General features: G+C 51.0%; 147 protein-coding genes and 2 tRNA genes (1 of these 149 cut by a window edge). 63 read left to right on the top strand and 86 right to left on the bottom strand.

The window, feature by feature from the left end:
* Window positions 1-115: 115 nt before the first annotated feature.
* Window positions 116-1,078 carry a (2S)-3-sulfopropanediol dehydratase activating enzyme gene (gene hpfH, locus BCF53_RS09205; protein WP_132701435.1) on the bottom strand — a complete coding sequence of 321 codons (963 nt, stop codon included), beginning with the start codon at window positions 1,076-1,078 and terminating at the stop codon, window positions 116-118.
* A 61-nt stretch (window positions 1,079-1,139) separates the two neighbouring features.
* Entirely contained in the window at window positions 1,140-3,671 is a 2,532-nt protein-coding gene (hpfG, locus tag BCF53_RS09200; RefSeq protein WP_132701434.1) for a (2S)-3-sulfopropanediol dehydratase, read from the bottom strand.
* A 337-nt stretch (window positions 3,672-4,008) separates the two neighbouring features.
* Here hpfG and BCF53_RS09195 point away from each other — a divergent pair, with 337 nt between their 5' ends.
* Window positions 4,009-4,749 (top strand): sulfite exporter TauE/SafE family protein, encoded by a 741-nt coding sequence (locus BCF53_RS09195; protein ID WP_132701433.1) that lies wholly within the window; start codon window positions 4,009-4,011, stop codon window positions 4,747-4,749.
* Between the two features lie 553 nt (window positions 4,750-5,302).
* Here BCF53_RS09195 and BCF53_RS09190 read toward each other — a convergent pair.
* The 27 genes from BCF53_RS09190 to leuC all read right to left on the bottom strand — a co-directional run bounded on the left by BCF53_RS09190 (window position 5,303) and on the right by leuC (window position 33,911).
* Window positions 5,303-5,379: transfer RNA gene (locus BCF53_RS09190), tRNA-Pro, on the bottom strand.
* Between the two features lie 48 nt (window positions 5,380-5,427).
* A complete protein-coding gene (locus BCF53_RS09185; protein WP_132701432.1) occupies window positions 5,428-5,790 on the bottom strand; it encodes a MerR family transcriptional regulator in 363 nt (120 codons plus the stop codon).
* Window positions 5,768-6,070 (bottom strand): integration host factor subunit alpha, encoded by a 303-nt coding sequence (gene ihfA / locus BCF53_RS09180; protein ID WP_132701431.1) that lies wholly within the window; start codon window positions 6,068-6,070, stop codon window positions 5,768-5,770. The genes BCF53_RS09185 and ihfA overlap by 23 nt, the downstream gene beginning before the upstream one ends.
* 10 nt (window positions 6,071-6,080) lie before the next feature.
* Window positions 6,081-8,456: a phenylalanine--tRNA ligase subunit beta gene (gene pheT / locus BCF53_RS09175; RefSeq protein ID WP_132701430.1), complete on the bottom strand. Its 2,376-nt coding sequence runs from the start codon at window positions 8,454-8,456 to the stop codon at window positions 6,081-6,083.
* Between the two features lie 22 nt (window positions 8,457-8,478).
* A complete protein-coding gene (gene pheS / locus BCF53_RS09170) occupies window positions 8,479-9,495 on the bottom strand; it encodes a phenylalanine--tRNA ligase subunit alpha (RefSeq protein ID WP_132701429.1) in 1,017 nt (338 codons plus the stop codon).
* 111 nt (window positions 9,496-9,606) lie between these two features.
* Entirely contained in the window at window positions 9,607-10,056 is a 450-nt protein-coding gene (pyrI, locus tag BCF53_RS09165) for an aspartate carbamoyltransferase regulatory subunit (protein ID WP_132701428.1), read from the bottom strand.
* On the bottom strand, window positions 10,049-10,987 hold the full coding sequence (gene pyrB, locus BCF53_RS09160) for an aspartate carbamoyltransferase (RefSeq protein ID WP_132701427.1): 939 nt from the start codon (window positions 10,985-10,987) through the stop codon (window positions 10,049-10,051). The genes pyrI and pyrB overlap by 8 nt, the downstream gene beginning before the upstream one ends.
* A 536-nt stretch (window positions 10,988-11,523) precedes the next feature.
* A tRNA-Ala gene (locus BCF53_RS09155) sits at window positions 11,524-11,599 on the bottom strand.
* A gap of 111 nt (window positions 11,600-11,710) precedes the next feature.
* Window positions 11,711-13,207: a glutamate--tRNA ligase gene (gene gltX / locus BCF53_RS09150; RefSeq protein ID WP_132701426.1), complete on the bottom strand. Its 1,497-nt coding sequence runs from the start codon at window positions 13,205-13,207 to the stop codon at window positions 11,711-11,713.
* 89 nt (window positions 13,208-13,296) lie between these two features.
* On the bottom strand, window positions 13,297-14,907 hold the full coding sequence (locus BCF53_RS09145; RefSeq protein ID WP_132701425.1) for a diguanylate cyclase: 1,611 nt from the start codon (window positions 14,905-14,907) through the stop codon (window positions 13,297-13,299).
* A 102-nt stretch (window positions 14,908-15,009) separates the two neighbouring features.
* Window positions 15,010-17,004, bottom strand: a complete 1,995-nt coding sequence (locus BCF53_RS09140; protein WP_165901867.1) for a transglutaminase TgpA family protein — start codon at window positions 17,002-17,004, stop codon at window positions 15,010-15,012.
* Window positions 16,997-17,965, bottom strand: a complete 969-nt coding sequence (locus BCF53_RS09135) for a DUF58 domain-containing protein (RefSeq protein ID WP_132701423.1) — start codon at window positions 17,963-17,965, stop codon at window positions 16,997-16,999. The genes BCF53_RS09140 and BCF53_RS09135 overlap by 8 nt, the downstream gene beginning before the upstream one ends.
* A 2-nt stretch (window positions 17,966-17,967) precedes the next feature.
* On the bottom strand, window positions 17,968-18,894 hold the full coding sequence (locus BCF53_RS09130; RefSeq protein WP_132701422.1) for an AAA family ATPase: 927 nt from the start codon (window positions 18,892-18,894) through the stop codon (window positions 17,968-17,970).
* 345 nt (window positions 18,895-19,239) lie between these two features.
* Window positions 19,240-19,431, bottom strand: a complete 192-nt coding sequence (locus BCF53_RS09125; RefSeq protein ID WP_132701421.1) for a DUF4250 domain-containing protein — start codon at window positions 19,429-19,431, stop codon at window positions 19,240-19,242.
* Complete coding sequence (locus BCF53_RS09120; protein WP_132701420.1) at window positions 19,432-19,638, bottom strand: YaeP family protein; 207 nt, start codon at window positions 19,636-19,638, stop codon at window positions 19,432-19,434.
* 25 nt (window positions 19,639-19,663) lie between these two features.
* Entirely contained in the window at window positions 19,664-21,181 is a 1,518-nt protein-coding gene (gene purF / locus BCF53_RS09115) for an amidophosphoribosyltransferase (RefSeq protein WP_132701419.1), read from the bottom strand.
* 4 nt (window positions 21,182-21,185) lie between these two features.
* Entirely contained in the window at window positions 21,186-21,677 is a 492-nt protein-coding gene (locus tag BCF53_RS09110) for a CvpA family protein (protein ID WP_132701418.1), read from the bottom strand.
* An 87-nt stretch (window positions 21,678-21,764) separates the two neighbouring features.
* On the bottom strand, window positions 21,765-22,349 hold the full coding sequence (locus BCF53_RS09105) for an SPOR domain-containing protein (RefSeq protein ID WP_165901866.1): 585 nt from the start codon (window positions 22,347-22,349) through the stop codon (window positions 21,765-21,767).
* 1 nt (window position 22,350) lies between these two features.
* Entirely contained in the window at window positions 22,351-23,568 is a 1,218-nt protein-coding gene (locus BCF53_RS09100; RefSeq protein WP_132701416.1) for a bifunctional folylpolyglutamate synthase/dihydrofolate synthase, read from the bottom strand.
* Complete coding sequence (gene accD / locus BCF53_RS09095; RefSeq protein ID WP_132701415.1) at window positions 23,552-24,415, bottom strand: acetyl-CoA carboxylase, carboxyltransferase subunit beta; 864 nt, start codon at window positions 24,413-24,415, stop codon at window positions 23,552-23,554. The genes BCF53_RS09100 and accD overlap by 17 nt, the downstream gene beginning before the upstream one ends.
* Before the next feature lie 89 nt (window positions 24,416-24,504).
* Window positions 24,505-25,158 carry a phosphoribosylanthranilate isomerase gene (locus BCF53_RS09090; RefSeq protein WP_132701414.1) on the bottom strand — a complete coding sequence of 218 codons (654 nt, stop codon included), beginning with the start codon at window positions 25,156-25,158 and terminating at the stop codon, window positions 24,505-24,507.
* Window positions 25,159-25,162: 4 nt separating this feature from the next.
* On the bottom strand, window positions 25,163-26,023 hold the full coding sequence (gene truA, locus BCF53_RS09085; RefSeq protein ID WP_132701413.1) for a tRNA pseudouridine(38-40) synthase TruA: 861 nt from the start codon (window positions 26,021-26,023) through the stop codon (window positions 25,163-25,165).
* A gap of 75 nt (window positions 26,024-26,098) precedes the next feature.
* Window positions 26,099-29,248, bottom strand: a complete 3,150-nt coding sequence (locus BCF53_RS09080; RefSeq protein ID WP_132701412.1) for a motility hub landmark protein FimV — start codon at window positions 29,246-29,248, stop codon at window positions 26,099-26,101.
* A 364-nt stretch (window positions 29,249-29,612) separates the two neighbouring features.
* Window positions 29,613-30,731: an aspartate-semialdehyde dehydrogenase gene (gene asd / locus BCF53_RS09075; protein WP_132701411.1), complete on the bottom strand. Its 1,119-nt coding sequence runs from the start codon at window positions 30,729-30,731 to the stop codon at window positions 29,613-29,615.
* 19 nt (window positions 30,732-30,750) lie between these two features.
* The gene (gene leuB / locus BCF53_RS09070; RefSeq protein ID WP_132701410.1) at window positions 30,751-31,827 is read right to left on the bottom strand and encodes a 3-isopropylmalate dehydrogenase; all 1,077 of its coding nucleotides are present in this window, start codon (window positions 31,825-31,827) and stop codon (window positions 30,751-30,753) included.
* Window positions 31,828-31,838: 11 nt separating this feature from the next.
* A complete protein-coding gene (gene leuD / locus BCF53_RS09065) occupies window positions 31,839-32,486 on the bottom strand; it encodes a 3-isopropylmalate dehydratase small subunit (protein ID WP_132701409.1) in 648 nt (215 codons plus the stop codon).
* Window positions 32,487-32,498: 12 nt separating this feature from the next.
* Window positions 32,499-33,911: a 3-isopropylmalate dehydratase large subunit gene (gene leuC, locus BCF53_RS09060; protein ID WP_132701408.1), complete on the bottom strand. Its 1,413-nt coding sequence runs from the start codon at window positions 33,909-33,911 to the stop codon at window positions 32,499-32,501.
* Between the two features lie 107 nt (window positions 33,912-34,018).
* Between leuC and BCF53_RS09055 the strand changes: the two genes are divergently transcribed.
* Complete coding sequence (locus tag BCF53_RS09055) at window positions 34,019-34,891, top strand: LysR family transcriptional regulator (RefSeq protein WP_132701407.1); 873 nt, start codon at window positions 34,019-34,021, stop codon at window positions 34,889-34,891.
* Here BCF53_RS09055 and BCF53_RS09050 read toward each other — a convergent pair.
* The gene (locus BCF53_RS09050; protein WP_165901865.1) at window positions 34,881-35,498 is read right to left on the bottom strand and encodes a rhomboid family intramembrane serine protease; all 618 of its coding nucleotides are present in this window, start codon (window positions 35,496-35,498) and stop codon (window positions 34,881-34,883) included. The genes BCF53_RS09055 and BCF53_RS09050 overlap by 11 nt on opposite strands.
* A 64-nt stretch (window positions 35,499-35,562) precedes the next feature.
* Between BCF53_RS09050 and BCF53_RS09045 the strand changes: the two genes are divergently transcribed.
* On the top strand, window positions 35,563-36,450 hold the full coding sequence (locus BCF53_RS09045) for a recombination-associated protein RdgC (RefSeq protein ID WP_132701405.1): 888 nt from the start codon (window positions 35,563-35,565) through the stop codon (window positions 36,448-36,450).
* Window positions 36,451-36,550: 100 nt separating this feature from the next.
* Window positions 36,551-37,249 carry a hypothetical protein gene (locus BCF53_RS09040; protein WP_132701404.1) on the top strand — a complete coding sequence of 233 codons (699 nt, stop codon included), beginning with the start codon at window positions 36,551-36,553 and terminating at the stop codon, window positions 37,247-37,249.
* A gap of 9 nt (window positions 37,250-37,258) precedes the next feature.
* On the opposite strand, the gene BCF53_RS09035 is transcribed toward BCF53_RS09040, so the two are convergent.
* From BCF53_RS09035 to smc, 6 genes are all read right to left on the bottom strand, one after another.
* The gene (locus tag BCF53_RS09035; protein ID WP_132701403.1) at window positions 37,259-37,711 is read right to left on the bottom strand and encodes a DUF2489 domain-containing protein; all 453 of its coding nucleotides are present in this window, start codon (window positions 37,709-37,711) and stop codon (window positions 37,259-37,261) included.
* Between the two features lies 1 nt (window position 37,712).
* Window positions 37,713-37,964, bottom strand: a complete 252-nt coding sequence (locus BCF53_RS09030) for a YheU family protein (RefSeq protein ID WP_132701402.1) — start codon at window positions 37,962-37,964, stop codon at window positions 37,713-37,715.
* 3 nt (window positions 37,965-37,967) lie between these two features.
* On the bottom strand, window positions 37,968-38,414 hold the full coding sequence (locus tag BCF53_RS09025; RefSeq protein WP_132701401.1) for a hypothetical protein: 447 nt from the start codon (window positions 38,412-38,414) through the stop codon (window positions 37,968-37,970).
* An 87-nt stretch (window positions 38,415-38,501) separates the two neighbouring features.
* The gene (ligA, locus tag BCF53_RS09020; RefSeq protein WP_132701400.1) at window positions 38,502-40,529 is read right to left on the bottom strand and encodes an NAD-dependent DNA ligase LigA; all 2,028 of its coding nucleotides are present in this window, start codon (window positions 40,527-40,529) and stop codon (window positions 38,502-38,504) included.
* Between the two features lie 14 nt (window positions 40,530-40,543).
* Entirely contained in the window at window positions 40,544-41,641 is a 1,098-nt protein-coding gene (gene zipA, locus BCF53_RS09015; RefSeq protein ID WP_132701399.1) for a cell division protein ZipA, read from the bottom strand.
* A gap of 16 nt (window positions 41,642-41,657) precedes the next feature.
* Complete coding sequence (gene smc / locus BCF53_RS09010) at window positions 41,658-45,155, bottom strand: chromosome segregation protein SMC (RefSeq protein WP_132701398.1); 3,498 nt, start codon at window positions 45,153-45,155, stop codon at window positions 41,658-41,660.
* Between the two features lie 278 nt (window positions 45,156-45,433).
* Here smc and BCF53_RS09005 point away from each other — a divergent pair, with 278 nt between their 5' ends.
* Window positions 45,434-46,708 (top strand): cyclic di-GMP phosphodiesterase, encoded by a 1,275-nt coding sequence (locus tag BCF53_RS09005; protein ID WP_132701397.1) that lies wholly within the window; start codon window positions 45,434-45,436, stop codon window positions 46,706-46,708.
* Between the two features lie 45 nt (window positions 46,709-46,753).
* Here BCF53_RS09005 and ccmI read toward each other — a convergent pair whose 3' ends face one another.
* From ccmI to ccmA, 9 genes are all read right to left on the bottom strand, one after another.
* A complete protein-coding gene (gene ccmI / locus BCF53_RS09000) occupies window positions 46,754-47,950 on the bottom strand; it encodes a c-type cytochrome biogenesis protein CcmI (RefSeq protein ID WP_132701396.1) in 1,197 nt (398 codons plus the stop codon).
* Window positions 47,950-48,420: a cytochrome c-type biogenesis protein gene (locus BCF53_RS08995; RefSeq protein WP_132701395.1), complete on the bottom strand. Its 471-nt coding sequence runs from the start codon at window positions 48,418-48,420 to the stop codon at window positions 47,950-47,952. The genes ccmI and BCF53_RS08995 overlap by 1 nt, the downstream gene beginning before the upstream one ends.
* A complete protein-coding gene (locus tag BCF53_RS08990; RefSeq protein ID WP_132701394.1) occupies window positions 48,407-48,940 on the bottom strand; it encodes a DsbE family thiol:disulfide interchange protein in 534 nt (177 codons plus the stop codon). Before BCF53_RS08990 ends, BCF53_RS08995 begins: the two co-directional genes overlap by 14 nt.
* Window positions 48,937-50,904 (bottom strand): heme lyase CcmF/NrfE family subunit, encoded by a 1,968-nt coding sequence (locus BCF53_RS08985; protein WP_132701393.1) that lies wholly within the window; start codon window positions 50,902-50,904, stop codon window positions 48,937-48,939. The genes BCF53_RS08990 and BCF53_RS08985 overlap by 4 nt, the downstream gene beginning before the upstream one ends.
* A gap of 15 nt (window positions 50,905-50,919) precedes the next feature.
* Window positions 50,920-51,357: a cytochrome c maturation protein CcmE gene (gene ccmE, locus BCF53_RS08980; RefSeq protein WP_132701392.1), complete on the bottom strand. Its 438-nt coding sequence runs from the start codon at window positions 51,355-51,357 to the stop codon at window positions 50,920-50,922.
* Window positions 51,354-51,527, bottom strand: coding sequence for a heme exporter protein CcmD (gene ccmD, locus BCF53_RS08975; protein WP_132701391.1), 174 nt, complete (start codon window positions 51,525-51,527; stop codon window positions 51,354-51,356). Before ccmD ends, ccmE begins: the two co-directional genes overlap by 4 nt.
* On the bottom strand, window positions 51,527-52,285 hold the full coding sequence (gene ccmC / locus BCF53_RS08970) for a heme ABC transporter permease CcmC (protein WP_132701390.1): 759 nt from the start codon (window positions 52,283-52,285) through the stop codon (window positions 51,527-51,529). Before ccmC ends, ccmD begins: the two co-directional genes overlap by 1 nt.
* 104 nt (window positions 52,286-52,389) lie before the next feature.
* Window positions 52,390-53,061 (bottom strand): heme exporter protein CcmB, encoded by a 672-nt coding sequence (gene ccmB / locus BCF53_RS08965; RefSeq protein ID WP_132701389.1) that lies wholly within the window; start codon window positions 53,059-53,061, stop codon window positions 52,390-52,392.
* Window positions 53,058-53,690 carry a cytochrome c biogenesis heme-transporting ATPase CcmA gene (ccmA, locus tag BCF53_RS08960; protein ID WP_132701388.1) on the bottom strand — a complete coding sequence of 211 codons (633 nt, stop codon included), beginning with the start codon at window positions 53,688-53,690 and terminating at the stop codon, window positions 53,058-53,060. Before ccmA ends, ccmB begins: the two co-directional genes overlap by 4 nt.
* Before the next feature lie 148 nt (window positions 53,691-53,838).
* Here ccmA and BCF53_RS08955 point away from each other — a divergent pair, with 148 nt between their 5' ends.
* Together BCF53_RS08955 and BCF53_RS08950 are read left to right on the top strand one after the other, a co-directional pair.
* Window positions 53,839-55,332 (top strand): hypothetical protein, encoded by a 1,494-nt coding sequence (locus BCF53_RS08955; RefSeq protein WP_132701387.1) that lies wholly within the window; start codon window positions 53,839-53,841, stop codon window positions 55,330-55,332.
* The gene (locus BCF53_RS08950) at window positions 55,329-55,664 is read left to right on the top strand and encodes an EscU/YscU/HrcU family type III secretion system export apparatus switch protein (RefSeq protein WP_132701386.1); all 336 of its coding nucleotides are present in this window, start codon (window positions 55,329-55,331) and stop codon (window positions 55,662-55,664) included. The genes BCF53_RS08955 and BCF53_RS08950 overlap by 4 nt, the downstream gene beginning before the upstream one ends.
* Window positions 55,665-55,682: 18 nt before the next feature.
* Here the strand turns inward: BCF53_RS08950 and BCF53_RS08945 are convergent, their stop codons facing one another.
* The 8 genes from BCF53_RS08945 to BCF53_RS08910 form a co-directional block, all read right to left on the bottom strand.
* Window positions 55,683-56,723: a hypothetical protein gene (locus BCF53_RS08945; RefSeq protein WP_132701385.1), complete on the bottom strand. Its 1,041-nt coding sequence runs from the start codon at window positions 56,721-56,723 to the stop codon at window positions 55,683-55,685.
* 72 nt (window positions 56,724-56,795) lie between these two features.
* Window positions 56,796-59,243 (bottom strand): RNA-binding protein, encoded by a 2,448-nt coding sequence (locus BCF53_RS08940; protein ID WP_132701384.1) that lies wholly within the window; start codon window positions 59,241-59,243, stop codon window positions 56,796-56,798.
* 478 nt (window positions 59,244-59,721) lie between these two features.
* Window positions 59,722-60,888, bottom strand: a complete 1,167-nt coding sequence (locus BCF53_RS08935) for a hypothetical protein (protein ID WP_132701383.1) — start codon at window positions 60,886-60,888, stop codon at window positions 59,722-59,724.
* A complete protein-coding gene (locus tag BCF53_RS08930; RefSeq protein ID WP_132701382.1) occupies window positions 60,875-61,570 on the bottom strand; it encodes an ABC transporter ATP-binding protein in 696 nt (231 codons plus the stop codon). The genes BCF53_RS08935 and BCF53_RS08930 overlap by 14 nt, the downstream gene beginning before the upstream one ends.
* Window positions 61,571-61,579: 9 nt before the next feature.
* The gene (locus tag BCF53_RS08925) at window positions 61,580-62,809 is read right to left on the bottom strand and encodes an ABC transporter permease (protein ID WP_132701381.1); all 1,230 of its coding nucleotides are present in this window, start codon (window positions 62,807-62,809) and stop codon (window positions 61,580-61,582) included.
* Between the two features lie 3 nt (window positions 62,810-62,812).
* Window positions 62,813-64,036 (bottom strand): ABC transporter permease, encoded by a 1,224-nt coding sequence (locus BCF53_RS08920; RefSeq protein ID WP_165901864.1) that lies wholly within the window; start codon window positions 64,034-64,036, stop codon window positions 62,813-62,815.
* Between the two features lie 16 nt (window positions 64,037-64,052).
* Window positions 64,053-64,799 carry an outer membrane lipoprotein-sorting protein gene (locus BCF53_RS08915; RefSeq protein WP_132701379.1) on the bottom strand — a complete coding sequence of 249 codons (747 nt, stop codon included), beginning with the start codon at window positions 64,797-64,799 and terminating at the stop codon, window positions 64,053-64,055.
* A 9-nt stretch (window positions 64,800-64,808) separates the two neighbouring features.
* Complete coding sequence (locus BCF53_RS08910) at window positions 64,809-65,783, bottom strand: ABC transporter substrate-binding protein (protein ID WP_132701378.1); 975 nt, start codon at window positions 65,781-65,783, stop codon at window positions 64,809-64,811.
* Window positions 65,784-66,136: 353 nt separating this feature from the next.
* Between BCF53_RS08910 and lnt the strand changes: the two genes are divergently transcribed.
* The 5 genes from lnt (at window position 66,137) to BCF53_RS08885 (ending at window position 71,663) form a co-directional block, all read left to right on the top strand.
* Window positions 66,137-67,618, top strand: coding sequence for an apolipoprotein N-acyltransferase (lnt, locus tag BCF53_RS08905; RefSeq protein WP_165901863.1), 1,482 nt, complete (start codon window positions 66,137-66,139; stop codon window positions 67,616-67,618).
* Between the two features lie 259 nt (window positions 67,619-67,877).
* Window positions 67,878-68,651, top strand: a complete 774-nt coding sequence (locus BCF53_RS08900; protein WP_132701376.1) for an ABC transporter ATP-binding protein — start codon at window positions 67,878-67,880, stop codon at window positions 68,649-68,651.
* A gap of 15 nt (window positions 68,652-68,666) precedes the next feature.
* A complete protein-coding gene (locus tag BCF53_RS08895; RefSeq protein WP_132701375.1) occupies window positions 68,667-69,371 on the top strand; it encodes an ABC transporter ATP-binding protein in 705 nt (234 codons plus the stop codon).
* Between the two features lie 16 nt (window positions 69,372-69,387).
* A complete protein-coding gene (locus tag BCF53_RS08890; RefSeq protein ID WP_132701374.1) occupies window positions 69,388-70,386 on the top strand; it encodes a branched-chain amino acid ABC transporter permease in 999 nt (332 codons plus the stop codon).
* On the top strand, window positions 70,386-71,663 hold the full coding sequence (locus tag BCF53_RS08885) for a branched-chain amino acid ABC transporter permease (protein ID WP_132701373.1): 1,278 nt from the start codon (window positions 70,386-70,388) through the stop codon (window positions 71,661-71,663). The genes BCF53_RS08890 and BCF53_RS08885 overlap by 1 nt, the downstream gene beginning before the upstream one ends.
* 68 nt (window positions 71,664-71,731) lie before the next feature.
* Here BCF53_RS08885 and BCF53_RS08880 read toward each other — a convergent pair whose 3' ends face one another.
* Window positions 71,732-72,919 (bottom strand): ABC transporter substrate-binding protein, encoded by a 1,188-nt coding sequence (locus BCF53_RS08880; RefSeq protein WP_132701372.1) that lies wholly within the window; start codon window positions 72,917-72,919, stop codon window positions 71,732-71,734.
* Window positions 72,920-73,471: 552 nt separating this feature from the next.
* On the opposite strand from BCF53_RS08880, the gene BCF53_RS08875 reads away from it, so the two are divergent.
* The gene (locus BCF53_RS08875) at window positions 73,472-74,650 is read left to right on the top strand and encodes an acetate/propionate family kinase (RefSeq protein ID WP_132701371.1); all 1,179 of its coding nucleotides are present in this window, start codon (window positions 73,472-73,474) and stop codon (window positions 74,648-74,650) included.
* 21 nt (window positions 74,651-74,671) lie between these two features.
* On the top strand, window positions 74,672-76,828 hold the full coding sequence (pta, locus tag BCF53_RS08870; RefSeq protein WP_132701370.1) for a phosphate acetyltransferase: 2,157 nt from the start codon (window positions 74,672-74,674) through the stop codon (window positions 76,826-76,828).
* Between the two features lie 113 nt (window positions 76,829-76,941).
* Here pta and BCF53_RS08865 read toward each other — a convergent pair whose 3' ends face one another.
* On the bottom strand, window positions 76,942-77,577 hold the full coding sequence (locus BCF53_RS08865) for a hypothetical protein (protein ID WP_132701369.1): 636 nt from the start codon (window positions 77,575-77,577) through the stop codon (window positions 76,942-76,944).
* A gap of 555 nt (window positions 77,578-78,132) precedes the next feature.
* On the opposite strand from BCF53_RS08865, the gene BCF53_RS08860 reads away from it, so the two are divergent.
* Window positions 78,133-78,762: a MaoC family dehydratase gene (locus BCF53_RS08860; protein ID WP_243645801.1), complete on the top strand. Its 630-nt coding sequence runs from the start codon at window positions 78,133-78,135 to the stop codon at window positions 78,760-78,762.
* Here the strand turns inward: BCF53_RS08860 and prmC are convergent.
* From prmC to hemA, 3 genes are read right to left on the bottom strand one after another with little or no spacing between them, the layout of a single operon-like run.
* On the bottom strand, window positions 78,748-79,575 hold the full coding sequence (prmC, locus tag BCF53_RS08855) for a peptide chain release factor N(5)-glutamine methyltransferase (RefSeq protein ID WP_132701367.1): 828 nt from the start codon (window positions 79,573-79,575) through the stop codon (window positions 78,748-78,750). The genes BCF53_RS08860 and prmC overlap by 15 nt on opposite strands.
* Window positions 79,572-80,657 carry a peptide chain release factor 1 gene (gene prfA, locus BCF53_RS08850; RefSeq protein ID WP_132701366.1) on the bottom strand — a complete coding sequence of 362 codons (1,086 nt, stop codon included), beginning with the start codon at window positions 80,655-80,657 and terminating at the stop codon, window positions 79,572-79,574. Before prfA ends, prmC begins: the two co-directional genes overlap by 4 nt.
* Before the next feature lie 7 nt (window positions 80,658-80,664).
* Complete coding sequence (gene hemA / locus BCF53_RS08845) at window positions 80,665-81,924, bottom strand: glutamyl-tRNA reductase (protein ID WP_132701365.1); 1,260 nt, start codon at window positions 81,922-81,924, stop codon at window positions 80,665-80,667.
* Window positions 81,925-82,071: 147 nt separating this feature from the next.
* On the opposite strand from hemA, the gene BCF53_RS08840 reads away from it, so the two are divergent.
* The 12 genes from BCF53_RS08840 to BCF53_RS08785 all read left to right on the top strand — a co-directional run bounded on the left by BCF53_RS08840 (window position 82,072) and on the right by BCF53_RS08785 (window position 93,240).
* Window positions 82,072-83,784 carry a tetratricopeptide repeat protein gene (locus BCF53_RS08840; RefSeq protein ID WP_132701364.1) on the top strand — a complete coding sequence of 571 codons (1,713 nt, stop codon included), beginning with the start codon at window positions 82,072-82,074 and terminating at the stop codon, window positions 83,782-83,784.
* Window positions 83,781-84,344, top strand: coding sequence for a lipoprotein insertase outer membrane protein LolB (gene lolB / locus BCF53_RS08835; protein WP_132701363.1), 564 nt, complete (start codon window positions 83,781-83,783; stop codon window positions 84,342-84,344). The genes BCF53_RS08840 and lolB overlap by 4 nt, the downstream gene beginning before the upstream one ends.
* A 12-nt stretch (window positions 84,345-84,356) precedes the next feature.
* Window positions 84,357-85,220 carry a 4-(cytidine 5'-diphospho)-2-C-methyl-D-erythritol kinase gene (ispE, locus tag BCF53_RS08830; RefSeq protein WP_132701362.1) on the top strand — a complete coding sequence of 288 codons (864 nt, stop codon included), beginning with the start codon at window positions 84,357-84,359 and terminating at the stop codon, window positions 85,218-85,220.
* Window positions 85,221-85,302: 82 nt separating this feature from the next.
* The gene (locus tag BCF53_RS08825; protein WP_481404355.1) at window positions 85,303-86,229 is read left to right on the top strand and encodes a ribose-phosphate pyrophosphokinase; all 927 of its coding nucleotides are present in this window, start codon (window positions 85,303-85,305) and stop codon (window positions 86,227-86,229) included.
* Window positions 86,230-86,343: 114 nt separating this feature from the next.
* The gene (locus BCF53_RS08820) at window positions 86,344-86,961 is read left to right on the top strand and encodes a 50S ribosomal protein L25/general stress protein Ctc (protein WP_132701360.1); all 618 of its coding nucleotides are present in this window, start codon (window positions 86,344-86,346) and stop codon (window positions 86,959-86,961) included.
* Between the two features lie 65 nt (window positions 86,962-87,026).
* Window positions 87,027-87,620: an aminoacyl-tRNA hydrolase gene (gene pth, locus BCF53_RS08815; protein WP_132701359.1), complete on the top strand. Its 594-nt coding sequence runs from the start codon at window positions 87,027-87,029 to the stop codon at window positions 87,618-87,620.
* A gap of 104 nt (window positions 87,621-87,724) precedes the next feature.
* Window positions 87,725-88,816: a redox-regulated ATPase YchF gene (ychF, locus tag BCF53_RS08810; protein WP_132701358.1), complete on the top strand. Its 1,092-nt coding sequence runs from the start codon at window positions 87,725-87,727 to the stop codon at window positions 88,814-88,816.
* A gap of 149 nt (window positions 88,817-88,965) precedes the next feature.
* The gene (locus BCF53_RS08805; RefSeq protein ID WP_132701357.1) at window positions 88,966-89,196 is read left to right on the top strand and encodes a TIGR02647 family protein; all 231 of its coding nucleotides are present in this window, start codon (window positions 88,966-88,968) and stop codon (window positions 89,194-89,196) included.
* Between the two features lie 65 nt (window positions 89,197-89,261).
* Window positions 89,262-90,401 (top strand): D-alanine--D-alanine ligase, encoded by a 1,140-nt coding sequence (locus BCF53_RS08800; RefSeq protein WP_243645800.1) that lies wholly within the window; start codon window positions 89,262-89,264, stop codon window positions 90,399-90,401.
* A 131-nt stretch (window positions 90,402-90,532) separates the two neighbouring features.
* Window positions 90,533-92,326 carry a lysophospholipid acyltransferase family protein gene (locus BCF53_RS08795; RefSeq protein WP_132701356.1) on the top strand — a complete coding sequence of 598 codons (1,794 nt, stop codon included), beginning with the start codon at window positions 90,533-90,535 and terminating at the stop codon, window positions 92,324-92,326.
* Window positions 92,277-92,789 (top strand): hypothetical protein, encoded by a 513-nt coding sequence (locus BCF53_RS08790; protein WP_132701355.1) that lies wholly within the window; start codon window positions 92,277-92,279, stop codon window positions 92,787-92,789. The genes BCF53_RS08795 and BCF53_RS08790 overlap by 50 nt, the downstream gene beginning before the upstream one ends.
* 1 nt (window position 92,790) lies before the next feature.
* Window positions 92,791-93,240: a YHS domain-containing (seleno)protein gene (locus BCF53_RS08785; protein ID WP_132701354.1), complete on the top strand. Its 450-nt coding sequence runs from the start codon at window positions 92,791-92,793 to the stop codon at window positions 93,238-93,240.
* A gap of 38 nt (window positions 93,241-93,278) precedes the next feature.
* Here BCF53_RS08785 and BCF53_RS08780 read toward each other — a convergent pair whose 3' ends face one another.
* Window positions 93,279-94,952, bottom strand: a complete 1,674-nt coding sequence (locus BCF53_RS08780; RefSeq protein WP_132701353.1) for a sensor domain-containing diguanylate cyclase — start codon at window positions 94,950-94,952, stop codon at window positions 93,279-93,281.
* Between the two features lie 254 nt (window positions 94,953-95,206).
* Here BCF53_RS08780 and BCF53_RS08775 point away from each other — a divergent pair, with 254 nt between their 5' ends.
* Window positions 95,207-96,055 (top strand): aldo/keto reductase, encoded by an 849-nt coding sequence (locus BCF53_RS08775; RefSeq protein WP_132701352.1) that lies wholly within the window; start codon window positions 95,207-95,209, stop codon window positions 96,053-96,055.
* Window positions 96,056-96,107: 52 nt separating this feature from the next.
* Here the strand turns inward: BCF53_RS08775 and BCF53_RS08770 are convergent, their stop codons facing one another.
* The 3 genes from BCF53_RS08770 to nfuA all read right to left on the bottom strand — a co-directional run bounded on the left by BCF53_RS08770 (window position 96,108) and on the right by nfuA (window position 99,503).
* Window positions 96,108-97,502 (bottom strand): GTPase/DUF3482 domain-containing protein, encoded by a 1,395-nt coding sequence (locus BCF53_RS08770; RefSeq protein ID WP_132701351.1) that lies wholly within the window; start codon window positions 97,500-97,502, stop codon window positions 96,108-96,110.
* Complete coding sequence (locus tag BCF53_RS08765) at window positions 97,495-98,802, bottom strand: DUF2868 domain-containing protein (RefSeq protein WP_132701350.1); 1,308 nt, start codon at window positions 98,800-98,802, stop codon at window positions 97,495-97,497. The genes BCF53_RS08770 and BCF53_RS08765 overlap by 8 nt, the downstream gene beginning before the upstream one ends.
* A gap of 110 nt (window positions 98,803-98,912) precedes the next feature.
* Window positions 98,913-99,503, bottom strand: a complete 591-nt coding sequence (gene nfuA, locus BCF53_RS08760; RefSeq protein WP_132701349.1) for a Fe-S biogenesis protein NfuA — start codon at window positions 99,501-99,503, stop codon at window positions 98,913-98,915.
* Window positions 99,504-99,737: 234 nt separating this feature from the next.
* Between nfuA and metH the strand changes: the two genes are divergently transcribed.
* Both metH and BCF53_RS08750 read left to right on the top strand, forming a co-directional pair.
* Window positions 99,738-103,424, top strand: a complete 3,687-nt coding sequence (gene metH / locus BCF53_RS08755) for a methionine synthase (RefSeq protein ID WP_132701348.1) — start codon at window positions 99,738-99,740, stop codon at window positions 103,422-103,424.
* Window positions 103,425-103,695: 271 nt separating this feature from the next.
* Window positions 103,696-106,206 carry an EAL domain-containing protein gene (locus tag BCF53_RS08750; protein WP_165901861.1) on the top strand — a complete coding sequence of 837 codons (2,511 nt, stop codon included), beginning with the start codon at window positions 103,696-103,698 and terminating at the stop codon, window positions 106,204-106,206.
* A gap of 27 nt (window positions 106,207-106,233) precedes the next feature.
* Here the strand turns inward: BCF53_RS08750 and tyrR are convergent, their stop codons facing one another.
* The 4 genes from tyrR to BCF53_RS08730 all read right to left on the bottom strand — a co-directional run bounded on the left by tyrR (window position 106,234) and on the right by BCF53_RS08730 (window position 110,117).
* Complete coding sequence (gene tyrR, locus BCF53_RS08745) at window positions 106,234-107,778, bottom strand: transcriptional regulator TyrR (protein ID WP_132701346.1); 1,545 nt, start codon at window positions 107,776-107,778, stop codon at window positions 106,234-106,236.
* A gap of 212 nt (window positions 107,779-107,990) precedes the next feature.
* Window positions 107,991-109,052, bottom strand: a complete 1,062-nt coding sequence (locus BCF53_RS08740; RefSeq protein ID WP_132701345.1) for an MJ1255/VC2487 family glycosyltransferase — start codon at window positions 109,050-109,052, stop codon at window positions 107,991-107,993.
* The gene (locus tag BCF53_RS08735) at window positions 109,049-109,579 is read right to left on the bottom strand and encodes a phosphatase PAP2 family protein (protein WP_132701344.1); all 531 of its coding nucleotides are present in this window, start codon (window positions 109,577-109,579) and stop codon (window positions 109,049-109,051) included. The genes BCF53_RS08740 and BCF53_RS08735 overlap by 4 nt, the downstream gene beginning before the upstream one ends.
* Window positions 109,580-109,691: 112 nt before the next feature.
* A complete protein-coding gene (locus tag BCF53_RS08730) occupies window positions 109,692-110,117 on the bottom strand; it encodes an HIT domain-containing protein (protein WP_132701343.1) in 426 nt (141 codons plus the stop codon).
* A 179-nt stretch (window positions 110,118-110,296) separates the two neighbouring features.
* Here BCF53_RS08730 and BCF53_RS08725 point away from each other — a divergent pair, with 179 nt between their 5' ends.
* The 9 genes from BCF53_RS08725 to BCF53_RS08685 all read left to right on the top strand — a co-directional run bounded on the left by BCF53_RS08725 (window position 110,297) and on the right by BCF53_RS08685 (window position 124,779).
* The gene (locus tag BCF53_RS08725) at window positions 110,297-111,406 is read left to right on the top strand and encodes a GNAT family N-acetyltransferase (RefSeq protein WP_132701342.1); all 1,110 of its coding nucleotides are present in this window, start codon (window positions 110,297-110,299) and stop codon (window positions 111,404-111,406) included.
* Between the two features lie 11 nt (window positions 111,407-111,417).
* Window positions 111,418-111,837 (top strand): VOC family protein, encoded by a 420-nt coding sequence (locus tag BCF53_RS08720; RefSeq protein WP_132701341.1) that lies wholly within the window; start codon window positions 111,418-111,420, stop codon window positions 111,835-111,837.
* A 159-nt stretch (window positions 111,838-111,996) separates the two neighbouring features.
* Window positions 111,997-113,718 carry a proline--tRNA ligase gene (locus tag BCF53_RS08715; RefSeq protein WP_132701340.1) on the top strand — a complete coding sequence of 574 codons (1,722 nt, stop codon included), beginning with the start codon at window positions 111,997-111,999 and terminating at the stop codon, window positions 113,716-113,718.
* A 168-nt stretch (window positions 113,719-113,886) separates the two neighbouring features.
* Complete coding sequence (locus BCF53_RS08710) at window positions 113,887-114,282, top strand: CBS domain-containing protein (RefSeq protein ID WP_132701339.1); 396 nt, start codon at window positions 113,887-113,889, stop codon at window positions 114,280-114,282.
* Between the two features lie 174 nt (window positions 114,283-114,456).
* On the top strand, window positions 114,457-117,489 hold the full coding sequence (ydiJ, locus tag BCF53_RS08705; RefSeq protein ID WP_132701338.1) for a D-2-hydroxyglutarate dehydrogenase YdiJ: 3,033 nt from the start codon (window positions 114,457-114,459) through the stop codon (window positions 117,487-117,489).
* A gap of 153 nt (window positions 117,490-117,642) precedes the next feature.
* Complete coding sequence (locus BCF53_RS08700) at window positions 117,643-119,817, top strand: acetyl-CoA hydrolase/transferase C-terminal domain-containing protein (protein ID WP_165901860.1); 2,175 nt, start codon at window positions 117,643-117,645, stop codon at window positions 119,815-119,817.
* A 96-nt stretch (window positions 119,818-119,913) separates the two neighbouring features.
* The gene (locus BCF53_RS08695) at window positions 119,914-120,948 is read left to right on the top strand and encodes an ABC transporter substrate-binding protein (RefSeq protein WP_132701336.1); all 1,035 of its coding nucleotides are present in this window, start codon (window positions 119,914-119,916) and stop codon (window positions 120,946-120,948) included.
* A 3-nt stretch (window positions 120,949-120,951) separates the two neighbouring features.
* Window positions 120,952-123,357: a putative bifunctional diguanylate cyclase/phosphodiesterase gene (locus BCF53_RS08690; RefSeq protein WP_132701335.1), complete on the top strand. Its 2,406-nt coding sequence runs from the start codon at window positions 120,952-120,954 to the stop codon at window positions 123,355-123,357.
* A 78-nt stretch (window positions 123,358-123,435) separates the two neighbouring features.
* The gene (locus tag BCF53_RS08685; RefSeq protein WP_132701334.1) at window positions 123,436-124,779 is read left to right on the top strand and encodes a class II 3-deoxy-7-phosphoheptulonate synthase; all 1,344 of its coding nucleotides are present in this window, start codon (window positions 123,436-123,438) and stop codon (window positions 124,777-124,779) included.
* Between the two features lie 452 nt (window positions 124,780-125,231).
* On the opposite strand, the gene BCF53_RS08675 is transcribed toward BCF53_RS08685, so the two are convergent.
* A complete protein-coding gene (locus BCF53_RS08675; protein ID WP_132701333.1) occupies window positions 125,232-125,663 on the bottom strand; it encodes a tellurite resistance TerB family protein in 432 nt (143 codons plus the stop codon).
* Between the two features lie 140 nt (window positions 125,664-125,803).
* Here BCF53_RS08675 and BCF53_RS08670 point away from each other — a divergent pair, with 140 nt between their 5' ends.
* Complete coding sequence (locus tag BCF53_RS08670) at window positions 125,804-126,205, top strand: DUF2721 domain-containing protein (protein ID WP_132701332.1); 402 nt, start codon at window positions 125,804-125,806, stop codon at window positions 126,203-126,205.
* Window positions 126,206-126,211: 6 nt separating this feature from the next.
* On the opposite strand, the gene dapE is transcribed toward BCF53_RS08670, so the two are convergent.
* Window positions 126,212-127,342, bottom strand: a complete 1,131-nt coding sequence (gene dapE, locus BCF53_RS08665; protein ID WP_132701331.1) for a succinyl-diaminopimelate desuccinylase — start codon at window positions 127,340-127,342, stop codon at window positions 126,212-126,214.
* Window positions 127,343-127,436: 94 nt separating this feature from the next.
* Here dapE and BCF53_RS08660 point away from each other — a divergent pair, with 94 nt between their 5' ends.
* Together BCF53_RS08660 and BCF53_RS08655 are read left to right on the top strand one after the other, a co-directional pair.
* Complete coding sequence (locus BCF53_RS08660; protein WP_132701330.1) at window positions 127,437-127,688, top strand: hypothetical protein; 252 nt, start codon at window positions 127,437-127,439, stop codon at window positions 127,686-127,688.
* Entirely contained in the window at window positions 127,685-128,074 is a 390-nt protein-coding gene (locus BCF53_RS08655; RefSeq protein ID WP_132701329.1) for a hypothetical protein, read from the top strand. The genes BCF53_RS08660 and BCF53_RS08655 overlap by 4 nt, the downstream gene beginning before the upstream one ends.
* Window positions 128,075-128,121: 47 nt before the next feature.
* Here BCF53_RS08655 and BCF53_RS19555 read toward each other — a convergent pair whose 3' ends face one another.
* Window positions 128,122-128,496, bottom strand: a complete 375-nt coding sequence (locus BCF53_RS19555; RefSeq protein WP_279389131.1) for a cold-shock protein — start codon at window positions 128,494-128,496, stop codon at window positions 128,122-128,124.
* 295 nt (window positions 128,497-128,791) lie between these two features.
* Here BCF53_RS19555 and BCF53_RS08645 point away from each other — a divergent pair, with 295 nt between their 5' ends.
* Both BCF53_RS08645 and plsB read left to right on the top strand, forming a co-directional pair.
* Window positions 128,792-128,998: a SlyX family protein gene (locus BCF53_RS08645; RefSeq protein WP_132701327.1), complete on the top strand. Its 207-nt coding sequence runs from the start codon at window positions 128,792-128,794 to the stop codon at window positions 128,996-128,998.
* A 57-nt stretch (window positions 128,999-129,055) separates the two neighbouring features.
* Complete coding sequence (gene plsB / locus BCF53_RS08640; protein WP_132701326.1) at window positions 129,056-131,521, top strand: glycerol-3-phosphate 1-O-acyltransferase PlsB; 2,466 nt, start codon at window positions 129,056-129,058, stop codon at window positions 131,519-131,521.
* Here the strand turns inward: plsB and BCF53_RS08635 are convergent.
* From BCF53_RS08635 to BCF53_RS19305, 5 genes are all read right to left on the bottom strand, one after another.
* Complete coding sequence (locus BCF53_RS08635) at window positions 131,514-132,293, bottom strand: class I SAM-dependent methyltransferase (protein ID WP_132701325.1); 780 nt, start codon at window positions 132,291-132,293, stop codon at window positions 131,514-131,516. The genes plsB and BCF53_RS08635 overlap by 8 nt on opposite strands.
* A 31-nt stretch (window positions 132,294-132,324) precedes the next feature.
* Complete coding sequence (locus BCF53_RS08630; protein ID WP_132701324.1) at window positions 132,325-132,690, bottom strand: hypothetical protein; 366 nt, start codon at window positions 132,688-132,690, stop codon at window positions 132,325-132,327.
* Between the two features lie 99 nt (window positions 132,691-132,789).
* Window positions 132,790-133,593 (bottom strand): undecaprenyl-diphosphate phosphatase, encoded by an 804-nt coding sequence (locus tag BCF53_RS08625; protein WP_132701323.1) that lies wholly within the window; start codon window positions 133,591-133,593, stop codon window positions 132,790-132,792.
* An 18-nt stretch (window positions 133,594-133,611) separates the two neighbouring features.
* The gene (gene tsaB / locus BCF53_RS08620) at window positions 133,612-134,313 is read right to left on the bottom strand and encodes a tRNA (adenosine(37)-N6)-threonylcarbamoyltransferase complex dimerization subunit type 1 TsaB (protein WP_165901859.1); all 702 of its coding nucleotides are present in this window, start codon (window positions 134,311-134,313) and stop codon (window positions 133,612-133,614) included.
* Window positions 134,314-134,493: 180 nt separating this feature from the next.
* Window positions 134,494-135,090, bottom strand: coding sequence for a hypothetical protein (locus tag BCF53_RS19305; RefSeq protein ID WP_207902687.1), 597 nt, complete (start codon window positions 135,088-135,090; stop codon window positions 134,494-134,496).
* Between the two features lie 13 nt (window positions 135,091-135,103).
* On the opposite strand from BCF53_RS19305, the gene BCF53_RS19300 reads away from it, so the two are divergent.
* Together BCF53_RS19300 and BCF53_RS08610 are read left to right on the top strand one after the other, a co-directional pair.
* Window positions 135,104-135,259, top strand: coding sequence for a hypothetical protein (locus tag BCF53_RS19300; RefSeq protein ID WP_207902686.1), 156 nt, complete (start codon window positions 135,104-135,106; stop codon window positions 135,257-135,259).
* A gap of 761 nt (window positions 135,260-136,020) precedes the next feature.
* Window positions 136,021-136,248: a hypothetical protein gene (locus BCF53_RS08610; protein WP_132701321.1), complete on the top strand. Its 228-nt coding sequence runs from the start codon at window positions 136,021-136,023 to the stop codon at window positions 136,246-136,248.
* 2 nt (window positions 136,249-136,250) lie between these two features.
* Here the strand turns inward: BCF53_RS08610 and BCF53_RS08605 are convergent, their stop codons facing one another.
* Window positions 136,251-136,856: a hypothetical protein gene (locus BCF53_RS08605; RefSeq protein WP_132701320.1), complete on the bottom strand. Its 606-nt coding sequence runs from the start codon at window positions 136,854-136,856 to the stop codon at window positions 136,251-136,253.
* Between the two features lie 350 nt (window positions 136,857-137,206).
* On the opposite strand from BCF53_RS08605, the gene BCF53_RS08600 reads away from it, so the two are divergent.
* Window positions 137,207-138,166, top strand: a complete 960-nt coding sequence (locus BCF53_RS08600; protein WP_132701319.1) for a class I SAM-dependent methyltransferase — start codon at window positions 137,207-137,209, stop codon at window positions 138,164-138,166.
* A 47-nt stretch (window positions 138,167-138,213) separates the two neighbouring features.
* Here the strand turns inward: BCF53_RS08600 and BCF53_RS08595 are convergent, their stop codons facing one another.
* The 5 genes from BCF53_RS08595 to BCF53_RS08575 form a co-directional block, all read right to left on the bottom strand.
* On the bottom strand, window positions 138,214-138,945 hold the full coding sequence (locus tag BCF53_RS08595; RefSeq protein ID WP_279389130.1) for a winged helix-turn-helix domain-containing protein: 732 nt from the start codon (window positions 138,943-138,945) through the stop codon (window positions 138,214-138,216).
* 263 nt (window positions 138,946-139,208) lie between these two features.
* Entirely contained in the window at window positions 139,209-139,838 is a 630-nt protein-coding gene (gene upp / locus BCF53_RS08590; RefSeq protein WP_132701318.1) for a uracil phosphoribosyltransferase, read from the bottom strand.
* A 3-nt stretch (window positions 139,839-139,841) separates the two neighbouring features.
* Window positions 139,842-143,471: an ATP-binding protein gene (locus BCF53_RS08585; protein WP_132701317.1), complete on the bottom strand. Its 3,630-nt coding sequence runs from the start codon at window positions 143,469-143,471 to the stop codon at window positions 139,842-139,844.
* A gap of 6 nt (window positions 143,472-143,477) precedes the next feature.
* Window positions 143,478-144,233 (bottom strand): DUF4194 domain-containing protein, encoded by a 756-nt coding sequence (locus BCF53_RS08580; protein WP_132701316.1) that lies wholly within the window; start codon window positions 144,231-144,233, stop codon window positions 143,478-143,480.
* The gene (locus tag BCF53_RS08575; protein WP_132701315.1) at window positions 144,226-145,698 is read right to left on the bottom strand and encodes a Wadjet anti-phage system protein JetA family protein; all 1,473 of its coding nucleotides are present in this window, start codon (window positions 145,696-145,698) and stop codon (window positions 144,226-144,228) included. The genes BCF53_RS08580 and BCF53_RS08575 overlap by 8 nt, the downstream gene beginning before the upstream one ends.
* A gap of 205 nt (window positions 145,699-145,903) precedes the next feature.
* On the opposite strand from BCF53_RS08575, the gene bcp reads away from it, so the two are divergent.
* From bcp to BCF53_RS08540, 7 genes are all read left to right on the top strand, one after another.
* Window positions 145,904-146,383, top strand: coding sequence for a thioredoxin-dependent thiol peroxidase (bcp, locus tag BCF53_RS08570; protein ID WP_132701314.1), 480 nt, complete (start codon window positions 145,904-145,906; stop codon window positions 146,381-146,383).
* 73 nt (window positions 146,384-146,456) lie between these two features.
* Entirely contained in the window at window positions 146,457-147,431 is a 975-nt protein-coding gene (locus tag BCF53_RS08565; protein ID WP_132701313.1) for an asparaginase, read from the top strand.
* Window positions 147,432-147,797: 366 nt separating this feature from the next.
* Window positions 147,798-148,709: a phosphate/phosphite/phosphonate ABC transporter substrate-binding protein gene (locus BCF53_RS08560; RefSeq protein ID WP_132701312.1), complete on the top strand. Its 912-nt coding sequence runs from the start codon at window positions 147,798-147,800 to the stop codon at window positions 148,707-148,709.
* A 7-nt stretch (window positions 148,710-148,716) separates the two neighbouring features.
* Window positions 148,717-150,906 carry a bifunctional diguanylate cyclase/phosphodiesterase gene (locus tag BCF53_RS08555; RefSeq protein ID WP_132701311.1) on the top strand — a complete coding sequence of 730 codons (2,190 nt, stop codon included), beginning with the start codon at window positions 148,717-148,719 and terminating at the stop codon, window positions 150,904-150,906.
* Between the two features lie 43 nt (window positions 150,907-150,949).
* Complete coding sequence (locus BCF53_RS08550) at window positions 150,950-151,336, top strand: hypothetical protein (protein ID WP_132701310.1); 387 nt, start codon at window positions 150,950-150,952, stop codon at window positions 151,334-151,336.
* Window positions 151,337-151,346: 10 nt separating this feature from the next.
* Window positions 151,347-153,689, top strand: coding sequence for an ATP-dependent helicase C-terminal domain-containing protein (locus tag BCF53_RS08545; RefSeq protein ID WP_132701309.1), 2,343 nt, complete (start codon window positions 151,347-151,349; stop codon window positions 153,687-153,689).
* Between the two features lie 3 nt (window positions 153,690-153,692).
* A complete protein-coding gene (locus BCF53_RS08540) occupies window positions 153,693-154,109 on the top strand; it encodes a diacylglycerol kinase (RefSeq protein WP_132701308.1) in 417 nt (138 codons plus the stop codon).
* A gap of 23 nt (window positions 154,110-154,132) precedes the next feature.
* Here the strand turns inward: BCF53_RS08540 and BCF53_RS08535 are convergent, their stop codons facing one another.
* Both BCF53_RS08535 and BCF53_RS08530 read right to left on the bottom strand, forming a co-directional pair.
* Window positions 154,133-154,504, bottom strand: coding sequence for a hypothetical protein (locus BCF53_RS08535; RefSeq protein WP_132701307.1), 372 nt, complete (start codon window positions 154,502-154,504; stop codon window positions 154,133-154,135).
* Between the two features lie 306 nt (window positions 154,505-154,810).
* The gene (locus BCF53_RS08530) at window positions 154,811-155,125 is read right to left on the bottom strand and encodes an ArsR/SmtB family transcription factor (protein ID WP_132701306.1); all 315 of its coding nucleotides are present in this window, start codon (window positions 155,123-155,125) and stop codon (window positions 154,811-154,813) included.
* A gap of 160 nt (window positions 155,126-155,285) precedes the next feature.
* Here BCF53_RS08530 and BCF53_RS08525 point away from each other — a divergent pair, with 160 nt between their 5' ends.
* From BCF53_RS08525 to bioA, 6 genes are all read left to right on the top strand, one after another.
* The gene (locus BCF53_RS08525) at window positions 155,286-155,720 is read left to right on the top strand and encodes an RDD family protein (RefSeq protein WP_132701305.1); all 435 of its coding nucleotides are present in this window, start codon (window positions 155,286-155,288) and stop codon (window positions 155,718-155,720) included.
* Between the two features lie 136 nt (window positions 155,721-155,856).
* Window positions 155,857-157,326 carry a leucyl aminopeptidase gene (locus tag BCF53_RS08520; RefSeq protein ID WP_132701304.1) on the top strand — a complete coding sequence of 490 codons (1,470 nt, stop codon included), beginning with the start codon at window positions 155,857-155,859 and terminating at the stop codon, window positions 157,324-157,326.
* A 112-nt stretch (window positions 157,327-157,438) separates the two neighbouring features.
* Entirely contained in the window at window positions 157,439-157,873 is a 435-nt protein-coding gene (locus BCF53_RS08515; RefSeq protein WP_132701303.1) for a DNA polymerase III subunit chi, read from the top strand.
* Window positions 157,870-158,400, top strand: coding sequence for a hypothetical protein (locus BCF53_RS08510; protein WP_132701302.1), 531 nt, complete (start codon window positions 157,870-157,872; stop codon window positions 158,398-158,400). The genes BCF53_RS08515 and BCF53_RS08510 overlap by 4 nt, the downstream gene beginning before the upstream one ends.
* Before the next feature lie 149 nt (window positions 158,401-158,549).
* Entirely contained in the window at window positions 158,550-161,435 is a 2,886-nt protein-coding gene (locus BCF53_RS08505; protein WP_132701301.1) for a valine--tRNA ligase, read from the top strand.
* An 87-nt stretch (window positions 161,436-161,522) separates the two neighbouring features.
* On the top strand, window positions 161,523-162,803 hold the full coding sequence (bioA, locus tag BCF53_RS08500; protein ID WP_132701300.1) for an adenosylmethionine--8-amino-7-oxononanoate transaminase: 1,281 nt from the start codon (window positions 161,523-161,525) through the stop codon (window positions 162,801-162,803).
* 2 nt (window positions 162,804-162,805) lie between these two features.
* Here the strand turns inward: bioA and BCF53_RS08495 are convergent, their stop codons facing one another.
* Entirely contained in the window at window positions 162,806-163,087 is a 282-nt protein-coding gene (locus BCF53_RS08495) for a hypothetical protein (protein ID WP_132701299.1), read from the bottom strand.
* Window positions 163,088-163,697: 610 nt separating this feature from the next.
* Between BCF53_RS08495 and BCF53_RS08490 the strand changes: the two genes are divergently transcribed.
* Window positions 163,698-163,967 carry a DUF3461 family protein gene (locus BCF53_RS08490; RefSeq protein WP_132701298.1) on the top strand — a complete coding sequence of 90 codons (270 nt, stop codon included), beginning with the start codon at window positions 163,698-163,700 and terminating at the stop codon, window positions 163,965-163,967.
* 181 nt (window positions 163,968-164,148) lie between these two features.
* The gene (gene yfbR / locus BCF53_RS08485; protein WP_132701297.1) at window positions 164,149-164,766 is read left to right on the top strand and encodes a 5'-deoxynucleotidase; all 618 of its coding nucleotides are present in this window, start codon (window positions 164,149-164,151) and stop codon (window positions 164,764-164,766) included.
* Between the two features lie 36 nt (window positions 164,767-164,802).
* On the opposite strand, the gene BCF53_RS08480 is transcribed toward yfbR, so the two are convergent.
* The 3 genes from BCF53_RS08480 to BCF53_RS08470 form a co-directional block, all read right to left on the bottom strand.
* Entirely contained in the window at window positions 164,803-165,471 is a 669-nt protein-coding gene (locus BCF53_RS08480) for a TetR/AcrR family transcriptional regulator (protein WP_132701296.1), read from the bottom strand.
* 92 nt (window positions 165,472-165,563) lie between these two features.
* On the bottom strand, window positions 165,564-166,235 hold the full coding sequence (locus tag BCF53_RS08475; protein WP_132701295.1) for a sensor histidine kinase: 672 nt from the start codon (window positions 166,233-166,235) through the stop codon (window positions 165,564-165,566).
* Between the two features lie 2 nt (window positions 166,236-166,237).
* Entirely contained in the window at window positions 166,238-167,866 is a 1,629-nt protein-coding gene (locus BCF53_RS08470) for a response regulator (protein ID WP_132701294.1), read from the bottom strand.
* Window positions 167,867-168,210: 344 nt separating this feature from the next.
* Between BCF53_RS08470 and fabA the strand changes: the two genes are divergently transcribed.
* Window positions 168,211-168,690: the 5' portion of a bifunctional 3-hydroxydecanoyl-ACP dehydratase/trans-2-decenoyl-ACP isomerase gene (gene fabA, locus BCF53_RS08465; RefSeq protein WP_132701293.1), read on the top strand. Its footprint extends 39 nt past the window's final position; only the first 480 of its 519 coding nucleotides appear in the window; the start codon lies at window positions 168,211-168,213; its stop codon lies off the right edge, out of view.

Below are 168,690 nucleotides of genomic sequence, written 5' to 3'. Positions count from 1 at the left end.
CGCTTGTCTTCACGTAGGCAGCGGCCTGTCCAATCGAGCAGTTGCAAGTAATCTTCAAGTTTGAATGGCAGGCCTTCGGGCATGGGCTGGCGTGGGTTGCCACAGAGATTCGCAGTCAGCCTACCTCGGCAGTTTTCTGCTTAGTGCCCACCAGGCAATGTATGCCACGCTGGTTGAAATAGCGGGCAAATTCATCGACCCGCTGCTGGAATTCAATTCGGTCAAAATTCAACGCCTTCATCGGGTAGGCCAGCCCCAGCGACTGGTACTTTTCTTCGCCCAGGCGCATAAAGCTCAGCAGCTGCAGCGTGCTGACTTTTCCTTTCAGCTCGTTGATGATGAAGTCTGCCGTTGCGCTCATGTTTTCGGGTCTGTCGTTCACTGATGGAATAACCGGGATACGCAGTATCAGCGGCTTTCCGGTTTCGGTCAGTTTTATCAGGTTGGCCAGTATTTTTTCATTGCCAACCCCGGTGTATTGCTTGTGCCGGGCGGAGTCCATCAGCTTGATGTCTGAGATGACCAGGTCGGTATAAGGCAGCAGCCTGTCAATTTTAGGCCAGCTGGCATGGCAGCTTGTTTCCAGGCAGGTATGGATATCTGCATCTTTGCAGGCTTTAAACAGGCTTTCTACAAAATCGCTCTGCAGCAGCGGCTCGCCACCAGAAACCGTTACGCCTCCGCCGGAGCGGTGAAAGTAGCCCGCATCCTGCAGGATGACCTTCATGCATTCCTCTACCGACATCACCCGGCCCCACTGGCGAATCGCCTCTGACGGGCATTCATCGACGCAGGCAAGGCAGCCCAGGCATTGATTGCGATCGACCCCGGTCAGGTACGCGCCCTGAAACTGCAGCATCTCAGCTTTGGGGCACACCTGTGAACAAGAGCCGCAGGTATCCATCGAAAGGCACTTGTTCTGGTAGACCCCCACCTCTATGGGCCGCTTAAAGCTTTCAGGGTTGCCACACCAGCGGCACCTTAGCGGGCAGCCTTTCAAAAATAACTCAGTGCGAATACCCGGCCCGTCGTGCAGGGTAAAGCGCTGAATGTTAAGTACCGTTCCCTGAACAGACACCACTCACCTCGATGATCAGTAAAAAGCAAATACAGGAATTACCGGGCATGGAACCACCACATCAAAACCTGAGCTCTGTGCGCTGAATCAAATCGTCCTGCAGCGGCTTGCCCAATTCAACAAAATAGGCGCTATAGCCAGCCACCCGCACCAGCATGTCTTTATACATTTCAGGGTTTTTCTGGGCTGCCCTCATCTTCTCGGAACTCATGATATTAAACTGCACATGCATGCCCTGTTTGGCCATGTACTCATCAACAAAGCTGACCAGAATATCCCGACCTTCAACGCCAGAAACAGAATCTTCCGGGAAGCGCAGGTTCAACAGCGTGCCATTGGTTGCCTGGCTGTGATCAACCTTGGTAACCGAATTTACAATGGCCGTTGGCCCGCAAATATCATGCGAACCACCTTGCGTATGCACCGGCCCCATGTTGTCGGAGATAGGTTCTTCGTTCTTGCGGCCATCGAGCGAGGCATTGGTATACAGGCCCATCCCCACATTGGCATTCACTGTATAGACGCCGGGGCTGAACTGCCCCCCGCGCGGATTTTTGCGCCCTTTAATATGGCGGCAATAGCATTCAAACATAAACCTGAACAGGTCGTCGGCCTCATCGATGTCATTGCCGTAATGCGGAATTTTTGAGCTGTTAACCAGCGCATAGAGCTTTTCATGCCCCTGCCAGTTTGCTTTTACGGCGTCGAGCAGCTGTTTGCCGGTGTATTTTTTGTCATCGAAAATCAGCTTTTTGATGGTTACCAGCGAATCTGCGCAGGTTGCAACGCCCGCTGCCTGCGGCGCTGTGCCATTGTATTTGGCACCGCCGTAGGTCATATCTTTACCCGATTCAATACAACCTTCGAAAAAGGCTGAAATGTAGGGCGTGGGCTTCACCCTACGGTGGATCTTGTCAGTTACATTCAGGCAGCTGCACAGCTGATCGCACCAGTAGGCAAACTGTTTATCAACGCTTTCCAGAACATCGTCAAAGCTTTTGTAGGTTTCCAGGCTGCCGGTATCCGGGCCGAGCTGCTTACCGGCATCTGGGCCAGAAAGGATACGGCCGCCGTTAATGACCATTTCCATCATTTTTGCGGTATTCACATAACCGGCATCCAACCAGCCATGCTCTTTTCCCGGAATGGTGGGCTCTACACACCCCACTACGGCGTAGTCACGGGCTTCTTCCAGGGTCACACCCTTCGCCAGCATGGCCTTGATGGCCGGACCATCGTTAAAAAGTTTCGGGTGGCCGTAGCCGGCGCGAATACACTCAATAGTTTTAATTTTCAGCTCGTACGGTGTGTGCTCATGCATGCGCACACACACCCAGGGGTTCATCATTCGGGTATGTACCGAGGCTTCCAGCATCAGCATGGTCAAGTCATTGGTGGCGTCGTTGCCATTTACATCGACACCGCCAATGGTCAGGCTTTCGCCACCAAAGCCGCGACCATTACGGACTTTCACCGTGCCTTTGTCTTTCAGCTTGGTTGGGTTGTTCATCTTCACATACAACACTTCCAGCAGCTCTAGGATGAACTCTTTCGGCACGGCATTACGGCGAACATCTTCGGCATAGAATGGGTACAGCCACTGATCCATACGCCCGTAAGAAATAGAATGGCCGTTGCCTTCTATCTGGGTCAGTGTCACCGCAAAATTGAATAGCTGGATTGCCTGCCAGAAGGTTTCAGGCACACCACCGGCAATTTGACGGCAGTTAAGCGCCATATTTTGCAGCTCTTGTTTTCGGCTGGCGTTTGTCTCGGCAACGGCAAGCTCGGTGGCAAGCTGTGCGTAACGGGCGATGTATTGCTTAGCGGCTTGCAGGCAGATGAGCGTGGCTTTGTAGTAATCGCGCTTGTCACTGTAGTCCGGATCTTGTTTGGAGAGTTTCTCAAAACAGCTTTTGGCCTGCTCAATCACCCCATCATAGCCAAGCGTCATCAGCTTATTGAAATCCATGGCGAAATGGCCGATGCCGGCAAAATGGTAATTATTGGTCTGGAAGACTTTCTCGCCCATATGCGAGCCCTTCTTCTGATCGTCATCCAGATGGGCGGTGATGATTTCGTTCGCGCTTTTGCCCTTCCAGTATTCGCACAGCTCGAGAATCTCGGCCCTGTCTGCATCACTGCGAATGAAAAACTGATCATTTTCACGCTCTTCAAAGGGGCTGTTGCGGATTTCTTCAATAATCCAGCTGACAGAAAACTCCGGGTAAATGGGCGATGCCTTAGCCGGCGCCGCAATCTCACCAAGGATCAGGTCATCTTCATAAATGTGCAGCGTGGTGTTCAGCAGGATGTTTTCGAAGGCATAGGCACACTGCAGTATGCGAGGCATCGCCTCATTACATTTATAAGATTCCGTAACCAGCCTTAGCCGTTCAACATCGATGTCGTAGGGACGATCCAAAAAGGCCTGCCGTAAGCGGTTAACCCGAGGGTATGGCGACCAGTCTTCGTGGCCAACTTCATATCCTAAACCATAAACCTTGTCATAGCGCTCGGTGCCACGCGCCTCGGTACGAGCCGCTGTTTTTAAGCCGTGCAGACACGCTATATCCGCCTGAAAGTTATCCATCGTTTACCTCACAAGTCTTTAAACTGATCATTAATCGAAATTCCAATATTCATCCGCGAGATTATGAACATGGGAATTTGGACCCTTCAGCATGAGTGGTTTGTTGTTCTTATCCACTGACATCTATGTCCATTAATCAACATAGCGCTCTGTAGCCAATCATAATGGGCCGACCAGCTCCGTTGAGCGAATTTAAAAATGCTACTCAGACAAGAATAATGTCATCTTTCGAATTTTAATTGACAAAAAACAACAAAATACGACAGAAATGATAGATTTTTTTAAGAAAAGGCATATAGTGCCTGTAAATTTCCTCCTGCTAATAACAAGAAGAGCTATGGACACTACACTGATTTTGGTTTCGTTGATCATCGCACTCGCCGGCTTCACCCAGGGCCTGACTGGCTTTGGCTCTGCCATGGTATCGGTGCCACTACTTTCACTTATTGTTGGTGCTCAGACGGCCGTACCTATCGCCGGCATTATTGGCTGGCTGGTAACCCTGCCCATCGCATGGAAAATGCGCCAGCACATTCAGATTCAGACCGGGCTGGTGCTATTTGCCGGCGCGGTTCCCGCATCATTTGTCGGTGCAAAGCTGCTGGCCACCATGCCCTCGCAATACATTCTGCTTGCCATGGGTACGGTACTGATTGTTTCCAGCCTGTACTCCTTCCGCTCTGCCAAGCCTGCATTTGAAAAGACCTCTGTTCCAGTCACACTCGGGGCGGGTTTTACATCGGGAGTACTGGGTGCAAGTGTTGGTGAATCCGGCCCGCCGGTGATTGCCTACACCTCAATGCAGCCGTGGACGGCAGACCAGGTAAAATCAACCCTGACTTTCTTTTTCATGCTGCAGATGATTGGCGCTAACCTGAGCTTCTGGAACGAAGGGCTGATGACCCGGGAAGTTTTTTCACTGGTTATTCCGTCGCTACCGGCCTTTGCTGCAGGTATCGCTGGCGGTATGATTGGCTATCACTATCTGCATAAATACAAGATCGATTACCACAAGATTGTGCACGGTTTCCTGCTGTTTATAGGCTGCGCCTTGGTATACAAGAACCTGCATTTTTAATTAAGCATCCTCAGCTAAGGCGGAGCATCTGGCTCCGCTTTGACAAGCGCAAAAGCCCAGCCTCAACAACACCCTCCTGGCAACGCCAGCCCCTAGCTTAAGTTACCAACCCTTACCTGCGACCATCCATTGTTATGCTCAATAGTTCCAATAAGAATGCCCGTTACGATAGCTGGCCCACGGTAAGACCGAGCTAAGAGCAGCAATGCACCGGACCAAACCCGGAGCAACCGGCCATAAGTAAGAGCAAAAGAAGGTTACACGAAAGGCGGAAATACAATGATCTATAAATCCTGAGAACTATAGACTCAAAGTGAGCGCCCCAGGGTAGGTGTCCAGTTTATTAGGTCATTTGCACCTAACTGGCTACATATTGGCTACACGGTAAGAAAAAGGAGGTAAAAACAGATAGGACAACGCTTCAGCAAATGCCGTAAATCGTTGTTCTTTTAAGGATAAAATTGGTCGGTCATACAGGATTTGAACTGGTCCGCATCCGGCTGTGATCCGAGCCACCCCATTAGGTGCTTTAAACTAAGAGGAAAAAGTAAATTGGTCGGGCATACAGGATTTGAACCTGTGACCCTCGCCACCCCATGACGATGCGCTACCAGACTGCGCTAATGCCCGACGAAGACGCTTATAATACACTAAGCTATTGATATTTATAAAGAAATTTTAACCCACATCAAGCAATTTAAGTACTGCTTCAAGTTCTTCAATCATTTCTTTAATAAGAGCCTGATGCTGCTGCTGAACCTGCTCGGCATCTTCCGGCTCGGAAAGTTTCTGACGCGCGCCACCAATGGTATAACCATCTTCGTACAGCAGGTGGCGTATCTGCCGGATAAGCACAACGTCTTCACGCTGATAATATCGACGATTGCCCCGACGTTTTACGGGGCTAAGTTGTGGAAATTCCTGTTCCCAATAGCGCAGTACGTGTGGCTTTACTGCGCATAATTCGCTGACTTCACCAATAGTAAAATAGCGCTTCCCTGGAATTACAGGTAATTCATCATTCTGGCTCGGTTCCAGCATAATTCTCGACGGTTACCTTAAGTTTTTGGCCTGGGCGAAATGTAACAACACGACGGGCAGATATAGGTATTTCTTCACCCGTTTTCGGGTTCCGGCCCGGGCGCTGACGCTTATCTCTAAGGTCAAAGTTGCCAAAACCGGATAATTTCACCTGTTCATTATGAACGAGACTTTCCCGGATTTCTTCGAAGAAAATCTCAACCATTTCCTTGGCTTCACGCTTGTTAAGGCCTAATTCCTCATACAAACGATCAGCCATTTCTGCTTTAGTTAGGGCCACTTAGAGCTCCTTACCCCCTCAGCACCGCATCTAGGCGAGTTTGAAGAGTGTTGATGATCGAATCCATAAATCGGTTAATTTCGTCATCTGTAAGAGTGCGCGAAGGATGCTGCCAGGTCAAGCCAAAGGCCAGACTTTTTCGTTTGGAATCAATACCTTTGCCACGATATATATCAAACAAGGTCAATGAATCCAGATCTTCGCCGGCCATTTCCCTTATGGAATCAATCACCGAACTAACCGACACATCTTCATCGACTACAACGGCTAAATCGCGCGTTGTGACCGGTTGTTTGGATAATGGCGTAAATTCTGGCAGCTCAGATTTCAAAACACGATCAAGTCGTAGTTCGAACAGATAAACGGTTTGTTTAATGCCCAGCTGCTTCTGAATGCTAGGATGCAAAGCACCCAGGTAGCCGACCAACTTACCGTTTCGCTCAATTCTTGCACACTGACCCGGATGCAAGGCAGTATGTTTACCCGGCAGAAAATCGAACTGGACGCCACGAATACCGGACAACAGCTGTTCAACATCGCCTTTAACATCGTAGAAATCGACCGACTCACCCTTCTCGTACCAGCCTTTAGACAGGCGGGTGCCGGTTACAGCGCCGGCGAGCACATCAACTTGCTCCAGACCCTTTTCTTCCTGACGGAAGCGCTGGCCTGTTTCGAATAAGCGAACGTGATCTGCCTGACGGTTCAGGTTGTGCTGAACAGCTTTAAGCAAACCTGGCCACAAAGAAACGCGCATAACGGACATATCGGCAGAGATCGGGTTTGCCAGCGCAATCGACTCTTCATTCGGGAACATCTGCTTTTGAGCTTCAGGCTCCACGAAGCTGAACGTAATCGCTTCCTGGAAACCCAGTGAGACCATACGGTCTACCAGCATGTTAACCGGAGTTTCCTGCTCCTGCGCGCCCTGAGGCTTCAGTGCTGCAGTTGGTGCAGTAATTGGTAGGTTGTTGTAGCCATACACCCGTGCCAGCTCTTCGATGAGGTCTGCCTGAATTTCCATATCGAAACGCCAGCTTGGCGCTTTAACTTTCCAATAACCTCCGCTGGAATCAACAATGCTGAAGCCCAGGCCAGTCAGAATTTGTTCAATTCGCTGGTTTTCGATAGTCATGCCAAGGCTGCTGGAAACGACATCGGCATAGAGCTCAATTTCAGCCGCTACCGGAATGAATTCCGGCTTCTCTGCCAGCACGGCCGGTCCAGGCTCGGCGCCACAGATTTCCACCAGCAGAGCACTGGCACGTTCAACAGCCATTTCCTGCAAATTGAAATCAACGCCACGCTCATAGCGGTGGCTGGAATCGGTATGCAGGCCTTTAGCTCGAGCTTTGCCGGCAATTTCAATAGGTGCGAAGAAAGCACACTCCAGGAAAACACGCTTGGTTTCGCTGCTTACACCGGTGTTTTCGCCACCCATAATACCTGCAAGAGCCAATGGACCAGAAGCATCGGTAATGAGCAATTCTGAGGAATCCAGCTCAACTTCCTGACCGTCCAGAAGGGTCAGCTTTTCGCCCTTCTCTGCTTTACGAACAACAATCTTATCTTTCAGGGTATCCAGATCGAAGCCATGCATTGGCTGACCCAGCTCCAGCATCACGTAGTTGGTAATATCAACCACCGGATCGATAGAACGCACGCCGCCACGGCGCAGACGCTCAACCATCCAAACAGGCGTAGACACTGTCACATCAACGTTATTGAAAACGCGACCAATATAACGCGGGCAACCTTTTCCATCTTCAATTTCCACCGGGAAGGTTTCATCGTGCACTGCGGCAACGGCCGGCACTTCAACTTCAGAAACCGCTTCGTTATTCAGCACACCAACTTCACGGGCAATACCACGGATAGACAAGCAGTCAGCACGGTTCGGTGTCAGATCGACCTCAATGGCCAGATCGTCCAAATCGAAGTATTCACGCAGATCGGTACCGACTGGCGCATCGGCAGCCAGCTCCATGATGCCATCATGGTTATCAGACAATCCGAGTTCTTTTTCACTGCATAACATGCCAAAGCTTTCTACCTGGCGCAGCTTGGCTTTCTTGATTTTGAAGTCGCCCGGCAGAACCGCACCCACTTCAGCAAAGGCGACTTTCAGGCCCGTGCGCGCATTGGGCGCACCGCATACAACCTGAGCGGTTTCTTTACCATTAGATACTGTACAAACGCGCAGCTTGTCGGCATTCGGGTGCTGCTCACAGCTGGTCACTTCACCAACAACGACGCCACTGAAGGCTTCAGCAACGGGCTCTGAGCCATCGACTTCCAGACCGGCCATAGTGACCTGATCCATTAATTCCTGAGATGAAATGCTTGGGCTTACCCAGGTGCGCAACCACTTTTCACTGAATTTCATTAACTTTCTTTCCTATACCGAATCAGTTGAATTGACGTAAGAACTTAAGGTCATTGTCGAAGAACAACCTGAGGTCATTAACGCCATAGCGGAGCATGGCCATACGTTCAACACCCATACCGAAGGCAAAGCCCTGGTATTTATCCGGATCAACACCGGAAGCACGCAGAACGTTCGGGTGAACCATGCCGCAGCCGAGCACTTCCAGCCAGCCGGTATGACTACAAACACGGCAACCATCGCCGCCACACATAACGCACTCAATATCCACTTCGGCACTTGGCTCAGTGAACGGGAAGTATGAAGGACGGAAGCGAACCGGCAGCTCTTTTTCAAAGAACACACGCAAAAATTCTTCGATCGTGCCTTTAAGATCGGCAAAGCTGACCTTCTCGTCGATCATCAGACCTTCCATCTGATGGAACATAGGGCTATGCGTCAAATCAGAATCGCAGCGGTAAACGCGGCCTGGGCAAACAATTCGAATTGGCGGCTCGGAAGACTCCATAGTACGAACCTGAACCGGCGACGTATGGGTACGCAGCAGCGTTGAGGCATCGAAATAGAAGGTATCGTGCATGGCACGCGCGGGGTGATGCGAAGGAATATTCAGCGCTTCAAAGTTGTGATAATCATCTTCAATTTCAGGGCCGGTGGCGATGCTGTAACCGATATTGGTAAAGAAGCCTTCCATACGGCGCAGAGTCATGGTGACCGGGTGCAAACCACCGGTTAACTGACGACGGCCTGGGGCTGTCACGTCAATTTGCTCAGCTGCCAGCTTTTCAGCCAGAGCATTTTCTTCAAGCTCGGTTTTACGGGCATTAATCGCGTTTGCAACAGCTTCTTTTACTTCATTAATGCGGGCACCGGCTGCAGGGCGCTCTTCGGCAGACAGCTTGCCTAATGACTTCAGCTGAGCGGTGATCTCACCCTTCTTGCCGAGAAACTTAACTCTGATTTCGTCTAAAATTTGTGCGCTGGTAGCATCTTTAACCGCTGCGAGTGCGTCTTCATGCAGCTTGTTCAGGGTATCCATGAACCGTTTATACTCCCGTAAATCGGTAGGCCTAAAAGGCGTTCACTATAAGGCAGGAAATTAAATAAGCAACTGACCTGGCTGGGTTTTTCCCGTAAAATACAGTGCCTGTTATTTAAACAGACTGTCCGAAAAGGTGCGTTCGCAGTAATGGCAGCGTAAACGCACTTTCTGTTCTTTCTTCACCACCTTGAATCGGCTTGGTACCGGCTCCGGGTGAGAAATGCAGTTTGAGTTCGGGCAGGCAAAGATGCCCACGAAAGAATCCGGCAGGCCAATCTTAAATTTCTTAACAACCTTGTAGTTGTCGATAATATTGATCGTGGCCAGGGGCGCATACAACGCCATTTCACCGGCATCCTCTTCGGAAAACAGCCAACCCTCAACCTTAATAATGTCTTTGCGACCACTGCCCTTAGAAGGCAGATTCAGGCCAACCGTCACTTGAGCATTGGCATCACGCTTTTGAATCAAGGCCAGGATATTCAGCCCCTGTGCGGTGGGAATATGGTCAATAACCGTGCCTTTCTTAATTGCCTCAACAGCCATTGTTTCACGCATCGGTTAGCTCCTTAATTTCCTCATTCATCACCAGCGACAGCAGAGCCTGACGGGCATAAACACCGTTTTCAGCCTGCTGAAAATAATAGGCATGCTCACTCGCATCGACATCGGGGTGAATTTCATCCACACGAGGCAACGGGTGCAGCACCTTCATATTGGCCTGCGCGCCCTGGAGCATCTCTGCAGTCAGCACATATTTGGAGGCAATATGCATGTATTCCGTCGGGTCGAACCGCTCCTTCTGAACACGCGTCATGTACAGGATATCAACTTTTTGCACGCCCTCTTCCAGCGACTCGAGGTATTCAAAAGGAATGCCGTGTTCTTTCAAATCCCGCTCTAAATAGCTGGGCATTTTCAGCGCCTCCGGCGCTATAAAATAAAACTTTGGATTAAACAGCGACAAAGCCTGCGCCAATGAATGAACGGTACGGCCGTATTTCAGATCACCCACAAAGGCGACCTTCAGATCAGACAGCGTGCCCTGGCATTCAGCAATAGAGAACAGGTCCAGCAAGGTTTGCGTTGGGTGCTGGTTGGCACCATCGCCCCCGTTGATCACCGGCACGGTTGACACTTCTGAGGCCAAGCGCGCCGCACCTTCTTTGGGGTGGCGCATAATGATGGCGTCAGCGTAGGACGAGATCATGGTAATGCTGTCTGACAGCGTCTCCCCCTTACGGGTCGAGGTGTTGGAGCTATCAGAAAAACCAATCAATGAACCCTTCAGGCGCTGCACGGCGGTTTCAAAAGACAACCGTGTGCGGGTCGACGCCTCAAAAAAACAGCTGGCAATGACTTTGTCTTGCAGATAAGGCTGCGAGCCGGATGCCTTTATTATGGACGCTAATTGAACGATTAACTCGAGTTCCGATTTGGTTAAATCAGTAATAGAAACAATATTTTTATGGTAAAGAGGATTTGCCATCGATGTACCCTGAGCGGATTTGGCGCAGTATACCATCTCAAATTTTTGAAAACAGACACTTGGAAAGGCAGTTTGCTTTCGGGCTTAAGTGGCTTTGTCGGGCTGAAGCCTGACCTACCGATGCGTTATTGTAGGTTGGCCTTTAGGCCAACACCGGTTGCCGCTGGGTTTGTGGTTCGGCTGTCGGGCTAAAGCCCGACCTACAGATAATGAGGTGTGGTTGTAGGTTGGCCTTTAGGCCAACACCCACTTTAACGAGGCACAAAACAAAAAAGGCACGTATTTCTACGTGCCTTTCGGAATTTGGTGAAGCTATGCGGGTGGTGCGACACCTCGCTCGAACCCGATTAGGTTCGATCCCGTACAAACAAACCTCTTGAAACGAAAAATGGCACGTATCTCTACGTGCCTTTCGGAATTTGGTGAAGCTATGCGGGTGGTGCGACACTTCGCTCGAACCCGATTAGGTTCGATCCCGTACTAACAAATCTCTTGCAACGAAAAATGGCATGTATCTCTACATGCCATTTAGAATTTGGTGGAGCTATGCGGGATCGAACCGCAGACCTCCTGCATGCCATGCAGGCGCTCTCCCAGCTGAGCTATAGCCCCTTAACAGGTGCCGAGAATATTAATTACCCGGCCCTTGAGTGTCAACATTTTTTTTGAATTTTTTCCATGAAATTCAATGGCTTAGCCGACACTCAATAAACTGGCATCAAATCAGTCTAAAAACTCCGCCATTGAGCGAAAATCTTTTTCCAGAGACTTCAGCTTCTTCTTGCCAATACCACCCAGCACGGTAAGCGCATGACGCAAACGTCCTCGGGTCATGTCCGGCCCCAGAATCGCCATAGCATCCATTACCGATACAGATGCCGTACTGCCAGTAATGGCAATAAAGATCGGTGCGTTCAAATCCCGGAATTTAATACCGGTATGGTCCGCCACGGCTTTGATGTCAGCGAAGATGTTGTCCTTTTCCCAGTGACGCTGGGTTTCCAACTTCCACAACACCAGTTGCAAAGCGCGCTTAAGATCATCTTCTTCCAGCTTAACGCCGGCAAAGCTTTCCGCTGTAATCGGCGGATTACCCTGAAAGAAGAAGCTCAGCAGGCCGGCTATATCACCCAGCGTTTCAGCACGGGTTTGTGCAAGCGGCATCAGTTGGGTGGCAAACTCTTTGTTGAATTTCCAGTCGACCAGCCGTTGTAACAGCTGCTCCGGCGTATGCATTTCTCGCAGGTACTTACCATTCAACCAGCTGAGTTTTTCCAGATCGAATACCGGGCCACCCAAGGAAATACGGTTTACATCGAAAGCCTGAGTCATATCTTCCAGCGTGAAGATCTCTTCCCCATTTGGCATTGTCCAGCCCATCATGCCAAGGAAGTTCACCAGCGCCTCCGGAAGAATGCCCAGCTCACGGTAATAGGTGACAGACGTCGGATTTTTACGCTTACTCAGCTTAGATTTGTCAGCATTACGCAATAGAGGTAAATGGACATATACCGGCGGTTCCCAGCCAAAGTACTGGTACAGGGCAATCTGTTTAGGCGTTGAAGAGATCCACTCTTCACCGCGCAGAATATGGCTGATTTCCATCAGGTGATCGTCTACAACGCTCGCCAGGTGATAGGTTGGTAAGCCATCGGACTTCATCAGCACCTGCATATCGATCTGTTTCCAGTCAATTTCAACATCGCCACGCAGCACATCTTTGATGACACAAGTACCCTCTTCCGGCACCTTCATGCGCACAACACTTTGTTCACCGGCGGCCAGGCGCTGCTGAACTTCTTCAGCGGTCAGCGACATACAGTGACCGTCGTAGCCAATATCTTCACCATTGGCACGCTGTTGCTCGCGCACTTCATCCAGCCGTTCAGCAGAACAGAAGCAATGGAAGGCATGATCATTATCGATCAACTGCTGGGTGTACTGCTGATAGATTTCTTTACGGTCAGATTGACGGTAAGGGCCATGCGGGCCACCAACATCCGGCCCTTCATCCCAATTCAAACCCAGCCACTTAAGGCTATCCAAAATGGCTTGCTCAGATTCAGGGGTGGAACGCGCCTGGTCGGTATCTTCAATTCGTAAAATGAACTCACCACCCTGGCTCTTTGCGAATACAGTGTTAAATAAAGCTATATAGGCCGTACCAACATGAGGATCTCCTGTTGGTGAAGGGGCAATACGGGTACGAATTTTAGTCATTAGAGCCGCTCTCTCATTCAAATTTTCAAAGTGCGCGGATTATAGCCATGAGAGCAGGGAAAAACTATGAGGTGTTTAAACAGCGACTGCTAACTCTGGATCTCTGCCAACTCAACACAGTTGCGACCATTTGCCTTCGCCCGGTATAAGGCTTTATCTGCCCGTTGCGAGAGGCTGATCGCATCTTCTTGTTCGGTGCAGCAGGCAATTCCGCAACTGAAGGTCACACCCACTTCTTCACCATCCAGCTGATGAACCAGTTTGGAAAAATCTTCACGGACATCATTCAGCAGCGCTTCAGCCACTTCCGGCCGGGTAGCAGGCAGAACAACGGCAAACTCCTCACCACCATAGCGACCAATGCTGTCTGTCACACGAAAGCGCTGACGCAAATACAACGAGAGCGCTGCGATGACCCGGTCCCCCATTGAGTGACCGTAGGCATCATTAACCTTTTTGAAGTGATCGATATCGATCATCGCAAAACACAGAGACTGATTATTAGCCGCTGCCGCTTCAACGCTAAGCTCCAATTCCTGCAGAATATTTTTATGGTTCAGTAATTTTGTCAGGCTGTCTCGCTTCAATTGATGCTTTAGGTTCCGGTATCGACGGCAACGGTTCAGCACTGTGGTGATCAGTACCCCCTTATCAAAGGGCTTGGTTATAAAATCATCACCCCCCAGGCTGACGGCCTGCAGTTGTTTTTTGATATCAGACTCTGCAGACAAGTAGATAATCGGCACTGCATCGTATTTCGGCTGCTGTCTGATAATCTGAGCCAGCTCGGGCCCGGTGCAGCCCGGCATGTACATATCCATTAGCACAGCATCGGGATTAAAAGAATCCAAGGCATTGAGCATAGCCATCGGGTCAGTCACATTGCGGGTGAATATACCGGCATAATTCAGGGCCTTTTCTGCCGCTGCAGCTTGCGATTGCGAATCATCGACCACCAGCACACGGAATGGCCGATCGCTCTGCATTGAATAGATACTCACCAGTCGCTCTGTCAACTCGCCGGAATCTAACTTACCGGTAAGAAATGCAATGCCATTGCAACGCACCGCCGATAGCCGGGATTCGATTGTCGGCTCTTGCATTGAGTAAAAAACAACCGGGATTTTCTCGCTGAAATGCTGTTGAATATGAGCAATCCATTGCAGATTGTCATCACTGCAGGCGACATCGATGACCATCGCTGCCGGCATGCGGTGCAAAATGGACTGCTCAAGCAAGTCGGTCTCGGTATACACGTAGCCCGGTATGCCGAAGTGCGCGAGGGTACTGCAAACGGATTCAGCCAGTTCTTGATTTCTAAAACAGAGATAAACCGGTTTTCGGCCGGATGAAATGCTCTGTACCGGTACATCATCATTCACCCGTGAGCAGGCCTCGGCAACCTGATTAACCGCCTCATTCATCTGTTCGAGCAAGGCTGAGTTCGGAGCATTATGAATATTGGCGGTTTGCAGCAACGCTGTCAGTTTTTCAGCGGCATGCAGCAATGAGGTGAGATTGTAGCGCTTAGCCAGACGAGTCAGCTTTTCTACGCTGGTGCTGAATTCGCGGTACCAGACTTCATTCCAGTGAACGTCCTGCAATGCGCCCCAACTGTTCACCAGGCTGCGTGCCTGTTGATATACACGACGCCCGAAGAACTGTCTGAGATCTTCCAGTTGTGATTGTTTTTCCTGCATGAATACCTGACTCCTGAATAATCGACAATCGAAAACTTTCGTCCAGATCAGGTAGGCCAACTGCAGAACGAACGACAATCGATACTTCTGGTTCAGAAAAAGCTAAACGGTACTCTTTCGCTTTTTCTCCTTAACTAATTCTTTGGTCAACATCCGTATTCGACTTGCGGGCATTATATCCTGCCCCGAATAAAGTTGCTTCTCTATCTCCTGGCTAATGGCAGTAAACAGGCTGGGCTGACTGTTTTTTGCAGACAAACGCACAAAATATTGGCTGATCGTCTCTCCCTGAAGACGCTGACCAAAATGCTTTTCGATTTTGCTGATACTGGCGTAGGGCTCTGGCTTACGTTTTGGCAGGACGATTACCCCAGTCAATACGCCAACGATGAGCCCCATGAGACTCATGATTGCCAAAACAAACAGCACCACTTTTAACGGGCTGAATTCACCGAAACTGGCCTCAAACCAACCAACACCAGTTTCATTGTTGTAATTCAATACCGTCACCTGCCATTGATAGGTGATGGAATCCCAGTACATAGTCAGGCTGCTTAACAACGGCAGGCGTTGCACCCGACTGAATACCGGCAACTCACTGGAGGATGTACCTGTTAATAAGGCGTCCAAATTCAATTCTATGCGGTCTGGTGCTACAGCAGCGGTCGGATCAAAGCGCTGCCAACGGTTGTTCAGCCATACCTCAACCCAGACATGCGCCTCCATCTGCCGCACCTGAATATAATTTCCGCGCTCATTGTAAACGCCGCCCAGGTAGCCACCGACCATCCGTGCCGGAATACCCGCAGACCGTAAGATAAAGGTGACCGCGCTGGCGTAATGTTCACAAAAACCACGCTGCCCACCCAACCAGAAATTTGCCATGGCATCTGCTCCGTCATACAGCGGCGGTCGCAAGGTGTAGTAGAAATCCTGCGAACGAATGTAATCAGCCAGATACTGCACATATTCAGTATCATTGGTAACAGACGCACGCAGATCGAGCGCCCAGCGCCTCAGCTCTTCATTACCTGCTGCCGGCAGCCTGAGACTCTCTGCGATAAAACGATCCTGAGCCGACCATTGAACGGCAGCAGCAGAAACTGCACTGTACTGAATATTGGCATTTATATTGGCGATGCTGGCCAGCCGTGCATCCGGCAGGACGACAGCATTCTCTGCATTTGCAGACACTGGCCAATCCAGAAAGTACAGCCACTTGCGACCGGTTTTCGGCAGAATAATGCTGTATTCATAGAGGTTGGCAGCCGGCTCCGGCAGATTTGAGTTTCTGGGCCAACTGAATCGGTTGCGCTCAGAGTAGCTTGCCCGCCAAACCCGGCCATCAAATTGCGAAAGCGTATTGCCACGCCAGTACCATTGATCCCTTGGCGGCAACTCACCGTCAAAAGCCACACGAAACGCCGGATCAGATGATTGCGCCAGGCTTGCAACCGAGCCGGGAATCAACTCATCACTCATGCCGGTTACGGCGCCACGCTGATCGTTTGGAATCACCCACAAGGGCGGCAACCGCGGAAAGAAGAGGTAACCGGCAACCATGACCGGAACCGCACCCAGCAGCAACAGCGATGTTTGCCGGATGCCATAACTCAGGCGATAGCTGGCATCTGAGGTTACCGCCGCCAGGGCCAGGGTGTTTAAAAACAACAGCACTATTGCGACCAGCGCACCTAGTGGGTCGAACCGATACAACAGGTAGACCCCCGTCAGGAAATAGCCCAGATACACCTGAACAACACCGTCACGCCGGCGTAAAACCTCCAGTGACTTCAGCAAATAACCGAGCATACAGAAGGCCACAGCAGCATCCAGCGTATAGCGGGTGAAACCGGAAACAAGAATCCCCACGATACCCAGAATCATCGATAGAATGACGAGTGTTCTGGGCGGAGCGGTAAACTGACCATGCATCACCCGCCAGCGCCAGAAGGCCACCAAACAGAAAGCCAGCAACAGCCATTGCGGCAGATAGGATAGAAAAGCCAGCACGGTCATCAGCTGGGTCACCATTAACGCCTTAAACGCCCGCTGGTGCAGTACTCTTTTGGCCGGTGGCAAATACTGATCAGACATAACCATACTCCGCCAAGGCCCGCCGCACCCGGGTAATTTGCTCCGCACCTTTGGCGGTAGCGAGTTCGACACCCGGCATGCTCAATGAATACGGCAGATCAGCCTTGAAGAAGGCTTCCGCGTAGTAGCGGATTGCTGCAAGCCTTTCTTCATCACCAAGGCCGGCAAACTGCTGCCACTGAATAGACTCATCCGCCGACTGATAGTCTGTAAAGTGCTTCACCACTAACTGATCACGGGAAAAAGACGGCCAGTGCAATCGCTGTATCGCATCTCCCTGAGCGTAAGACCGCAGGCTGTGAAAATCTTCACTGCCGGCTGAATAGAAATGATCATCCGGTGCATCCTCGGCAAGATCCTGGCCTTCACCGAACGCCTTGCGGGCAAAAGGCTGAGCCTCCGGAAATGCCCAGGCAGCCACATCGATATGAACATGCGACCAGGCCATAACAAGACCAAACGGGTGGCGGTTCTCTACCCGGAATCTGGCTGGCACAACCGGACCACGCTCACTCGCCTTGAGGCAAAGTTTTACCACCGCATCCGCTCCGTGCATGGGGACAAATACCACACCCCAGGGTTTGCCGATGACCTCAAACACACCACGATTGCGTTTATTCTGTGAACTGAACCTGAGAGTGACCTCTGCTGTACCCCCGACCTCGACCAGGCTACCGGACACCGCAGCAATAGTCAGCCCGCTGAGATTACGGTAGGTCAGGTGCACAGCCACCCAAAGCATCGACATCAGCCAGAACGCGACTGCATAGTTCAGGGCACTCTCAAAATTGATGGCCAGCAACAGAATCATGATCGCGACCACCAGCAGCAGCATGCCCTGCCAGGTGGGCACGATGAAGATCCGGTTTCTGTCGAGCTTAATGGAAGCCTGCAGGGGCAGTCTTTTTTCCAGCCAACCGGAAATTCGTTGTTGCAGCCGGTCCCGCTGCAGTTGGAACATGATCAGACCGCCTCTACGACATCAACTGTTTCAAGGATCTGCCCGACCAAAGATTCGACGCTGAGCGAACGAACCGGTTTTAAACGATGACTGGCGACCGCAGAAAACACAGCCTGAACATCATCTGGTAATACATATTTTCGCCCGAATGTCAGCGCATAGGCTTTGGCAGCCAATGCCAGCGCTTGTGACCCGCGAGGGGAAAGCCCCATGCTGCAAAGTTCAGGATCACGCGTTTTCTGCACCAGTCGCATGATGTAATCGAGAACAGGCTCTGTCATTTGCACTTTTGCGACCAGCGTCTGCATGTCTGCCCAGTATTTAGGGTCGACTAACGGCTTGATATCTGTGAGCTTCTGGCGCCCTACTTCGCCCCTGAGCAGTTTTTTCTCAACCTCGGCATCCGGGTAACCAAGACTCAGACGAATAAAGAAACGGTCGAGTTGCGATTCCGGTAACGGGTAGGTTCCAGACAGCGCCTGCGGATTCTGCGTAGCAATAACAAAGAAAGGTGCCGGCAAGGCCAGTGATTTTCCGTCGACTGAAACCTGGCGCTCTTCCATCGCTTCAAGCAGCGCCGATTGCGCTTTGGGCGTGGCGCGGTTGAGTTCGTCTGCCAACAACAGCTGCGTAAACACCGGCCCCTGATGAAAACGGAAGCTTTGTTGCTCTCTGTCGTAAATTTGCGCACCGATCACATCGGACGGCAATAAATCAGCAGTGAACTGCACACGTTGATAATCAAACCCCAGTATTCGCGCCAGGGCATGCGCCAGCGAGGTCTTTCCGACGCCGGGCAGATCTTCCAGCAAAACATGCCCGTTACAGAGTAGCGCTACCCAAATCAACCGGATTTGTTCGGGCTTGCCGGCAACCACACGACCGGTTATTTGAATCAGCTGTTCGGATATCTCTTCAATTTTTGCCATTCTGTAAGCCTATTTGTTAATTCCTGATCAGACACTCACGGATCAATTAAATTCAATCGGATTGAGTTTAAATGACCCGGATGCCTTAAGGCCATCCTCAGAGTGGAGGGCCTTATACTTCAGAAAGCATAGACAACATTATTTCGCTTCCAGTATGAGCGACAGCAGGAAAATCTCTGTAGTGCTGCTGCCCGCATATCGATCCCCGCTCGTTGATCTTCGGCGTGAGTTAATTGTTATGTTCGATGAAGAGCTGAGATTAGCCAGCAGCTCTCACGCTTGCCGATGTTAGCAAAAAACGTGAAGCGCTGGCTTGATGATTTAATCGCAGGTAATTATGACCAGTTACCGGAACTGGCCAACTTCAGGAAGGAAGTCGAAACCGGCTTGCTGCAGCTTGGTTTCGAGTATTTCCCGGTCAATATCAAACGCCTTTGCAAGCTCGGTAAGGTCACCATTAAAGTCGTTTCTGAGCTTCAGATTAACAATGCTCATTAACATCACCGGGTCCATGCTTTCAAAGCGAGACAAGTCCATTTACTTGTCCTCGAAGTCAGAGATCAACAGGTTAGCCGCGGCAAAAGCAGCCTTTTCCCGGGTTGCAACCGGTAATGACGCATCGCTGGCAATGTCGTTCAGTGCCCGTAAAACACAGGTTATTGCCTGTGGCACATAGCCCTGGTCGCCGCTGCCAATTTGGGAATACAGCTCCCGGACCAGATCACAACACTCATATACTTTCATTTTCAGTTCCTATCAATTTCTGCCTTCAGGCGTCGTCGTTATGCATATCGACCAGAGAGGAATCTCGCACCTGCCCTGTCGTCTTTTTGGAATCACTGCGCTTTTCTTCCAGGGCATTCAGATAGGCCTGATCAATATCGCCGGTAATGTAACAACCGTTAAATACCGAGCAATCAAATTCATGCACGTCCGATTTCTTAGTTTGAGTTGCCTTAATCAGGTCATCCAGCTCCTGATAAACCAACCAGTCTGCACCGATGGCCTGACAGATTTCCTGATTGGTGCGGCCGTGAGCAATGAGCTCTTTCGCCGCAGGCATATCAATACCATATACATTGGGGTACTTCACTTCCGGGGCTGCCGAGGCGAAATACACCTTCTTGGCACCGGCATCGCGGGCCATCTCAATAATTTCATTACAGGTGGTGCCGCGCACAATGGAGTCATCGACCAGCAACACGGTTTTACCTTTAAACTCCAGGTCAATCGCATTGAGCTTTTGACGTACAGACTTTTTACGCTGCTTCTGCCCCGGCATGATAAAGGTACGGCCAATATAGCGGTTTTTAATGAAGCCTTCGCGATAGTTCACACCCAGGCGGTTTGCCAGCTGCAGCGCTGAGGTTCGGCTGGTATCCGGAATGGGGATAACCACATCAATATCGTGGTTCGGTCGCTCTTTTTGAATTCGCTTAGCCAGCGCATCGCCCATACGCAGGCGCGCTTTATAAACGGAAATGCCATCGATGATCGAATCCGGGCGGGCAAAGTAAACAAACTCAAAGATACAGGGGGATTTTCGGGTTTCAGTTGCGCATTGCTGAACGTGCAGTTCGCCGGCACTGTCAACATACACCGCTTCACCGGGTGCAACATCGTCGATAACCTCAAAACCAATGCTATCCAGAGCAACACTCTCTGACGCTACCATGTATTCGGTTTTACCGTTTTCAGCGACTCGCTTGCCATACACCAGCGGACGAATACCATTCGGGTCACGGAATGCCAACATGCCCATACCACTGATCATAGCAACCACGGCATAAGCACCGCGGCAACGACGGTGCACACCGCGCACTGCGGCAAACATATCTTCCGGCAGTGGCTTCAGCTTGCCCTGCAACTGCAGCTCATGAGCGAATACATTCAACAATACCTCAGAGTCTGACGTCGTATTCACATGACGCAGATCCGCCTGAAACAAGGCCGTATTCAACTCGGCTGAATTCGTCAGGTTACCGTTGTGAGCGAGTACAATCCCGTAAGGCGAGTTCACATAAAAAGGCTGGCTTTCTGCGGTACTGCTGGTACCGGCCGTAGGGTAACGAACGTGACCGATACCAATATTACCTTCCAGCGACTGCATATGGCGCGCCTGAAAAACATCGTTCACCAAGCCGTTACTCTTGCGCAGGTAAAATTTACCCTCAGATTCGGTAACAATACCCGCAGCATCCTGACCCCGATGCTGCAAAACGGTTAATGCATCGTACAACAACTGATTGACAGGTGATTGACCAACGATACCTACCACACCACACATAAATTTATTCTCCACCTACCGACAGAATTGCGTCTGACGCTTTATGTAAATTTTCCCCAACCCAACGAATCACGGGTTCGAAATACGGAACTAAAGTTGAGTCCTGCCAGAACTGATCCAGCGCAAACAGCTGACCCAGCGCCAGCATTGCAACGACGATAACAATGCCTCTCAACAAACCAAACACGGTTCCCAGTGCCCGGTCGGTGCCTGAAAGGCCGGTTATCTTTATGAACTCACCCAGCAAATGATTGATCAGCGATCCCACTATCAGGGTCGCGATGAATAGAATGACAAAGGCCACCGTATACCGGTGTGCCTCATTGGCCAGCCAACTGGTCAACAGTGAAGCAAGGTTATCACTGAACAGGCGGGCAACAATTAGGGCAATCAGCCAGGAAGCCAGAGACATGGCTTCTTTGGCGAAACCACGCTTAATGCTGATCAATGAAGAGACAATTAAGACAGCAACAATAATCCAGTCGATAACAGTCATGGGAAGCCCGATTGCAAGAACGCGCGCATTTTAACAGGATTGTCGTAATTGTGAATGCTCGCACCCGTACCCGACCTTATGGTCAGGTTAGCGATCCCTGAAACGCACCACCAGGCCCTGCAACTGAACACCCGCCTTGACCTGCGCTTTCAGGTTGTCGGCCTCCTGCTTTGTCTCGACCGGCCCGACAAACACCTGAGTGAACAGGCTATCGTCAGACAAGAGCTTTTCCCGCACATAGGTATTAAAGCCCTCTGAACGCAAGCGGTCCTTTAGTGCGACTGCTTTGGCGCTGTCTTTAAAGCTGGCTACCTGAACACTCCAAAGCTGAGTTCCGACCGATGAGCTGACGGCCTGCTGCACAGAAGGCGGTGTAACCGTTGCCGCAGCAACAACAGGCTCAACCCTATTGCTGCCTGCCGTTTCAGCTTCCGGCGCACTCTGCTCTACCGGCAATTCAGGTTCAACAGGTTCAGCCTCACCGCTGGCAACATCGGCAACAATGGGTTTAGTTTGAATATGACTAAGATCCGGGCGAACAGGCTCAGGAGGGATGTGGGTAATTTTTTCCGGAATTCGACCTTCACCATCGAGTAAAACCGGCGCAACCAGGAGCGCAAAGGCTGCCAGCACCAGAATACCCACTAACCGCTGTTGAAGTTTCCGTTCCAAACTATCCCTCCAGAGTACGTAAAGCTTCCGCCACCGTGAAAAATGACCCACCTATAAATATTGCTTCACCGGGGTATTTTTCATTCAAATCTGCCAGCGCAGCGCTCATTGAATCAAAGCAACACACGTTCGGCTGATCTATTTTTTCTGCCAGCGCCTGCGCCGAGATGCCTCGATGAACATTCAGCGATACCGCCGAGACGGACTTGGTAATTGGCCGCAGCGCCTCGACAAAGCCTTTGGCGTCCTTATCGGCAAGCATACCAAGGACCAGATGGTAATGGTTTCCGGCCAACTTAGCAGCTATATATTGGCCCGCAAGAGGGTTATGACCAACGTCAATAACGACCGGGTGCTGCCGGTAACTGGCCTGCTGGAAGCGACCGGTGACCCTGAGATTACATAGCACCTGGCAAACCTGCGCTTCAGCAAGACGGAACGGACTCAAAGAAAACGCCTGTGCAGCAGTCGCCGCGTTCTCCAAAGGGATTCGAACATCCACTGACGGGCAGCAACCGCCCTGCCAGTAGAGCTCGCCCTGACGAACGCCATGCTCAGCCCCAAAGTGATAGGCCGGGGCACCCAGCTGCTCAGCGACCTGACTGACGGATTCCGGTAAATCTGACGAGCCAAATACAACTGGCTTACCAGAGCGACAAATGCCTGCCTTTTCGCGACCAATTGAATCGAGATCGGAGCCTAAAAAAGCCTGATGATCGAGACCGATTGTGGTCACGATGGCCACATCCGGGTTAATAATATTGACCGCATCGAGCCGGCCACCCAACCCTATTTCCAGGACCCAAACCGACAGGTTCTTCTGACTGAACAAATAGAAGGCTGCCAGAGTTGTATATTCAAAATAGGAAAGTGTTACCTCCACCCTTGCAGACTCAACTGCACAGAAAGCTGCGACCAATTCAGAATCGGTCGCCGGCTGGCCGTTAATCACCACCCGTTCATTAAAATGAAGCAAATGTGGTGAGGTATACCAGCCAACCGTCTTCCCGGCGGCTAAAGCCATGGCGTTCAATGCTGCGGTAGTGGAACCCTTACCGTTAGTTCCGGCAACAGTGAAGACAAAGGGATCAGCGGAATTTAAAAGCAGCCTGTTGGCGACTTTCTGCAGGCGGGTGAGGCCAAGATCGATTTCTGTAGGGTGAATGGCTTCGATATAACGAAGCCATTCTTCCAGCGAGGAATTAACTGACAGGTGCATTAACAAACTTTCTTAAAACTCGGGCCAAGGTACTGCGCAGATCTTTGCGTTCGATAATCATATCGATCGCACCCTTTTCCAGCAGGAATTCACTGCGCTGGAAACCTTCAGGTAACTTTTCGCGCACCGTCTGCTCAATAACACGCGGACCGGCAAAGCCAATCAACGCATTCGGCTCTGCTACGTTGATATCGCCCAGCAAGGCTAAAGACGCCGATACGCCACCAAAGCACGGATCCAGCATAACGGAAACATAAGGTGTTCCCTGCTGCTTCAGCTTTTCGAGTACGGCACTGGTTTTTGCCATCTGCATCAGCGAAAACAGCGCCTCCTGCATTCGCGCTCCGCCTGAAGTTGCAAAGCAGATGAACGGAATGTTTTTTTCCAGAGCACGGTTAGCAGCACGGACGAACTTTTCACCAACCACCGAGCCCATAGAACCGCCCATAAAGTTAAAATCAAACGCCGCCACAACGACCGGCAAGCCCTCCAGCTGACCTTCCATAGCAACCAGCGCGTCTTTTTCGCCGGTTTGCTTCTGTGCTGCATGCAGGCGATCGCGGTAACGCTTACTGTCTTTAAACTTCAGTTTATCTTCTGGCTGAACATTAGCTGCGATTTCCTCGCGCCCTTCTTTATCCAGAAACATATCTAACCGGCGACGGGCACCAATACGCATGTGATGATCGCACTTCGGGCAAACATCTGAATTTTTTTCCAGCTCTGGGCGATAAAGTACGGATGAGCACTTCGGGCACTTTTTCCACAGACCTTCAGGCACATTAGACTGACGCTCAGAATCTGAACGAATAATCTTAGGTACAATTTTCTCCAACCAACTGCTCATAGAGCCCCCATTTATTCATTAATAGCAAGTAATGATGCTTATTATCACTCATTCTTTGTTGAAATTTTATAAATGATCAACGGAGACACTTATGAGGAATTTTCAACGAAAGAGCTATCGGCTTTTCGCACTGCCTGCGCAAAAGCCTTAATTTTATCGACATCTTTAATTCCGGGTGCAGATTCAATACCACCGGCAACATCGACAGTATAGGGCCGTACCTGACGAATTGCCTGCTCAACATTCGAGCAATTTAAACCACCGGCCAAAAAAAGCCTGTGACGCACGTTTGCTGGTACCATCCCCCAGTCAAAACTCTGACCGGTACCACCGGGTACTCCCTTCACATAGGCATCGAGCATGATGGCATCTGCGCCGATATGAGGCTCAACCTGACGCTGTATATCGTCAGCCGATTTAACCCTGAACGCCTTGATGTAGCGCTTACCGAACTGCTGGCAGAAATCCGGAGTCTCATCACCATGAAACTGGATGATATCTGCCTGAATGGCATCCACCACTTCACGCACATAGCCGGCATCAGGGTTTACAAACAGTGCAACCTTATTGACTTGCAGCGTAGCGGCTTTACTAACGACAGCGGCTTTTTCGATTGAAATGAAACGTCCACTTGGCGGATAAAAAATCATACCCACGGAATCTGCCCCGGCTTCACAAGCTGCTGCAATATCTTCAGCTCGTGTCATTCCGCACATCTTAATTCTGGTTCTGTATTGAGACATCGCCCTACACCCGACTGAAATTATTTGGAAGATTATCAATTAAAGGCTGAATAAACCCTGGGCCAGCATCCATAACCGGCAGATCATCCCGTTCATACTGAGCCCTGATAAAGTAAAGGCCGTCACCCTGAGCCGTCACACCACCCTTGGTTCTGTCCTGATACTGAAGAACTTCTCTGGCCCATTCAACCGGCTTACGACCCCGGCCGATGGGCAGTAATACCCCAACCAGGTTTCTGACCATATGATGCAAGAACCCATCTGCCCGTGCCTGAAGCACAACAAACTCGCCGAATCGCCTGACCTGAAGTTCCTTCAAGGTACGCACTGGCGAATGCGCCTGGCATTCAGCTGCACGGAACGAACTGAAGTCATGCTTACCGAGTAGCAAATCTGCAGCCTGCTGCATTAAATCGACATCCAGCTCATAGCGCTCCCAAGTCGTTAGACTATGAAGTAATGCCGACTTTACCCAATTGTTGTGAATAACAAATCGATAAGCCCGCTCTTTCGCCGAAAATCTGGCATGGAACCCGGTATCGACCAACTTAACCCAGCGGATACTGATATCGTCCGGTAAACGACCATTAATACCCATCTTCCAGCCATATTCACTGCGGTCGCTTTGAGTGTCGAAATGCACGACCTGGTTGGTCGCGTGAACACCGGCATCCGTTCTGCCAGCAACTATCGATGCGACGGGTTCGTTAGCAACGACAGACACCGCCGCCTCTAATTCTGCCTGAATGGTTGGAACGCCAGAGCGCTGTATTTGCCAACCTCGGTAAGCGGTTCCCCGATATTCAACCCCCATTGCCAGACGGTATCTGTCGGTATCACGCTCAAACTCAAAAACTTCACTCATATAAATATCTGTATCTGCAACGAAAAAGCCGCCCTCAGGCGGCTTTGGAAATTTTACTGAAGCTGCAGTGGATTACTACAACTGCTCGATCAATGCATTCGCCTGAGCTTTCTGCTCATCGGTTCCTTCATCCAGAACCTCTTCGAGAATATCCCGGGCACCTTCCTTATCATCCATTTCGATATAAGCACGAGCCAAGTCCAGCTTAGTACTGGCTTCATCAGAGCCGGACAAGAAGTCAAAGTCGTCATCATCCAACTCTGCACCGCTATCCAGCGAGTCGGCCAACTGCTGCAGTGGGTCTTCGTCAGCTTCTGCATCAAATTCTGACACCTCTGAATCAAGGCCCAAATCGACCTCTTCGTCAGAGAGCGCCAGCGGATCTGCTGTCATCTCGTCAGACAAATCAAGATCCAGATCTAACGCCTCGTCACTGAAGTCCAGAGAAGCAAAGTCTGTGTCATCTTCTTCCAGTGAAGACGAACGTTCTTCTTTGGCCAGCGACAGACCTTCTTCAACAAGGCTTGTGCCGCTTTCTGCTAGTTCTGAATCCGCAACATCTTCGAGCTCAGGCTCTTCAATATCCAGCGTTATTTCATTATCGATCAATGAACCTTCAACGTCAGAAACGACCGGCAGTTCAGGTTCAATTTCAACCAACTCATCCGCCGCTGTTAATTCATCAGTCTCCTCATCCAGATCCAATGAGAAGCCCAGGTCTTCTGAAAGTTCAGCAGGCTCCTCATCGAGAGAGAAGGCCAGACCAGAAGCATCTTCTTCAAGGTCCAGATCAATTGAAGCTTCACCTGCTTCCGGCTCTTCAGAGGCTGAATTCAATTCCGGTGATGGCTCATCAAAAGAGGCAATTTCAGAAAGGTCCAACTCGTCATCAAGAGAAATCTCTTCTTCTGTGTTTGCCTCTGGCTCATCAAACGTTAAAGCGCTGTCGTCCAGGTCATCAAGGTCCAGATCGAAGTCAAGGTCTGTAGAGAGCTCTTCAACTTCCGGCTTTTTCTCAGACTCGGCGCCCAAATCAACCAGGTTTTCAGTGTCGGCTTCGTCATCGAGCGTACCGAAGGAATCGAGATCTAACGTGAAATCCAAATCGCTGTTTTCTTCAGCACCCTCGTCTTCTTCCAACTCAGAGCTGAAATCAAGCTCATCAGGAATAGTGGTATCAAGAGAAACCTCTTCGTCCAGACCGTCGGCATCCAGATCCAGATTTAGATCTCCCGCCATCATGTCAGAGTCAAGACCACTGCCCAGCTCATCTAACGAACCTGCTGGCAGCTTTTTACGCAGACCGGCAACTTCCTGCTGTTCGTCAACTGAAAGTGAAAGACGTGATTCTAAATCGTTGAATGCATTTGCATCGCCGGTTTCAGCATAGACTTCCAAAAGTTTCAGGCCGATATCTGCACGATCCGGATATTCCGCAAAGGCTTCTTTCAGCTTTTCTTCTGCCTGGTCATACTTCTGGTAAGCCATATACATTTCAGCTTCAACTACGGCATCCAGCGTTTCAGGCTCTTCAGAGATTTCCTCTTCAAAATCTTCATCAGCTTCAGCTAACAGGTCTTGCTCAAAGTCTTCTTCAGTTTCAAGGCTGAAGTCATCTGAGACCAACTCTTCTGCGGTGCTGGCTACTTCTTCCTCTTTAGCGGACTTCTTACCACGGGCATAAAGAGCCAATAAGATCAGAAGCAGGAAGCCACCACCCAGAATGGCCATATTGGTTACGCTAGCGGTTACCCAATCAGAGAACTTCTGAACATAACCCATCACACCCGCTGGCTTATCAGCAACAGGCGCTGGTTGAGGCTGTGGAACAGGCTGTTCTACTACAGGCTCAACGGACGCTTCTTCAGCAGTTTCCGACATTTCCGCCATAGCGGCTTCGGCACCGGTCGCAGTCGCATCGGTTTCAGTCATCTCACCTGCAACATCAGCAACGGCTTCTTCTGTTCCCGCCATTTGCTCATTTACATCCGCAGCAGCCACTTCTTCAGTTGCAGCTTGCTCAGCAGCGTCAACGGCCATCTCTGCTTGAGCTGGCTCAACACTCTCTGCCTGCTCATCTTGACTGAACGCCTGCTGCACTTCGGCAAGGTCACTATTCTGAACGTCAATCAGACGCTCCATAATAGCAATCTGCTCTTGCAACTCGCTCACCCGGGTTTGAAGCTCTTCACGTTCCCGAACGTACTGATCATTCAACTCTTCCGCTGCAGCCAGTTGATTCTGCAAGCGATCGACATCCGCAGAAACATCACCGGAAGCAGACGTGGTTTCAGATTCGCTATCCGCAGAAAGCTCCAGATAACCGTTCGGATCTTTTTCTGCATCGCCACCCGGCAGCGCAGAGGCGGTCGATTCTGTCGCTGAAAGCTGAACTTCGCCCTGCTGATTTCTTAACTTCGGAGCGGAGCCGCTGTTTTGCGCCTGAACTTCACCGACCGCTTCCTGCAGGCTACGCACTGCAATTTGGCTTTCGTTCGGAAGGTTCAGAACACTACCCGCTTTAACGCGGTTAATGTTGTTATTTAAAAATGCTTCAGGGTTTAAATCCTGAATAGCCAGCATCACCTGTTGTGGAGAATAGCCACTGCCATCAGGAACCTTCAGAGCGATCTCCCAAAGCGTGTCATTACGCTGAACACGATACTGACCCGCAGGCAAAGTATCATCACGGCGAGTGACAGGCTGGGAAACAACTGTTGATTCCTGAACAGGCTTTTGGTCAACAACAGTCGTTGTTACCAGGTCAGTTTCAGCAGCGATTGATTGAGTGGGCTCAACAACCAGCGCATCGACGGCCAGGCCAGTATCAAATACAGGAGGGTCTAACAGGATGGTATATTCTTTAAGTAAACGACCACCAGGCCAGTTCACCTCTACCAGGAAATTCAGGAAGGGCTCACGAACGGCCTGCTTAGTCGAAAGCGCAATTGTTAAATTTCCGCTTTTATCTTCCTGAACCAAAAACTGGATATTTGCGAGAAAGAAGGTTCGCTCAATACCTGCCCTTTTAAAGTCATCATTGGATGCCAGAGTTGGCAGAATTTCAGTTGAGCTCAGGCCTTGGAGTTGAATCAGCTGAATCTCAGCTGCTAACGGGTCATTCAGATTAGAATTGACCTTTATCTCACCTAAACCCAAGCCAAAGGCTGAGCTGATAAGTGACATAAAAGCCACCAGTGTTACTAACGTTTGTTTTTTTACCATAATCCTTTTCCCTTTCCCCAACTCTGACTCTACAGCTTATTGAAGAGGAATCTTTCTTTAAATAGCCAAAAACATGACGAAATGAGAGCTGCTTCACATTTCAATATGCCACCGGTCTAGTTCGCGCGCAGAATGTAGAAAGAACATTCAAAACTGCGGCTAAGTATTATTTATTAAAGGACTTTTAGCAACTCAACCCCACATTTACAGTGCCATTATAAGAACTACTTCTACTCTTCTTAGTGAAGAGAGCTTTTGCAAAAAAAACAAGCATGATTGACAAGTTAATGAAATGTAAAGAAAAACGCCCCGTTAGCGTCAAACTAACAGGGCGTTTTATTTATGAAATTAAATTCTTATTTAATTACAAATCACCTTTCAGAATAGCCAGCATTCTGCGAAGCGGCTCGGCGGCTCCCCACAACAGCTGGTCACCCACCGTAAAGGCACTGATAAATTCAGAGCCCATGGTCAGCTTTCGGATACGTCCTACCGGGATATTCATGGTTCCGGTGACAGCGGCCGGCGTCAGCTTTTCCATTGAGAACTGTCGGTCATTCGGAACAAACTGAACCCAATCGTTAGCGCTCGCAATCATTTGACCGATAGTGTCAACCGATACGTCTTTTTTCAGCTTCAGGGTAATGGCCTGAGAGTGCGAACGCATAGCGCCAACACGAACACACAGGCCATCGATAGGAATAGGCTGACCGTCGACACCCAGAATCTTGTTAGCCTCTACCTGCGCCTTCCATTCTTCCTTGCTCTGACCGGATGCCATGGGCTTATCAATCCACGGTATCAGGCTGCCAGCCAACGGCACACCAAACTGATCACAAGGGTAATCTTCTGATCGAATGTAATCCGCCACTGTTCTATCCAGTTCCAGAATCGCACTGGCTGGGTCATCCAGCAATACCTTGGCCGCAGAATGAACCGCACCCATCTGGGAGATCAGTTCACGCATGTTGCGGGCACCGGCACCGGAAGCTGCCTGGTAGGTCATTGGCGAAGCCCACTCAACCAGGCCTTCCTTAAACAGGCCATGCAGGCCCAGCAACATCAGACTGACGGTACAGTTACCGCCGACAAAGGTTTTCACACCGGCATCAATTGCATCATCAATATTTTTGCGGTTGACCGGATCCAACACAATGACGGAATCATCCGCCATGCGCAGCGAGGAAGCCGCATCAATCCAGTAGCCGTTCCAGCCAGTGTCACGCAATGGCTGATAAACCTCAGCGGTATAGTCACCGCCCTGACAGGTCAGGATGACATCACAGGCGGCCAGTGCTTCCAGATTACCGGCATCCTGCAATACTGAGGCACCCTGGCCAACATCCGGTGCAGGCAGGCCATGCTGACTGGTAGTAAAAAACACCGGATCAATATTATTAAAATCACCTTCTTCACGCAGACGCTGCATTAGCACAGAACCAACCATGCCCCGCCAGCCGACAATACCAACTTTCATACTCATTTAATTCTTCCCCCGAAAATTAAGACAGTGCAGCCAGAACAGCGTCGCCCATCTGTTCGGTACTCACCAGATTCATACCTTCAGAATTAATATCTGCGGTGCGATACCCCTGATCAAGAACGACACCCACGGCATCTTCAATGGCCTGTGCAGCCTCGGCAGCATTCAGTGAATAGCGCAGCATCATTGCCACAGACAGAATGGTTGCCAGCGGGTTGGCAATACCTTTGCCAGCGATATCCGGCGCACTGCCGTGGATAGGCTCATACATGCCCTTGCCGTTTTCATCCAATGATGCAGAAGGCAGCATACCAATAGAACCGGTCAGCATTGCCGCGCAATCGGACAAAATATCGCCAAACATATTGCCGGTCACCATAACATCGAACTGTTTAGGCGCACGCACCAGCTGCATAGCGGCGTTATCAACATACATATGGCTCAGCTCTACATCCGGGTAGTCTTTCGCCAGTTCGTTCATCACTTCACGCCACAGCACCGTTGCTTCCAGCACGTTCGCCTTATCGACAGAACACAGCTTACCACCGCGCTTCTGCGCAGCTTCAAATGCCTGACGACCGATACGGCGCACTTCAGACTCTGAGTAAACATAGGTGTTGTAGCCTTCGCGCTCACCGTTCTCCAGCGTTCGAATACCGCGCGGCTGACCAAAGTAGATGCCTCCGGTCAATTCACGCACAATCAGCAAATCGAGACCAGCAACCAGCTCTGGCTTCAACGAGCTTGCATCCGCCAGCTGCGGGTACAGAATGGCCGGGCGCAGGTTACCGAACAGGTTCAGGTTAGAACGCAACCCCAACAATCCCTTTTCCGGGCGAATGGCCATATCGACGCCGTCCCACTTTGGGCCACCTACGGCGCCCAACAGAACAGCATCACACGCCTTTGCCTGCTCCAGCGTAACTTCCGGCAGCGGCTTGCCATGCACATCAATCGCCGCACCGCCTACCAGGCCCTGCTCGACTTCAACACCCAGGCCGAATTTTTCGTTTACAACATTCAGTACGCGCTCAGCCTGCGCAACAATTTCAGGACCAATGCCGTCACCCGGCAACACCAATACTTTACGGGACACTGTGAAACCTCTTATTTAATCTGGCCGAACACCCAAGGGTGTATCTCAGCTCGTTTTAATTCGTACTCTTTAATCTTATCGGCTTCCTGCAGGGTTAAGCCAATATCATCCAAACCATTCAACAGGCAATGTTTGCGGAACGGGTCGACCTCGAACGCAACTTCGTTCCCTTCAGCATCGGTAATAGTTTGTGCCTGCAGATCAACAGTCAGCTCATAACCTTCATTGCCAGCAACGTTTTTGAACCAGCCATCAAGAACCTGTTCATTCACAACAATGGGCAAAATCCCATTCTTGAAGCAGTTGTTATAGAAAATATCGGCAAAACTGCTGGCCAGAATGACGCGGAATCCGTAATCCTCCAGTGCCCATGGCGCATGCTCGCGCGAGGAGCCACAGCCAAAGTTAGCGCGACTCATCAAGATAGATGCACCGACATAACGCGGCTGATTCAGAACAAAGTCGGTATTCAGCGGCCGTGTGGAATTATCCATACCCGGACGACCTTCATCCAGGTAACGCAATTCATCAAACAGGTTAGGCCCAAAGCCACTGCGCTTAATCGACTTCAGAAACTGCTTGGGGATGATCATATCGGTATCGACATTTGAGCGATCCAGAGGTGCAACAATACCTTTAACCGTAGTTAATGCTTTCATTCATAAGCCTCCTTATTCGCTGACGTCTACAAAATGACCGGCAATAGCAGCCGCTGCGGCCATCGCCGGGCTTACCAGGTGGGTACGACCACCGAAGCCCTGGCGACCTTCAAAATTGCGGTTTGAGGTGGACGCGCAATGCTCACCCTGCCCCAGCTTATCGGCATTCATCGCCAGACACATGGAACAGCCAGGCTCACGCCATTCAAAACCGGCTTCGATCAGGATTTTATCTAACCCTTCTTCTTCTGCCTGCTTTTTCACCAGCCCACTACCGGGAACGACCAGAGCCTGATTCACAGTCGAAGCCACCTTTTTACCTTTGGCAACTTCCGCTGCTGCGCGAACGTCTTCAATACGACCATTGGTACAGGAACCGATAAACACCTTATCTAATTTGATATCGGTGATTTTCTGGTTTGGCTGCAAGCCCATATAGGCTAACGCCCGCTCTACACCAGCCTTTTTAATTTCATCTTCAATCAAAGCCGGGTCCGGTGCCTGACCATATACGTCGGTGACCATTTCCGGCGATGTGCCCCAGCTGACCTGCGGGTAAATATCCTGCGCATTCAGCAGAATATCTTCATCAAATACGGCGTCTTCGTCACTGACCAGTTCTTTCCAGGCGCTGGCAGCCTGATCCCACATTTCACCCTTAGGCGCAAACGAGCGACCTTTAAAATAGTTAATAGTGGTGTCATCAACCGCGACCAAGCCAACGCGCGCACCGGCTTCGATCGACATATTACAGACGGTCAGACGACCTTCCATGCTCAGTGACTGAATGGCGGAGCCAGCAAACTCAACGGCATAACCGGTACCGCCAGCGGTGCCGATCTGACCAATAATGTAGAGCACGATATCTTTAGCGGTAACACCTTTACGCAGTTCGCCTTCAACACGAATACGCATGTTTTTCATCTTACGCTGAATCACGCACTGGGTTGCCAGCACATGCTCAACCTCAGAGGTTCCGATACCAAAGGCCAGCGAGCCCATCGCACCGTGAGTAGAGGTGTGAGAATCGCCACAAACAATGGTCATACCCGGCAGGGTCGCACCCTGCTCCGGCCCCATAACGTGAACAATGCCCTGGTTAACCGAGCCCATATTGAACTCACGCACACCGAACTCGTTACAGTTGTCATCCAGGGTTTTTACCTGAATGCGAGAAGTCTCGTCGGCAATACCCTCGATGCCAGAGGCGCGTTCTTTTGCTGTGGTCGGCACGTTGTGGTCCGGCGTTGCAATATTGGTATCCAGACGCCACGGCTTACGGCCAGCGATACGCAAGCCTTCAAACGCCTGAGGCGAGGTAACTTCGTGCAGAATCTGACGGTCAATATAAATTAACGCAGTCCCATCTTCTCTTTCAGATACGACGTGCATATCCCAGAGTTTGTCATAAAGCGTTTTAGCCATTCGAATCGCTCTCTTCCTGTGATTTTCTTGTCTGACGCATTTTAATTAGACAGCCAGATAATACAAATTTATTATTTTTATAATTTCCATTCCAAAAAGGAATACATATGGATCTGCAAAGCCTGGAAACCTTTATGGCCGTCGCTGAATTGGGCTCGTTCAGCGCTGCCGGTGAAAAGCTGTTTTTGACTCAGCCGGCCATCTCCAAACGCATTGCCAATCTGGAGGCGCTACTGAATGCATCACTGTTTGACCGGATAGGCCGCGAGGTCACCCTGACAGAGGCCGGAAAACTACTGCAGGAAAAAGCACAGAACCTGATTCACGATATGCGCGAGGTACAAAGCAGCGTCAGCCAGCTGAATGAAAAGGACGTGCGCTCTCTTAGCCTGGCGAGCAGTCACCACATCGGCCTGCACTACCTGGGGCCACTGCTGCGTGAATTTGCCAATCAAAACCCATTGGCAAAGCTGGATTTGAAATTCATGGAATCAGAACAGGCCATTGCCAGCCTGTTGCAACGCAAGATTGAATTGGTGCTAACAACCATTCCGTCGCCACTGCCGAAAGAACTGGCAGCCCAGGTGATCTGGAAAGACAACCTGCAATTTGTGGTTTCGCACGACCACCCGCTCGCACAACGCAAGAGCATTCGCCTGAATGAACTGACCTTTTCCAATGCCATCCTGCCGGAACCGGGCACAACTACCTACAAGATTATTGAGCAGACCTTTCACAAGCACCACATACCGCTGAAGCGCGTTATTCATGTGAACTACCTGGAGACAATTCAATCACTGGTCAGTAACGGCCTGGGCTGGAGCCTGCTACCAGAAACCATGATCAACTCACAACTGGTTCAGCTGAACGTAGACCGCGTGGAATTAAACAGAAACCTGGGGATAATCACGCACAAACAAAGAACGCTGAGCAATGGTGCCAGGGTATTCTGCCAACTGATTGAACAGGCTAACGCCTGAGCAGTTGCAACAACTGAACCGCGGCGATGAAGACCAAACCGGAGATCAACCCCCACAGGTGCGACTGATGCGCCACCGGGGCATTGAGCAGAGTTTCGAGCATGTCACTTTGCCAGAGAAAGCCAAACAGCAAGCCGTTTTCGAGCAGGACTTTAACCGAGATAACGGCAATAAAAGCGCCCTTCATCAGGTTGGAATAGTAAGGCGAGTAATAAGCAGCCAGTACAAGCCAACCATACAGCAGGCCGGAAAGCCCGACATAGGCCGCATACTCAGATTGCAGCAACATCAGGCTGGCAGCAAACCAGACCCAGGCAAACCCCATGACTTTTAACCACGGCAGCCTCTTGGGCAACAGAAAGGCCATCACCACCAAGCCCCACTGATTGATCGCCCAGTGAGCAAAATTGAGCTGACAGACCCAGGCCGAGAACGGCCGCCACCACTGCCCTGCAGCGGTGAGTGACGCGTCAAAAGAGCCTGCAGCAACCACCGGAGACCAGCTGGCGATCAATGTCAGCAGCGACAGGCACAACAACCAAACGGCCGCCATGTTGTTTTTAAAAAACATAAGAATCGAAGTATCCGGAGTGAGAAGTTTTGCCATGCAATTTGTCTTTGTTGGGGTACAATGCCGCGTTCGAATTTCAGGGTAACGAGTAAAAATAGCAATGTGGTTTAAGAACATCCAAGTATACACTTTCAACGAACAGTTTCCCCATAGCGCTGAGTTCATGGAAGAGAAACTGAGCGCAAACACCTTTAGCCCACTGTCCTCGTTGCAGGAATCGACCTTTGGCTGGATCCCCTGCTTTAAAGACAGCAACCTGCTGGTTGAAAGCGTATCCGGCAAGCTGTTTATCTCCGCTCAGATTCAGGAAAAAATCCTGCCGGCCAGCGTTGTTAACGACTACCTGAACGAAAAGCTTGACCAGATTGAACAGGATGAAGGCCGCCGGCCGGTGAAAAAGGAGCGCGAGCAAATAAAAGAAGGTATCCGGGCTGAATTGCTACCCAAGGCCTTCCACAAAACCAAACAGATCAGTGCCTGGATTGACCCGCGCAACGGCTGGATGGTGGTAAATTCTGCCAGCGAAAAAACAGCCGATGAATTTACTTCCGCGCTACGCGAAGCACTTGGCAGCCTGGGCATTATTCCTTTAGGCGCCAGTGCAGCCGGCGCTAACATCCTGACCAGCTGGTATCTGGAACCCGAAACCCGCCCGGCAAATACCGAGTTGGAGGCAGACTTAGAGCTGACACTGCTGCAGGACCCGACCGTGAAAGCCCGCTACAAGAACCTGGATTTGAACGCTCCGGAGATCAAGCTTTCACTGGAAGCCGGCATGCGCATCTGCCAAATGGCGATGAACCTGGAAGACCAGTGCCAGTTCGTTATCAACGAAAAATTCCAGGTGAAGCGGATCAAGTATCAGGACACCCTTATTGAACAGGCTCACGATTCTGAAGACCCGCGCGGTGACGCCCTGCTGATGTGTGATACGCTGACTCAACTCATCAGCCTATTGGCTGAACAGGCCAAGCCAGAAAGCATCTAAGACCTGCGATCTCACCAGCAGTTATCGCTGCTGGTGCTTGGGCTTTTATTATTGTTCAATTAAACTCAAAACAATAAGCAACCATCAGGGATCGGCATTCATGAAAGCAGCAACGAAACTGGCAATACCTGTTTTACTGACAGCAACCATTAGCTTCGCCGAAACCAATACCGCTGCCCCCCAAGTTACAGAAACCCTGCAGGAAGCGGCAGTGAACGAGACGACTACCCCTGCTAGCACAACAACCAGCACTGAAAACATGGGCTCAGTGAGCGCGCAACCTGCTGAAACCAGCAACACCGCCAGCCCAACAGACCCTACGGCCGATTATCTGCCCTCTGCAGAGCCCGAGATAACACCACAAGCAGAACCGCAAACCACCCCAATTACCGGCATCACCCAGTCCGCAGTAAAGGTTAACGTTGTTGAGGTTAACGAAACCTTTTACAAGCTGACCTTCGACCCGGAAAGCAACATTTATCAGAGAAAACAAATTACCGAGGCAAAGCCGGGCGATTTAATAGAGCTGGTGATTAGCGCCGAGAACAAAAGCGATAGCGTTTTAACCGATATTGAACTGGTCAACTTAGTACCGGAAGGCCCGGTGCAACTACTGCTTGATTCAATAAGAACGAATGAAGAAGACGGCCAGTACCGGGTTTCCCGCGATGGTAAAACCTACTTTCCGGCCGATGCTGATTTCGATCCAGAGGACATTAACTTCATTCAATGGGTTATTTATTCAATGCAGCCGGGCGATACCCACGAGCTGGCATACAGAATTTCAATCAATCGCTAGCGGCGCATGCTACTCGATTGTCGTCAGCTTGCGGAAGCACAGGTCAAGATCACTCTTATAGGCTTGCTCAATCGCCTCACGCGCCTGATCCTGTCGGCGTCGCTCATCTTTAGAAAGCGCTTTGCGCGCCTCATGAGTGTCAAACTCACAGACCTTGCTGAAAACCTCCTGAAGAACCCTGTATGGCTGCCACTGCTCTTCAGTCAGAGCCATGCCATCCAGCAACATTTTGCAACGGATGACCGCTTCAGAGGCTGATAATTCTTCCTTCAACGCCGCGGCAGAAATCACCCTCAGGCTTTCAATTAAATAGTCTTGTTTCTCTTTTTCAGCAGCCTGGCGCTTTTGCTTTAATTCTGCGGTCTGGCGCTCCTGCTGTTTAACTTTCATGGTCAAATAATAGGCATACGCCGCCAGAGCCAGAACCACCCCAATGGCGAAAATGGTCATTACCAGAAGCATGTTAACTCCCGAATTCAGTATTTGAAGTGGATTGAATCAGGGCAAGCTGCTCGGCATCCACAATGTCCAGGCTGTTCATCTCTTCATCCCAACTGATGAACAACTTTTTGTTTTCCAACGCCTGGATCACGCTTTTTACCGCCTGATCACGCTCTTCTGTATCGCCCAGCCATTCCTGTGCCTGGCGGGTAAGCCAGTCTTCACAAATCGCCTGCAGGGTATCGGGTTGAATTTCCTGAAATGGAATAATCATGAATCAGCGCATATTGCGGGTGTTCATATGAAAAGCCAGCTCCTGCTCCCATTCACAGCGCACGGTCAGCTCATCACTGGGCGCATGGTAGTCGGATGGGCTTTCCCAGATAAAGGTATGGTTACCTGAAAGCTCGGTTTCCATATGCACCTTGGCAGACACCCAGTACATCTTCTTCAGTAGCGCCTCAAACTTTGCCATCCAGTCTTCCCAGTGGTACTCAACTGCCTGGTAGGAGGCAGCAAAATGAATAACCTGCGTCTGATAAACACCCTGCAGCAAATCTTCGTTAGGAATCGAAAACATACTGCTGGTCAGATAAGGAAACGTATCGAACTCGGCTAACTCCAGCAACGCCTGGGCATTAATACGGCGCGTTTTCAGCTGAAACTCGGTGTCGTTGGTTGCTACGTCTTTAATGACGCCATAAACAATTGTTTCTTGATCCATTAGGCTCTCATATATTCCTTGCTCGGTATTTGATGATACCCAAGCAGCATGGTGCGAGAAGTGCACCAGTTAATAAAACGTTGTAAATTAATCGGCGTTCCAGACGCCCTGCTCCGTCAGCCACTGAACAAATTCAGCCTCATCCATCACCGGCACTGAAAGCTCTTCGGCCTTTTTCAGCTTACTGCCCGCACCCGGGCCTGCAACCAGTTGCGTGGTCTTTGCTGAAACACTGCCGGCAACCTTTGCCCCTAAACGTATCAGATAATCTTTCGCCTCGTCACGACTCATTTGTGAGATTTTCCCGGTCACTACCCAGGTTTGCCCGGCCAGCGGCAGCGCCTCGCCGGTTTGAGCTTCATCCTGCCATTCAACCCCGAGCGCGATCAGGCGCTGAATTTCCATAACATTCTGTTCTTCGGCAAAATAATTCACAACATGTGCGGCAACCACCGGGCCGACATCCTCCACTTCCAGCAACTGCTCTTTGGTTGCGGAGATGATGCGCTCAAGCGTTACAAAATGCTGCGCCAGGTTGCGTGCGGTGGTCTCTCCCACCTCTCGAATACCGAGGGAAAACAAAAAGCGTGGCAGAGTCGTCTGCTTGCTTTTCTCGATCGCCGCAATCAGATTGGTGGCAGATTTCTCGCCCATGCGATCAAGCTGAGCGATCTCTTCCGCTTTAAGCTCGAAAATATCGCTGGCGGAGTGAATTTTGTTGGCCGCCAACAGCGCATCAACAATCTTCACGCCAAAGCCATCGATATCCATCGCCTTACGGGAAACAAAGTGCTTCAACGCCTCACGGCGCTGAGCCGCACACACCATACCACCGGTACAGCGCAGTACGGCCTCGCCTTCAACACGCTCAACATGCGATTCACACACCGGGCACTCCGTCGGAATGCTTACCGGCCTGGCATTGGCCGGGCGGTCGGCCTCAATCACCTTGGCGACCTGTGGAATTACGTCGCCGGCCCGGCGCACTATAACGTTGTCGCCTATATGAATGCCCAGTCGTTCAATTTCATCGACATTGTGCAGCGTTGCGTTGCTGACGGTAACGCCGCCCACAAATACCGGCTCCAGTCGAGCGACCGGCGTCAGCGCACCGGTTCGGCCAACCTGAAAATCGACATCCAGTAAGCGGGTAATTTCTTCCTGCGCCGGAAACTTTCGGGCAATGGCCCAGCGTGGCGCACGGGAAACAAACCCCAGACGGGCCTGCAGATTGAACTGATTGACCTTGTAGACAATGCCGTCTATCTCGTAATCGAGACTGTTGCGGCGCTGCTCTAAGCGGTTGTAATAATCGACGATACCTTCAACACCCTGAACAACATCCTGCTCACGGTTAATCTTTAAACCCCATTCGCCAAACTGCGCCATCAGCGCACTCTGCGTGGCCGGTAACTCGCCACCCTGATAGAAGCCGACAGAATAACAGCACATTTCCAGTGGGCGCTGGGCGGTAAGGCGTGAGTCCAGTTGCCGCAGGCTTCCGGACGCCGCATTACGCGGATTGACGAAGGTTTTCTCGCCACGCTCCAGTGCCGTCGCGTTCATCTGCTCAAAGCCGGCTTTGGGTATATAGATTTCGCCACGCACTTCCAGCGTTTGCGGCCAGCCTTCGCCTTTCAGCTGTAACGGAATACTGCGAATGGTTCGCACGTTGGCGGTAATGTCTTCACCGGTGGTGCCGTCACCCCGGGTGGCACCCTGTATCAGGGTGCCGTTTTCATAGATCAGACTGACCGCGATACCGTCCAATTTAGGTTCACAGGCAAACTCGAGGGTCTCGGATGAATTTAACCGGTCCTGCAAGCGTTTAACGAAGGCAGATAAATCTTCATTGCTGAAGGCGTTATCCAGCGACAGCATCTGAATGCGGTGAGTAACGGTAACAAAACCGGCTTGCGGGCTACCGGCCACGCGCTGGGTCGGCGACGTTGGTGTTATCCAGCCGGGGTTTTCAGTTTCCAGCTGGCGGAGCTCAGCCATTAAACGGTCGTAGTGCGCATCGGGCACAGACGACTCATTCAGCACGTAGTACTGATGATCAAAGGTGGTAATCTGGTCAATCAGATCCAAGTAATGCTGTTTCTCGGACGACATTGGGGCTTCCTGTATTAATGAGCCGGAATGAGTTTTGACCGCGCAAAGGCGCGCAATTTTTCACGGTAGTACTCGCAACGCTGTGCCGTAACGGTGCTGTGGTCTTCATCCAGCACTTCGGCATCCAGTTTTTTGGCCAGGTACACCGCCATTTCGTACATATGCTCAAAAGACTCCATCGCGTCTGCCGTGGAAGGCAACTGCAGGAATAAGGTAATGCCCGGAGTATTTACCTGACTCATGCTGTCCGGGTTGAAAGTACCCGGCCGTACGCAATTGGCCAGCGAAAACTCGGTCTGCCCTTTGGGGTTTCGATAATGGAAGATATCCATTGGGCCATAACGCAAACCGGAGGCGAGCAATAGTTCAAGAATCTCAGAGCCGGAAAGCTCCGTACCTTCGTGCGCCATAACATGCATCACGACCAGATCTTCTACCGGAGCAGATTCTTCGACCGGCTCATTCTGAGCTTCGGCTTGAGGCTCCGGCGCTGACGGCTCAGGCTCTTCTGTCTGAGGCGCCGCTTTGGCCACGGCTGCAGGTTCTTCAGGCTCAGCCGCCACAACAGGTTGGTCGTCCTCGATGGGCTCCAGTTCCTCTTCCGTCAGCTCGTCACCGAACACCGGTTCAATTTTTTCATCGGCCGGAACCACCGAAGACCAGTCATCTTCATCCTCAGCGGACTGATCATCAGGCTCTGGTGCCAGAGCTTGCGGTTCTTCAGGGGCATCTGAACCCATGACCAGATCCAGCTCTGTCTGCTCAGCTTTTACTTCCTGCTCTGGTTCAGGCTCCGGCGCTTCAACCTCAACCCGCTCCATTAACATAGGAACACGCTCACGAAGGTTCAGTCGGCTTTGAATCTGTTCTTTTTCGTTCTCGGTCATTTCACGCACACGCGCACCACCGTTAGGCAATTCACGCATGATCTGCGCCTCCCGCTCCAGTTCAACCGGATCATAAGGCTTTTCGGTTTCTGCCTCGGCGGGCTTACTTTTCCCGCGCTTTCGGCTGGCGCCTTTTTTATTCTGTTTCATGCGGCGCATGCCATCCCAGACAATCACAACAATGGCCACCAGGCCTAACCAAATAATAAATTCTCTAAGTTCCATATATTCTACCCACGCATTACATTGCGGCTAATTCGGCGGCTTCTTCAACATTGACCGAAACCAAACGAGAAACCCCGGGTTCGTTCATAGTCACACCCATCAACTGGTGAGCCATTTCCATTGCGCCCTTGTTGTGAGTGATATAAATAAATTGCACATGCTCAGACATCGCCTCTACCAGCTTAGCGTAGCGACCAACATTGGCATCATCCAGTGGCGCATCAACTTCATCGAGCATACAGAACGGCGCAGGGTTCAACCTGAAGATCGAGAACACCAGTGCGATGGCGGTTAACGCCTTCTCACCACCTGATAACAGATGAATGGTGCTGTTCTTCTTACCCGGTGGACGCGCCATGATGGCGACACCCGTGTCGAGTAGATCTTCACTGGTCAATTCCAGATAAGCATGACCGCCACCGAAAACCTTCGGAAACAGCTCTTTCAGGCCCGCATTAATTTTGTCGAACGTTTCTTTAAATCGGGTGCGCGTTTCTTTATCAATTTTTCGAATCGCACCCTCCAGAACCTCCAGCGCCCGCTGTAAGTCCTGATCCTGCTCATCCAGGTAACGCTTACGCTCGCTCTGGGTCTGATACTCTTCAATAGCCGCCAGGTTAATTGGCCCCAGCCGCTGAATCTGCGTGGCCAGGCGCTCCAGCGACGCTTCCCAGTCAGCCTCATTCGCCTCTTCCGGCAGGTTTTCCAGTACGGTCGCTAAATCGTACTGCTGCTCCTGAAGCTGCTCCTGCAAGGTTGCACGGCGGGTCATCACCGTCTGGGCAGACATACGGCTCTGCTCTAACTCGCTGCGAACCGTCATTGCCTGCTGATCAATCGTGTGCCTGCTCTGATCCATTTCACGCATTTTGCTGTCTGCGGTTTCAACCACAATACGCTTTTCGCTCAATTGACTTTCCAGCTCCAGCCTTTGCTCCAAACGGGCTTCCAGCTCGAACTGAATGTCGTCAGATGGGTCTTCTTTTTCCTGCAACTGCGCCTTCAGCCTTTCGACACGCTCTACGGCACGGGTCTTTTGGGTCTTGGCCCGCTCCAACGCGGTCTGGTAAGAGTCGACTTCCGATTGCAGCTGTTGCTGCTTCAGTTGCAACTGATGCTGGGCATCACGGGACTGCCGGACAAGATCGCGCTTTTCATCGATTTCAATGCGGTATTCTTCGCGCTCACCAAGCAGGGCTTCTCGCTCTTCAACATCGTCTTCCATGGAATCCAGCGCTTGCTGTAATTCTTCCCGCGTCATTGCCAGAGCTTCGCGCTCTTCTATCATCTGCGCTTCAACTTCGGCGATATCCTGATCCAGCCGACCTTTGCGCTCCTTGAGCTGCTCGGCCTGTACCCGTTTACCGCTGAGCTGGGCTTTCAGTTCGGCCTGTTCACGACTCAGCCGTTGATACTCCCGCTGGGTCTGTTCGCGCTCGTCCTCAACGGCTTTCAACTGCAGCTGCGCCATCTCCAGACCGACTGTGACGTCTTCCTCTGTGACCTCCAGCTCATCGACAAGTTCATCGAGCGTTTCCAGCTCTTGCTGCAGGCTCAGCAAACCGTGCTGACTGTCTTCGCCACGGCGCATCCGCAGCCAGTTTGGCCCCAGCCAGATACCTTCAGGCGTGATCAGGCTTTCGCCCGGCTGCAGAGAAGCACGGCGGTCTAACGCCTGCTGCAGGTTAGAGGCAATCAATACCTGACCGAGCCAACCACTGAGATCGGCACTGCCGGAGACCTTACTCAACAGCGATTCGCCGCCGGCATGGACAACGGAACTTCGGTCTATGAGCGTCAACTCACCCTCTTTAAAGCGCTCCAGGGCTTCCGGTAACTGTGCAATGTTTTCAACCTGAATCGCCTGCAGCGAACTGCCAAGCACCGTTTCTACAGCGCCTTCCCAGCTGGCTTCAACGTGTAAATCCTGTGCCAGACGGCGGGCTTCACGCAGCTGATGACTGGCCAGCCAGTTTTGCACACCGGGTGATTCTTCCGACATAGCGGCTTTAATCAAAGCCTTAACCGTACTCTGGCGGGCGCTCTTCTGCTGCAGCTCCTGCCGCGCCTGATCGCGCGCCAGACGTTTAGCCTCAACCAGCTCTCTGTGCTGCTGTTGGCGATCGGTCAGGTCTTCCAGCTGCATTTGCAGCTCTTCGGTTTTTTCATCGAGCAGGTCAGACTCTTCAACCAACTGCGCCAGCGCTTCAGATTCCGGGTTGTCAGCAATCTGCTGCCGTTCGCGGTGCAGCGATTCCTGACGGCGGTGGTATTGCTCGAGCACGCGCTCCAAATGTTGAATACGCGATTGCGCAACCTCAGCCTGGCGCTTGGGGCCCTGAGCATTCTGATTGAATGCATCCCACTTGCCCTGCCAGGCCGATTGTTTTTCTTCCAGCTCGGCCAGCTGCTCCTGAGCGATCTCAGTTTTTTCTGCAGCGGCTTCGATCTCTGGCTCCAGAAATGTCAGCGTTTCAATCTTTTCTTCAACCAGTTCAGAGTCGGTTTCCGTTTCTGAAACCGCCTCCTGCATCAGTCGCTCGGCTTCCTGAATATCCTGCAGCAGCTGTGCGGATTGCTCCTGCCGATGCGCCAGCGTCTGCTCAAAACGGGCTATCTCGTTACCCAGCTGGTAGTAGCGCTCCTGAACCCGGTTAAAGGCCTCGGTCGCATCGTGATGCTGCTCACGGACGACTTCCATTTCAGTATCGATATGGCGTTGCTGGGAAACAAAGCTTTCGTATTTGGTTTCCAGCTCAGCGATCTTCAGCTCCTGTTCCTGAACCTCGCTGTTCAGTCGCTGCCAGCGCAGTGCTGAGAGCTGAGCCTTGGTTTTGCGCTCTTCTTCCTTAAAGTTTTTATATTTTTCAGCGGCTTGAGCCTGACGATGCAAATGCGCTAACTGACGCTCCAGCTCTTCGCGGATGTCTGTCAGGCGCTCCAGGTTTTCATGGGTGCGGCGCATGCGGTTTTCGGTTTCACGACGGCGCTCTTTATAGCGGGAAATACCCGCAGCCTCTTCAATATAGACGCGCAGCTCTTCCGGTTTCGATTCAATCAGCCGAGAGATCATGCCCTGTTCAATAATTGAATAGGAGCGAGGCCCCAGACCGGTCCCCAGAAACAGATCAGTTACATCTTTACGGCGGCATTTAGCACCGTTCAAAAAATAGCTGGAATCGCCATCGCGGGTAACACGACGGCGAATAGAAATTTCGTTGTAGGCGGCGAATTCACCCCGCAGAGTGTGATCTGAGTTATCAAACACCAGCTCCACGTTGCACTGGCTGACCGGCTTGCGCGAATTACTGCCGTTGAAGATAACATCGGTTTTCGATTCACCACGCAAGTGTTTGGCTGAAGATTCACCCATCACCCAACGCACGGCATCGATGGTGTTGGATTTACCACAGCCATTAGGGCCGACGATGGCCGACAGGTTAGTCGGGAACGGAATTCGCGTCGGGTCTACAAAAGATTTGAAACCGGACAGTTTGATACTCTTCAGGCGCATTCGGCGATATCTTAGATGCTACACAAGCCATCGATTCTATCGCCTCTTGGCCTTTGTGAAAACCTATAGTCAGTTCTACTTTTCTTTTCAGAAACAACAACTTATTCCTGAGTCGCCCTACCTTTATGATTTGCATCACAGTTATTTTCATTTACCCCGGCATCCGGGTGGCAGCAATAAACCCAATTAACGCTTAACTTCCCTCAAATGCCTAGCAAGTGCGGCACGGATAACTATCATTAAGCTATGTTCACCAGATTACCTTCAGACAGCCCATCATGATGAAAGGCAAAACCTATCAGGACATTGAAGTCCCCGTCAGCAAACTGGAGATCGGTATGCACGTCGTGAAGCTCGATCGTCCGTGGGAAGAAACCCCGTTCCTGCTGCAAAGTTTTATCATCCGCACCCTGGAAGAACTTCACCAGCTACAGTACCAGTGCAATTACGTCTATGTGCAGGTACGCATTGAACAGCTCGAAGAACTGCAAAGCCGTATCGGCAAGGCCGAGCCGCAAAAAACGGCGGCGACCGCACTTCTTCGCGGGCCACAAAGTAAAACCCGTGTTAAATACCTGAACCGGGTCAGTTTTGATGAGGCGATCGAGTCATCCTATATGACCTTCACCTCGGCGCGGGCACTGGCTACCTCTGTGATGGATGGCTTACGCGTCGGCAATACGCTAAACATCAACGAATGCAGAAACGTGGTTGAAAAAATTGTTGATCAGGTACTCGATAACAAAGACACACTGAAGTACTTAACGCTGTTAAAAAACAAAGACGCCTATACCGCCGAACACAGCATGAATGTGTGCATCCTGTGCGCGACCTTTGCCCGTCACCTGGGGTTGATGGAATTTGAAATTAAAATCATCGCCATGTGCGGCCTGCTGCATGACGTTGGCAAAAGCAAAGTTCCGGAGGAAATTCTCAATAAGCCCGGCCGGTTGACGAAAGAAGAAGCCCACATCATGGCTGAGCATTCCACCTACGGCCGAAATATTCTGATGGCCCTGAAGGGTGAAAGCCGGTATGCCGTAGATGTCGCCCACAGCCATCATGAACGGGTGGATGGTCGCGGCTACCCCCGCTCGTTAACGTCGGCGCAAATCCCTTACTACGCGAAAATTGTTACCATTGTTGATGCCTACGATGCCATGACCAGTGACCGCTGCTATACGCGCGGCAAATCATCGTTTCAGGCATTGAGGGTTATTTTTGAAAATGCCGGTAGCCAGTTCGATACCCAACTTGCCAAAGAATTCATTCAATGCATTGGCTTTTACAATACCGGCAGCCTTGTGCAGCTGGAAAGCGGGCAAATCGCGATCGTCGCCAAGTCTAATGAAGATAAACCTCTGCGACCAAAGCTTGCCGTCATTACAGACGAGCATCAAAAACTGCGCAGCAAAGAAATGCTGATTGATTTAACCAATGAGAAATACCGGCATTACCATATTGAAAAAGAACTGCCGAACGGCACGGCCGGCATCGATGTGAAAAGCCATATTGAAAAGATGTTAAAGAAAAGACGAGAGGAAAAGCAATAATCAGGGGCTCGCCAGCCAAACACAGCGACGAGCCCGGCAAAGCGGTTAAGGCTGCGCAATACTGACTGAAACAGACGATTCAGATTCTGATAGCGCCGCAATGGCTACATCGCCCAGCCAATCGCCTGGCTGCTGGTTGGCCACACCGGTTAATGACACCCGGGCGGTCACTTCAACTTCGTCCAGGCCTTCAAAGCCGGCGCCACTCATGCTGTCGCGTTCCGATAAAACCACCGTCATTTGCTGACCGGTCACCGGCAGCCGTTTAGCAACGAGCGGCATGCGCTGCCCAACTGGACGTGCATAAACAAATAAGATCGCATCGGAAGTTAAGCCCTGCCACGCAGCCGGCAGGCTGATCTGCACCGTCACCTGCGTGCCTGGGTCGTAGACGATACCCTGCTCCTTTAGGGCACTGATAGATTGCTCAATGAAGCCATCGATAATCTGAGTGTCGGAGTTAGGGTTGGCGTTTTTCAGCTGCGTCCAGTAATCGATGGATTTTTCATACTGTGCCAGCTCATAGGCAACACGCCCTGCCAAGCCGAGTGCGGTGTTGCTTTTTCCGAACTGCAAAGATTCCTCAAATAAGGCCAGAGACTGCTCCAGCTTACCGAGCGAGAACTCTATCTGCCCCATATAGGCCAGGATGGTCGCCTCATCATCGGCGTTATGGTCGACCTTGCGAAGCTCACTCAATACCTGAGCAAAGCTATTGTAGGCTGCCTCATACTGCTGCAAATCCATCTGCATTCTGGCCAGCTGGAACCAGCCTTCGATGTTTTCCGGTTGCGATTCCAGCAGGGTCTGATAATCATTCAGTGCCTGATCCAGAGCTTCCGGCTGAATCTCTTCGCCGGCAGAAATCTGCTGAAACTGCTGCTGAACATTCACGGCCTTTTCTGCACCAATTTTGCTGTAGGTAAAGCTTGCCAGGGCAAAAACAAACACCATCAACAGCGGTGCCCAAAACCACGGCAACCGGCTATCGCCCCGTGTCATGGCCTGCTGATGACCGGTATCGGCCAGCAAGGCCTTTTCTTCTTCCAGCCTGAAAGACTTATATTCAGCCTCAGTCAGGCTACCGGCCGCCAATTGGGCTTCCAGGTCTGCCAGACGCTCCCGGTGAATACTAATGGACCGTGTTACCGAATCTTCAGCGGCGGTTTTAGCCGGCCTTAAACGGACGACATAAATAACAAAAATCAGCGCGGGAATTGCCCACAAAGACAGAACCAGCATCAGGCATCATCCTTCAAAATTGAATTAAGACGTTCACGTTCTTCATCGGTCAATGACTCTTCATCGACCTGCTTGCGCGACCGGGTCAGGTAAATAAGTGCAGCCAACCCGCCCAACAGTACCAGGCCGGGCAGCACCCATAGCCATACGGTCACGAGCGACATTTGCGGCTTATAGATCACGAACTCGGTATATCGCTCGATCATGAAGTCGATGATTTCCTGATCGCTGTAACCTTCTTTAATCAGCTGATAGGTTTTTTCACGAATATCTTCCGAAATAGGTGCGTTAGAGTCGGCCACATTCTGGTTCTGACATTTCGGGCAGCGCAGCTGAAAGGTCAAATCAACGTAGCGCAGGCGCTGCTCTTCACTTTCAAAAACCAGCAGCTCATCTGCCGCATAACTGCTCAGCGGTAAAAAGCTGAACAGTGATACGGACACAACCAATAAATATTTAAACCATTTCATCGTAAATTGCCTTCAGGCTTTGCTGCCAGATCTCATGGGTGATCGGCCCTTGGTAGCGGTATTGAACCTGACCTTTTGAATCGATAAAGAAGGTTTCCGGCGCGCCGGTTACACCCAGGTCAAAACCAAGATCCCCATTAGGGTCGTATATATCGAGTGCGTAAGGGTCGGCGTAATCCTGAAGCCACTTCAGCGCCAGATCGCGTTCATCCTTATAGTTAATGCCAATAATTTTCACACCATCGGCTGAAAGAGCATTCAGCACCGGATGTTCATACTTACAGGAACTGCACCAGGTAGCCCAAATATTCATCAACATAGGCTCGCCGATAATCTCTTCCCGGGTAATCACAGTGTTTTCATCCTGCAGAGATGCCAGCTGAAAGCCAGGCAATGCTTTCCCGGTCAGTGCAGAAGGCACCTCTTTTGGGTCAACCCCGGAAAGCAGCGCATAGCCAAATAAGGCAAACAGCGCAAATACAAACACAAGCGGCAAAATAACCAGCGGCCGAATCTTCATAGCGTTTTCTCCACAGAAGCTGAGGATGTTTTTAACCGGTAGCGACGGTCAGTAATGCTGACAATACTGCCCAGAGCCATTAGGGCAGCGCCCCACCACAACCAGCTGACGAATGGCTTCACCTGCAGACGAACCGACCAAACCTTACGGCTATCATCCAGCGGCTCGGCCATCGACACATAAAGATCGCGAAGCAGGCTGCCATCAATACCAGCTTCGGTCATGACATTACCCTGCACGCTGTAATAGCGTTTTTCCGGGTTCACTTCAGCCACTTTTTTATCATCCCGGTAAATAGAAACCACGCCGCGGTCGGCAACGTAATTTGGCCCCTGAATGATCTGGAAACGATCAACATCAAAACGATAGTTATTGAGCTGAACCGAATCCCCCTCTTCTACCCGGTAGTCTTTTTCAATATCGAAATTAGAGACCAATACAACCCCAGTGGTAGAAACCACCAGGCCTAAATGCGCCAGCCACATACCCCAGAAACCGACACCGGCCTTGCGTATACCGGCTATAAACGAACGGCTGTTCCTGGTTCGTTCAATAACCATGTTTACCAAACTGGCAACAACCCAGAACACCAGCGCCATACCCAGCCAGACCTGCCAGTACAGCTTACCGGACAGCGTCCATGGCAGAATCAGGGCGATAACTACGGCACTGACGAGCATAATCAACAGCGTAATTCGCCACCCCTTCTTGTTGTGTTTTTTCCAGCGCAACAGCTGACCAATACCCAACAGGCTGAGCAGAAATACCATCAGGAAGTTAAAGACACTATTGAAAAACGGTGCTCCAACCGACAGTTTGCGCCAGCTGAAAGCATCGGCCAGCAACGGTAGCAGTGTGCCGAACAGCACCGCAAACGCGATCACCACCAGCAGGATGTTGTTCATCAGCAGGAAGGACTCGCGCGATACCAGCTCGAAGCTGCCACTGGTTTTAATTTTGGCGGCATTAAAAGCATACAGCAGCAGGCTGCCACCGATGGTGAAGCCAAGAATCAGCAGAATGAACATGCCTCGCTCCGGATCGGCTGCGAATGCATGCACACTGGTGAGCACCCCGGAACGAACCAGGAAGGTACCCAGCAGGCTGAACGAAAACGCAAAGATAGCCAACAACACCGACCAGCTTTTAAACAGGTTGCGCTTTTCAGTAACCGCCTGCGAGTGGATCAGTGCCGTACCAATCAGCCACGGCATGAAGGAGGCATTCTCCACCGGGTCCCAGAACCACCAGCCGCCCCAACCGAGTTCGTAATAGGCCCACCAGCTGCCCAGCGCAATACCGATGGTCAGAAATGCCCAGGCGGTATTGGTCCAGGGGCGCGACCAGCGTACCCAGCTGGCATCGAAGCGGCCGGTTATCAGCGCACCCACCGCAAAGGCAAAGGCCACCGAAAAACCGACATAGCCCATATACAGCGTTGGTGGGTGAAGGATCAGGCCAATATCCTGCAGCAACGGATTCAAATCGGAACCGTCAGCCGGCACCATCGGCAAAATGCGTTCAAACGGGTTCGAGGTAAACAGTACGAAGCTCAAAAAACAAAAGGCGATAATACCCAGCACGCCTAATACCGAGCCCTTCAGCTCGACCGTTAAGGTACGGGCAAACAGCGCCACGGCGACGGTCCAGGTTGAGAGCAACAATACCCACAACAGCATGGAGCCTTCATGGTTGCCCCAGCTTGCTGAAAGTTTGTAATACCACGGCAAGGCACTGTTGGAGTTGGCCGCAACCACCGCAACCGAGAAATCATCGTGATAAAAGGCGTGCAACAGAATGGCAAAGGCCACCGCCAAAAAGAAAAATACCGCCCAGGAAAGGGCTGTGGCCGTTTGCTGCAAGGCTTGCTTCTTCAGCACCACGCCCGCCAATGGCATTACGGCCAGCAGCAGCGAAAACACCCAGGCAAGAATAAGCGAGAATTGTCCGAATTCTGGAAACATGAATACTCCGAGTGTTTATTTGGCGGCTTTTTCAGCCTGCTCCAGTGCATGGGTAACTTCAGGCGGCATGTAGGTTTCGTCATGCTTGGCCAACACCGAATCAGCCGTCAGCAGGCCGTTATCATCAAGCTTACCGATAACAACCACACCCTGCCCTTCCTCGAACAGATCCGGCAGAATGCCATCGTATTTGACATCGATGATGGCGGCATAATCGGTCACCTTAAAGTTGACCACCAGAGAGCCATCTTCACGCGCAATGGAGCCGGGAAGCACCATACCGCCGGCACGGATAACTTGCTCGCTCGGTGCCGCTCCGTTGGAGATTTCCAGCGGGGTAAAGAAGTAATTCAGGTTTTGTCTCAGAGCGAAAATAACCAGAAATACCGCGACCGTAAGCCCGCACACCCCCAATAGAATCAGAATAAGACGTTGTTTTCTTTTAGGGTTCATGACTGCTCCCGGCGTAGTTTGCGTTGATGTTCTTTATAGAGTTGTTTTTTGGCCATGCGCGGGCTGATGAGGTTATAACCGATAACCACAGCCGCAATCGCATAAGACAGCCAAACGTATAAACCGTGGCCGCCCATGGCGATAAATTCTGAAATGTTCTCAAACGGCATTAACGATTTCCTAATTGTTCAATTTCTTGCTGTACCCACTTGGCTTTACGTTCCCGGCGCAAAATTTCGATCCGTGAGCGAACCAGCATCAGTGCCAGAAACGCAAGGTAGAAGCCGAGAATAGAAAGCAGCAACGGAATGAGCATACTGATGTGCATCGGCGCCTTTTCTGTGAATTTCAGCGTGGCAGGTTGATGCAAGGTAGTAACGAGGTTTACTGAAAACTTAATCACCGGAATATTCACCACACCGACCAAAGCCAGTATCGCCGCGGCTCGGTCTCCGCTTTCCGGCCGTTCCATGGCATTGTGCAGTGCCCACAAGCCAATGTAGAGCAGCAGCAAAATGAGCATGGAGGTGATCCGCATATCCCATACCCACCAATGCCCCCAGGTAGGCTTACCCCAGATAGCGCCGGTCGCCAGCGCCAGAAACGCCATACTCATGCCCAGCGGCACACAGATTTTGGCCACGTAGTACGCAAGCTTAATTCGCCAGATCAGGCCAATGGCACCGGCAATGGCGATGGTCACGTATATGGCTTCTGACAAAAACGCAGAAGGCACATGAATGAAAATAATTCGGTAGCTGTTGCCCTGCAACCGCTCTACCGGAGCAAAACCAAGGCCCCAGATAATGGCGGTTGTTGTTATGAGAAGCGCCGCCCAGCCGAGCCAAAAGCTCCACGGCTTAGACATCTCATAAAACCACTTGGGTGAACTCCACTTATGAAACCATCGAACAAATAACTGCCACATCAGGCTGAAAACTCCAGAATTGTCCTAACCATTCTTATACTTATAAAAGCTGTAAAAGTTCATTTGCAGTCACTGCCCGCTTCAGGTCAGCAATCACTGCCACACTAATCACACACACTGACCTTTAACGCAGCCACCGTAAGCCACGGAGCCAGGGCAAAAGCCCCGGCCGTAAATGCCCCTAAAAATGCCAAGTACCCCGGCCAGGCTAAACCTAACACTATCGCCTGAACGGTTGAAGTACCAAAAATGAGGACCGGCACCAGCACCGGCATAATCAATATGGTCAGCAACAGACCGCCTTTACGCAAACCTACGGTCAACGCCGCGCCAATACTACCAATTAAGCTCAGAGAAAATGTGCCCAGAAGCAGTGAAGCCATTAACACCGGCAGAGCATGGCCAGGCAGCGCCAGCATTATAGAAAGCAATGGCGACAAAAGCGTTAGTGGAACCCCGGTAACCAGCCAATGACAGAAAATTTTACAAAGAACAATCACCTGGGGAGGCGCACTGGAAAGCAGCATTTGCTCAAGCGAGCCATCTTCAAAATCGTTGCGAAACATCAAATCCAGCGAAAGCAGCGAGGCCAGTAAGGCACAAACCCAAAGCACACCTCCGGACATTTCGGTTAATTTATCCAGATCTGTGGTAATACCCATAGGGAACAGGCTAACCACCAGCACAAAGAAAAACAGTGGGTTGAGCAGGTCTGCCCTGCGCCGGTAAGCCAGGGTCAGTTCACGCTGTAGAGTATGTTGAACAAGTTTAATCACGCAGCCGCCCCGATATGAAGCTCACGAACAGAGGTGTGATGCAGGCCGTGATGACTGGTCATAATCACGGTTCCACCCTGCTCAGCAAAGGATTCAATCGTCGTTTCAAGCTGCGAAACCGCCTGAACATCAAGTGCGGTGAAGGGCTCATCCAAGACCCATAGCTTTATCTGTGGCAAATTCAGGTACAGGCGCGCTAATGCCACGCGCCGTTGCTGCCCGGCAGACAAGCTATGGGCTGGTACATCTTCAAAGCCTTTCAGGCCGACATCGGCCAGGGCAGCCCAAAGCGATGGCTCTGAGACGTCTGCCTGATGCATAGCAACGGCAAAGGCGAGGTTTTCCAGGGGGGTTTGCATCAGCGTAACCGCCGGCCGGTGCGCCAGATACCAGAAGCGGTGGCCGTCTGGGCGAATTCCGGATTCAGAAACACTTTCATGCCAGCTTAGATCGCCTTCTACCACCCAGCTGAGGCCAATCAGTCGTCGCAACAGGGTTGTTTTACCGGCTCCGTTAGGGCCTTTTATATGAACAATTTCGCCCTGAGTAATATTCAGGGACAGATCTTTAAACAGTATTCGATCATCACGTTCACAGAAGAGATTATTGGCCACTGCCAGCTTTGTCATAAAGCGTTCCAAATAGATGAATAGGTCATTATAAACATAGCTTTTAGAGCTTATCGACCCTACAAAGTAGTATTAAATACCAGAGGGCGCCGGCCGATAACCTTTTATACTAACCTTACAGATCCGCGAAATATAAAAGGCTTATTGAATGGTCGGCGACGGCATACGTTTACCCAATGACAGCACCGTAGCAAGTACCGGAGTTCACCGCGGCACCGGCCTGCCCGAAGCCCCTGCCCGGCATGAAAGCGCCGCAAAGCCGTTTTTGACCACGCCATTACTCACCGTTGTGCTGGAAACCAAAGCCATCATGGAAGGCGCCAAGGGCGGTTTGTACGAAGTATTGTTGCAGAACGACCCGAAGAGCGCCCCGCCAATCACCGTTCAGTCTGCCAACTACGTTAAACCCGGCACCTCCATGTTGCTGGAGTTAAACGAACAGCAAATCTACCGGCCGGTAAATAAATTGACCGGCGAGCAATTTGCCAAACTCGCGGCCATTGAACTCGACTTCTGGCGAGCTCACATTTTACCCAAAGCCGACAGCCAGCAGACCAATACGCTGCCTAAAACGTCTGCCCTGGCGCAACTTGCGGAAACCTACCCGTCTTTAAAGCCGCTGGTGCAATGGCTGAACCAGCGGCCCACAGAACTCACCGGCAGCACGCTGCAGCGCTGGGTTCAGGAATTCACCCCGCTTTCCACCCAAAAGAGCTGGCCAGCACTTGTGCCCACCGCTGCTAAAAAGACAGCATTAGCGCCATCCACTGCGGCTTCCGGGCAAGCACAAGCGGGCACGGCTGCCAGTGCAATTGGCAATACCCCGGCAGCGGCCGTCAGTGTGCCGTTAACCAACACCCATAATGCAGGCACAACCGCCACTACGCCCAATCAACAACCCACGGCTCCAGCGCAGGTTGCACACACCAGCCTGAATGCCCCGACGACAGAGCCCGCCCGCCAAGAGCGCGCTGTGCCATTGGAGGTCACGCTGAGTCAATGGATCAGCAAAATAGACCAGCTGATCAAGGCTTCACCGCAGGAACTGCAGCAGCTGCTAAAACAGACCGCTGTTCAGGCATTGGTAAAAGAAGCCGATTTACCCGGCCCGGCAGCTAAAGCCGCAACGTCACCGGCAGACGATGCCCAGCTGCTCAACCTGCGCAACTGGCTGGAAAGCAGCCAGGCCCGCATTCAGAACCTTGCCGTACAAACTGCAACGCAGCACTTTGCCGCCGCCGATCAACCCGCCGTTCATCAAATGCAATTACCGCTCATCTGGCTTGGCCTGACCAGCTGGGCCGACATAGAGTGGTGGCAGGAAAAACCGAAAAGTGACAAAGACGAAAAGGCTAAAAAAGAAAAGCAGCCGCGCCACTGGCGCATGAAAATCTATTTGACCATGGCTCCGCTTTCACAGGTGTGCGCCGATATCGACTACAGCGATGACCATACGGCGCTCACCTTCTGGAGCGAAGATACCGCCACCCTGGCGCACATGAACACTCTGCTCAACCACCTGCACCAATGGACCGCCGGCCTGGGTGAACGAACCCTGCAAACCAAGCACGGCATGCCCAAGCGGGTTAATGAAGATAACCAAACCGACCGAGACAACCACCTGGTGGATATACGCACATGAGCCCGAAAGAAACCGAACCCAATAAAGTGGCCACGCTGCAGTACAAGGGCCGGAAAACACCCATCGTTTCGGCCATTGGCGAGAACGAACAGGCGAAGGAAATTCTGCAACTGGCGAAAGAGCACAAGGTGCCGGTTTATGAAGATGAAGACCTGGTAAACCTGCTCACCCAAATTAACATTGGCGATGCCGTGCCACCGCAGCTGTTCGAATGGGTTGCCAGCGCGATCGCCTTTGCTTACTTTGCCCGGAATGAGGTGCCGGAAGGCTTTTCGCCCACGGCGACGAAGGCGGCTTATGATAAGGTGAGAAAGACTTATTCGGATGTTTAGTACTGCACTTCAATTGCACTAATAATTCAGCATTACAGCAACGAAAGCCGCTTTGACCTCTTCAGGGTTAATATTATCGACACCGGCACTGACAGAAAGCACCGGCCAGGAGACGGCAAGCTCGACAGCGGAGCTTTCCCGCCAATACCAGCCAAAAAAATTTAATTTTTTGAACTGATAACCGATACCGGCACGGGTTAATAAATCATCAACCCAATATTGAGCACCAATACCGCAACGCAGCCTTCCATAGCGGCAATAAAGCTCGCTGTTAATCCTGCGCTCCAGCCATTGAACATAATCTTCGTTGGTTTCAACCCCGGAAACGGCCGGATCCCATTCGGCATAGCCCGCTTCGGTAACGGTGACTCTATCGCTATAGGCTTCTGCCAGGGTATTGGGCACGTCCTCCCAATACAGCGCACCCAACAGGTCATGAACTCTAACATCCCAGCGCCAGTTAGCATTCAACTGCGCGGACAGGGCTATATCCAGTGTAGCGCCAAAGCCGGTGACATCCTCGACACTACGTTCAAACAGAATGTCGTCCGTATAGTAATAATCAACGGCCAAAGAATATTCATATTCATCGGATGCAACAGCAGACGCCGTTCCGGAAACGCTACCGTCGAGCAGAGAGTAAGACTTCAATAACGAAAGCCCAACCTCCATATTCAGCCAGGGCTTTAAGTCGGGGCGAACAAAAAACCGCATACCTTCACTGTCGACACCATACGACTCCAGAGTAATGTCGTATTCACGACCCGTTTCCAACTCATCGCCGTTCACAACAGTACCGACCAGTTCTGCGGCATCGCGGGAAAACCTCAGCGAATAATCCCGCCGATCAACATAACCAAAACCCCAACGATTATCGAAAACAATTCCGACTTCGTACCAGCGGTAAAAGTAGGCACGCTCACCGGCGCTGAAATCGCCCAGCAATTCATTCAAGGCGGTAGAAACAGAAACAGGCTCACTGTAAATGAAGTAATCAGCAGACACATAAGGCTCGGCATTCAGCTCTGCCGGAGTGCTCGCAGCGACGATAAAACTCAACAGCGAACACCCAAGGAAATGCCCGCAACCGCGGGCATTGTTAATGAAGCGTCGTATCAATAACTAATCCTTTTAGAATATTTCGATGGTTTCATCGATATAGGTAATCTTAACCAGGCCGTTATCCAACGTTTCAATATCAGCGATCTTACTATCACCAACCAATAGCTCACCCGTCAGTTCATCCATGGATTCATCGTCATCGATGTTAGTCAGAATCAAACTGGCATTATCAGGGTTAGTAATGGTCAGTGAGGCTATTTCATTGTCAAAATCATCCACTGCCAATGTCATGACATAGAGGTCATCGTCCCAGTTCAGCTGCACAACAGCGGAACCCGCATTCAGCGCGCTGCGAACAACCGTTGCCGTTACCTCGATGTTCGGCATACCGGAAATACCGGTTAACGCCGTACTGAGTGTGAACTCTAACTGTAGGAAGCTATTTTCTGTTTCATCCAATGAACCCAATTCAATCTCTGCCTCCAGTTCACTCTCACCCGTTGAGCTGGCCCAGAGATCGATCCACCAGACATCATATTCACTCGTACTGGTCATGGCTTCTGCCAGCGCGGCTTCCGGATCTACAACAGCTGCAAAACTGGCATAAGAACCATCGGCCTCTAACCAGCCATTAACATCATCGTATGTCCACGCAAACGTACTATTCCAATAATGTCCATAGTCTAGCTCCCAATAATCATTAGCCAGCAAGCCCGTAGCAACGAGGTTATCAATTTCAGTTTGGCTAAGAACATCGTACATCCATACATAAACCACATTGTGCTGATTGAGGAATGCGGCTATATCAAAGGTATCGGAGTTGGAGAGATCAAGGCTAACAGATGCTGCGAACTCAGCTCCGCTATCCAGCGCAAAATCACCACTCAAATCGACACTACTCAAAGTCAGAAAAGCGATATCGCCATAGAGCGGAGCAGACACACTGGCCTCGTCAACAGCAACGAAACTAAAGCCGGCTGTACCGGTAAAGGTACCGCCATCAGAATCCAGTACCAGCGTCATATCCGACAGGCTAATACTGCTGAACGAGGGTTCGACGCCCTCCGAAACAGGTTCTTCTGCTACAACCGTCACCGTACCGTCTGTCATTCCAATACTGCTGTCCGCACTACTGACGGAACCGCTGACCTCCAGGCTGTAGGTCGTCTGATCGGTCATTAGATTTAGAAAATCTTCCAACGGAACATTCGTACTGAGCGTTAAATCGTTATAAACGACACTGGCAGCATCCTCCCCTGAACCGGTTAACGTACCGGATAAGACTATTTGCGCACCCGCCACAGGGTCGGTAACAGATAAGGTTAAATCCCCCAGATAAACCAATTCGTCATAGACTTCGACCTGAACCGCTGTTGTCGAATTTAATTCCAGCTCTTCTAAATACACATCATTGCTCAGCGAAAGCTCTTCCAGCATAGTTTGAATTCCAAGCTCGGTGAATTCAGCAATAGCAGCCATATCACGATCAAACAGATCAACAACATCTCCAGCTTCATCGGCAACGAGATCGAGAGGCGTGTCATAATCGGTCTCAAGCATATTGTTGACCAGGGATCTCATATCGCTCATCACAGCTTTAGCGATCACAATATCGGGGTCACCCGCATTGCCGCTGGGCTCTGGGTTATAGCTTCCATCACCACTGGCAGCGACAGCCGTATTGATGGCTGCTGTTTTATTCTCAATTTGCAGGATGACGGTATCATCAACCAGGTCGTCAAACGCGGTATTCGATGCAATCGCAGACCAGGCATCGGTCAGGTCACTTATTAGTATTCCATCCGTTGAACTAAAGATACCGTCTTCAAATGAATCTGCTAAAAGATCCACCACATCGGCCAGGGAAGTTGATTCATCCACCATCATTGTGACGGCTGCACAAAGCATTGCCGCCTGCTGCTCAAAAGCACTGGCGTTCGCCATGGCATCGGCGTTGGTAACATCAACAACGGCTGTATTTATGACATCGAAGCCAACCAATACCGAAACCTCACTGTTGGCATTGTCGACCACATCATCAGTGACCGGGCTGCCAGCTTCGAGAGTTTTACCGACAATTGCCGCCGCCATGTGTGTATAAGGAGTAATGGGAACGTTACTCACAGTACCAGAGCCTACAGAACCAATAACGCTGTCCATTTCCAGGTTTGGATCGGCCGCAATTGATTGACCAAAGGTACTGGAAGAAGGATCGTCATCAATCATTTCCGTGGTTGGCAGCGACGCAACAGATAACACCACAATGCCACCCTGATAGTTTTCCATATCAAGGGTGTAAGCACCTGACTCATCCGTTATAGCTGAGCCACGTTCAACCCAATCGCCATCGACCAGCTCCCTGGCCGTTACCTGGCCACCAATAATGATCCCTTTCGCTACTGCACCAGAAGCAGAGTAGGTAGTCGAATCATCACCATCTGAACCACCACTTGAGCAGCCGGCAAAGGCTAAAGCGATGGCTATAACGGCACTCAATCCAATTTTATTTAATTGCATTATTCATCTCCTTCAGGCCACTTATTTACATCAAGAGTCACCAGAATGAATAAAAATACCGAAGAGCTCAGGCTGAAACCCGCTTCACTTTCCATACTCTTGATACCTATCAGAATGAAGGTAGTAGAACACTCGAGGTTTACAGAGAACTAAAAATTGACGTGCAAAAAAATCAGCACAAATAATTGAAAAAGCGCCATTTAATTAACTATATAGACATAAAAAATACAGCAAAACCGCACATCCAAACACGGCACAGTTGAGCAGAAGCCACTCAAAAGCCTTACACATCAAGGGGGTATTATTTGAACGTCTATTCGTTAAAAGCCAACCGACGTTCAGTAGAAAATTACGCTGAATTAACCAACGTAAATACACTAACAAATAAAAACAATCCGGTGGGAACAGCCAAGCAAGCCGTTTAGATAAGGACGGGTTGAAATAATTTATTTTCGAACCTTGTTAAACCACTTCAAGACTAAAAAACCCAGGAAACCTCTGCCAGCAGGTACGCCGGGTAAAGCCCAAACTCACTGTCGTAACTATGCTCGTCGTCCAGCGGCAGAACCGCAGATAAATCGACGTTCATTGCATCCGTCGCGTTCACACTCAGAGCCAGATTGGCAAGCGCAGAGCCATCGTTCAGGTTCACAGAGATGCCGGATGAGACTGAAGTCAGAATATTAACCGGGTAACTGCCCTGCACGCTTGCATACCATTTGCCCAGCGTACTGATGGCACCGAGCTGATAGAAAGAATTACCGGCGCTGTTCGTGTCGTAACCAGAGCGGGCACCTGCACCGTTGTAATGAACTTCGGCGACGAGGTAGAGATCACTCAGTACGGTGTAATCGGCACCCAGCGTGGTCCGCAGGTAGTGGTGATCTTCATCGAGCAGCAAGGCGGTTTCCTGCCAGAGCCCTATCTCGTCGATCGCCGTTTGCGTACCCAGAGAAAAATTTAGGTTTTCACCATTAATGGCCAGCACGATAGCTTCGGCATCGATGCTGTTGACGGAGGCTTTAAAACGGCTGAACAGGACGCTGTCACTGCCGAACACCCAGCCAGCGTCAAATTCTGTCAACGCACCCAACTGCCAGGTACCGCGCAGTGCATCCACGCCGGGGCGATAATCGGTATCGGTGGCGTATAGATCGAAGGGATAGATGATGTCGACCGGGGAATAAAACTTAGCCAGGCCGAAGCTAATGGGCTGGCGGCCAAGGGTGTAATCGCCCGCGTTGCTGTACCAGGTGACCGAGAGCTGGTCGAGCTGCTGGTACAACCGGGTACGGTCACTCTCGCTGCCAAGGAGCAACGCATCCAGATCGAAGGCGCGGTAGTCTGCGGTAGAGGCCTCGTCATCGCCAACAAAATCGCGACGGGTTTCGCCCTGCAGTGAAAGCCCATAGCGCGCATTCAGCTGCGTGTTTTCGCTGCTGTATAGGTACAGGTTCCAGAAGCCTTCCAGGCTGCCCTGCCATTCGGTACGACCACTGATAACCGTGCTGCCATCTTCTGTGACAGAGGGGTAATCGCTGAGCTGCAGTGCGCTACTGATTTCCACGCTCTGGTCGTAATCGAGCGCAAACAGCGGCGCACTGATCAGCGGCAACAGCAACAGCGAAGCGTTAACCTTCATCACGCCGCTGCTCCCCAATCACCCTGCCGTCTTCTATATGAATCAACCGGCTGGCGCGCTCCATAATTTTTGGATCGTGGGTTGAAAAGACAAAGGTCATGCCCTGCTGACGGTTAAGCTCGTGCATCATGTCGAGCAGGTCCATACCGGTTTGCGAATCCAGATTCGCCGTGGGTTCATCGGCCAGAATAATATCCGGCCTGCTGACCATCGCGCGGGCAACGGCAACGCGCTGCTGTTGCCCACCGGAAAGCTGATTCGGCAGGCGCTGCTCTTTTCCCTTCAGGCCCACCTGCTCCAGCATGGCATATACCCGTGCTTTTCGTTCAGCGGCGGGAATGCCCTGCAGCAACATGATGTATTCACAGTTTTCGGCAGCGCTCAACACCGGAATCAGGTTGTAGGCCTGAAAAATAAAGCCGATATGATCACGGCGGAAATCGGAAAGCTCACGCCCGGACATCTCCGATATTGCCTTTTCTTTGAGCAGCACCGTGCCTTCGTCAGGGTTATCCAGGCCACCCATCAACTGCAGCAAGGTTGATTTACCCGAGCCGGAAGGCCCAACAATGGCGGTAAATTCACCCGGTTCTATTTGCAGATCAACCTGATGCAGTGCCCGTACCAGCGTATCGCCCTCGCCATAAAAGCGGCCCAGTTGTCGTGTTTCTATTACCGGTTTCATCAGCAGCTCCTATAAACTCCGGTGCAAGGCTTTCGCCGGAACAATACGCGCGGCATGAATCGCCGGGTACACCGATGCCAGCATGGTCATCAAAAAAACGGCGAACGGCAGCTCTGTAAACTGCTGCCATCTGAGCTCCGGCCGCAGTACCTCGGCCAAGGCCACACCGGAAAAATCCATATCGCCGTAATCGATTCCCATATGCGCAACCCACAACACCGCGACAGTGCCGATGACTGCACCAATGACCAGCGAGACCAGGCACAACATAAGGCCTTCCGTCATGATCAGCTTGAAGATGGTCAGCCTGCGGGTGCCAATGGCGAGTATCACGCCGAATTCGTAAGTGCGTTCATAGATCGACATAAACATGGCATTCACCACCCCCAGAATCGCGACCACAAACAGAATGCCGCCGACAATAAACATGCTGTAATCAAACATGCCGATCATGGAGGCAAGCTCAGGCATCAGGGTTTTCCAGCCTTCAGCAAGGTTGTTTGCGATTGAAAGCTCACGCCAGATGGCCAGAGATTTATCGCCAGAGAGTGTTTCCTGCTGAAAGTTAAACGCAATTTCATGAATGGCAGAGCCTAACCCCAGCATCTGCTGCGCCAACGGTAACTGAATAAAGACCAGCCCCTCATCAAAAAACTTGGAGTTCATTTTGAAAATACCGGTGACGCGGAACAAGCGCTGCTCAATTTCCTGAGTTTCATAGTTGTTCAGAGAAACCACCAGCCGGTCACCCGGTTTGGCTTCCAGCTCTTCGGCCAGGCGTGTGCCTATCAAAATTTGGGTTTCTGCGTCGTCGTCGGAAAGGTAGCGTCCGGCAACGATGCTTTGCTTCAATTTAGAAACCTGCGCTTCGCTTTCAGCGCGAATGCCCACCACCTGCACGGAAAGATTATTGGCGGTACTCGACACCATACCGAAATCCATGGTGCGCACGGTATAGCTTTGCACCAGCGGGTGGCTTTGCAGTTTTTCCAGCAACGCATCCGGCGAGTTTACCGGCAGCTCGGCATCATATTCTGCTCTGTACCCGACCTGATGGATCTGCGCATCGCCGGGGTACAGGCGCGTGGCCGAGCGGATCATCACATCCGACATGGCCTTCATATAACCATCGGAAAATATCAACAATGCCAGCGTCATGCTGATCAGCAAAACCGTCAGCGCCGTCCGGCGCTTGTTACGCGCAATATTTCGCAGTGCCAGCTTGAAGATAAGGTTCATGAGTTACAGCCCCCTCATGGCATCAACCGGTACAATGCGTGCCGCTTTCAACGCCGGAAACACAGCGATCAGAGCAACCGAGCCAATGACAATCAACGCCGGCTCTACAAACACAGCCAGGTCCCACTGCCCCTTCATGTGGGCCATAACAACACCGGAAATCTCCATCGGCTCGGGTAAGGCAAAGCCGGTGCTGGCCAGCCAGTAGTTCAGCGGCAAAGCAGCCAACAAACCGAAAAGGCAACTCAAGCCTGCCAGTAACAGGGTTTCCTGAATGATTAAAAAGAACAACCGCGAGGGCGACGTGCCAATGGCCTTCAGTACACCAAACTCACCGGTTCGCTCGAGCACAGACATCAGTACGGTATTGAGCACGCCAATACACACCAGAAAGATAATGATGTAATAAAAGATATAGCCGCCTTCAATATCGGCCTGCATGGTTTTGTAGAATTCTTCGGACACCACCTTCCAACTGGCCGCCTCAAGCTCGGGCCTATCCGCCAGCCACTGGTTCAGTTGTGCCGTCAGTTCGTCGCTTTGCCGGTAATTGCCTGCCAAAACAACCCAATAGTGAGCCTCACCCGGCATAGCAAAAAAATTCTGGGCGGCCAGCAGCGGCAGATAAACAGTGCGCGCATCCAGGCTTTCCGTTGAACCGATCAGGCCGACAATGCTGAACAGATCGTTGGCCAGCGAGCCATCAGCACCTTGCGAGATCAGTACCAGTTCATCACCCAGCGCCACCTGCAATTGCCGGGCAACGGCAGCGCCAACCATTACCTCAAAATAGCCGTCGCTGTTCGGCTGTGCATTGAAGTAACGGCCCTGTTTGATTTTTTCAGCCAGAAACGAAAGCCCGGCTTCTTTTTGCGCATCAACACCCACAACCTGAACAGGGAAGCTTTTTGTTTCGCCATAGGCCAGTGCGCCACTCTTAATGCGTGGTGCCGCGGCACTCACCAGCGGCAAAGAAGTAAGCTGCTGATAGAAGGCATCGCTGGCCGGCACCGCCTTGTAGAGCGTTGCCCGTTGCTGATAACCAACTTCACTGATCTGCGCGTGACCGGTACTGTCTTTGGTGAAGAAATCGATCACCTGCTCATAGCTGCCATTCTGCACAGAAAGCGACAACACCAGCAAAACATAGCCACCCAACATGCTGAGCATGGTCAGCACGGTACGCCGCTTATTGCGCAGGATGTTGCGGAATGCTAATCGGAGCATCAGCATACGGCCAGCCTCAGCGTCTTTTTTTCAGGTTTTGCAGGCTGAAAAAATCTTCGTCCAGGTCGATATCGAACGCCATCGATTCATACACAACCCGGGTTTTATTGCCTTCTTTGTTGAGTGGCACCAGCTCCAGAACGGTAGGCAGGGTGACGCCATCAAATGTTTTCACTTCGCTGAAGGTCATTTCGCGCATGGCGGTGCCATCTTCATCGAAATAGATTTGCCTGACCGGCAACAGGCTGTGTTTTTCCACCAGAATCTGCATTCGACCCCAAACCGTCACGGTGTTTTCTTTGGCGAGCAGATCGAGCTGATAAAGGTTGCCGGTTTCGCTCAGGGTGACATCAAATTCATCGACCCAGGAGCCTTCACGCATCAGGTCATCATTGGTGAAATCGGAACCCATCCAGCTGCCCATCATCATGGAGGGCGGCACCTTAATGACCTTGTTGATCTTAGGCAGGTAGTTCCACATTTCGTTTTCGCGCTTAAGCGTGGCAATGCCCTGCTCTTTTTTCGGCGCGGTGACCTTCACCAGTGAGTAATCCAGGCCAATGGCCCAGGAATCAAGAGAAACAGACCGGCTGAAATCTTTGGTTTCAATCTCCATAGTCATGGAGGCGTGGGCGTTTTCCTGCTGGTAGAGGTTATCGATCTTTTCAAGCAACTGAACACCATCGATACCCTCTGCCAGCAGCGGGTAAGGCAACAACAAGAAACACAAGGTACTCAGAAATTTTCCCGCTCTGTTTCTCATCGCAAGCTCCTATTTAAGGAATGTGGATTGGGAGGCCACCAGCGGTGAAAGCTGAATACCCCATTTTTCCATAGCCTTCTTACTGTAAATATAGTGCCCCGTTTGCGAATTGCTGGAGGCAATACTGCTCACCGGCACACCACTAAGCACCAGCCGAATAATCCGCGAAGCAGACTTACCCTCTTCATAGGCCGAAATTACATAGCCACCGGCGGCTTTATCGGGCGCTACGGAAAAATCCCACAGTGCAAACAGCGGCACCTTTAACGCAGTTTGAGCATAGAGCATGGCAGACTCATCGCTAAACGCAGCGCCGTCGTCATGCCGTAAGGTGTGGTAGGTGCCAACAATCACGGCCCTGTAGCGCTCATGCGCACCGGCGATCGCCGTCTTCCATTCCCGCGCCGAGTTGGTCAGCAGAATATCCACCTGTGTGCCCTGAACCTCCACACTGCGCTGATCAGCAAACTTTTCGCTGACGGTATTCTGCATAGTAGTCGAGTTATCCATCAGCACCAGAATGGGTAAATTCCCTTTGGTTACCTTGGATACGTGGCGAATCGATGCCTCAATAAACGGCCGTTCATAAATGCCGGTCATCGGCGAGCCGCCACCCAGCCCGTATTGTCGCGCAGAACCGTTAATCCCCAGAAACACAATGGGTATACCGGAGGTTTTAATTTCCATCCCGACGGTGGTGAGTGCGTTGTCATCACCAATAACCACAACATCCGGCTTGGTTTTTCTGATTTCAGCCACAATTTCAGCGGCTTTCTGTTGCCATTGTTCCGGCGGCAGGTTCTTGCTATCCAGCGATCGCTGAATAAATTCGTACCCGGAAGAGGAATTTTCTTTAATCGCCCGAACATAATCGGCATCCCATTGGTATTCGGGGTGGTAACTGGAAACAATAAATATTGTCGTGGCCTGTGCGGACAGGCATAAGAGCATCAATGCCAGTGAAGCAATCCATTTGTTAATCATGATGTGGTTATCTCACTCTAACTTTTTTCACGTTGGTTTAGGTTCATGAAAAGCTAAGGTCAAACAACGCCGCAGGCGGTTTTATTATTTTTTGTCTACCTGTCGGATGTTTCGAGTAGCTTGGTAATTGATCAATTCCGATCAGTATTATTAATAATTTTAGCGGCCACACATTAACAGGCCATGAATTTAAGTTGTTGATCTGAATAAGGGTTCAGCCAAGAGCAGCACCGATCTATTGGGTTCCTGCTGTTTCTTATGTAAAGTGCCTGTGCTTCCACCATGACAGGTTAAATGGCTCAATGTTCAACCGACCACTCAGGCTTCTGGCCGCTCTTATTTCGGGCCTATGCATGCCATTGGCTTTGGCACCCTTTAATATCTGGCCACTGGCACTTATTGGCATCGCCACTGCTATCTGGCTGAATCACACGGCTGAAAACAGTAAAGAAGCCTCGTTACTTGGCTGGCTCTATGGCGTCAGCTTCTTCGGTCTGGGGGTTTCATGGATATACGGCAGCATGCAAACAGTGGAAACACCCGTATGGCTGTCGGTCTTTTTAACCGCCGGGTTTTGTCTGGCACTGGCGCTGTTCTTCCTGTTTCAATTCTGGTTTTATCATAAATTCCTAAAATCCCTGCCCGGCGCACTGATGCTGCTGGCGCCCTGCTGGTGGGTCGTGAATGAGTGGCTGCGGGAATGGGTATTCACCGGTATTCCCTGGCTGTTTGCCGGCTACGCCACAATCAACCTGCCGATAGCCCAGCTCGCGGCTGTTGTCGGTGTTTACGGGCTCAGCCTGATTATGGCGCTGATCGCCGCCTGGCTGCTCATTGCTGCATTGCACTGGAAAGCCGAAAAGAAAGCCGCCATGACTGCCGCTTTCGGCTCGGTGGTGCTGTTCATTATTGCCCTCGCTGCCGGGCTGACCTTCCCTGCAGCACATTGGACAAGCAGCCAACAAAGCATCCGGGTTGCCGCCGTACAATCCAACATCAATCAAAAAACCAAATGGATCGAAGCTCAACAGACGCCCACCTTAAGATTCTTCGGCAAGGCACTGACGGTTCATGGCGAAGCTGACCTCATGCTCTGGCCGGAGGCCGCGATGACCCGGCTGGAAGACGAAATACCCACCTACCTGTCCGACATCAACGCCTTTGCCGCTAAGCACGATATGGCCCTGCTGACCGGCATTATTACCCACGAGAACTTCACCACCTACTACAACGCCATTAAAGGTTACGGCACCGCCAGCGGTGAGTACCGCAAACAACACCTGGTGCCCTTTGGCGAGTATGTTCCGCTGGAAGGCGTGCTGCGCGGGCTTATCGCCTTCTTTGATTTACCGATGTCGACCATGCGCCCGGCCGGTGAGCGGCAAAGCCCAATTCAGGCGACGGTGAACGACCAGCCTTACTTTGTGGCACCGGTCATCTGTTACGAAGCCGCCTATCCGAATCTGGTTCGCCGGCTGGCTAAAGAGGCTAATCTGATTGCGGTGGTCAGCAATGACGCCTGGTTTGGCGATTCTATCGGCCCTCATCAGCACTTACAGATCACCCGTATGCGGGCCATTGAAAATGGTCGGCCGATGGTTCGTGCAACCCAGAATGGCATATCAGCACTGGTTGATGGCAACGGTGAAATTGTCGTTCGCTCCGAACAATTTGTTGAAGCGATCCTGGAAGGTGAGCTAACTCTGAGAAGCGGCTTAACGCCCTTCCAGACATACAACAGTGCCCTGCTGCCGGCCGGTTTAATTCTTATCATTCTGGCGATGATGGCACTCGGCAACCGCGTCAGTAGCCGAGCGGTTCAAAAAGCAGAGTAAAACGCCTGGCAACGCAGATTAATTGCCCGGCCAGTCTAATTTTAGGCCGGCGATGGGCTGACCTTATGGGGCAGAGTCTGTACACTTCCTTCCCTACTAAAAAAGGATCCAACCGGGTTGCGGCCGTCTATTACCGCCCGCCACGGTTTTGGAATCCAATAAAGCTCTGCAAGAGCCTAAAGCCCACAAGGCCGCTCTCAAGCAGGTACGTTAAAACCACAAAACTTTTAATTAAGTTATCAGTGGAGAGTCAAAACACATGTCATCCATGATCGAAGTGAAGTCGGTCCAAAAGTCGTTCGGCCGTCTGAAAGTCATTAATGACTGCAGCTTCAACATCGAAAAAGGCTCCATAACGGGCATGATCGGCCCAAATGGCGCGGGGAAATCGACCATATTCAACATTATCGCCGGGACCATCCCGCTCGATACCGGCAACATTATTCTCGACGGCGAAGATGTCACCAACCAAACTGCCAATGCGCTGTTCGGTAAGGGCCTGCTGCGCACCTTCCAGATTGCCCATGAGTTTTCTCATATGACGGCTCTGGAAAACCTGATGATGGTGCCGCCCAGACAGCTTGGCGAAAACCTGTTCAATGCCTGGTTCCAGCCGGGTAAGGTTGCCAGGCAGGAGACCAAAAACCGCCGCAAAGCGCTGGAGGTGATCGACTACATTGGCCTCGATCACGTTAAAAACGAACTGGCTGGCAACCTTTCCGGTGGCCAGAAAAAACTGCTGGAATTGGGTCGCACCATGATGACGGATTCCAAAGTAGTACTGCTCGATGAAGTCGCCGCGGGCGTAAACCGCACCCTGCTTAAAGGCCTGACCGACAACATACTGCGGATGAACCGCGATTTAGGCGTGACCTTTCTGGTGATCGAACACGATATGGACATGATCGCCAAACTCTGCGACCCGGTTATTGTACTGGCTCAGGGCAGCGTCATGGTTGAAGGCAAAATCGAAGACATCCAAAACAACCCGCAAGTGATCGAAGCCTATTTCGGCAGTACCGACGCTGCCTGATCCCGTGGAGAAAACATGGCAATTATAGAAACAAAGAATATTCATGGCGGCTATGGCGGCATGAACATCCTCAATGGCGTCAATATGTCGATTGAGCAAGGCGAAGTCGGGGTCATTATCGGGGCGAACGGTGCCGGCAAATCGACATCGCTGAAGGCGATATTTGGTTTGCTGAACGTAACCGAAGGCGCTATCGAACTGAACGGTGAAAACATCACCAACCAGGCACCGCACCTTCTGGTGGAAATGGGCATGGCGTTTGTGCCACAGGAAAAGAACGTTTTTGTCAGCATGACCGTGGAAGAAAACCTGGAAATGGGTGCCTTCCTGCGCAAAGACAACTTCAAAAGCACGCTCGATTCCGTCTATCACTACTTCCCGGATTTAAAAGACAAGCGCTATCAGCCAGCGGGTGAACTTTCCGGTGGTCAGCGGCAGATGGTCGCCATGGGCCGCGCCCTGATGATTGAACCCAAGGTTCTGCTGCTAGACGAACCGACTGCCGGCCTGTCTCCACTGTACATGAACGAAATTTTCGATCGCGTCGTTGCCATCAATAAAGAAGGCGTTGGCATTCTGATGGTCGAACAAAACGCCAAACAGGCGCTGGCCATTGCTCACAAAGGCTTTGTTCTGGCGGCCGGGCGTAACCGGTTTACCGATACCGGCGAAAACCTTTTGAATGATCCGGAAGTTGCCAAAAGCTTCCTTGGCGGTTAACGGACAGGAATAAACAATGAACGAATTAGTTTTCTTTATTAATAAAGTGCTGATCTCCGGTGCGGTGATCGGCTCTATTTACGCGATGGGAGCCATCGGCGTCACGCTGATTTTTTCTATCCTGCGTTTTGCTCATTTCGCCCATGGCGATTTGATGACCACAGGCGCATTTGTCACGCTGTTTTTAACTGCCATGTTCCCGGAAGCCGGCCATGCTGTTGGCTTACCCACCGCTTTTGTGATGATGCCCTTCGCTATGGTCATTACCAGCTTTCTGGCCATTGGGCTTGATAAGGCCTTTTACAAACCATTGCGTGAAGCCAACGTAAAACCGGTGGTTATGGTTATGGCCTCCATCGGCGTCACATTGATGCTGCAGGGTGTTGTGCGGATATTCTTCGGCACCAGCTCACGCAACCTGTTCGTTGACGACCGCAAGGAAATCTTCCGCCTCGAACTGCCGTGGGAATTAGCCTCGCGTAAAATCATTATTACCGAACCCCAGGTCTTGCTGTTTGTATTCACCATTGTCGCCGTTGTTGCGCTGCACTACTTCCTGACCCGCTCACGGCTGGGTAAAGCGATGCGAGCCACTTCCGATAACGCTGACCTGGCCCGCATTTCCGGCATCAACACCAAAACTGTCGTGACCGTTACCTGGGTTATTGCCGGCTGTCTGGCGACAGCGGCAGGCACTCTGCTTTCTCTCGATGTTGCGCTCAAACCCGACCTCAGCTTCCAGATTCTGTTACCGATCTTTGCGGCTGCCATCGTCGGTGGTGTTGGCCACCCTTATGGCGCTGTCATTGGCGGCTTTGTGGTTGGCTTTGCGGAAACACTGGCCGTTTTCAACTGGGCTATTCTGCTGCGACCGCTGGAAAAAGCCTACGAGTGGGATCTGCCCAGCAACCTGGCGCTGGTGCCGACTGAATACAAAATAACCGTTCCGTTTTTCATACTGATCGCCATTCTGGTTCTGAAACCGACCGGTATTCTGAAAGGGCAGGTGCTGTGATGAGCAATAAGTTACTAATGAACCATAAAAAAGAATTCCTGCTGTTTGGCGGCCTGTTCGCCATAATTCTGCTGATCATGGCATTCATGGGTACAGCCTATGGCCTGCGCATGCTGGTAGAGGCAGCCTGTTATGCCATCATCGCATTCGGCCTGACCATTCAATGGGGTTATGCGGGCCTGTTCAATGCCGGCATCATGGGCTTTATGGCCATGGGTGCCTTCGTCACCATGCTGTTCAGCTTCCCGGTGAATGAACAATTTTGGTCATCCGGCCTGGCCGGCGACTTGGGCAGCGTACTGCTTAAGCTGATCATCGGCATTGTGCTGATCGTCGGTTCCATCAAAATCACTCGTTTTGGTGTTCCGAAAAAAGCACAGCAGGCTGTCACCCTAGTCTTAATTGGCGTTGTGTATCTGGTTTATATGAACGCTTTGGCTCCGGTGGCCGATTCTATTGAAAAAGAAGTCGGCTTCATTGGCGGCTTTGGCCTGCCTTCATGGCTGGGTTGGGTCGTAGGCGGTATTGCTGCCGGGTTAATCGCTTACTTTGTTGGCCACATCTGTTTGGGTCTGCGCAGTGATTACCTGGCCATTGCCACACTGGGCATTTCAGAAATCATTAAAGCCTTTCTGAAAAACGCCGACTGGCTGACCAACGGCACACTCACCGTTTCGCCACTGCCCTGGCCTACTCCGGGTGCTGCCGATCTCGGCTTTATTATGGCGCGCGCCAGTTACCTTTCATTAACGGCGCTGGTCATTGCGCTTATCTTCTTCCTGCTCACCCGCGCCTATAACGCGCCATGGGGCCGAATGCTGCGCGCCATTCGCGATAACGAAGTGTCTTCACTGGCCATGGGTAAAGATGTCAACAAACGCCGCCTGGAAGTGTTTGTTTTCGGCTCATTCCTGATGGGCGTCGGTGGCGCTATTCTCGCGACCTTTAACGGCCTGTTTGACCCGAACGGCTATATTCCGCTGAATCACACCTTCCTGATCTGGGTAATGGTGATTCTCGGTGGAGCCGGCAACAACCTGGGCACACTGTTTGGCGCAGTGTTCGTTTATATTATCTGGACAATGTCTGAACCTGCCGCGCTGTTTGTGTTCGATATTATCCGTAATATTGGCGACAGTGTTGGTTGGGAAGCGCCACAGGATCTCGACAGCCGAGCGCTTCAGGCCCGGGTATTTGTCATTGGCCTGACCATCAGCCTGGTATTGCGTTACGCACCCAAGGGCGTAATACCGGAGAAAGTTGCCCGGCACGGATAATCCTTTTCGGGCGTAATAAAAAAGCGCGGTATAAACCGCGCTTTTTTCGTTTTAAACTTGCCTAAACCTTACAGCTTACCCTTTTCAATGATCTTGCCGTTTTCGACAGCCATTTCGATGATCAGGCCGGGGACATCACCCTTTTCATCAAACTCATGACTACCGGCCGCACCTTCGTAGTTAATATCTTTGCCTTCAGCAATCAGCTTCTTAGCTTTTTCCCACTGACCCGGCAGAATAACTTCGCCCGGCGCGCTGGAAACTTTACGCAGTGCCGCAGACAAACCAGCCTTATCAGCTGAGCCATTTTCTTCAATTGCCAGAGCAATCAGGAAGGCTGCATCATATGCCTGACCGGCAAAGATCGCGTTAGGGTCCAGCGCCATTGCTCTCATTTCATCTGCAAAAACGTTTTGGCCAACAATATCGGGAATACCCGGCTTGGTCGCAATCATGCCTTCCAGAATGTCACCACCAATGGCGTCGACCAGGTTCTGCGCGATCATACCGTCGCCGCCAACAAACTGCAGGAAGTCACCGCTTTCATAAGCCTGACGCAAGATAGTCTGACCGGAGGTATCGGCATAGGCTAAAACCACCAGAGTTTCCGCACCAGAAGCCGCCAGTGAACCAAGCTCGGCACGGTAGTCTGCTTTACCGTCTTCGTGCGCTTCGTTGGCCAGAACTGTACCACTGAATGCAGCCTCGAGGCCTTCAGCAAACGGCTTGCCGTAATCGTTGTTTACATAGGTAATGGCAATTTCTTCAATACCCTTAGATTCCAGCAATGCGGCCAGTTTTTCTGCCTGGAATGCATCGGAAGGCGCCGTGCGGAAGAACAGGTCGTTATCGTCCAGACCTGAAACCGAAGGCGATGTCGCGGATGGTGAAATCATCAGAACGCCCGCGGGAACACCAACGTTGTTTGCTGCGGCAATTGCCGCGCCTGAACAAAGCGCACCGACCATCGCGATTGCACCTTCGCTGTTGATCAAACGGTCTGCACCATTGGAAGCTGCCGCTGCATCAATACAGCCGGTATCGGCACTTGGCATAGAGATGTAATCGCCATTGAGAATACCACCCTGAGTATTCACGTGTGCAACAGCCAGTTTGGCACCTTCAAAGATTGCCGGTGTCATACTTTCAATTGGGCCGGTGAAACCACCTAAGAAACCTACTTTAACTTCGGCATGTGCCATGCTCATCATGGAAGCAGCTGCCACTGCAACGCCTAATGCTTTTTTTAATTTCATTTTGATCTCTCTTTATTATTAATGCCTCTGGGACCACAGCATGTTGCGTAACTTTGTAAAGAAATACAAGACAACCGCCGTCAATTTCCAAGCGCCGGGCAACCCGCAGTTTAATAGAAGGATCACTCCCACAAATAGTAGACCGGGCCTGGTTACAATCTGATAACATTGGCAGCAATCTATTTAAACTACCAGCTTCCCTAACAGCTTGTAGAGTTACTGATTTAAGCCATGTTTTAGCGGTAATATTTGGGTCAAATACCTATTTTTTACTTGAGCGATGCCAGAAAACGCGTATCCTTCGGGCCTTATTTGTATGACTATATGACAATTATTACAGGCACCCCGTGCCACCGCTTGCTGGTTACCGCCGACCGCTTACATAATTAAAGCTTTTAAAACTTATAGGTTTGTATTATCAAACAGTCTTAAAAATGAACATTTTAAAATTGCACAAACAAATAAGTTTAAATTTGAACGAATTCAGACCTTTCAAACAGGGGTATCACAGTGCCCTACTTTCTATCAACTTCAACACAGACAGGCTGGTAAATGTCCAATAACATCCTCGTAATTAATTCTGGTAGTTCTTCCATTAAGTTTTCATTGTTCGATATGTCATCTGAAGCCGAGCGCGCAAGCGGCCTGGCTGAACGTTTAAACACTGCGGAAGGCGAAATCACCATCAAATCAGCAGAAGGCAAATTAAACCTGAAGCTGGAAAAAAGCGACTACCGATCAACTCTGGAAGTCATCATCAATACCCTGACTGAACAGGGCCTGATGGACACTCTGCCAGTCGCTATTGGTCACCGCGTTGTTCACGGCGGCGAATTCTTCAGTGACCCCGTTCTGGTTACTGCCGATGTTATTGAAAAAATCAAACAGTGTATTCCTCTGGCACCTCTGCATAACCCAGCAGCGGTTGCAGGCATTGAAGCCATGGAAAGCCTGTACCCTGAAATTCCACAGGTAACTGTGTTTGATACTGCTTTCCACCAAACTCTGCCACCTAAAGCCTACCTTTACGGTGTTCCTTACGAGCTTTATGAAGAATTGGGTGTACGTCGTTACGGCATGCACGGTACCAGCCACCAATACGTTTCTTCTGAAGCTGCCAAGCGACTGGGCCTGGGTGAAAAGCACGGCATTCTGACTGCCCACCTGGGTAACGGTTGCAGCTGCTCTGCTGTCGTAAACGGCAAATGTGTTGATACAACCATGGGTATGACGCCTCTGGAAGGCCTGTTGATGGGTACCCGAAGCGGTGATGTAGACCCTGGTCTGCACCAGTTCCTGCACGATCAAAAAGGCTGGAGCATTGAAGAGATTACCAACGTTCTTAACAAGAAGAGCGGTCTGTTAGGCATTTCTGGCGTTTCCAACGATATGCGTTCAGTTGAAGCTGCTGCTGAAGAAGGCAACGAGCGCGCACAACTGGCTCTGGATGTATTCCACTTCCGCCTGGCACGCCAACTGGGTGGCCTGGCTGCTTGCCTGCCACAGCTTGACGCACTGGTCTTTACCGGCGGCATCGGCGAGAACTCTCGCTCCACCCGCGCACTGATCATCAACACCATGAAGATTCTGGGCATTGAGCTGGACGAAGAGCTGAACAAAACCAACGGCAACGAGCTGGGTGTGATCTCTAAAGGCAATGGCCCGAAAGCTATTGTTGTAAACACCGCTGAAGAACTGATGATCGCACGTGCAGCACAAGCACTGATTTAATTATTTACGGAGATTAATTCTGTGAAATATACCTACTTTATATCTGCAACAGGTGCCGGCACGGGTTTAACATCCGTGTGTCTGGGCCTGGTTCGCGCATTGGACCAGCTGGGTGTGCGAGTTGCATTCAGTAAGCCAATCGCCCAGCAGTTTGGCAACGACAACGAACCTGAACGCTCCACACACCTGGTAAATGCCACCCTTGGCCTGAACCCGGCAGAACCGATCAAACTGGCTCACGCACAACAGCAGCTGGCACTGGGCCACACCGACCCGCTGATGGAAGACGTTATCCAGATTGCTCAAAGCTCTGCGGAAGAAGCTGATGTGCTGATTGTTGAAGGCCTGGTGCCGGTAGCGGATGAAAGCTACATCGCCGAGCTGAACCGTAACATGGCAAAAGCACTGGATGCTGACGTCATTCTGGTTGCAGCTAAAAATGCCGACAGCACAGCGCAATTAAACGAACGCATCAAGATGACAGCCAGCCTGTTTGGTGGTGTTAATCACCGTCGTGTCATAGGCTGCATCCTGAACAAGGTTGGCGCGCCTGACCCATCCGAGCAGCAGGTTATTGCCGAGGAAGATCCAAGCATGGCATCTGCTGAACCGGCTGAAGTTGTACCTGCAGAAGATTACGCAAACATCCTGCCTGTATTCCAGAATGACGGCTTCAAGTGCTTAGGCGCTGTTGAATGGAACCCATTACTGGTTGCGCCTCGTACCCTGGATGTTGCTAACCACCTGGGTGCCACTGTCTTTAATGAAGGCCAAATTGCCGAGCGCCGGGTACAAAGCATTACCGTTTGCGCCCGCACCATGCCGAACATGCTGCACACCTTAAAAGCCGGCGCACTGGTGGTAACACCGGGTGACCGTAACGATGTTCTGCTGGCCGCTTCTATGGCCGCCCTTAACGGTGTACCTTTGGCCGGCATCATCCTAACCGGCGACATCATGCCACCTACGCATGTGATGAACCTGTGTCACGCAGCCTTCACCAGCGGCTTACCGGTAATGACATCAAAGCTGAACACCTTCCGTTCTGCTCAGCGCCTGAACTCAATGAACACCGAAGTGCCTGCGAATGACGTCAACCGCATGGAAAGCGTCATGGATGCGGTTGCCGCTTCTATTAATGCTAAATGGCTGGCTGAACGCGCTGAAGTTATTGAAGAGCGCCGCCTGTCACCACCGGCATTCCGCCACCTGCTGGTTCAACAAGCACGCGCTGCGGCCAAGCGAATCATTCTGCCGGAAGGCACAGAGCCACGCACCATCCGTGCTGCGTCTATCTGTCAGGAAAAAGGCATCGCACAGTGCGTTCTGCTGGGTGACCCGGAAGAAATCCGCCGCGTAGCCCTGACTCAGGATATCGTTCTGCCTGACAGCATTGAGCTTGTTGACCCTGAAGTTGCCCGAGCTAAATACATTGCACCGATGGTTGAGCTGCGTAAGCACAAAGGCCTAACAGCGCCAATGGCAGAAGCTCAACTGGAAGACTGTAACGTTCTGGGCACCATGATGCTGGCACTGGACGATGTAGACGGCCTGGTTTCTGGTGCAGTCAACACCACAGCCAACACCGTTCGCCCTGCTCTGCAGCTGATTAAAACCCGACCGGACGCAAGCCTGGTGTCCTCTGTGTTCTTCATGCTGCTGCCTGATCAGGCTGTGGTCTATGGTGACTGCGCAATCAACCCGGATCCTAACGCTGAACAGCTGGCCGATATCGCAATTCAATCCGGCGACTCTGCTAAAGCGTTCGGCATTGAGCCACGCATCGCCATGATCAGTTACTCAACCGGTCAATCCGGCACTGGTAGCGATGTTGAAAAAGTTCGTGAAGCAACCCGTATTGCCAAAGAACGTCGCCCAGACCTGCTGATCGATGGCCCTCTGCAGTACGATGCCGCGTCCACGCCTTCTGTTGCAGCGTCAAAAGCGCCTGACAGCCAGGTTGCTGGCCGCGCTACCGTCTTTGTATTCCCGGATTTGAACACCGGTAACACCACCTACAAAGCCGTACAGCGCAGTGCCAACGTAGTGAGCATCGGCCCTATGCTTCAGGGCCTGCGCAAGCCGGTTAACGATCTGTCTCGTGGTGCACTGGTTGAAGACATTGTCTACACCATTGCCCTGACAGCGATCCAGGCTGCACAAATGAAAAATGCCTAATCGCCCCTAGTAGCGACGGCATAAAAAAGGCCAGCCCGGTTAGGGCTGGCCTTTTTCGTTTCAATACCCGCAAAATCCAATGCCAAGACCTCTTCACGAGGGGCATTCTGCTATCAGTGGTAATTGCCGGTAAAGCGATCTTCCGGCTGAATCTGCTTAACCGAGTAAGAGTCCTCTTTCAGAAAATCATCCGGCAAACAATGGTGCATCTGCAGCAGTGCGGATGCTTTTTGCCAGCCTTCACCGGCGATCAGATGACCACCTTTCAGATCAAGACCATAGCTGCGCATAACCCGAGCCTGCGCCAGCGTTAACAAAGCCTCTGGGCTTTCAGCGTCTTGACCAGTAACAACCGGAATCTGCTGACACATCAGGCCTACTGAACGCGCCTTGATGTCAACGGCTGCCGGACAGGTTGCCGAGACCAGGCACACAACCATGTTCTTATGGCCCTGCAGTTTATTAACCTGATGAATGAGGGGGTAATTTCCGAGAACGACGCTCGGCCGAATTAAAAACTGACGCTTTAAATGAAAGCTGAAACGCTGCCTCAGCTCGATGAGCTCACGCTTTGTAGCAACACGCTTTACTGCGCGATACCAAATAGATTTCCAATCCTGTAATGACATTACGGATTCAGGTGCAATCTGACAATCTGCTACATCCTTTATAGCGCTGGCCATAGCCATACCATCCATAGTACTTGTCGGACACAACGCTGTATCCAAATCAAATACTAAAACCTGCATTTTAAAAATTGCCCCTCAACAGTAAGCAGCAGCCGAAAAACGCACTACTCCTAAAAAATATCAATTTTATTGTTAATTCGCTCTGGCAGTAAAAACCATATTGAATTTACAAAAGAATGGGAAGTTAATTTGTCTGATTATTTGACATTCGTCCAAATTAAGCTAAATGCGATCGATTATTGATCAGCACATCAATAACACCGATGCAGCCTTCAGTCAGAAGATTAGCAACAACGAAGGGATAAACTGTGCAATATTCATGGAAAATAACACCCGAAACCTTCAACTATTTAAACTAAGACTATTGCCTTAAAAGAAACAATCGCCAAGCATATGATTTATAAAGGTCTTCAGCAATTCAGGCAATCAAGAAAGACACTCGTATATTAATTTCCATGCCATATAAAGCTGTCTATATAGCCAATATAATAAACTTTGATAGCAGCCACTTAACTTAACAGCAGCAACACCAGCGGAGCACCGGCAAACCAGATGAAAGTTATCGATCTGATTAGAGAAAAAAGTGATCAAATAACGAGGCACCCCGGTGAATTGATGGATCGCCTTAATCCGCAGGTTCGTCAGTATTTAATTGGTGCTATGAACAATGCCAAAAGCAGCCACTGGTTCAATTGGGCAGCCGACGCTGAGGTCAAGGAAGTTACGACATTCAAGCCTGAGCATACCAATGACCAGTACTGGGACCATGACACCAACTCCCCTGCTCATAAGATATACCTGCAACTGACCGACACGCTGAATGAGGTCACCTACACCGGTGAGTGGATTGAAGTGACACAGGAGCGTATTAATCAGTTTGCGGCAGTAACCGAAGACGAGCAATGGATTCATACCGACCCGGAACGCGCGGCCATTGAATCTCCTTTCCGTACAACGGTGGCTCATGGATTTTTGACCTTATCGCTGATACCGAGGCTGATGAACATCACCAACCCGGAGGTTAATGCTTTCTCCGGAGCGAAAATGGTGGTTAACCTCGGCTTAAACAGAGTGCGCTACCCTTACCCGGTAAAAGCCGGTTCTCGGCTACGCGGCTCCAAGAAAGTCATAGAAGTACAGCGCGTTAAACGCGGGCTGGAAGTGACCGAAGAGATTACTGTTGAAATTGAAGGTTGCCGACGACCTGCCTGTATTGCACAAACCGTGGTACTACTGGTTTTTTAAGCAGCCGAAGGTGACCCGCTCGTTGCCGCCGTAATCGCAACGGGAATCTACCTCAGCAAAACCACTATCACTGAGAATTGACCGAACCCTTTCAGCCTGCTGCCAGCCATGTTCCAGGAACAACCATCCCCCGGGCTTCAGGCAGCGAGTAGCCTGAGTGGCAATCAGTTCGATATCCGCAAAACCGCTCTGCGGGGCGACCAGCGCACTGCTCGGCTCAAAACGCACATCACCCTGCTCCAGGTGAGGGTCTTCTGAATCTATGTAAGGCGGGTTGCTGACGATGATATCCAGCGAGCTGCCGGGAACGCCGGCGCACCAGTTACCCTTAGTAAACTGAACGTTCAGTGACAGATTCCGCGCATTCGCGCTGGCCAGCTCAATGGCCTCATCAATACAGTCAATCCCCATGATCGACCAGGAAGGCCTTTCCGATTTTAATGCCAACGCAATGGCACCGGTACCTGCCCCCAAATCAAGACAGCTCAGCGGCCTTTCATTCTGCTTTTCCAGCACCGTTTCTACCAGCACTTCGGTATCCGGGCGCGGAATCAGTGTTGCCGGAGAGGTTTTGATCGGCAACGACCAGAATTCACGCATACCGGTGATATAAGCAACCGGCACGCCACGGGCGCGCCGCTGAACCAGTTGCGAGTAGCGGTCATTCTGTTCGGAAGTCAGTTGCTTTTCCGGCCAGGCAATCAAATAGGTGCGGCCCTTTTCCAGCACATGAGCCAGGAGAACCTCGGCATCCAACTTATCCAGACCACTTGCCTGTGCCGCCGAAAGCGCTGCAGCCAGAGTCTGACTCACGCCTGTCCCATCTCAGCAAACAGCTGTGCCTGATACTCATTCAACAGCGGCTGAATAATATGCTCCAGCTGCCCGGACATGACTTCCTCCAGCTTGTAGAGGGTCAGGTTGATGCGGTGATCGGTAACCCGGCCCTGAGGGTAGTTATAAGTCCGAATCCGCTCTGAGCGGTCGCCACTGCCCACCAGCGATTTTCGTTGATCAGCCTGCTCCTTCGCGGCTGAGCTTTCCTGGGCATCTTTCAGCTTTGCCGCCAGCAGGGACATGGCCCGGGCGCGGTTCTTATGCTGGGATCGCTCATCCTGGCACTCAACCACAATACCGGTCGGTAAGTGTGTCAGGCGAATCGCCGAATCGGTTTTGTTAACGTGCTGACCACCAGCACCCGAAGCCCGGAACGTATCAACACGCAGATCATTTTTATCGATCGAGACCTCTTCCAGTTCATCGGCCTCCGGCATCACCGCCACGGTACAGGCGGAGGTGTGAATACGGCCCTGGCTTTCGGTTTCAGGCACGCGCTGCACGCGGTGCGCACCGGATTCAAACTTAAGCTGTGAATAGACGTTGGCGCCACTCACTCGGGTGATCACCTCTTTATAGCCGCCGTGTTCACCTTCATTGGCAGACAGAACCTCCAGTCGCCAGCCTGCCTTTTCAGCATAGCGGGTGTACATTCGCAGCAAATCACCAGAGAAAATTGCAGCTTCGTCACCGCCGGTTCCCGCACGGATTTCAAGAAACACGTTCTTGCCGTCATTCGGGTCTTTGGGCAGCAGCAATATTTGCAGCTGTTGATCCAGCTCTTCAGCACGCGCCTGTGCCGCCTGATATTCCTCTTTCCCCATCTCTTTAAGATCCGGGTCAGAGTCTTCCATCATCAGTTGCGCCTCTTCAATATCAGACTCGTTTTTCTGATATTCAGCAAAACATTTAACGACATCTTCCAGCTCGGCATATTCCTGCGAGTATTTGCGGAACTCATCCTGATTGGAGATTACATCCGGCTGCGACAGCAACATGCCGACTTCTTCATAGCGTTCCGAAAGCTCGGTTAGCTTGTAACGAATTGATTCTTTCATTTTGACCTTATTTTTTAATATCAAACAGCCGCTGCGCCCATTCGCCGGCATCGGGCTGGCCATTTTCATGCGCGTCTCTTAACGCCACAGTCGGGTTATGCATCAGTTTGTTGGTAATGTTATGAGCCAGTTGAGCGATAACCTGTGAAGGGTCGGCTCCGGCGGCGAGTGCCCGCTCCGCGCGTGCAAGCTCTGCCTGCTTTATTTCATTAGCCTGATTACGAATACTCTTAATAACACTGCCGGCACCACGAACATTGATACCCTTCATGAATTCTTCAGTCAGCTGACCGATAATCTCATGCGCCTGAACAGCAGCCTTTTCCCGCGACCGGCGATTACCTTCAATCACATCTTTCAGGTCATCCACCGTATACAGAAAGACATCACGCAGCCTGGAAACCTCTGATTCAATATCGCGGGGTACGGCAATATCGACCATAAAAACAGGCTTATACTTTCTGAGTTTTAACGCACGCTCAACCATCCCCTTGCCAATTAATGGCAGCTGGCTGGCCGTTGAGGTAATGACGATATCCGCTTTCGGCAGCTCGTCCGGTATATCGGCCAGCAAACAGGCCTTAGCATCAAATTGCTCAGCCAGCACTTCTGCCCGGGCGAGGGTTCTGTTTGCAACAGTAATCTGATGCACCCCCTTATCGCGTAAATGCCGGGCAACCAGATCGATGGTTTCGCCAGCGCCCACCAGCAACGCCCGGCACTCTTTCAAGTCGGTAAAAATACGCGTGGAGAGACTAACCGCGGCGTAAGCAACACTGACGGCATTTTCACCGATCGCCGTCTCAGTTCGAACCTTCTTGGCCGCCTTAAAGCTGTGCTGGAACAGATAGTTCAGCATAGGGCCCACGGTTTCGTACTCGCGCGCTACCGCATAGGCAGACTTTAACTGCCCCAGTATTTGAGGCTCACCGAGAACCATGCTGTCGAGCCCGGATGCCACCCTGCTGACATGGGAAACAGCGTCACTGTCTTTTTGAACATACAGGCAGCTTGCCAGCTGCTTATCATCCACGCTGTGCCGATTCGCCAGCCATTGCGTCAGGGTTTCAACGGCCTCAGCAGGCAGCTCGACGTCACAATAAAGTTCCGACCTATTGCAGGTTGAGAGAATGACAACCTCATTAATTCCCGGCAAAGACTGTATTGCTAACAGCGACTCAGACATAGCTTCCGGTGAAAAGCTGACCTTCTCCCGAATAGCTACCGGAGCTGTATTATGATTGATGCCTATGGCAACTAATGACATGCCAAACGTGAACTCTCGAGTTTGTAAAAACGCGGTATTCTAACGACTTTGCTGAAAAAGGGCGATATAGGCTATGCTAATATCCAATCAAATCATTAGATTCGACCCAGTTTTAATAAACACGAACGCCGGTTGAACAGGTACTTTATGCTTCCTAAACGTTTTATTTCTTCACTGCAATTACTTGCGGTCTCTGTGTTTTTTACTTCTTGCGCAACAACGTCCGATAGTCGCTCCCTGACTGAAAATACCACTGAATCTACAGCACGCTCAGAACCCCCGGTTGAACAGCTCAGTGGGGAAAACCTGTTTCAGCTGTTACTCGCTGAAATAGCCACTAACCGCCAGGAACTCGGTGCTGCAGCCGCGCTTTACAGCCAGCTGGGCAAAGACTACAACGATGTTCAGGCACTACAGCGCAGCGTTGTGCTGAACCAGGCGATTGAAAACTACGAAGAAGCTTACATCTCTGCCAGTAAGTGGAACACCTTACGCCCCAATGATGAAACGGCCGTCAGCGCCCTGTCATTATCAGCACTGGCAACCGGCCGGCTTGATGAAAGCAGCGCAGCTCTGAGTAAATGGCTGAGTATTAATCCGGAAGCAGAAACAACGCTGCTGTTGGCCGCCTTCAGTGAAATAGACGCCGACCAGCGCATGAGCTTCAACAACAACCTCGAAGCCCTGCAGCAGCACTACCCTGAAAATGCCAGCCTCTTCTATCTGAGCGCACGGTTAATTTACAGTGATTCGGAAGACGCCCTGGCCCTGACCGATACCGCGTTGGATATCGAACCAACGCTGGAAGCATCTCTGTACAGATTTCAGCTTCTTCAGGATTTAAACCAGATCGATGAAGCAAAACAGCAAATCGAGATGATTCGATCAGACTATCCGCAAAATCGTCAGGTGGCTATTTTACAGGCACGATTCATCTACCAGTATTACCCTGCTGACATCAGCGCACTAGCAAAACTGCACACCCAATTCCCGACTGACCCGATAATTGCCCGCACCTATGCGCGCGCCGCGTTTGATCAGCAACAGTACGATACCGCCAATGCTCTTTACTCTCGGCTGTTATCGCACAGCGAGTTTAACGATGAAGCGCACTATTTTCTGGGCCGCATCGATGTTGCCAATGCCCAACCCGAATCCGCCGCCAGTCACTTCAGTCAAATCGAGCAGGCCCCTTACCTGATTTCCGGCATCGCCGAATGGGTCTCACTCGGCAACATCGAAGACCAGGCGGACATCCTGGCCGCCATAGAGCGCGCGAAACAAATAGATGCCCCCCGCGAGCCAACCTACTGGCGCTTTCAAAGCAATTACTTCCAGCTCACTGAGCAACCTGAATTTGCCTGGCAAGCCCTGGAAGATGGCGTGCAGCGCTTCCCCGATAACATCCCGCTGCTTTACGATCAGGCCATGATGGCTGCTGGCACTGAGCGCGCTATGGTTATGGAGCAAAACCTGCTGCATATTTTGGATCTCGACCCCAGTAACGTGAACGCCCTGAATGCGCTGGGCTACACCTGGGCAGACCTGAGTAAAAACCTCGATGTTGCTCACGACTACATCAATAGAGCCCTTTCCGAAGACAACGAAAACCCCGCCTTTCAGGACTCGAAAGGCTGGGTCCTGTACCGCCTGGGCGAACTGGAAGAAGCATTAGTCTGGCTGCAAAAGGCTTATGCCCAATTCCAGAACGATGAAATTGCCGCCCACGTTGCCGAGGTACTCTGGAAGCTGAACCGCACACAGGAAGCCCGCGGCCTGCTGACCGACATCGAACAGGACTATCCGGGCAGTCACTACATTGACTATCTGAAGCGGCTGTTTGGAGAAGCAACGGAATGAATGCTCTGCGCACCTATGCCGGCCTGCTGTGCCTGACGTTTCTGTTCAGCTGCAGTCAGTTCAGCACCCGGGAAGAGCCGGTATCTGACTGGTCCTTTAAAGGTAAGATGGCGGTTCAGAATGAAACTGAATCCAGCAGTTTCAATATTTATTGGCTGCAACAGGCAGAACAATATCAGATAGAACTCAGCGGCCCGTTCGGGCAAGGCCTAACCACCATTAAAGGTGAGCCGGGCTTAGTGGTTCTTATCCGGGGCGATGACCTGCTCTATTCAGACAGCCTGAGCAACCTGGTGGCCGAAAACACCACGCTCAATTTACCGCTGGACTACCTGCAATACTGGGTGCGTGCATTGCCGGCACCCGGCGTCACCTATCAGGCCAGTCAGAATGAAAGCGGGCAAACCACCGGAATTCTGCAATCCGGCTGGAACGTATCGATCAACGGTTATTTTGATCAATCCGATCACCTGCCTAAAAAACTTAGCTTCGCCAAAGCCAAGCAAAGCGGTAAACTCGTCATCCGCGAATGGCCACAGGCCCCGACTCTAACCGAATAACCAGAGAATACCGTGCAGCCTTTTAACGTTGCTATACCGGCACCTGCCAAACTCAACCTGTTTTTACACATCATCGGCCAGCGGGCCGACGGCTACCACCAACTGCAGACCATCTTTCAACTGCTCGACTATGGCGACACCCTGGAATTCAGCTCGAAAGCATCCGGCGGTATATCGTTAAGCTGCGACAATACAAGCTTGCAAGGCGATGACAACCTGATCATTAAAGCAGCGAAGGCTCTGCAGCAAGCCACCGGCTCAAAGCTCAACGCCCACATACACCTGAACAAAGTACTGCCCATGGGCGGCGGCATCGGCGGCGGCAGCTCAGATTGCGCAACCACCCTGCTGGCACTGAATCAACTGTTCGGGCTGAATTTACCCATGCAGCAGCTACTGGAAATTGGCGCAAAACTGGGGGCCGATGTACCGGTGTTCATTCTCGGCAAAACAGCTTGGGCAGAAGGCATCGGCGAGCAGTTAACCCCCCTGCCGAGAGCCGAGCAGTGGTATCTTGTACTCCACCCGAACCAGCATGTTTCAACGGTGGAACTGTTTAAAAACCCTGATTTGACACGCGACACACCTGTAAGCACAATACGCCCCGCTTTAGCAGACACCGGCCACAACGACTTTGAACCCCTGGTCAGATCCATATATCCAACGGTTGAGCATGCTTTTCAGGCCGCACAACCCTTTGGCCAGCCCCGGCTTACGGGCACCGGTTCATGTCTATTTTTAACGATGCAAGATGAAATGACAGCGCGAAATGTTCTGACCGCCATTGCGCGGCAACACCCAGAGTTTTCTCCTTTTATTGCAAAGGGGGTGTGTTCTTCGCCTGCACACAAAGCGCTTAAAGCACTAGCAACCTAACCCAGTTTTCCGGCTGGGTGCACGTCACTCAGCCTCTCTTAACCACTCATGCCATACAAGGGTATTAAAAGTGTCAAGAATGATGGTATTTACCGGGAACGCCAATCCCGAACTCGCGAAGAAAGTTGTTGATCGTCTGTGCATTCCACTGGGTGAAGCTGCCGTCGGTAAATTCAGCGACGGGGAAGTTTCAATTGATCTGACCGAGAACGTTCGCGGTGCAGATACATTCATCATTCAGTCCACCTGCCAGCCAACCAGTGACAACCTGATGGAGCTGATCTTCATGGCTGATGCCCTGCGCAGAGCCTCCGCCGGTCGTATTACTGCGGTTATCCCCTATTTTGGCTATGCCCGTCAGGACCGCCGTCCGCGCTCATCGCGCACACCCATCTCTGCCAAGGTTGTTGCTGATATGCTGACCGCCGTTGGTTTTGACCGCATCCTGACTGTGGATCTGCACGCTGAGCAGATTCAGGGTTTCTTCAGCATTCCGGTAGACAACATCTATGGCTCACCGATCCTGCTGGATGACATTCAAAAACAAAACTACGAGAACATGGTTATTGTGTCACCGGATGTTGGCGGCGTCGTTCGTGCTCGTGCTATTGCTAAACAGCTGGGTGTTGAACTGGCCATCATTGATAAGCGCCGACCGAAAGCCAACCAGGCTCAGGTTATGCACATCATTGGTGATGTTAAAAATCGAACCTGCATTCTGGTTGATGATATGGTCGATACGGCGGGCACACTCAGCCAGGCCGCTGAAGCCCTGCTTCAGTTTGGCGCCAACAAAGTGGTTTGCTACGCGACCCACCCGGTACTCAGTGGCCCGGCCGTAGACCGCCTGAATAACTCGCCTATCGAGCTGGTATGTACAGATACCATTCCGCTCTCGCCGGAGGCAAAAAACTGTGATAAGATCCGCCAGCTTTCAATGGCAGGGGTACTCGCAGAGGCCATCCGCCGTGTAAGCAACGAAGAGTCCATCAGTGCAATGTTCCGCTAGTTCGGAGCCATTTCACCCCAGTTAGCGCATTTTCAGCGCAACTTTATCAGGTCTCATTTTTAAGAAAAGCAGCATTGGTCGCAAATGCTGCTCGTTTATTTTGGAGCAAGAAAAATGTCTGGAACTTTTGAAATTAAAGCCGTTGTTCGCGAAGAGCATGGGAAAGGTGCGAGCCGCCGCCTGCGTCGTGAACAGAAAGTACCTGCTGTTATCTACGGCGGTACTGACAAGCCACAGAGCCTGTCTCTGGAACTGCGTGAACTGGTTAAAGCACTGGAGAACGAAGCGTTCTATTCTCACGTCCTGGATGTGAAGATTGGTGACAACACTGAAAAGGCCATCATCATGGACCTTCAGCGTCACCCAGCAACTGGCGTTCCAATGCACATCGACTTCGAACGTGTAAGCAAGTCGACTATCATTCACAAGCGCATTCCTCTGCACTTCATCAACGAAGAAGTTGTTGCTAAAACCGGTGCTAACATTCAGCACGTTGCTTCTGAAGTAGAAGTAACCTGCAGTGCTGATAACCTGCCGGAATTCATCGAAGTTGACGTTGCAAAACTGACTGCTGGTAGCGTAATTCACCTGTCTGAACTGGATCTGCCTGAAGGCGTAACTCTGGTTGAACTGAACAAGGGTGAATCTCACGATGCACCAGTTGTTTCTGTTGTTAGCGCCAATGCCGGTGCCGACGAAGCAGAAGAAGAAACTGAAGAAGCTTCTGAATAATTTATTTGGACAGCTTTAGTTAAAGGGCCTGAACAGGCCCTTTTTACGTTATGGCAAAACAAACTATGAAAGATCCGATTCAATTAATCGTAGGTTTAGGCAACCCGGGTGGTCAGTACCACCAGACGCGCCATAATGCCGGATTCGACTTTGTTGATGAGCTGGCAAGCCGCTACTCTGGCTTCTGGAAGGCAGACCCGAAATACAAAGCTGAAATTTGCTCCATTACTATCAGTGGCGAAAAAATCTGGTTAATGAAGCCGATGACCTTTATGAATCGCAGTGGCCAGTCTGTTGCCCCATTCGCCAACTTTTTCAAAATACCTGTCGCTGAAATTCTGGTTGCGCATGACGAACTGGATATCGATGCAGGAACCGCACGACTCAAAAAGGGCGGCGGCCACGGTGGGCACAACGGTCTGCGCGACATCATCGCAAGCCTCGGTAACAACAGAGATTTTTACCGCCTGCGCTTAGGCATCGGGCATCCCGGTCATTCATCTGAAGTAGTGAACTACGTTTTGCGCAAAGCGCCTGCAGATGAATACAGTAGCCTTGCCAGGGCAATGGATTGTGCGATCGACCAGCTACCGCTTGTCATCAGTGGCGATTGGGCAAAGGCCATGAATAAATTACACAGTTTTAAACTGGAATCCTGAAGCTCGGGTGCAGCTTCAGATTCAAAGAAACCTAAATCAAAACCGTTTTAAATTTTATTAGCAGCCTGACGGCTGTTATCTACGAGACATCAGGAGAACTGAACATGGGTATTAAATGCGGTATTGTCGGCTTGCCAAACGTTGGCAAATCCACGCTGTTTAATGCATTAACACAAGCTGGCATCGATGCGGAAAACTTCCCTTTCTGCACGATCGAACCCAATACCGGTGTAGTTCCTGTCCCTGATCCTCGTCAGGATGCGATTGCAACCATTGTTAAGCCGGAAAAGACCATCCCGACCACTATGGAATTTGTCGACATTGCCGGCCTGGTGGCCGGTGCGGCTAACGGTGAAGGCCTGGGTAACAAATTCCTGCACAACATCCGCGAAACTGACGCCATTGCTCATGTGGTTCGCTGCTTCGATAACGATAACGTCATTCACGTTGCCAACAAGGTTGATCCATTGGCCGATATTGAGGTGATCAATACCGAACTGGCCCTGGCAGATCTGGACAGCGTTGATAAACAGCTCGTTAAGCTGCTGAAGAAGGCAAAAGGTCAGGATAAAGAAGCCAAGCGCCATGCTGATCTGCTGGAAAAAATCAAACCTCACCTGGATGAAGCCAAGCCGGTACGCTCGGTTGAACTGACCGATGATGAAAAGAAAGACCTGGCGCAATTCCAGCTGCTGACAACCAAGCCGACGCTCTATATCGCCAACGTTAATGAAGACGGCTTCGAAGATAACCCTTACCTGGACCGCGTGCGTGAAATCGCTGCCTCGGAAAACGCCGAAGTTGTGGTTATCTGCAACAAGCTGGAAAGCGAAATTGCTGAACTGGACGATGACGAGAAAACAGAATTCCTGGCAGATCTGGGCATGGAAGAGCCGGGTCTGAACCGTGTTATCCGTGCCGCCTACAGGCTTTTGGGCCTGCAGACGTTCTTTACCGCCGGGGTAAAAGAGGTGCGTGCCTGGACCGTTAAAATCGGTGCGACCGCCCCTAACGCTGCCGGTGTGATTCATACCGACTTTGAAAAAGGCTTCATCCGTTCAGAGACTATCTCGTATGAAGACTTCATCAAATACAACGGTGAAGCCGGTGCCAAAGAAGCCGGCCGCTGGCGCCTGGAAGGTAAAGAATACATCGTTCAGGACGGCGATGTTATGCACTTCCGCTTTAACGTCTAAGCACCCCAAAAAACTCTTTAAAAGGCTCCAGTTGGGGCCTTTTTTACGCACGCCCGATGTAAATCAACTTTTATCATCAACTCAATCTATACTCTTGATATAGAGTTTCACGCCAACACTCAAAACAACAAAAATCAGAAGAGAAAATTATGACAATCAGCACCCAAATGTTCGATGAAATAAACCTGCTGCTTCAGTTTCCAAGCGACAGCATGATGAGCGGCATTAAAATCCACCACGATGCGGCACCTGAAACCATAGAGGCTGCAAAACGACTTTTTGACAAAGGATTAATCAGCGCCGACGATGGCGGCTACCTGACTGACGCCGGCATAGAACTGGTCGAACACGCTCAAATCCTCAATTCTGCTCTGAGATAAGCCCACCCTTCTTACCGCTCGGGAACTTTCCTGAGCGGCTGCAGTCTATGTTCTCAACAACACAAATGAGAGCAGCACTTACCATGCAGAGCCAAAAACTAACGCCCCAACAGTGCTATGTCAGCCCGGGCATGCCCCCTCTGAAACTAGGCAAAACCACTTCCTTTTTTGAATTCTGGCCCAGCTGGCTAACCTACATTCCGGTTGCCCTGCAATGGCTGGCACTGTCAGTACGATACCGCTCTCTGACACTGCCGTTAATCGCCAACCCTCAATTGCCACTGTCTGGCATGGTCGGCATCGGTAAGAGTGAACTGCTGCAACAGGCCAGCGGAGAGCTCGAACATACCATTCTGCCCTGGTTTGCGGTTGAAAAAACGGAGTTGCCTTTGGCAACCCAGGTAGCGGCGATCAAAGATCAGATAGACGCTGCCGGCTTCACCTACCCGCTGGTTTGCAAACCAGATATTGGCTGCCGCGGTGTTGGCGTCAAGCTCATTAAGAACGACAACGAACTGATGGTGAACTTCAATCTGTACCCTGCCAGCTCAAAGATGGTTGTGCAGAAACTGGCCGATTTCGAGCCGGAAGCCGGCATCTTCTTTACCCGAAATCCGGATGAAAGCCAGGGCAAGATCATCTCATTGGCACTGAAGTACACGCCCTATGTGATCGGCGATGGTCGTAAAACCCTGGCCGAACTCATCGCCAGCGATGAGCGTGCAGGTACGCTCACACACCTGTACCAATCCCGCCACAAAGCCAACTGGCATAACGTTATTCCAGCCGGCGAGCCCTACCGTCTGGTGTTTTCTGCCAGCCATTCCAAAGGCGCCATCTTCAGAGATGCCAACAACCTGATTACAGAGCAGCTCAACGCTAAGCTGACGTCACTGATGTCTGACCTGCCGGATTTTCACTACGGCCGGCTCGATGTGAAATTTAAGGATGTTGAATCACTCGGTAAGGGTGAAAACATCCAGATTGTTGAAATTAACACCGCCAGCTCTGAACCGCTGCACATCTGGGACAGCAATACCTCGCTGCGCAGCGCCATGAGTGCGTTGTTGTACCAGTACAAACTGCTCTTTCAGTATGGCGATGCCAATCGGACCCGTGGGTTTAAACCACCGTCGATCCGTAAGCTGATCCGCCACTGGCGGCTGGAGCAAAAACTCTCTTCCTACTACGCCGAAACCGACTGAATGCCGTTATTTTACTGCAACCTCAATCGCATCGGCCTGTAACAAACGCAACGTAACCTGATGCGTTAAACCACCCGATATTGATCTACACAACTCGGCCGTAAAACGGCCGATTGCAGAGGCAGAGCCTTATGACTTCACCCGCAAGCAACCCTTTTAAGCTCCCTATCCAACCCACCTGGCTGGCAAATACGGCCGAGGCCATGCTCGGATTAAAGCCCTTAGCCCAAGCCTATGAAGCCAGACCCGAACAAGGCAGCGTTGAGGGCTTTCTTGACTATACACTTTCGGCACTGGGCTGCACCGTTCGGCTGGACGGCAAAGCGCTGGAAGAAGTGATCCCGGAAAGCGGGCCTGTGATTGTGGTTGCCAACCACCCTTTCGGGGGCATTGAAGGGGTTGCACTTACCCGCGCATTGCTGGCGGTTCGCCCTGATACCAAGGTGCTGACCAACCAACTGCTGTCTCTCATTCCTGAACTGAAAGAAACCTTTCTGGGCGTGGATGTGCTGGGTAAAAAAACGGCGCACAAGAACACCGCCGGCGTCCGGGCAGCGCACAATCATTTGCAACAGGGTAACCTGCTGCTGGTCTTCCCCGCCGGACAGGTAAGCTCGCGCAGCTGGAACAATCTTCAGGTTCAGGACAGGGAATGGAATTCTATGGTTGGCCGACTGGCTCAAAAGCACGAAGCCACCTGCATTCCGGTCTATGTTCATGGCCAGAACCCCGAATATTTCCAGTTAGCGGGGCTTGTTCACAAAAGACTGCGCACTGCACTGCTGCCGCGCCAACTCAGTAATAAGGCCGGCCGTGCTATTCGAATGACCGTGGGCGAAGCCATAACCCGACGCGACTACGCCCAACTGGAATCCTCAAAAACCGTGACCGATCTGCTGCGTATGTCGACTTACTTGCTCGCCAACACCGCCGGCAACACGGCCAAGCCGCCACTTCAAAAGCTGGAGCAAAGCAACAGATACCCGTTGCAGGAAATCACCCGCGAGCTTGCCGGGTTAGCCCCCTATAAGCTGCTGACCAAAGGCAGCTTCGATGTTTACTGCGCGCCCTATGAAAAACTAAATAAGGTTTTCGATCTTATCTGCATTGCCCGCGAGCAAACCTTCCGCGCCGTTGGCGAAGGCACCGGCAATGATATGGATACCGATCAGTACGACCCCTACTACGAGCATCTGTTCATCTGGGATACCGAGCAAAACGCCATCGTTGGCGGTTACCGTATTGGCAGAACAGACAGAATTGTTGAGCAACAGGGTGTGAACGGTTTATACAGCCGAAGTCTGTACAAATACGATGAGCGCTTCCTGAATGATGTTGGCAGCGCACTGGAGATGGGCCGCTCCTTCATCACCGAACACTATCAACGACACCCCGCCGCACTGGATTCACTGTGGCGCGGCATTGGCCACTATGTTGTTAAACATCCGCACTACAAAACTCTGTTTGGCTGCGTGAGTATTTCGTCCGCTCATTCAAAGATGGCCAGGGCGTTTATTTCCGATGCCATGATGGAAAGCTTTCAGGCTGAGCAAAAATTTCTGGAGAATGTGAAACCAATTGTGCCACTGCGGGTCAGAGGTAAAGTGTGGACCGGTACCATGCTGGCCTCGATAAAAGACATCAGTGTCTTTAACAAACTCGTTGGTCAGTGTGATCCAGGAAAAACGATACCGGTCCTGTTACGTCACTACCTTGCCCTGAACGGACGCTTTGTTGGATTCTCGGTTAACCGGGGTTTCAACGACTCATTGGACGGCCTGATTATGGTGGATTTAACCAGCATGCCCGACCGATACCTGAAGCGCTATCTGGGCAAGGAAGGTGCAACCAGCTTTTTAGAGTACTGGAAGGACTATGACCAATCTTTGCCAAGCGAACATCGAAGTTCTAAATCAACTTATTGATCTGATTCAGTGCTGTGATGAAAATTACAGCACAAAAAACGGCCCGGTAGCCTCCATTGGTGAACATACCCGCCACATTCTCGATCACTACCGTGCCGTTAAGATAGGCATCAGCAACGACTGCATCAATTACAATTTGCGAACCCGCGACAGTGACGAAGAATCCGATGCGCTGATTGCGGAATCGCAAATTAACAGCCTGATAGTCTGGCTAAGCAACCTTGAATACAAATCCAAACCCATCGAGCTCGTTTCTGAAATCAGTGTGAATGCGACCCTCAACGAAACACTGGCATCGAGCCTTGAGCGTGAACTGCTTTACCTGATCAACCATTCAATACACCACCTGGCATACGCGGCTTTAGCTGCGAAAACACTGGGTATTTCAGTACCGAATCACATTGGCGTTGCTCCCAGCACCGCAACCTACCGACGCAACCATCAACACAAAGAGGCCTGTTAACATGACCGTTCGCCAACTTTTTATTTCTGTTTTCTTAACGCTGGCAGTGGCCGCTCAGGCCGTTGCTCTGGATGCTATCTACACGCCGTGGAACAACAACCTGGCCATTCGCGGCTACGACCCGGTTGCCTATTTTACTGAAAATGCGGCCGTAGAAGGCAGCAAGCAATTTGAGTATGAATGGCAGGGAGCCGACTGGCGTTTTTCCAGTGAAGAACACCTGAACTTGTTCGTCAGCAACCCGGAAATGTACGCACCACAATACGGTGGCTATTGTGCCTGGGCGGTAGCGCATGGCAAAACTGCAAGCATTGAACCGGAACAGTTTTCCGTGATTGACGGCAAGCTCTATCTGAACTACAACGCGAAGATTCAGGAAAAATGGAAAGTAGATACCAGCAAATACATTGAACTGGCTGACGAAAACTGGCCGAAGTTATTGCAGGAATAAAACCTCACCGCAAGCAAGCCCGGCACTCCGGGTTTGCGTTACTGGGCACTCACCCTAACGCAGTTTCTGCCGAGCGCCTTCGCTTCATAGAGTGCCAGATCTGCCCTGTGCACCCAGTCTTTCAACGACTCACCAACCTTATAGCTGCTAACGCCTGCACTCACCGTAACCTGCTTTAAAGGCCCAAAGGCTTCGCCGGCAATTTTTTCACGCAGAGACTCCGCTATATTTTGCGCGACATCGAGATTGGCTTCAGCAATCAAAATAATGAATTCTTCACCACCCCAGCGACAGACGACATTTTCTTTGCGTGTGTAACGCATCAGCAGGTGCGCCATACGCGATAAAACCGTATCACCAACATCATGACCATAGTTGTCGTTAATATTTTTGAAGTGATCGATGTCGATGACAATCAGCGAGGCCGGACTGTCGTGACGGGCAGCACGGGACATTTCTTTTTCAGCAAACACGTTGAAGGCACGACGGTTGTATAGCTCCGTCAACGGGTCCTTGGAGGCAATTTCTTCCAGAATAGTATTTTTTTCTTTCAGAGCCTGATTGGTCTGTTCCAGTTCACTGTAGGCGGTATTGAGCTCCTGAGTTCTCGCCTCCACCATCGCTTCCAGATTGTGGGCATGCTCATCCAGTGCTGTAATGGTTTCATTAAATGCGCGCGAAAGCTGGCCTATTTCATCCTCAGACTGGTTCAGGTTAATGGGCTGATAATGCCCGTTGACGGAGTTTTTTACCTGCTGTGTCAGTTCCGTAATGGGCCGGGTAATGCGACTGGTGATCTTCATGACCACCAGTAAAAAAATAACCATCAGGATAGCCGAAGCGCCCAGTACATTAGCGAGAATATTACCTATATCTGCAAAGATTACGTCCTTTCTGGTGGTAATAAACAGCGTCCAACCTGGCACATTGCCAATTTCTGCAAAGGTCACGATCTTCGATTCGCCGCTGTTTGCATCATAGTATTCACCGTAACCGGTTGCCTCGGTTAGGGTTTTGTTACCAATGACCGTTAAACCGGAATACCCTAATTCATCCGCCGCAAACACATTAGCTTTCAGAATCAGGCTTTCATCCGGATGGGCGATTACATCGCCCTGCTCCTCGGTCAACCAGGCATAGCTGCCTTCACCCAATTGGATCGCAGACAGCCGTTCGCTCAGGTATTCCAGCGTTAAAGCTGCCAGCACCTCGCCTTGCCATTCACCCTGATCATTCAGAACCGGGACACCAATAGAAATAATAGGCTTGTTGGTATAACGCCCTAAAATAGGAGGCGTGACATGAAACTCCTGCGTGTACCAACGTTCATCATCCAGGAATGAGCGGTCGAGGGCGGATTCTGTAACCCCGTTGTAATCCGTAATATTAAAGTCTTCATCAACATAGGCCGCATGCAGAAAGCCCACCTGCTCCAGCTGCATCAGCGTCGCCAGGTGCTTAATAATGAGCGCCATGTCACCATCGGATTCGGTAATTTGGCTGCGTACAGCCTGAAGTGCGGTCACCCGGGTGCGGATCTCACTGCTGATAAGGTCGGCATGCAGCCGGGACAATGCCGTGGAGTTTTCCAGCGCCAGTCTGGCCAGCTCCTGACGCTCAGTCAGGTAGGCAACCCCCATTAGCGTGACAGTAAAAGCGATGGTTATCAGTGAGTAACCCAGCAAAAATTTTGATTTGATGTTTTTTAACATGCAACTGAAACGTCAAGAACGGTAATGGCAACTATAGTAGCAGCTTATTGCCTGTCTGATTGCCCGTAAAAAACAGCAGCGGCCAAAATGACCCGTTTTAACCGCTAAAGCGTGCGCTGGTACTCAGGCTGTCACGCTTTTGAATCTGCAATAAATTCGTATTCTGTACAGGAAGCCCTGTTTGCTGCAGACCAGATATATTAGAGTGCTGCAACAGCGATACTGATAAGTCATCATAAAAAGAGAGGTAAGCAATGAGCATCAACTCCACCTACAAACTCAATAACAACGTCGAAATACCCAAGCTCGGCTACGGAACCTTCCAAACACCAGACGATGACTCCGGTGCAGAGGCCATCGCGAAGGCCATTGAAATAGGCTATCGCCATATTGATACCGCACAAAGCTACCGCAACGAAGAAAGTGTCGGCAAAGCCATTAAGCTGGCCGGCGTTGACCGTAAAGAGCTGTTCATCACCACCAAGATTGCCAACGCCATCGATGGCTACGACAACACCATTCAGTCTCTGGATGAATCCCTGGAAAAGCTCGGCGTCGACTACCTTGACCTGGTGCTCATTCATTGGCCCAGCCCGCAGCGATTCCGCGATCACTGGCAACAGCGCAACCGCGAAGTCTGGCGCGCCATGGAAAGCTATTACCAGCAGGGAAAAATCAGGGCCATTGGCATCAGTAACTTCCGCACCCACCACATCAACGAGCTGTTAAAAACGGCCACCATAAAACCAGCCGTGCATCAGATTCGTCTTTGTCCGGGTGATGTGGATGCTCAAACAGTAGAAATCAGCCGTCAGCACGACATGCTTCTTGAAGCCTACAGTCCACTGGCTCAGGGTTTGATTTTCAAAGTTGATGAAATCCAGGCCATTGCCGATAAGTACAGTAAAAATGCCGCCCAGGTGTGCTTGCGCTGGAGTCTGCAGATGGGCTTTTTGCCGCTGCCTAAGAGCGTAACAGTAGAAAGAATGCAGGCGAATATGGATATTTTTGATTTCGAACTGACCGTTGATGAACTCAACCTGCTGACCAATCTGACGGGCAAATGCGGTGAATCAAAAGATCCCGACACCGTACCCTTCTAACGACGCGTACCGCTAACTCAACGCCCGGCAATCAAATTGTTCCGCCGGGCCATTAATCGGGCTTATCAAAAGCCACCAGGTCAATAATGTAGCGCTTCAACCGCTCGGTTTCTTCAAACGACAGCCCCTTGTGCAAGCGCTGCAGCAAGCGCGTGAGCTTCACCTGATCGACCTTACTTAACTGATTAAAGCGCTCTGAAAAATCCAGACCACTGACCACCACCACGCGCCGATCGGCGTGTGTTTTTCTTGATACCTGAGCCAGCAACTCTACCGCCCGACCAAACAGAACAAACAGAAAACTGATGTCTTTAATTGGCCCGGCAACCAGTTGCTGCCCGCCCAGCGGCATGCCTTTCAGCTTCAAGCGCTCAGGCTTGAGCGTGGCATAAAGGGTGGCGGCGCCAGAGAGCACACCGCCGGCCACGGCACCGGCCATCAGTGAACTGCCACCGACACCGACATCGATGGCCACACCGGCTGCGGCACCGGCGGAGGCCGCCAAGCCCACCAGCTTGGTACGGTCGAGGCCAAACAGATACCAACTCTTGCGGTCGAACAGATCCGGGTAGTCGACCTCCAGCGTTTCGTTTTCCAGCTGCAACTGATGGTGCGAATACAGCTCACAGACATGCTGCTGCATTTGCTTTTCCTGGCTGCGTATCCCGGCTTCATATTGATGACGCAGGCCATATTTAGCGGCCGAATCCACGTGCTCCGACACAATAGGCAGCTTTGACTGATACTGCGCCATCTGCTGCAGGGCTTCGGCAATCATTTGCCCGCCCTGCCGCTGCAGGTCATTCAAATGAAAAGCCAAGAGTTGCTGAGCCTGCTCCAGACTCGTGCGCCACGGCTCATGTAACTCGGCAAAGGCAGACAGAATCTGCCGTTGTTTATCGCCATCTGCCGTCATCGGGTTAAACACCCGAACCACGCTGAAAAACTGGCTCAATGCAGCCTGCCATTGCTCCACATAATGCTCGCCGCCAATCGGATTGATCAGTGCCATGCGCGGCTGCCCCGTCCACTGCAGGATGGTCATTTCGGCCTCATACTCCGGCGAATACGGCACCGAGCCATCAACGACATAAACGATGCCTGCACCGTTGACTATCGGCTCCAGCAGTTCGGCTTCATCTTTAAATTTATGATTTCCATCGGGGGCGTATTGATGCAGAAACGCCTGTACCGTCTGTCTCCGTTGCGAGGCATCCTGGGTTTGCGCCTGCAGAATTTCGAGCACCTGACGCGGCCGTTGAAACCCGGGAGTATCCACCAGCTGATACAGCTCTTTGCCATCGACCATCATCGAAAAACTTTGCGATTGCGTCGTGGTTCCGGAAAGCTCGGAAACCGCAACGGCATCCTGACGCACCAGGGTTGAAACGATGCTGGACTTACCCTTATTCGGGTGCCCGACCACAGCGAGCTTTGGGCTAGTCATGCTGTAACTCCGTAACCTTGAGCATTTCTAATGTATGCTGATGAACAAAATACTGCCAGGAGCGCAGGGCTCCGGAATTTGTATCGCCGTTAACCTCCGGCAGCAGACCCACACTGACGCTATGGCCCTGTGCCTGCATCAGCTCAATGCAATCAGCCAATTCCCCGGTAGGGGTTTGCCGGGCGTCAACCACGATCACGATAGGCTGCTGCACCGTGGCGGCGGTTTCTTCTACCCACTGCACATCCTGTTGCCAGCTGTTCAGACCCAATTGGTAAACCACAGCCTTGTTCTGAAGAGCGTTTTGCCAGCCAATCAGGCAGTAATCTTTTGAGCCGACGCTGATGGTTTTCGTACCCTGTTCTTCGGCAACAGCTTCATTCACCGCCGCTGCAGCTTCCGTTGTCACCCGCTGACAGCCATTCAGGAAGCGCTCTACTTCTCCGGAGTTACTGATATCGTTGCTCAGCGCTTTGCGGAACCTTGCCGCCAGCCACTGCTGCAGCAGCAAACGCGGCAACACTCCATAAAACAGCACCGCCATGACCACCGTCGGCCACCAGACCCGCCCTGCACTGGCCACGCTGATCCCCTGATTCTGAAAAAAGCGGGTGGCCGATATGGTTTCATCAGCCGGTAACGACACCAGCATATTCCAGGGCGCGGTAAACAGCTTAAAAAAGCTCACCATGGTTGCCGTGTCTTCAATCAGCGTGGAAGACCAGCCAAAGGATATATCGCGGAACAGCGCCACCAGAAAGAAACCGGCAAGCGCACCCACATTAAACAGTAACGCCAGCGATTGAGACTGCCAGAGACTCCAGCTAACCATCAGCCGGCTATAGGGCAGCCATTGCTCCGGCAGCCGCAGTACTTTGACGACCAGCCCGACCCTCCCGGAATGAGCGGAGCGATAGCTTCGCTGCAACAGTGAGCCAAGCGCAGCAAAGAGCGTTAACAGCAACGGCAGGACGGCAAACAGCCCGAATATCAGCCAGAGATTAACCGGCTCATGGCCGGAATAACTCAACGCGCCAATCATCGCACCACTGCCTGCCAGCAGAGCAATAATGTTCAGTATCACCCAAATTAACGAATGCAGCTCGGCTTCCGCACTGTGGTCTGACCAGTTCTGCAGGGTATCGCGCACGGTCAGTCCGGGTTGCCTGCAATCTTCCGGCAACCGGGATTGCCAGCCCGAATCGGATAAAAAAACACGGAACTGCAGCCAAGTGAACAATGCGCGTGACGCACCAAAGCGATAGAAAAAGGATAGAGATTCAGAAACGGAGGTTTGCAAAGGTAAGCCCGTAACAACGATATTTCGGGTAGTTTGAGCGAATTAGTGAAGTTAATCAAAGCCTGCAGAGCGTGATGATTCCGCAGGCTGGGTAATTGATTTTTTGCTGACTATTTAAAGTAGGCGTTTTCAGTGACGGTATGGTCAGTCACATCGCGCACACCTTTGAGCACAGGCAAGCGTTCCAACAGCGTTTTTTCAATACCGTCCTGCAGAGTCAGGCTCACAGAGGAACAACCCTGGCAACCACCACCAAAACGCAGTATGGCCACGTTATCTTCTGTCAGCTCTTCCAGGGAAACCTCGCCACCGTGGGAAGCCAGGCCGGGGTTTACCTCGGTAAACAGGATGTAGTTAATCTGATCTTCCAGAGGCGAATCAGAATTCACCTTCGGCATCTTCGCATTCGGAGCTTTAATGGTCAGCTGGCCACCCATGCGGTCTTTAGCGTAATCAACCTCAGCTTCATCCAGGTAGGGCTTGCTAATGCTTTCCAGATAAACACGAATATGCTCCAACTCGACCAGCTCGTCATCCGGCTTCTCTTCACCCGGACGGCTGTATGCCAAGCAGGTTTCAGCATACTTGGTGCCCGGCTGAGTAACGAACATGCGCACGGCCATGCCCTCAACATTCTGTTTGGAGAGAAGCTCAGCCAGATACTGCTGTGCTGAGTCGGTAATCGTTAGTTGTATATCCATTCATGGCCCCGAAAATCTGATTTTTTAGTAATTCTGGCATTCTAACTCAATTTCACAAGCATTGAATACCCGACTAATTTACTCGGGTTTATGGGGGAGCTCCAGAAAATTTCAAGCCGACAAGTGACTTTCACGAGAATATCTATATCAAAATATTTTGATATAGGTTGAATTTTTACGGATTTTAGGCTTTCATTGCACCCTACTTAAGCCCTTAGAAGTAAAGAGACGCTCATGACTACGCGCGAAAATCGTATCCAACAACTTCATACTGCGATTAAAGAACGAATTCTGCTATTAGATGGCGCAATGGGTTCGCTCATCCAAAGCTACCAGCTTGAAGAAAAGGACTACCGCGGTGAGCGTTTTTCCGACTGGCCAAGCGATATCAAAGGCAACAACGACCTGCTCTCCATTACCCGCCCGGATATTATCGAAGCGATTCATAAGGCGTACCTGGATGCCGGTTCAGACATCATTGAAACCAATACCTTTAATTCTACTGCGGTTTCCCAGGCCGATTACGGCATGGAAGCACTGGCTTTTGAGCTCAATAAGGCCGGTGCGGCACTGGCACGCAAGGCTTGTGATGAAAAAACCGCTGAAACTCCAGATAAGCCACGTTGGGTAGCCGGCGTTGTCGGCCCAACCAGCAAAACCCTGTCGCTGTCGCCGGATGTCAACAACCCCGGTTACCGCGCCATCGATTTCGATACCCTGGTTGCCGACTATAAAAACGCCACGCTGGGCTTAATTGAAGGCGGTGCCGATATTATTCTGATCGAAACCATTTTCGATACTCTGAACGCCAAGGCCGCCATCTTCGCTATTCATCAGGCCTATGATGAGATCGGCCATGAGCTGCCGATTATGATCTCCGGTACCATTACCGATGCCTCCGGACGTACGCTTTCCGGCCAGACCACCGAAGCCTTCTACCATTCGGTCCGTCACGCCAAGCCCATTTCTATTGGTCTGAACTGTGCGCTTGGTGCCAGCGAATTGCGCCAGTATGTTGAAATTCTGTCGAACGTGGCCGATTGCGCTATTTCAGCGCACCCAAATGCCGGTTTACCGAATGAATTCGGTGAGTACGATGAATCTCCGGAAGAAATGACCGAGGTTGTCACCGAGTTCGCTGAATCCGGCTTTCTGAACATTATCGGCGGCTGTTGCGGTACCACACCCAAGCACATTGAGCTGATAACCGAGGCCATGAGCAAGCTTGCGCCGCGCGTCGCGCCGCAGCTAACACCACAGATGCGCCTTTCCGGCCTGGAAGCCTTTACCGTAACCGATGCGCTGAACTTCGTGAACGTCGGCGAGCGCACAAACGTCACCGGTTCTGCCCGCTTTAAGCGACTGATCAAAGAAGAGCTGTACGATGAAGCGCTGGCCGTGGCCCTGGAGCAGATCGAAAACGGCGCACAGATTATCGATATCAACATGGATGAAGGCATGCTGGATTCAGAAGCCGCCATGACGACCTTCATGAACCTGATCGCCTCCGAACCGGATATCGCACGTGTGCCGATCATGGTCGACTCCTCCAAATGGAACGTCATCGAAGCCGGCCTGAAATGCGCCCAGGGCAAGTGCATCGTTAACTCTATCTCGCTGAAAGAAGGTGAAGAGAACTTCCTGAACCAGGCCAAACTCTGCCGCCGTTACGGCGCTGCTGTTGTCGTTATGGCCTTTGATGAGGTCGGCCAGGCCGATACCCGCGAGCGTAAACAGGAAATCTGTAAACGCAGCTACGATCTGCTGGTCGCCAACGGCTTCCCGCCGGAAGACATCATCTTCGACCCGAACATCTTTGCCGTTGCCACCGGTATTGAAGAGCACAACCGCTATGCGGTCGACTTCATCGAAGCAACCGAGTACATCCGCAACGAATTGCCTTATGCCAGCGTCAGCGGCGGTGTTTCTAACGTCTCATTCTCGTTCCGCGGTAATAATCCGGTGCGCGAAGCCATTCACTCGGTATTCCTGTACCACGCCTGTAAAGTCGGCATGAATATGGGCATCGTGAATGCCGGTCAGCTGGTGATTTACGATGATATTCCCGATGAACTGCGTGAGCGCGTTGAAGATGTCATTCTCAACCGCCGCGACGACGCCACCGACCGCCTGCTGGAAATTGCCGACAACTACCGCGGCGATGGCACCATTGCCGCCAAAGAAAGCTCCGAATGGCGCAGCCTGCCGGTTGTTGAGCGCATAGCCCATGCGTTGGTTAAAGGCATCACCACCCACATTATTGAAGATACCGAAGAGGCCCGGCTGCAGGCTGAACGCCCGATCGATGTGATTGAAGGCCCACTGATGGATGGCATGAACCGCGTCGGTGACCTGTTCGGTGCCGGTAAAATGTTCCTGCCACAGGTGGTGAAATCTGCCCGCGTGATGAAGCAGGCCGTCGCGCACCTGGTGCCGTTTATCGAAGCGGAAAAATCCGAAGGTGCCAAAGCCAACGGCAAGGTGCTGATGGCAACCGTAAAAGGCGACGTTCACGATATTGGTAAAAACATCGTCGGCGTGGTTCTGGCCTGTAACAACTATGAAGTCATTGACCTCGGCGTGATGGTACCGGCGGATAAAATTCTGAAAACCGCGATTGAAGAAAAGGTCGATGTCATCGGCCTTTCGGGGTTGATCACACCAAGCCTGGATGAAATGGTGCATCTTGCACGCGAAATGCAGCGTTTGGATTATCAGATACCGCTGATGATTGGTGGCGCGACCACCTCCAAGGCTCACACCGCGGTTAAAATTGAACCGCAATATAAAAACGATGCCACCATTTACGTCACCGATGCATCGCGTGCGGTTTCGGTTGTGCAGTCGCTGCTGAGCGATACTCAAAAGCCGGTGTTCGTTGCCGAACGCCGCGCCGAGTACGAAAAGGTTCGTGAACGAAACAAAAACCGCAAATCCAAGGCCCTGTTCAACTACGCAGAAGCCGTGGCGAACACCGAAGAGTTTGACTGGGAAAACTACACACCCCCTACGCCAACCTTTACCGGCACCAAAGTCTTTGACGATTATTCCATCAAAGAACTGATCGATTACATCGACTGGACGCCGTTCTTCATCACCTGGGATCTGCACGGTAAATACCCGGCCATTCTGAGCGATGAAAAGGTTGGCGAAACAGCACAGCAATTGTTCAACGATGCGCAAGCCATGCTGAAAAAGATTGAGCAGGAGAAGTGGATTCAACCGAAGTCGGTCATTGGTTTCTGGCCGGCAGAACGCAGCGGTGCCGATACCATCAGCGCAGACCTGGGTGACCGTTCAGTATCACTTGAGCACCTGCGTCAGCAGTCGATCAAGCCGAATGCACAACCGAACTTCTCACTGGCAGATTACATTGCCCCGGCCGGAAGCCAGCCCGACTACCTGGGCGGTTTCGTTGTCACCACCGGCCATGGCGTGGAAGAAAGAGCTAAAGCTTATGAAGCCAACGGCGACGATTACAACTCCATCATGCTCAAAGCCCTGGCAGACCGGCTGGCGGAAGCCTTTGCCGAGCGCATGCACGAGCGTGTGCGTAAAGAATTCTGGGCCTACGACAGCCATGAAAATCTGAACAATGATGAACTGATCAAAGAGCGCTATAAGGGTATTCGCCCGGCACCGGGTTATCCGGCCTGTCCGGATCACACCGAGAAAGCCAAATTGTTTGATATGTTAAACGCAGCCCAGGAAACGGGCGTAGAGCTGACCGACAGCTTCGCCATGATGCCGGCAGCGAGCGTTTCCGGCTGGTACTTCAGCCACCCGAACGCCCGTTACTTCGGTATTGGCAAGGTGACCAAGGATCAGGTAAGCGACTACGCACAGCGCAAAGACATGACACTTGCCGAGGCGGAGCGCTGGTTGAGCCCGGTGCTTTCTTACGAGCCAACGGCAGACTGATAATTATCGAAAATGCTCGCGGCTTATGAAAAAGCCCTATCACTTTTTATAACAAGCCAGCAATACGCTGGCTTTTTTAATTGCTAAAAACTCCTAACAACACTCATTTTTTTAGACGCAATTCATAGTTTACATAGCACTCAAAAACCCGAACTGCTGGGCTATGCTATATTCCAATTAGTACATGCCTTGCAGTAATTACATGCCGACTCTTATCCGCAGATTCCACAACGTACATGTCGTTTTTCTAATAATCGTATTTGGATTATTAATGGTTGGAATTTCCAACTCACGACTGAGTTCGATAAAAGACAATAGTTCAGAACTGTTGAAAATAACCTACGCCTACAGCGCCGGTAACATCACTGATGACATTCACCTGCTATCTGATCGTATGTTTACCGAAGGCGAGCTCAACAGCGCGCCAAGCAACAGCAGTGATTATGTACCCGGGCTGGGAATCAGCCGGTGGTTCAGATTAACCGTAACCAATTCGGCTGCTGAACCCGGCAGGGTTTCTGTTCTGCTGGATAACCCCATGGCCGATCGAATTGAAGTTTTCGAAATGTCCGAAAACGGCACGCCGCAGCAAATACTGCTGACTGGCGATAGGCAGTCACCACAACTGAACCCGATCACCCAGTTCGTTTTACCTTCTGTCGATTTCACGCTGGCACCGGCTGAATCTGTTGAGCTGTATATCTACCTGCAAACGGAAGGTGCACCAATCCTGCCGTTCGTCATTCTCAATGAAACTGATTTTCATGCCTACATTGATGTACTGCATCTGATTTGGGGCGCTTTTATTGGCATTATTCTGTTGATGTCGGCCTACAATTTCGTTTTGTTCCATGGCGTACGCGACAGGACCTACCTGCTTTATATATGCTACATCACCACCATGCTATTAGAGCTCGGTGTGGTCCATGGCTACGGCTATTACCTGCTCCCTGCCGCGGTGCAGCAGTGGCTTAGCGACAATATCATTTCCATCAATACCATTGCGGCCTACTTCACCATTCACTTCGCTCTCTATTTTTTGCGTTATTCCAGCTCTGACGGCCCACTGTTCAGACGTTGTATTATTTTTGGCTACCTACTGCTGGCCTTTGCAACGGTCAGCCTGGCGCTGCCGGAATACATCTCCGTTCGCGGCTTTTCATTCTTGCAGATCGCCACCTATGTTTTGGTCGGTTTTGTTGTATTTCGTAAACTTAAGGATAATTTCGACTGGACCAAATATTACCTCTACTCCTGGGCACCCTTCTTTTTTGGTGCCGCCTGCGGCTTCCTGCTGTTTACCGGGCAAATTGACTACAATTTTTATACCCGCCACGCACTGATGTTTTCAGTCATGTTTGAAATGGCCTTTATATCCATGGCACTGGCTGACCGGCTTGGAGATATTGAAGAGCAGCGCCTGCATCAGGCAACGCATGATTATAAACTCGGCCTGCCCAACGAATCGCTGCTGGAAAAAGCCATTCGAAGAAACGCCTACCACCCGGCCAATACCGGGCTTTCGCTGATCGCGGTGGAGATCAGCAATTATCATGAAGTGAGCCCCTATTTAAGCGACAAACAGCTCACCCAGATAATGAATCAGCTGGGCACCAACTTTGCCGAGCAGATCAGTCACAGCCTGACGCTGGTGCCGTTAGAGAAAACCCAAACAGGTAACCCCTACGCCGCACTTATTCGTGGTGACCTGTTGTCGTATCTGGTGCGCTCTAACGATAGGGTTAAGCTGTCTCAATCTCTGCAGCGGCTCTCTGCCATCGATAATTACAACCCCGCTCTGTCCGATATCCCCTACCGGTTGAACTGCGTATTCGGCGCTGCGGTATTAACCAACCCGGAAAGCAACCCTCACGAACTGATCAGCGATACTAAAAAAGCTGTTCGCCTGGCGAATAAGAAGAGCCTGCCCTACCTGCTGTTCGACCCGAACAAATTTGATTACGGTGACCGGCGCGTACGCCTGGCTCAGGATTTGAGCATCGCCATTGATGAGAATCAGCTGGAGCTTTACCACCAGCCGCAAATCTATTTCAACTCACCACAACTGCGAGCCAGTGAAGTTCTGTTGCGCTGGAATCACCCGACGATGGGTTCTATTTCACCGGTAGAGTTCATTACCATTGCGGAAGAAACCGGCCTGGTCAACAAACTGACAATCTGGGTTATCAATCAGGCATTCAGGCACGCGGAAATACTCACTGAACAGCTGTCTGAAAATCTGAGCATCTCGATCAATATTTCAGCCAATGATCTTTCCAGCGGCAGCTTCTTCAATGATCTGCGCGATTGCCTCAGGCTGCACCGGGTTTCACCAGGGAACTTCACACTGGAGGTTACTGAAACCGCCAAGCTGACCGACAAGCACACCTTCAACTACAACATGGAGAAGCTGCGAACGCTGGGCTTTAAATTTGCCATTGATGATTTTGGCACCGGCTACTCATCGCTCAGCTATGCCAGCGAGCACCCCTTTACCGAGCTGAAGATAGACCGGGCCTTTGTCAGTAAAATGATCAGCTCGAAGAAGCTCAGCTCCATTGTCTCGGCAACCGCCCGTCTGGCTCAGGAAATCGGCCTGACCACGACTGCCGAAGGGGTTGAAAACAAAGAAACTTTGGTCGTTTTAAAGCAGCTGGGATGCGATAAAGCGCAGGGCTACTACATTGGCAGGCCGATGCCATTTGATGAATACATCAAGTGGCATTTTGCGAGCACGAACCAGGACAAGGGTCCCGGCGAAAGCCTTAACACTCAAACCTGAAACCGGCCTCAGGCCGGCAGGTAACGGTTACTCATCCGCGTGACGGCCAATCTTGTATTCGCGCAATTTGTTGGCCACTGCGGTATGGGAAACGCCAAGCTTTTTACCCAGTTGGCGGCTGCTTGGATAAGCCGGGTAAAGTCGCTTCAGCAACTGCGATTCAAAGCGCTTCATAGCCTCGTCCAGAGTGCCGTCAAAGCTTTCATCAACAAAGCCCCAACCCTCATTGAAACTCGGCAGCTGCAGTTGCTCAGGTTCCAGCACATCGCCTTCCACCAGTGAAACCGCACGCAACAGAGAGTTTTCCAGTTGCCGAACATTGCCCGGCCAGGGGTAGGATTGCAGTGCGTTCTGGCAGGCAACAGACAGCCGGATATAGCGACGCTGCGGCTCGGCATAGCGGGCAATGAAACGTTCAGCCATTGGCAGGATATCCGCCTTGCGGTCTCGCAGCGGCGGAATATGCAGCGTTAACACATTCAGGCGGTAGTAAAGGTCTTCCCGGAAGTGCCCGGAGCGGCAAAGCTCCAGCAGGTTTTTCTGCGTGGAACAGATAATCCGCACGTTGGAGGTATACTCCTTTTCATCGCCAATGCGCCGGTAGGTGCCATCCTGTAACAGCCGCAAGAACTTATTCTGCAGCAATGCCGACATGTCACCGATTTCATCGAGGAATACGGTGCCTTCTTCCGCCAGTTCAATAATGCCTTTCTTCTCGCCGCCGTGGCTTGAGGTACCGGCGTAACCAAACAGCTCGCTTTCGGCGGCATCATCGGGAATAGCCGCGCAATTGAGCACCAGAAACGGCTTGTCCTTACGCAGGCTGTTTTGATGACAGGCCTTGGCGAACAGCTCCTTGCCGGTGCCGGTTTCGCCGGTAATCAGCAACGGTGCATCCAGCCCGGACATACGTCGGGCCTGTTGGATCAGCTTTTTCATGGACTGACTGTGCGCAGTAATCATCTCGAACTGACCGGTTTGCTTATGATACGCCGTCATCTGCCGGCCCAGGCGCTCGGGTGATTTGAAGGTAATAACCCCACCGGCAAAGAGACTCTCATCATCACTCTGTTGAATCTGAATAGGGTAAATATCAGCCAGGTAAGTGCGGCCCTTCAGCTGCAGCTGAACAGATTCAGATTCCGGTGTTTCATCGGCCAGCCACTTGTTAAAATTAAAGCCTTTCACCCAGTTTTTAATCGGCTTTTTGCGGACTTCATTTTCCGGCAGCCGGAGCACATCCAGCGCGGCTTCATTCGCCACAACAACGGCCCCCTTGGCATCAATCGATACCACCGGCTCCGGCAACGTGCGCAGCAGCGTTTTCATTTCCTGCTGTTCGCGCTCCAATGGCAAATAGGGAATTACCGAGACATCGTGCACGCCCTCAATCATGCGGATTTCAGGCATCAGATGCTGAAACTCATCGAATTCAACCGTCGGGAAGTTCAGAAAAATCTCGCCGCTTGCATCGATCTCGATGTTTCGCAAATCAATATTGTGCTTCACCAGAATATCGAGGATCTCAGCACAAATACCCAGTCGCTCTTCGCACCGGATATACAATCTCATGGTCTATTCGCTCCAATTCATTCAATGGCCCGGCAACATTCAGTCAACCGGGTAATTTAGCGCAGTGGAAATTGCCCGAATGCATACGGCTTGTCAACTAATCGTTACAACTGCCCTATCAGAATAGACTCAGAAATTTTTCTACCCGGCACAAAAAAAGCCTTTCTAAGAAAGGCTATTTAGCAAAATAGTCTGCTGGCCGTTAACAGTACTTAACTGGCCGGCTGAAGATCGGAATAGACCACATCGGCATGAGGAAAGGAGACGCCCTGCCAGGCTTGTGCAACCAGATCGTCGATGCTCTGCTGCGGATAACGCAGCAACCACTGCGCCAACAAGGCCGGAACATCACTGTAATTCACCTGACTGCTTCTGGCGGTGTGTAAAAAGCGCGTGACAGCGGCCACATCAATTCTGGGCGTTGCCAGGCCCAGACCCAATTCAGTCAGCGCCAGCGCATTGGAGGATTGCTCCATCTGCCCTTTCAGAGGCTTCACCATAATCTTACGGCCCAGGCTCAGTGCTTCTGATGCCAACTCGAATCCGGCATTACAGATGACACCGTCGGTTGAATGCAGGCTGTCTTTAAAACCGGATCGGCTGAACCCGCGCACCAGCACATTACCATACTGCCCGGGCTTGATATCTGCACAGTGGTAAATGAACGGGTGCCTGAACTGGCGCAACACCTTCAGAACCTTCTCACTCTTCTCAAACGGCAGATAAACCAACGTTCGGTCTTTGCCACTGCTGCTGTGACCATCCTTTTCAATAATGGGTGGCAGCACCGGGGCACCAAAGTGATGCCAGTGCACCCCTATGCCCAGATCGACCGGCGCAAACCATTTCATGATCGCGTCGGAGGCAAAGGTGTTGTCAGCCTTGGGGATATCCTGTTCAAAGGCATACTGGTGGCCAATGCCAATACAGGGCGTTTTGGTTTTACGCGCAGCCCAGGCAACGACCGGTTCGAAATCGGTAACCACCAGATCGTAGCGGTTTAGATCCAGCGTGCGGATGTCCTGATACATCTGCCCCAAAGAGGCTTCGGCAAAGGTTTTAATCAGATCGACCTTGCCGGCCCGGGTAGCAAAACTCAGGCCTTTGAAAACCTTGTAATCGGCAAAGGCTTCCATATCAAAAAACTTATCTTTATCCCGGCCTGAAAACACCCAGTCAACCTCGATACCTGCCGCAGATAAGGCCGCCTGCATGGCGCGAGCACGTGTAATGTGTCCGTTTCCGGTTCCCTGAACCCCATACAATATTTTCACAGGAATGCTCCATAGTTTAGAACTGAAATAGCGACTCCAGACCCCAGCATGGCACCAACAACGGTATCGGTTGGGAAGTGCACGCCCAAAAAGATGCGGGACAGGGCAACCAGCACCGCCCAGACCAACAGGAAAGGCAACAACGCCGGAATCAAATAGCCAACAAAAACAGCAAACAGGAACGCTGCTGATGTATGGCCGGAAGGAAAACTGAATTTATCGGAAGGAATGATAAAGCTGGAAAATTCGTCGATCGCTTCCTGTGGTCGGTTGCGTCGGAAACTGTTTTTCAATACGAAGTAAATCAGCCGCTCAATGACAAACGCCGACAAGAAATACTTCAGGAAGTGAGTAGCCTGTGGCCACTCCAGTGCGCCATAAGCCATGGCAAACAAGGCGTATAACCAGCCATCGGCCGTTCGGGAAATTGCGCGACCCAAGGCGGTCAGTAATTCACGGCGGCGCAGCGCCATGCACCAGTTGAACAGTGCCAAATCAAACTCATGTACAGGCTGAAATAGCTTCATATAAAACCCTCCTAACATGAGGGCTTATTATTCAGCTCAATATTTCACTTACCTGACACTGATATGAAAGTTTAATTACAAACCGCTTGGCGTTGAGTTCGAAGCAGGAAGATCAAACCTTAGGTACAAAGGCCGATGTCTGAAGCGCTGCCTGAATGGTTTCTATGCGCTCCGCCAGCGAATGTGCCGTATAGGCCTTGGGCGGAACAGCGCCCCAAACCGGGTTTGGCCAGGAAGGGTCAGAATCAGATCGGACAACATGGTGAATGTGCAGCTGCGGCACAACATTGCCCAGGGCGGCAATATTCATCTTAATGCCATTAAAGGCCTTCATCAGCCGCTCGGAAACAAATGAGCTTTCCCACACCAGCTGCTCCTGATCATCCGAATCCAACTGGAAGATTTCATTCACGCCGGTCCGTTGCGGCACCAACAAAACCCAGGGGTAATTGGCATCTTTCATCAGCAAAATACGGCACAGAGACAAAGACCCCAGCCAGACACAGTCATTTTCCAACCGATAATCCAGTTCAAACATTTAACAACCCTTCAACTTACTTTTTCATTATATTTTTTTGGCAGTACAGCTTACAGCAACCGTTTCTACTTGCAAAAATAGCACGCCGGCTGCCCCTAAAGCATGACTAATGGCAGGCTTGTTTATTGGTATAACAGAATACAGATAGCCATTGGCTGCACCAACAACCGGAGAGATCAATGACCACACGCTGGCTTAATTCATGGCAAATGGCAGCGGCTAAGCAAAGCAATCCGTTTGTGCGCGATGAATTTTTAATGGCTCTGGAAGCCTCAGATGCCTGTACCGTAGCCAGCAGCTGGCGGCCATTCCATTTGGCTGTGGGCAAGCGAATTCAGGTACCGGCCTATATCCGGGATAACTCCTGGGGTGAGTATGTCTTCGACTGGAGCTGGGCCAGTGCCTATGAGCAACACGGCCTGAATTATTACCCTAAATTGACGCTGGCCGTGCCCTTTACGCCCTCCAAAGGCCCGCGCCTGCTGGGTGCTGAAACCTCCGATGATGCTGAAAGAATCATAGCCGCTGCGAAAAGCGCCTGTATTGAAAACCAGTTGAGTGGCTTCCATATTCTGTTTGCCGATGAACAGGATCAGCAGCTGCTCGACCCTCTGCCGCTGTTACAGCGCATGGATATTCAGTATCACTGGCAGAACCGCGATTATCAGAGCTTTGATGATTTTCTTGAGCACTTTAAGTCGCGCAAGCGTAAAAACATTCGCCGTGAACGCCAGACGGTTCTGGATCAGGGCATTGAAATTAAAACCATCCAGGGTGCTGATATAGAGCCGGATCAACTCGAAGCCTTCTACCGTTTTTATCAGGCCACCTATTTGAAACGGGGGCGAAAAGGCTACCTCAACCGAGCCTTTTTCAGCCAGGTATGCAGAACCATGCCGGATAACATCGTGCTGTTCATGGCCTATCAGGCCGCCCGGCCAGTTGCAGCGGCGCTGTGCTTCCAGGATGCAACAACCCTTTACGGGCGTTACTGGGGCTGCCTGGAGGAGTTTCACAGCCTGCACTTTGAAACCTGCTATTACCATGGCATCGAATACTCGATTGCCACCGGCCGGCAACGGTTCGACCCCGGAACACAGGGTGAACACAAGATCAGCCGAGGCTTTGAGCCGGTTCGAACTAAATCGTATCACTGGCTGGCTCACCCCGGATTTTTCGAGGCGGCTGAGGATTTTTGTCGTTCGGAGCAACAATATACACAGCAATTTCAGAAAGAAGTTTTACAATCACTGCCTTTTAAGGAAACAATCTCCCGTTCTGAAAATTGATAGGAGTAGTAATGAAGTTCTTACACACCATGGTTCGCGTTACCGATTTAGACAAATCGCTGCATTTCTATTGCGACCTGCTCGGTCTGGTTGAAACCCACCGTAAAGACGTACCGGAAGGCAAATTTACACTTGTCTATCTGGCGACGGCACCCGGCGAAGCAGAGGTTGAGTTGACCTATAACTGGGACAGCGAAGAGGTTTACGATGAAGGCCGTAATTTCGGCCACCTGGCCTTTGAAGTTGAAGACATTTACGCCACCTGCCAGAAGTTTTTAGACGCAGGCGTAACCGTTAACCGTCCGCCGCGTGATGGCCACATGGCCTTTATCCGCAGCCCGGACAACATCTCGATTGAATTCCTTCAGGCGGGTGAGCGCCTGCCCGCTCAGGAACCGTGGGCCAGCATGCCGAACACCGGACACTGGTAATCAAGCCGCCGGCTTAACAACCGAGCTTCAGGCGCTCACTGGCTGAGCGCCTGAAGCAACCTCGCTGCATTGTACGCTTCAACTGGTTTTCCCCTTCCAAAAGCTGATAAAATCCGCGGCCTGTTTTTTGACGCACCATTATTGAATTAAGGATTGCTCATGCGCGCAAGTCGCTACCTATTGTCCACGGTAAAAGAAACTCCGGCAGATGCTGTTATTGCCAGCCACAAACTGATGATCCGGGCCGGTCTGGTTCGCCAGTTGGCTTCTGGTTTGTACAGTTGGTTGCCGACCGGTCAGCGGGTGCTTAACAAGGTTCAGGCCATTGTCCGCGAAGAGATGGACCGTGCCGGCGCGCAGGAAGTTTTGATGCCAACCATCCAGCCTGCAGAGCTGTGGGAAGAATCTGGCCGGATTGACCAGATGGAAGGCCAGATGCTGCGCATTAAAGATCGCCATAACCGCGATTTTGTGTACGGCCCTACCCACGAAGAAGTGATTACCGACATTGCCCGCAATGAGCTGAAAAGCTACAAGCAGCTGCCAATGAACTTCTACCAGATTCAAAACAAATTCCGCGATGAGTTCCGCCCTCGCTTCGGGGTTATGCGTTCCCGCGAGTTTGTCATGAAGGACGCCTACTCCTTCCATGTCGATCAGGATTGCCTGAGCGCTGAATACGAAAACATGTATCAGGCCTACAGCCGCATCTTCGACCGCCTTGGCCTGGATTACCGTGCCGTGCTGGCAGATACCGGCGCTATGGGCGGCAAGGCCTCACACGAATTCCAGGTACTGGCCGATTCCGGTGAAGACTTTATCGCCTACGCCGAAGGTGGCAGCTATGCAGCCAATATCGAACAGGCCGAAGCCGTGATGCCTACCGGTGAGCGTGCAGCACCGACCGCTGAGATGGAACTTGTCGATACCCCGAACGCCAAAACCATTGACCAGCTGGTTGAGCAGTTCGGCATGCCGATCGAGAAAACCATCAAAACACTGATGGTCGAAGCCGCCGAAGACAGCGAGCACGAAATCATTGCGCTGATCATCCGTGGCGACCATGAGCTTAACGAACTGAAAGCCGAAAAACTGCCACAGGTTAAAGCACCGCTGACAATGGCCAGTGAAGACAAGATTCAGGCTCTGATTGGTGCTCTGCCGGGCTCATTAGGGCCGGTCAACCTGAAGGTGCCGTTCATTGTAGACCGCGCTGCGACACTGCTGTCTGACTTCGGTGCCGGCGCCAATATCGATGGCAAGCACTACTTCAACATCAACTGGGGCCGCGATGCTGAAATCGGTGAAGTTGCTGATTTGCGTAATGTTGTAGCCGGCGACCCAAGCCCAGACGGCGTGGGCACGCTACAGATCGTGAAAGGCATTGAAGTTGGCCACATCTTCCAGCTGGGTGACAAATACGCCAAAGCGCTGGGCGCTAACGTGCTTGATCAGGGTGGCAAATCGCAGACCATGCTCATGGGCTGCTACGGCATTGGTGTAACCCGTATCGTTGCCGCAGCCATTGAGCAGAACCACGATGAAAACGGCATTAAATGGCCATTGGCCATTGCGCCGTTCCATGTCGGCATTGTGCCGCTGAACGCGCATAAATCACCAGAGGTGATGGAAGTTGCTGAAAAGCTTTATCAGGATTTACAGGCGGCCGGCTTCGACGTGCTGCTTGATGATCGTGACAAAAAGACCAGCCCGGGCGTTAAATTCGCGGATATGGAGCTGATCGGTATTCCACACCGCTTTGTCGTGAGCGATCGCGGTCTGCAGAACGGCCTGCTCGAATACAAGCAGCGTGGCTCTGATGAAAAGCAGGAAATCAGCGTCGCAGACGCCCTGCAACACCTGAAGGCGCAAATCGGCTAATTCGCCAACATAAGCCTAGATTAATACACAGCCGGGACCGTCCCGGCTTTTTTACGTCTGCTGGCCGCCAAACTGACGGCAACCATCACCTCCTATTTAAGTAGAATTTACAGAACGATGGTTGGCGACTACCTTTAACCTGCAACCTATAACAAAAAGGAGCAGCATATGAGCATTCACGCTTTGACCGTAGCTGACTGCATGGTACCGCCCCGGTTAACTGTTAAGCCCAATATGAGCATCAAAGAAGCAGTAGAAAAGATGATCCACCATCACCTCATCGGCGCTCCTGTTGTGGACGACAACATGAAAGTGGTTGGCTTCCTTTCAGAGCAGGACTGTCTGGCTCATATGATCAGTGACAGCTATTACCACGAACAGAATACGCTGGTGAACGAAGTTATGCAGAACGATGTTCTGTTTGCCTCGCCGGATATGGCCGTGTTTGATCTGGCCCAGCTGATGTGCGAGAACAAACCGAAGAAATTCCCGGTTTGCGAGAACGGCAAACTGATCGGCATTATCACCCGAACCCACATCCTGAAAGCACTACTGAGCAAATAACCCCCTGCCCCGACGCCATCGTGAAGAGCCCCAATACCGTGGCTCTTCACCCGTTCGTTCCTGCCTGCAGGGTCAGATTCCCGGCTATTTAACCACTGAATTTGCCCTTTTACTCGAAATTAACCTAAGTTTCATTAAAATAGCGCGGCTTGAAGCTAATGGAGCTATTCGTAGATGCTACCCCGTATTCACTCAATTACTGATACCCAACAGTCTTATCTTGCCTTTCTGAAAACTGTTGAGGAACACGGTTTTACGGGAGATCTATGCCCAGATTACGCAAACCGGACCGTGCTGGCGACTGATAACTCGATCTATCAGGTGCTGCCGCAGGCCGTTGTTTACCCGAAAACCACCGAAGATATTCAGTTGCTGGCGCATCTGGCAGCGAGCGATGAATGGCAACACATTGTGCTGTCACCGCGTGGTGGTGGCACAGGTACAAACGGTCAGTCACTGACCGATGGCCTGGTGGTTGATCTTTCCCGGCACATGAATCAAATACTGGAAATCAACGCCGAAGAAGGCTGGGTTCGGGTTCAGACCGGCGTTGTTAAAGATCAGCTGAATCAGGCACTGAAGCCGTTCGGGCTGTTTTTTGCTCCGGAGCTGTCCACCAGTAACCGCGCCACCATTGGCGGCATGATCAATACCGATGCCAGCGGTCAGGGCTCGGTCAGCTACGGTAAAACCCGCGATCACGTGCTGGAGCTTTCTACCGTGGTACTGGGTGGCGATATTCTTGAAAGCAAGCCGATCAGTAAGCAGCAGGCCGAAGCGTTGTACGGTAACACCGACCGCCTCAGCCAGATTCAGGCGACGGTCAACGATATTTATCAGCGCTGCGAAGCCGACATCAAAGCCAAGTTTCCACCGCTGAACCGATGCCTGACCGGTTACGATCTGGCCCATATCTACGATGACGGCCAGTTCAACATGAACAACGTGCTGTGCGGCTCTGAGGGAACACTGGGCTTCATCGTCGAAGCCAAGCTCAATGTCATTAAAATTCCAAAGATGTCTGCGCTGGTAAACGTATTTTATGATTCGTTTGAATCCTCCATGCGTGACGCTCAAACCCTGATGTCGGCCATGCCCACCTCTATTGAGACCATCGACAGCACGGTACTGGGCCTGGCTAAAGACGACATCATCTGGCACACCGTTAGCAAATACTTCAGCGGTGACGCCATCGAAGGGATCAACCTGGTGGAATACACCGGTGAAAGCGAAGAAGAACTGCTTGCCAAGGTGACCAGCCTTACCCAGCTACTGCAGGACCAGACCGGGCAACCGGGCAAGAACACCGGCTTTTCGGTGGCTATCGGTAATGAGGAAGTGAAACAGATCTGGGCGATGCGCAAAAAGGCTGTTGGCCTGTTGGGTAACGCCAGTGGTGAAAAGCGGCCAGTTCCCTTTGTTGAGGATACCGCCGTACCACCGGAAAACCTGGCCGATTTTATTATGGAATTCCGCGCGGTACTCGATAGAGAAAATCTGCGCTACGGTATGTTTGGCCATGTTGATGCCGGCGTACTGCACGTGCGCCCTGCGCTCGATTTAAAAGACGAAAAGCAGTTCCATCTGGTGCGCAAAATTACCGAAGATGTTGTTGAACTGGTAAGAAAGTACAACGGTATTCTGTGGGGTGAACACGGCAAGGGTGTACGCTCGGAATTTGCACCGGAGTTTTTTGGTGACCTCTACCCAGAGCTGCAAAACCTGAAGCGCGCTTTCGACCCGTTCAACCAGCTTAACCCCGGTAAGATCGCCACCAGCCACGGTGATATTCCGCTGCTGAAAATTGATGAAGTCACCACCCGGGGCGAACTGGACAGAACCATTACGCTGAAAAACTGGACCCAGTTTGCCGATGGCATGTACTGCAACGGCAACGGTGCCTGCTTCAACTACGATCCCTATGACGCCATGTGCCCGTCATTCAAACTCACGCAGGATCGCCGTCAATCTCCCAAGGGTCGTGCTTCCCTGATTCGGGAATGGCTCAGGCTGCTCGGTGAGCAACAGGTAGATACTCAGGCTTTATCCGGTAAAAAACGCATTCCGCTGCTGCATTTTATTCCGCGCACCTTCAATACCTTGCGCAAGCGCCGTGGCGAATATGACTTTAACCATGAGGTGGCCGATTCAATGTCGACCTGCCTGTCCTGTAAATCCTGCACTGGCCAATGCCCGATTAAGGTGGATGTGCCTGAGTTCAGAGCACGTTTCCTGCAGCTCTATTACATGCGTTATCTGCGGCCACTGAAAGACTATTTCATCGGCATGCTTGAATTTATTATTCCGATGCTGACGCTGGCGCCATTTAAGGCGATCTACAACTTCATGATGGCCAATAGCCTGATGAAGAAGTTTTTAGCGAATGTTGCAGGCATGGTCGACAGCCCGCTCATCTCCAAATTAAATTTCAACAGCGAGCTTAAAAAGCGCAATGTTCATTACGCGTCTGTGCACCAGCTGAACAAACTGAGCGATGAAGAGAAGCGCCGCTCTCTGATTCTGGTACAGGATGCCTTTACCAGTTTCTTTGAAACCCCAGTCGTCATGGAAGTTATTGATAGCCTGCAGCTACTCGGTTTTAAAGTCTGGGTTATGCCTTACAGCGCCAATGGTAAGCCGCTGCACATTCATGGCTTCCTGCCACTGTTTAAATGGGTTGCCAACCGCAACCAGAAAAAACTGAAACACATGGCCCGCACCAATGTATCGTTGGTAGGGCTGGACCCGGCAATGACACTGACATACAGAGCGGAGTACGCAAAATATGTCAGTGAGCAGGTGCCTGATGTACTGCTAATGCAGGAATTTCTGGTGAAAAGGCTCGATATTCTGAGCGAAAACGCCGACAAGCTGAAACCGGGCAGCGCTAAGTTGCTGGGCCACTGCACCGAAAAAACCAACGCACCTGCCGCTATTAGCGACTGGCAATCTGTGTTCTCGGCACTTAACCAGGAGCTGGCGCATCAGCCGGTAGGCTGCTGTGGTATGGCCGGCACCTTTGGTCACGAAACACGCAACCGGGAAAACTCTGAAAATATCTTCAACCTCTCCTGGCGAAAAGTATTGCAGGACGAACCGGCGGAAACCCTGCTGACAACCGGCTACTCCTGCCGGTCTCAGGTAAAACGTCTGGAGAATAAGATTCTTCTGCACCCCTTGCAGTTTTTACTGCAGCAAAAGCAATAATTTAATACACCTCATCACCGGCTTTCTGATTCTCAGGCGTTAATACCTGAATCACAAAGCCGTGCTGCATTGTGTCTGCCCCTAATATGTATTACAAATACAAGGTTACAGATACAGTGAATGGCAAACATAAAAAAAAGGATCAATAGCATCATGTGCTCTGCGCTAAAAAATAGAGAGTTCTCTAACCTGACTGAACTGGCGGAAGATATCTTTAAACAACTGGACGGAAAGATCGTCATGGGTGTCCCCATCGGTGTCGGTAAAGCCACACACATGATCAATGCCTTCTACCGCGTAGCCAAAGCAAACCCTCAGTACAGCCTGGAAATCAATTCCGCACTGTCACTCAATCGCCCAAAGCTTAAAACCGATCTGGAAAGGCGCCTGCTGGAGCCCTTCTTTGACCGCCAGTTTAAAGACCTTCCGGAACTGGAATTTGCCAATGATGTTCTGGAAAAAAAGCTTCCGGCCAACGTCAATGTTGTAGAGTTTTACTTCAAGCCCGGTGAAGTACTGAAAAACCCGGAAGCACAGCAATACGCGCTGTCATCCAACTACACGCATGTGCCGCGTGATCTGCTGTCGCGTGGCTGTAACGTCATTTGCCAGATGATCACCAAGAAAGACAATGGCGGCCATACCCGCTACAGCCTGGGCTCCAACCCGGACGTGACTCTCGATGTGCATCGCCTGATGCACGAGTACACCGCCGCCGATGGCAAGCCGCGCTTTATGCTCGGGCAAGTAAATACCCAGATGCCGTTCATGCCAAACGATGCCGAAGTTACTGCCGACTTCTTTGAATACATCCATGACGACCCAGCGCTGTACTCGCCTATCTTCGCGGCTCCGTATGCGCCTATTTCCCCGGTTGATCATATGATCGGCCTGTACACCAGCCTGCTGATTAAAGACGAAGGCTCACTGCAGATTGGCATTGGCTCGCTGGGCGATGCGGTCGTGAACTCGCTGCTGGTGCGGCACAGCCACAATGACGTCTACCGCCAGCTGGCAGACAAGACAGATGCGCTCAAGCGCTTCCCGTGTATTGAAAAAGACGGTGGTCTGGAGCCATTTGAAAAAGGCCTGTACGGCAATACCGAAATGCTGGTTCCGGGCTATATGGCACTTAAAAAAGGCGGCGTGCTGAAACGTAAGGTCTATGACGATGAGCACATTCAGCAACTGGTCAATGATGGCCTGGACCCAAATCAAGTATCGATGCAGTGGCTGGATGGCCTGCAGAACCTGGACAAAATCACCCCGCATCTGACAGAGCACCATGTTGATTACCTGAAAAAATGGGGCATCCTGAACAAGGCGATTGGCTATCTGAACGAGCAGCTGACGCTGGAAGGCGAATCTGTTGAAGCCAACCTGAATAACACAAGCAGCCGTGCGTGGATCGAAAAGCACGCATTAGGCACGAAGATCAATGGCGCGACCCTGGTACATGCCGGCTTCTTTGTTGGTGGTCACGGTTTTTACGATGACCTGCGCAACATGCCCGAAGAAGAGCTGAGTGAGTTCAACATGACATCGGTGATGTTCACCAACCAGATCAAGGGTAATGAAGCCCTGAAACTGAAGCAGATGAAAAATTCCCGCTTCATCAACACCTGCATGAAAACCACACTGGCGGGCGCTTCAGCCAGTGATGGCCTGGCAGACGGCAAGGTGGTCAGCGGTGTTGGCGGCCAGTTCAACTTTGTTACCATGGGGCATGACCTGCCGGAATCCCGCTCAATTTTAATGATGCGCTCCACAAGACGCCGTGGCGCCGATGCCGTCAGCAATATCGTCTTCAATTACGGCCATGTTACCGTGCCTCGTCATATGCGCGATATTGTCATCACGGAATATGGCATCGCTGATCTGAGAGCAAAGACCGATCAGGAGATTATTGATGAGCTGCTGAAGGTGACCGACTCCCGCTTCCAGGACGAGCTTATTCAAAAAGCCAAGAAGGCCGGCAAATTACGGGCGGACTACAAGCTTCCCGAAAGTGCCAAACACAATACACCGGAAGCGCTCAGTGCCTTTCTTGCTGAATTTAAAGAATACTATCAACCGTTCCCGTTCGGCTGCGATTTGACAGAGCAGGAAGTTGTGATTGGCGGTGCCCTTAAACAGCTCAAGACCAATGTCGATAAGAAATGGCCACTGGTAAAAGCCCTGCTCTCCAAGGTAACACCGGAGCGACGCATGGAAACCAAAGAGCATCTGGAGCGGCTTGGGCTTTACAAAGCCAAAGGCATTAAACAGAAGCTTCTGCGCAAACTGGTGATCAGCGTGTTACCAAGCCAGCTTGAAACCCGCGGTTAATCTGATCTGGCCGGCGGTTTCACCGGCCAGTGCCCAATTGCACCAGCCTTTGTCTATACTTTGAGTTCGAACTTAAAACTTTAGGACATCGATGTAATGTGTAGAGGTATTTCACTGATTTGGCCAGCCCTGTTGCTCACTGCTGTTGCCCCCGTTTTTTCTGCTGAATCACTACGAATACTCACCTGGGAAGAATACTTTGACCCTCAGCTGATTGAACAATTTGAACAACAGCACGATACCTCGGTTGAGTTTATCTACTACGAGTATGATGACATTCGCGACAGAATCATGGCTGAAACAGCCGGTTTTGGCATGGACATAATCCTGGTAGACGACCTTGAAATGCCGGCCTATGCCAGTCAGGGCTGGCTGGCGCCACTACAAGCTGATCGCCTTTTTTATTTGCAGGGCCACGGTACGCTTTGGTCGCAACTGGTCGACAAAGCTGAACAATACGCTGTCCCATACAGCTGGGGAACTTACGGCATTGCTTACCGCACCGACTTAGTTCAGTCGCCACCACAAACGTGGGCCGAGCTGTTTAACCCTACTGACGAGATGTCAGGTTTTATTCAAATGCCACCTCAGTCTTCCGAGCTGCTTGCCATTGCTTCAATGGCATTCGACTACAGCCTGGATACCGCCAGCCAGCAGCAAATTAATGAATTAGCCCTGCATCTTGTTAACCAAAAGCCGCACGTTATTGCTTATAAAGCACTGGACGTGGAAGACAGTCTGCTGGAACAGGGTAAGGCTAAAGTTGCTGTCAGCTATAATTCAGACGTCGTGTTACTGCAAGATCACACCGACAACATCGAGTTTATATCACCAACAGACGCTACGTTAATGTGGATCGATTTCCTGACGATAAGCAGTAAAACTCAAAATTTGGCATTAGCACATGACTTCCTGAATTTCTTTCTGAAACCCGAGCACGTTGCGCAGAACATGGAATATCACTATTCAGCATCCTTTAGCGATACTGCCAATGCGATGCTGCCCGATGAAATCCGCCTCAATGGCGCAGTCTTTCCGGCTGCAGCGAGTGCCATTAAGCTGGTTCCTGCCCCCACAACGGCCGTAATAAGAAGCCAGATGCGCTTATTCAATGCGCTTGACCTGGAATAATCGATGAAGTTGCAGCACCGTTTTGTGTCGATACTCGGCGCTCTCGCGATTCTTATCTCGCTGGCAAGCCTGATAACTGTTCAGCGCAGTATCAGCGCGCATAATACACAACAACTGGAGAGCCAGCTCAGCACACACCTGCAGGCCAGCCACAACTTTTTTTTTGAGGTGATAAATACATCGGTATCTAATCTCGACTTCATCAGCCAGAATGTACTGACAAGGCAATACTTTTCTGCCAGTGAGCAGATTCGATACCAGCTATTCCACTCAGAGCTAACCCGACTGCTTGAGCAATATCTTAAGAAGAATCCGCTTTATTCCGAGATCAGCATCGTACTTCCAGATGGCTATAAAGACATATTTGTTCGAAGGGATAGCAAGTTTTTTGACTTAAACGATTTCGACATGAGTTATTCGTCACTGGCAAGCAACAATCTTTCTGATTCTGAAAACAGAATTATTATCATTGACGAACATGAAAACCCGATCATTCTGGCGATCTATCAACCTCTTTACAACTACTTCCAAAGTAATGAAAAAGATTTCAGTATAATTGGACACATCAAAATTTCTTTAGACTTACAAGCCATCACAAGAACACTCAGCAATAGGCAGCTACTCACCAGCTTTCATTACCGACAACTGGAAATTTTTGATCAGGACATGGCTCAACTCGCCGACATCACCCCTCCGTTCTCCAATCATGATCAGTACCAGTACAAGAGAGAGAAAGTATTCAGCGACCTTTATATTCAGTCGACCCAAAACGGCAGCATACTGACCGAGACATCCCAAAAGCTCTTTTGGCAGGGCCTAACGCTGGCAACCCTCACAGTTTCGGCACTACTACTCATTAGCATTGTTACATTGCAAAGGATCATCTTAAAGCCACTGAACATGTTTACCGATGTCATCGAGAACTCAAACATCGACAGTTATAAAGCAGAACACTTAGCAATACTGAAAGACTATGAATTTATCCGGTTGGGTGACAGCTTCAACAAACTGATGGACCGCCTCAAGAAGTCTTCCCGAGCCCTGAAAAGCCAGGCCCTAACCGATGAACTCACCGGCCTGCCTAACCGAGCAGGATTTTATGAGCTGATCCGCCGACTGAAGCAGGAAGAAAACGTTCAGCGTTTCTCTGTGCTGTTTCTTGATTTGGATGGCTTCAAGCAAATTAACGATAACCACGGCCACCAAACCGGAGACCAGCTGCTCATAGCCGTTGCCAGAAAACTGGTAAAGGTTATTCGCCACAAGCCGCCTTCCGACAGTCATTCTCGTCACAGCCGCAACGATGCCGTTCACCGCCTGGGAGGTGATGAATTTGCCATCGTAATGCGTGATGATAGCCAGGCTCAGGTTGCTGCCAACCGCATTATTAAAGAGCTGCAACAGGGGTTTCAGATAGAGGGCCGAACTCACTACACGGGTGTCAGTATTGGCATTGCTGTGTATCCGGAGCACAGCAAGGATATTGACCTACTGATTCAGTACGCCGACATTGCCATGTACGATGCCAAACGCAATGGTAAGATGCGCTTCTCCACTTTCAGTCCCAAAATGGCAGAGTGGGAGAAAAAGAAACTCTCCATTGAAAATGCCATCCGCGAAGGTATGGAATATAACCGCTTCGAAACCCACTTCCAGCCCAAAATAAACTGCGAAACCGGTGAGATTATTGGTGTCGAAGCATTAGCCAGACTGAGAGATAAACACGGGCAATTGGTCTCTCCGGCAGATTTTATTCCCATCGCCCAAGAGTACGGTGTGCTGGAATACATCACCTACATTGTTACCGAACAATCGTGCCAGTTGCTGCAAATATTAGGCGACCCAGGCTTTGGCGCCTCAGTCAATATTTCACCTTCGCAACTGAGCGACCTGCGACTGATCGTCGACATCCGCAAAATTCTGCACCGCTATGGCATTGAAACAAGACAGATTGAGTTCGAGGTAACTGAAGAAGAGCTCATTATCAACGAGTTTGCAGCAAAGAATAATCTTGAGTTTATTCGAGAATTTGGCTTTAAAACCGCGCTGGATGATTTTGGAGCCGGCTATTCTTCACTGGGCTACCTGAAAAAATTCCGCTTTGATACGCTCAAGCTGGATCAGATCTTCATTAATACCGAGGACTATGCCAGCGCGGCATCCATTGCGGTGATACGCTCAATCAAGGCACTGGCCATTACACTGGGCATGGAGATAGTCGCCGAAGGTGTTGAAACCCAAAATCAGGTCGACCTGATGCAAAGCCTGGGTATTCGCAATATACAGGGCTATTACTACTCCAAGCCGGTTACTGCCGAAGCCTTTATCGAGCTTTACCGGGCGAACAAAAGCAATATTGAGAGCGTCTATACCGTTCAACAACTAGCACTTTTAAAAAGATCGAAATAAAACCGAATGCAGCCTGTCTTTAAAATATCTATTTGATAGTATTTCTGATCCCCATTTCGATACAGACAGAGACTCAGAATGACCACATGGACGCCCGATTCATGGCGCACAAAAGCCCTGCATCAACTCCCCGAATATAAAGACCAAGCCCAACTTAGCCGCGTAGAAGCTGAACTTGCCAAGCAACCGCCACTGGTATTTGCCGGTGAAGCCAGGCTGCTGAAAGCCGACCTGGCAAAAGTGGCCCGCGGTGAAGCATTCCTGCTGCAGGGTGGTGACTGTGCCGAGAGTTTTGATGAATTTAAAACAACCCACATCCGCGATACCTTTATGGCACTGCTGCAGATGGCCGTTGTTCTGAGTTTTGGCGGTAAAAAATCGGTGGTTAAGGTTGGTCGTATGGCCGGTCAATTTGCCAAGCCGCGGTCCGCGGGTACAGAAACCATTAATGGCGTCACGCTGCCATCTTACCGTGGCGATATTATCAATGGCATCAACTTCACTGAGCAGGCCCGGGAACCCAACCCGGAACGGATGGTTAAAGCCTATCATCAGGCCGCATCGACCCTGAACCTGCTGCGCGCTTTTGCTCAGGGTGGCCTGGCAGATTTACACCAGGTGCATAAGTGGAACCGTGATTTCGTGGAAAAAAGCCCGCAATCAGAACGCTACCAGGCACTCGCGACCCAGATCGATGATGCGCTCGATTTCATGAGCGCCTGCGGTATTTCACCGGAAAACACGCCGCAAATTCGGGAGACTCAGTTCTATACCTCTCACGAAGCCCTGTTGTTGCCTTATGAGCAGGCATTGACACGACTCGACAGCCTGACCGGCGACTGGTACGACTGCTCTGCGCATATGCTCTGGATCGGTGACCGCACCCGCCAGCTCGACGGTGCCCATGTTGAATTCTGCCGCGGCATTAACAACCCTCTCGGTCTGAAGGTAGGCCCTACATCAAACCCCGATGACATTCTCAGGCTGATCGACATCCTCAATCCGGAAAACGAAGCCGGCCGCTTAAACCTGATTGTTCGCATGGGGGCAGACAATATCGCCGACCACTTCCCTGCCATTCTGAAGAAAGTCACGGCAGAAGGCAGAAACGTAGTTTGGAGCTCCGACCCGATGCATGGCAATACCATTAAGGCGGGTAACGGCTATAAAACCCGCGAAGTCAGTTCTGTACTTTCAGAAGTACGGGATTTTCTGTCTATTCATAAGGCTGAAGGCACCGTTGCCGGTGGCGTGCACTTTGAAATGACCGGGAAAAACGTGACCGAGTGTATTGGTGGCGCATTCCAGATTACTGAAACCGATCTGGCCGACCGTTACCACACTTACTGCGACCCGCGCCTGAATGCAGACCAGGCTCTTGAACTCGCCTTCCTGATTGCGGATTCTATTAAATCGGCATAACAGCACGGAAAAAGCACCTTCGGGTGCTTCAGGTTGTCGATAAACCCGCCGACAAAAAGGTAGCTCCTAAATAGACCGCTGCAAGTATCGTCCTGATACGCTCGACGAAAACATCCATGTTTTCGACGTCTATTTAGGAGCTACCTTTTCATCGTCTCGAAGGCTGTGGTAGCTTTGTCAGCAGTCTGAAGCACCTTCGGGTGCTTTTTTATTTCTGCCACATTAGCCTGCACCGCGCTTAAACCATCCGGATATGCCACAGCTCGCAACGAACGCCAATGTCATTATTGGCGGTATAGCGGATGCGCACGTAGCCAAGCCCCTGCAAACAATTATTTTCTAACTTTGTTGTAGAGCTGTTCTGAATAGTCGCAGCTGACAGCGGCCTGAATAAGCGCTGATTATAAGATGCCAGCCTACAAACAGTGAGCCAGCCCGAAGCTTTAGCACGATCAGTGCTGAGCTGCCGCTTTCGCCCGGATAAAATGCGAATGGTGTAAATGAAGCAGCTCACATACGCGGCGAATACGGTGGTCTTCATATTTATCGAGGTCGCCATCAGCGTAGGCAACCCGCCATAAATCGACTACCAGCTCGTAGCGCTGATCTTCATCCCAGTTGTCGGTAATCACCCGGGTAAACTGGTATAGATCATGAGACTGCGCCTGCCGCTCAATGGCTGTATCGATGCAGTGGTTTATTTCCGCAACCGAGCCCTGCGTGCGCCTTGCCAGTATCTGCGCTATGCAATCCCGCTCACGCTGGTCTGCTTCAAGATCAGCCAACATGACTTCGATCAGCAACACGGCTGCAGACTCATCGACTGTCAGTTGCTCTGTTTCTTCCGTTTTATTTTCAAAAAAGGCCAGAATTCGGTCCAACATTGAATTAACTCCCAATAACCCTGATATTAATTGCCCTGCATTGCCTAACTACTGTTGGCTAACCCGGTGGCCTTACGTTAACTTTGGTGTAAGACACAAATTTAAACCTAACTAATCTCTGATTGGAGTAAATATTTGGTATGACACTGACAACGCCAGCACTGTTATTTCCAGCCATTTCGCTGCTACTGCTCGCCTATACAAACCGTTTTCTGGTCATTGCCCAGCTGATTCGCTCGTTATACAAGCAGAATGTTGAAAACCCGGATATGGATATTCATAAGCAGATTATCCATTTGCGTCGGCGCATCCTGGCAATACGGCGCATGCAGGTAGCGGGCATTTCTTCGTTTATCTTCTGTGTTTTATCAATGTTCGCCATTTATATTCAGCAGATGGTCGTTGCGCACATTGTCTTCGGCGGTTCACTGGTACTACTGCTGATCTCTTTGTGTTTCAGCCTTTACGAGGTGCAGATCAGTGGCCAGGCCCTGAACCTGCAGCTCAAGAACCTGGAAGACCAAAGGGAAGACAGCGCCTGATGGCGCTTAAGCCAGTAGGTTTACCATGATGCGGTAATACATTTCAGTGACCTTATCCAGATCATCAACCGCTACACATTCGTTCACCTGATGAATGGTTTTATTCAGCGGTCCCAGCTCTAAAACCTGAGCTCCGGTGGGAGCAATAAAGCGACCATCGGAGGTACCGCCGGCCGTGGAAAGCTCAGGCTGGTAGCCGGTAACCTCCTGAACAGCCTGAACGGCAGCCTGCACCAGCGCACCACTTTCGGTTAAGAATGGTTGCCCCTTAATTTCGAAACGCAGGTCATAGTCAAAATCAAACTGATCCAGAACGTCTCGGGTACGTTGCTGCAGTTGTTCTGCCGTTACTTCCGTACTGAAGCGGAAACTGAACATAATTTCAGCTTCGCCCGGAATGACGTTCGAAGCACCGGTGCCGGAATTGATGTTGGAAATCTGGAAAGATGTCGCCGGGAAAAAGTCGTTGCCTTCATCCCAAACCATCGTAGAAAGTGCGGCAATGGCCGGAGCGGCCAGGTGAACCGGGTTTTTCGCCAGATGCGGGTAAGCAACATGCCCCTGAACGCCCTTCACCGTTAAATAACCAAGCATTGAACCACGCCGGCCATTCTTGATGACATCACCCACTTTGGCAGTGCTCGACGGCTCGCCGACCAGTGCCCAATCAATCTGTTCACCGCGGCGGGTTAATTCCTGCATAACGGCTTCGGTGCCATAGTACGCATCGCCCTCTTCGTCGGACGTAATCAGATAACCCAGGCGGCCGCGGTGATTCGGGTAGTCGTTAACGAAGCGCTCTGTCGCCACAACAAAGGCCGCCAGGCTGCTTTTCATATCGGCAGCGCCCCGACCTTTCAGCATTCCATCTTCAATGGTTGGTGTAAAAGGTGGTGTTGACCAACGGGCCGGATCACCAGCCGGTACGACATCGGTATGTCCTGCCAGAACCAGTAACGGTTGCCCTTCACCTCGTGTCGACCAGAGGTTATCAACATTCTCGATGCGCATATGCTCGTTGGTGAAACCGCAGTTTTCCAGACGCTCGGCAATCAATTTCTGACAACCCGCATCATTTGGCGTAACTGACTCCCGCGCTATCAGTTCACAAGCTAAATTAACGGTTTCGGATTTCATAAAAGACCTGCATACATTAAACAAAGGCCGCTATCATACGCGCTATTGATCCGGTAATTAAGGCCAACGGTTGAGCATACGAGACAACACAACCTTGTGGTTACAGAAACACACCCAAAACGGCCCCAGGGCTATTAAACAATTCACCAGTGGCGGCTTTATATTTGCTGCCGGGATGATGGCCATTATCTTTGCCGACAAACTGATTATCAGCAGCCTTGAACAGGAACTGGTCGCCCTGGGCGGTTTAATACTGGTGATTACCGGTGCTGCTCTGGCATTATGGGGCTACCTGAGCATGAGCCTGTTTAAAATACTTATTCACCTACTGAAGAGACGCACATGAACCGCGCACCGGATATTGAAATTTACGTACCCAAAATAACGGCCGGGGAAGCTGCTGATTGGTTAACGGAGGTGTTCACGCATTGTGAACTTGGCAGAAAGAAAAAGGGCATGCCCAAAAACGCCCAGCCAGTATACGTTCAATGGCAGAGCCAAAAAATATTTGGCGTTATTTATGAGCAGGTCGTCAACGGCTATACCAGCATCTGGCTGGATTCAAATGAATTGCCCTGGCCATCCGACAAAGAGTGCGCCCATTCGGCGGCAGAGTATTTCAATCGCCCGGTACGCTTTGTAGAGGATAGCTGGCAACAGCAGCAAGACCCGGATGCCTGGCAGGAAGTCAGCGAAAACGGTGAGACCCAAAGCTTAATCTGGAAAACCTGAAGCAAAAAAAAGCGGCAAACGCCGCTTTTTGATGAGCTGGTAAATTCTCACTTCTGGCGTAAAACGGTCACGTCTTCTGCCTGCAGGCCTTTCGAGCTTTCAACAACACCAAACAAAACCCGCTGACCTTCCTGAAGAGAACGATGTCCGCGACCACGAATAGAGCGGAAGTGCACGAATACATCTTCACCGTCTTCACGGGTCAGAAAGCCAAAGCCCTTACTGACGTTAAACCACTTCACCAAACCTTCTTCACGGTCATCTTCTTCAAGAATATCCGAACGGGAGATAATAATACTCAGCATACAAACCCCGGCGACAACCACCACCGTCAGTACAAATGCTGCAACCTTTGCTGAGGTGAACTCGAAGCCCGCCAATTCAGCCACTGTAAGGTCTGAAACCCCAGTAATGAGAGACAAAACTGCTGCCATGATAAAAGGCACAGGCAACGCTACCAATAAACAAACACCAATACGTATTAACCAGAATTTTAACTTCATATCCTATACTCGTATTTCCATTGAACAAACTATGCGGGCCAAATAGCGAAAACCGCTGACCCAATGTTTAAACATCTAACCGCTGTCTGACGACTTTCTGAACCGGCACCATGGTTACAGCACCCTTTCAAAAAACTACCCGTAACAGCAAACAAAAAGGCATAATGCCAAACTTTACGTCAAATTGGCAATTCTGACATGCAGGAGTCATAACATGAACGACAAAGAAAGATTGATAGAGCTCGAGGTGCGGCTGACTCATATGGATGACACAGTTGAGCAACTTGACAAGGTTGTCAGCGAGCAACAAATCAGAATCGACTATCTGGAAAGGCAGCTGAAGAAAATCGCCCGCGACTACACCGAATTTAAAGAGCAGATGGCGCCGGATATTGTTGATACCAAGCCACCACATTATTAGCAGTTAGCCACTGAAACCGTTAAAATAGCCGCTTTTTTACAGGAAGTCGGCATTAGTATGCAGTCATTAGTATCCGGTCTACGTCAAATCACTCAAAAAGTCCTGTTCTGTTGGGTTCGTGTTGCAGAAAACCTTCATCACACAGACCTTGAAAAGCTAAAGCAGCAAAAGCACTGCGTCTATGTTTTAGAACATCAGTCAACTTCAGATGCGCTGGTTGCAGATCGCCAGTTACGATTTTTAGGGTTGCCGGGTCTGTACCAAAAAATTGACATTAAAGGCCTGAAAGACGAAGCAAGGTTACTGACAATTCACGCCCGCCCGTCAGTAATCCGGCGCCATAAGGCCGGCGTCACGCCGCGCATCAACATATTGCTGCAGCACCTGGTTGATAACCCGGATCAGGATATTTTACTGGTACCCATCTCTCTGTTCTGGGGCCGCGCATCGTCAAACAAGCGAGGCATTCTGAATACCCTGTTCAGCTCCAACTGGACAGTTATTGGCCGTTTTAAAAAGCTGCTGACCATTCTGTTTACCGGTCGGGATACCTTCTTCGAAATCAATGAGCCCGTTTCTCTGCGCAGCCTTCTGGACGAAAATCCCGATCTGAGCATCGCTACCCGCAAAGTTGCCCGCGTTCTGCGTGTTCATTTCCGACGGGTGCGCACAGCAGCTATCGGCCCGGACTTATCGCACAAACGGGTCATGATCGATCAGCTGTTAAAAACAGACCCGGTCCGAAAGGCCATTGCCGCCCATGCGAATTCTAAAAAGATCAGCGAAGACAAGGCGCGCCATACCGCACTCAAACATGCTCAGGTTATTGCCGCAGATCTTTCCTATGCCACCATCCGCATGTACGACATTGCACTCACCCGCCTCTGGAACAAAATCTATAACGGCATTGAGCTGAATGGCATTGAGCCGGTCCGCGAACTCGCTAAAGACAATGAGATCGTTTATGTACCCTGCCACCGCAGTCACATCGACTACCTGCTACTAAGCTACACCCTGCACAAGCACGGGTTGAGCGTGCCGCACATTGCTGCCGGTGAAAACCTGAATATGCCTATCGTTGGCGGCATTCTTCGACGTGGCGGGGCCTTCTTTATGCGCCGGCGCTTCGGCGGCGACAAGCTTTACACCGCCGTATTTAACGAATATATCCACACAGTTTTCTCACGTGGCTTCCCGGTTGAATACTTTGTTGAAGGCGGCCGCTCCAGAACCGGGCGAATGCGTTCTCCGGCAACCGGTACGCTGGCCATGACCGTTCGCAGCCACTTACGCAACTCTGAACGCCCGGTGGTTTTTATTCCCGTATATATTGGCTATGAAAAGGTATTTGAAAGCCGATCCTACATTGGCGAGCTGAAAGGCAAAGACAAAAAGAAAGAAAACCTGTTTGACCTGGTGAAGTCGGTTAAACAGCTGAAAAACTACGGCCGCGTTTATCTCAACTTTGGCGAACCCTTACACCTGAATGACCAGCTAAAAGAACATCAGCCGGAATGGAACCAAAAAACCTATGGACCGGACGACCGCCCGGAATGGATGTTCGGCTTTGTAGATCAGCTGGCTATCGATGTCGTCAGCCGCATCAATTCTGCAGCGGCCATCAACCCAATAAACCTGATTGCCACTGTATTGCTTGCAACACCACGCCAGGCCATTGAGGGCGATTTACTGAAGCGCCAGTTAAGATTACTGCACGGCATTCTCGAACAAACGCCCTACAGTAACTACATTACACTGCCCAAACAGGATGCCCGGGACTGGATCGACTATGCAGTTCAAATGGGAACACTGCGGCTGATACCACAAAAGCTAGGCAACCTGTACGGGCTGGATGCTCAAAACACCGTCATGCAGTCGTATTACCGCAACAACGTTCAGCACCTGTTTGCTTTACCTTCGTTGATTGCCGCGCTGGTGGTACGCGCCAATGGCATCAGCGCGCCAGCCCTGTTTGAACAGATCGCAATGATCTTCCCCTACATTCGCAGTGAGCTGTTTATTCAGCTGAGCAAAGAAGATATTCAGCAGCAGGCAAGCAGCATTCTGAAATATATGGAAGCGGAACAGCTGATTACCATTAACGATCTCGGGCTGATTCATGCACCGGAAAAAACCCATGACCAAAGCCTGCAGCTTCAGTATCTGGCCAACATTATGCTGCCAACCCTGGAGCGCTACCTGATTACGTTATCGGTACTGGTGCGTTTGGGTTCCGGCAACTGCTCGCAGACGGTTCTGGAAAATCAGGCACAGCAGATGGCGCAGCGTTTGGCCCTGCTCAGCGGACTGGATGCACCGGAGTTTTTCGATAAAGCCCTGTTTAAAGGCTTTATTCAGACACTAAAAAATAAGCGGGTATTAACCCTGACTGAAGAAGGGAATCTGGCATACGACGACCGTATTCAGGAGGTGATCGGCCAGGCTTCTTTAGTGATACCGGATGACATCTGGTACAACGTCTATCAGGTCACCAAGCGCTCAACCAACACCGAAGTTAAGTAACGCTGAGCGACTTAATAGCATAAATATCGAAGCGACTGCTCTTACCGAGCAGTTGCGTTGAAGGCTCCCTGTTCATCAACAGCGGGGCCTTTTTTGAACGTTTTACAACGACACGGTATTCAGCCAACGCCATAGCCGGGTTCAATAACTCATCGGCATCCATATCTGCGCCGATCATATCGTGAAACAGCGCCATATCCTTTTTCACCTTGGCTGATTTAGAGCGGTCCGGAAACATCGGGTCGAGATAAACCACATCAAACTGTTTTAAGGTGGCGCATGCGTCCGGCTCTAAAAGTGACCCTGCAGACAGCGTCATTCGATCTGCCACCTCATCAAGCTGGCCAGAATCTTTTAACCGTTGCAGGCCATCGTTCAGCAGTAAATGCACAACCTGATTACGCTCAAGCATGTGAACCGTTGCACCGAGAGAAGCCATAACAAAGGCATCACGCCCCAGCCCGGCAGTGGCATCCAGAATGTGAATATCTTTTCTCTTTTTTAAGCCAACAGCCTTGGCCACGGCCTGCCCTGCTCCACCGCCATGCAGTCGACGGTGCTCGGCCGCAGCGGAAAGGAAATCGACGAAGACAGCATGGACTTTAGGCCATGAACTGCCAGCCAACCCTAACTTACCGTCTTCGATGACGATAAAGGCCTGGTTCGGCTTTACAGAGCTGATTTGTAGCCATGACTCTTTTTTACACTGTTCTAATAAAAGGCGATTTTGCTCTGGCCCTTCATCCGGGCAGTAAAGCGGAATGGTAAACATTGGGGGTTCTCAAATTGTCGTCAGGCGCTGCTTAAACGTACTCATCAACACCGAAAAGGCTTGGATCCTGAGAGGTCATACTCATGGGTGTCTCGTTGGCAACTTGCAGATACTGGTCGGTCATTGAATTGCCGGAGCTGGTGAACGGTTCAGACGGCACAAAAGCATTGCTGTTCGCCGCCGCTTCAGCTTGTGGTGCAGACGCTACGGGTGAAAACTGGCTGGATTCCGGTGCTGATACGGATTCAGCAACAGACCCATCGGCTTCAGCAGCCATTGCCTGATCAGGCATCGGCTTAGTATCGGCCTGAAAATCGCTGACAGCAGACTGCTGGCCACCGCGCCGAAGGCTGGAGGTATCGTAATTACTGGAAAGAACCGAAGTAGGGATTTGCATAACCTGTTACCTGTTCAACTGTCAGTCTGCAGCTCAAGTATAGAATTTTTAATCATCATTGCGAATTCTAAATTGTTACCGAGTTTTGCGCATGCGACGCTAGCTGAAATACAGATAGAACAGAACCGCCCCTAACGCCAGTCGATAGACTACGAATGGTAAAAACCCGGATCGCTCAATCCACTTGAGGAACAAAACAATGCAGGCAAAGGCGCTTATAAAGGAAAGCACTGAGCCAAATGCAATCGCCTGTATATCGTAAGAACTCGGGCTTTGCAGTAATTCAATGGTTTTGAGCGTACCCGCAGCAAGAATCAACGGAATGGACAACAGGAAACTGAAACGGGCTGCGTCAACCTTGTGCATTCCCAGCAGCAACCCCGCTGTCATGGTAATCCCCGAGCGCGATGTGCCCGGTATTAAGGCTAAAGCCTGCGCGAAGCCGACAGCCAGTGCTTCCTTCCAGCCAATGGCATCCAGGCTTTTAACCTGTTTTGCTTTTACATCTGCAAACCACAGCAACAGTCCAAATAGGGTTGTGGTCATGGCAATAACCAAAATACTGCGCAAATAGGTTTCAATGACATGCTCCATTAGAAACCCGAATATAACGGCCGGTATTGTTCCAATAAGGATCAGCCAACCCTGATTGGCGAGGTTTGAATCGCAAGGTTTTTGAGCCAACCTTAGAAAAAAGTTAGCCGTGATATCGATAAGTGCTTTTCTGAAATAAATAATGACTGCCAGTAATGAGCCAACATGAACGGCTACATCGAATGCCAGGCCCTGATCCGCCCAACCCAGGATTTGCGCCGGAAGAATCAAATGAGCAGAACTGGAAATGGGCAGAAACTCGGTTACGCCCTGAATAATAGCTAACACAATCCATTGAATTGAAATCATCGTACCCTCTGATAAAAATTAACTGCCAACTTTTGGCTTATTATCCCAAGTCACCTTATCACGGAGGTAAACCGGAATCGCCTGTTCAGGCGCAACTGCTTGCTCACCCTTTTCACTCATCAATATTTTGACCAGCTCCAGGCTATGCAGCGCATGCGGCAAACCCAGTAACGGATCAGCAGAAATTGTTCGCTCTGCCAGCTGTTCAGGCAACGGATAGTCCGTTGCCCAGCCATTGCCGCAAAAAGTGGTCTCTGATTCTGGTGTTTGTGAAATCTGCGCAGGTGGTAACACCTGTTCCTGATCAATCAACTCCGGCACCAGGCTACTGCCGCTGATGTTATACCGGGCAAAATACCACTCAGACATTCTCGCATCCAGGGCCACCCAAATCGATCTGGCGCCATTCTTTGCCGCACTGAAGGCAACCGATTGCAGTGTACTGACCGGAAACACCGGGCAGCCAGCTGCCAGTGCAATACCCTGGGCAACCGACGCCGCAATACGCACGCCGGTAAATGAACCGGGGCCACGACCAAATACAACCAGATCCAGATCCTGAATCTTGATTCCCGCCTCATGAAACAACCGGGTAATTTCAGGTAATAGAATTTTTGCATGCTCTCTTGGCCGGGATTCATGAAAGACAAATGAGTTGCCGCCGGCGTCTAAGGCGATTGAGCAGAGATCCGCAGTGGTATCTATCGATAGTATATTCATAACCAAATATCGAGCAGGAGTTGGAAAGGCGGGAAGTCTACCACACAAATCAGGCTCATATGATAGCCCGGTGTGCGCCATAGCACTGCCTGCAGAACAAAAGCAACAGGCAAAAAAAAGCCCGCACACTCAGGTGCAGGCCATTTCACAGTGCTGATCTAAGACATCAGCAAATAGCGATTAGCTTTCCGCTTTAACAGCCGCTGCTGGCGCTGCTGCAGTTGCACGAGGCTTACGGGCAACCGGTTTACGCTTTACAGTCTGCTGCTTCTTCAGAGCAGAAATCTTAGCTTTCACCTTGCGCTCAGCCGCTTTGGTTTTAACTTCTTCTTTCTTCTGGAAGGTTTTTACCTTGCGGGTATCTGCCTTGGCGCGAGCTGCCAGCCATTTGGCTTCGAAAGAAGCAACCGCTTTGGCGAGATCGTCTGCTTTTTTAGCTTCCAGACCTTCTGCAAAGGCAGTAACGCGTGCTGCAGACTTCTCTTTTGCTGTCTCGATAGAGCTTTCGATAACCGCTAATTTAACTTCAAAGCTCGCGGCTTTCGCTGCGGCTTTAGCAGTAACCAGAGCTGCCTGGGCTTTGACATAGCCAGCTTTAGCAGCTTCGAGTTGACGCAGGGTTGCAGCAGTCTTGCTGGTGCGAGCCTTGGCGGTAACCGCAGCCTTCTTCTCTTTAGCCTTGGCCAGAGCAGCAGTTGCTTTTACGACAGCTGCATTTGCTTTTTCCTGAGCCTTTTCAGCAGTAGCTAATGCTTTATTTACGACAGGAGCTTTCACTGCTGCGGTTTTTTTGGCAGGTGCTTTTCTCGCTGGCGCTTTTTTTACCGGAGCCTTTTTAACTGCTGGCTTTTTAGCTGCAGGTTTTTTAGCTACTGTCGTTTTTTTAGCTGCTGGCTTTGGTCCGCGTTTAGCGGGAGCTTTCTTCTTGGCTACTGCCATTTTTTAACCCTCTTATCCACACACTTAAAATTTAATTTTAGACAATAAAATTATAAGCGCTAATTTAGCTTTCTAAAATAAAAAAGCAAATTTTGATCACTTAAAAAGCATTTATTTTCGGATTTTCGCAAAATATTTGTTGAATCCGACACTAATTGATGACTCTTTTCAATTTTCCGTTAATTGAACTCAGCAAAACCGAACTGCAACCTTTACTGAATACCAAAGAAAACCGCAATACAAAGTCAGCCGATTACAGTTTTTAAAGTCACTGTAAAAGTAATAGCAGAGTAATGTCCTCTTGGATAATCCAAACTCATTTTTAATAAGAAATTCAAAGAAAATGACCTTCAGTCAATTTAAAGTGTGCATCAGTTTATTAAAAACAGATCGGTTTTAATTGAATTGAACTTTCCTGAATAGACCTTATTACGGCAAGGCGACCCCAATGTCGTCCTTCAAACAAAGCCAGCAACTCTCTTTAACCGCTATAAACGTGGAAATACTTGCAGCAAGCACAATTATTAACATTTCAAATTGAAAACCTTTTAATTCAATGACTAAGTCTGCTTTTACTCAAGCTAACCACACTTTATCCACATTCGTTCCCCAAACTTATCCGTTGTCATGGCAATAAACCTCACGATAGGGTGCAGCCATTCAATCAAATGAGCGAGCGGATCAATGAGAGCGGAGCAAACACGCAACAGGCTGGTTAACAGCTCAAATCTGCTTTTTATGAGACGACAGCAAGCTGCAGATCTCTTAATGTCACTGGCAGATACCAATGCCAGAAAAACAAATACCCGCAACCTGCTATTAGATGCCCTCAGTCGCCTGCCTACAGATTGTTTTATTGGGGATGACTGGTATGAAATACTGAAACAGGTCATTAAGCCTTTATTAAAGGAACAGGCTTACCAAAACCTAATGCCGAATGACCTTTCCAACATGCTTTTTGTTATTCATAACCGCCTTTCCGGGAAAAATCACTAACGCTATTGCAGCCTTATATTGGGTGATGCTTCCAGCAGCCACTGAGCTTTCTGTTCCTGCCAGATAAAGATTGCGCTTCCTTTCATACTGGCGGCGGTACTTTCCCGCAAATAACGGATTTCAGGGATAGAATTCAATCGCGGTGCCCAAAGCCACTCTGCAGGTGAAACCAGATGCCAAAGAAACTGAATTTCAACACGGGTTTCAGCTGAACCTTCTTGCTTTAACGTTTGCATAGAATCGACACTGTCTATGACCACCCTGCCATAGGCAACTCTTTCTACTGAGCTGTTATTCGGTGCAGAAAACTCAGATACGGCCGCAATTAAATGCCGACCTGAATCGATAACCTGTTTTGCGGATTTCTTCTGTTCGACAACAATATTCTCTTCCGCAAGTGTCGTAAGGAGTGCATATAGAGTACGTTGATCAGGTGAATCAGTAACAACCTCTACCGGAAGCTCAGGCAAATAGAGCTGCAATAGGTTGAATTCATAATGACGATGAAGCAGTTCCGTCAAATGCAGAACAAGGCGTTGCCGCTCGTGACCTCCGATCATCTCGGCATTCGCAGACAAAGCGCATAAAAAAATAACAACCGGTAACAAATTTTTAAAGACTCTTTTCAGCATGAAAACCTCGAGGAGAATCACTGATGGCGCGGTGTTGAGAATATTCTCATAAATAGAGTGGTTCAGCTTTTCATTTTGGCATTATTTCTAGAACAGCAATGCAGGAAATATCAACTATATTCTAATTACTGTTGATCGTAGCAGCAGCAGTATGGTGACTACTCCCATGTGGGCTCTGCCCCATGTTTAACGGACACTGATAATTCAGTGTCCGCTTTTTTCGTGTATTAACTTCTTTCTGACCGCTCCTTTGAATAAAATGCCTGTTCAGCCATTTTTAATCCCGGAATCCTTTTAACCGGGTAACCCGGATAATTCATAAAACTATGCACCCTACTTTTCAGCTTTTAGAGCGACACAGCGACACCCTGGCCAACAGCACAACGAATTGGTTCGATGCTCCCGAGCAATCGCCATTGGTGAAGCCTTCAGATAAACAATTTAATTTGAACTTCTCGCAAACCAATCATCTGCAGGCAGACTGCAGCAATATAGAAACAACCGACATCAATGTGTTGTTTTTCCCCAAAGCTAAAGATCGCCTTGATTGGTGGCTAAATAACATCAGTGCGTTGCTTCAGAGCGGGCAACAGCTTTGGGTGGTTGGCGAAAACAATGGTGGCATTAAAAGCCTGGCCAAGCGGGTAAACGGGGAGTACGACTGCCTCAAGGTAGACAGTGCGCGCCACTGCGCTCTGTTTGAACTTCGCCCGGTCAGCAAACCGGACGACTATCAGGAATGGCGGAGCTACGATTTCGGCAATAGAACCATCTACAGCCTGCCGGGTGTATTCAGTGCCGGCAAGCTCGACAAAGGCACCGAGCTGCTGTTGAAAAACCTTCCCCGACTGAAAGGCAAAGTTTTTGAGTTTGGCTCCGGTGCTGGCGTTCTCACCCTGGCGCTTGCCGAGTTGGAATCGGTAAAAAACGTAGTCACCGTTGATATCGATGTATTGGCTGTTCGCTCTACTCAAAAAACAGCACAACAGAACAACCTGGAAGATAAAATTCAGGCCATCTGGTCCGCCGGCACCACAGCCGTTAACGCACAGAAATTTGACTTCATTATTACTAACCCGCCTTTTCATCAGGGCATCAAAACGGCCTACGCCCCAACTGAAGAGTTTTTCAGTCAGGCACACAACTGGCTGAAACCAAAAGGAAAGTTAATCTGGGTCGCCAACGATTTCTTGGCTTATGAGCCGTGTTTGCAGGGTAACTTTGATGAAATAAAAACGCTGGCCAGAGAGAAGGGCTTTAAAGTGATGGAAGCGGTGCGGAGCTAGCCGGACCTTAAAAACAGAAACAGCAAACAGATGGCAACGCCCTGCGCTTACTGTTTCACTTCACCGACAAACAGATAGCCTTTAGAACGAACGGTTTTAATCCGGCGCGGGTGAATAGGATCATCGCCAACCTTCGGCCGGATTCTTGAAACCCGCACGTCAACAGAGCGGTCTTGTCCGTCATATTCAATACCGCGCAGCTTGCTGAAGATTTCTTCCCGGGTTAGCACTTCACCGGCATGGCTTGAAAGCAGCCAGAGCAAATCAAACTCGGCACTGGTCAGCTCTATGGTTTTCTTGTTCAACCAGGCTTCCCGCATGGAGTTATCAATGACCAGGTTGCCAAACTCCAGACGCTCTTCCAGGCCCGAAGCCACGGTTGGTTTGCTGCGCTCATCCCGACGCAGGTAGGCCTGGCATTTCGCCAGCAGCAAGCGCGGAGAAACGGTTCTGGCCAGATATTCATCCGCACCCATATCCAGACCCAACACCTGATCAAGCTCGTCGGTGCGATGACTTACCAGAAAGATACCGCCCTTGAAGTCTTTACGGCTCAGCTTACAAATGGTCAGCCCGGAATCGCCGCGTAGGTCGACCTCAATGATGACAATATCCGGCTTTTCATCCCGGATTCGGCTCAATGCTTTTGCAGACTCTGTTTCAACGGCAACATCAAACTCATTCCCGCTCAGGTATTGTTGCAACGACAGCGCATACTCGGCATTGTCATCGATAATCAATATCTGCTTTTTCTGGCTATCTTCTTCGATGTATTCCACAGGTACTCCAACCTTGCCAAAGCAATTGCCGCGATCAAACGTTCTTGAATATTCACTTAAATTTAGACGTTTTTTTACAAAATGCGAAATAAAGTATCAATCTGTAATTTTTAGACACAATACTCCAATAGCCTTACAAATAGGGGCCTGCAAGCGGCTAGATAACATTTAAAATATGCTTTTCATTAAGACAATAAAAAGGCGGGACTTACAAACAAAAACAAGCCGGCTGGCGGGCAACCGGCTGGATAGACAGGGTCGGCTTAGCGGGTACCGAACAGCTTGTCGCCGGCATCGCCCAAGCCTGGCACGATATAGCCCTTTTCATTCAGGCATTCATCCATCGCGGCAACATAGATATCGACATCCGGGTGAGCCTCTTCAATAGCCTTGGCACCTTCCGGAGCGCCAATCAGGCACAGGCCCATAATGTTCTTACAGCCCTTCTGCTTAAGCAGATCGATCGTTGCTACCATTGAACCACCGGTTGCCAGCATAGGGTCAACAATCAGCGCGGTACGCTCATCCACATCTTCAACGACCTTATCGAAGTAATAAACCGGCTCCAGTGACTCTTCATCACGGTACAGACCAACGACACTGACACGGGCTGAAGGGATCAGCTGCAGAACTCCATCCATCATGCCCAGACCGGCGCGCAGGATTGGCACAACGGTAATTTTTTTACCCTTCAGACGCTCAACCGTTAGGGTGCTGTCGTCCCAGGCCTGAATTTCCACTTCATCGGTAGAGATATTCCGGGTTGCTTCATAGGTCAGCAGGTTGCCAATTTCTGAGGCCAACTCACGGAATTGTTTGGTGGAGATACCGGATTCGCGCATGATGCCTACCTTATGCGCGAGTAATGGATGTTTAATTTCAATTACGGCCATGTGTTATAACCCCTCTAAAAAGTCGAGTTCTGCTTGTTTACGAATTACCTTGCGATGGTTCGCCCATAATTCCTGAATTTTTTCACGGTTGCACTGTTGCCTGTCGACCAGCACCCGGGTCTGCAGCTCACCGCGCTTTTGCCCGTTGATCAATGGGACTTTCGAAAAGACAAACTGGTTGGAAATCATATCCATAAACGGACCGGATTTACTGGTCGGCATAATAAACAATAGCTGCAAACCCAGGCTTTCGGTTAAATAACGGATCACTTCTTTCGAGCGCGTTTCATCCATTTTAGAGAAGGCCTCATCCACCAGCACCATACGCAAGTGGCTATCGCCCTCGTTAAAGCGGAAGGCCGACGTAATAGCCGCAGAGCGGATAATGTAGGCCGGCGTTTCCAGCTGACCACCGGAGCCGGTACCGTATTGGCTGAGCGCGATCGGTTGCTTACCCTCCGGCTGTTTATAAATTTCGTAGCTGCGGTAATTACGGTAATCGGAGATACGCTCCAGCTCACGCAGCGCACGTTGCTCGTCGCTGTCGAGCAGCATAGCCATCAGCTGATCACGAATGGCCAGAGAGCGCTTACTCAACTGGGCATCAAACAGGGTATTGCCCTCACCAATAGACGGGCTCTTATAAACCTCGTCGAAGAAGTGCCAGTATTCTTTAAATTCCGGCACCCAGTCATAGCCAAACCAGTAGTTTTCCCGGTCGGCGCCGAAGCGATGATGCTCCAGCTCTTTATTGAGTTCGTTGAGAACCTTTTTGCCTTCATTAATCGCCTGATAGATGGAATGGCAAAGGTTGGTGACAAAGGCGCTGTTGAAACTTTCGCGCAGCAATGCCAGCTGATCGACCTTTTCGACCAGCAGGTTATTCTTAATGCGGTTGTGAATTTGATCCACCATACGGCGCAAGCGGACCATACCACGGAAGAATTCTGCATCGTGCAGGCTGCTGTAATTGAGATCGACCACCACGGCATCCTGTGGCTGGCATTCCTGATTGTGTTCTTTCAGCAGCAATTCGAATTCGTGCGCCTTGGCATTGAGCTCGCTTTCCAGAGACTTACGCTGCGCTTCTTCACGATCTGCGTTCGACTCTTCTGCTTGTGCATCGGCGGCTTCCAGCGCCGCTTCCACATCGAAGTTAGGCCAAAATTCGACAATCTCGCGCAAATAGCTTTCTTTTTCTTCGGCGTGCAGCTCAGTTTTTTCCTGCTGCTCACTCAACACCGTGCACTGACGGGTGAGCGTTTTTATGCGTTCCAGCAACTGGCCTTTCTCGCTGTCGCCTTTTCGGATTTTCACTTCAAGCTGCTCAAGCTGCTCGGCAACCTTGCGATACTCATCTTCAATACCCTGCACATCGGAAAGATCCAGGGCATTCAAAGACTGCTCGGCCTTACGCATTTCACGCTGAATTTCCAGCATGTCACGCATCAGGTTACCGTGCTGACAGTGCAACAACTGGTTAACGTGAGCATACAACTGACGGGATTCTTCCGCCTGAATTTGCAAGCTGTTGGCCTGCACAGCCAGTTCGTTCAGTTCACCTTTTTTTGCCTGCAGAGCGTTCTCACGCGCCGACTGACCAAAGACCAATTCACTGGCCGGTATATCGCAGCGATACATGGCATAGGCGCCACTGCCTAAACCATTCGGGCTTACGCCGCGACGGGTCTGTTTTAGCTGATCAACATTTTCACACTGAACCACCTGACCATAGCTGGCCGTAATATAAGCCTTGGCAATGGCGTGATCGAACGACATCAGGTTTACAACAGAGTCTGCCGGAACCTTAACCCGCGCCGCATCCTGCCTTGCCTTGCTGCCCTGTATGACGCGGGCACGGTTTTCACGCGGCAGGTTACGAACAATCTGAATAGCTTCGGCTTCAAATTCCGGCTCAACCAGAATGGCAAAGCGCACGCCACCTAAGTAGCCTTCCAGCGATGTTTGCCAGCGTTGCTCAGTAATCTCAACATGATCACACAGCACTCGCGGGTCGGCTTCCGGGCACTCGCGGCGAATTGCCTCCAGTGCAATACGCACATGGTGCGGGTAATTCACCTGCGCCGTGGCCAGGCTGTCGATATCCTGCTGTTTACGCGACAAATTTTGACGCACCTGCATCAGTTTTTGTTCACGCCGGTCAACCAAACGCTGCAGCTGGTCACGCAAAGATACGCCACTGGCCTGCAACGATTCATCGAACCAAAGCTGACGCCATTCGTTCAGTTCCGATTGTTGCGCCAGTGCGCCATCAAGGTGAGCTTCCAGCGGTGAAATATCGACCCAGTCCTGAGTCAGCAAACGCTGAAAATCAATCGCCTGCGCGCCCTGCTGAGCAATAGCTTTGGCCTTCTGCAACAGCCGTTTATCATTCAACGCAGGCACATCAACCGAGATCGATGACTTATTCAGGGCCTTATAGATTTCCTGGCTGGCACTCAAAGAACGATCCACGCCATGGCTCTGCTCCAGCAACAGGGTTGCCTGCTTTTGCAGTTGATCGGCACACATCTTAGCTTTGGCTTCAAAGCGGTCTTTATCCTGCAGCGCCTCTACGCCGCGACGCTGAGCTTCCAGCGTCACCAGCTGTTCACGCGTCTGCAGTCTGCGCTCGGCAGAAACTTCAAGGTCGGCTTCCAACTGATCAAGCTGGGTACGGACGTTGTGCTGATCCTTTTTGGTATCCAGGTAGCGTTTCTGATCGGCCAGAAAACGCGATTTAGCGGCAACGTAATCAGCCACGTTGTAGTCAATCCAGCGGTCGATATAACCATTCGACTGATTGCGTGATTTTTCCAATCGATCAATCTGTACCTTCAGGCGATTGGCTTCGCTTTCCAGGCCATTGATGGTTTTCATCAGGTCAGAAACCGTGCGAATGGCTTCACCTAAATCTTTCTTTTCGAGAATTTCCTGAGCAACAAAGCTGTCGATGCTCTTCACCGGCTTGTAAGCCATAAAGCGTGAAAAGGCACGCGCGGCATTCAGCGCCTCCCGCTCACTGATGGCATCTTTGCGGCCACGCAAGGCAGCATACAAGCGACGCAGATACTGTTTTTTGGTGTCGTATTTTTCAACGCGTTCAATGCCGCGCTTATCGAAATGCTGGCTGAGTTTTTCCAACGGTACTATCTGTGAACGGCCATCCACTTCCTGCAGGAAATCCGTTTTCGCAAGCTCTGTATCCTGAATAATGATGTAGCTGATATCTGATTGCCGGGCAACCGGCGAGCTGCCGGCTCTGTCCAGATAAGCAGAGATGCCAAGAATGGCGGTGAAGGGCTCGGCACTTTCACCCTGAGTGGGGTAAAACACTGCAGCCAAATAACCAACGGTAGCTTCGGTTCGCGCGTACGAGCCGTCGTCGCAACCGAGCACATAGGAAGCCAGGGTACGAACCTGCTTACCGCGGCCGCGCTGAGTGGCTTCATCCTGCCCGGGGTTGTACTGGAACAAGGTATCGTGCGCTGCGGTCATGATCGTCTGCAACGCATCGGCGGCCGTGGTTTTACCAGAGCCATTGCCACCGGAAAGCAAATTCACCGGGCCGAAGTCGAACTCCATGGCCGGAATATTTCCCCAGTTGATGTAGATAAATTTTTTCAGATGCATTCGGGGTTATTCCTTATCAAAAACCGATGGCGCTTCGGCATCGATCTCTTCCACTTGTTCTTCTGTTTCGTCTGCAGACGGCGCGTTAGTAACGGCTTCTGCCGGTTCTTCTGATAACGCTTCGGCCTCGTCTGCAAGCACCTCTCCACCCTGCAGGGCAGACAGCACATCATCTGAAACGTAGCTGATAATCATCGGCCGGATGCGTATCCATAAGTCAGCCGAGTTTTCAGTTATTTCCTGGTTTAGCTGAATCAGCCGCAGCTGTTTCAAGTGAGTAAACAATGCCCGGCGTTCGGTAAGTTTTTCCGGCAGGGTACGCTTTAAAAGATTGCGCAATGCAATGGTGATGTTTTCGATGGAAACCAGCACGCAGCCCTGCTCATCGAGCTGCCCTTCTTTCAGCGCGCGGTCATAAAGGCTGCGCAGCACCAGTACGGTGGCGACCTCGGGCTGCGACAAACGCACTCTCATACCACTGTTAAACGGCTGATCTTCCTCACTCATACCCGGCACTTCAGCGCCGGGTGGAAACAACCGCACAAAATGAAAACGGGCATCATGAGCAACCCGAATAGACAACAGCGAAAGGTATTCTGCCACCGGCTCTTCAACGCGCAGGTAACGGTCGTAAAGTGCTTGCTCAGTCTGGCTTTCGTCGCGGCAAAGCACGCCGTAATCGAGCAAACGAATGAGTAACTCACTGTATTCGTTGCGGCTGATGCCGGCCTTTTCCAGCAATAAATCCAGTTCTTCAAACATTGGGGTTGCTCTCTTTGTTTACGTCCTGCATTTGCAGCCGAATCTCAAATAAATCCTGTCGGTCAAAGTACTCGCTCGTCACCGGATTGCCCTCTATGGGGGTAACGACAAATTTCATTTCAGTGGCCAGCGAACTTTGACTGCCAACTTCAATAACATGTGACAGCGACAGTAAGTCCGTCGCATCGTTTACCGGCAGCTGATCGGTTCGGATCGATTCTCCGTTCATCAGGTGTTTCACCAGGTAACTGCGCACCTGCCGGTCATTAACCAGAAACGCCTGGTCGAGCCATTGCTGCACCGCCAGCTCTTTCTGCACGCCGACGTCAAAATCGTCGGCCCGATCACTGGCTATATCGAGGTCAAAGGTTCGCCGGGCTCGCCGGTTGTGCAACCGCATATGCGCCGGGTCGAGCAGGCCCACCTGCGGAACAGACATCATATCAGCGGCTATTTCAAGCAACTGATTCTGTTCTTCCTGCGGTTTTTCGGCAAAGCGCGTACAAACCTGAGACATATCGTTATGGCTGGAACTGGCCAGATAACTCATCTGACGAATGATGATGTCGGCCCGCTTGGTAAAGCTTTGCAATGCCCGGCGCAATGCCGGCAGCATGATATCGCTGGCCGCCTGCATTCTGGCTTCAATGCTGTCGAGGATAGTCAGCAATACACTCTGCCCCGGCTGCACCATTTCCGGTAACAGGGCACGCAGGCGGCGCTCGGCATTCTGTTTAAACTCGACCGGCTGGCTGCGAATCTGCTCGCTCTTCAGGGCTATTTCATTACGGTATTTTTCAACGCTGTCGGCCGACAAGCGAATGGCCAAATCCGGCTGAAAGCGTTTTTCCATAAAATCGAAGAAGTCAGCCGTGGCCTGCTGCACCAGTAACTGATTACCCATCTGTTGCACCAGCGAGCGCTTGCGGTCGTCCAGTTCGGCAATGATGTCGGTAAAGTCACTGAGGATACGCTCGGAATATTCCCAGGCATCGAGCAGATCGTATGCTTCGCCGTTATCCAGAAACGAGGCCATGGCATTACGTACGTTGCGGGTATTGCGGTGCCGGGTACGTACACTGGTGGCATCGGTCGCGACAAACGGCTCGGTAAACAGGCGGCCGTGCCGGCTGAAGTTAAAGCTGCTCTGCAGGGTGGCTTCATCGACCTGCTTTTCAACCCAGCCATATTCTATCAGCTGATTCAGAACCCAACCGGCCTGCTCGCGGGAGTTGCGAAAGCGGCTGGTGTCGGTGTCATCGTCATCGGTCTTTAACACCGGCGCACGCACCAGAGCCGCGCTGAAAGTTTCCAGCACGTCATCGCGTGATAACGCATGGCCGTAGTCCGCGCTCGAGCTGGTGTACAGCCGGCGATACAGCTCGCGCAAACACTCAATAATCTGCTCACGGTATTTGGTGGTGACCGGCCGGAAGAACTGTTCCCGGCCCTGCTCGAAAAACATAATAAAATCAGTTATTTGGCATGAATAATTAGCGGCGTAGCATACCTGAAAATCGGCCTGTAAGCACCATGGCTAATGGCGATTGAAGAAAAACTATTAATACCGGCAAATGGCATCCTCATAAATTGATGATTGTCAGCATGACCATGCCGATGTAGCCTGTTTTCCCCTTAATTCTGCAACAAATGCTAAGAGGAGCTCAAAAATGGCAGCACTCGACTTACCCACCATCGGCCAACCGGCACCAGATTTCACCACGGTAAATCAGGATGGCACTGAAGTTTCAATGAAATCATTGCTTGGCAAAAAGGTCGTACTGTATTTTTACCCGAAGGCCATGACCCCCGGCTGTACCACTCAGGCGTGCGGCATTCGGGATACCAAAGCAGAATTTGAAAGCCGTAACACCGTGGTTTTGGGTATCAGCCCGGATGCCCCCTCTAAACTTACCCGCTTTATTGAAAAGCAAGAGCTTAATTTTGATCTGCTCAGCGACGAAGATCATGCCATTGCAGAAAGTTATGGCGTTTGGGCATTGAAAAAGTTCATGGGAAAAGAGTATGTTGGTATTCACCGTTTGACGTTCATCATCGATGAACAGGGCAAACTGGCGCATATTATCGAAAAAGTTAAGACCAAGACCCATCACGACGATGTACTGGCCATTCTCGACAGCCTGAACTGACAGGCTGTTCAAACCTCATATTTATAACAATTGCAGACTAGTCACCCTATCTGCCCTGGCTCGGAAAATAACTATGTCCCATTTCTTAATCATTAATACCGGCGGCACCATCGGCATGACAGAAGGCCCTAAAGGCCTGGAGCCAAAAGCTGGCGAGCTGGAAGCCGCCCTGAACTCCGGCCACCCGGATCTGGAAGGATGGAAAAACCATGAGGTGAGCTGGCGCCACTGGCAACCCCTGCTCGACTCTTCCGAGCTGCAACCTGAAAACTGGTTTCAGCTGAAAAAAAACATAGAAGAAGCACCGGAAAATATTGATGGCATCCTGATTATTCACGGTACCGATACCCTGGCCTACAGTGCCGCGGCACTGAGCTACCTGATGGCAGGCTACGATAAGCCTATCGTTATTACCGGAGCCATGCTGCCGGTAAGCGCGGAAGGAACAGATGGCATTGCCAACCTGAAGCTGTCGCTCGAGGCATTACTGGAAGGCCGTAAAGAAGTGGTGGTCGCGGTTGGATCACACATCCTACCGGGAAGCCGTGTCACCAAGGCATCCACCAGCGCCTTCAACGCCTTCGTTTCACCGGGCTGGAAAAGCGAAAACTGGCAGCAACCGGCTGGTTCCGCGCCGATTGAATTCGGCAGCGCCTGGCATCAGAAGAGCGTTTCAGTCATCACCCTGTTCCCCGGCATGTCCATTGAACCACTGATGGAACAAGGCGGCTGGAAACACCGGGCAATTCTGATCAACGCCCTGGGCAACGGTAACGCGGCCTCGACCACCCAATTCCTGCGCTACCTGAAAACAGCACGCGAGAAAGACATTCCTGTGTTTGTTCGCAGCCAGTGCATGGAAGGCGAGGTCGACTTCAGCCTGTATGCGGCAGGCGCCTTATTTGAAGAAAGCGGCGCTGTCAGCTGTGGCACCATGACGTTTGAATCCGCCATTACCAAAGTACAGCTTTTGTGCTCTGAGCTTGAATCCACCGATGAAATCATCGCAGCGTTCAAGCACCCAACTGCCCGTGAGTGGCAGTATTGAACCAAGCAGGTCAAAAAGACCCACTAAGCGGCGGGCACAACGCCCGCCCTCTTCTCTGAAAATACTAAATTTTGCCACTGTCATAAGTTTGACTTCAATTCTTCAGCATCAGTTTTATTTGGTAGAGCCCTGCGAAATTCTGATATATCGAGCGCCCTCCGCAAGAGCCAACATCGCTGAGCGTCAGCTAAGTCACTGAAAATAAAACATCGTCCGAAATCATCAGCTTTTTGACAAGCATCACATCCTCTTCCAAACTGGAATGTATAGATTTTAGTCAGCTGATCAGCAAACAGGCACAACTACTGCTTAGCTGACCATCTATACACAACTCATCTGTATTCGAAGTTAATTGAGGCTTTCGTGATGATCAAACTGATGAACAAGGGCTTCCTTGCCCTGCTGCTGGCGGCCGCCTTCTTAGCCCCATGCTTTGCTAAAGACACGCTCGTAATCGGCAAGGTAACCACAAACCCGAAGAAGCATTACGACACCTTAAGGCCCATTGTTGATTATGCCGTTGCACGTATGGGTGATTTGGGCATTACCGAGGGAAAGGTGCTGATGGCCAAGGACAACGAGCAGATGATTGAGTACCTGAAAACCGGCCAGGTAGACTGGGTAACAGAAACTATTTTTTCCAGTATAGAATTTGAAGAACAGGCCAATGCGGAGCTGCTGGTGCGCAAGTGGAAAAAGGGCGTACCGAACTACCACACCATCTTCTTCACCCGTAAAGACAGCGGCATAGATACGCTTGAACAATTAGCCGGCCACACCATTGCCTTTGAAGACGAAGGGTCCACCTCGGCTTATTTCATCCCGGCAGCTGTATTGCTGCAAAACGGCCAGACGCTCACTGCTATGCAGCGCCCCAACCAAACGCCCGATGATGACAGCGTGGGCTATATATTTTCCGGAGCCGAAATCAACACCTCAACCTGGGTACATAAAAAGATCGTATCCGCCGGAGCCTACAACAACCTCGACTGGGATAAGGAAGACCACCTGCCACCGATGTTCCGTGACGATTTTCAGATCATCCACACCACCCCTTCAATCCCCAGGGCCGTTGAAGTGGTATCCGGCAGTTTAGACCCCGCGGTTAAAGAACGGCTGAAAGAAATACTGCTAACCATGCACGAAGACCCGGAAGCAGCAGACGCGCTGGATTCCTATCAAAAAACCTCAAAAATGGACGAATTGACCCCGGAAATTATGGCTAACATTGAGCAGGCGCGTGAAATCCGCCAGCTGATACTGCACGATCTGGAATAGACTCACCATGAAGCTCCAAACGCGCTACTCACTCCTGTTAACCGGCATGATCCTGTCGGTTTTAGTCGTGCTTGGCACACTGCTGTTTATTCAATTCCGGATAACACTGAAAAACGGGTTGGATTCTAGCTCGCAAATTCTGGAAGCCAACCTGGATAAACAGCTGGAACGCAACGGAACCAATCTAAACCATGTACTGGCAATCAACCTTGCCAACCCGGTGTACAGCTTCGATACCGAAGAGATGTACCACCAGCTGCAGTCTGTTCTGAGCCTGCCTTCGGTTGAATACGCCATTATTTACGATAATAACGGCGCGCTTATCCATGAAGGCGAAGAAGAGATTAGCCGCTACGGCGAGTTGCTCACCGACCCGTTCATGACCAATGCACTCAAGGCTGAAGACTACCTGACGCAAAAATCGGACTCCATACTCGATGTCTCGCACCCGCTGTTCATTGGCTCCCAACAGCTCGGCGGTGTTCGGGTTGGCCTGTCATTGACTGAAAACAAACAAGACATTCAAACCATGGGCGAAGAGTTACGGCATGTGTTTGAACAGGGCATTAGTGAAAACCTGCTGCTGTTCGGATCAACAATCCTCCTGATCGTGGGCCTATTCGGTGTGGTGCTCGCCACCACGATCTCACGCAACATCACCAGGCCCATCAAACTGCTCGCGGAATACGCCAATAATGTCAGCTCTGGCAAGATCAACTACCCCGTTGGCCTGCCCAATGACCGCCGCGACGAACTCGGAGAGCTGTCCAGATCCATCGTGAAAATGATTATCGGCCTGAAGGAAATCAACGACCGGGCCAGGCATCAGGCAAAACATGATCAACTCACCAACATCCCCAACCGAACTCTCTTTAACGAATACCTGGAAACAGCTCTGGCCAACGCAGAACAGAAAGAGCACGAAATGGCCATCCTGTTTATCGACCTGGATGACTTTAAACGCATCAACGACACCCTCGGTCACGCCGCCGGTGATGAGCTACTGCAGCAGTTCTCCAAACGTCTGAGCTCCAGCCTACGCGCGCATGATTTCATGGGAGTTGGGCACGATGAAACCTACGCCGGTATAGCAAGGCTGGGCGGCGATGAATTTACTGTATTACTGGATAATATATCCAGCGATGAAAACATCATTCGCGTGGCAGACCGCATACTGAGCAAAGCTCAGCAACCCTTTTCACTTTCCAGCGGGCAGGAAATTGTCGTCGGTGCCAGCATAGGCATTACGATGTACCCGAAAGACGGTACGGAAAAAAACCAGCTGCTTTCCAATGCGGATATCGCCATGTACTCCGCCAAATCGCGCGGTAAGAACAACTTTGCATTTTTCACCAGCAGCATGAATACCGAGGTACAAAACCGGCTGGAGCTGGAAAACGACCTGCGCAGCGCTATGGAAAACAAACAGCTTAAGCTCTATTACCAGCCGCTGTTCAGCAGCCTGGATAACAGAGTTGTCGGTGCTGAAGCCCTGCTGCGCTGGCAACACCCGAAGAAGGGTTTTATCTCGCCCGATGCCTTTATACCCGTCGCCGAGCAGACTGGACTCATTCATACACTGGGCGAATGGGTCATCGAAACCGCCTGCGAGCAGGTTAAAAGGTGGCAACAGCATTCCAGGGTTGATCTTTACTGCGCCGTTAACATATCCGGGGTTCAGCTACTCAACCGCAACCTGCCGGAAAACATTAAAGCCATAACCGACAGGCATCAGCTCACGGCCGGAAACCTGCATATTGAACTGACCGAAACAGCCCTGCTGACCAACGAAGAAGATGCCAGCAATATTCTTGAAGAGCTCCATGCCCAGGGCATCGATATCTGGATGGATGACTTTGGTACCGGCTACAGCTCACTGTCTTTCCTGAAAAAGTTCTGTGCTCAGGGGGTAAAGGTAGATAAGAGCTTTATTCACGATATGGAAACCGATGAAGACAGCCGCGGCATTGTTAAAGCGGTTATTGCCATGGCAAAAAGCCTTAACCTGCGGATTACCGCAGAAGGCCTGGAAACCGCCAGCCAGGTTGAACAGCTGCGAGAATACGGCTGTGATAACCTGCAGGGCTATTACCTGGCCAGACCAATGCCGGCCGAACAGCTAAGCGAAATGATGATTCGGCTGCCGGAACTCTTTAAACCTTTTAATACCAATTCTGTGTCAGAAAAGGCATCCTAGTCGCCATAATATTTAACCTGTAATTGATTCAAGGATACCTATTGTGACGACCGGTAGCTGGGAGCCAGCCGCTCCATCACTTCCCGATAAAGCCCTGCTGTTAAAAGCCAGTAAACTCATTGAACCAGAGCAGTTCAGCAACGAGCCTGTTGCCGAGCTTCAACCACTGCAAGGCCAAATGCAGATGAACCGAAGCCACTGGCAAGAGACTCTGGCCTCGCTTGAAACAGACGAGCTGAAAGCGCTGTGCCGCTTTTTCACTCTAGCCGAAGCAAACTGGTCTGACTGGTTTGGTGGCGAGCGCAACCCGGTGATCTGGATCTGTAAAGAACTGAAAACTCGCGGTGCCTTTCCGGATAAAGACCTGACCAGCTGGATCAAGGCCAACAGTGAAAATCGCTTTCTGCCCTACGGAAACGTTCTCGGCTGATACACCCTTCATGCAGTTACCCATAGACGACATCAAACAACCTGTTTTACAAGCATGGCAGAGCGGCGGATGCATTGTTTCCGCTCCGCCGGGCTCCGGTAAAACCACCAAATTACCACTCTGGCTGCTGGAACAGAGCGACCAAACCATCTACTTGCTGATCCCCAAACGCCTGGCGGTAATGCTTGCAGCCAAACAGCTAGCGGCGAATCTGGGCGAAAGCGTGGGCCAGCGGGTGGGTTACCGCTTACGGCATGAAGCCAGAGTCGGCGAGTCAACGCGGTTGATCGTTACCACTTACGGCAGCTTCATTCGTATGGTGCTGAACGATACCAGCTTACTGGAAAGCAGCACGGTCATTCTGGATGAGTTCCATGAGCGCTCAGTCGATCAGGATTTCTGTTATGCACTGATCAATGAATACGCTGAGGTACTCGATGATTCGGTTCGCCGAGTTGTCATGTCTGCAACCTTCAACAGCCGGAAAATAGAAGAACAAACCGGTCTGCCCAGGGTTGAATCCGATGGCTTCAGCCACCCGCTTAGCGTCAGCTATCAAAAGGCCTCGAAAGACTGGGTCTCGGATGCGGCCCAGGTTGCCCGGCAGCTGCACGCCGAAAGCGATAACCATGTTCTGGTGTTTCTGCCCGGACTGCGTGAAATCCGTGCACTGGGCTCACGCTTAGCCTCCGACATCCCGACGCTGATACTGCACGGTCAACTCGATAAAACACCGGATATCCAGAGCCTGGAACGGGCCGAACCGACGCTGATTCTTGCCACGAATATTGCCGAGAGCAGCCTGACCCTACCGAGAGTCAGCACGGTTCTCGATTGCGGTTACGAACGCTGCGTTAATACCGATGCCACTACCGGTATTAACCAGTTGCGCACGCGAAAAATCAGTAAAGCCAGCGCCACCCAACGAGCCGGCCGGGCCGCCAGGTTGGGGCCCGGTAAGGCTTACCGCCTGTGGAGCGAAGCTGAACATGAACGGCTTATTGACCACCAGCCACCGGAAATCGAACAGGCAGATTTAAGCGAGCATTATCTGCTGGCCCTGCGCTGGGGAAGCCCGCCGGCAGAGCTACCATGGCCCGACAAGCCCGGGCAACACCGCCTGACCGCAGCCCAAAACAAGCTACTGCAATGGCGCGCCATCGATGAAAACAACCGGCTGACCGAGCACGGCACCGCCATGCTGAATACCGGGCTGAGCCCCTGGATTGCCCATTTGCTGGTCTGTTGTGCCAACCACGCTGTCGCCGAGGCCGGGCTCTACCTGGCCGCCCACCTTTCCCTGAATAAACCGGTCGATTACGATCCGGTTCATACCAGCACAGCCCACGCGTTCAGCTCTGCCGTTAAAAAAGAAGCTGAAAAGCTCGCCGCCCGTCTGGGTTACCGGCTGGGTTCTAACTTCAGCCCGCTGAGCGAAACAGCGCTGGTCAGTGCCCTGCCCGACCGGCTGATATTCTGGCAAAACGATAAAGGACAGCTGTTTAACGGTACTCAGTGCAGCAGCCGCCAAAGCCTGAAACCCGGGAGTTGGATGATCTTTCTGGAGGGTATTCAGCAAGGCTCTACCATAGTGCTGAATGAATGGATCAGTGTTTCAGAAGCGGCGGTATTGCAGGCAACTGCGCCGCAAACCATGACCGAATTTGTCACCACCGGCCAGCAACCCTACTTCAGAAAAATACAAAAGATCGGTGATATTAAAATCAGCGAACAACGTTGCACACCCGATTCAGCCGAAAAAACCAGCGCCTGGCTGAAGCACATAGCCAACCAAGGTGAAAAGGCATTACAGTGGCCCGAGCAAGCCACGCAGCTGAAGCAGCGCTGGCTTTTTGCCCGTGAGCATGACTCTAGCTGGCCGGCATGGCCGGATGAACAGCAACTATCGGCTATTGCTGAGCCCTACCTAGGCAGCCTTAGTACGCTGAATAAGCTAAATATCTACGAAGCCATGCTGCAAACCTTAAGCTATGAACAGCAACAAAGCCTGGCGCATTGCTGCCCGGAAAGCTGGCAGGCGCCCAGCGGCCGAACAGTGGCGGTGCACTACGATTTCAGTAACGGCAATATTTCTGCCCAGTGCAAACTTCAGGAAGCCTTTGGCCTGCGCGAACTACCAACCATTTGTGGCCAGTCTCTCAGCCTTGAACTGACAGCACCGAACGGACGCCCGGTGGCAAAAGTCACGGATCTGAAACATTTCTGGGATACGGTTTACCCTCAGGTTCGAAAAGAACTGCGGGGGCGCTATGCTAAACACCCATGGCCGGAAGATCCGCTAAACTTTCAGGCAACAACCAAAACAAACCGTCAGATAAGAGTGCACCAATAAACTATGCGAGATCCACGCAATCATCGATCCGCCAGCCTAACCGAGTTATCCGCCCACCCGCAACGCAAGGGCCTGAAGCGCCTGATCTGGGCATTGCGCTACAGTTGGCAGGGGCTGTGGGAAACCGCTAAATCTGAGGAAGCCTTTCGGCAGGAGTTATTACTGTTGCTGTGTGCATTGCTGATAGCGCCCTGGCTGGCTCAAAACCTGTTTCATGCCGTTGCGCTGGTCGCCTCTGTTGTACTGATCCTCATTGTGGAGCTGATCAACAGCGCCATTGAAGCCGCCGTAGACCGGGTTGGACTGGAGTACAATGAGCTCTCAGGCAAGGCAAAAGATATGAGTTCGGCGGCCGTGTTTTTAAGCACGTCCATTGCCGGAATGGTCTGGATAGTCTCGCTGATAGAGCGTATCTGGTAACCCAGAAAACGCCCAACCGGTGATTAAAAGAGAGTGATGGGCCAGTAGCTGGCTAAACGGTCTTCTACCCGTTCAATAGTTGCCACCTCACGATGGATGCGCGCCAGCACTTCCATGGACAATTCAAATTCGCCCTGCTCGTCGATATCCCTGGTATTGATGGCCACACAGATACGCCGGTAAGTTCTCATCTGCGCACGCAATACAATGTTATCAGCGGCAAAATCTTTAATGATCTCTCGTACCGGCTCAATGTTCGCAATCGGCTCGGCCAGCGTCAGCCACCAGCTTCGCTCCCAGCAGGTGGCGGATAAACGAATACGCGGCGGTAAAGGAGGAATTTCCGGATCGGAAAAACGGGGTGTACGAATGCGACGAACTTTTGCCTGAGTCATGTCTGATATCACCTTAACAACGCTAACTGAGCAGAAGTGTCCATCCCACTGCCGATTTTAGTAAGGAGTACATTTATTACGCACTCGACCTTATGTCAATTGCACAACAAATAATGCCCCTACTTTATTTTAAAAAAGTGAATCAGATCAAATATTAACCAAGGAAATTTGCGGTTTTTTCTACAAAAACACCCATAAGCGTCAAATTGACCACTATAAATCCGCTTTAAGTAGTCAAAATAGTAACAATTCGGATGTTTTTTTGTAGCAATCGAGTGGCTCATGCGCCACTAGCCAAACGGACACTCAGTCGACCGCACAATAGACGTTGTAAAGAACCTGAATAATCTGCTCAGCTTCAGGGCTGGAAATTCGGTAATAGACGGTTTGTGCTTCTTTGCGAATGCTGACCAGATTATCTTTGCGCAACCGGGCCAGGTGCTGTGATAGAGCCGACTGACTCAGTGGAATGCGCTCATTCAACTCACCAACACACTTTTCACCACTCACCAGGTTGCAAAGTATTAAGAGCCGGCTTTCGTTACTCAGAGCTTTTAACAGGCTGGCAGCGTTCGAAGCGTTCGTTTCTAGTTGTTCGATTGGTAGGTTGTGAGTATCCATGTGCTGTGCCAACTGCCTTTTAAAATAATGATTCACGGCATTTTAATTCAATTTATTAACGAGCACTACGTCCATTAACGACTTGGCATCAACCGGCGGTTCACCTATTCTGCGCCAACGCTCTCATTCATTAACATCAACTCACCGAAAAGATAGACAAGTGACTGAATATTCAACTGCGCACATCCACCGGATTATTGGCAGCGCCATTTATGACCTGCTGGTTGTAATAGGCCTGTTAATGATTGCAGGCTTTATTGCTGTCGGCGCTTACCATCTGATTACCGGCGAAGAAACCATACCGGCCAACAGCCTGGTGTTTCAACTTTACCTGCTGGCGGTTATTTCCGGTTACTTTCTTTACTTCTGGAAACGCTCCGGGCAAACCGTCGGCATGAAAGCCTGGCGGATCAGGCTTGTAAACCGCAAAAAAGAAGCCATCTCAGTAAAACAGCTGCTCATCCGTCAACTGGTGGCCATACCGGCCTACTGCCTGCTGTTGCTTGGCGTGATCTGGCAGTACTGGGATAAATCCGGCTTGAACTGGCATGACCATGCCAGTGGAACTAAATTAATCTACATACCTAAAAACTGAGTTGCCGGCCACTGTACAAAATATTTGCCAGCGAATCTTACCGCTTTCGTTGCAAATTCAAGGCGTATGAGTACTTTTAAAACCACTTACATGCTCAGTTTTTATGAACATCAAGACATTAAATGGAAATCACTGAATGAAAATAACGTCCGCTTCATCGAATCTATCTGAACTCTCTCAAGACCTTCTTGTTGTATTCCATTTCGAAGACAAAGAAACCAAAACATTCGCAGATCTCAAAGAGATCGCCCCAGAATTACTGACCAAACTCAGCGAAAGCAAAACCCTGAGTGCTAAAAGCGGCGCAGTTACTCCGCTGATCGGCCATAGCAACCTGCCGGCAGACAGCATCTATTTTGTTGGCTGTGGCAAGTATGAAAACTTTAATGAAGCCGCCTTTATCAAGGTGATGCAAACGGTCGCCTCCGAGGCGAAAAAGGCCGGCGTTTCCTCTGTGGCAGTGCCCATCGATGACATCAAGCTTGAAAGCCGCAGCGTACAGTGGAGCACTGAAAAAGCGACCGAAACCCTGCTGACCAGCTACTACGTTTACGACACCACCAAGAGCAAGAAAAACGAGCCGCTGGAATTAAAAGAGCTCACCTATCTGGCCAGCGAAAGCGGTCTGGAATCGTTCATCACAACCGGTAAAGCCATCGCACACGGCATCAATCTGGCCCGCGAACTCGGCAACCTGCCCGCCAACATCTGTGACCCGGCCTTTTTAGCCGAACAGGCCACCAACCTTGCCGATGCTTACGATGAAGTCGAGGTAGAGATTGTTGAAGAAGCGCAGATGCAGGAAATGGGCATGGGTGCTTTTCTGGCCGTATCACGCGGCAGCGAAAAGCCCGGTAAAATTATCGTTGTAAAATACAACGGTGGTTCAGCCGATCAGAAGCCTCATGTACTGGTTGGTAAAGGTTTAACCTTCGACTCCGGGGGCATCAGTATCAAGCCAGCCGCGGGTATGGAAGAAATGAAGTGGGACATGCTCGGTGCAGCTTCTGTTCTGGGTACCATGAGTGCTATCGCTGAGCTGAAGCCAGCGCTGAACATCATTGGTGTAGTAGCCGCAGCGGAGAATATGGTATCCGGCGGCGCAACCCGTCCGGGCGATGTGGTTACCTGCATGAACGGCAAAACGGTAGAAATTATCAATACCGATGCCGAAGGCCGTCTGGTGCTGTGCGATACCCTAACCTACGTTGAGAAATTTGAACCGGCGTCTGTTATCGATATTGCCACGCTGACCGGCGCTGTCATCATCGGCCTGGGGCACCACGCAACAGCGGTGTACTCTAACGAAGAAGAACTGCAGGAACAGATTCTGAAAGCCGGTAAAGCCAGCTGGGATCGCGGCTGGCCGATGCCAATCTGGGATGAGTACAAGGAACAGCTGGAATCTTCCTACGCCGATATGAAAAACGTTGGCGGTCGCCCCGGCGGCTCGATTACCGCAGCAACTTACCTCTCTGAGTTTGCTAAAAACTACCGCTGGGCACACCTGGACATCGCCGGTACCGGCTGGACCACTGCAAAGGCAGGTGCAACCGGACGCCCTGTCAGCATGCTGATTCAGTACCTTCTGGACCGGATTGCCTGACACTAACCGCACCCGTAGCAACAAATAAGCAGAGCAACCCGCTCTGCTTATCCCTTTCTCTGCGGAAATCCGCTAACATCATGGCATTAACAGATGTTACCGGCTTACACGCATGACCAAGATAGATTTCCACATACTGCCTTCAGATCAGGACACTCAGCGCTACAAATATGTCGCCCGCCTGGTGCACAAAGCGCAGAGTCGCAACCACCAGATTCTGATAGCCACGGAATCTGAAGCTCAGGCGCAGGAAGTCAGCAATGCTTTGTGGTCATTAAGTTCGGAAGCCTTTCTGGCGCACACCACCGTCAGTAACGATCACTACCCGCTGCAGATCAGCTTTTCAGGCCATTGTGGCGAGCACCACGACATCCTGATTAACCTGTGTCATCAAACGCCAGAGTACTTTCCGCGCTTCGGCCGGGTATTTGAAGTTGTCAGCCAGCGGCCGGATTTATTAGAATCAAGCCGTACCCGCTACCGCTTTTATCAGGATCGGGGCTACGCATTAACTCGCCACGACCTACGTGACCGGATGACCCAATGAGTGACCAGCCTAAACAATCATTGATCGATGACCTTGAGGCCATCCGCCACAGTCTCGATAAAATTGCAGAATCTGAGCCTGTCATTCCTACGCTGGAAGAAATAGTCGGCTGCAGACCGCCTACTTCTGTTAACCCGCAGAACCCGTTTTTATCCAGCAACTCGCTTTCTGAACTGATCAGAATCCGCAATGAAGCCGAAGCCCGTGAAGCTGAAAAGCTGGCTTCTGTTCATCAGCGCATCAAGCCCGTGGAAGAAATACGGATGCCGGAGCCCTCCGAGCAACCAGCTGAACAGCAACCCGCTGTCGACGGCCCCAACCCGGATCAGATTGTTGCCAAGTTGGAAGCAGCCTTCGATACCTGGAAAGAAAAAGCCATCAAGGAATACCTGATCCTTTTTGAACAGGAACTCAACGAGCGCCTCAAGCAGGATTTTCAGGAACTGGTTCGCAACTGGTACCGTGAACATAATCTGATCATTCCACCGGCCTTTCTGAATAAAGATTTCGATAACAGCAACGACTGACCGAATCCGAACAGATCCCGCATTATAAAAAGCGCATTCAAAGCCTGACCTTAGCGGGCCAAAGCTGTATAATCGCCCGCCTTATGCCTGCGCCAGCCGCACCTATTGACGACTAGCTCGAATTAACAAAAAGCAGAGACTGAACCCTCATGGAAAAAACCTATCAGCCGAATCAGATTGAAACCAAGCATTATCAGACGTGGGAGCAAAACAACTATTTCCGCCCGAGCGGAAACGGTGACCCCTACTGCATTATGATTCCGCCGCCAAACGTGACTGGCAGTCTGCACATGGGCCATGCATTCCAGCAAACCATTATGGACGCACTGACCCGCTATCACCGTATGATGGGCAAAGATACGCTATGGCAGCCGGGCACCGACCACGCCGGCATTGCAACCCAGATGGTGGTAGAGCGCCTGCTTGCCTCAGAAGGCAAAACCCGCCACGACCTGGGCCGTGAAACCTTTATTGATCGCGTTTGGGAATGGAAAAACCAATCCGGCGGCACCATCACCAATCAAATGCGTCGCCTTGGTGACTCGGTAGACTGGGAACGTGAACGCTTCACAATGGATGAGGGCCTGAGTGAAGCCGTGCGCGAAGTCTTTGTTCAGCTGTACGATGAAGGCCTGCTTTACCGCGGCAAACGCCTGGTGAACTGGGATCCGAAATTCCACACAGCCATCTCTGATCTGGAAGTGGAAAACCACGAAGAACAGGGCAACCTGTGGCACTTCCGTTACCCGCTGGCCGATGGCGCGACCACGGCCGATGGCAAAAATTATCTGGTGGTCGCAACCACCCGTCCGGAAACCATGCTCGGCGACTCGGCCGTTGCCGTTCACCCGGAAGATGAACGCTACACTTCACTGGTCGGCAAGTTTGTCGATCTGCCACTGGTCGGCCGTCGCATCCCGATTGTTGCCGATGACTACGTTGATATGGACTTCGGTACCGGCTGCGTGAAAATCACCCCGGCACACGACTTCAACGACTATGAATTAGGCAAGCGTCATGGCGCACAGCTGATCAACATTTTTGACCAGAGTGCCGCCGTTCTGGAGTCCGCTCAGGGCTTCGATTACGAAGGCAAGCCACTGGACGGTTTCGATGGCACGTTGCCAGCCGGTTACGCGGGCCTTGATCGCTACGACGCCCGTAAGAAAATCATCGCTGAATTTGATGACGCCGGCCTGCTCGACTCTATCAAAGACCACACCCTGATGGTGCCACGTGGCGACCGTTCCGGCGCTGTAGTCGAGCCATGGCTGACCGACCAGTGGTACGTTGCAGCTAAAAAGCTGGCTGTACCGGCAGCCGATGCCGTACGCAACGGCAAGATCGAATTTGTACCAAAGATGTTCGAGAACGAATACTTCCACTGGATGGATAACATTCAGGACTGGTGTATCTCCCGTCAGCTGTGGTGGGGTCATCAGATTCCGGCCTGGTACGATGCCAGTGGCAAGGTCTATGTTGCCCGCACGGTGGAAGAAGCCCGCAGTAAATACAACCTGGCCGCCGATGTTGAGCTGACCCGCGATGAAGACGTTCTGGACACCTGGTTCAGCTCTGCCCTGTGGACTTTCTCTACACTGGGCTGGCCGCACGATATGGAAACGGTACACCGCTTCCATCCGACTGACGTACTGGTGACCGGCTTCGACATCATCTTCTTCTGGGTGGCGCGCATGATCATGATGACCATGCACTTCATCAAAGATGAAAACGGCGAGCCGCAGGTTCCGTTCAAAAAGGTTTACGTTACCGGCCTGATCCGTGATGAACACGGCGCGAAGATGTCTAAATCTAAGGGTAACGTTCTTGACCCCATCGACCTGATTGACGGTATTGATCTGGACAGCCTGGTCACCAAGCGCACCAGCGGAATGATGCAGCCCAAGCTTGCCGCCAAGGTTGAAAAGAACACCCGTAAATCGTTCCCGGATGGCTTTAGCGAATCCGGCACTGATGCCCTGCGTTTCACGCTGACCTCGCTGGCATCGCTTTCCCGCGACATTAACTTCGATGTAAAACGTCTGGAAGGCTACCGTAACTTCTGTAACAAGCTGTGGAATGCCTCCCGCTTGGTGCACATGAACACCTTTGAGCAGATCGAAGGCAGTGACGAATTTGGCGCACCTCTGGATTGCGGCCAGAACGGCGGCGACATTGAGCTGTCTCTTGCCGACAAGTGGATTCAATCGCGCCTGCAGGTACTGATTGGCGAAGTTCACAAACACTACGCCCAATACCGTTTCGACCTGATGAGCCAGGCACTGTATTCCTTCATCTGGGATGAGTACTGCTCCTGGTACCTGGAGCTTTCCAAGCCGGTATTCTGGAACGAAAGCAGCACCGAAGCGCAGCTGCGCGGCACCCGTAAAACCGTGGTATCGGTACTGGAATCACTGCTGCGCCTGATCCACCCGATCACGCCATTCATCACCGAAGAGATCTGGCAGAGCCTGAAGCCGGTTTCCGGCAGCACGGGTGACTCAATTATGCTGGAAGCCTTCCCAGTGGCTGATGAAAGCAAGCTGGATGCGACAGCTGAAGCCGATCTGGAATGGGTGAAAGGTGTGATTACCGGCGTTCGTAACATTCGCGGCGAAATGAACATTGCACCCAGTAAAGCGATTAACATTCTGCTGCTGAATGGCGATGCCGAAGACAAGCGTCGTTATGAAGAAAACGAAACCTTCCTGAAGCAGCTGGCCAAGCTGGAAAGCATCAGCTGGCTGAACGAAGGTGACGAGGTCCCGGCTTCTTCTCAGGCGCTGGTTGGTCATCTGAAGGTCCTGGTACCGATGGCTGGCTTAATTGATGTAGCCGCTGAAAAAGCGCGCATCAATAAAGATGTTGAGAAAACCGAAAAAGAACTGGCCCGCGTAGAAGGCAAGCTGAACAACGAGAAGTTTGTCAGCAAAGCGCCGGAAGCCGTGATCGCCAAAGAGCGTGAGAAGGCCGATGGCCTGAAGAGTAAACTGGCAGACTTAAAAGCTCAGATTGCTCAGCTGGATGCACTCTAATATTCAGCACGACTGACCAGCACTCACAGCATGTAACGGCCGCACCTAATTGCGGCCGTTTTTATATAGAGCTCCGGGAAATAAACCATGGCGATAGACCTCGAATTCGATAAAAACCATCTCTGGCATCCCTATACCTCAACAACCCATCCACTGCCCTGTTATCCGGTTGAATCCGCCAGTGGCGTGCGCATTAAATTGGAAGATGGCACTGAGCTGATTGACGGCATGGCGTCCTGGTGGTCGGCCATTCACGGCTACAATGTACCCGCGTTAAACCGTGCTATTGCGGAACAGTCGGCAAAAATGGCTCACGTTATGTTTGGCGGCCTAACCCATGAGCCGGCCGTTGAACTGGCCAAAAAACTGGTTCAGATGACGCCGGCCAGCCTGCAAAAGGTTTTTCTGGCCGACTCTGGCTCTATTGCTGTTGAGGTGGCCATAAAGATGGCGCTGCAGTACTGGCAGGGGCGGAACAAGCCGACCAAGAACCGTCTGGTGACCGTACTGCATGGTTACCACGGCGATACCTTTGGAGCCATGGGCGTCTGCGATCCGGTGAATGGTATGCACGGGCTTTTCAAAAGCATGCTGCCAGAAACCCTTTTTCTGGAGGCCATACCACAAGGCTTCAACCTGGCGCCCTGCCCGAGCCTGCTCGCTGAAATGGAAGCACGCATTGCCGAAAACGCCGATCAGCTGGCGGCATTCATTATTGAACCGGTGGTTCAGGGTGCAGGCGGCATGCGCATCTACAACCCGGAGTGGCTGAAGCATATTCGCGCCTGGTGCGACAAATACGATCTGCTGTTAATTTGCGATGAAATCGCCACCGGCTTTGGCCGCACCGGAACGCTGTTTGCCTGCGAACACGCCAATGTTGAACCGGATATTCTCTGCCTGGGTAAAGCGCTCAGCGGCGGCTACATGACATTGGCCGCAACGCTGGCCAGCGATGAAGTTGCAGAAGGAGTTTGCGCCTCTGAAGCCGGCGTATTTATGCACGGCCCAACCTTTATGGGTAACCCACTCGCCTGTGCCGTTGCCAATGGCTCGCTATCGATTATCAGTGAAGGGCGCTGGCGCAATCAGGTACCCGCGATTGAGCAGCAGTTAAAAGCACAGTTACCGCCACTGGAAAATGAAGCCAGTGTGAGCAGCGTTCGGGTATTGGGTGCCATCGGCGTTGTCGAGATGCAACGCCCGGTAAACGTTGCCGAAGCTCAGAAGGTATTCATTGAGCAGGGAGCATGGATAAGGCCCTTCGGCAAGCTGATTTATATAATGCCGGCTTACTGCATGTGCTCAGAAGATCTGCAAAAACTCACTCAGGCCATTGCAGCTTACGCAATGCAGGCATCAGTCTGAAACTAATGACGCCGGCGCAGGCTGTGAAAGGGCTTATGGTTAGACTTTTGCGCCTGCCTTGCTGCGTCGCGCCGTTTTTTGGCCTCGCGGCGCAAACGCTCTTCTTTAGATTTTTTAATTGAATAGATAATTTTTAAAACAAGAACGACAGCCAGCATTCCACCAAAAAACAGCAGAACGGTTCCGGCTTCAAAAGAAGACCCGGCCTCGTTCATATATTTGGCCATGCCCTGGATACGATCCGATTGATCGACCCGTGGCAAAACCTGGAAAAAACCTGTCAAAAAGTCCTGATACAACATAGCAAACTATCTAATTCCGAACGAACAGTGAGTATAGCTGAACAGCCATTCAAAATAGGCTACACCATTAGTCAGAACTAACCTTATTTAGTTCAGGTAAACGCTCAGAAAACAGACAGTTTTTTTAGCTAAAATAACTCTAACGGGCATGCAACAAAGCTTTACAATGCGTCAAGAAACTGCCCTGCAAAGACCATAACACGGGGGCTGGAGTCAGCCCGCAAGTGAACAACTCCACCTGTTTTTTGCGAAAATGGCGAATCAAATCAGGCCCCGTCTTTATTTTTAATTAATGCTCTTTCTTTCCTGCTTTTTAATTGCGCCAGCTCAAGTTTCACAGGCGTAATCAAACCCGATTTCATCTATATTATTTATCAAACACAGATCACTTGGCTAAGAAAGTAGCTTCAGGTTTTCACAGATAATCATCCACCGGGCAATGCCTCAATTGAAGACTATCTGTGAAAGCCCTGCGAAAACAAAGGCATGCAGTACCGGCTTTGCAGCAAGCAACTGTTCGAGTACCGGATACCTTCGTCGACTCTGAGGCCAAATAACAAATACAAAATCATAGTGATCCGGAGTACTTAGTATGTATGACAACCTTCAAGCATTAGGCATTGACCAACTCGATAAAATCAGTGGTTACAAACTCACCACCGAAAAAGACCGTGACGTTCTGAAAATCATCTTTCGTCCGGAAAGAGGTCATGTGTTAAAACATACCCAACGCTTCATTTACCCCCGCCAGCACAAACTGGTTACTGTTGATAGCGGCACGCACCGTAAGCTTCATATGACTGAAATCAGCCCTGCGCTTCGCTATGTCATTGAAGAACTGGATCAAATCGCCTGTCACTGAAAGGCCGATGACACCTGCCGGGTTTAACAGCTGCAAGGACCGTTGAGGGAGCGGTCCTTTTGCCGCGTTTTTTTATTTACCTACCTCCTTCTTCAGTGCCTGCAACCTCATCTGCGCTTCTCTGAACGCCGGAAGCCCTCTATGATTAGTGATCCGCCCAAACTGCACTGGATCAACTTTTATGGCTCATAAATTTTTTGCATACCTGGATCGTCTGCGCTGGATTAAACGCTGGAGTTTAATGCGCAACGTCACCACCGAAAATGTTATGGAACACAGCTGGCAAGTGGCCACCATCGCTCACACTCTGGCCATTGTGCGCAAAGAAGTATTAAAGGAAGAACTGGATGGCTATAGCCCGGAAGAGGTTGCGACAACAGCGCTTTATCATGACTGCAGCGAAATAATTACCGGCGACCTGCCATCACCCATCAAGTATCACTCCAGCACCATTACCAACGCCTATAAACGCATCGAAGATGAAGCCGAGCTGGAAATTCTTTCACTGCTGCCCAAAAGTATGCAACCGCACTACAACCGTTTTTTGCTGCATAAAAAAATCCATCCGCAAGTCGCCAGACTGGTGAAAGCCGCAGATTTAATCAGCGCCTATTTAAAGTGTCAGAGTGAATTGAAAGCGGGAAACCAGGAATTCAAAGATGCCTGCATCGAAATTGAATCGTCTATTCGCCAGCTGGATTTAAAAGAGGTGGATTACTTCATGAGTAACTTTGTCGATTCATACCAGCTGACACTGGATGAACTGCTCAGTCAGCACGACGCCGGCCATACTGACTGAATAACCGGAAGAGAATCTCTCCGCCGGCAAAGAAGTTTAAAGCGCTGGAATTTCCAAACCGAGGCCACCCAAAATGATGGCGGCAATGGTATCCGTTGCGTCTTTAAAGTCCTGTTCTTCATAGGCTTCTTTACCCAGCGCCCATTGAATCTGAGTCGCGAAATCAGCGTAATGCTGAGTGGTGCTCCAGATCATGAAGATAAGATGCACCGGTTTTATCGGATTTATCTTGCCTGCATCGATCCACGCCTGAATAACCGAAGCCCGATCATCAACCCACAGCTTAAGGTCGGACGCCAGATATTCCTCTAAATGAGGCGCACCCTGAATGACTTCAGTCGCAAAAATCTTAGACGCCAGTGGATGGGTGGAAGAATACTGCACCTTCTCTTCGATATACTTATAAAGCACTTCCGCCGGGTCAGACTCGGCCGTAATATCGTTAAATGACTGGTTCCACATCAGCAGAATGTCAGCCAATACCGCGCCATACAGGCCCTGCTTGCTTTTAAAGTAATACAGAATATTGGATTTAGGTAAGCCTGCACGTTCGGCAACCGCATTAAGAGAAGTTCCCTTAAACCCTGTTTGCGCGAACTCTATTTCTGCAGCCTGAATAATGATTGACTCGTTTTTCTGACGAATGCGCCCTGCTTTCTTGGTGGTTCTAAAAGCTTCATTTAAGCGTTGCTGAGCAGTTTCCAAGCGTTTACCCTCTGACAATAAGACTCGTAAGTTACTGTATCATAAAGAAATCTGCTTTGAATACAGACAGACCGGTCAGAATTCATACAGCCTTAGGGCAGCCACAAATCAAAAATCGCCCCTTTTGAGTCTTCTCGGTTACTCAGCTGCACATAGCCTTTGCGCTCGCCATTGGTATGCATCTGCGCAATTTGCTGGCAAAAATACAGCCCCAAACCGGTTGCTCCGGAATGGAAACAAAGTGTTTCCGGCTGATCCAGCATGTGAATCATTTTATCGGGAAAACCTTCACCGTCATCCTGAATGCTGATGTTCAACCAACCGTCGACTTCACGCACCAGAAAGTGCAATTTTGAATGGGTGTAGCGTATGCTGTTGGTCACCACATTCGATAAAATACCTTCAACCAGATTGGAATCCATATACCAGAGGCCGTCGAAACCCTCTTCGGTCACCGTAACTTCAATGCCCAGCGCATTCAGCACCGGGGTATGCCGCGACAGAGCGTACTCGACCACATCGGTAACCAACACCTCGTCAAAATCCGGAACAAACTGCCCCGCCTGCATCCGGTACAGACCCAGCATATGAACCATGCCATTATTGATACGGGCACATTCCAGCTGAATTCGGCGAAGCTCTTCTGCACTGGCCGGATCCTGACCATCTATCCGCCTAACGACGGTAGTGAGCTGGCTTTCAATGAAACCCAAAGAGTTTTTAACATCATGGACAGTGGAGGCCATAAGAGTCTGAATATCCATTATTAAATCTCCTGCAATTTCATTAGGCGTTTATCGAGCTTCTTGTAGCGACTGTACTGATCATGGTCTTTTGGCAAATATTCAAGCCGGTCGAGAAACTCTCGGCATTTACTCACGATCAACTGATTCGTGCCGCTCTGCTGCATTAGCTTCATGTAGGATTGGACAAAGTTAAGGATAATACCGGCATGGCGAGGAGACAGCCCCATAGCCTTCTGGAAGAACTCAATGGCCTGGCCAAATTCACCGGTCTCGTACAATTCAATGCCCTTAAGGTTCAGCGAGTGAGCCTGCTGACGCAGCGCCAGTGAAACAGGCTCGGCCTGAAGGTCGGTCAATTCATTGAGAATGGAACTGTCATCTTCAAACTGTTTACTGAAACGACGCACCAGGTCATCGCCATCGGCAAAGCGGTCGGCGCGATAGTAGGTTGAAGAAACCATCAGAGCCGTCAGGCCGTTCACCTCTTCCAGGCATTCCAGTGTTTCAGCAAACAGGTCGTTCAGACGCGGGGTGAACTTCAGTGAATCCGGCTCTGCGGAAGAGCGCACAGATATCGCCTCGTTAAACAGGCGCACGTTAATATCCCGGCCGAAGCGGTTTTTCATTCTCTGACTGGTGGTCGAAATTTCTTTATTGATTTCGCGCTTACGCTCCTTCGACTCGGTCAGATCCTGCTCTTCCGTTAAGCTGCGAATGTAACGCTGATACAGCTCGATAGATTCATGCATGGTTCCCGCTGAAAGCGCGATGAGTTCTTTCAATGCCTGGCTGGCGCGGGCGAAATCATGATTCTCAATAGCCACCTCAATTAACCGGTTCAGTCGGCCAATGTTCTGAGGTGCCAGATAGACAGCCTGATCAATAACAAACTGCTGCTCTTCCTTTTTACCCAGTTTATCCAGGGCAACGGCAAGGCAATCGTAGGCATCGGTCAGGTTTGGTTCACTCAAAATAACTTTACGCAGCGCAGATTCAGCCTGAGTCAGTTGGTTTCGCTCAATGGCGATACGGTTCAATTCAACCTGAGCCCAGCCCTGCACCCGTTTCTCCAGCAGTCCGTGCAGGAAGTTTTCGGCCTCGCTGTAGCGCTTTCGCTGCATCATGGATTCCACATACTGCTTCTGCGCAAAGGTCCGGTAACGCGGGTGCTTGTTAATGACCGACATCGCCGAATGAGCTACGGCTTCCCAGTCTTTGGCTTCACGCTGCACAAGGATTGGCAGCATCACTTTGCGACGCTCAAACCAGCGCTCAATGCGCACCTTCAGTACATCCATGGTAAAAGGTTTGGCAAGGTAATCATCCGGCTGATATTCCAGTGCACTCACCACCACCTGCTTGGAGGTATCGCCGGTAATCAGCACAAATACGGCACCCTGCTTGACCAGTTTTTCATGACGCCATTCTTCGAGCAGGCGCAGGCCGTTCCGCCCTTTACCAAGGTTGTAATCACATAAAATCAGATCAAAATCTGAATTGCTGACAGCCTTGGTTGCCGACTCCGCATCAAAGGCCTCAACCACGCGCTGAAAGCCAAGCTCTAACAACATTGCCTTGATGGACTTGCGCACCGTAGCAAAATCATCCACAACCAATGCTTTCAGGTTTTGCGATTCACTAAATTCCATATTGATGACTTTTTAATTTAAAAAATTGAACAATGACTGCAGGCAAAACTTCTTTTAATTTAGTTCAAGAATTAACTTTTCGCTTACAGTGGCCGAAAATCAATCGGAGCGTTCAGGGAACGCCTTCGACACCCGCAAATGCCGCTGCTTAAAGCCGGTAAACAACAGGTAATCTCACTCTAACCGGTTTCAAAACCACTGTATGAGTGTAACTTCTATTCGGGTGAGCGAAAGAAATAGCTGCACACCTGTATATTTGAATGATCTTTTTCCTATCACGCACGAATAAAGCGCCAAAATTTTGCTATTGTGCCGTTAAATTTTACTAGTGACGGAAATAGAACATGTCTGAACGCCCGAACTCTTTTAGTAAAGAAGACCTGATCGAATGTGGTTACGGCCGTATGTTTGGCCCCGGTAATGCTCAGCTCCCTGTCGACAATATGCTGATGATGGATCGCATTACCCATATTTCGTCTGAAGGCGGTGAATTCGGCAAGGGTGTAATTCGCGCAGAGTTGGATATCAACCCTGACCTATGGTTCTTTCAGTGCCACTTCCCGGGTGACCCGGTAATGCCCGGCTGTTTAGGCCTGGATGCCATGTGGCAGCTGGTTGGCTTCTTCCTAGGTTGGCGAAATAACCCAGGTAAAGGTCGCGCACTCGGTGTTGGCGAACTAAAGTTCAAGGGTCAAATTATGCCGGATGCCAAAAAGGTCATCTATAAACTAGAGATCAAGCGTGTTATCGAAAGCAAGCTGGTGATGGGCATTGCGGATGGCATTGTGGAATGCGACGGTAAAGAAATCTACTTTGCCAAAGAC

Source organism: Reinekea marinisedimentorum, from assembly GCF_004341165.1.
Classification (GTDB): Bacteria; Pseudomonadota; Gammaproteobacteria; order Pseudomonadales; family Natronospirillaceae; genus Reinekea; species Reinekea marinisedimentorum.
The sequence above is the reverse complement of the archived record's forward strand: the minus strand, read 5'-3'. Positions and strand labels throughout refer to the sequence as shown.

Coding starts and splice junctions, on each gene's coding strand:
- hpfG (WP_132701434.1), bottom strand. CDS start 3,671: ATGGATAACTTTCAGGCGGATATAGCGTGTCTGCACGGCTTAAAAACA.
- BCF53_RS09195 (WP_132701433.1), top strand. CDS start 4,009: ATGGACACTACACTGATTTTGGTTTCGTTGATCATCGCACTCGCCGGC.
- BCF53_RS09185 (WP_132701432.1), bottom strand. CDS start 5,790: ATGCTGGAACCGAGCCAGAATGATGAATTACCTGTAATTCCAGGGAAG.
- pheT (WP_132701430.1), bottom strand. CDS start 8,456: ATGAAATTCAGTGAAAAGTGGTTGCGCACCTGGGTAAGCCCAAGCATT.
- pheS (WP_132701429.1), bottom strand. CDS start 9,495: ATGGATACCCTGAACAAGCTGCATGAAGACGCACTCGCAGCGGTTAAA.
- pyrI (WP_132701428.1), bottom strand. CDS start 10,056: ATGCGTGAAACAATGGCTGTTGAGGCAATTAAGAAAGGCACGGTTATT.
- pyrB (WP_132701427.1), bottom strand. CDS start 10,987: ATGGCAAATCCTCTTTACCATAAAAATATTGTTTCTATTACTGATTTA.
- gltX (WP_132701426.1), bottom strand. CDS start 13,207: ATGACTAAAATTCGTACCCGTATTGCCCCTTCACCAACAGGAGATCCT.
- BCF53_RS09145 (WP_132701425.1), bottom strand. CDS start 14,907: ATGCAGGAAAAACAATCACAACTGGAAGATCTCAGACAGTTCTTCGGG.
- BCF53_RS09140 (WP_165901867.1), bottom strand. CDS start 17,004: ATGTCTGATCAGTATTTGCCACCGGCCAAAAGAGTACTGCACCAGCGG.
- BCF53_RS09135 (WP_132701423.1), bottom strand. CDS start 17,965: ATGTTCCAACTGCAGCGGGACCGGCTGCAACAACGAATTTCCGGTTGG.
- BCF53_RS09130 (WP_132701422.1), bottom strand. CDS start 18,894: ATGGCAAAAATTGAAGAGATATCCGAACAGCTGATTCAAATAACCGGT.
- BCF53_RS09125 (WP_132701421.1), bottom strand. CDS start 19,431: ATGGACTTGTCTCGCTTTGAAAGCATGGACCCGGTGATGTTAATGAGC.
- BCF53_RS09120 (WP_132701420.1), bottom strand. CDS start 19,638: ATGAAAGTATATGAGTGTTGTGATCTGGTCCGGGAGCTGTATTCCCAA.
- purF (WP_132701419.1), bottom strand. CDS start 21,181: ATGTGTGGTGTGGTAGGTATCGTTGGTCAATCACCTGTCAATCAGTTG.
- BCF53_RS09110 (WP_132701418.1), bottom strand. CDS start 21,677: ATGACTGTTATCGACTGGATTATTGTTGCTGTCTTAATTGTCTCTTCA.
- BCF53_RS09100 (WP_132701416.1), bottom strand. CDS start 23,568: ATGCACCTGTCAGTTAATTCCTCGCTGGAAGAATGGCTTCGTTATATC.
- accD (WP_132701415.1), bottom strand. CDS start 24,415: ATGAGCAGTTGGTTGGAGAAAATTGTACCTAAGATTATTCGTTCAGAT.
- BCF53_RS09090 (WP_132701414.1), bottom strand. CDS start 25,158: ATGTCTCAATACAGAACCAGAATTAAGATGTGCGGAATGACACGAGCT.
- truA (WP_132701413.1), bottom strand. CDS start 26,023: ATGAGTGAAGTTTTTGAGTTTGAGCGTGATACCGACAGATACCGTCTG.
- BCF53_RS09080 (WP_132701412.1), bottom strand. CDS start 29,248: ATGGTAAAAAAACAAACGTTAGTAACACTGGTGGCTTTTATGTCACTT.
- asd (WP_132701411.1), bottom strand. CDS start 30,731: ATGAGTATGAAAGTTGGTATTGTCGGCTGGCGGGGCATGGTTGGTTCT.
- leuD (WP_132701409.1), bottom strand. CDS start 32,486: ATGAAAGCATTAACTACGGTTAAAGGTATTGTTGCACCTCTGGATCGC.
- leuC (WP_132701408.1), bottom strand. CDS start 33,911: ATGGCTAAAACGCTTTATGACAAACTCTGGGATATGCACGTCGTATCT.
- BCF53_RS09055 (WP_132701407.1), top strand. CDS start 34,019: ATGGATCTGCAAAGCCTGGAAACCTTTATGGCCGTCGCTGAATTGGGC.
- BCF53_RS09050 (WP_165901865.1), bottom strand. CDS start 35,498: ATGGCAAAACTTCTCACTCCGGATACTTCGATTCTTATGTTTTTTAAA.
- BCF53_RS09045 (WP_132701405.1), top strand. CDS start 35,563: ATGTGGTTTAAGAACATCCAAGTATACACTTTCAACGAACAGTTTCCC.
- BCF53_RS09040 (WP_132701404.1), top strand. CDS start 36,551: ATGAAAGCAGCAACGAAACTGGCAATACCTGTTTTACTGACAGCAACC.
- BCF53_RS09035 (WP_132701403.1), bottom strand. CDS start 37,711: ATGCTTCTGGTAATGACCATTTTCGCCATTGGGGTGGTTCTGGCTCTG.
- BCF53_RS09030 (WP_132701402.1), bottom strand. CDS start 37,964: ATGATTATTCCATTTCAGGAAATTCAACCCGATACCCTGCAGGCGATT.
- BCF53_RS09025 (WP_132701401.1), bottom strand. CDS start 38,414: ATGGATCAAGAAACAATTGTTTATGGCGTCATTAAAGACGTAGCAACC.
- ligA (WP_132701400.1), bottom strand. CDS start 40,529: ATGTCGTCCGAGAAACAGCATTACTTGGATCTGATTGACCAGATTACC.
- zipA (WP_132701399.1), bottom strand. CDS start 41,641: ATGGAACTTAGAGAATTTATTATTTGGTTAGGCCTGGTGGCCATTGTT.
- smc (WP_132701398.1), bottom strand. CDS start 45,155: ATGCGCCTGAAGAGTATCAAACTGTCCGGTTTCAAATCTTTTGTAGAC.
- BCF53_RS09005 (WP_132701397.1), top strand. CDS start 45,434: ATGATGAAAGGCAAAACCTATCAGGACATTGAAGTCCCCGTCAGCAAA.
- ccmI (WP_132701396.1), bottom strand. CDS start 47,950: ATGCTGGTTCTGTCTTTGTGGGCAATTCCCGCGCTGATTTTTGTTATT.
- BCF53_RS08995 (WP_132701395.1), bottom strand. CDS start 48,420: ATGAAATGGTTTAAATATTTATTGGTTGTGTCCGTATCACTGTTCAGC.
- BCF53_RS08990 (WP_132701394.1), bottom strand. CDS start 48,940: ATGAAGATTCGGCCGCTGGTTATTTTGCCGCTTGTGTTTGTATTTGCG.
- BCF53_RS08985 (WP_132701393.1), bottom strand. CDS start 50,904: ATGTTTCCAGAATTCGGACAATTCTCGCTTATTCTTGCCTGGGTGTTT.
- ccmE (WP_132701392.1), bottom strand. CDS start 51,357: ATGAACCCTAAAAGAAAACAACGTCTTATTCTGATTCTATTGGGGGTG.
- ccmD (WP_132701391.1), bottom strand. CDS start 51,527: ATGCCGTTTGAGAACATTTCAGAATTTATCGCCATGGGCGGCCACGGT.
- ccmC (WP_132701390.1), bottom strand. CDS start 52,285: ATGTGGCAGTTATTTGTTCGATGGTTTCATAAGTGGAGTTCACCCAAG.
- ccmA (WP_132701388.1), bottom strand. CDS start 53,690: ATGACAAAGCTGGCAGTGGCCAATAATCTCTTCTGTGAACGTGATGAT.
- BCF53_RS08955 (WP_132701387.1), top strand. CDS start 53,839: ATGGTCGGCGACGGCATACGTTTACCCAATGACAGCACCGTAGCAAGT.
- BCF53_RS08950 (WP_132701386.1), top strand. CDS start 55,329: ATGAGCCCGAAAGAAACCGAACCCAATAAAGTGGCCACGCTGCAGTAC.
- BCF53_RS08940 (WP_132701384.1), bottom strand. CDS start 59,243: ATGCAATTAAATAAAATTGGATTGAGTGCCGTTATAGCCATCGCTTTA.
- BCF53_RS08930 (WP_132701382.1), bottom strand. CDS start 61,570: ATGAAACCGGTAATAGAAACACGACAACTGGGCCGCTTTTATGGCGAG.
- BCF53_RS08925 (WP_132701381.1), bottom strand. CDS start 62,809: ATGAACCTTATCTTCAAGCTGGCACTGCGAAATATTGCGCGTAACAAG.
- BCF53_RS08920 (WP_165901864.1), bottom strand. CDS start 64,036: ATGCTCCGATTAGCATTCCGCAACATCCTGCGCAATAAGCGGCGTACC.
- BCF53_RS08915 (WP_132701379.1), bottom strand. CDS start 64,799: ATGAGAAACAGAGCGGGAAAATTTCTGAGTACCTTGTGTTTCTTGTTG.
- BCF53_RS08910 (WP_132701378.1), bottom strand. CDS start 65,783: ATGATTAACAAATGGATTGCTTCACTGGCATTGATGCTCTTATGCCTG.
- lnt (WP_165901863.1), top strand. CDS start 66,137: ATGCCATTGGCTTTGGCACCCTTTAATATCTGGCCACTGGCACTTATT.
- BCF53_RS08900 (WP_132701376.1), top strand. CDS start 67,878: ATGTCATCCATGATCGAAGTGAAGTCGGTCCAAAAGTCGTTCGGCCGT.
- BCF53_RS08895 (WP_132701375.1), top strand. CDS start 68,667: ATGGCAATTATAGAAACAAAGAATATTCATGGCGGCTATGGCGGCATG.
- BCF53_RS08890 (WP_132701374.1), top strand. CDS start 69,388: ATGAACGAATTAGTTTTCTTTATTAATAAAGTGCTGATCTCCGGTGCG.
- BCF53_RS08885 (WP_132701373.1), top strand. CDS start 70,386: ATGAGCAATAAGTTACTAATGAACCATAAAAAAGAATTCCTGCTGTTT.
- BCF53_RS08880 (WP_132701372.1), bottom strand. CDS start 72,919: ATGAAATTAAAAAAAGCATTAGGCGTTGCAGTGGCAGCTGCTTCCATG.
- BCF53_RS08875 (WP_132701371.1), top strand. CDS start 73,472: ATGTCCAATAACATCCTCGTAATTAATTCTGGTAGTTCTTCCATTAAG.
- BCF53_RS08865 (WP_132701369.1), bottom strand. CDS start 77,577: ATGCAGGTTTTAGTATTTGATTTGGATACAGCGTTGTGTCCGACAAGT.
- BCF53_RS08860 (WP_243645801.1), top strand. CDS start 78,133: ATGGATCGCCTTAATCCGCAGGTTCGTCAGTATTTAATTGGTGCTATG.
- prfA (WP_132701366.1), bottom strand. CDS start 80,657: ATGAAAGAATCAATTCGTTACAAGCTAACCGAGCTTTCGGAACGCTAT.
- hemA (WP_132701365.1), bottom strand. CDS start 81,924: ATGTCATTAGTTGCCATAGGCATCAATCATAATACAGCTCCGGTAGCT.
- BCF53_RS08840 (WP_132701364.1), top strand. CDS start 82,072: ATGCTTCCTAAACGTTTTATTTCTTCACTGCAATTACTTGCGGTCTCT.
- lolB (WP_132701363.1), top strand. CDS start 83,781: ATGAATGCTCTGCGCACCTATGCCGGCCTGCTGTGCCTGACGTTTCTG.
- BCF53_RS08825 (WP_481404355.1), top strand. CDS start 85,303: ATGGTATTTACCGGGAACGCCAATCCCGAACTCGCGAAGAAAGTTGTT.
- BCF53_RS08820 (WP_132701360.1), top strand. CDS start 86,344: ATGTCTGGAACTTTTGAAATTAAAGCCGTTGTTCGCGAAGAGCATGGG.
- pth (WP_132701359.1), top strand. CDS start 87,027: ATGAAAGATCCGATTCAATTAATCGTAGGTTTAGGCAACCCGGGTGGT.
- ychF (WP_132701358.1), top strand. CDS start 87,725: ATGGGTATTAAATGCGGTATTGTCGGCTTGCCAAACGTTGGCAAATCC.
- BCF53_RS08805 (WP_132701357.1), top strand. CDS start 88,966: ATGACAATCAGCACCCAAATGTTCGATGAAATAAACCTGCTGCTTCAG.
- BCF53_RS08800 (WP_243645800.1), top strand. CDS start 89,262: ATGAGAGCAGCACTTACCATGCAGAGCCAAAAACTAACGCCCCAACAG.
- BCF53_RS08795 (WP_132701356.1), top strand. CDS start 90,533: ATGACTTCACCCGCAAGCAACCCTTTTAAGCTCCCTATCCAACCCACC.
- BCF53_RS08790 (WP_132701355.1), top strand. CDS start 92,277: ATGACCAATCTTTGCCAAGCGAACATCGAAGTTCTAAATCAACTTATT.
- BCF53_RS08785 (WP_132701354.1), top strand. CDS start 92,791: ATGACCGTTCGCCAACTTTTTATTTCTGTTTTCTTAACGCTGGCAGTG.
- BCF53_RS08780 (WP_132701353.1), bottom strand. CDS start 94,952: ATGTTAAAAAACATCAAATCAAAATTTTTGCTGGGTTACTCACTGATA.
- BCF53_RS08775 (WP_132701352.1), top strand. CDS start 95,207: ATGAGCATCAACTCCACCTACAAACTCAATAACAACGTCGAAATACCC.
- BCF53_RS08770 (WP_132701351.1), bottom strand. CDS start 97,502: ATGACTAGCCCAAAGCTCGCTGTGGTCGGGCACCCGAATAAGGGTAAG.
- nfuA (WP_132701349.1), bottom strand. CDS start 99,503: ATGGATATACAACTAACGATTACCGACTCAGCACAGCAGTATCTGGCT.
- metH (WP_132701348.1), top strand. CDS start 99,738: ATGACTACGCGCGAAAATCGTATCCAACAACTTCATACTGCGATTAAA.
- BCF53_RS08750 (WP_165901861.1), top strand. CDS start 103,696: ATGGTTGGAATTTCCAACTCACGACTGAGTTCGATAAAAGACAATAGT.
- tyrR (WP_132701346.1), bottom strand. CDS start 107,778: ATGAGATTGTATATCCGGTGCGAAGAGCGACTGGGTATTTGTGCTGAG.
- BCF53_RS08735 (WP_132701344.1), bottom strand. CDS start 109,579: ATGAAGCTATTTCAGCCTGTACATGAGTTTGATTTGGCACTGTTCAAC.
- BCF53_RS08730 (WP_132701343.1), bottom strand. CDS start 110,117: ATGTTTGAACTGGATTATCGGTTGGAAAATGACTGTGTCTGGCTGGGG.
- BCF53_RS08725 (WP_132701342.1), top strand. CDS start 110,297: ATGACCACACGCTGGCTTAATTCATGGCAAATGGCAGCGGCTAAGCAA.
- BCF53_RS08720 (WP_132701341.1), top strand. CDS start 111,418: ATGAAGTTCTTACACACCATGGTTCGCGTTACCGATTTAGACAAATCG.
- BCF53_RS08715 (WP_132701340.1), top strand. CDS start 111,997: ATGCGCGCAAGTCGCTACCTATTGTCCACGGTAAAAGAAACTCCGGCA.
- BCF53_RS08710 (WP_132701339.1), top strand. CDS start 113,887: ATGAGCATTCACGCTTTGACCGTAGCTGACTGCATGGTACCGCCCCGG.
- ydiJ (WP_132701338.1), top strand. CDS start 114,457: ATGCTACCCCGTATTCACTCAATTACTGATACCCAACAGTCTTATCTT.
- BCF53_RS08700 (WP_165901860.1), top strand. CDS start 117,643: ATGTGCTCTGCGCTAAAAAATAGAGAGTTCTCTAACCTGACTGAACTG.
- BCF53_RS08695 (WP_132701336.1), top strand. CDS start 119,914: ATGTGTAGAGGTATTTCACTGATTTGGCCAGCCCTGTTGCTCACTGCT.
- BCF53_RS08690 (WP_132701335.1), top strand. CDS start 120,952: ATGAAGTTGCAGCACCGTTTTGTGTCGATACTCGGCGCTCTCGCGATT.
- BCF53_RS08685 (WP_132701334.1), top strand. CDS start 123,436: ATGACCACATGGACGCCCGATTCATGGCGCACAAAAGCCCTGCATCAA.
- BCF53_RS08675 (WP_132701333.1), bottom strand. CDS start 125,663: ATGTTGGACCGAATTCTGGCCTTTTTTGAAAATAAAACGGAAGAAACA.
- BCF53_RS08670 (WP_132701332.1), top strand. CDS start 125,804: ATGACACTGACAACGCCAGCACTGTTATTTCCAGCCATTTCGCTGCTA.
- dapE (WP_132701331.1), bottom strand. CDS start 127,342: ATGAAATCCGAAACCGTTAATTTAGCTTGTGAACTGATAGCGCGGGAG.
- BCF53_RS08655 (WP_132701329.1), top strand. CDS start 127,685: ATGAACCGCGCACCGGATATTGAAATTTACGTACCCAAAATAACGGCC.
- BCF53_RS08645 (WP_132701327.1), top strand. CDS start 128,792: ATGAACGACAAAGAAAGATTGATAGAGCTCGAGGTGCGGCTGACTCAT.
- plsB (WP_132701326.1), top strand. CDS start 129,056: ATGCAGTCATTAGTATCCGGTCTACGTCAAATCACTCAAAAAGTCCTG.
- BCF53_RS08635 (WP_132701325.1), bottom strand. CDS start 132,293: ATGTTTACCATTCCGCTTTACTGCCCGGATGAAGGGCCAGAGCAAAAT.
- BCF53_RS08630 (WP_132701324.1), bottom strand. CDS start 132,690: ATGCAAATCCCTACTTCGGTTCTTTCCAGTAATTACGATACCTCCAGC.
- BCF53_RS08625 (WP_132701323.1), bottom strand. CDS start 133,593: ATGATTTCAATTCAATGGATTGTGTTAGCTATTATTCAGGGCGTAACC.
- tsaB (WP_165901859.1), bottom strand. CDS start 134,313: ATGAATATACTATCGATAGATACCACTGCGGATCTCTGCTCAATCGCC.
- BCF53_RS08610 (WP_132701321.1), top strand. CDS start 136,021: ATGTCACTGGCAGATACCAATGCCAGAAAAACAAATACCCGCAACCTG.
- BCF53_RS08600 (WP_132701319.1), top strand. CDS start 137,207: ATGCACCCTACTTTTCAGCTTTTAGAGCGACACAGCGACACCCTGGCC.
- upp (WP_132701318.1), bottom strand. CDS start 139,838: ATGGCCGTAATTGAAATTAAACATCCATTACTCGCGCATAAGGTAGGC.
- BCF53_RS08585 (WP_132701317.1), bottom strand. CDS start 143,471: ATGCATCTGAAAAAATTTATCTACATCAACTGGGGAAATATTCCGGCC.
- BCF53_RS08580 (WP_132701316.1), bottom strand. CDS start 144,233: ATGTTTGAAGAACTGGATTTATTGCTGGAAAAGGCCGGCATCAGCCGC.
- BCF53_RS08575 (WP_132701315.1), bottom strand. CDS start 145,698: ATGTTTTTCGAGCAGGGCCGGGAACAGTTCTTCCGGCCGGTCACCACC.
- bcp (WP_132701314.1), top strand. CDS start 145,904: ATGGCAGCACTCGACTTACCCACCATCGGCCAACCGGCACCAGATTTC.
- BCF53_RS08565 (WP_132701313.1), top strand. CDS start 146,457: ATGTCCCATTTCTTAATCATTAATACCGGCGGCACCATCGGCATGACA.
- BCF53_RS08560 (WP_132701312.1), top strand. CDS start 147,798: ATGATCAAACTGATGAACAAGGGCTTCCTTGCCCTGCTGCTGGCGGCC.
- BCF53_RS08555 (WP_132701311.1), top strand. CDS start 148,717: ATGAAGCTCCAAACGCGCTACTCACTCCTGTTAACCGGCATGATCCTG.
- BCF53_RS08545 (WP_132701309.1), top strand. CDS start 151,347: ATGCAGTTACCCATAGACGACATCAAACAACCTGTTTTACAAGCATGG.
- BCF53_RS08540 (WP_132701308.1), top strand. CDS start 153,693: ATGCGAGATCCACGCAATCATCGATCCGCCAGCCTAACCGAGTTATCC.
- BCF53_RS08535 (WP_132701307.1), bottom strand. CDS start 154,504: ATGACTCAGGCAAAAGTTCGTCGCATTCGTACACCCCGTTTTTCCGAT.
- BCF53_RS08530 (WP_132701306.1), bottom strand. CDS start 155,125: ATGGATACTCACAACCTACCAATCGAACAACTAGAAACGAACGCTTCG.
- BCF53_RS08520 (WP_132701304.1), top strand. CDS start 155,857: ATGAAAATAACGTCCGCTTCATCGAATCTATCTGAACTCTCTCAAGAC.
- BCF53_RS08515 (WP_132701303.1), top strand. CDS start 157,439: ATGACCAAGATAGATTTCCACATACTGCCTTCAGATCAGGACACTCAG.
- BCF53_RS08510 (WP_132701302.1), top strand. CDS start 157,870: ATGAGTGACCAGCCTAAACAATCATTGATCGATGACCTTGAGGCCATC.
- BCF53_RS08505 (WP_132701301.1), top strand. CDS start 158,550: ATGGAAAAAACCTATCAGCCGAATCAGATTGAAACCAAGCATTATCAG.
- bioA (WP_132701300.1), top strand. CDS start 161,523: ATGGCGATAGACCTCGAATTCGATAAAAACCATCTCTGGCATCCCTAT.
- BCF53_RS08490 (WP_132701298.1), top strand. CDS start 163,698: ATGTATGACAACCTTCAAGCATTAGGCATTGACCAACTCGATAAAATC.
- yfbR (WP_132701297.1), top strand. CDS start 164,149: ATGGCTCATAAATTTTTTGCATACCTGGATCGTCTGCGCTGGATTAAA.
- BCF53_RS08475 (WP_132701295.1), bottom strand. CDS start 166,235: ATGGATATTCAGACTCTTATGGCCTCCACTGTCCATGATGTTAAAAAC.
- BCF53_RS08470 (WP_132701294.1), bottom strand. CDS start 167,866: ATGGAATTTAGTGAATCGCAAAACCTGAAAGCATTGGTTGTGGATGAT.